The sequence below is a fragment of the Bradyrhizobium sp. SZCCHNR1051 genome, assembly GCF_032489615.1.
In the GTDB taxonomy this organism is placed as follows: Bacteria; Pseudomonadota; Alphaproteobacteria; order Rhizobiales; family Xanthobacteraceae; genus Bradyrhizobium.
On record NZ_JAUEYJ010000017.1, the window covers coordinates 1 to 190,157 of the forward strand.

General features: G+C 66.0%; 172 protein-coding genes. 82 read left to right on the forward strand and 90 right to left on the reverse strand.

Going from position 1 to position 190,157, the window contains the following annotated elements:
• Window positions 1–696 precede the first annotated feature (696 nt).
• Complete coding sequence (nikR, locus tag QW868_RS20875) at window positions 697–1,194, reverse strand: nickel-responsive transcriptional regulator NikR (protein WP_316231382.1); 498 nt, start codon at window positions 1,192–1,194, stop codon at window positions 697–699.
• Window positions 1,195–1,392: 198 nt separating this feature from the next.
• Here nikR and QW868_RS20880 point away from each other — a divergent pair, with 198 nt between their 5' ends.
• Together QW868_RS20880 and QW868_RS20885 are read left to right on the forward strand one after the other, a co-directional pair.
• On the forward strand, window positions 1,393–3,726 hold the full coding sequence (locus tag QW868_RS20880; RefSeq protein ID WP_316231383.1) for a TonB-dependent receptor: 2,334 nt from the start codon (window positions 1,393–1,395) through the stop codon (window positions 3,724–3,726).
• Between the two features lie 339 nt (window positions 3,727–4,065).
• Window positions 4,066–4,680, forward strand: a complete 615-nt coding sequence (locus QW868_RS20885; RefSeq protein WP_316231384.1) for a class I SAM-dependent methyltransferase — start codon at window positions 4,066–4,068, stop codon at window positions 4,678–4,680.
• Here the strand turns inward: QW868_RS20885 and QW868_RS20890 are convergent, their stop codons facing one another.
• Together QW868_RS20890 and QW868_RS20895 are read right to left on the reverse strand one after the other, a co-directional pair.
• On the reverse strand, window positions 4,681–4,947 hold the full coding sequence (locus tag QW868_RS20890) for a hypothetical protein (RefSeq protein WP_316231385.1): 267 nt from the start codon (window positions 4,945–4,947) through the stop codon (window positions 4,681–4,683).
• A gap of 315 nt (window positions 4,948–5,262) precedes the next feature.
• A complete protein-coding gene (locus QW868_RS20895) occupies window positions 5,263–6,447 on the reverse strand; it encodes an extensin family protein (protein ID WP_316231386.1) in 1,185 nt (394 codons plus the stop codon).
• Window positions 6,448–6,947: 500 nt separating this feature from the next.
• On the opposite strand from QW868_RS20895, the gene QW868_RS20900 reads away from it, so the two are divergent.
• The gene (locus QW868_RS20900; RefSeq protein WP_316231387.1) at window positions 6,948–7,712 is read left to right on the forward strand and encodes a DUF2147 domain-containing protein; all 765 of its coding nucleotides are present in this window, start codon (window positions 6,948–6,950) and stop codon (window positions 7,710–7,712) included.
• A 78-nt stretch (window positions 7,713–7,790) separates the two neighbouring features.
• Here QW868_RS20900 and QW868_RS20905 read toward each other — a convergent pair whose 3' ends face one another.
• Both QW868_RS20905 and QW868_RS20910 read right to left on the reverse strand, forming a co-directional pair.
• Window positions 7,791–9,158 carry an ATP-binding protein gene (locus QW868_RS20905; RefSeq protein WP_316231388.1) on the reverse strand — a complete coding sequence of 456 codons (1,368 nt, stop codon included), beginning with the start codon at window positions 9,156–9,158 and terminating at the stop codon, window positions 7,791–7,793.
• Window positions 9,148–9,915, reverse strand: a complete 768-nt coding sequence (locus tag QW868_RS20910) for a response regulator (RefSeq protein WP_315736751.1) — start codon at window positions 9,913–9,915, stop codon at window positions 9,148–9,150. The genes QW868_RS20905 and QW868_RS20910 overlap by 11 nt, the downstream gene beginning before the upstream one ends.
• Before the next feature lie 230 nt (window positions 9,916–10,145).
• Here QW868_RS20910 and QW868_RS20915 point away from each other — a divergent pair, with 230 nt between their 5' ends.
• The 3 genes from QW868_RS20915 to QW868_RS20925 are packed head-to-tail and all read left to right on the forward strand — an operon-like array spanning window position 10,146 to window position 14,916.
• Entirely contained in the window at window positions 10,146–11,621 is a 1,476-nt protein-coding gene (locus QW868_RS20915) for an efflux transporter outer membrane subunit (RefSeq protein ID WP_316231389.1), read from the forward strand.
• Window positions 11,622–11,662: 41 nt separating this feature from the next.
• Complete coding sequence (locus tag QW868_RS20920; RefSeq protein ID WP_316231390.1) at window positions 11,663–12,955, forward strand: efflux RND transporter periplasmic adaptor subunit; 1,293 nt, start codon at window positions 11,663–11,665, stop codon at window positions 12,953–12,955.
• Entirely contained in the window at window positions 12,955–14,916 is a 1,962-nt protein-coding gene (locus tag QW868_RS20925) for a MacB family efflux pump subunit (RefSeq protein ID WP_316231391.1), read from the forward strand. Before QW868_RS20920 ends, QW868_RS20925 begins: the two co-directional genes overlap by 1 nt.
• Window positions 14,917–14,962: 46 nt before the next feature.
• On the opposite strand, the gene QW868_RS20930 is transcribed toward QW868_RS20925, so the two are convergent.
• Genes QW868_RS20930 through cyoA form a run of 7 tightly spaced genes read right to left on the reverse strand, consistent with a single transcriptional unit; the run spans window position 14,963 to window position 21,892 of the window.
• On the reverse strand, window positions 14,963–15,496 hold the full coding sequence (locus QW868_RS20930; RefSeq protein ID WP_315713466.1) for a response regulator transcription factor: 534 nt from the start codon (window positions 15,494–15,496) through the stop codon (window positions 14,963–14,965).
• Complete coding sequence (locus QW868_RS20935; protein WP_316161513.1) at window positions 15,486–16,838, reverse strand: ATP-binding protein; 1,353 nt, start codon at window positions 16,836–16,838, stop codon at window positions 15,486–15,488. Before QW868_RS20935 ends, QW868_RS20930 begins: the two co-directional genes overlap by 11 nt.
• A gap of 46 nt (window positions 16,839–16,884) precedes the next feature.
• Window positions 16,885–17,715, reverse strand: a complete 831-nt coding sequence (locus QW868_RS20940; RefSeq protein ID WP_316231392.1) for an SURF1 family protein — start codon at window positions 17,713–17,715, stop codon at window positions 16,885–16,887.
• Window positions 17,715–18,074, reverse strand: coding sequence for a cytochrome o ubiquinol oxidase subunit IV (gene cyoD / locus QW868_RS20945; RefSeq protein ID WP_316161517.1), 360 nt, complete (start codon window positions 18,072–18,074; stop codon window positions 17,715–17,717). The genes QW868_RS20940 and cyoD overlap by 1 nt, the downstream gene beginning before the upstream one ends.
• The gene (gene cyoC, locus QW868_RS20950; protein WP_316169827.1) at window positions 18,071–18,700 is read right to left on the reverse strand and encodes a cytochrome o ubiquinol oxidase subunit III; all 630 of its coding nucleotides are present in this window, start codon (window positions 18,698–18,700) and stop codon (window positions 18,071–18,073) included. The genes cyoD and cyoC overlap by 4 nt, the downstream gene beginning before the upstream one ends.
• Window positions 18,697–20,706: a cytochrome o ubiquinol oxidase subunit I gene (gene cyoB / locus QW868_RS20955; RefSeq protein ID WP_316231393.1), complete on the reverse strand. Its 2,010-nt coding sequence runs from the start codon at window positions 20,704–20,706 to the stop codon at window positions 18,697–18,699. Before cyoB ends, cyoC begins: the two co-directional genes overlap by 4 nt.
• Window positions 20,707–20,716: 10 nt before the next feature.
• The gene (gene cyoA, locus QW868_RS20960) at window positions 20,717–21,892 is read right to left on the reverse strand and encodes a ubiquinol oxidase subunit II (RefSeq protein WP_316231394.1); all 1,176 of its coding nucleotides are present in this window, start codon (window positions 21,890–21,892) and stop codon (window positions 20,717–20,719) included.
• Window positions 21,893–22,046: 154 nt separating this feature from the next.
• On the opposite strand from cyoA, the gene QW868_RS20965 reads away from it, so the two are divergent.
• On the forward strand, window positions 22,047–23,357 hold the full coding sequence (locus QW868_RS20965; protein ID WP_315796240.1) for an MFS transporter: 1,311 nt from the start codon (window positions 22,047–22,049) through the stop codon (window positions 23,355–23,357).
• A gap of 4 nt (window positions 23,358–23,361) precedes the next feature.
• Here QW868_RS20965 and QW868_RS20970 read toward each other — a convergent pair whose 3' ends face one another.
• The 7 genes from QW868_RS20970 to QW868_RS21000 all read right to left on the reverse strand — a co-directional run bounded on the left by QW868_RS20970 (window position 23,362) and on the right by QW868_RS21000 (window position 31,335).
• Complete coding sequence (locus QW868_RS20970) at window positions 23,362–25,074, reverse strand: thiamine pyrophosphate-binding protein (RefSeq protein ID WP_316231395.1); 1,713 nt, start codon at window positions 25,072–25,074, stop codon at window positions 23,362–23,364.
• 28 nt (window positions 25,075–25,102) lie between these two features.
• The gene (locus QW868_RS20975; RefSeq protein ID WP_316231396.1) at window positions 25,103–26,041 is read right to left on the reverse strand and encodes an AEC family transporter; all 939 of its coding nucleotides are present in this window, start codon (window positions 26,039–26,041) and stop codon (window positions 25,103–25,105) included.
• A gap of 37 nt (window positions 26,042–26,078) precedes the next feature.
• The gene (locus QW868_RS20980; protein ID WP_316231397.1) at window positions 26,079–27,632 is read right to left on the reverse strand and encodes an AMP-binding protein; all 1,554 of its coding nucleotides are present in this window, start codon (window positions 27,630–27,632) and stop codon (window positions 26,079–26,081) included.
• 81 nt (window positions 27,633–27,713) lie between these two features.
• Complete coding sequence (locus tag QW868_RS20985; protein ID WP_316231398.1) at window positions 27,714–28,346, reverse strand: hypothetical protein; 633 nt, start codon at window positions 28,344–28,346, stop codon at window positions 27,714–27,716.
• A complete protein-coding gene (locus QW868_RS20990) occupies window positions 28,343–28,873 on the reverse strand; it encodes a c-type cytochrome (protein WP_316231399.1) in 531 nt (176 codons plus the stop codon). The genes QW868_RS20985 and QW868_RS20990 overlap by 4 nt, the downstream gene beginning before the upstream one ends.
• Before the next feature lie 67 nt (window positions 28,874–28,940).
• A complete protein-coding gene (locus QW868_RS20995; RefSeq protein ID WP_315825300.1) occupies window positions 28,941–30,719 on the reverse strand; it encodes a PQQ-dependent dehydrogenase, methanol/ethanol family in 1,779 nt (592 codons plus the stop codon).
• 91 nt (window positions 30,720–30,810) lie between these two features.
• The gene (locus QW868_RS21000) at window positions 30,811–31,335 is read right to left on the reverse strand and encodes a copper chaperone PCu(A)C (protein ID WP_315825301.1); all 525 of its coding nucleotides are present in this window, start codon (window positions 31,333–31,335) and stop codon (window positions 30,811–30,813) included.
• 140 nt (window positions 31,336–31,475) lie between these two features.
• On the opposite strand from QW868_RS21000, the gene QW868_RS21005 reads away from it, so the two are divergent.
• Entirely contained in the window at window positions 31,476–32,189 is a 714-nt protein-coding gene (locus tag QW868_RS21005; protein ID WP_316231400.1) for a GntR family transcriptional regulator, read from the forward strand.
• A gap of 100 nt (window positions 32,190–32,289) precedes the next feature.
• Window positions 32,290–32,976, forward strand: a complete 687-nt coding sequence (locus QW868_RS21010; RefSeq protein WP_315755005.1) for a GntR family transcriptional regulator — start codon at window positions 32,290–32,292, stop codon at window positions 32,974–32,976.
• Between the two features lie 121 nt (window positions 32,977–33,097).
• On the opposite strand, the gene QW868_RS21015 is transcribed toward QW868_RS21010, so the two are convergent.
• From QW868_RS21015 to QW868_RS21155, 29 genes are all read right to left on the reverse strand, one after another.
• Window positions 33,098–34,465 (reverse strand): sensor histidine kinase, encoded by a 1,368-nt coding sequence (locus QW868_RS21015; protein ID WP_316231401.1) that lies wholly within the window; start codon window positions 34,463–34,465, stop codon window positions 33,098–33,100.
• Complete coding sequence (locus QW868_RS21020; protein WP_316231402.1) at window positions 34,440–35,897, reverse strand: sigma-54 dependent transcriptional regulator; 1,458 nt, start codon at window positions 35,895–35,897, stop codon at window positions 34,440–34,442. The genes QW868_RS21015 and QW868_RS21020 overlap by 26 nt, the downstream gene beginning before the upstream one ends.
• A gap of 8 nt (window positions 35,898–35,905) precedes the next feature.
• Window positions 35,906–36,946, reverse strand: coding sequence for a hydrogenase expression/formation protein HypE (gene hypE / locus QW868_RS21025; RefSeq protein WP_316231403.1), 1,041 nt, complete (start codon window positions 36,944–36,946; stop codon window positions 35,906–35,908).
• A complete protein-coding gene (gene hypD / locus QW868_RS21030; protein WP_316231404.1) occupies window positions 36,943–38,070 on the reverse strand; it encodes a hydrogenase formation protein HypD in 1,128 nt (375 codons plus the stop codon). The genes hypE and hypD overlap by 4 nt, the downstream gene beginning before the upstream one ends.
• Entirely contained in the window at window positions 38,067–38,303 is a 237-nt protein-coding gene (locus QW868_RS21035; protein WP_316231405.1) for a HypC/HybG/HupF family hydrogenase formation chaperone, read from the reverse strand. The genes hypD and QW868_RS21035 overlap by 4 nt, the downstream gene beginning before the upstream one ends.
• Window positions 38,303–40,570 carry a carbamoyltransferase HypF gene (gene hypF / locus QW868_RS21040; RefSeq protein WP_316231406.1) on the reverse strand — a complete coding sequence of 756 codons (2,268 nt, stop codon included), beginning with the start codon at window positions 40,568–40,570 and terminating at the stop codon, window positions 38,303–38,305. Before hypF ends, QW868_RS21035 begins: the two co-directional genes overlap by 1 nt.
• On the reverse strand, window positions 40,567–41,526 hold the full coding sequence (gene hypB, locus QW868_RS21045; RefSeq protein WP_316231407.1) for a hydrogenase nickel incorporation protein HypB: 960 nt from the start codon (window positions 41,524–41,526) through the stop codon (window positions 40,567–40,569). The genes hypF and hypB overlap by 4 nt, the downstream gene beginning before the upstream one ends.
• Complete coding sequence (gene hypA / locus QW868_RS21050) at window positions 41,526–41,867, reverse strand: hydrogenase maturation nickel metallochaperone HypA (protein ID WP_315736719.1); 342 nt, start codon at window positions 41,865–41,867, stop codon at window positions 41,526–41,528. Before hypA ends, hypB begins: the two co-directional genes overlap by 1 nt.
• Window positions 41,860–42,966, reverse strand: a complete 1,107-nt coding sequence (locus tag QW868_RS21055) for a nickel-dependent hydrogenase large subunit (RefSeq protein ID WP_316231408.1) — start codon at window positions 42,964–42,966, stop codon at window positions 41,860–41,862. Before QW868_RS21055 ends, hypA begins: the two co-directional genes overlap by 8 nt.
• Window positions 42,963–43,472, reverse strand: a complete 510-nt coding sequence (hybE, locus tag QW868_RS21060; RefSeq protein WP_315778867.1) for a [NiFe]-hydrogenase assembly chaperone HybE — start codon at window positions 43,470–43,472, stop codon at window positions 42,963–42,965. Before hybE ends, QW868_RS21055 begins: the two co-directional genes overlap by 4 nt.
• Window positions 43,469–43,681, reverse strand: a complete 213-nt coding sequence (locus QW868_RS21065) for a rubredoxin (protein WP_315778869.1) — start codon at window positions 43,679–43,681, stop codon at window positions 43,469–43,471. The genes hybE and QW868_RS21065 overlap by 4 nt, the downstream gene beginning before the upstream one ends.
• Window positions 43,678–44,541 carry a hydrogenase expression/formation protein gene (locus QW868_RS21070; RefSeq protein ID WP_315736714.1) on the reverse strand — a complete coding sequence of 288 codons (864 nt, stop codon included), beginning with the start codon at window positions 44,539–44,541 and terminating at the stop codon, window positions 43,678–43,680. Before QW868_RS21070 ends, QW868_RS21065 begins: the two co-directional genes overlap by 4 nt.
• The gene (locus QW868_RS21075) at window positions 44,538–44,984 is read right to left on the reverse strand and encodes a hydrogenase accessory protein (RefSeq protein WP_315736712.1); all 447 of its coding nucleotides are present in this window, start codon (window positions 44,982–44,984) and stop codon (window positions 44,538–44,540) included. The genes QW868_RS21070 and QW868_RS21075 overlap by 4 nt, the downstream gene beginning before the upstream one ends.
• A gap of 236 nt (window positions 44,985–45,220) precedes the next feature.
• Window positions 45,221–45,511: a HypC/HybG/HupF family hydrogenase formation chaperone gene (locus QW868_RS21080; RefSeq protein WP_315736711.1), complete on the reverse strand. Its 291-nt coding sequence runs from the start codon at window positions 45,509–45,511 to the stop codon at window positions 45,221–45,223.
• Window positions 45,512–45,533: 22 nt separating this feature from the next.
• Window positions 45,534–46,121: a HyaD/HybD family hydrogenase maturation endopeptidase gene (locus QW868_RS21085; protein ID WP_316231409.1), complete on the reverse strand. Its 588-nt coding sequence runs from the start codon at window positions 46,119–46,121 to the stop codon at window positions 45,534–45,536.
• A gap of 12 nt (window positions 46,122–46,133) precedes the next feature.
• Window positions 46,134–46,877: a Ni/Fe-hydrogenase, b-type cytochrome subunit gene (gene cybH / locus QW868_RS21090; RefSeq protein WP_316178504.1), complete on the reverse strand. Its 744-nt coding sequence runs from the start codon at window positions 46,875–46,877 to the stop codon at window positions 46,134–46,136.
• A 14-nt stretch (window positions 46,878–46,891) separates the two neighbouring features.
• Window positions 46,892–48,682, reverse strand: a complete 1,791-nt coding sequence (locus QW868_RS21095; RefSeq protein ID WP_315736708.1) for a nickel-dependent hydrogenase large subunit — start codon at window positions 48,680–48,682, stop codon at window positions 46,892–46,894.
• A gap of 21 nt (window positions 48,683–48,703) precedes the next feature.
• Window positions 48,704–49,795: a hydrogenase small subunit gene (locus QW868_RS21100; protein ID WP_315736707.1), complete on the reverse strand. Its 1,092-nt coding sequence runs from the start codon at window positions 49,793–49,795 to the stop codon at window positions 48,704–48,706.
• A 233-nt stretch (window positions 49,796–50,028) separates the two neighbouring features.
• A complete protein-coding gene (locus QW868_RS21105) occupies window positions 50,029–51,468 on the reverse strand; it encodes a nickel-dependent hydrogenase large subunit (RefSeq protein ID WP_316231410.1) in 1,440 nt (479 codons plus the stop codon).
• Entirely contained in the window at window positions 51,465–52,481 is a 1,017-nt protein-coding gene (locus QW868_RS21110; RefSeq protein ID WP_315796613.1) for a HupU protein, read from the reverse strand. Before QW868_RS21110 ends, QW868_RS21105 begins: the two co-directional genes overlap by 4 nt.
• A gap of 15 nt (window positions 52,482–52,496) precedes the next feature.
• Window positions 52,497–53,618 carry a HoxN/HupN/NixA family nickel/cobalt transporter gene (locus QW868_RS21115; protein WP_316231411.1) on the reverse strand — a complete coding sequence of 374 codons (1,122 nt, stop codon included), beginning with the start codon at window positions 53,616–53,618 and terminating at the stop codon, window positions 52,497–52,499.
• Window positions 53,619–53,794: 176 nt separating this feature from the next.
• Entirely contained in the window at window positions 53,795–55,111 is a 1,317-nt protein-coding gene (locus tag QW868_RS21120) for a trypsin-like serine protease (RefSeq protein WP_316231412.1), read from the reverse strand.
• Between the two features lie 147 nt (window positions 55,112–55,258).
• The gene (gene phoB, locus QW868_RS21125; protein WP_315754964.1) at window positions 55,259–55,966 is read right to left on the reverse strand and encodes a phosphate regulon transcriptional regulator PhoB; all 708 of its coding nucleotides are present in this window, start codon (window positions 55,964–55,966) and stop codon (window positions 55,259–55,261) included.
• Between the two features lie 16 nt (window positions 55,967–55,982).
• Window positions 55,983–56,699: a phosphate signaling complex protein PhoU gene (gene phoU / locus QW868_RS21130; RefSeq protein ID WP_315713504.1), complete on the reverse strand. Its 717-nt coding sequence runs from the start codon at window positions 56,697–56,699 to the stop codon at window positions 55,983–55,985.
• Window positions 56,700–56,729: 30 nt separating this feature from the next.
• Window positions 56,730–57,551, reverse strand: coding sequence for a phosphate ABC transporter ATP-binding protein PstB (gene pstB, locus QW868_RS21135; protein WP_315713505.1), 822 nt, complete (start codon window positions 57,549–57,551; stop codon window positions 56,730–56,732).
• A complete protein-coding gene (gene pstA / locus QW868_RS21140) occupies window positions 57,548–58,429 on the reverse strand; it encodes a phosphate ABC transporter permease PstA (RefSeq protein WP_315736701.1) in 882 nt (293 codons plus the stop codon). The genes pstB and pstA overlap by 4 nt, the downstream gene beginning before the upstream one ends.
• A 3-nt stretch (window positions 58,430–58,432) precedes the next feature.
• Window positions 58,433–59,431, reverse strand: a complete 999-nt coding sequence (pstC, locus tag QW868_RS21145; RefSeq protein WP_315778888.1) for a phosphate ABC transporter permease subunit PstC — start codon at window positions 59,429–59,431, stop codon at window positions 58,433–58,435.
• Window positions 59,432–59,527: 96 nt separating this feature from the next.
• A complete protein-coding gene (gene pstS, locus QW868_RS21150; RefSeq protein ID WP_315736698.1) occupies window positions 59,528–60,538 on the reverse strand; it encodes a phosphate ABC transporter substrate-binding protein PstS in 1,011 nt (336 codons plus the stop codon).
• Window positions 60,539–61,469: 931 nt separating this feature from the next.
• Window positions 61,470–62,399 (reverse strand): LysR family transcriptional regulator, encoded by a 930-nt coding sequence (locus QW868_RS21155; protein WP_316231413.1) that lies wholly within the window; start codon window positions 62,397–62,399, stop codon window positions 61,470–61,472.
• A 104-nt stretch (window positions 62,400–62,503) separates the two neighbouring features.
• Here QW868_RS21155 and QW868_RS21160 point away from each other — a divergent pair, with 104 nt between their 5' ends.
• The 9 genes from QW868_RS21160 (at window position 62,504) to QW868_RS21200 (ending at window position 70,964) form a co-directional block, all read left to right on the forward strand.
• Complete coding sequence (locus QW868_RS21160; RefSeq protein ID WP_315736696.1) at window positions 62,504–62,824, forward strand: Dabb family protein; 321 nt, start codon at window positions 62,504–62,506, stop codon at window positions 62,822–62,824.
• A gap of 84 nt (window positions 62,825–62,908) precedes the next feature.
• Window positions 62,909–63,808: an NAD(P)-dependent oxidoreductase gene (locus tag QW868_RS21165; RefSeq protein ID WP_315736695.1), complete on the forward strand. Its 900-nt coding sequence runs from the start codon at window positions 62,909–62,911 to the stop codon at window positions 63,806–63,808.
• Window positions 63,809–63,821: 13 nt separating this feature from the next.
• Window positions 63,822–64,706, forward strand: coding sequence for an intradiol ring-cleavage dioxygenase (locus tag QW868_RS21170; RefSeq protein ID WP_316231414.1), 885 nt, complete (start codon window positions 63,822–63,824; stop codon window positions 64,704–64,706).
• Window positions 64,707–64,770: 64 nt separating this feature from the next.
• Entirely contained in the window at window positions 64,771–66,165 is a 1,395-nt protein-coding gene (locus QW868_RS21175) for an FAD-linked oxidase C-terminal domain-containing protein (protein ID WP_316231415.1), read from the forward strand.
• Window positions 66,162–67,679: a sugar ABC transporter ATP-binding protein gene (locus QW868_RS21180; RefSeq protein ID WP_316231416.1), complete on the forward strand. Its 1,518-nt coding sequence runs from the start codon at window positions 66,162–66,164 to the stop codon at window positions 67,677–67,679. Before QW868_RS21175 ends, QW868_RS21180 begins: the two co-directional genes overlap by 4 nt.
• Window positions 67,672–68,622: an ABC transporter permease gene (locus tag QW868_RS21185; protein ID WP_316231417.1), complete on the forward strand. Its 951-nt coding sequence runs from the start codon at window positions 67,672–67,674 to the stop codon at window positions 68,620–68,622. The genes QW868_RS21180 and QW868_RS21185 overlap by 8 nt, the downstream gene beginning before the upstream one ends.
• Window positions 68,619–69,596 (forward strand): ABC transporter permease, encoded by a 978-nt coding sequence (locus tag QW868_RS21190; protein WP_316231418.1) that lies wholly within the window; start codon window positions 68,619–68,621, stop codon window positions 69,594–69,596. Before QW868_RS21185 ends, QW868_RS21190 begins: the two co-directional genes overlap by 4 nt.
• Before the next feature lie 39 nt (window positions 69,597–69,635).
• Window positions 69,636–70,610, forward strand: a complete 975-nt coding sequence (locus QW868_RS21195) for a sugar ABC transporter substrate-binding protein (protein ID WP_316231419.1) — start codon at window positions 69,636–69,638, stop codon at window positions 70,608–70,610.
• 66 nt (window positions 70,611–70,676) lie between these two features.
• The gene (locus QW868_RS21200; protein WP_316231420.1) at window positions 70,677–70,964 is read left to right on the forward strand and encodes a YciI family protein; all 288 of its coding nucleotides are present in this window, start codon (window positions 70,677–70,679) and stop codon (window positions 70,962–70,964) included.
• Here the strand turns inward: QW868_RS21200 and QW868_RS21205 are convergent, their stop codons facing one another.
• The 4 genes from QW868_RS21205 to QW868_RS21220 all read right to left on the reverse strand — a co-directional run bounded on the left by QW868_RS21205 (window position 70,965) and on the right by QW868_RS21220 (window position 75,413).
• A complete protein-coding gene (locus QW868_RS21205) occupies window positions 70,965–71,858 on the reverse strand; it encodes an NAD(P)-dependent oxidoreductase (protein ID WP_316231421.1) in 894 nt (297 codons plus the stop codon).
• Window positions 71,855–72,271, reverse strand: a complete 417-nt coding sequence (locus QW868_RS21210) for a carboxymuconolactone decarboxylase family protein (protein ID WP_315771351.1) — start codon at window positions 72,269–72,271, stop codon at window positions 71,855–71,857. The genes QW868_RS21205 and QW868_RS21210 overlap by 4 nt, the downstream gene beginning before the upstream one ends.
• A 182-nt stretch (window positions 72,272–72,453) precedes the next feature.
• The gene (locus QW868_RS21215) at window positions 72,454–73,914 is read right to left on the reverse strand and encodes an aldehyde dehydrogenase family protein (RefSeq protein ID WP_315771350.1); all 1,461 of its coding nucleotides are present in this window, start codon (window positions 73,912–73,914) and stop codon (window positions 72,454–72,456) included.
• Between the two features lie 473 nt (window positions 73,915–74,387).
• Complete coding sequence (locus QW868_RS21220) at window positions 74,388–75,413, reverse strand: LacI family DNA-binding transcriptional regulator (protein ID WP_315771348.1); 1,026 nt, start codon at window positions 75,411–75,413, stop codon at window positions 74,388–74,390.
• 224 nt (window positions 75,414–75,637) lie between these two features.
• On the opposite strand from QW868_RS21220, the gene QW868_RS21225 reads away from it, so the two are divergent.
• The 5 genes from QW868_RS21225 (at window position 75,638) to QW868_RS21245 (ending at window position 81,778) form a co-directional block, all read left to right on the forward strand.
• On the forward strand, window positions 75,638–76,777 hold the full coding sequence (locus QW868_RS21225) for a sugar ABC transporter substrate-binding protein (protein ID WP_315771346.1): 1,140 nt from the start codon (window positions 75,638–75,640) through the stop codon (window positions 76,775–76,777).
• A gap of 76 nt (window positions 76,778–76,853) precedes the next feature.
• Window positions 76,854–78,395, forward strand: coding sequence for a sugar ABC transporter ATP-binding protein (locus QW868_RS21230; protein WP_316231422.1), 1,542 nt, complete (start codon window positions 76,854–76,856; stop codon window positions 78,393–78,395).
• Window positions 78,392–79,372, forward strand: a complete 981-nt coding sequence (locus tag QW868_RS21235) for an ABC transporter permease (protein ID WP_315754908.1) — start codon at window positions 78,392–78,394, stop codon at window positions 79,370–79,372. Before QW868_RS21230 ends, QW868_RS21235 begins: the two co-directional genes overlap by 4 nt.
• Window positions 79,369–80,349, forward strand: a complete 981-nt coding sequence (locus tag QW868_RS21240; protein ID WP_316231423.1) for an ABC transporter permease — start codon at window positions 79,369–79,371, stop codon at window positions 80,347–80,349. The genes QW868_RS21235 and QW868_RS21240 overlap by 4 nt, the downstream gene beginning before the upstream one ends.
• A gap of 373 nt (window positions 80,350–80,722) precedes the next feature.
• The gene (locus tag QW868_RS21245) at window positions 80,723–81,778 is read left to right on the forward strand and encodes a phosphatase PAP2 family protein (protein ID WP_316231424.1); all 1,056 of its coding nucleotides are present in this window, start codon (window positions 80,723–80,725) and stop codon (window positions 81,776–81,778) included.
• Window positions 81,779–81,862: 84 nt separating this feature from the next.
• On the opposite strand, the gene QW868_RS21250 is transcribed toward QW868_RS21245, so the two are convergent.
• The 7 genes from QW868_RS21250 to QW868_RS21280 form a co-directional block, all read right to left on the reverse strand.
• Complete coding sequence (locus tag QW868_RS21250; protein WP_315736677.1) at window positions 81,863–82,558, reverse strand: ABC transporter ATP-binding protein; 696 nt, start codon at window positions 82,556–82,558, stop codon at window positions 81,863–81,865.
• On the reverse strand, window positions 82,558–83,307 hold the full coding sequence (locus QW868_RS21255) for an ABC transporter ATP-binding protein (protein ID WP_315736676.1): 750 nt from the start codon (window positions 83,305–83,307) through the stop codon (window positions 82,558–82,560). Before QW868_RS21255 ends, QW868_RS21250 begins: the two co-directional genes overlap by 1 nt.
• Window positions 83,304–84,596: a branched-chain amino acid ABC transporter permease gene (locus tag QW868_RS21260; protein WP_316231425.1), complete on the reverse strand. Its 1,293-nt coding sequence runs from the start codon at window positions 84,594–84,596 to the stop codon at window positions 83,304–83,306. Before QW868_RS21260 ends, QW868_RS21255 begins: the two co-directional genes overlap by 4 nt.
• Window positions 84,593–85,540 (reverse strand): branched-chain amino acid ABC transporter permease, encoded by a 948-nt coding sequence (locus QW868_RS21265; RefSeq protein WP_315736674.1) that lies wholly within the window; start codon window positions 85,538–85,540, stop codon window positions 84,593–84,595. The genes QW868_RS21260 and QW868_RS21265 overlap by 4 nt, the downstream gene beginning before the upstream one ends.
• Before the next feature lie 117 nt (window positions 85,541–85,657).
• Entirely contained in the window at window positions 85,658–86,890 is a 1,233-nt protein-coding gene (locus QW868_RS21270; protein ID WP_315754896.1) for a branched-chain amino acid ABC transporter substrate-binding protein, read from the reverse strand.
• A gap of 245 nt (window positions 86,891–87,135) precedes the next feature.
• The gene (locus tag QW868_RS21275; protein ID WP_316231426.1) at window positions 87,136–88,407 is read right to left on the reverse strand and encodes a serine hydrolase domain-containing protein; all 1,272 of its coding nucleotides are present in this window, start codon (window positions 88,405–88,407) and stop codon (window positions 87,136–87,138) included.
• A gap of 134 nt (window positions 88,408–88,541) precedes the next feature.
• Complete coding sequence (locus tag QW868_RS21280; RefSeq protein WP_316161557.1) at window positions 88,542–89,762, reverse strand: ABC transporter substrate-binding protein; 1,221 nt, start codon at window positions 89,760–89,762, stop codon at window positions 88,542–88,544.
• Between the two features lie 284 nt (window positions 89,763–90,046).
• Here QW868_RS21280 and QW868_RS21285 point away from each other — a divergent pair, with 284 nt between their 5' ends.
• Entirely contained in the window at window positions 90,047–90,739 is a 693-nt protein-coding gene (locus tag QW868_RS21285; protein ID WP_315771333.1) for a TetR/AcrR family transcriptional regulator, read from the forward strand.
• Window positions 90,740–90,790: 51 nt separating this feature from the next.
• Window positions 90,791–92,836, forward strand: coding sequence for an acetoacetate--CoA ligase (locus tag QW868_RS21290; protein ID WP_316231427.1), 2,046 nt, complete (start codon window positions 90,791–90,793; stop codon window positions 92,834–92,836).
• Window positions 92,837–92,857: 21 nt separating this feature from the next.
• Here the strand turns inward: QW868_RS21290 and QW868_RS21295 are convergent, their stop codons facing one another.
• Window positions 92,858–93,763: a ribonuclease Z gene (locus QW868_RS21295; protein WP_316178455.1), complete on the reverse strand. Its 906-nt coding sequence runs from the start codon at window positions 93,761–93,763 to the stop codon at window positions 92,858–92,860.
• A complete protein-coding gene (locus tag QW868_RS21300) occupies window positions 93,756–94,067 on the reverse strand; it encodes a hypothetical protein (protein WP_315771435.1) in 312 nt (103 codons plus the stop codon). The genes QW868_RS21295 and QW868_RS21300 overlap by 8 nt, the downstream gene beginning before the upstream one ends.
• Between QW868_RS21300 and dinB the strand changes: the two genes are divergently transcribed.
• The 19 genes from dinB to QW868_RS21395 all read left to right on the forward strand — a co-directional run bounded on the left by dinB (window position 94,000) and on the right by QW868_RS21395 (window position 114,158).
• Entirely contained in the window at window positions 94,000–95,109 is a 1,110-nt protein-coding gene (gene dinB / locus QW868_RS21305) for a DNA polymerase IV (protein ID WP_315771327.1), read from the forward strand. The two genes, QW868_RS21300 and dinB, sit on opposite strands and share 68 nt — an antisense overlap.
• A 170-nt stretch (window positions 95,110–95,279) precedes the next feature.
• Window positions 95,280–95,558, forward strand: a complete 279-nt coding sequence (locus QW868_RS21310) for a metal/formaldehyde-sensitive transcriptional repressor (RefSeq protein ID WP_315736666.1) — start codon at window positions 95,280–95,282, stop codon at window positions 95,556–95,558.
• 7 nt (window positions 95,559–95,565) lie between these two features.
• Window positions 95,566–96,627, forward strand: a complete 1,062-nt coding sequence (locus QW868_RS21315) for a nickel/cobalt efflux transporter (protein WP_316231428.1) — start codon at window positions 95,566–95,568, stop codon at window positions 96,625–96,627.
• Between the two features lie 181 nt (window positions 96,628–96,808).
• Window positions 96,809–97,630 (forward strand): sulfurtransferase/chromate resistance protein, encoded by an 822-nt coding sequence (locus QW868_RS21320; protein WP_316231429.1) that lies wholly within the window; start codon window positions 96,809–96,811, stop codon window positions 97,628–97,630.
• Window positions 97,627–99,018, forward strand: a complete 1,392-nt coding sequence (gene chrA / locus QW868_RS21325; protein WP_316231430.1) for a chromate efflux transporter — start codon at window positions 97,627–97,629, stop codon at window positions 99,016–99,018. Before QW868_RS21320 ends, chrA begins: the two co-directional genes overlap by 4 nt.
• Window positions 99,019–99,069: 51 nt before the next feature.
• Window positions 99,070–99,981: a DUF1259 domain-containing protein gene (locus QW868_RS21330; protein ID WP_316231431.1), complete on the forward strand. Its 912-nt coding sequence runs from the start codon at window positions 99,070–99,072 to the stop codon at window positions 99,979–99,981.
• Between the two features lie 265 nt (window positions 99,982–100,246).
• Window positions 100,247–100,915 carry a Crp/Fnr family transcriptional regulator gene (locus tag QW868_RS21335; protein WP_315771433.1) on the forward strand — a complete coding sequence of 223 codons (669 nt, stop codon included), beginning with the start codon at window positions 100,247–100,249 and terminating at the stop codon, window positions 100,913–100,915.
• A gap of 89 nt (window positions 100,916–101,004) precedes the next feature.
• Window positions 101,005–101,208, forward strand: coding sequence for a DUF2892 domain-containing protein (locus QW868_RS21340; protein WP_315736661.1), 204 nt, complete (start codon window positions 101,005–101,007; stop codon window positions 101,206–101,208).
• A gap of 69 nt (window positions 101,209–101,277) precedes the next feature.
• Entirely contained in the window at window positions 101,278–102,165 is an 888-nt protein-coding gene (locus QW868_RS21345) for an MBL fold metallo-hydrolase (protein WP_315771320.1), read from the forward strand.
• Between the two features lie 152 nt (window positions 102,166–102,317).
• The gene (locus QW868_RS21350; protein ID WP_316231432.1) at window positions 102,318–102,659 is read left to right on the forward strand and encodes a hypothetical protein; all 342 of its coding nucleotides are present in this window, start codon (window positions 102,318–102,320) and stop codon (window positions 102,657–102,659) included.
• Window positions 102,660–102,837: 178 nt separating this feature from the next.
• Window positions 102,838–104,952, forward strand: a complete 2,115-nt coding sequence (locus tag QW868_RS21355) for a protein-disulfide reductase DsbD family protein (protein ID WP_316231433.1) — start codon at window positions 102,838–102,840, stop codon at window positions 104,950–104,952.
• On the forward strand, window positions 104,949–105,587 hold the full coding sequence (locus QW868_RS21360) for a DsbA family protein (RefSeq protein WP_316231434.1): 639 nt from the start codon (window positions 104,949–104,951) through the stop codon (window positions 105,585–105,587). Before QW868_RS21355 ends, QW868_RS21360 begins: the two co-directional genes overlap by 4 nt.
• 166 nt (window positions 105,588–105,753) lie before the next feature.
• Entirely contained in the window at window positions 105,754–106,656 is a 903-nt protein-coding gene (locus QW868_RS21365) for a LysR substrate-binding domain-containing protein (RefSeq protein ID WP_315771315.1), read from the forward strand.
• A gap of 131 nt (window positions 106,657–106,787) precedes the next feature.
• Window positions 106,788–107,732, forward strand: a complete 945-nt coding sequence (gene kdgD, locus QW868_RS21370) for a 5-dehydro-4-deoxyglucarate dehydratase (RefSeq protein WP_316231435.1) — start codon at window positions 106,788–106,790, stop codon at window positions 107,730–107,732.
• Between the two features lie 156 nt (window positions 107,733–107,888).
• Window positions 107,889–109,244, forward strand: a complete 1,356-nt coding sequence (gene gudD / locus QW868_RS21375; RefSeq protein WP_316231436.1) for a glucarate dehydratase — start codon at window positions 107,889–107,891, stop codon at window positions 109,242–109,244.
• A 54-nt stretch (window positions 109,245–109,298) separates the two neighbouring features.
• Window positions 109,299–110,747, forward strand: coding sequence for an aldehyde dehydrogenase family protein (locus tag QW868_RS21380; RefSeq protein ID WP_316231437.1), 1,449 nt, complete (start codon window positions 109,299–109,301; stop codon window positions 110,745–110,747).
• A 225-nt stretch (window positions 110,748–110,972) separates the two neighbouring features.
• On the forward strand, window positions 110,973–112,514 hold the full coding sequence (gene garD, locus QW868_RS21385) for a galactarate dehydratase (protein WP_316231438.1): 1,542 nt from the start codon (window positions 110,973–110,975) through the stop codon (window positions 112,512–112,514).
• A 174-nt stretch (window positions 112,515–112,688) separates the two neighbouring features.
• Entirely contained in the window at window positions 112,689–113,483 is a 795-nt protein-coding gene (locus QW868_RS21390; RefSeq protein ID WP_316231439.1) for a class II aldolase/adducin family protein, read from the forward strand.
• A gap of 96 nt (window positions 113,484–113,579) precedes the next feature.
• Window positions 113,580–114,158: a hypothetical protein gene (locus tag QW868_RS21395; RefSeq protein WP_316231440.1), complete on the forward strand. Its 579-nt coding sequence runs from the start codon at window positions 113,580–113,582 to the stop codon at window positions 114,156–114,158.
• Window positions 114,159–114,539: 381 nt separating this feature from the next.
• Here QW868_RS21395 and ltrA read toward each other — a convergent pair whose 3' ends face one another.
• From ltrA to QW868_RS21410, 3 genes are all read right to left on the reverse strand, one after another.
• Window positions 114,540–115,817 carry a group II intron reverse transcriptase/maturase gene (gene ltrA / locus QW868_RS21400; protein ID WP_316229723.1) on the reverse strand — a complete coding sequence of 426 codons (1,278 nt, stop codon included), beginning with the start codon at window positions 115,815–115,817 and terminating at the stop codon, window positions 114,540–114,542.
• 879 nt (window positions 115,818–116,696) lie between these two features.
• Entirely contained in the window at window positions 116,697–118,313 is a 1,617-nt protein-coding gene (locus QW868_RS21405; protein ID WP_316231441.1) for an IS1182 family transposase, read from the reverse strand.
• 82 nt (window positions 118,314–118,395) lie between these two features.
• Window positions 118,396–119,844 carry a PLP-dependent aminotransferase family protein gene (locus tag QW868_RS21410; protein ID WP_316231442.1) on the reverse strand — a complete coding sequence of 483 codons (1,449 nt, stop codon included), beginning with the start codon at window positions 119,842–119,844 and terminating at the stop codon, window positions 118,396–118,398.
• Window positions 119,845–119,908: 64 nt separating this feature from the next.
• Between QW868_RS21410 and QW868_RS21415 the strand changes: the two genes are divergently transcribed.
• Window positions 119,909–120,631: a pyridoxamine 5'-phosphate oxidase family protein gene (locus QW868_RS21415; RefSeq protein WP_316231443.1), complete on the forward strand. Its 723-nt coding sequence runs from the start codon at window positions 119,909–119,911 to the stop codon at window positions 120,629–120,631.
• 177 nt (window positions 120,632–120,808) lie between these two features.
• Here the strand turns inward: QW868_RS21415 and QW868_RS21420 are convergent, their stop codons facing one another.
• From QW868_RS21420 to QW868_RS21450, 7 genes are read right to left on the reverse strand one after another with little or no spacing between them, the layout of a single operon-like run.
• Entirely contained in the window at window positions 120,809–121,855 is a 1,047-nt protein-coding gene (locus QW868_RS21420) for an ABC transporter substrate-binding protein (protein ID WP_316231444.1), read from the reverse strand.
• Complete coding sequence (locus QW868_RS21425) at window positions 121,852–123,024, reverse strand: FAD-dependent oxidoreductase (protein ID WP_316231445.1); 1,173 nt, start codon at window positions 123,022–123,024, stop codon at window positions 121,852–121,854. Before QW868_RS21425 ends, QW868_RS21420 begins: the two co-directional genes overlap by 4 nt.
• A complete protein-coding gene (locus QW868_RS21430) occupies window positions 123,008–124,402 on the reverse strand; it encodes an FAD/NAD(P)-binding oxidoreductase (RefSeq protein ID WP_316231446.1) in 1,395 nt (464 codons plus the stop codon). The genes QW868_RS21425 and QW868_RS21430 overlap by 17 nt, the downstream gene beginning before the upstream one ends.
• Window positions 124,395–124,688, reverse strand: a complete 294-nt coding sequence (locus QW868_RS21435; protein WP_316231447.1) for a (2Fe-2S)-binding protein — start codon at window positions 124,686–124,688, stop codon at window positions 124,395–124,397. The genes QW868_RS21430 and QW868_RS21435 overlap by 8 nt, the downstream gene beginning before the upstream one ends.
• Before the next feature lie 4 nt (window positions 124,689–124,692).
• A complete protein-coding gene (locus QW868_RS21440; protein WP_315736643.1) occupies window positions 124,693–125,487 on the reverse strand; it encodes an ABC transporter permease in 795 nt (264 codons plus the stop codon).
• A 5-nt stretch (window positions 125,488–125,492) separates the two neighbouring features.
• Window positions 125,493–126,350 carry an ABC transporter permease gene (locus QW868_RS21445; RefSeq protein WP_315736642.1) on the reverse strand — a complete coding sequence of 286 codons (858 nt, stop codon included), beginning with the start codon at window positions 126,348–126,350 and terminating at the stop codon, window positions 125,493–125,495.
• Complete coding sequence (locus QW868_RS21450) at window positions 126,347–127,405, reverse strand: ABC transporter ATP-binding protein (RefSeq protein WP_315736641.1); 1,059 nt, start codon at window positions 127,403–127,405, stop codon at window positions 126,347–126,349. The genes QW868_RS21445 and QW868_RS21450 overlap by 4 nt, the downstream gene beginning before the upstream one ends.
• Before the next feature lie 178 nt (window positions 127,406–127,583).
• Between QW868_RS21450 and QW868_RS21455 the strand changes: the two genes are divergently transcribed.
• On the forward strand, window positions 127,584–128,414 hold the full coding sequence (locus QW868_RS21455; RefSeq protein WP_316231448.1) for an IclR family transcriptional regulator: 831 nt from the start codon (window positions 127,584–127,586) through the stop codon (window positions 128,412–128,414).
• Here the strand turns inward: QW868_RS21455 and QW868_RS21460 are convergent.
• The 6 genes from QW868_RS21460 to QW868_RS21485 form a co-directional block, all read right to left on the reverse strand.
• Complete coding sequence (locus QW868_RS21460) at window positions 128,407–129,420, reverse strand: CobW family GTP-binding protein (RefSeq protein ID WP_316231449.1); 1,014 nt, start codon at window positions 129,418–129,420, stop codon at window positions 128,407–128,409. The two genes, QW868_RS21455 and QW868_RS21460, sit on opposite strands and share 8 nt — an antisense overlap.
• Window positions 129,417–131,039 (reverse strand): amidohydrolase family protein, encoded by a 1,623-nt coding sequence (locus QW868_RS21465; RefSeq protein ID WP_316231450.1) that lies wholly within the window; start codon window positions 131,037–131,039, stop codon window positions 129,417–129,419. The genes QW868_RS21460 and QW868_RS21465 overlap by 4 nt, the downstream gene beginning before the upstream one ends.
• Window positions 131,040–131,256: 217 nt before the next feature.
• Complete coding sequence (locus tag QW868_RS21470) at window positions 131,257–132,087, reverse strand: ABC transporter permease (RefSeq protein ID WP_316231451.1); 831 nt, start codon at window positions 132,085–132,087, stop codon at window positions 131,257–131,259.
• 81 nt (window positions 132,088–132,168) lie between these two features.
• Window positions 132,169–133,200, reverse strand: coding sequence for a PotD/PotF family extracellular solute-binding protein (locus QW868_RS21475; RefSeq protein ID WP_315736636.1), 1,032 nt, complete (start codon window positions 133,198–133,200; stop codon window positions 132,169–132,171).
• Between the two features lie 31 nt (window positions 133,201–133,231).
• Entirely contained in the window at window positions 133,232–134,296 is a 1,065-nt protein-coding gene (locus tag QW868_RS21480) for an ABC transporter ATP-binding protein (RefSeq protein ID WP_316231452.1), read from the reverse strand.
• Window positions 134,296–135,120 (reverse strand): ABC transporter permease, encoded by an 825-nt coding sequence (locus QW868_RS21485; RefSeq protein ID WP_315736634.1) that lies wholly within the window; start codon window positions 135,118–135,120, stop codon window positions 134,296–134,298. Before QW868_RS21485 ends, QW868_RS21480 begins: the two co-directional genes overlap by 1 nt.
• Window positions 135,121–135,580: 460 nt before the next feature.
• Here QW868_RS21485 and QW868_RS21490 point away from each other — a divergent pair, with 460 nt between their 5' ends.
• The 3 genes from QW868_RS21490 to QW868_RS21500 all read left to right on the forward strand — a co-directional run bounded on the left by QW868_RS21490 (window position 135,581) and on the right by QW868_RS21500 (window position 139,714).
• Window positions 135,581–136,471 carry an ABC transporter substrate-binding protein gene (locus tag QW868_RS21490; protein WP_315754808.1) on the forward strand — a complete coding sequence of 297 codons (891 nt, stop codon included), beginning with the start codon at window positions 135,581–135,583 and terminating at the stop codon, window positions 136,469–136,471.
• Between the two features lie 317 nt (window positions 136,472–136,788).
• Window positions 136,789–138,414 (forward strand): amino acid ABC transporter permease/ATP-binding protein, encoded by a 1,626-nt coding sequence (locus QW868_RS21495; RefSeq protein WP_316231453.1) that lies wholly within the window; start codon window positions 136,789–136,791, stop codon window positions 138,412–138,414.
• Between the two features lie 58 nt (window positions 138,415–138,472).
• The gene (locus tag QW868_RS21500) at window positions 138,473–139,714 is read left to right on the forward strand and encodes an acetamidase/formamidase family protein (protein ID WP_316231454.1); all 1,242 of its coding nucleotides are present in this window, start codon (window positions 138,473–138,475) and stop codon (window positions 139,712–139,714) included.
• 134 nt (window positions 139,715–139,848) lie between these two features.
• Here QW868_RS21500 and QW868_RS21505 read toward each other — a convergent pair whose 3' ends face one another.
• Window positions 139,849–141,195: an IS4 family transposase gene (locus QW868_RS21505; protein ID WP_315798036.1), complete on the reverse strand. Its 1,347-nt coding sequence runs from the start codon at window positions 141,193–141,195 to the stop codon at window positions 139,849–139,851.
• Between the two features lie 232 nt (window positions 141,196–141,427).
• Between QW868_RS21505 and QW868_RS21510 the strand changes: the two genes are divergently transcribed.
• From QW868_RS21510 to QW868_RS21520, 3 genes are all read left to right on the forward strand, one after another.
• Window positions 141,428–143,761, forward strand: a complete 2,334-nt coding sequence (locus QW868_RS21510; protein WP_316231455.1) for an acetamidase/formamidase family protein — start codon at window positions 141,428–141,430, stop codon at window positions 143,759–143,761.
• 154 nt (window positions 143,762–143,915) lie between these two features.
• On the forward strand, window positions 143,916–144,299 hold the full coding sequence (locus tag QW868_RS21515; protein ID WP_316231456.1) for a RidA family protein: 384 nt from the start codon (window positions 143,916–143,918) through the stop codon (window positions 144,297–144,299).
• Window positions 144,300–144,436: 137 nt separating this feature from the next.
• Window positions 144,437–146,032, forward strand: coding sequence for a gamma-glutamyltransferase family protein (locus tag QW868_RS21520; RefSeq protein ID WP_316231457.1), 1,596 nt, complete (start codon window positions 144,437–144,439; stop codon window positions 146,030–146,032).
• A 147-nt stretch (window positions 146,033–146,179) separates the two neighbouring features.
• Here QW868_RS21520 and QW868_RS21525 read toward each other — a convergent pair whose 3' ends face one another.
• The 3 genes from QW868_RS21525 to kynU are packed head-to-tail and all read right to left on the reverse strand — an operon-like array spanning window position 146,180 to window position 149,067.
• Entirely contained in the window at window positions 146,180–147,004 is an 825-nt protein-coding gene (locus QW868_RS21525) for an alpha/beta hydrolase (RefSeq protein ID WP_316231458.1), read from the reverse strand.
• A gap of 33 nt (window positions 147,005–147,037) precedes the next feature.
• Window positions 147,038–147,877, reverse strand: coding sequence for a tryptophan 2,3-dioxygenase (gene kynA / locus QW868_RS21530; protein ID WP_316227451.1), 840 nt, complete (start codon window positions 147,875–147,877; stop codon window positions 147,038–147,040).
• Window positions 147,874–149,067, reverse strand: coding sequence for a kynureninase (kynU, locus tag QW868_RS21535; protein ID WP_316231459.1), 1,194 nt, complete (start codon window positions 149,065–149,067; stop codon window positions 147,874–147,876). Before kynU ends, kynA begins: the two co-directional genes overlap by 4 nt.
• A gap of 241 nt (window positions 149,068–149,308) precedes the next feature.
• Between kynU and QW868_RS21540 the strand changes: the two genes are divergently transcribed.
• Window positions 149,309–149,713, forward strand: coding sequence for a DUF4864 domain-containing protein (locus tag QW868_RS21540; protein ID WP_316231460.1), 405 nt, complete (start codon window positions 149,309–149,311; stop codon window positions 149,711–149,713).
• Between the two features lie 10 nt (window positions 149,714–149,723).
• Here QW868_RS21540 and QW868_RS21545 read toward each other — a convergent pair whose 3' ends face one another.
• The 4 genes from QW868_RS21545 to QW868_RS21560 all read right to left on the reverse strand — a co-directional run bounded on the left by QW868_RS21545 (window position 149,724) and on the right by QW868_RS21560 (window position 153,745).
• The gene (locus tag QW868_RS21545; RefSeq protein ID WP_316231461.1) at window positions 149,724–150,119 is read right to left on the reverse strand and encodes a thioesterase family protein; all 396 of its coding nucleotides are present in this window, start codon (window positions 150,117–150,119) and stop codon (window positions 149,724–149,726) included.
• A 216-nt stretch (window positions 150,120–150,335) separates the two neighbouring features.
• Window positions 150,336–150,599 (reverse strand): tautomerase family protein, encoded by a 264-nt coding sequence (locus tag QW868_RS21550; RefSeq protein ID WP_315736622.1) that lies wholly within the window; start codon window positions 150,597–150,599, stop codon window positions 150,336–150,338.
• A gap of 69 nt (window positions 150,600–150,668) precedes the next feature.
• On the reverse strand, window positions 150,669–152,267 hold the full coding sequence (gene hisS, locus QW868_RS21555; RefSeq protein ID WP_316231462.1) for a histidine--tRNA ligase: 1,599 nt from the start codon (window positions 152,265–152,267) through the stop codon (window positions 150,669–150,671).
• 398 nt (window positions 152,268–152,665) lie between these two features.
• Window positions 152,666–153,745 carry a branched-chain amino acid aminotransferase gene (locus QW868_RS21560; protein WP_316231463.1) on the reverse strand — a complete coding sequence of 360 codons (1,080 nt, stop codon included), beginning with the start codon at window positions 153,743–153,745 and terminating at the stop codon, window positions 152,666–152,668.
• 346 nt (window positions 153,746–154,091) lie between these two features.
• Between QW868_RS21560 and QW868_RS21565 the strand changes: the two genes are divergently transcribed.
• From QW868_RS21565 to QW868_RS21575, 3 genes are all read left to right on the forward strand, one after another.
• Entirely contained in the window at window positions 154,092–154,643 is a 552-nt protein-coding gene (locus QW868_RS21565; RefSeq protein ID WP_315778001.1) for a MarR family winged helix-turn-helix transcriptional regulator, read from the forward strand.
• Window positions 154,640–155,371, forward strand: a complete 732-nt coding sequence (locus tag QW868_RS21570; protein WP_315736618.1) for a response regulator transcription factor — start codon at window positions 154,640–154,642, stop codon at window positions 155,369–155,371. The genes QW868_RS21565 and QW868_RS21570 overlap by 4 nt, the downstream gene beginning before the upstream one ends.
• 240 nt (window positions 155,372–155,611) lie before the next feature.
• A complete protein-coding gene (locus tag QW868_RS21575; protein WP_316231464.1) occupies window positions 155,612–157,000 on the forward strand; it encodes an ATP-binding protein in 1,389 nt (462 codons plus the stop codon).
• A 13-nt stretch (window positions 157,001–157,013) separates the two neighbouring features.
• Here the strand turns inward: QW868_RS21575 and QW868_RS21580 are convergent, their stop codons facing one another.
• Window positions 157,014–157,997: a VOC family protein gene (locus tag QW868_RS21580; protein WP_316231465.1), complete on the reverse strand. Its 984-nt coding sequence runs from the start codon at window positions 157,995–157,997 to the stop codon at window positions 157,014–157,016.
• Between the two features lie 140 nt (window positions 157,998–158,137).
• Here QW868_RS21580 and QW868_RS21585 point away from each other — a divergent pair, with 140 nt between their 5' ends.
• The 5 genes from QW868_RS21585 (at window position 158,138) to QW868_RS21605 (ending at window position 163,703) form a co-directional block, all read left to right on the forward strand.
• A complete protein-coding gene (locus QW868_RS21585; protein ID WP_315736615.1) occupies window positions 158,138–158,929 on the forward strand; it encodes a DNA-binding transcriptional regulator in 792 nt (263 codons plus the stop codon).
• Between the two features lie 69 nt (window positions 158,930–158,998).
• On the forward strand, window positions 158,999–160,522 hold the full coding sequence (locus tag QW868_RS21590) for a bifunctional 3-(3-hydroxy-phenyl)propionate/3-hydroxycinnamic acid hydroxylase (protein WP_316231466.1): 1,524 nt from the start codon (window positions 158,999–159,001) through the stop codon (window positions 160,520–160,522).
• Window positions 160,523–160,552: 30 nt separating this feature from the next.
• Entirely contained in the window at window positions 160,553–161,404 is an 852-nt protein-coding gene (locus QW868_RS21595; RefSeq protein WP_316231467.1) for a fumarylacetoacetate hydrolase family protein, read from the forward strand.
• Window positions 161,405–161,486: 82 nt separating this feature from the next.
• Window positions 161,487–162,692 (forward strand): ABC transporter substrate-binding protein, encoded by a 1,206-nt coding sequence (locus QW868_RS21600; RefSeq protein WP_316231468.1) that lies wholly within the window; start codon window positions 161,487–161,489, stop codon window positions 162,690–162,692.
• 18 nt (window positions 162,693–162,710) lie between these two features.
• A complete protein-coding gene (locus QW868_RS21605) occupies window positions 162,711–163,703 on the forward strand; it encodes an NAD(P)H-quinone oxidoreductase (protein WP_316231469.1) in 993 nt (330 codons plus the stop codon).
• Between the two features lie 51 nt (window positions 163,704–163,754).
• Here the strand turns inward: QW868_RS21605 and QW868_RS21610 are convergent, their stop codons facing one another.
• Both QW868_RS21610 and QW868_RS21615 read right to left on the reverse strand, forming a co-directional pair.
• The gene (locus QW868_RS21610; RefSeq protein WP_315736610.1) at window positions 163,755–164,300 is read right to left on the reverse strand and encodes a DUF3617 domain-containing protein; all 546 of its coding nucleotides are present in this window, start codon (window positions 164,298–164,300) and stop codon (window positions 163,755–163,757) included.
• Window positions 164,301–164,368: 68 nt separating this feature from the next.
• Window positions 164,369–164,674, reverse strand: coding sequence for a hypothetical protein (locus QW868_RS21615; protein ID WP_315779374.1), 306 nt, complete (start codon window positions 164,672–164,674; stop codon window positions 164,369–164,371).
• Window positions 164,675–164,842: 168 nt separating this feature from the next.
• Here QW868_RS21615 and QW868_RS21620 point away from each other — a divergent pair, with 168 nt between their 5' ends.
• The 4 genes from QW868_RS21620 to QW868_RS21635 all read left to right on the forward strand — a co-directional run bounded on the left by QW868_RS21620 (window position 164,843) and on the right by QW868_RS21635 (window position 167,609).
• Window positions 164,843–165,307, forward strand: coding sequence for a hypothetical protein (locus QW868_RS21620; RefSeq protein WP_315713599.1), 465 nt, complete (start codon window positions 164,843–164,845; stop codon window positions 165,305–165,307).
• Between the two features lie 132 nt (window positions 165,308–165,439).
• Window positions 165,440–166,144 carry a ribonuclease T2 gene (locus QW868_RS21625; RefSeq protein ID WP_315771275.1) on the forward strand — a complete coding sequence of 235 codons (705 nt, stop codon included), beginning with the start codon at window positions 165,440–165,442 and terminating at the stop codon, window positions 166,142–166,144.
• 135 nt (window positions 166,145–166,279) lie between these two features.
• Window positions 166,280–167,140, forward strand: a complete 861-nt coding sequence (locus tag QW868_RS21630) for a 23S rRNA (adenine(2030)-N(6))-methyltransferase RlmJ (protein ID WP_316231470.1) — start codon at window positions 166,280–166,282, stop codon at window positions 167,138–167,140.
• 253 nt (window positions 167,141–167,393) lie between these two features.
• Entirely contained in the window at window positions 167,394–167,609 is a 216-nt protein-coding gene (locus tag QW868_RS21635) for a cold-shock protein (RefSeq protein ID WP_006612991.1), read from the forward strand.
• Between the two features lie 276 nt (window positions 167,610–167,885).
• On the opposite strand, the gene QW868_RS21640 is transcribed toward QW868_RS21635, so the two are convergent.
• Window positions 167,886–168,521 (reverse strand): porin family protein, encoded by a 636-nt coding sequence (locus QW868_RS21640; protein ID WP_316231471.1) that lies wholly within the window; start codon window positions 168,519–168,521, stop codon window positions 167,886–167,888.
• Window positions 168,522–168,765: 244 nt separating this feature from the next.
• Here QW868_RS21640 and uvrC point away from each other — a divergent pair, with 244 nt between their 5' ends.
• The 11 genes from uvrC to QW868_RS21695 all read left to right on the forward strand — a co-directional run bounded on the left by uvrC (window position 168,766) and on the right by QW868_RS21695 (window position 179,855).
• A complete protein-coding gene (gene uvrC, locus QW868_RS21645) occupies window positions 168,766–170,829 on the forward strand; it encodes an excinuclease ABC subunit UvrC (protein WP_315736605.1) in 2,064 nt (687 codons plus the stop codon).
• Between the two features lie 295 nt (window positions 170,830–171,124).
• A complete protein-coding gene (locus QW868_RS21650; RefSeq protein ID WP_315736604.1) occupies window positions 171,125–171,460 on the forward strand; it encodes a GIY-YIG nuclease family protein in 336 nt (111 codons plus the stop codon).
• Window positions 171,461–171,715: 255 nt separating this feature from the next.
• Window positions 171,716–172,351 (forward strand): CDP-diacylglycerol--glycerol-3-phosphate 3-phosphatidyltransferase, encoded by a 636-nt coding sequence (gene pgsA, locus QW868_RS21655; RefSeq protein ID WP_315736603.1) that lies wholly within the window; start codon window positions 171,716–171,718, stop codon window positions 172,349–172,351.
• A 2-nt stretch (window positions 172,352–172,353) separates the two neighbouring features.
• Window positions 172,354–172,605, forward strand: coding sequence for a molybdopterin converting factor subunit 1 (gene moaD / locus QW868_RS21660; protein ID WP_315736602.1), 252 nt, complete (start codon window positions 172,354–172,356; stop codon window positions 172,603–172,605).
• Window positions 172,606–172,642: 37 nt separating this feature from the next.
• Window positions 172,643–173,107: a molybdenum cofactor biosynthesis protein MoaE gene (locus QW868_RS21665; protein WP_315736601.1), complete on the forward strand. Its 465-nt coding sequence runs from the start codon at window positions 172,643–172,645 to the stop codon at window positions 173,105–173,107.
• Complete coding sequence (gene prmB, locus QW868_RS21670; RefSeq protein ID WP_315736600.1) at window positions 173,107–174,072, forward strand: 50S ribosomal protein L3 N(5)-glutamine methyltransferase; 966 nt, start codon at window positions 173,107–173,109, stop codon at window positions 174,070–174,072. The genes QW868_RS21665 and prmB overlap by 1 nt, the downstream gene beginning before the upstream one ends.
• A 306-nt stretch (window positions 174,073–174,378) precedes the next feature.
• A complete protein-coding gene (locus QW868_RS21675; protein ID WP_315736599.1) occupies window positions 174,379–175,722 on the forward strand; it encodes an aspartate aminotransferase family protein in 1,344 nt (447 codons plus the stop codon).
• Between the two features lie 182 nt (window positions 175,723–175,904).
• Entirely contained in the window at window positions 175,905–176,249 is a 345-nt protein-coding gene (locus tag QW868_RS21680) for an endonuclease domain-containing protein (RefSeq protein ID WP_316231472.1), read from the forward strand.
• 290 nt (window positions 176,250–176,539) lie between these two features.
• Window positions 176,540–177,100 carry a phage holin family protein gene (locus QW868_RS21685; protein ID WP_315736598.1) on the forward strand — a complete coding sequence of 187 codons (561 nt, stop codon included), beginning with the start codon at window positions 176,540–176,542 and terminating at the stop codon, window positions 177,098–177,100.
• 346 nt (window positions 177,101–177,446) lie between these two features.
• Window positions 177,447–178,985 carry an EAL domain-containing protein gene (locus QW868_RS21690; RefSeq protein ID WP_316231473.1) on the forward strand — a complete coding sequence of 513 codons (1,539 nt, stop codon included), beginning with the start codon at window positions 177,447–177,449 and terminating at the stop codon, window positions 178,983–178,985.
• A gap of 15 nt (window positions 178,986–179,000) precedes the next feature.
• The gene (locus QW868_RS21695) at window positions 179,001–179,855 is read left to right on the forward strand and encodes a TIGR01459 family HAD-type hydrolase (protein ID WP_316231474.1); all 855 of its coding nucleotides are present in this window, start codon (window positions 179,001–179,003) and stop codon (window positions 179,853–179,855) included.
• Window positions 179,856–179,926: 71 nt separating this feature from the next.
• On the opposite strand, the gene QW868_RS21700 is transcribed toward QW868_RS21695, so the two are convergent.
• Complete coding sequence (locus tag QW868_RS21700; RefSeq protein WP_315736595.1) at window positions 179,927–180,322, reverse strand: response regulator; 396 nt, start codon at window positions 180,320–180,322, stop codon at window positions 179,927–179,929.
• 267 nt (window positions 180,323–180,589) lie between these two features.
• Here QW868_RS21700 and QW868_RS21705 point away from each other — a divergent pair, with 267 nt between their 5' ends.
• The 6 genes from QW868_RS21705 to QW868_RS21730 all read left to right on the forward strand — a co-directional run bounded on the left by QW868_RS21705 (window position 180,590) and on the right by QW868_RS21730 (window position 189,414).
• Window positions 180,590–181,570: a bifunctional riboflavin kinase/FAD synthetase gene (locus QW868_RS21705; RefSeq protein ID WP_315736594.1), complete on the forward strand. Its 981-nt coding sequence runs from the start codon at window positions 180,590–180,592 to the stop codon at window positions 181,568–181,570.
• Between the two features lie 328 nt (window positions 181,571–181,898).
• Entirely contained in the window at window positions 181,899–184,913 is a 3,015-nt protein-coding gene (ileS, locus tag QW868_RS21710) for an isoleucine--tRNA ligase (RefSeq protein ID WP_316231475.1), read from the forward strand.
• A gap of 194 nt (window positions 184,914–185,107) precedes the next feature.
• Window positions 185,108–185,605 (forward strand): signal peptidase II, encoded by a 498-nt coding sequence (gene lspA, locus QW868_RS21715; protein ID WP_315736592.1) that lies wholly within the window; start codon window positions 185,108–185,110, stop codon window positions 185,603–185,605.
• A 202-nt stretch (window positions 185,606–185,807) separates the two neighbouring features.
• A complete protein-coding gene (locus QW868_RS21720) occupies window positions 185,808–186,473 on the forward strand; it encodes a hypothetical protein (protein WP_315737061.1) in 666 nt (221 codons plus the stop codon).
• Between the two features lie 176 nt (window positions 186,474–186,649).
• Window positions 186,650–188,035, forward strand: a complete 1,386-nt coding sequence (locus QW868_RS21725) for a pitrilysin family protein (RefSeq protein WP_316231476.1) — start codon at window positions 186,650–186,652, stop codon at window positions 188,033–188,035.
• Window positions 188,035–189,414, forward strand: coding sequence for a pitrilysin family protein (locus QW868_RS21730; protein WP_316231477.1), 1,380 nt, complete (start codon window positions 188,035–188,037; stop codon window positions 189,412–189,414). The genes QW868_RS21725 and QW868_RS21730 overlap by 1 nt, the downstream gene beginning before the upstream one ends.
• Window positions 189,415–190,157: the final 743 nt, after the last annotated feature.

The window sequence follows — 190,157 nt, forward strand, 5'->3', positions numbered from 1 at the left end:
TCTCCTTGGAACACTGAAGCTTCGCAACCTCAGCTTCCTCGGTTCAGACCGGATGGACAACCTCCTGGAAGACCACATGTAGCCACCGTCACCCGCGTGATGCGCAAGCATCGCCGCGAGCTTGGCGCCAGCATCGGGGCGCCAGGACCATACGACTTCACCGTCCTGCCGGTCGCGTTCGTCCGCTCGCGATAAGCGCGCTGCGCGCCGACAGGCCACCGCTCCCCGCCTCCAACGCTCGTGACGACCGCGAAACGTCCCTCTTCGATCGAGGCGGGATGGCGGTAGACAACCATGAAATTCGGAAAAATGGAATATGAAAATTTTTGCGCGAGGGACTGGACAGGGCAAATCAGCTTGAGCGGACTGATGAAATCAGTTTTCGCACGCAGACGGTTTTCGTGATCCGCGGGCTATTGATCCGACCGTCATTGCGAGCGAAGCGACGCAATCCAGGGCGTCACGCGCGACTCTGGATTGCTTCGTCGCTTCGCTCCTCGCAATGACGATGGGAGCAGCCGCCGCGCCACACTCAGCCGCGGCACACACTCGCTGTCATCGCCCGGCTCGACCGGGCGGTCCAGTGCGCCGAGGCGGCTGTGATGGCATCGATGGGCCGCGGCGTACTGGATACCCCGCCTTCGCGGGGTATGACAGCGGAGGGTGTGGCAGGCAGCAGGCCTTGCTTGTCCCGCGCTACTTCTTCCCGCTCTTGGTCGTGTGGGAATGCGAGTGGCTGTGGCTGCTGCTATGACTATGCGAATGGCTGTGCGCATGCCCGTGACCAGCCGCCACCTCGATCGGCATCATCGCGACGTGGCCGTGGCGGACGCCGCGTTCGGCGATGACGTGGTCGGCAAATGCCTTGACCTCGCGGCGCTCGCCCTTGAGCACGGTGACCTCGAGGCAGCTCTCCTGGTCGATGTGGACGTGCAGGGTCGCCTGGGCGAGGCCGGAATGATCGTGCGCCTCCTGGGTGAGTCGCTTCGGCAATTCGCGCGCGGCATGGTCGTAGACGTAGCTGAGCGTCGCGATGCAGTGCCGGCTGTCGCTGGCGCCGGCGTCAGCCGTCTCTAAGCCGCTGCGCAGCAGATCGCGAAACGCCTCCGAACGATTGTCGTAGCCGCGCCGGGCCATGAAGGCGTCGACCTCGGCGAGCAGATCGTCGTCGATCGTGATCGTCAGGCGCTGCATGTCCCGTCTCCCTGAGCTGCGCGGCAAGCGCCTATCCACCGCATGAGTATGATGTATTCACGTTGACATCATACCGGTGTCACCTTAGCGTTCTTTAACATTCGACAGTAGGGCGATCCAAGCGAGCATGTCGCGGGCCAACGAAGGCGCGCGGCAGTTGAAGATGCATGCCCTGTGGCGAGCTCTAGGGGCGTGACGATGCGGTGGCGTGGGGCGAGTGTTGGCGTGCTGATGGCGGCATTGGCGCAGCAGGCAAACGCCCATCCGGAACGGGCCCCTGCCGAGTTGCCGACGGTCGACGTGGATGCCCCCCGACGCACGGCCAAGCCGAAGCCGCAGGTCCGGCGCGCGGCGCAGCGGCCGAAGCCGGGCACGGCCGGTGCGACTGCGCATGCGACGCCGGCCGCCACGGCCGCGGCTGCACCGTCCGGCGCGCCCAATGTCGGCTCCGGCCCGGCGCAGCCGCAGGGCATGGCGAGCGAGGTCGTGATATCCGGCGAGGAGATCAACGCCCGCCCGGCCACGCGGCCCGGCGAGGTGCTCGAAGCGGTGCCCGGCCTGATCGTCACGCAGCACTCGGGCGAGGGCAAAGCCAACCAGTATTTCCTGCGCGGCTACAATCTCGACCACGGCACCGATCTCGCGCTCTTCGTCGACGATGTGCCGGTCAACATGCGCACCCATGCCCATGGCCAGGGCTATGCCGATCTCAACTGGCTGATGCCGGAGACGATCGGCCGGGTCGACGTGCGCAAGGGGCCTTACTTCGCCGACGAGGGCGACTTCGCCTCGGCCGGCAGCGTCCATATCGGGCTGGTCGACAGCGTGCCCAAGGCGATCGCGCAGATGACAGCGGGCAGCTTCGGCTATCGCCGCTTCTTCGGCATGGACTCGGTGCATGTCGGCGACGGCCATCTGCTGATCGCCGGCGAGGCCGGCCGCTATGACGGACCGTGGACCACGCCCGATGATGCGAAGAAGCTGAACGGCCTGATGCGGTATTCGCAGGGCACCGCGACCGACGGCTTCTCGATCACCGGCATGGCCTATGCGAACCGCTGGACCTCGACCGACCAGGTGCCGGAGCGCGCCATCACCTCCGGCCTGCTCGGCCGCTACGATGCGGTCGATCCCACCGATGGCGGCAAGACCAACCGCTTCGCGCTGTCCGGCCGCATCGCCGGCACCGACGACGCCGGCTCCTGGAAGGCCAACGCCTATGTGGTGAAGAGCCAGCTCGATCTCTACAACAATTTCACGTACGCACTCAGCAACCCCACCTATGGCGACCAGTTCCACCAGCATGACGACCGGCTGATGCTCGGGGCCAATGCGTCGCGCACCTTGAACGGCAGCTTTGTCGGCCGGCCGATGGAGACGACCGTCGGCATCCAGACGCGCTACGACGACATCGCGCTGGCGTTGACCAACACCCGTCAGCGGGTGCTGCTCTCCGACATCGATGCCAACAGCACCGGCGTCGTCCGCGCGGACAAGGTCGGCGAAGGCAGCGTCGGGATCTACGTCGAGAACACCGTGCGCTGGACCGACTGGCTGCGCACCACGGTCGGCTATCGCGGCGACTATTATCAGACCCACGTGTATTCGCTGACGAACGGCAACAACACCGGCGATGCCGCAGCCAGCCTCGGCAGTCCGAAGTTCAGGATGGTGATCGGGCCGTTCGACAAGACCGAGTTCTTCGTCGGCGCCGGCTATGGCATGCACAGCAACGATGCCCGCGGCGCGACCACCACCGAGGATCCGGCCGATCCGACCAACAAGCTCGCCTCCTCGCCGCTTCTCGTCCGCACCAAGGGCGCCGAGGTCGGCGTGCGCACGCGCATCATTCCGGGACTCGACTCGTCACTGAGCGTGTTCATGCTCAACCAGGATTCCGAGATCCTGTTCTCCGGCGATGCCGGCAACACCGAGGCGAGCCGGCCGAGCCGGCGCTATGGCTTCGAGCTGACCAACCATTACCGCCCGGCGTCGTGGATCGACATCGATGCCGATCTGGCGATGACGCATGCGCGTTTCGTCGGCGCCGACGCCGACCAGGCGGCGGTCTACACCTCGCTCGCCGGCTACCCCCAGGCACAGCTTGGCAATGCACCGGGCAACTCCATCCCGAACGCGCCGTCGATGATCGCCTCGGCCGGCATCACGCTGGGCGAGAAGACCGGCTGGTTCGGCGGCCTGCGCTGGCGCTATCTCGGCGCGACGCCGCTGACCGAGGACAACTACTTCCGCTCGACCGCCACCAGCGTGTTCAACGGCCGCCTCGGCTTCCGCGACGCCAATGGCTGGCGCATCCAGCTCGACGTGCTGAACCTGCTCAACACCAAGGCCAGCCAGATCTCCTACGGTTACGGCTCGCTGCTGCCGACCGACCAGCTTTACAAGGACTGCTACGTGTCGCCGCCCGCGACGCCGGTTCCGGCGCAGGTCTGCCAGACCGGCGTCATGGACCGCGTGCTGCACCCGATCGAGCCGCTGACGTTCCGGGTGACGGTGGCGGGGACGTTTTGAGGACTTGATCGTCGTAGCGGCATGACCGTTCCGGCAGCTCGTTCAAGGCACGCTATCGCCGCGCAGGCGGTGCGCTCCCCTCCCCTTGCGGGGAGGGGTTGTTATTCACGGGTCCCGCCGTTGATGAGAGCCAGCGCGCCGACAGGCACGACGCTTCGTTGCGTGTCGCGTTACGCACCCCATGAGTTCTCGACAGATGGTGGGGATCTCACCTCGTTCAGCGCGTGGGGACCCCCACCCCGACCCCTCCCCGCAAGGGGGAGGGGAGCCCACCACCGCCTGGGCAAGAGTTCGAGCCGTCGCGTGCTATAGTGTGTGCCTCTCCTCGGGACCGAAACCATGTCCGACCGCACCACCCATTGGCAGAACGTCTACACCACCAAGGCCGAGACCGAGGTCAGCTGGTACCAGGACGATCCGGCGACCTCGCTGCGGCTGATCCGCGAGGCCGGCGCGACGCCGACATCGCGGATCATCGACATCGGCGGCGGCGCCTCGCGGCTGGTCGATGCGCTGCTCGCGGCCGGCTACAGCGCGCTCGCCGTGCTCGACATCTCCGATGCGGCACTGGCGACGGCGCGCCGCAGGCTCGGCGCGGCGGCAGCCGGGGTCACGTGGATCGCCTCCGACGTCACCACCTGGACGCCGGACGCGCGCTACGACGTCTGGCACGACCGGGCCGCCTTCCATTTCCTCACCGCGCCTGAGGACCGCGCCGCCTATATCGACCGTCTGCTCGCGGCGGTGGTGCCCGGCGGGGCCGTCATCATCGGCACGTTCGCGCCCGATGGTCCGGAGAGGTGCAGCGGACTGCCGGTCGTCCGCTACGACGCCCACAGCCTGGCCGCAACGCTGGGTCCTGCTTTCACGCTGGAGGACAGTTGCACCGAGGCGCATCGCACGCCATGGGACTCGACGCAGCAGTTCCAGTTCTGCCGCTTCCGCGCCGGTTAGTCAGCAGCACAGAGGCGGGCCATCCGACACGACGAGAACCTCGATGTCGGTATCCTCGCTGCGCGCGGCATCGTCCGCTCCGCCAGCGGAGGTCTCACTCTGCGGCGGCGTGCGCCAGGGAATCGGCTTCGGCGGCATCCGCTCCAGGCGCTGTGCGTCGGCGACGGCGCGGCGGGCGATCTTCAGCGAACGGCAGATCAGCACGGCCTGCTCGGCGGTGCCGACCTCGAAGCCCGCCCCAATCGCCTTGATGCGATACGATACCATCTCCGCCTCTCCCAATCCGGCAGCAACCAGAACCCCGCGCGCCTTGTTCCTGGCGACTGTGGCAGGTCTAGTGTCGGCCAATGGCGGACGGCAAAACTGGTCAACGGACTCCTAATGCGCAGCGCGTGACATCGGCGTTTGCGTTTCGCGGCGGGACAGAGTGCCTTCACGCGCGGCCGACGGCGGGAGAAATCCACAGCCGCGCACAGGCGCTAGCGAATGGCGAATGGCGAACGGCGAATGGCGAATGGCGAATGGCGAGCAGGTGATCGTCCCGATCCCGATTCGCTGCTCGCTATTCCCTATTCGCCCCTCTCAATAGTCCCGGAATTCGTCTTCCTCGTTGATCAGCTGGCCGATGCTGCGCGGCTGCTTGCGCGACGGGATCGAGCTGGTCACGTCGGGCTCGCGCTGGCCGTAGCCATAGCGCCGCTGCTGCGCGCGCGCCGCCACCGCCTCGCCGGACTGCGCGGCCGGCTGGCAGATCAGGCGGCGGCTGGCACGGCGCATCAGGTCCACATGGATGTGGTCGTAGTGATAGACGTTGGAGCCCGGCGCCAGCACGGTGGTGAACTGCTGGCAGGCGCCCCCCTGGATGTCGCGCAGAAAGCCCTGCTCCTCCGGCAAGCCGATCCAGCCATCCTTGACGCTGATGCGGCGGCCGTCGGCGAGCGTGAAGGCGGCGATGTCGAGCGCGTTGCCGAAGGCATGCTCGGAAATATGCGCGCTCGGATTGCCGTTCATGCCGCGGCAGGAATAGGCCGAGATCTGCTTGATCTCGACGACCTTGGTGCCGAACCAGCGCTGGGCCGCCGGCTGCACCGATTCCACAAGCCAGCGGTCGAGCGCCGAGACGATCGGACAGGCGAGCGTCGCGGTCGGCTTCACCGCGACCGGGCCGACGGTGCCGACCGGATCGCGCGACGGTCCGAGCCGCGGCGGCGGTTCCTGCGGCGGATCGGCGGTGCGAGCGGCCGGCTGACCGCGATAGGGCGAATAGGCCGCGTCGGCCGGCTGATCGACGTCGTCCTCGCCGACCGGCGGCTCGAGCTGCAGTGGCGCGCCGGGAGGAGCGCCATAGGACGGCGATGCCGAATTCGGATAGGCCGCGCTCGACGCGGGATAGGCCGGCTGCGGCGCGGCCTGCGGCTGATAGGTCGCGGGCGGGGCGTAGCGTTGCGGCGGCTGGTTGATCGGCCAGCGCGGCTGGCCGCCGATCGCGGCCGGTGGACGCAGGCTTTCATCGGCGAAGCCATAGCTCGTGGTCGCTTCGCCGAGCGCTGCCACCTTCAGCGGATAGTCGGCGCCGCACATGCCGGGGCCGGAGATCGGATTGATGCGGACGATATCCGCGCTCTCCTTCACCGCGCCCGATTTCAGGCAGGCGATCTCGGCCTCGGCCCGCCACGGCTCGCGCTCCTGGAAGAATCCACGGCCGCAACCCGCAAGCGAGACAAGGACGATGGAGCCGACGAGATACAAACGAACTCCGCGCGTCATATGCAGAGGTTTGCGGCAATTTGCTTAAGGACCTGTCAATGCCGTCCATTTACGGCGCGCAAACCATCGTGACGTGAAAGGCAGTCCATTTACGGGGAAGCGACAACCGCGCTGTCTTTTTTGCCGATGCCGATCGGATATGTGTGGCGCGCGCTCCGCGGAACGCCTGCGTCAGAAGCGACGCGCACGTCAGGTGCGCGAGAGATACGAAACCGGGAGCCGTCCCATGAGCCCTGCCGATCGGCTGAGCATGGTGGTCACGTGTATCGTGTTTGCATTCGTCGGCGCCATCGTCGTCGGGATGATCTGATCGCTGAGATCCGATCTCGATCGATTGACGGGCTGCTGTCGGCCGGCGGCGTGCCATCGCCCACCTTCCCGCGCGGAGTTGTCGTCTTCAGACACGCATCCGCCGGCTGTGATCTCTGTCACAGATCGCGCCGGCGCCCGCGTTTAACAGGTCCCTCAGGTTCACGACGCCGTCCCGAGGGAGCTCATCCATGAAGACCGTCTTTCTGGCCGCAGCGGCCGTTCTGATCGCGAGCAGCGCCGCGCAGGCCGGCAGCTCGATCGCGTTCAATTTCGACGGACACAAGATCCGCGTCACCGTGCCGCGCAACTGCCAGTCGCTGTCCTGCCTGCAGGTGTCGGGCATCGACCTCAGCGGGCTGACATCGTCCAAGCTCGACGATGATGCGCCGGCGAGCAGCGCGCCTGCGGCCAGCGCTCCGGCCCCCGCCGCCACGGCGCCCACTGCGCCGGTCGTGAATGCGCCAGCGCCCGTCGCCGCCGCGCCAGCCGTGGCCGCGCCGGCCCCCGCAGCGCCCGCTTCCGTCGCGCCATCCACGACGGGGCAGATGCCGGTGCCGCCGGCACCGGTCGCGGCGACCGCGCCTGCTCCCCAGCCAGCTCCGGCACCCGCGCCGGTCACCGTCGCCGCGGCGCCTGCCGCAGTTCAGCCCGCTCCGGCTGCAGCCGATCCGAACTCGCCGCTCGGCCTGTGGGCCACCGAGGGCGGCAAGGGCAACGTCGTGATCGAGCCGTGCGGCGCCAACATCTGCGGCTTTGCCGAGAAGACGCGGGAGAAGATCCTGATCAACATGAAGCCGAAGGACAGCAAATGGATCGGCCGCATCCACGATCCGGACGGCGGCGGCAACTACGACTCCACCGTGGTGCTCAAGAATCCGAACACGCTGCGGGTCCAGGGCTGCGCCTTTGGCGGCCTGTTCTGCGGCGGCCAGACCTGGAAGCGCGTGAGCTGATCGCCGTCCCTCGACATCGGCAAACGCAAAGGCCCCGCCGGGATCAGCACCGGCGGGGTTTCCTTCTCGTGGCGTCTGCTACGCCACCTTGGCGGGGATCGCCGCGGGCATCGCGATGCGCAGCGGCAGCGACAGCCGCACCCGCAGACCGCGCGGGGCGTTGGGCATCAGCGCGATACCGCCGTCATGCTTCTTCATGATCTCCTGCGCGATCGACAGCCCGAGGCCGAAGCCGCCGGCGGAGCGGGCCTGGTCGAGCTTGACGAACGGCTCCAGCGCGCGCGCCTGCAGCGCCTGCGGAATGCCCGGACCGTCGTCGGCGACCTCGATCGCGATCATGCCGTCGGCCAGGGTCGACAGGCTGACCACGACCTCGCTGCCATGCTTGACCGCGTTCTCAACCACGTTGGTGACGGCGCGCGACAGCGCCCGGGCCCGGCCCTCGCAGACCAGCCGCGACGGTCCATCGAAGGTGACGGCGTGGCCGACATCGGCGAAGTCGCAGCAGATCGTCTCGAGCAGGCTCGCCAGCTCGATCCGCGCCGGCTGCTCGGCCTTGGTGTCGTCGCGCAGATAGTCCAGCGTCTCGTCGAGCATGCGGCTGACCTGGTCGATGTCGCGCAGCATCGCGCTGCGCATCTCGCCCTGTCCGATGCGCTCCGAGCGCAGCCGGAGCCGCGTCAGCGGCGTGCGCAGATCGTGGCTGATCGCGGCCAGCATGCGCGTGCGGTCGTCGAGCAGCGCGCGGATGCGCGCCTGCATCTCGTTCAACGCCTCGGCGACCTGGGCGATCTCCCGGGGCCCGCGCCGGCTCAGCGGCTCCTGCGCTCCCGGCGAGCGGCCGAACGCCGCAGCCGCGCGCGCCATCTCCGACAGCGGCCGGATGATCGCCCGCGCCGCGTAGATCGACAGCAGCACGCCCAGGATCAGGATGAGGAACAGGAACACCGCCGTCGGCTTCAGCACCATCGACCAGAATTCGAGGCGCGGCACGTCGTCGAACACCAGCGCACGCTCGCCGTCGACCTGGACGATGATCTGGGTCGGCGGCGACGCGCCATAGCCGACGCCGTGGAGCAAGGTGACGTCACGCAGCACGCTGAGCTGACGGCGGGCCAGCCGCGAGGTCCATGGCACGTCCCTGACCGGCTTGGCGAGCAGCGTGAGCGAGGTCAGCGGCACGAGCTCGACCTGGATGCCGGAGCTGCGCAGGCTCGACAGGCTGCTGTCGACGGCCACGGGGTCGTTCGCGGCGCGGACGAAGTGCACCGCCTCGGCCACGCGCGCGATGCCGTAGGCCGGCGATTCCTGCTCGTCGGGCGGATCGAGGAAGAGCAGCGCCGCCGCGATCATCACGACCATGCCGAACAGCACCGACAGCGACGCCAGCGTCACGATCTGCGTGGTGAGGCCGAGGCGCGGGCACGGCTTGCTATCAGGCGTCATCGATGGTCTCGACTCTTGGCGTGAAGACGTAGCCGCCGAGGCGCACCGTCTTGATCAGGGTCCAGCTCCTGGCGCCGGGCTCGATCTTCTGGCGGATGCGGCTGATGTGAACGTCGATGCTGCGCTCGACCGGCCCGGCCTGCCCGCCATGCGCCAGCTCGATCAGTTGCTCGCGCGACAGCACCCGGCCGGCGTTGCGGCAGAACGCCAGGAGAATGTCGAACTCGGCGCTCGTCAGCGTGATCTTGACGCGGTCGGGATCGAACAGCGTGCGCGTCGCCGGCTCGATGCGCCAGCCGTCGAAAGTCATCGGCGCCTGCCGCGCCGCGATCACGGCGGGATGCAATTGCGAGCGGCGCAGCAGCGCGCGGATCCGCGCCACCAGCTCGCGCGGATTGAACGGCTTGACGACGTAGTCGTCGGCGCCGAGCTCGAGACCGAGGATGCGATCGATGTCCTCGCCCTTCGCCGTCACCATGATGATTGGCACGGTCGAGATCTGGCGAAGGCGGCGACAGATGCTCATGCCGTCATCGTCCGGCAGCATCACGTCGAGCATGATGAGGTCGACCTGCTCGCGCTGCAAGAGGTCGTTCATTGCGGCCGCGGAGGACACGAAGCGCGGCGCGAAGCCGTGCTCCTGCAACAGCTCGGTGAGCAGCGCCGCAATCTCCCGGTCATCTTCGACGCAGAGAATGCGCGCAGCTGCCGGTATGTTTGCGTCTGCGGCCACGGCGGTATTGTGTGACGACATCATGCGCGGAACATGGTCGATTTGAGTCCAAAAGAACAGCCCGAAGCGAGCTCCGATCGTGGCAAAAGTAAGCTGTATTGTTAAGGCGGAAACATTTCTTCACGCGACTTAATCCTGCGAAATTGGTATCACGCCTAGGCTTTACGCATCAGACAAGCATCAACAGGGAAGTCCTGCGGCATGGCTCTTCGGCCGGCGCGGCCCTCTTCCGAACCGCGATCGTCTCAGCCACCGTGAAGCCTCTCCTGCTCGCACTCTGCCTGGCCACACCGCTACTCGCCGGCTGCGCCGTCGGGCCCGACTACGTGAAGCCGGATTTCGGCATGCCCCAGAGCTGGAGCAGCGACCGCAACAAACCCACGCAAGCGCTGAAGCTCGCACATTGGTGGCGCAGCCTCGGCGATGTCATGCTCGATCAGCTGATCGCAGACGCCGTCAGCGGCAATCTCGACGTCGCCGCCGCCAAGGCGCGCATCCGCGAGGCGCGGGCGACGCAGCGCCAGGCCATCGGCGCACTGTTTCCCACAGTGAGCGGCACCGGCACGGCGACGGAGACCCGCAGCGCCGGCAGCTCGACGAGCGGCATCGCGATCGCTCCTACCACCTACAGCCAGTACCAGGGCGGCTTCGATTCGAGCTGGGAGCTCGATCTGTTCGGCGCCAACCGCCGCGCGGTCGAGGCCGCGGGCTATGGCGTCGACGCTGCGGAGGACGATCTGCGCGCGACCTTGCTGACGCTGATCGGCGACGTCGCCTCCAACTACATCGATGCCCGCGCCTATCAGGCGCGGGTGGCGCTGGCCCGGCGCACGGCGGCCTCGCAGCGCGAAACCGCGGCACTGACCGAGCGCAAGCAGAATGCCGGCTCGGCGTCGGCCGTCGACACCGCCAAGGCCTCCGCGCTCGCCGCCAGCACCGAAGCCACCATCCCGACCTATGAGAGCAGCTATCAGCAGGCCGTGCACCGGCTCGGCGTGCTGCTCGGCCGCGACCCGGCCGCACTGAGCCTGCGCCTGTCGCGCACTGCGGCGATCCCGGCGCCACGCCTGCCGTTGCCGAAGGGCATCCCGGCCGACGTGCTGGTGATGCGGCCGGACGTCCGCAAGGCCGAGCGGCAGCTCGCACAGTTCACCGCGAAGATCGGACAAGCGACGGCTGCGCTGTATCCGGATGTCAGCCTCAGCGGCTCGGTCTCGACCAGCGCGCTGAAGCTCGGCGATCTCGGCAAGAGCTCGACCATCGGCTGGTCGATCGGCCCCAGCGTGTCGGTGCCGATCTTCAACGGCGGCAAGCTGCAGGCGGCGGTGGAGATCGCCGAGGCGCAGCGCGACGAGTACCACGTCGCTTGGCAGAGCGCCGTGTTGAGCGCGCTCGAGGACGTCGAGAACGCCATCGTCAATCTCGCCCAGGAACGCATCCGCATCCGCAGCCTGACGGAGTCGGCGCGACGCTATGGCGAGGCTGCACGGCTGTCGCGCTCGCTCTATCAGACGGGGTCCAGCACTTTCCTCGACGTGCTCGACGCCGAGCGCTCGCAATTCACGGCCGAGGACAATTTGCTCGCCAGCCGCGCGACCTTGGCGAAAAACTACGTCGCACTGGCCAAGGCTTTGGGCGGCGGTTGGACCGGCGCGATCGACAGCTCGCGGCCCGAGGTCGTCGACAGCGGCACCGGGCCGCATCTCGCGCAGTCCGTCGACCCCAAATAGTCCACGTCCTGAATTCCAAAACGTGTTTCCGAAATGATCCGATGAACGCACCCCTATCCCAGATGCCCCGAGCGGTCGCGGTCGATGACGGCCACGCGCCGGGACCGAAGCCCAAGCGGCCGCGCCGCTGGCCGCTGCTGATCGTGGGAGCGCTCGTCGTTCTGGCCGCCGCGATCGTGCTGGTCATGAGGCTGACCAGCAATCCCAACGCCAATCTCGTCACCGCACCCGTCACGACCGGCGACATCGAGCAGACCGTGCTCGCCACCGGCACGCTGAAGCCGGTCAAGCTCGTCGCGGTCGGTGCCCAGGCCTCGGGGCGCCTCGTCGCGCTCAACGTCAAGCTCGGCCAGAAGGTGAAGGCCGGCGATCTCATCGCCGAGATCGACTCGCTGACGCAGCAGAACACGCTGCGCACCAACGAGGCGAGCCTGCGGAGCGTGCGGGCGCAGCGTGACGAGAAGGTCGCCACCCTGGCGCTGGCGGAGGCGAACCTGGCGCGGCAGCAAGTCACGCTGGCGCAGAAGGCGTCGTCGCGTGCCGACTATGACAGCGCCGAGGCGACCGCGAAGCAGACCCAGGCCCAGATCGCGCAGCTCGATGCGCAGATCGTCGAGGCCGAGGTGGCGATCGAGACCGCGCGCGTCAATCTCGGCTACACGAAGATCACGGCTCCGATCGACGGCACCGTGCTGTCGATCGTCACCCAGCAGGGCCAGACCGTGAATGCGGTGCAGTCGGCACCGACCATCGTCGTGCTCGGCCAGGTCGAGACGATGACCGTGCGGGTGGAGATTTCCGAGGCCGACGTGGTCAAGGTCAGGCCCGGACAGAACGTCTATTTCACCGTGCTGGGCGAGCCCGATCATCGCTACGAGGGCACGCTCGGATCGATCGAGCCGGCGCCCGAATCGATCAAGAGCGATTCGAGCTTCTCGTCGAGCACGACGACCACGTCGAGCAGCAGCTCGTCCTCGTCCACCACGTCGTCGGCGATCTACTACAACGGCGTGTTCGACATCGCCAATCCGGACGGGCGGCTGATGACCTACATGACGGCCGAGGTCCACATCCTGCTCGGCGAGGCCCGCAAGGTCCCGACCATTCCGTCGTCCGCGCTTGGCAACGCCAATCCCGACGGCAGCTACACGGTGCGCGTGCTGACCGGCGCAGGAACACTGGAGAAGCGCGCCACTCACATCGGCCTCAACAACAAGATCCGGGCCGAGGTGCAGTCCGGCCTGCGCGAGGGCGAGCGGGTCGTCATCTCGACGCCCGACGAGGGGCCGAAGCGAACCGTGATGCCGCCGCCGGCCTCCTCCGGAGGTCCGTGATGGCGGAGGTGCTGATCGATCTGCAGAACGTCGGGCGGTGCTACGCCTCCGGCGAGAGTACCGTCCATGCCTTGCGCGGTGTCGACATCCAGATCGCGCGCGGCGAGATGGTCGCCATCATCGGCCAGTCGGGCTCCGGCAAGTCGACGCTGATGAACATTCTGGGTTGCCTCGACCGCCCGACATCCGGCAGCTACCGGATCGCCGGCCGCGAGATGGGCTCGCTCGATCCGGACGAGCTGGCGGCGTTGCGGCGCGAGCATTTCGGCTTCATCTTCCAGCGCTACCATCTGCTGGGCGAACTCACGGCCGCTGAGAATGCCGAGGTCCCGGCCGTCTATTCCGGGCTCGGCCCCAATGCGCGGCGCCGGAAGGCGGCGGCGCTGCTGCAGCGGCTCGGCATGGGCAGCCGCACCGACCACAAGCCGGGTCAGCTCTCGGGCGGCCAGCAGCAGCGGGTCTCGATCGCCCGCGCGCTGGTCAACGATCCCGACGTGATCCTGGCCGACGAGCCGACCGGCGCGCTCGACCGCGCCAGCGGCGAGGAGGTGCTGCGCATCCTCGACGAGATCAGCGCCTCCGGGCGCACCGTCATCATCGTCACGCACGATCCGAGCGTCGCGCAGCGCGCCCGGCGCATCATCGAGATCGAGGACGGCCGCGTCATTTCCGACCGGCTCAATCCGCGGACTTCGGAACCCGCGCCGGCCGCAGCGACCGAAGACCATACCGCCCCGGCGGCATCGTGGTGGCGCAGCCAGCTCGACCGTTTCCGCGAGGCCGCGCGGATGGCGCTGCTCGCCATGAATGCACACCGGATGCGCGCGTTCCTCACCATGCTCGGCATCATCATCGGCGTCGCCTCGGTCGTGCTGGTGCTGGCGCTCGGCAAGGGCTCGCAGGCCAAGGTGCTGAAGGACATCAACCGGCTCGGCACCAACACGCTGGAATTCTTTCCCGGCAGGGATTTCGGCGATACGCGCTCCAGCAAGATCAGGACGCTGGTGCTCGCCGACGCCAAGGTCATGGCGCAGCAGCCTTATGTCGACGCCATCTCGCCGACGGTCTCGACCACCAGCACGCTGCGGTTCGGCGCGATCGAGGTCAGCGCCCAGATCTCCGGCGTCGGCGAGCAGTATTTCCGGGTCAAGAACACCGAGCTCGCCGAAGGCAGCTATCTCGATGCCGATACCGTGCGCTCCTACGCCCAGGATGCCGTGATCGACGACAATGCGCGCAAGGCGTTGTTTCCCGATCCCGACGTCAGTCCGCTGGGCAGCGTGGTCCTGATCGGCAAGGTGCCCTGCCGCGTCGTCGGCGTCACCAAGCAGCAGCAGGCCGGGTTCGGCTCCAGTTCGACGCCGATCGTCTATCTGCCCTACACCACTGTGCAGGCGCGCTTCCTCGGCAACCAGGTGCTGCGCAGCATCAGCGTCCGCGTCGACGAGGCGACGCCGATGGCCGCAGCCGAGCGCGCTGCGACGGCGCTGCTGACGGCGCGGCACAACGCCAAGGACTTCTTCGTGCTCAATACCGACGACATCCGCAAGACCGTCGAGAGCACGACGCAGGTGCTGACCCTGCTGGTGGCGGCCATCGCCGTGATCTCGCTCTTGGTCGGCGGCATCGGCGTCATGAACATCATGCTGGTGTCGGTGTCCGAGCGCGTCGGCGAGATCGGCGTCCGCATGGCGGTCGGCGCGCGGCGCAGCGACATCCTGATGCAGTTCCTGATCGAGGCCGTGCTGGTCTGCCTGCTTGGCGGTGCGCTGGGCCTTGCGCTCGCGGTCGGCTTCGGCACTGTCTTCAACGCGCTCGACGTCGGCTTCCAGCTGATCTATTCGCCGCTTGCAATGGTCGGCGCCGCCGTCACGTCGATGGCGATCGGCATCGGCTTCGGCTACATGCCCGCCCGCAGCGCCTCGCGGCTCGATCCGGCAACGGCTCTGGCAAGGGAGTAGGTCGGAAAGAATGAGCTCCACTCCTCCGGACAACAACCGTATCGATCTACTTCACCGGGCGTTTCTCCAGCTTGCGCGCGAGCGTCCGGCGATGCATGCCGAGCCGTCTTGCAGCTTCGGAGATGTTGAAGTCGGTCTCGATCAGGGTCTGGTGGATGCGCTCCCATTCCAGCGTCTTGATCGAGGTGGAGCGCTCGGCCAGCGCCACTTGCGCATTGCCCTGCGCCTTGCGGAACGCCTCCTCGATGTCGTCGGTGTTCGACGGCTTGGCCAGATAGTGGCAGGCGCCGAGCTTGATCGCCTCGACCGCCGTCGCGATGCTCGCGAAGCCGGTGAGCACCACGATCAGCATCTCCGGATCATGCGCATGCAGCTTCTCGACGCAGACGAGACCTGAGGCGCCGCCGAGCTTGAGATCGACGACGGCATAGCCGAACGTCTTTTCTTTGAGGATCTCGTCGACGTCCTCGAGCGAGCCGGCGACGACGGCCTCGTAGCCACGCCGTTCGAACGAGCGCTTCAGGGTGCGTGCAAAACCGTCATCATCCTCGACGATCAAGAGGGACAGGTCATTCGCCATCGCGCTCTCCAATGACAAGCGTCGACAACGGCAGTGACAGCCGCACGGTCGCCCCACGTCCCCGGTGGTTCCAGGCCGATACGCTGCCGCCCAGCTTGCGGATCACGTTGACCACCAGGAAAAGGCCGAGGCCGCGGCCCGGGCGGCCCTTGCTCGACTGATAGGGACGTCCGAGTTGACCCAGCATCGCCGGATCAAAGCCCGGCCCGCGATCGCTGACGCTGAGCAGCAGCTGATCACCATCTCGTTCGGCCACGAACTCCACCCACTCGCGCGAGACTTCGAACGCGTTGTCGAGCACGTTGACGATCGCCTGCTTTAGCGCGACGTCGGAGACGATCGCCGGGTCCGAGCCGAACTCGTTGCGGAACATCAGATTGCGCGCCGAGCGCGCCGCGCTCCATTCGGCGACCAGCGTCGTCAGGAACGCCTTCAACGTTGTCGGCGCCGAGCCTTCGCCGCGCGCCTGACCGGCCGAGACCAGGATGTCGGTGACGATCGACTTGCAGCGCTGCACCGCCGCTTCCATTTCCGTGAAATCCTCCGCGAGCGCCGGATCGGCAGAGATCGCGGTCATGCGGTGCCAATCGTTCAGGATCACCGAGATCGACGCCAGCGGCGTGCCGAGCTCATGCGCGGCGCCTGAGGCGAGCAGGCCCATGCGGATGATGTGATCCTGCTCGACAGCGTGCTGGCGCAGATCGGCAAGCTTGGCGTCGCGCTCGCGCAGGTTCCGGTTGATGCGGGTGACGAAGACGACGAGCAGCACGGCGTCGAGCACGAAGCCGACGAACATGCCGGTGATGTGCAGGGTGAATGCATCGCTGACGTGATGCTGCGGCAGTTGCAGGGGACGGTACTCGATGGTGAGCCAGATGAAGCTGAGCACCGTCAGCGCGACCAGCGACCAGGACGAGCGCGCATCGAGCAGCACGGCCCCCAGCGTGACCTGCAGCAGATAGAGGCACGTGAACGGATTCGACGCGCCGCCGGTGAGATAGAGCTCCGACGTCAACGCCACGACGTCGAGCATCAGGGCGATCAGCAGGTGACGATTGCCGACGTCGTCATGCGTGCGCAGCCAGATATGGCTTGCGATATTGAGCGCCACCAGCGCGCAGATGATCGCCGCCATCGGCAGCAGCGGCAGCGCAATGCCGAACCAGGTGGTCACGAAGCCGATGGTGACGATCTGACCGACCACGGCGATCCAGCGCAGCTGGATCAGCAGCACCATGTTCTTGCGGTTGGTCGCGTCCTTCGTCGGCAGCGGCGCGTTGATCTCGGGTGTGGCGATCGCGGCCACGGCCCCAAACGGCAGATTAGGGGCCTCGCTTCTCATGAGGCCACGTCCGATCTCCGCCGGCAGAACGGCGAGCTTCGATCCCTCAAGACGCCGCCCCGCATCCACCCATGTCCTGCCGCCGCTGATCCCATTCCACATCCTGCGCTGCCGGCGCTTCGCGCTCACTCTGCCCGCGGCGGAGCCGCTGCAGCCCGGCGCCGGCCAGCATGAGGGCCAATGTAAACCAGGTCAGCGCGTAAACCAGATGGTTGTTCGGAAACGAGATCACCGTGAGTCCCCCGATCGGAAGCCCGCCGGGATTCGGGGTCGCATCGGCATCGACGAAGAACGGTGCGACGTCGGACAGACCGCGCGCCGCCGCGATCGCCACGACGTCACGTGAATACCAGCGATTGTCCGCGGGATCGTTGTGGCGCAGGAAGCCGCCGCCCGGCTCGGAGATCCGCAGCAATCCGGTCACGCCGACCGTGCCATCGGGGTTCCCGGCGCTGCGGCTCGCCGGCGCACGGCGGTCCGCGGGCACGAAGCCGCGATTGACGAGCACGGTGCCGCCGGCGGTCTGCAGCGGCGTCACCACCCAATAGCCGGAGCCCTCGACCGTCAGCGCCTGGACCAGCGTCTCGCGATCGTTGAGGAAGCGGCCGCTCAACGTTATCAGCTTGTACTCGTCGCTGCGATCGATGGCCGGCCAATCCACCGGGCTCGGCGCCGGCACGGGCGCGGCATGAACCCGGCGCTCGACGCGATCGATCAGGTCGAGCTTCCAGGCTCGCCGCTCGATCTGCCAGACGCCCAGCGCCAGCAGCATCGCGACGCAGGCAACCCACGCCGCGCCGATCGCGAGCCGCAGCGCGCCGGATCGCCCGCGGCCGGCCTCGTCGCGTTCCCCTGCCCCGTCGGCAGGAGCTGACATCACGGCGTCTGGCCCATCTCGTGCACCGGCATCATGTTCGTGGTCAGGTGATGCATGACCCAGAGCGAGCCGCTGAGCGCAATCACCACCATGATGATCGTGAAGATCAGCGCCATCATGGTCCAGCCACCCTCGGCCTTGGTGTTCATGTGCAGGAAGAAGACCATGTGAACGACGACCTGCACGGCCGCGAGCGCCATGATGATCAGCGCCGTGGCCTGCTTGTCGAGCGAGCCGGTCATGACCAGCAGGAACGGGATCGCGGTGAGGACGACCGAGGCGCCGAAGCCAATCAGTTGGCCAGAGCGCGTGCCAGCATGGGCATCGGCGGCATCATGGGCGTGTGCGTGAGCGCTCATCGAAGCATCCCCATCAGATAGACGAAGGTGAAGACACCAATCCAGATCACGTCGAGGAAGTGCCAGAACATGCTGAGGCAGACCAGCCGACGGCGGTTGGCCTCGATCAGGCCGTGGGTCCTGACCTGCACCATCAGGGTGACCAGCCAGACCAGGCCGAACGTCACATGCAGGCCGTGAGTTCCGACCAGCGTGAAGAACGACGACAGGAAGGCGCTGCGCTGCGGCGTCGCGCCCTCGTGGATCATGTGCGCGAACTCGGTCAGTTCGATGCCGAGGAAGGCGAGGCCGAACAGGCCGGTCACCACGAGCCAGGCCTGCATCGCGCCGACGCGGTTCCGCTGCATCGACAGCATCGCGAAGCCATAGGTGAGCGACGACAGCAGCAGGAACGAGGTGTTGACCGCGACCAGCGACAGGTCGAACAGGTCCTTCGGCGCGGGACCTGCCGCGTATTTGGCGCCGAGCACGCCATAGACGGCGAACAGGATCGCAAAGATGAGACAGTCGCTCATCAGATAGATCCAGAAGCCGAGCATCGTGCTGCTGCCTTCGGGATGCTCGTGCTCGTCGACGACGTAGAACACCGGCTCCCCGGCCTTCATCGTGCCCATCGCAACGGTCATGACTTGGCTCCTGCCACGAGCAGCTCGGTGCGCGCACGCTCGGCGCTGACAACCTCATCGGCCGCGATGTGGAAGCTGCGGTGATAGTTGAAGGTGTGGCCGATCACGACCGCGAGCAGCGCCAGGAAACTTCCGGCCGCCATCCACCACATGTACCAGATCAGGCCGAATGCCATGGTGGTGCTGAGGCCCGCCAGGATCACGCCGGTACCGGTGTTGCTCGGCATGTGGATCGCCTTGAAGCCGGCGAGCGGACGCGCGTAGCCGCGGCGCTTCATGTCCCACCAGGCGTCATTGTCGTGCACCACAGGCGTGAAGGCAAAATTGTAGGCCGGCGGCGGCGACGACGTCGCCCACTCCAGGGTGCGCGCATTCCACGGATCGCCGGTGACGTCGGCGAGCTGCTCACGCCTGACAATGCTGACCGCGATCTGGATCAGGAAGCTCGCGATGCCCAGCAGGATCAGGAACGCACCGATGCCGGCGACGACGAACCAGATCTGCAGGCTCGGATCGTCGAAGGTGCGCAGCCGACGGGTCACGCCCATCAGGCCGAGCACGTAGAGCGGCATGAACGCGAAATAGAAGCCCACCGTCCAGAACCAGAACGACATCTTGCCCCAGAACGGGTCGAGCCTGAAGCCGAACGCCTTCGGGAACCAGTAGGCGATGCCGGCGAACAGGCCGAACAGCACGCCGCCGATGATCACGTTGTGGAAATGCGCGACCAGGAACAGACTGTTGTGGAGCACGAAGTCGGCCGGCGGCACCGCGAGCAGCACGCCGGTCATGCCGCCGATCACGAAGGTCAGCATGAAGGCGACCGTCCACATCATCGGCAGCTCGAAGCGGATGCGGCCGCGATACATCGTGAACAGCCAGTTGAACATCTTCGCGCCCGTCGGGATCGAGATGATCATCGTGGTGATGCCGAAGAAGGAGTTCACGCTGGCGCCGGAGCCCATCGTGAAGAAATGGTGCAGCCAGACGAGGTACGACAGGATCGTGATCACGACCGTGGCGTAGACCATCGAGGTGTAGCCGAACAGCCGCTTGCCCGAGAAGGTCGAGGTCACCTCGGAGAAGATGCCGAATGCCGGCAGGATGAGGATGTAGACCTCCGGATGGCCCCAGATCCAGATGAGGTTGACGTACATCATTGGGTCGCCGCCGAAATCATTGGTGAAGAAGTTGGTGCCGACGTAGCGGTCGAGCGACAGCAGCGCTAGCACCGCCGTCAGCACCGGGAAGGAGGCGACAATCAGCACGTTGGTGCACAGCGAGGTCCAGGTGAAGACTGGCATCTTCATCATGGTCATGCCGGGCGCACGCATCTTGACGATGGTGCAGATCAGGTTGACGCCGGACAGCAGCGTGCCGACGCCGGCGACCTGCAGGGCCCAGATGTAATAGTCGACGCCGACATCCGGACTGTAGGAGAGGTTCGACAGCGGCGGATAGGCCAGCCAGCCGGTGCGCGCGAACTCGCCCACGAACAGCGAGCACATCACCAGCACGGCGCCCGACGTGGTCATCCAGAAGCTGAAATTGTTGAGGAACGGGAACGACACGTCGCGGGCGCCGATCTGCAGCGGCACGACGTAGTTCATCAGACCGGTAACCAGCGGCATCGCCACGAAGAAGATCATGATCACGCCGTGCGCCGTGAACACCTGATCATAATGGTGCGAGTTCAGGTAGCCCTCGGAGCCGTTGAACGCGATCGCCTGCTGCAGGCGCATCATCAGCGCGTCGGCGAAGCCGCGCAGCAGCATGACGATGCCGAGAACCATGTACATGATGCCGATGCGCTTGTGGTCGACCGTGGTGAACCACTCCTTCCAGAGATAGCCCCACAGCCGGAAATAGGTGATGGCGCCGAAAAGCGCGATGCCGCCGAGCGCGACCATCGCGAAGGTGCCGATGATGATCGGCTCGTGCAGCGGCAGCGACTCCAGCGTGAGCCGGCCGAAGATCAATCGGGTGAGATCTGACGTGTCGAACATGATGTGACCCTCACGAATCCGACTTGGAGGCTGGCCCCGTGATGAAAGACGCCTTCGACGGCCGCAGCAGGCTGGGCCGTTCAAGGCCGCGGCCCTGCAGCGGCGTCCAATCGAGCGGCGCGAGAACGGTGGGCGACGATTCCGCAGCCATGCGCGTGACCTGGTCGCCCGGCAGGCAGACGCCGCCGGCGACGTAGCTCGGCTCGCCACCGAACACCGTGCCGCGGCCGGCGAACTTGTCGTAGGCGAGCGGCAGCGTGTTGCGGACGCCGGCCAGGCCCATGCCGCCTCTCGCGTCGATCGCCATCATCTCGCTCATGCACATCTTGCCCGGTTCGACGCACATGTTGAGGATGGCGCGGAACAGGTCAGCATCGACCGAGGCGAAATGGCGGACCGGCTCGTCGGTGCTGGGACGCTCAAGCACGAGATAATCCGGCTTGCCGAGGTGATTGCCACTGGCCTTCGCCTTCTCGATCCAGCCGGAAAACTCCACATCCGACAGGCCATGAAAGGCAAAGCGCATGCTGGAAAAGCCGGCACCACTATAGTTGGCTGAGAAGCCGCGATAGACGCCGGGCTTGTTGATGACGGCGTGCAGCCGGCTCTGCATGCCCGGCATCGCATAGATCTGGCCGGCCAGAGCGGGGATGTAGAACGAGTTCATCACCGAGGACGAGGTGATCTTGAAATCCAGCGGCCGGTTCACCGGTGCGGCGAGCTCGTTGACGCTGGCGATGCCGTATTCGGGATAGATGAACAGCCACTTCCAATCGAGCGCGACAACGTTGACCTCGAGCGGCTTGTCCTGCGGCGTCACCGGACGATCGACCGCGATGCGCCCGAGCGTGCGGTAGGGATCGAGCAGATGCGTGCCCATCCATGTGACCGCGCCCAGGCAGATGATGATGAGCAGCGGCGCCGCCCAGATCAGAAGCTCGAGCTGGGTGGAGTGATCCCAATCCGGCGTGTAGGTCGCCGCCTGGTTCGACTGGCGGTAGCGCCAGGCCACGATCGCCGTCGCCGCCATGACGGGCACCACGATCAGGAGCATCAGCACGGTCGCGATGATCACGAGATCGCGCTGTTGGGCGGCGACATCACCGGAGGGGGCGAGCACGACCAGATTGCAGCCGCCGAGCGCGAGCCCCAGCGGCAGCAGAGCCAAGGATTTCCAGTAACGCACGCTTAACCTCGTCGCACGGCGGATCTCTGAACGAGGCCTCACCTAGCGACCGGACGACACGGCCGACATTGGACAATTTGTCCAATACCGGAGCGGCGCCGAGGACGACAATTACGGAGCGCGAATAGAGTACGAGAGGACTGCAGGCAGCGCGATGACACAGGCAGCGGCGACCGCCGACGGCGAAACCCATCTCTCCCGCACGCATGAGGCGCATCCGGGCGAGATCGCGATCGGCGTGATCATCGGGCGGACGTCGGAGTTCTTCGACTTCTTCGTCTATGCCATCGCCTCGGTGATCGTGTTTCCGCGCTTGGTGTTTCCGTTTGCGGACGAGCTGACGCAGACCCTGTATTCGTTCGCGCTGTTCGCGCTCGCCTTCCTCGCGCGTCCGTTCGGCAGCGTGATCTTCATGGCGATCGACCGCCGCTACGGCAAGAGCGCCAAGCTGATCACCGCATTGTTCCTGCTGGGCACCTCGACCGTCGCGATCGCGTTCCTGCCGAGCTACCACACCGTCGGTGCGGCGGCGATCTGGCTGCTGGCGCTGGCGCGGATCGGCCAGGGTCTCGCCTGGGGCGGCGCCTGGGACGGGCTGGCGTCGCTGCTCGCGATGAATGCGCCGGAGCACCAGCGCGGCTGGTACGCGATGATTCCGCAGCTCGGCGCGCCGCTCGGGCTGATCGTCGCCAGCGTGCTGTTCGCGTTCTTCGTCGGTTATCTCTCCGCGGCCGACTTCTTCGACTGGGGCTGGCGGTACCCGTTCTTCGTGGCGTTTGCCATCAACGTCGTGGCGCTGTTCGCGCGGCTGCGCATGGTCGTGACGCCGGAGTATGATGAGCTGTTCCAGTCGCGCGAATTGCAGCCGGCACGCGTCATCACCACGATTCGGCACGAGGGCCGCAACATCGTGATCGGCGCCTTCGCGCCGCTCGCGAGCTTCGCGCTGTTCCACATGGTGACGGTGTTTCCGCTGTCCTGGGTGTTCCTGTTCACCAAGGAGACGCCGGCGCGCTTCCTGCTCATCGAGGCCGTCGGCGCGGTGTTCGGCGTCGTCGCCATTGTCGCGTCTGGCATGCTGGCCGACCGTATCGGTCGCAAGTCGCTCTTGATCGGCTCGGCGATCGCAATCGCGGTGTTCTCGGGCTTCGCGCCGCAACTGCTCGACGCCGGCCCGGTCGGCGAGACCATCTACATGGTGCTCGGCTTCATCCTGCTCGGCCTGTCGTTCGGCCAGTCCTCGGGCGCGATCGCCGCCAACTTCGCGCGCACCTATCGCTACACGGCCTCGGCCCTGACCGCCGACCTCGCTTGGCTGTTCGGCGCCGGCTTCGCGCCGCTCGCCGCCCTGCTGCTGGCCGCCTATCTCGGCCTGATTTCGGCCGGCGGTTATCTCTTGTCCGGCGCCGTCTGCACCCTGCTCGCGCTGTGGCTCAGCGCGCCGCGGCAGCTGCAGCAGGTGTAGGGCCCTACGAGCCGCGCCACTTGCGTTCGGCCTCGTCCCACGCCGCGAGCGGCTGCAGGTCCGGGACCCAGGCGAGTCCGGTCTTGGCGTCGGACGAGACCGCCTCCGGCGTCACCACCATGTCGAGCAGCGCCGGTCGGTTGGCCAGCGCGCGTTGGATCGCGGGGCCGAGCTGCTCCTCGGTCTCGACGCGCTCGGCATGCATGCCGAAGGCGCGCGCCATGGCGGCGTGATCGGCGAATTGCAGCTTCGTGCCGACGACCTTGCCATGTGTCACGGCCTGGTCGTGCACCTCGATCTGCCAGGCGCCGTTGTTGGCGACGACGATCAGCACCGGCGCCTTGTGGCGCACCGCGGTGTCGACCTCGATCGCATTGAAGCCGAACGCACCGTCGCCGGTCGCGACCACCACCGGCTTGTCGGGAAAGGCGAGGCTCGCAGCGATGCCATAGGGCACGCCGATGCCGATGCAGCCGAACGGGCCGGGATCGAGCATCAAGGGCGCGCTGAGGCCAACGCGGGCAAAGGACAGGAAATCGCCGCCGTCAGCGATGACCACGGCGTCATTGCCGATCGCCTCCTGCAGCGCCGACAGCACGCGATTCGGATGCAGCCGCCCGTCCGAGCCGGTCGGCGCCGTCGCCATGCTCTGCTTCAGCTTGGCCGCGCGCTCCTGATGCGCGGCCCGCAGTTTTGCGGCCCATTGCCGATCGACGGCCGATTCGCGGTTGCCCGCCAGCGCCACCATCGCGCGCAAGGTCTCCGCTGGTGTCGCCAGGATCTCGGCCGCACCACGTCGATTGTCGCGCAGCTCCGTAGCGGAGTCGCTGATGCGGACGAACTTGGCGTCCTTGAACACGGCAGGCGAGCCGTAGGCGAGCTGGAAGTCGAGCCGGCGGCCGACCGTCAGCACCACGTCGGCATCGCCCATCACGGCGCCGCGCATCGCGCCGACGACCGAGGGATGATCGTCGGGCACGAGCCCCCTGCTCTCGCCGGTGTCGAGATAAACGGCGCCGAGCCGGTCGAGCAGCGCGATCAGCTCGGGCCCGGCGCCGCGCGCGCCGCGGCCGGAGATGACGAGCACACGGCGCGCCGACCACAACAGCTCGACCGCCTTCTCGACCTCGGCCGGATCAGGCCGTGTCGCCGCGCGCGGCTTCGGCGCGAGATGCTCCTCGAGTTGCAGCGCCTTCGGCACGACGCCGCGCAGCGTATCGACGGGAAAACCGATGAAAACCGGGCCAGGCTCGCCGCCCTCGCCGAAGGCACGCGCGATCGCCTCGTCGAGCTCCTGCAGCACCAGCGACGGCTCGCGCACGGTGCGCGCATAGCGCGTAATCGAGCGCACGAGCTGGGTGTGATCCATGTCCTGCAGGCCACCGCGGTTCTCCTGCGGCCGCGGATTGCCGCCCGACATCACCAGCACCGGCGCGCGCGAGACGTGGGCATTGGCGATGCCGGTGATCGCGTTGGTCACGCCCGGCCCCGCGGTGACCAGCGCGACGCCGAGCTCGCCGGTGAGCTCGGCATGCGCCTGCGCCATGTGCACGGCGGCGCGCTCGTCGCGCACGTCGATGATGCGGATGCCTTCCGCATCGAGCCGCATCCAGATCGGCATAATGTGGCCGCCGCACAGCGCGAACACGCGGCTGACGCCGCGGCGCTTGAGCAGGCGGGCGATCAGATCGGCGGCACTGTCGGGAGAGATCTTCATCTGACGACTCCTGCGGATGGTGACGTGATCAGCCCGGCGCGAGCCAGGCCACGAGCAGCGAGACGGTGAGAACGGCTGACATGTGCGAGACGAGAATCGAGCCCGAGGTGACGCCGGCCTCCAGACCATAGAGCTTGGCGATCGTGAACGGCCCGGAGCCGATCGGCAGCGCGCTCAGGATCACGGCGGAATGCGACCACAGCGGCGGCATCGAGAACACGTGGAAGGCAAGCAGCGCGGTGACCGCCGGCTGCATCACGAGCTTCAGCGATACGAGAATGCCGATCGAAGCCGCATCGTGCGTCACCACCCGTTCCTGCGCCAGGAACAGGCCGATGCACACGAGCGCCGCCGGCGATGCTGCTCCACCAAGCAAAGTCGTGAAGCTCAGGAACGGCGCTGGCAATGCAAAGCCGCTGAGGCCCACCGCGAGCCCGGCCACGGGCGCGATGAACAACGGGCTCGTCAGCAGCGAACGCGCGACCTTGGCGACCGTCGCCCCGAGCGTGGCGCCCTTCTGAAGATCCATCTCGACGACCACGATCGCAAACAGGAACAGCACGCAGGCCGTGAACAAGGTGGCGATGATCGAGGCCGGCGCGCTGTCCGGGCCGAACACCAAGAGGCACATCGGAATGCCCATGAAGCCGACATTGCTGTAGCCGGCGTCCAGTCCCTCGATGCCGGCGTTGGCAACGCGACGGCCGCGCAGACGGCTGATCACGAAACCGGTCGCGAACGTCGCGGCAATGCCGCCGCAGAAGGCGCCGATGAAGCCGAACTGGCTGACCTGCTCGACGCCGATCTTGGACATCGCCGTGAAGATCAGCGCCGGCAGCGCCAGATAGACCGCGAAGCGGTTGAGATTGTCGGTCGCGGTGCGGTCGAACACACCGAACCAGCCGCACAGGAATCCGGTCAGGATCAGCGCGAAGATCGGAAGAGCGGAATTGAGGACGGCCTGCATCGCAGCTACATATCAGACCGTACGGCATTGCAGCGACTCACTGCGTAAATCTCTTCTTCAATTCGCGATGCAGGATCTTGCCTGTCGCGTTGCGCGGCATCTCGCTATCGGTGATGAAGGCGTAAGAGCGCGGCCGCTTGAAGCCGGCGAGCCGTTCTTTCGCCCATTCGGCCAGATCGCCCTCCTTCACCGCCATGCCGTCGCGCGGCACGATCACGGCATGGACGCGCTCGCCCCATTTGTCGTCGGGCAGGCCGATCACGGCGATGTCCTTGACGGCAGGATGCGCGCCAACCATCGCCTCGACCTCGGAGGGATAGATGTTTTCGCCGCCTGAGATGATCAGGTTGCTCTTGCGGTCGGCGAGATGGATGTAGCCGTCGGCATCGCGACGGGCCATGTCGCCGACCGAGCAGTAGTCGCCGCGGAACGCCTCCTTGGTCTTCTCCGGCAGACGCCAATAGCAGTCGAAGGTGTGAGCGTTCGAGGAATAGAGCTCGCCTGCCTCGCCGTCTGGCACCTCATGTCCCGCGTCATCCAAGATGCGGATGGGCGCGGCGCCGACGCATTCGCGCCCGACCGAGCCGAGCTTGGTGAACTGCTCATGCGGATGCAGCATGGTGACCCAGCCGGTCTCGGTCGCGCCATAGAGCTCGTAGAGCCCGGACTTCGGGAACATCTCCATCACCTCGCGCTTGGTCTCCGGGCGGGCCGGCGCCGAGGAGATCATCAGCTTGGTGACCGCGCTGAAATCATGCTGCGCGCGCACCGCGCGCGGCAGATCCAGCATCATGATGTAGTGCGTCGGGACCAGCGAGGTGAACGTGGAGCCGCCGTCCGCAAGCGTCGTCACGGCGTGCTCGGGATCGAAACTCTTGCGCGAATAGATCGAGTTGACGCCACCGATATAACCGAACGCGCCGAAGAAGTTCAGCGAGTTGGCGTGGCACATCGGCATCACCAGCAGCGCGCCGTCGTTGCGGCTCAGCTTCAGCTCGATCTCGGTGACCATCGACAAGAGGACGGCGCTGCGATGGCTGCGCAGCACGCCCTTGGGCTTGCCGGTGGTGCCGGAAGTGTACATCAAGGTCCAGGGATCGGACAGCGCGACCTGCTGGTCGGGCTCCCGATCCGCGGCCATCGCAATGATGTCCTCATAGCCGCGATAGCCTGCCGGACGCGGCTTCGCGCCGAAATGGATGAAGCGGTCATCGGCGATGCCGAGATCCGTGCGCGCCTCCTCGACCAGGCCGACGAGTTCGTCCTGCACGATCATCGCCGCCGCTTCGGCGTTCTGGACGATGAACTGCACCTCGGACGCGGTGAGGCGGAAATTGATCGGCAGCGCCACCAACCCGGCTTTGGCTGTGGCCGCATAGATCTCGCACCATTCGACGCAATTGTAGGCAAGGATCGCAACGCGATCGCCCTTGGCAAGGCCGAGCCCGAGCAGCGCGTTGGCGAGCCGGCACGTGCGCTCATTCCACAACGCAAAGCTCATCGCACGTTCGAGATCGCGGGCACCGGTGCGCTCCGGCGACATGCGCGCATGGGCCGACAGCATCTGCCCGAAATTCAAGAGATCCCTCATCGTCGTTTCCTCCCGGCAACCGGGTTCACGACGCCGACTGGCGCGCGCCTCCAGCGGAGCGCGATGAAGGTCGGCGGCGGGCTAGTTAATGTCCTTGGTGATCCGCACCAGCGTCTGATCGACGAAGCTCTTGGCATCTTGATCCGGCTTGCGGAACAGCTCGCGCTCGACCGTCAGCGTCCGGCCGGGCACCGTCTTCTTGCAGACCTCGCGCAGGAACACGCCCCCGACGGGCTGCTCGCCTGCGGTCGGCTGCTGCTCCTTGCACTCCCAGCCCTCGGCGCCATAGCGCGACTTCACCTGGTTGCCGAGCAGGAACGCCTTCTTGCGAATATAGAGCCGCGCCTTCGGATCGGTCTCGATCGTCAGGCCGGTGACGGTGCCCTTGTCGTCGACCAGGACCGTCAGCAGCACGGGATGACCGGCCACCTTTGTGCCGTCCTGGCTGGTCTCCGGATCGAAATCGAAGCGCACCGCGTGCCGCGCCTGCTCGTCCGCGGGACAGTCGCGCCATGCCGACCACGCATTGAGCTTGCGATTCGGATCCTTGGCGCAAGTCAGATTGACATAGCCCTGATCGGGCAGGTCGCCGACCGGCATGCCGACGGTGATGTCACGCAGATCGTAGTTCGGCACCGCCTGCGCGGAGGCCGCGTGCGTCACGAACGACAGCACGAACGTGGCGAAGATCGCAGCGCAGGTCGACCGCTTCATTTCGATGGCTCGCTTGCAGGCTTGGTGGCATTCGCCTTGTAGATATCGCAGACCCGCGACGTGTTGCCGAAGAAGGCGGTGCACTCGTCGTAGGTCGGCTCGCCGCGCCCCTTGATGTGCGCGAGCACGTAGTCTGCGACCGCCTCGATGTCGTTCGGCCGCAGGAACACGCCGCCTTCCGGCGGCATGCGCTCGCCGACATCCTGGCGGCTCATGCCGTAGCACTTCGCCGTGTCATAGGAGCCGCGCGCGAAGTACGGCATGCCCGTCCCGGGCCGGCCGCAGGTCACGGTCTCGATGATCTGGTCACGAGTGAGCTGCGTCCTGCGCAGCGACAGCGCGTCGCCGCCATAGCCACCACCGCCATTGCCGTGCCATTTGTGGCAGCCGAGGCAGTTCGCGCGCTTGAACACGGCCTTGCCGGCCTCGGTCGGATCCGCCGGCGCCGCGGACTGCGCCAACGCGAGCGAAGCGGAGCCGAGGACGAGAGCCGACGTCACGGCGAACGTGATCGCACTGAGTTTCATCTGATCTTCTTGTCGAACAGGGGATAGGAGGCGGAGCGGAGGCCATGCCTCCGCTCCGCAGCCGACTTCACAGCGAGAAGACGTAGAGCATCGAGCCGGGCTGGATCTTCTTCAGCTCGGGCGTGGATTCGATGAACCACTTGTCCCAGGCGCCGCCGAGACCGACCAGGATCGCGACATACTGCTTGCCGTCGACCGAGAACGTCACGGGAGGCGCATTGACGCCGCCACCGGTGTTGAACTCCCACAGCTTCTGCAGGGTCTTGGCATCGAGCGCCATCACCTCGCCCGAGGGCTGACCGGTGAAGACGAGGTCAGGCGTCGACAGCATGCCGCCGAGATTCGGGAACGGCGTCTCCATCTTGCCGGCGATCTTGCCGGTGGTGACGTCGATCGCGGTCACGCTGCCCGTGATCTTGAACGGCTGGCTCGGTCCGCCGCCGGTCCAGAACTCGCGCGGCTTCAGCTTGTCCTTGGTCGCTTCTTCCACGGTGATCCGGTTGCAGCTCTCGATCACCGGGATGTACCAGAGCTTCAGGTCCGGATTGTACGAAGTCGGCGGCCAGTTCTTGCCGCCCATGTTGCCTGGGCAGATGTCCGCGACCTTGTTCTCACGATGCGGCGACACCGACGCATTGTAGCGCTGCACCGGGTTCTTCGGATCATACTCGATCGGCTTGCCGGTCTCGGCATCGAGCCCCTTGGTCCAGGTCACCTTCTTGACGAAGGGCAGGCCCCAGATGAACTTGCCGCTGGTGCGGTCGATCGCATAGGCAAAGCCGTTGCGGTCGGCCTCGAGCGCGAGCTTCAGGGTGGAGCCGTTCGGCGCGGGCACATCGACCAGGACATTCTCGGCGACGCTGTCATAGTCGAAGGGATCGTTCGGCGTGTGCTGATAGTGCCACTTGATCTTGCCGGTGTTGGCATCGAGCGCCAGCGAACTGTCGGTGTAGAGGTTGTCGCCCGGACGATAGGCGTTGTCCCAGTCCGGACCGGGATTGCCGACGCCCCAGATGATGGTGTCGGTCGCCGGGTCGTAGGTCCCGGTCACCCAGGTCGAGCCGCCGCCGGCCGCGGCCGCGTCGTTGCTGTCCTTCCAGGTCTCGCTGCCCGGCTCGCCCTTCCCCGGAATGGTGTGGGTGCGCCAGACCTCCTTCTGCGTGCCGAGATCGGTCGCCGCGATCCAGCCGCGGATGCCGTATTCGGCGCCGGCCACGCCCGAGATCGCCATGTTCTTCACGATCAGCGGCGCACCGGTGATCACCTCGCCCTTGTCGGGATCGGCGACCTGGCGCTGCCAGGCGACCTGTCCGGTCTCCTTGTTGGTCGCGATCAGGCGGCCGTCGAGCGTGTGCGAAATGACGAGATTGCCCCACAGCGCGACGCCGCGATTGTCGACGCCGCAGCAGGCGATCGCACCGGCCCAGTCGTGATCCGTCTTCGGATCCATCTTCCAGACCAGTTGGCCTTTGCCACCGCGCGCGTCGATCTTGTAGACCGAGCCCCAGCCGTCGGTGACGTAGATCATGCCGTTCTCGACGATCGGCGTGCCTTCGAGACCGCCGTGGCTCCAGATGCCGCCGCCCTCGACGCCGCCGAGATGCATCGTCCAGGCGACCTTCAGGTTCTTGACGTTATCCTTGTTGATCTCCTTCAGCGCCGAGAACCGTGTGCCCGAGTAGTTCTTATGATGGTGCAGCCAGTTGCCGGCTTCGTTGTCGGCGTTGAGAAGCCGTTCGGGGGTCATCTCGTCGGCGGCCTGCGCCGGCGATGCAAGCTGGAAACAGGCGAAGGCTGCGCTGGCCAGCAGCACCGCCCGCAGGGTCGACCTGACGTTAGTCCTCATCGTTTCCTTCTCCCATTATATTGATTATGAGTTGGAGCGAATACCGCTCCGCCAAGCGCGACGGCGGAGGGCAGCAGGCGACAAACACGCTTCAAGGGGACTTGCGAACCTCGACCTCCGTTTCGATGGATCCTGCTTTCTGGAACACGATCGTGCAGGTGAAGCGCTGGCCTGGCTCGAGCGGCTCCCGCGTCTGCAGCAGCATCACGTGATAGGCGGTCGGCAGCAGCACCAGCGTGCTGCCCGCGGCAATTGGAATGTTGGGAATGGAGCGCATCGCCGGCGCGCCTTCGCCGCGGTCGACGGTGTGCCGCTCCGAAAAATTGGCGATCGGACAACGCACGCGCATCAACGCTTCCGGCGCGCTCGTGTCATTCTTGATCGTGATCAGCAACGGGATGTCGCGTCCCACCTCGGGCGCCGCCGGCACCCACGCATCCGACAGGGTCAGGCCTTCTCCGGCCACCCCGAGCGCAGGCGCCATCGCTGCAACCGACGCCACAGAGGCCGCCAGCAATGCGCGCGAGACCGCCGGCATCACGCCGGCGCGCACGCTGCCCTCCGAGCGCGCGGACCAAACCTGATCGCGCTCCAGACTGGTCGGATCTTCCGACAACGGAGTCCCTCCCCTATATGGCCGCCTCTTTAACTTGCCCTAGGGCGGCGCCCTTTTTTGAATTCGTACTCTGAATTCGAATACGTCGCAAATGGATTTTCTGTCTTGACATGCTAATGTCCGGCAAAATGTGATGACCCATGCGAATCGTGCCCGCCGCTCCCTCTCTGGTCGACCAGGTCGTCGAAGCCATCACTGACGAGATCGTCAGCGGCGTTCTCGCGCCGGGCTCGCGGCTGATCCAGGACGATCTGGCCCAGGCTTACGGAGTGTCGCGCCAGCCGGTTCAGCAGGCGCTGATCCTGCTGCGCGGCTGCGGGCTGGTGCAGAGCGCGCCGGGCCGCGGGTTGATCGTGGCGCCGCTCGACCCCGGCTTCGTCCGGGACCTCTATGAGATGCGGGCAGTGCTCGAAGGCCTCGCGGCGCGACTGGCCGCCGAGCGGGCGAGCGATCGCGCTGCGCGCGAAGGTCCGGCCTACATCGCGGCCGGCTACGAGGCGGTGAAGAGCGGGCTCGTCAACCGCAAGATCGAGACCGACATCGCCTTCCATCGCTTCCTCGGCGACCTCTCCGGCAACGCGCTGATCGGCGAGACGATGGCACCGCATTGGCCGTGCCTGAAGCGGGTGATGTCCGACGTGCTGCAGAAGGAGCAGAGCATGTCACGGATGGTCTGGGACGAGCATGAGAACATTCTTGCAGCCGTCATCGAGGGCCGCAGCGCCGAGGCCGAACGGCTGAGCCGGGAGCACATTTCGCGCGCGGCCAGCGTGTTCATCCATCACCTCGAAATCCAGCAGGACAGCAAGTCCAAGCAGCGGCGGACGCTCACTGCGCGGAAATTCCCGCTATGACTCCGTTCAAACCGACAGCGGCCGCAATGCGAGCGCTGGGCTCCGGCACGGCAGCCTCGCATTCGCGACCGGACATCACACCTGATCCCGTGGAGGCCGTGTGCCGCCGCTGAAGACCCAGCCGAGCCTGACCGAACGCGTCTACGAGCGCATTCTCTCCGACATCGTCGGCGGGGAGTTGCCGGAATCTGCCCGCCTCATCCAGGACGATCTGGCCCGCGACCTCGGCGTCTCGCGCCAGCCGGTGCAGCAGGCCCTGCTGCTGCTGCGCAATCAGGGCTTTGTGCGCGAGGCGCCGGGCCGCGGCCTGGAAGTCGCACCGATCGACACCGACTTCATCCGCAACCTCTATGAAATACGCGCGGTCGCCGAGGGCCTCGCCTGCCGGCTCGCGGCGACCCGCGGCGCCAAGCGAGCGGCCGAGGAAGGCCCGAATTTGATCGAGCAGGGCCGGAGCGCCGAGCGCGAGCATTCGGTCGAGAAGCTGATCGAGGCCGACGTCAAGTTTCATGAATTCCTCTACGAGATCTCCGGCAACTCCGTCATCCAGGACACCACGCTGCCGCATTGGCTGCATCTGCGCCGGCTGATGGGCGAGGTGCTGATGCGCGACGAGACGCCGCGGCGAATCTGGGATCAGCATGAGGACATCCTGCGGGCGGTGATCGCCGGCGATGCGCAGAAGGCCGAGGATCTCGCACGGCAACACATCACGCGAACCGCAACCGTGCTGCTGGCGCGGTTGACCAATCAGCGCGAGCGCGTGCCGGTCGCGACGGCGTCCTGATCACCTCAAGCTTGGCTTCTGCCCGCAACATCCGACGGCACCGCCGTCAGGAACCCCCGCATCGTTTCGAAGGGATACCCAGCATCCCACTTCAGCGTCGGCAGCAGCCCCGCCGCTATGGTCAAGCCGCCGGCAAGCTGAAAGAGAACGTGGCGCCGCCCTGCGGCTCGTTGGTCGCGGACAGCTCGCCGCCGTGCTCGCGGACGATGCCGTAGCTGATCCACAGCCCGAGCCCCGTCCCCTCCCCGACGCGCTTGGTCGTGAAGAACGGCTCGAAGATGTGGGTCAGGTGATCCTTGTCGATGCCGGGGCCGTTATCGGTGATGCGAAAGGCGATCTCGTTGCCCTGGCGCGCCACCGCGACCAGAAGACGCGGCAGGTCGGTCGATCGCATCGCGTCGATCGCGTTCTCCACGAGGTTGACGATCACCTGATGCAGCTGGCCTTCGTTGCCGGAGATCCACAGATCCGGCTCGACCTCGATCTGGATGTCGACACGATGCTGCTTGGTGCGCCCTGCCCACAGCACGGCGGTATTGATCAGCCGTTCGATGTTGACGCGCTCGACCTCGCCGAGCTTCGAGAACGACAGGCGGCGCAGGTTCTTGACGATCTCGCTGATGCGCACCGCACCTTCCAGCGTGCCGTCGATCAGCGGCCCGAAATCCTCGAGGATGGCGTCGATCCTCAGATCCGAGCGAAGCGCGGCGATGTCCTCGCTGACCGGCTGCTCATGGATGGCATCGAGATAGCCGACCAGCGAGGTGCGGTAGCGCATCAGGGTGTGGATGTTGCCATAGACGAAGCTGATCGGATTGTTCAGCTCGTGGGCCACGCCCGCGACGAGCCGGCCGAGGCTCGCCATCTTCTCCTGCTCGACCAATTGCCGCTGCGCCCGCTGCAGCTCCTGATGCGCCTTGTGCAGGGCCTCATAGGCGCGGCGCAGCTCGCCGATCGGACGGCCCGTCAGCACGACGCCGATGAAGCGGCCGCGATGGTCATGCCGCGGCGAGCTGTTGATCGCGAACAGGTCGGAGCTGACGCCGGCCGCCGCAGCAAAGCGCAATTCACCGTCGACCACTTCGGCGCTGCTGCGCGGCTTCAGCAGCGAGACAAGTTTGGGCCGATGATCGGGATTAATCATCTCGGCGATATCGCGACCGGCGATGTCAGCCAAGGCCCGTCCCGATGTCTGCAGAAAGGCGGAGTTGGCCTGCTGCACCGTGCCCCTGGCGTCACAGACCACCAGGATGTCGGAGACGGACTCGATGACATTGGTGACGAACGCCTGGGCTTCCTCGAGCTCGGCGTTCTTGTGCTCGAGATCGACCTCGTAGCGCAGCAGGTCGGAATAGACCTCGTCCATCTTGCGGATCACTTCGATCCACACGCCTTCGCGCTCGCTGTCGAGTTCGAGCGTGCTGCTGCTCGCGATCAGCTTGAGCAGCGTGTCAGCCCCGGACTCAGGAGAGTGAGTGGCCTTTGCCATGTTTCTTCAGATCGTATCTCGACAATTTGTTCCGGAGCCCCACCCTTGACAGGCCGAGCTCGCTGGCGACGCGACTGATGTTACCATCATATTTCTCCAGACAGTGAACGATGATGGTCTTTTCGAGATCCTCGACCCTGTCCTTCAGGCTCCCGGAACCATTGAGCTTGCCATTGGCGATCGCGGGCGCGGCGCGGCGTGCGCTGCGCCGGGCGGCGAACGGCGGACAGCGCAGCTCGTCGGCATCGGCCAGCACGGCCATGCGCTGGATCTCGTTCTGCAGCTCGCGGACATTGCCGGGCCAGTGATAGCGGGAGAATTCCTCCAGCGCCGCCGGTGCGAAACGCAGATGCGGCCGGTTGAACGATGTCTTCACCGCCGACAGCACGCCCTCGGCGATCAGCGGAATGTCCATCGGACGCTCGCGCAAGGACGGCATGTGCACCGGAAACGCGGCGAGTCGGTAGTAGAGGTCGCGGCGGAAGCGGCCGGCCTCGACTTCGGCCTCAAGATCCCGGTTGGTGGCAGCGACCACGCGCACGTCGACCTGGCGCACGCGCTGCGCGCCGAGCGGCCGGATCTCGCTCTCCTGCAGCACGCGCAGGAGCTTGACCTGAAATGCCGGCGAGGTCTCGCCGATCTCGTCGAGAAAGATAGTGCCGCCATCGGCAACCTCGAACAGGCCGATGCGGTCCTGATAGGCGCCGGTGAACGCGCCCTTCTTGCAGCCGAACAGCTCGCTTTCCAGCAGCTCATCCGGCAGTGCGCCGCAATTCTCGACGACGAACGCCTTGGTGGCCCGCGCAGAACCGTAGTGAATCGCGCGCGCCAGGAGCTCCTTGCCGGTGCCGGATTCGCCGGTGATCAAGACCGAGATGTCGTAGTCGGCGGCGCGCCGGCCGAGCTCGATCACGTTGCGCATCGGGCTCGCGGCCGAATGCACGATGCGGTCGAAATCGTAGAGCTGCTTGGCGGCGCCGCGCTTGACCGACACCACCTTCTTGATATGGGCCGGCGTGGCCTTCACGTCAACGCCGGCGGTCTCCGTCTCCTTCTGCAGCCGGTACAGCTGCACGGCCTCGCGGACGATCTCGATCAGGCGATCCGGCTGCCAGGGCTTTGTGATGTACTGATAGATGCCGGCCTCGTTGAGGCCGGCGATGATGTCCTCGGAGTCCGAATAGCCGGAGATGATCATCCGTACAGGGTCGGGCCACATCTCGCGCACGCGCTTCAGGAAGCTGACGCCGGACTCCTGCGGCATGCGCTGGTCGCAGATCACGGCATGCACGATCTCGCCTTCGAGCAGCTTCTCGGCATCGTTCGTGTTGCCCGCGCACAAGACCTCGAAATCCTGGTTGAGGACGCGGCGCAGCGCCTCCTGCGACCGGACCTCGTCATCCACGACCAGTATCGTTCCCTGGATGCCCATCGCGCGTCTCAGCAGATCCGCGGCAACTGCTCGCCGGACAGCCAGTCGACGATGCGGCCGCCGCCGAAGCTCGTCGCCATCTGGACGAAGCGGTGATCATCGGCCACCGCTTCGCCGATGTCAGCCGCATCGCGGCCGAGCGGATGCGCCTGCATGGCGGCGAGCACTGCGCCGGCCACCTCGGGCGCGACCACCGCGACGAGCTTGCCTTCGTTGGCGACATGCAGCGGATCGAGCCCCAGCAGCTCGCAGGCGGCTGCGACCGCAGGCTTCACCGGAATCGATTCCTCCTGCAGGCGGAAGCCGAGATTGGACTGCTGGGCGATCTCGTTCATCGTGGCCGCAACCCCGCCGCGCGTGGGATCGCGCATCAGCCGGATGCCGGCGCCGCCGGCCGCAACCATGTCGGCGACGAGACCGTGCAGCGAGGCCGAGTCCGAGATGATCTCGGTGTCGAAGGTGAGATTCTGCCGCCTCGACATGATGGCGACGCCGTGGTCGCCGAGGCTGCCGGACAGCAGCACGCGATCGCCGGGCCTGGCTTTGTCGGCCGACAAATCGAGGCCTTCCGGCAGCACGCCGACGCCGGCCGTCGAAATGAACACGCCATCCGCCTTGCCGCGCTCGACCACCTTGGTATCGCCGGTGATGATCGCGATGCCGGCCTCGCGCGCCGCCACTCCCATCGCATCGGCGATCCGCTTCAGATCGGAAAACGGAAACCCCTCCTCGATGATGAAGCTCGCCGACAGATACAGCGGCGTCGCGCCGGCCATGGCGACGTCGTTGACCGTGCCGTGCACCGCGAGCGAGCCGATATTGCCGCCGGGGAAGAACAGCGGCGACACCACATAGCCGTCGGTCGTCATCACCATGCGGCCGGCCGCAACGTCGAACGCCGACTGATCGTTGCCTCGCGCCAGCCATTCGTTGCCGAACGCCTCGTGGAACAGGCCGGCAATCAGTTGCGCCATCGCGCGGCCGCCGGCGCCGTGCGAGAGATCGACGCAGCCATTCTTCAGGTCGAGCCGGCGCTGATGCATGCTCATGATGCAAGCCTCCGCTGATGGTCGCGGAAGCGGCCATAGGTCCAATGCGCCGCGCAGGCGCCTTCCGACGACACCATGCAGGAGCCGATCGGCGTCTCCGGCGTGCAGGCGGTGCCGAACAGCCGGCAGTCCACCGGCTTCTTCAGGCCACGCAGAATGGCCGGACATTCGCAGGCCGGGTTGTCGGCGACGACCAGCTCGGACATGGCGAAGCGCAGTTCGGCATCGAGATGCGCAAAGCCGGGCCGCAATTTCAATGCGCTCGCCGGAATGCTGCCGAGACCGCGCCATTCGAACCGGTCGCGCAGCTCGAAGATCTCGGCGACCTCGCGGATGGCGCGCTGGTTGCCGCTGCCGGTGACGGCGCGACGATACTGGTTCTCCACCTCGTGGCGGCCGTCATTGACCTGCTCGATCAGCATCAGGATCGCCTGCATCATGTCGAGCGGCTCGAAGCCCGCGATCACGACCGGCTTGCCGTCATCGCGCGCGAACGGCGCGTAGGGCTCGGTGCCGATCACGGTCGAGACATGCGCCGGTCCGACGAAGCCGTCGATCTCGACCGTGTCGTCGCTGTCGAGGATCGCGCGCATCGCCGGCGGCGTCAGCACGTGGTTGCAGAACACGGTGAAGTTCGACAATTGCTTCTTCTCGGCGGCCCGGATCATCACGGCGGTCGGCGGCGTCGTGGTCTCGAAGCCGATGGCGAAGAACACCACCTCGCGACCGGGATTCTGTTCGGCCAGCGCGATCGCATCCAGCGTCGAATACACCATGCGGATGTCGGCGCCGCGCGCCTTCGCCTTGAGCAGCGAGGACCCGCGCGAGCCCGGCACGCGCATCAGGTCGCCATAGACGCAGAGGATGACCTCGGGGCGTTCGGCCAGCGCGATCGCCATGTCGATGCGCCCGGCCGGCAGCACGCAGACCGGGCAGCCGGGGCCGTGGATCATGCGAACATTGTCCGGCAGCATGTCCTCGAGGCCATAGCGCGCGATCGCATGGGTATGTCCGCCGCAGAACTCCATGAAGCGATAGGCGCGCGCCGGATCGGCCTTGGCGCGGATGGCGCGCGCAAGACCTGTCGCCAACTCCTTGTCGCGAAACTCGTCGGCATATTTCATGGCCTGACCTCCGCCACAGCCTCGCCCATCTGCCGGAGCAGATCGAGCGTCTCGCGCGCCTCCTCCGGATCGATCTTGGCCAGCGCATGGCCGACATGAAGAATGACGTAGTCGCCGACGGCGATCTCCTCGATCAGCGCGATCGAGACCTCCTTGCTGACGCCGTCGATCGAGACGATCGCCATCTCGTCAGGCAAGAGCTTGATCACCTCGGCAGGAATGGCCAGGCACATCAGACGGTCCCTCCAGACAGCACATTGCTTTGTGTGAGATGCAGACCAGCCACCCAGGCCTGCCCGAGGCTGAGGCCGCCGTCATTGGGCGGCAGCCGGCGCGGCAGCAGCGGATCGAGGCCTGCGGAACGGCAGCCGCGCACGACCTGCTCGGCCAGATGCGCATTGAGGAAACAGCCACCGCTCAGCACGACCGTGCCGATGCCGGTCGCGCGCGAAGCTCTCGCGATCCAGTCGACGCAGGCCGCCGCCAACGTGCCGTGAAACAGCCCGGCCGCTTCGACAGCGTCGAGATCTCGCGCGATCAGATGCGCGAGCAGCGGCCGCAGCGACAGCACGCCATCGGCAATGGTCCAGCCGCGCTCAAGCGTCGCCGGTTCACGCACCAGCGCCTCCAACTTCATGGCCGCCTCGCCTTCATAGCTCTGCACCGTGCTGACACCGAGCAAACCAGCTACGGCATCGAACAGCCGGCCGGCGCTGGTGGTGACCGCGGTATCGGCAAGGTCTAGCAGCGTGACTATGTTGCGCGACTGGGGCTGCGCTACGAAACGCCGCTCGATCTCGTCACCGCGACCGAAATCGTGCAGCACTGACGCCGCCATCCGCCACGGCTCCCGTGCGGCCCTGTCGCCGCCCGGCATCTTCAACGGGTTGAGATGACCGAGGCGCTGGAAGCCCGCGCTATCGCACGACAGCAACTCACCGCCCCAGGCGCCGCCATCGCTGCCATAGCCGTAGCCATCCAGCACCAGCGCGAGAGCGGGGCCGGTCACGTCCTGCTCGGCCATGACGGAAGCCGCATGCGCATGGTGATGCTGCACGGGCAACGTCGGCAGACCTCGTGCCTGCGCGAACCGGGTCGACGCCATGTCCGGGTGCATGTCATGCGCAATCGCGACCGGCTCGACGTCGAGGATGGAGGTGAGATGCGCGATCGTCTCCTCGAAGAAGCGGATCGCGGCCGCCGTGTCGAGATCACCGAGATGCTGCGATACGAACGCCTCGTCGCCGCGCGTTACCGTCACCGTCGCCTTCAGATGAGCGCCGACCGCGAGCACCGGCGGCACGGCACGTGCGAGCCGGATCGGCTCCGGTACATAGCCGCGCGCTCGCCTGACGAAGCGGGAAACGCCAGCCACGACAGCAAGCACGGAATCGTCGGCGCGGATGACGATGTCCCGGTCGTGGGTAACGATCAGATCCGCGATATCAGCCAGACCGCTCCTCGCTTCATCATTGTCGGTCAGCAGCGGCTCCCCGCTCGGATTGGCGCTGGTGCAGACCAGCGCCCATGGTCCGTCGGCAGCCGCGCGGCGGCCCGCCTCCAGCACATGGAAGATCAGATGATGCAGCGGAGCGACCGGCAGCATCACCCCGATCTTTGCGAGGCCTGGTGCGACCGAGGACGCAACACGCTGGCGTGAGCGCAACAGCACGATCGGCCGCGCCACCTGCTCCAGCAGCGCGCGCTCAGGCGCGTCGATCTCGGCAATCTCAGTTGCAGCGTCGGCCGTGGCCAACATCACGGCGAACGGCTTGCCGTCGCGCTGCTTACGGGCGCGCAGCCGCTGGACGGTCTGCTCATCTCGCGCATCACAGAGCAACTGATAGCCGCCGAGCCCCTTGACGGCGACGATCCTGCCATTCGCGAGCGCGGCCGCGATCTCATCGATGCCATGGCTGAGCCGCGGCCCGCAGCTTGGACACGAGATCGCCTCGGCATGAAAGCGGCGCCCTGCGCGATCGTCGTAGTCGGACCGGCAAGCCTCGCACATCGGAAAGTGATTCATCGCCGTGGACGCACGATCGTAAGGCAGGCGCTCGGCGATGGTGAAGCGCGGACCGCAATGGGTGCAGTTGACGAAGGGATAGAGATGGAAGCGGCTGCCGGGATCGAACAACTCGGCCAGGCACGCGGCACAGGTGGCGGCGTCCGGCACGATCCGCGTCGTGACGCGCCCACTCACGCTCTCGGCGATCCGGAAGCCCGTGCCGGCGTCGGCCACGATCGGCTCGACGGCGATGTCGTCGATGCGCGCCAGTGGCGGCGTCTGCCGCGGCAGAGCCTCGACGAATTCGGCGACCTCGTCGCCCTCGACCTCGATCAGCACGCCATCAGCATCGTTGGCGACGAAGCCGCCGAGCCGATGGCGGATCGCCAAGCCATGGACATAGGGACGAAAGCCGACGCCCTGCACGGCACCGCGGACGCGGAGCCGGAGGCGCGTATGGTTCGCCGCCGATGTCCGGCCGGGCGTGCTCATCCCTGCACCGCGTTCATCGCGCTCGCCCGCATCCGGTCCGACTGCTTCCTGATCCAGGCGTAGAACGCCGAGAGGCCCTCGCCGGTCTTGGCCGAGATCGTCAGCACCTCGATCTTCGGATTGACGCGGCGGGCATATTCGATCGTCTGCGCAAGATCGAAATCGAGCACCGGCGCCAGGTCGATCTTGTTGATCAGCATCAGCGATGACGCTGCAAACATGTCGGGATATTTGAGCGGCTTGTCCTCGCCCTCGGTGGTCGAGAACACGACGATCTTGCAGGCCTCGCCGAGATCGAAGGCGGCCGGACACACGAGGTTGCCGACATTCTCGATGAACAGCAGCCCGCCGCGCAGTGCCGGCAGCCGGCCATAGGCTTCGCCGATCATGGCCGCATCGAGATGGCAGCCCTTGCCGGTATTGATCTGGATCGCCGGAACGCCGGTGGCGCGGATGCGCTCGGCATCGTTGGAGGTCTGCTGGTCGCCCTCGATCACCGCGACAGGCCGGCTCTGCTTGAGATCGGAGACGGCGCGGACCAGCAGCGAGGTCTTCCCGGCGCCCGGGCTGGAGACGAAGTTGAATGCCAGCACGTCATGCGCGGCGAAGCGTGCGCGGTTCTCGGCCGCGAGCCGGTTGTTCTTGCCGAGAATGTCGCGTTCGATCTGGATGATGCGTCCGCTGGAGAGACCGGCAACCTCCTGCCCCGCAGGGTTGGCCGAGCAGTCGATGCGGTCGGCGGCGTGATCATGATGGTGGTCATGCGCGTGACCGTGATCATGATGGTCATGATCATGGTGACCATGCTCGTGATCATGATCATGGCAATGATGGCCGTGATGATGATGTCCGGACTGATCATGTCCATGAGCATGTTGATGCTCACCGTGATCGTGATGATGATCACCGGATTCGACGGAGGACTTGCCGTCACTGCAGCCGCACACCGTGCACATTACTCGACCTCCAGCTCCTTGACCCGCATGTCCTCACCGCCCGTGACCTGCAGCTGATGACTGCCGCAGGCCGGACAAGGCGCGTAGCGTTGGCTGATCTCGACGCTGCGCGAACAGCCCAGGCACCACGCCGTGCCCGGCTGTTCGATGATCTCGAGCGCCGCCCCCTGCAACAGGGTCTTCGCGGTCACCGCCTCGAAACAGAATCGCAGCGCCTCCGGCGCGACATGGCTGAGCGCACCGATCTCCAGCCACACCGTCTTCACCGTGGAGAAGGCGCCCTTGCGCGCCTCCTGCTCGACGATCTCGACGATGCCTTCGCACAGCGCCATCTCATGCATCGGCCATCTCCCGGAATGCCAGGTGATAGCCGACGCAGGGATCGAACGATCCGACCATCGTATTGATGGCCTCGCGATTGCCCGTGCCGCGCAGCGCAGCCCCGGTGAGGCTCCTCACGACAGGGCCGCGCGGGTGAAAATTCCATTCCGTCGGCGCCAGATACTCGAAACGCGAGACCGCGCCGTGCGCATCCAGCTCGATTGCGTGATGCAGCCGGCCGCGGGCGCATTCAACCGCGGCGCCGCCGCGCCGCGACCCGAGCGCGTAGCTCGCGATGGCATGCTGGTCGGCCGCTTCGTCCTCAGCCTCGCCGGCCTCGATCCAGCGGAACAGCTCGGCAACCTCGGTGATCTTGGCTGAGAGGCGTTCGACGGGACCGGCTGATGCCAACTGATGGCGCTCCGCATACCGGGCCCAGACCCCGGTCTCCGGAGCCCGGCCGTCGAGTTCCGGAGCCTCAGCAAAGGCAGATCCCACGTCCATCAATTGCGCGACGATGACGTCATCGTCGGCGGCCGACAGGATGTCGTGCGCGGCCGGCATGTGCCTCCATCCTCCATCGTCGACGGCCTTCCGGGCCGAGTCCATCAGAGATGCAAGCGGAGTTTCCGGCAGAACCGGCTCCGCTGGCAAGCCTATGCCCAGGACCACCATGTCCGTCTTGATTTGAGACAAGGTTGCAGCGCGAGATTGCTGCTGGGTGTCAGCGCCGGAATGCATCTGCAGCGACGCGACCGCCTGCAACAACCGTTGCGCCAGCTGCGCGTCACTGCGATTTTGCGCAAATGGCGCGATCAGCAGCCCGCGCATAAGCTCGGCGAAGCGCTCCACCACCACGGCCTTGATCCGACGGTGACGGGTCAACGGCGGCGCCTGCTCGCCGCGTGCGGCTTCCAACGCTGACAGCAGCGCGACCTGGTGCGCACTGGCGCACAGCGAGAACAACCGCGGCAGGGCCGCGAGCAGCATATCGGCCGGCTTGCCGGCGAACAGTCGTCCCAGCGGCGGCCTCGTGCGCGGCTGAATGTCGACGCCTGTGATCAGCCGATCGGCGACCGACAGCGTCACGTCGATGCGGTTGCGAAAGGTGAGGGTCATGCGCGGCCCTCGGAGAGGGTGCCGCGCAGGAACGCACGGCGATCGATCGCGCTCGACGCCTTCGCAGCGCGTTCGGACGACAGATCATCCTCCGGCGCCGTCATCAGCGCGGCGAGCGCAGCCTCCGCCGCCGCACGCGCCGCGGTCATGTCCTCGAACTGGAACATCGGCGAGAACAGCGAGCAGCTCGCGATCCGACCGACCTCGGCAACATCGCCGATCGTGAATTCGAACGAGCCAGCCGGAAGCACGATCTTGACGACGGATCCGGCGGCGCCTTGTGCGGCCGGAGTGACCACGTTCATGAACCAGGGCGTGACGACGATGCCGAGGATGCGGCCGTCGACCACTGAAAATCCGATCGCCTCGACGTCGAGCGCGTCGTGATAGATCGGCAGCTCGCGCATCGCACGAGCGCCGATCTCGCGATAAACGCCGGCAAGACGCTCGCCCCACGCGGCCGGCGTGACGTCCGACGTCCCCTGCCCGACCGCCTCAGTGCTCATGGCCCGACCACCATGAACTTGGCTTTCGGCGCATCGCAGTTCGGGCAATGCCAGTCATCCGGCAAGGCCGCGAACGGCGTGCCCGGCGGAATCTGCGCGACGCCATCCCCCTCGGCCGGGTCGTAGCGCGTCCAGCAGATGCCGCACTCCAGCAGCACGTCATCAGCGAGATCGCTGCGGACACCGAAATTCTCGAAGCCGCCGCTCATGTGAAATAGGCCTCGATGATCTGGGTCAGACGCTCGGCCGAATCCTCGAAATCCTCAGCCGCGGCGAGCGCGACCACCGGCACACCGCCGACCTCGAGGGTGTCGAGAATGATCGTGTCCATGGCGTTGAAGAACTGCACCGACCAGACATGACGGATGCCGGTCGCGAGCACGCGGCAGGTGCCGTAGCCACGCGACATCAGCTGGATCGGGCCGTTGCCGAGCGTCTGCTGCAGGAAGCTCATGTCGGTTGGGCTCATCGGCAGCAGCGTGAAGTTGATGGTCTGCGAGCGCTGACCTGGTCGCCAGGACAGCGCGCGCTCGCGGATCTCGGCGAGCACCGGCAGCGCGTTCATGGTGCCCTCGGGCACAGGGCCGATCACGATGTCACCTGCAGTCAGATCGGCGGCGGCGCGCGATACGATCTCCGGGACGGCGCCGATTTCGACGTAGTCGTGTCGCTCGTCCGCCTCCAGCCGCACCCGCCATATTCCGGCGAGCACCGATTCCTGGATCTGAGCCAGCGTGCCGTCGGGAAGAGCCACGACGCCGGCGACCTCGCCCTCGCCCAGCACGTCGTCGATCAGCCGGCGCTCGAGATCGTTGAGGCCCTCGAGCCGGAATAATTGCGTCGGCGCGCCGGCGGTCTGCGCCGCGATGGCCGCTGCAATCGTCGACAACAGCTCGACCGCCCGCGGGCAGCTCCGCGCCAACGCCTCCGAGTCGAGCGAGGCCAGCTTGGCCAGGGCCCCGGACGCGGTCAGCCCCTTGTGCGAGGTATCGAGCGCCTCTTCGCCGATCGGAAAGATGTTGACCGGCTCCTCGGCTCCTTCAGGCGCGATCCAGAATCCCGGCTTCATCGCTCGGCTCCCGCAGGCTGATGGACTGGGACGATGCTGGCAACGACCGTTGCAGTCGCGCCCTGCGGCCGGTCGATCAGCCGCGAGATGCGATCGACATAGACAGACCAGTCCTGGATCTTGGCGATCAGGCCGAGCGTCTCCGCCCCGCGGCACAGGATCAGGCTCGGCTGCACGCGCACGCCGAAGCGCGTCCCGAGCTCCGCCTCCGCGTCGCGCGCGATGACCGCGCCACGCAGCCGGCCGTGAAACGCGGTGATCAGCTCCGGCAGCACGATGGCCACATCGAGCGCCTCCGGAAACCGCGCGGGATCACCGGCCGACAGCAGCACGGCGACCAGCCCGGCGCGATCGGCCTCGGCGAGAAAGGCGTCGACGGTGCCGGCATCGACCTCCGGCAACCCGCCTCGCATGCGCGCGGGGTCACGCTGCTGCATTTCCATCGACGTTTCTCCCTGACCAGTTATCGTTGCCGTGCTCTCCATGTTAGCAATCAACGTGCCAGACGCCCGCGCGACAGCGGAACGCTCAATACGTTGAAATATCTCATATTTTTATTGAAATTAAGAGCTCCGCAATCAATCGGAAAGCCGCTTTCCAGATAATGTCTGGCAACTTACTTTTTCTTATGGAAATCTTATTGCCAGGAATCTGGCGCCCATCCAAGGGCATAACACCGCTACCGCAGATGCTCCGGAAGCTCCGGCTCGCGCCCGATCAGGTCGGCGAAGAAGTCGTCGCAATTCTCGCCGTTCACGGCCGCCTGCAGGCCGCGCAGCGCCTCGCCGATCAGCCGCGCTTCTTCGTCATCGAGCAGGCGAACGGCGTTGTCGATATAGACGAGCACCTTGGCCCCGACCGGCGGGTTCGACAGCAACAGCACCGAGACGCGGCGCTCCTCGCCGTCGAAGCTGCACAGCGCCGAGACGCCATCGGTCTCGAGGATTGTCATCGGCAGGCCAAGACACATGTCGGATTCCCTCGCGACGCGGTCACTCGGCCGGGCGCGACCGCTGCTCATAGCTGTGATGGTCGATGTCGTTGGCGAGCAGGCGCGAGTCGCCGGCGAGCGGCTCACGCCGCGGCATGGCCGGCGCGCCCCATTCCGCCAGCAGGGCGCAGGCCTGCTCGATCGCCGGCGCGATCTGCGCACGAACCGGCGCAGTCAGCGGACCGCCCCAATCCTCGAGGTCGAGCGGCTGGCAGCCGATCAGCGCAAGCCGCTGCGGATAGCGGCCGAGCAGGTCGGCCGCGCTCAGCACTTCCTGGAAGCCCGTCTGGTGCAGGCTCATCTTCTTGGCGCCGGTGAAGCGCGGCACCTCGTCATCGCGGACGAGCTTGAGCTCGCCCGGCACAAGGCCATAGTCGATGGCGTCGAACACGATCAGGCCGTCGGCTTCCTCGACATAGTTGACGAGGTAAAGTCCCTGCGTGCCGCCATCCAGGATCGTGACGTTGTCGGGCACGGTGAAGCGGCGGTGGAATTCCTCCACCACCCGCACGCCGAAGCCTTCGTCAGCCCAGAGAATGTTGCCGATCCCGAGCACCAAAATGCGATCGCGCCCGCGCTCATCGACCATGCCGGCCCCCTGCTACTCGCGGAACTGCCGTTCGCCTGAGATCATCGAGGAGATGATGCTCTGGCGCGACATGATGTCTTCGCGAATGGCGGCATAGACATGCACCATCACGAACGTGACCAGCGCCCACATCCCGAGATGATGCCAGGTATGCACATCCTGGCTGTTCGGCCAGATCGCAAATACCCAGCCAAACAATTTGTGCTGCCAGCTGTCGATCCCGGTGCCTTCCGAATAGAGCGCAAAGCCAGTGACGATCATGAAGGCGACGAACAGCGTGAAGCCGGTGAACATTGCCGTCTGCGCCAGGGGATTGTGGCCGACATACATCTTCGGCTCACGCTCCAGGAACGCGTACCAGCGAATCTCGTGCAGCACTTCCTTCCAGAACTGCTTGCGATGCACCGGAATGTAGAAGATCTGCCGGGAGTGATGGTTGCCGACGAAGGCCCAGAAGATGCGGGCGAGGAAGAACACCGCCAGCACCTGTCCGGCCGCGAAATGGGCAAAGCGGATATAGCCCATCACGAAGTTCGCGGACGCCTCTCCCGACACCGTCGGGAGCGGCGATCCGATCAGATAGCCCGTGACCATCAGCACCAGAATCGCGAACGCGTTGACCCAGTGGCAGATGCGCACGGGCGCTTCGTAGACATAAACCGTGGGCCGGCCGATCGCATGCTCGCCGGCCGCATCGGCCGCGATCGCGGCCAGATTGGGCTCGGACTCCGCGGGACGTGCAACTGCATCCATCATGGTGCTTCTCCCGCCTACCTGACCTTGACCTTGGCCAGCTCCTGTCCGTCCGGACTCATGACGTGCGTCGAGCAGGCCAGACACGGATCGAAGGAATGGATCGTGCGCAGGATCTCGAGCGGCTGCTCGGGATTGGCCATCGGGGTGTTCATCAGCGACGCCTCGAATGCGCCGATGTTGCCCTTGGGATCCCTGGGCGAGCCGTTCCAGGTCGTCGGCACGACGCACTGGTAGTTATCGATCTTGGTGTCCTTGATCTTGATCCAGTGCGCGAGCGCGCCGCGCGGCGCCTCGGTGAAGCCGACGCCCTTGGCCTCTTTCGGCCAGCTCTCGGGCTTCCATTTGTCGACATTCGCCGTCGAGCTGTCGCCCGCCTTGATGTTGGCGATCAGCTTGTCCTGGAAGTAGCGCATCTGCCGTCCGGCCCAGACCGATTCCAGCGCGCGCGCCGCGGTGCGGCCGAGCGTGGAGAACAGCGCCGTCAGAGGCAGGTCGAGATCTTTCAGGAACTTGTCGACGGGATCCTTGAACTCCGCCTTGTTCTGCGCATAGCCGACGACCCAGCGTGCGAGCGGTCCGACCTCCATCGCATGTCCGCGCCAGCGCGGCGCCTTGATCCAGGAATATTTGCCGCCCTCGTCGAGCTCCTTGATGTCGGTCTTGGTGCCCTTGGCATTGGGACCGAGCACGTAGTTCGGCTCGGTGATGCCGTCCCAGGGATGCAGCCCCTTGGTCTCGTCGGGATATTTGTACCAGGAATGAACCACGAACTCCTGGATCTCGTCCGGATTGGCGTGATCGACCGGAAACACCTCGGACAGGTTGCCGTTGATGATCGCTCCACGCGGCAGCTTCAAGCTCTTGGCGGAGTAGTCATTGGCATGCTCGGGCACGTCGCCGTAGGCGAGCACGCTCTTGCCGGACAGGCCGCCGCCATAGAGCCAGTCCTTGTAGAACGAGCCGATCGCGGCGACGTCGGGGAGATAGACCATCTCGTTGAACTCGATCAGGCGATCGATGATCGAGGAGACCAGGTTCAGCCGCTCGATGTTGATGGCGCCGACCGCACCGGTGCCGTCGATGTTGATCGGACACGGCACGCCACCCACGAGCCAGTTGGGGTGCGGGTTCTTGCCGCCGAAGATGGTGTGGATCTTGACGATCTCCTTCTGGAAATCGAGCGCCTCCAGATAGTGCGCCACCGCCATCAGGTTGGCCTCGGGCGGCAGCTTGTAGGCCTTGCTGCCCCAATATCCATTCTTGAACGGGCCGAGCTGCCCCGACTCGACGAACTTCTTGAGGCGGGTCTGGAGGTCCCTGAAATAGCCGGGCGACGACAGCGGCCAGCTCGAGATCGACTGCGCCAGTGTCGACGTCGCCTTCGGATCGGCCGAGAGCGCCGAGACCACGTCGACCCAGTCCAGCGCGTGCAGATGATAGAAGTGCACGACGTGGTCGTGCACCTGCAGCGCAAGCTGCATGAGGTTGCGGATGGAGTTGGCATTTTCCGGAATGGTGATGCCGAGCGCGTTCTCGACCGCGCGCACCGATGTGAGCGCATGCGTTCCGGTGCAGACGCCGCAGATCCGCTCGGTGAAGGCCCAGGCGTCGCGCGGATCGCGATTCCTGAGGATCACCTCGATGCCGCGCCACATCGTGCCGGTGGAAACCGCATTGCGGATGACATTGTCGGAGTCGACGTTGACCTCGACCCGCATGTGTCCCTCGATGCGGGTGACCGGATCGACGACAATGCGCTTGCCGGAATTGTCGAGATTGAAGCCGTTGGGAGTCTGGATGCCCATCGTTGCCTGCCCTGAATGCGATCAATGATCTTGTTTGGCGTCGTCGCGCTTGGTGGCGAGCCGTTTCACGGCCGTCACCGCCGCATGCGCCGCGACCGCTGCGCCCACCGTGCCCGCGGCCACCATGCCGACCTGGTCGGCGTTGTGCTCGATGCCGAACTGCTTGATGTTGGTGAGGCGGTCGTAGAACGAGCCCTTGTCCCAGAAGCCGTCCTCGGAGCAGCCGATGCAGCCGTGACCGGACTGGATCGGGAACGACACGCCGCCGTTCCAGCGCACCGTCGAGCAGGCATTGTAGGTGGTCGGGCCCTTGCAGCCCATCTTGTAGAGGCAGTAGCCCTTGCGCGCGGCCTCGTCGTCCCACTCCTCGACGAACTGGCCGGCGTCGAAATGCGGTCGGCGATAGCACTTGTCGTGGATACGTTGTGAGTAGAACATCTTCGGCCGGCCCTGGCGGTCGAGCTCCGGCAGCTTGCCGAAGGTGGTGATGAAGGTGACGACGCCGGTCATGACTTCCGCGATCGGCGGGCAGCCCGGCACCTTGATGATCGGCTTGTTGGTGATGACCTTGTCGATCGGGGTCGCCTGCGTCGGATTGGGCTTTGCCGCCTGCACACAGCCCCAGGAGGCACAGGCGCCCCAGGCGATGATCGCCATGGCGTCCTCGGCCATCATCTTCAGCTTCTCGACGAACGGCTTGCCGCCGTCGATGCAGAACATGCCACCTTCGTTCAGCGGCGGATTGCCTTCGACCGCGAGGATATACTGTCCCTTGTACTTCGCGCGTGTCTCGTCGAGGATGGCCTCCGCCTGGTGGCCGGCCGCCGCCATGATGGTGTCGTCATAGTCGAGCGAGATCATCGACAGCACGGCATCCTTCACCAGCGGATGCGCCGAGCGGATGAAGCTCTCCGAGCAGCACGTGCACTCCAGCCCGTGCATCCAGATGACCGGCGTGCGCGGCTTGGTTTCCAGCGCATTGGCGATGCGGCTCGCCGCGACCGGACCGAGGCCGAGGCTCGTCGCGGTCAGGCTGCAGAATTTGTGAAAGCTGCGCCGCGTGATGCCCTGACGCCTGATGACGCTGTAAAAGGTTTCCGTTGCCGCGCCCATGAGTCCTCCCCTGACATCGCGTTGGCGATCATCTGATCGCGTTCTGGCGAGAAGGACAGCAAGATGCGGGCCAGCATCATTGCTGGATTTGAATCATAATGATTTCAGATGCTTGAAGCGGTGCGATCGCAGCGACGGAGCCTTCGGTGGTGGATCGCGCGCGACAATCGGAAATCACGCGCTTTGCACCGACAATCTTGTTTCCGCTTGCCGCCTGCCTGTGTGCAGCGCGCTCAATGCGCCGTGCAGACCATGCAGGGATCGAACGACCGCACAACGTGCTGGATGCCGACCGCACGCGCGCCGGCATCGCCGACCTCGGTGCCGACGAGCGCCTGCTCGAGCGGGCCGGCAACGCCATCAGCGTCGCGCGGCGAAAAATTCCAGCTCGTCGGCGCGATGATCTGATAACGCTCGATCCGGCCGGAGCGCACCGCGAGCCAGTGGCCGAGGCTGCCGCGCGCAGCCTCCACGACCCCGACGAAGTGGCCGTCGGCCGCCTCACCGCTGTTCACGCAGAACGGCTCGTTGAGACGCAGCGCCTTGATCCAGTGCTCGATCGACAGCGCGAGTTGCGCGGTTTCGATCAGCCGGGCGATGACACGATTGCGGACATTGCTGCGACCGCTCGCGAGCAGCGCGGTGACCAACGGCTGACCGTCGATGGCCTGCCTTGCGAGAGCGCCGACCTCGACCGGTTCTCCCGCGAGACGCGGCGCCTTGCACCAGCTATAGGCGTCGGCTTTGTCGGCATCGGGCACGGTGCGGCTCTCGGACGGATCGAGCGACGTATCGTGCATCCAGGCGTGCGAGACGTCCTCGGTGATGCCGTCCGACGGCAAAGCCTGGACCTCGCCACTGCTCGTGCGGACGCCAGCGCGAAAACGAGCTCCATTGAAGTCGTGATACGCGCCGAAGCTCATCAAGAGACCTGGTCCGCTGCCGAGGTCGGCCAGCGCGAGCGCATCGGCCAGCCGAAGGAAATGCGCGAAGTCGCCGGCTCGGCCCTCGCGCCAACGGTCGAGTTCGTCCGGCGTCGACAAGGCGAGCACGTTCTCCAACTTGTCGGCGAACAGGACGCGCTCAAGGAAACCGCGAAACGACGCCGCGATCGCGCTGAGCCGCACGCGCTCGCCGAGCTCGATCGCGCGGGTCGTCCCGCCTGGCTGGAAGGCGAGACTGTGCGGCCATTTGCCGGCGATCAGGCCCATGATCTCGAGCAGTCGCGCGCGCGCAGGCAGCGCATCGCGGGCAGCGCTGCCCTTCGTCGCCGCGAAACGTTCGGCCGCGGCCGAATGCCAAGCGTGCGAGGCATAAGCATCGCGGGCGAAGTCCGGCATGAAGAAGATGTAGAAATGCGTCAGATGATCCGCCGCGTTCTCGGCCGCGTGCGCGATGTTGCTCGCGAGGATGCCGTTTGGTGCTGCCGCAATGCCCATGGCCTGGCGCAACGCCGCGGCGGCCGCGATCGATTGCGACACGGAGCAGATGCCGCAGATGCGCGGCGCGATGACCAGGGCGTCGAGCGGCGGCCGGCCCTCAAGGATCTGCTCGAAGCCGCGATAGAGCGGCGCCGTCACCTCCGCCCGCGCGACGCGGCCGCTCTCGATATCGAGCCTGACCTCGAGATCGCCTTCGACACGATTGAACGGTCCGACCGTGATCCGCGTCATGGACGGCGCTTGTCGCCGGAACGGCCCGGCGGCACCACGACATGATCCGCCGTCGCATTGACTCGGACGCGGCGCGGCGTGGCCGATTTCGACAGCGCTGCGAGCGCGACGAACCAGGCTTTCGGCATGTCGGTGGGAAGGCCGACGGGGATGCCGGCGAGCTTCGCCGTCTCCAGATAGTTCTGCGCGCTCTCGAAGCCCGGCGAGGTGCAGGCGATGCAGGCATAACCGCCCTTGGTGCAGGAGCCGCCGCCGTTCCACGAGCGCTGATTGCAGTCGCCGACCGCCTGCGTTGCGCGGCAGCCGAGATGCTCCATCAGGCAGCCGCGCTCCGACATCGTCTCCGCGCTCGCCTTGAACTCGTAGAACTCGTTGCGCGAGCAGCCGTGATGAGCGAGGTGGTTGGCGATGAAGGTCGGACGGCCGACCGCGTCGAGACCGTCTGCCGTCAGATCGCCCGAGGTAAGCGCCAGCAGGCTCTCCATCATCCAGCCCGGATGCGGCGCACAGCCTGCGACGTTGATCACCGGCAGCCCGCGTTTCGAGCGGAAGGCCGCGCCAAGCGCGCCGCCGATATCGCTGCCCTCGAACTGCAGTCCGACCGCATCGGTCGGATTGATGCCAGCCGCGGGAATGCCGCCATAGGCGGCGCAGCTGCCGACGGCGACGACGTAGTCGGCCAGCGGCGCCAGATCGAGCAGCCAGTGATAGATCGAGCGGTTGGTGCCGGCGAGCATGTTGAAGCGGCCGCTCAGACCGGGGCCTCGCGCCACCGAGCCTTCGAGCACCAGCAGATCGAGCCGCTCGCGGCCGTCGCGGATCGCCTCTAACAGCTCCACGACCTCGTCCCCTGTCTGCTCGCTGACGGAGGGATGCCACACCAGATCGATGCCGGATTGGCGCAATTCGTCAAACCAGCCGGACGCGCCGCTTTCCAGGATCGACATCGTGCAGCCGCCGCAGCTCGCGCCCTGCAGCCACAGCATCCTGATCGTTCCCTCCGAGCCGACCATCATGAGGCCCCGCTCCTAGCCCGTCTTATGCGTTCCGCTTCGTATCGCCGGCGGGTTTAGCGCCCCCGCACGAACGCTGGCAAGCGCTTCGCCGGGCGTCGCCTCGGAACCGCGCTGACTGCGACCGAGCAGCATGGCGACCGCCCAGATCAGTCCGAACACGCCGATCGCGACGAGCCCGAGATTGGCGAGGTCGCCGCCCAGCGCGGTGGCGACGTCAGCCCATCCCCCCGTCAGGCCAAGCCGCTGCGCCAACAGCGTGAACGCCTCGAAGCTGCCGATCACCAGCGCGATCGCAACGGATGCGCCGGTGATCACGAGGTTATAGCGCAGCTTGCGTGCGGGATCGGTCAGCGCCCAGCGATAGGCGCCGACCATCAGCATGCTGTCGGCGGTGTCGACGGTGGCCATCGCAGCCGCGAACAGCGCCGGGAATACCAGCACATGGACGAGGCTCGCGCCGCGCGCAGCCTCGGTCGCCGACAGGCTGAGAAGCCCGATCTCGCTCGCGGTGTCGAAGCCGAGACCGAACAGGAAGCCGAGCGGATACATGTGCCAGGCGCGTCCCACCAGGCGGAGCACGGGGCGCAGCAGGCGGATGAGGATGCCCCGTCCGCTGTTTCCGGCTGTTTCCATCTCGGACTGCGGCTGTGCGGCGCGGCGCCAGAGGTTCACGAACAGAATGAGGTTCGCCAACGCGATAAGCAGCAGGAAGCCGGCCGATACCGACGTGCCGATGACGCCGCCGATCGCCCTGATCGCACTCTCTTCATCCAGGAGGTCGGCGCCGGCGATGAGGCTCACGACGATGGTGGCGATGACGACGACGCTGGAATGGCCGAGCGCAAAATAGAGGCCGGCGGCGCGCGGGGCGCTACCGTCCTGCACCAGCTTCCGCACGACGTTGTCGATCGCCGCGATGTGATCCGCATCGACCGCATGGCGCAGTCCGAGCAGCCAAGCCAGCATCGCGGTGCCGACGATGGCGGGCCGGTCGGCGTAGAGCGCGAATGCCCAGGCCCAGGCGAGCGCGTTGGCCGCGACCAGCCCGGCGACGAGCGCGACGGTCCGGCCGGGCTGCGACCGCCACCACAGCAGCCGCGCGGCCCGAGGATGATCAATTGGAACAATCGTCATACTCGGACTATAGCAAGAGCCAGGCCAGTTCGGTAAAGCCCCCGCTGCAGGCAAAAGCTGCAGGAAAACCTGGGCGGCGCTTCCCGGATTGCCCTCTCGCTTGGCAACCCGCTATCCAGTCACGCACAGATCATGACCAGCGGCGGGGACCTCGTCCCTCTCGCCCCCTCCTTCCCTCACCGCGCCGAGGCACTCTGTGCCGCGATCTCGCGCCGCACGACCGCCTCGAACTGGCTCGCGGGGGCGGCGAACATCAGCCGGGTCTCCTCGTGGAACGCCGAGAAGATGCCGACCACGGCCGGCTCCCCGCCGACCTCGGCGAGGATCGGCGAGCCCGAATAGCCGAAATTGGCCAGGCAATGCACTGTCAACAGCCGGGCATCCCCGGTCATGCCGGCGCTGCAATTGCGCTGGCCGGTCGGCGAATAGCGCCGCTCCTGGCCATAGCCGATCTCGGAGATGGTTCCGGCCGTGGTCGCAGCCGCGAGCTCCTCGCGGGTCAGCGCCTTGACCGCCACCGGCTTCGACGGCAGCGCGTCCTTCAGCACGATCAGCGCCCAATCGGCGGGCGAGCGGTCGAGCGACCATCTGTCGTGCCGGGTCGGCACGAAATCGGGCGCCACGATCAGCTTGTCGGCGACCGACGATGCCGCCGGCGTGCCACGGTTCATGCCGGCCAGGAAGCGGACATTGCCGGGGCTGACCTGCGCCACGCCGTTGAACACGCAATGCGCGGCGGTGAGCACGACGCGCGGCGCCACCAGGGTGCCGGTGCACCAGCCGCCGCTCGAGTATTGCGCGACGGTGACGACGCCGATCGACGACGCCGGCCAGGAGGTGGGATCGACGACCTCGCCGATGTGGCGATCGAGCCCGAGCAGTTGCTCCGGACGCGGAGTGGCAATGCCCGCCTCCGCCGATTCCGGTTTCGGCTGCCAGGACGCAATGGCGCTCTGGGCCTGGACGCGCTGCGGCTCGGTCAACCTGACCCGCTGCACGTCGCGGCCGGCCGATCGCACGCCGTTGCGGCCGGCCATCACCAGCCAGGCATAACCCTGCACGACGTCCTGCTTTGCGCCACGGCCGTCGAGCAGCATCAGGCCGAGCATGTATTGCGACTGCGCGAAGCCCTGCGCCGCGGCGCGGCTGAACCAGCGACTGGCTTCGCCGTAATTGCTCGCAACACCCTCGCCATTGACGTAGGCGATGCCGAGATAATGTTGCGCGACGGCTAGCCCCTGATCGGCGGCCTTGCGGTACCAGGCCAGCGCCTCGCTCGGATTACGCGGCACGCCCCAGCCGAACGCCTGCATGAAGCCGACGTCGAACTGCGCCCGCGCATCGCCCTTGGCGGCCAGCGGCAGCAGCCGTCGCATCGCCGCCGCATGCTGCCCGTTGCCTGCCGCCGCGACCGCGTCTTCGAGCTCGGCGGCCGGGGCGCCCGCCAGGCTGCCGAGCAGCATGACAAGAGATATGATGATGGTCTTGATCAAGGGCGTCCGCTGGGACCGAAACATCGTGACGGGCCACGAAGCAGACACGATCAAGACGGCGGCGGCGTGGCGGAAAGCGGACCGCGATCTCCTCAATCGGGCCCGCTCGCGCCTCACACCTGCTTCATCCTCACGCCCGATCGCCCCTTACACCTGCTCGCTCTTGGCGAAGCGATCATCGAGCGCATAACCGGCGCCGCGCACGGTGCGGATCGGGTCCTGCTCGCGGCCGGGATTGAGCAGCTTGCGCAGGCGGCCGATATGGACGTCGACGGTGCGCTCGTCGATGTAGATGTCGCGGCCCCAGACGCTGTCGAGCAGCTGTTCGCGGCTGAACACGCGGCCGGGGTGCTCGAGGAAGAATTCGAGCAGGCGGTATTCGGTCGGGCCGAGATCGATCGGCCGCCCCGAGCGCGCCACGCGGCGCTTCTCGCGGTCGAGCTCGATGTCGCCATAGGACAGCACGGTCGCCAGCCGCTCCGGGCTCGCCCGCCGCAGCAGGCCTTTCACGCGCGCCAGGAGCTCCGGCACCGAGAACGGCTTGACGATGTAGTCGTCGGCACCGGTGGCGAGTCCGCGCACGCGCTCGCTCTCCTCGCCGCGCGCCGTCAGCATGATGATCGGCAGTTGCCGGGTCTCGGAGCGCGCGCGCAGGCGGCGGCACAGCTCGATGCCGGAGAGGCCCGGCAGCATCCAGTCGAGCACGACGAGATCCGGAACGCGCTCCTTCAGCCGCGTGTCAGCCTCATCGCCGCGCGCCACGGTCTCGACCTCGTAGCCTTCGGCCTCGAGGTTGTAGCGCAGCAGCGTCGTCAGCGCCTCCTCGTCCTCCACCACCAGAATTCGGGCGCCCATGTCTGAACCGTCTCTCTTAGTTACCGGGAATCGTCGATGCGAAGCTCGTCATGTCGCCCTTCGGGCGCTTGTCCATGATCTGCTGGCCTTCGATCATATAGAATACAGTCTCGGCGATGTTGGTCGCGTGATCGCCGATGCGCTCGATGTTCTTGGCGCAGAACATCAGGTGGATGCAGAACGAGATGTTGCGCGGATCCTCCATCATGTAGGTCAGGAGTTCGCGGAACAGCGAGGTGCAGATGGCGTCGACTTCCTCGTCGCCCTTCCACACCGTCATCGCCGCCGGCAGGTCATGCGCGGCATAGGCGTCCAGCACCGTCTTGACCTGCGACTGCACCAGATCGGTCATGTGCTCGAGGCCGCGGATCAGCTTCAGCGGATGGAAGTCGCTCTCCAGCGCCGCGACGCGCTTGCCGATGTTCTTGGCGAGGTCGCCGATGCGCTCCAGATCGGTCGCCACGCGCATCGCGCCGACGATCTCGCGCAGGTCGACCGCCATCGGCTGGCGACGGGCGATCGTGAGCACGGCGCGCTCCTCGATGATGCGCTGCAGCTTGTCGACCTCGGCGTCGGTGGCGACCACCTTCTGGCCGAGCGCGATGTCGCGCCGCACCAGCGCATCGACGGAATCGACGATCAGCCGCTCCGCGAGGCCGCCCATCTCCGATACCAGACGGGTGAGGTCCTGCAGATCGCTGTCGAACGCCTTGGCGGTATGTTCACTGGCCATGATGATCTCCTGAAGACAATGTCGTCGGCGTCAGCCGAACCGGCCGGTGATGTAATCCTGGGTCCGCCGATCACTCGGCGAGGTGAAGATCTTGCTGGTGTCGTCGAACTCGATCAGCTCGCCGAGATACATGAAGGCGGTCTTGTCGGAGACGCGCGCCGCCTGCTGCATGTTATGCGTCACGATGGCGATTGTGTAGTTTTCGGCGAGCTCCTGGATCAGCTCCTCGACCTTGGCGGTCGAGATCGGATCGAGCGCCGAGCACGGCTCGTCGAACAAGATCACCTCCGGCCGGACCGCCACGGTGCGCGCGATGCACAGTCGCTGCTGCTGGCCGCCGGACAGCGACAGGCCCGAGGCGTTGAGCTTGTCCTTGACCTCGTTCCACAGCGCACCGCCGCGCAGCGCCTTCTCGACCCGGTCGTCCATCTCCGACTTCGATATCTTCTCATAGAGGCGGATGCCAAAGGCGATGTTCTCGTAGATCGTCATCGGGAACGGCGTCGGCTTCTGGAACACCATGCCGACCCGGGCGCGCAGCAGATTCAGATCGAGCTTGGGATCGAGGATGTTGGTGTTGTCGAGCATCAGCTGCCCGGTCGCCCGCTGGCCCGGATAGAGATCGTACATCCGGTTGAAGATGCGCAGCAGCGTGGACTTGCCGCAGCCGGACGGGCCGATGAACGCGGTGACGCGGTTGGTGCCCAGCGACAGGTTGATGTTCTTCAGCGCGTGATGGTCGCCGTAGTAGAAGTTGAGGTTGCGCGCGGTCACCTTGGCCGGCGCATCCGGAAGCGCCTTGCCGTGAAGAGCGTGATTGGGCTGACTGACGGAGACGGACAGTTCGGTCATTTGGTGTTCCTCTCGGCGCCGAGAATGCGTGCACCGATGTTCAGGGCGAGCACGGCCAGAGTGATGAGAAGGGCTCCGCTCCAGGCCAGTTGCTTCCAGTAGGCATAAGGGCTCTGGACGAAATTGTTGATGGTGACGGGCAGGTTCGCCATCGTCCTGGAAAGGTTGAGGCTCCAGAACTGGTTCGACAGCGCGGTGAACAGCAGAGGCGCGGTCTCGCCGGCGACGCGGGCGGTGGCAAGCAGCACGCCGGTGATGAGGCCCGAGCGCGCCGCCCGATAGGCGATGCGGCGGATCACCAGCGAGCGCGGCAGGCCGAGCGCAGACGCCGCCTCGCGCAGCGGGTTGGGCACGAGCAGCAGCATGTCCTCGGTGGTGCGCAGCACCACCGGGATCACGATGACCGCCAATGCAAGGGAACCCGCGAGTGCCGAGAAGCCGCCCATCGGCACCACGACCGCACCATAGATGAACAGGCCGATGATGATCGAGGGCGCCGACAGCAGGATGTCGTTGATGAAGCGGATCACCGAGGTCAGGCGGTCGTTGCGGCCGTATTCGGCGAGATAGGTGCCGGCGAACAGGCCGAGCGGCGCGCCGATGCCGACGCCGATGATCGTCATGATCAAGGAGCCGACGATGGCGTTGCGCAGGCCGCCTTCGCTGGAGCCGGGTGGCGGCGTGTCGGCGGCAAAAACCTGCAGGCTGAGGCCGGCGAGTCCGTTATAGAACAGCGTGAACAGGATCAGCGCCAGCCAGGTGACGCCGAACATCGCGGCGGCGACGCAGAGGCCGCGGATCACGATGTCCCTGCGGCGCCGGCGCGCATAGATCGGATTGACCGGCGCATCGAGTGTAAGCGTATCAGCGCTGGACATGGCTTATCTTCCCGCCTTGGCTTCGAGCCGCATGAGCATCAGCCGCGCGCTCGCCAGCACGAAGAAGGTGAGCACGAACAGCAGCAGACCGAGCAGGATCAGGCTCGACTGGTGCAGCCCGTCGCTCTCCTGGAATTCGGAGGCGATGGCGGCCGAGATCGTGGTGCCCGGCGCGAAGATCGAGGATGAGATCCGGAACGAGTTGCCGATGATGAAGGTCACCGCCATCGTTTCGCCGAGCGCACGGCCCAGCGCCAGCATGACGCCGCCGATGACGCCGACGCGGGTGTAGGGAATGACGACGCTGCGCACGACCTCCCAGGTGGTGCAGCCGACCCCGTAGGCGGCTTCCTTCAGCACCGGCGGGACGGTCTTGAACACGTCGACCGAGATCGAGGTGATGAACGGCAACACCATGATCGCCAGGATCAGCGAGGCGTTGAACAGGCTGAGATAGGACGGCGGACCGGCGAAGATGTCCTGCAGCACGGGGATGCCGGCGCAGAGATTGATCATGAACGGCTGGAACGTATAGGCCAGGAACGGCCCCAGCACGAAGAAGCCCCACATGCCGTAGATGATCGAAGGAATGCCGGCGAGCAGCTCGATCGCAAGTCCGATCGGACGGCGCAGCCATTGCGGGCACAGCTCGGTGAGGAAGATCGCAATGCCCAGACCGACCGGAATGGCGATCAGCATCGCGATGAAGGACGTGACCAAGGTGCCGTAGATAGGGCCGAGCGCGCCGAGCACCGGCGGATCGGCCGACGGCGCCCAGCGCCGCGTCCACAGGAATTCGAAGCCATATTCTCTCATGGCCGGCCATGCGCCGACGATGAGCGACAGGATGATGCCGCCCAGGATCAACAGGACGGAGATCGCGGACAGCCGCGTGATCCAATAGAAGGTCACGTCGCCGAGCTTGAAGGCGTTGAGCGCGCGTGCCCGGTCATAGGGTCCGGCAGCGGCCGCGATATCGCTGACTTCGGTCTGAACCGCCATCTCTGCCAATTCTGCCCCCTGTTCCTTGGACACGCCGCAACCCCGGTAGCGTCCCTCCCCCGGAGGCCGGGAGAGGGGATTTTCGATACGTCCAGCTCAGCTCTTGATGTCGGCCGACCAGGTCTTCTCGATCAGCTTCACGACGCTGTCGGGCATCGGGATGTAGTCGAGCTCCTCAGCCATCTTGCCGCCCTTCTCGAACGACCACTTGAAGAACTTGATGGCTTCGCCGGACGCCGCCTTGTCGGCCGGCTCCTTGTGCATCAGGATGAAGGTCGCCGCCGTCATCGGCCAGGACTTGTCGCCGGGCTGGTTGGCGAGGATCACGTAGTAGCCGGGGGCCTTGGCCCAGTCGGCATTCGCGGCCGCGGCCTGGAAGGCCTCGACGGTCGGCTGCACGGTCTTGCCGGCTTTGTTCATCATGCCGGTGTAGGTGAGCTTGTTCTGCTTGGCATAGGCGTACTCGACATAGCCGATCGAGTTCTTGGTCTGGCCGATGTTGCCGGACACACCCTCGTTGCCCTTGGCGCCGACACCGACCGGCCACTCGACGGCGGTGTTGAAGCCGATCTTGCTCTTCCAGTCGGCGCTCACCTCGGAGAGGTAGTAGGTGAAGTTGAAGGTCGTGCCCGAGCCGTCGGAGCGGCGGACCACGGCGATCGCATCGGACGGCAGCTTGACGCTGGGGTTGAGCTTCTTGATCGCGGCGTCATCCCACTTGGTGATCTTGCCGAGATAGATGTTGGCGAGCGTCTCGCCGTCCAGCACCATCTCGCCCGGCTTCACGCCCTCGAGGTTGACGACCGGCACGATGCCGCCCATCACCATCGGCCACTGCACCAGGCCGTCCTTCTCGAGCTGCTCGGCCTTGAGCGGCGCGTCGGTGGCGCCAAAGGTCACGGTCTTGGCCTGGATCTGCTTGATGCCGCCGCCAGAACCGATCGACTGGTAGTTCAGACCGTTGCCGGTCTCCTTCTTGTAGGCGTCCGCCCACTTGGAATAGATCGGGAACGGGAACGTCGCGCCCGCACCGGTAATGTCGGCAGCGAAGGCCGACGTCGATGCGGCGACCAAGCCGGCAGCGACGATAGCTTTGACGAAATTCATAGCTGGTCTCCATGCTTGGGAAGCGAAGCGCCATCTGCGCCCGATTGCGCTTCCCCGGCCGCTTTACGGGGCCTCAGTGTGGCTTTTATAAAGGTTCGATGACAGTCGGATGACAGTCACAAGCCGTTGATAAGTATTGATCTTTCGATCCAAATCCGAATTTCTACGGGCCAACCGACATATTGCGGCGGGCTGCGGCACCTCGCGTCCGTGCGAGCGTCGCTCCCCCCCCCCGGGGACAGACCATCACCGCCGTCATCGCCCGCGCGGGCGGGCGAACCAGCATACCACCGGCGGCCATGATCCGCCGAGACGCCGCGGCGTACTGGATGCCCGTCTGCGCCCTGGGGTTATGGGTCCCGGATCGGCGCGCTGTGCGCGCTTGTCCGGGACGACACCGGGGATTGGGTTGGCGACATGAGCAGCCATGGAGATGAGCGCGTGCGTTCCCGCGGCCTACGAGGCCCGAGGTGTGGGTTCGTCGTGTCCCTCCTGATCATGAGAGGGCGCGAGGAAGGCCGGACCTCGGCTGAGGCCCGTGGCCCGCCTGCTCAAAAGAATGCAGGCGGCAGGTACCACAGGTACAGCCGGACAGACCCGGCCTTCCCCGCGCGACGGTGTTAACGGTGTCCTTCGTGCTCTCCCTGGGGATCGGCGTTCTTGCCCCCATCGCCCGCGCGTGCCGTCAAGCAACGACCACGGACTTGACCTCAGCGTCGAGAGGCCAGGACCACACGACTTCGCCGTCCGTGCCGCCTGCGCTCGTCTGGCACAGCCGTCACGTCCATCGCAGCCCACCTCCACGTTCGTGACGACGCGTACGTCCCTCTGCTCGAGGCGGGTTGCACGCAAGAGACCACAATTTCCGAAAAATAGCAAGATAATTATTTTTATCAGAAGAGCATCCCTCTCCCCGCACGCGGGCATCGGCTCAATCCGGCTTGGGCGGCTCGATCCAGATCCCCGGGTCGGAATGGGTCCGGATGTGATCGACGAGGAAATCGGCGAACACCCTGATCTTGGCCGGCAGCCTGACGCGGTTCTGGTAGGCGATGTTCATCGTCAAGAGCGGCAGCTCCCAGTCGAGCAGGACCGGCACCAGCCGGCCGGCCAGAATGTCGCTCTGCACGATGTAGAGCGGCTGGATCAGGATGCCGAGCCCGGCAAGCGCGGCGCCCCTGATCACTTGGCCGTCGTTGCTGTCGAGCGTCGGCGCGATCCGGATGCTCTGAACGGCGTTGCCGCTGCGCAGCGACAGGGAATAGGGATCGTTGGCGAGATTGTAGATCAGCATGTCGTGGCGCACGAGATCGGCTGGAACGACCGGGCGGCCACGGCTCGCGAGATAGGACGGCGCGGCCGCCAGCACGCGCCGCATCTGCCCGATGCGGCGAACGACGATGCCCGAGTCCGGCTCATGCTCGCGGGTGCGGATCGCCACGTCGATGCCCGCCTCGATGAAATCCGGGTAGCGGTTGGCGGCGATGATCTGCAGGCTCAGCTTTGGATACATCGCGCGAAACGCCGGCAGCATCGGCGCGAGATAGATCGTCGCGAACGACAGCGAGCTGGTGACGCGCAGCATGCCCTGCGGCGACAGTGCGCGGTCGCTGACGGCGTCCTCGGCCTCGGCCAGCTCGTTGAGCAGCGGGCCGCAGCGCTGCAGCAGCTCCTGCCCGGCTTCGGTCAGCCAGAGCCGGCGCGTGTTGCGCTCGATCAGGCGCACCGCGAGCCGCTCCTCCAGCGCGCTGAGATGCCGGCTCGCCGCGGCGTTGGACATCCGCAAGGACTCGGCGGCCTTGGACAGGCTGCCCAGCTCGGCCGTCTTGGAAAACACCTCGAGTTGGAGCAGACGGTCCATTGTTACGCTGATCGGAAAACAGAGTTACAATTTTTGTCCTTTATTTCCATTTCCTGCAAGGCAAAATCGTCAGACAAGACCAAGCACAGGTGAGGGACGCACGAATGACGGGGCCGATCAGGCACATCGTGATGTGGCGGCTGCGCGCCGAGACGGCTGCCGAGCGCGCCGCGGCCCGGCTCAAGGTCAAGACCCTGTTCGAGAGTTTGAAAGGCCGGATCGACGGCCTGACCCACATCGAGGTCGGTCTCGATGTCAGCGACGTCGACTATGCCTGCGACGTCGTCCTGTTCTCCGAATTCGCCAGCAGCGCCGCATTGAAGGCCTATGCGTCGCATCCGGAGCACCTGCGCGTCCGCGACGAGCTCGGCGACCTCAGGATCGGCCGCTTCCAGGTCGACTATCCCGTGGCGACCGGCACGTGACCGGCCCCCTCACGTCGACGAACCTGCGAGGCAGCATCGCGTCGCCACAGGCACAGCAAATGAAGCAATCGGCGGACCTCACCCATGTCACTTCCTGACAAGCGCCTCGCCTTCATCGGCATCGGCAAGATCGGCCTGCCGATCGCGGCGCGGCTCGCCAAGGCCGGCCATGACGTCACGGCGTTCGATCCCAACGCCGCCCGGCTCGACGAGGCACGTGCGCTCGGCATGGCCGCCGCGTCGTCCGCTGCCGAGGCGGTGCGCGACCATGCCGTCGTCATCTCGTCACTGCCCGACGATACCGCACTGCGCGCGGCGATGCTGGACAGCGGCGGACTGATCGCGGCCATGGCGCCGGGCGCGATCCTGATCGAGACCAGCACCGTGGGTGTCGACGCGTCGAGCGCGGTCGCGGCCGCCGCGAGCGCTCGCGACGTCGCCTATCTGCGCACGCCGATCTCCGGCAATGCCAGCATCGCCCACACCGGCGAGCTGACGTGCTTCGTGTCCGGTCCAAGAGAGGCGTTCACCCTGATCACGCCGGTGCTGGCCGGCTTCACGCGCGCGCAGACCTATCTGGGCGCGGCGGAAGAGGCGCGCTACGCCAAGCTCGCCGTCAACCTGATGATCGCGACGACGGCGGCGATGATGGCCGAAAGCCTCGCCCTCGCACGCAAGGGCGGCATCGCCTGGCCCGACATTCTGAAGGTGCTGCATGACAGCGCAGTCGCCTCGCCGATGGTGAAGTACAAGACCGCGCCGCTGCTGGCGCGCGACTTTGCCGCGACGTTCTCCTGCGCGCAGATGGCCAAGGATCTCGATCTGATTCTCGGCGCCGGCCATGCCGTCGGCGTGCCGCTGCAGCTCGCGGCGCAGGTCCGTGAGACCTATGGCGCGCTGATCGCGTCAGGCGATGCCGACACCGACTTCCTCGCCACCGTCCGGCATGTCGAGCGGCTGTCCGGGCTCGGCGAGCCTCTCTGAAAGGAGCCGCGTCTTGCGCAACTTCAACGAGACCACGATCACGGATGCCGTGCTCGAACGCCTGGCGGGCGCGCGTGATGCGCGGATCAAACAGGTCAGCGAGGCGCTGGTGCGCCATCTCCATGCCTTCGTGCGCGAGGTCCGTCCGACCCAGCAGGAATGGGAATACGGCATCGGCTTCCTGACCCGCACCGGCCAGATGTGCGACGACAAGCGCCAGGAGTTCATCCTGCTGTCGGATATGCTCGGCGTTTCGATGCTGGTCGACGCCATCAATCATCCGGTGCCGGAAGGCGCCACCGAGACCACGGTGCTCGGCCCCTTCTTCGTCCAGGCCGCGCCGGAACGCGCCAACGGCGACGATATCGCGGGCCCGATGAAAGGCGATCCGCTGCTGGTGACCGGCTCGGTGTCGAGCGCGGACGGCGCGCCGCTGGCAGGCGCCGTGGTCGACGTCTGGCACTCCGACGACGACGGCTATTACGACGTGCAGCGGCTCGAGCAGATCGGCGATCTCGCCATGCGCGCGCGCTTCCATACCGACGCCGACGGCCGCTTCCATTTCTGGTCGATCAAGCCCGCGGCCTATCCGATCCCCAACGACGGGCCGGTCGGCGACATGCTCACGGCGCAGGGGCGGCATCCGTGGCGGCCGGCGCATGTGCATTTCATGATCTCGGCGCCCGGCTTCGAGCGGCTGGTGACGCATGTGTTCGTCGCCGGTGACCAATATCTCGATTCCGACGTCGTGTTCGGCGTCAAGGACAGCCTGATCCGCGACTTCACGCGCTGCCCGCCGGGCCGTGCGCCAGATGGCCGCATGGTGGCGCAGGGATATTTTCATCTCAACTATGATTTCGGCCTGAAACGGCTTGCGGAGCGCGCCAATCAGGTTTGAGCTGAGCGGACGACAAGGACCGTCAAGAGTCCTGTCATCGTCGAGGAAGCGGACGGGAGGAATGATGGAGTTGCGGGTCGGCACCGGCGCATTGGCCGAGCGGCTTTCGAACCTGATCGGGCCGCGTGCGAGTCTCGCGCGCGGCGTGCTGGATCAGCACGGCCGGAGCGAGTCGTACTATCCGGCGATGCCGCCCGACATCGTCGTGTTTCCCGAGACAACGCAGGAGGTCGCCGACATCGTCAGGCTGTGCGCCGAGGCTGCCACGCCTATCGTGCCGTTCGGCGCCGGCACGTCGCTCGAAGGCAACGCTGCGGCTGTCGCGGGCGGGGTCTGTTTCGACTTCGCCCGCATGAACGAGGTGCTGGCCGTGCATGACGCCGACATGGACGTCGTGGTGCAGCCCGGCATCACGCGCAAGCAGCTCAATGCCGAGCTGCGCGGGACAGGCCTGTTCTTTCCGATCGATCCCGGCGCCGACGCCTCGATCGGCGGCATGAGTTCGACCCGTGCCTCCGGGACCATGGCGGTGCGCTATGGCACCATGAAGGACAACGTCCTCGCGCTCGAGGTCGTGCTGGCCGACGGCCGGGTGATCCACACCGCGAAGCGTGCGCGCAAATCCGCCGCCGGCTACGACCTGACACGGCTGTTCGTCGGATCGGAGGGGACACTCGGCGTGATCACCGAGATCACGCTGAAGCTGCATCCCCTGCCCCAGGCGATCTCGGCCGCAACCTGCAGCTTCCCGACTTTGCACGACGCGGTCGACACAGCGATCGCGCTGATCCAGTCGGCCGTCCCCGCCGCCCGCATCGAGCTCGTCGATGACGTCATGATGCGCGGCATCAATGCCTATTCGAAGCTCGGCTATCGGGAAGCCCCGACGCTGTTCCTGGAATTTCACGGCTCTGATGCCGCCGTCGCCGAGCAGGCGCAGACGGCGGAGGCGATCGCGACCGAGCATGGCGGCCGAGGCTTCGCCTGGGCCAAGGCCGCCGAGGATCGCAGCCGGCTCTGGCACGCCCGCGACAATACGCTGTACGCCGGCCTCGGCCTGCGGCCGGGCGCCCGCGCCGTCATCACCGACGTCTGCGTGCCGATCTCCCGGCTGGCCGAATGCCTGACCGAAACGCGCCGGGACGCCGACGCCAACGGCTTCCTCGCACCGATCGTCGGCCATGTCGGCGACGGCAATTTCCACATGCTGATCCTGATCGATCCGACCGATGAGCACGAGCTCGCCGGCGCCAAGGCGCTGCAGGCGCGCATGGTGGCGCGCGCGATCGCGATGGACGGCACCTGCACCGGCGAGCACGGCATTGGCCTCGGAAAGGTCGACTATCTCGAGGACGAGCTCGGCGAAGCCGTCGCGGTGATGCGCGCCATCAAGACCGCGCTCGATCCGGATGGCCTGATGAATCCGGGCAAGATCTTCGCCGCCGGAGCGCAGGCATGAGCGCCGCAGCCGCCATCGCATCTCCATCGCCGCTGCTGGAGCTGCGCGGGATCAGCAAGACGTTCCCCGGCGTCAAGGCGCTGGACGATGTGTCGTTCGCGATCTACCCGGGCGAAGTCCACATGCTGCTCGGCGAGAACGGCGCCGGCAAATCCAGCCTGATGAAGATCCTGTGCGGCGCCTATAGCGCCGATGCGGGTGAGGTCTATTACAAGGGTAAGAAGGTTGCGATCACCTCGACGGCCGATGCGCAAGACCTCGGCATCGCCGTGATCTTCCAGGAATTCTCGCTGGTGCCGTTCCTCGACATCGCGCAGAACATCTATCTCGGCCGCGAGCCGAAAGGCCGCCTGCCCGGCACCATCGACCGCCGCAGGATCCTGGCCGATGCGAAGCGCGTGCTCGACAGCATCGGCTTCGACATCGATCCTTCTGTCATCGTCGACACGCTCGGCGTCGCGCAGCAGCAGATGGTCGAGATTGCGAAAGCGATCAGCCAGAATGCGCGGATCCTGGTGATGGACGAGCCGACGGCGGCGCTGTCCGACCGCGAGGCGGAGCTGCTGTTCGCGCTGATCCGACGGCTGAAGGCGGACGGCGTGGCGATCGTCTACATCTCGCACCGCATGGCCGAGGTGTTCGCGCTCGGCGACCGCATTACCGTGCTGCGCGACGGCCGCCGCATCGGCGATGTCAGCCCCGCCGACGTCACGCCCGACCAGCTCGTGCGCATGATGGTCGGGCGCAATATCGACATGAGCTATCCGCGCCATTTCGCGGAAACGCCGGGCGAGCTCGTGCTCGAGGTCAAGGGACTGAGCGCCACGACCGGGATCGCCGACATCAACATCGAGGTGCGGCGGGGTGAGATCGTCGGCCTGTGCGGCCTCGTCGGCTCCGGACGTACCGAGGTGGCGCGCGCGATCTTCGGCGCCGATCCGGTCAGCGCCGGCGAGATCATCTTCGACGGCGAGCCGATCGCGGGCGAGCCTGATATCGCTGCCCGCCACGGCATCGCGCTGATCCCCGAGAGCCGCAAGAGCGAGGGCCTGGCGCTGCTGCGCTCGGTCGGCGACAACCTCGTGGTGTCGGCGCTGAAGAAGCTGTTTCCCAGTGGCCTCTACGATCCGCGCGGCGCGCAGCGCACCGCGGACGGGCTGATCCGGCAATTGCGGATCGCTACGCCGAATGCGCGCCAGACGGTCGGCCTGCTCTCGGGCGGCAACCAGCAGAAGGTCGTGATCGGCAAATGGCTCGCGGCCGGCGCCAGGCTGTTCATCTTCGACGAGCCGACGCGCGGCATCGACGTCGGCGCCAAATCCGAGATCTTCGCGCTGATCGACCGGCTGGTCGCCGAGGGCGCGGCCGCGCTGATGATCTCGTCCGAGCAGATCGAGATCTGCCACGTCTGCGACCGCGCCTATGTGATGCGCGAGGGACGCATCGCCGGACACCTGGCGCGCAGCGAGCTGACCGAGGAGAATATCGTGCGACTGGGGATGCATGATGAGTGACGCCGCCGTCGTTTCGCCGATCCGGTCGCTGCAGCGCATCCCGGGCGTGGCGATCGTCCTGGTGCTGCTGATTGCGCTGTTCGGCGCAATCGCCCCGGGCTTCCTGTCGGCCGCGAACCTCTCCAACGTGCTGGTGCAGTCGACGATCCTGACCATGCTCGCGCTGCCGATGACCCTGATCATCATGACCGAAGGGCTCGACCTCTCGATGGGCGCGGTGCTGACGCTGACCTCGCTCTGCGTCGCCATCGTCTCGCTCGCGACCAAGTCCGTGCTGCTGGGCCTCGGCGCCGCGGTGCTGGTCGGCGCGGCGTTCGGCTCCGTCAATGGCTGGCTGGTCGCGATCGTCGGGATTCCGCCGTTCGTGGCCACCCTCGCCACGCTCGGCATGGCGCAGGGCCTGTCGCTGATCGTCAGCGACGGCCAGAGCGTGGTCGGCATTCCCCACAGCGTGCGCGACATCTATTCGGCGACGCTGCTCGGCATCCCCGTTCCGATCCTCATGGGGCTCGCAACCTACGCCGTCTTCCACGGCCTGCTGTACCACACCCGGTTCGGCACCTACATCTTCGCACTCGGCGGCAACCGCGAGGCGCTCCGCTATGCCGGCCTGTCGCCGACCAGGCTCCTGATCGCGGTCTATGCGATCGGCGGCACGATGGCGGGCATCGCCGGCCTGCTGATGACCTCGCGGATGAATTCGGGACATCCGACCGCAGGGCTCGGGCTGGAGTTCGACGCCATCGCGGCGGTGGCGGTCGGCGGCACCTCGTTCGAGCGCGGCAATGGCTGGCTGCTCGGCACCGTGCTCGGCGTCATCGCGGTCGGCGTGCTGCGCAACGGCCTCAATCTGGTGTCGCTGCCATCCTCCGTGCAGGTCGCGAGCGTCGGCGCGCTCGTCATCGTCGCGATGTTCCTCGACGGCCTGCGGAGCCGGTCATGACCGACATCGCCAAAGAGAGCGTCCTGCCGCCGCGGTCGTTCCTGTCGCAGAACGCGGCACAGGTGTTCTACCGGCTGCTCGCCGCGCTCTTGATCTGCGCCGCGCTGACCGTGCTGAGCGACTCCTTCCTCAGCCTCGGCAACATTCTCAACGTGCTCAGGCAGGCAAGCCTGACCTTCTTCATCGCCTCCGGCCTCACGCTGGTGGTACTGACCGCCGGCCTCGATCTGTCGGTCGGCGCCAACGTTGCCTTGTCGGCGTGTCTTGCCGGCACCGTGATCCATCAGACCGGCTCGCCCGCACTCGGGATCCTGACCGGGCTGCTCGCCGGCGGCAGCGTCGGCTTCCTCAATGGCTTCATGGTCACGGCGCTGCGTATCCCCTCCTTCATCGCCACCTACGGCATGCTCTGGGTGCTGAACGGCGTCACCTACTGGTACATGGCGGGCGAGACGATCCACGGCTTTCCCACGGGCTTCCGCCAGATCGGCAGCGGCTATCTGCTCGGGCTGCCGATCCCGGTCTATCTGCTGCTGGTGTTTCTCGCGATCGGATCGTTCTTCGCGCAACGCACCACATGGGGCCAGGAGATCTACGCCATCGGCGCCAATCCGGTTGCGGCGCGGCTCTCCGGCATTCCGGTCGCGCGCCGGCTGCTGCTGGTCTACACCGTCTCCGGTACCATGGCCGGGCTCGCCTCGATCATCTTCCTGTCGCGGCTCAACTCCGCCGAAGCCGACATCGGCGAAAGCCTGACGCTGCCGGCCATCGCCGCGGTGCTGATCGGCGGCACATCGCTGTTCGGCGGCGTCGGAACCGTGTTCGGCACCTTCATCGGCGCCTTGATCCTGACGCTGATGCTGAACGGCATGAACCTGCTCGCGATCAGCGCCAACTGGCAGCCGCTCGTCACCGGCATCATCGTCATCATCGCCGTCTGGCTCGACATGAAGACGCGGCGCCCGACGCAATGAGCTCATAAGCAAACTCAGAAAACGAGGGATGGAAACACCATGCAACACCGGATACCGCACAGCCTCGCGCTCGCACTCCTGATCACGGCTGTCACGACGCAGGCCCGCGCCGACGGCGAGACGATCGCCGTGTTCACCAAGAACCAGACCAATCCGTTCTTCCAGACCGTGCGGGTCGGCGCTGACAACATGGCGAAGGTGCTCAACGCCAAGATCCTGCACTACATCCCGACCAAGCCGGACTCGATCCCCGAGCAGCTCAGCCAGATCGAGGACGTCGTGGTCAAGAAGCCGAGCGCCATCGTCTTCACGCCGGTCGACTACAAGGCGATGGTGCCGGGAGTCGAGAAGATCAACGACGCCAAGATTCCCGTCGTCAACATCACCGACCGCTCGGCCGGCGGCAAGTTCGTCTCCTTCGTCGGCGCCGACGACTACAGCCTCGGCCTGGAGACGGGCCGGTTCCTGCTCAAGACGCTCGGCGGCAAGGGCAACATCGTCATCATCGAAGGGGTCAAGGGCTCGCTGACCAATGTCGATCGCGTGCGCGGCTTCAATGACGCGCTGAAGGAGAATCCCGGCGCCAAGCTGCTGGCGTCGCAGCCCGGCAACTACCAGCGCCTGCAGGCCTTGCAGGTGATGGAAAACCTGATGCAGTCCAATGCGCAGATCGATGGCGTGCTCGCCGCCAACGATGCCATGGCCGTCGGCGCCATCGAGGCGCTGGACGGCGCCAACCGCAAGGCCCAGGTGATCGGCATCAACGGCACCAAGGAGGCGATCGACGCGATCAAGTCCGGCAAGCTGCTCGCCAGCGGCGACTACAACGGCTTCGCCCAGGGCTGCCTCGGCACCATGATGGTCGTCCGCTCGCTGCGCGGCCAGCCGGTCATCGGCGAGATCGTGCTGAAGCCGACCGTCATCACCAAGGACAACTACCAGCCGTTCGACGTTCCGCTCGAGCAGCGGACCTGCCCGACCTTCGAGGAGGCGAGCAAGCTCAGCGCGAAATAGGGTCAGCCATCAGTCCGGAAGCAGGACGGCATGCAGCCGTCCTGCTTCAACTTGCGGAGAGAATTCATGCTGTTTGCGATTCACGCGATCGACAAGCCGGACGCGCTGCCGGTCCGGCTTGCCAACTACGACGCGCACAAGGCCTATCTCGGTGACACCGCCCGCCTGCCCGTCACCATCGTAATGTCCGGCCCGCTCGTCTCCGACGATGGGTCGACGATGATCGGAAGCCTGTTCCTGGTCGAGGCACCCGGCCGCGCCGAGGTCGAAGCCTTCAACCGCGCCGACCCGTTTGCCGCGGCCGGAATCTGGGACGAGGTGACGATCACCGGGTTCCTGCGGCGCCAGGGGTAGTCACCCCTTCAGCGCGACGCCGGCCAGCGCCTCGCTCAGCTTCGCCAGCGCGGTGTGATCCTGCCCGGGTCCGAGCAGCCCTTGCGCGCTCGCGCTCAGCTCGCGGCAGAGATTGGAGAATGGCGCCGCGACCCCGCTGGCACGCGCGACCTCGAGCGCGATCGAGAGGTCCTTGACCATCAGGTCGAGGCCGAAGCCGCTGTTGAACTGGCGCGACAGCACGAACTGCTTGAACTTCTTCTGCGTCGAGTTGTTCATGCCGGTCGAGGCGTTGAGCACGTCGGTCATCAGGCCGGGATCGATGCCGAACTGCTGGCCTATCAACAGCGCCTCGATGCCGATCAGGAAGCCACCGGCGGAGACGAGGTTGTTGAGCGCCTTCATCGCCTGGCCCGAGCCGAGGCCGCCGATGCGGTGGATCGTCGTGCCCATCGCGCGCAACAGCGGCTCGACGCGATCGAGCGCAGCCGGCTCGCCGCCGGCCATGATCGCGAGCTCGCCGGTCACCGCGCGCGGCACGCCGCCGCTGACCGGCGCATCGAGCATGATCACGCCGAGCGGGGCGAGATCGGCCGCGATCGCCTGCGTCGCGGCCGGCGCGCCGGAGCTCATGTCGATCACGATGTGACCCTGCCTCAGACCGGCGCGCAGGGTCCCGACCGCGTCCGCGACATGCTTGCTGGTCGGCAGCATCGTGACGATGACGTCGGCATCTGCCGCTGCCGCCGCGAGATCCCCCGCCTCGATGCCGCCGACCTGGTGCACGAAATCCGCAGCCCGTTCTGGAACGGCATCATTGACCGCAACCGCAAAGCCGGCGCCGAGCAGGCGCGCGGCCATCGGCCAGCCCATGTTGCCGATGCCGACGAACAGGATCTTTCCCGGCGCGCTCATGCGCCGTCCTTTGCGCCGTCCTTCTTGGCGATCGCGCCCTCCGCGACCAGCACCTCATGCGCGGCCTTGAACGCTTCGAGCCCCGCGGGAATGCCGCAATAGACGGTCGCGTGCAGCAGGATCTCCTTGATCTCGTCGACCGTGACGCCGTTGGTGAGCGCGCCCTTGACGTGCAGCTTCAGCTCGCTCGGCTTGCTGAGCGCGGTCAACATCGCGAGATTGATGATGCTGCGGGTGCGGCGATCCAGTCCTGGCCGGGTCCAGGCATAGCCCCAGCACATTTCGGTGGTGATGTGCTGGAAGGCCATCATGAAGTCGTCGGCCTTGGCAAGGCTGCTATCGACATAGGCCGCGCCGAGCACCTCGCGGCGCACCTTCAGGCCCTTCTCGAACAATTCTTTTTCGTCGCTCATCCGCTCGTCTCCTTCTGCAAACCTGATGTCAGCTCTTTGTCTGAGCATGATCTTTTCGGAAAACCGGCTTCCACTTTTCCGGATCATGCTCTAGCGCCTCGCCGCGCGGACTGACAACAACAACGCCGGGCGGCGTTGTCAGTGACGTCCGCACGGCGGAATTGATCGGAGATGCGAATCCGCTAGCCGTGCTTGACGATCAGGGTCTTCATCGCCGCAAGCTCGTACAGCGCCTCGAACCCCTTCTCGCGGCCGTGTCCCGATTTCTTCATGCCGCCGAACGGCAGCTCGATGCCGCCGCCGGCGCCGTAGCCATTGACGAACATCTGGCCGACTTTGACCTTGCGGGCGACGCGCATCGCCCGCGAGCCGTCGCCCGACCAGACGCCGGCGACCAGGCCGAAATCGGTGGCGTTGGCGAGCCTGACGGCGTCGGCCTCGTCGTCGAACGGCATCGCCGCCAGCACCGGACCGAACACCTCGTCGCGCGCCAGCTCGGAGTCGCGCGCGACGTGCTGATACAACGCCGGCGCCACATAGAAGCCCTCGCTCGGCACGCCGTCGGCGATCCTGCCGGACGCCACGCGCCTGGCGCCGCCACTTTCGGCGCGCGCCAGCATGTTTTCGATCCGCGTCTTCTGGACCGCGCTGATGACCGGGCCAAGATCGAGATCCATCTCCGGCGTGCCGGCCGTGATCTTCTCGAAGCGGAGCGTGAGGTCGGCCAGGAAGCGGTCCCAGATCGAACGCTCCACCAGAACGCGCGAGCCGGCCGAGCAGGTCTGGCCGGCGTTCTGCACGATCGCCGCGGCCACCGAGGTCAGCGCGGCATCGAGATCGGCGTCGGCGAACACGATCTGCGGCGACTTGCCGCCGAGTTCGAGCGTGCAGCCGATGTGGTTCCTCGCGGCCGCCGTCTGCACCAGCGTGCCGACCTCGGGACTGCCGGTGAAAGAGATGAAGTCGATGCCGTCATGCGCCGACAGCGCCGCGCCGGCCTCCTCGCCGAGACCCGGCACGACATTGATCGCACCGGCCGGAAAGCCGGCTTCCGCCGCGAGCTCGGCAAGACGCAGCGGCACCAGGCAGGCCTCCTCGGCCGGCTTGATCACGGTCGCGTTGCCCATCGCCAGCGCCGGCGCGACGGTGCGGCCGAACATCTGCCCCGGATAATTCCACGGAATGATATGGCCGGTGACGCCGAGCGGCTCATAGACCGTGGTGACGAAGAAGCCGTCGAGAAACGGGATGGTGTCGCCATGCACCTTGTCGGCGGCGCCGCCGTAATATTCGAAATAGCGCGCGACCGCGACGACGTCCGCCTTGGCCTGCTTCATCGGCTTGCCGGTGTCCGCCGCTTCGAGCTTCGCGAGCTCCTCGGCATTGTCCTCGACGAGGCGGCCGAGCTTCGACAGCAAGCGCCCGCGGTCCACCGCGGCGAGCCGGCCCCACGGGCCTTCGAGCGCGCGGCGCGCCGCCGCCACGGCAAGATCGATGTCGGCCGCATCCCCTGCCGCGATCGAAGCGATCACCTGGCCGGTCGCCGGAGCAAGCATCGCAATGGTGCGGCCCGACCGCGCGGGCTGCCACGTGTTGTCGATGAAGACGCCCTTTGCGGCAGGCAGTTTGACATTGGCGTTCATGGCAGCTCTCCGGCTTCTCTTGCAGCTCGTCCTCGGTCATGTCAGACCTCGGCACGGTGCATCACCACGCGGCCGCGCGACGGCCGAGGCAACGGAGGCGTGTCACCATGGCCGGATTGGCCGGCCGCTCTCCCCCGTTTGCGCTGCAGCGGTCATGATGCCCGATGGATGCGTCCGACGTTTCTGTCAGACAATATCGGAGCCGTCCAGAACGGGACGTGGGGCGCACGAGAACGTGCGGCGCGCGGCCCTGCGGGGCTCGCGCGCGATCGGCCGCGACATGGTCGTCGCAAGGCTCGTCATCTGGCTTACCGCCTGGTCCGCCAGGCGGTCGGGAACGCTCGTGGCCGGCGCGGCGATCTCGCCCAGCGCGGCCGCTGCCTCCTTGCGAGAGATTGGCCTGCTCGTGGGTGATGCAATGGGTGCTCGGCCGCACCACGTGCAGCACTGCGCCCGAAAGGGCGCGACCATCATCACGAAGCCACGAGATGCGGTCCGGTGCTGCCGCGTGCGACGATCTCGAAGCCGAGGTCGATCCGACGCGTTCTCGGCCGCTTGCCGGTGGCGATCACCTGAAGCACCAGTTCGGACGCCACGCGCCCCATGTCGGCGCGCGGCGTCAGCACGGTCGACAGCGGCGGATTGGAGGCCGCCGCGAATTCCAGGTCGTTGAAGCCGATCAGCGAGATCCGGCGCGGGACCTCCAGCCCCGCCTGCTGGCAGGCGAACAACGCACCCAGCGCGATGTTGTCATCGCAGCAGAAGATCGCATCGGGAGCTCCGCTCGCGAGCATCTCCTCGGTCAGCTTCCGCCCCAGCGAGATCGTCGTCTGTGCCGGGAGCCAGGCAACCAGCAACTCGCCGTCCAAACCAGCTTCCGTCAGCGCCGCGCGATAACCCTCCAGCCGGGCTCGTGCCCGGTCGTCGCGCTGTCCGGAGAGGTAGGCGATCCGCCGATGTCCCAGCTCGATCAGGAAGCGGGTCGCGGCATAGCCGCCCTGGCGCTGCGAAAGTCCGACATTCAGATCGATCGGATCGTCGGTCAGCTCGAACGTCTGCACCACCGGAATCCGCGAACGTTCGAGAACGCGCCGCGCGGCCCGCGTCTGGTTCACCCCGACCAGGATCAGCGCCTCGATGTTCTGGCCCAGCAGCGTCCTGATGGCGCCCTCTTCCTCCTCCGCCGAATAGCGGCTGCTGACGACGACGGGGCGAAAGCCGAGCGGCAGCAGGGTGTCGTAGATCGCCTGCAGGTAGTCCGCGAAGATGCCGTTGGAGAGCGACGACACGACGATGCCGATCGAATGCGTGCGGGTCGAGGCGAGCCGGCTCGCCGCGAAGTTCGGCACATAGGCCAGCCTGTCGACCGCGGCATCGATCCGCTTGCGCAACTCCGGCGACACCATATCGGGCCGCCGCAGCGCCCGCGACACGGTGACAGCGCTGACATGGGCGATGCGGGCGACGTCCTCCAGCGTGGTGCGACGCTTCTGAGACATGATCCTTGCAACATTGATTCACGCGGATTTGTCCGAACCATATTCATGACATGCGACCGGCCGCTTGGCAAAAGCCGCGCGACGGTAATTGACAGCGCTGTCATTGATCAGTAACGCTTGGCGGGTCGAGACGACGAGCAATGCTCGCACAAACCTCCGGAAACAAAGAGGCGTCTCGCACATGCGTCATTGATTTGGCGCCACAACAACAGGGGAGGTCACGAATGTCGTCCAAGTCGATGAGGGCGCGATGCCTTGCCACTTGTGCATCGCTGGTGTTGGTCACGGCGTTTGCCGGCAAGGCGCTGGCTGAGCCGGAGATGGTCAAGGGACCGGCGACCGAGCCTGAATGCATGGTGCCGTGGACCGCGGACACCAAGTTCTTCAAGTTTCCGGCCAAGAAGGGCCCGTACCGCATCGCACTGGCGAACGGCTACATCGCCAATACTTGGCGCATCCAGATGATTCAGACCGCGAAGGCCTATGCGGCGCAGCCGGAGGTCAAGGCCAAGCTGAAGGAGTTCAAGGTCGTCTCGACCGGCGAGGACGTCCCGGCCCAGATCTCGGCAATCAACAACTTCATCGACTCCGGCTATGACGCGATTGTCGTCAACGCGCAGAACCCGACCGCGTTCGGGCCGGTGATCAAGCGCGCCAAGCAGGCCGGCGTCATCCTCGTCGCCTTCGACAACATCCTTGCGACGGAAGATGCGATCAACGTCAATGTCGACCAGAAGGGTCTCGGCGAACTCTGGGCGAAGTGGCTGGTCAAGAACGTGCCCGGCGGCGGCAAGGTGCTCGAGGTGCGCGGCGTCGCCGGCACCTCGGTCGACACCGATCGTCACAACGGCTTCCACTCCGTTCTCGACGGCTCCGGCAAGAAGTGGCAGGTCACCGAGGTCGTCGGCAAATGGGACGACGGCGTCGCCCAGAAGGCCACGGCGGATGCGATCGCGACCAATGGCCCGTTCGATGCGATCTCCGGCCAGGGCGGCGACACCGGCATCGTGCAGGCCATGCTCGACGCCAAGCACAAGATGGTGCCGTTCGGTGGCGAGACCGAAAACGGCTTCCGCAAGTTCTGCGCCGCCAAGGCGTCCGAAGGCCTGAAATGCTCTTCCGCCGGTACCGGACCTGCGCAGGTCGCGGTCGCGATCAAGGTCGCGCTCGCCGCCCTCGAAGGCAAGGTGGTGCCGCAATCGGTCAAGCTGCCGCTCGCGGTCGTGGAAGATCCGAACTTCAAGAAGGATCAGGACTACTTCCCGGCCCAGTCCGACAACTTCTTCGTCGGCAACTCCTTCCCGACCTGCGGCATCAACTTCACGGCGCAGGAGATCATGGGTCAGTCGAAGGAAAATCAATAGGCCGGCGCGATCGCTGGTCCGCGAGTTCTCTCGCGGCCAGCCTGTCCCTATTGCCCAAACAACTGAGGGAGCAAGCATGATCGCGGCCGAGCCGCTGTTTCGCGCCGAAGGATTGTCCAAGCGCTACGGCGGCGTGATCGCTCTCGACGGTGCGGACCTGGAGGTCCATCCCGGCCGCATCCATGCGATTCTCGGCGAGAACGGCGCCGGCAAGTCGACGCTGATCAAGCTCATGGTCGGCGTGGTCACGCCGGACGAAGGCCGCATGACGCTTGCGGGACGCGAGGTCGCCTTCACCGGTCCTTCCGCGGCAAACGATGCCGGCGTCGTCTGCATCTTCCAGGAGCTGTCGCTGATTCCCGACCTGTCGGTCGCGGACAACATCATGATCTCTCATCCGCCGACGCGATTCGGAATGATCGATCGGCGGGCCCAGCGTCGACTTGCAGAGGAGGCGCTGCACCGCGCCGGCGCCGGCGACATTCATCCGCGTGCGCTGGTGAAGGACCTGCCGCTGTCGCGCCGGCAGATGGTCGAGATCGCGAAAGCGCTGTCGCGGCAGCCCAAGATCCTGATCCTCGACGAGGCAACCTCGGCGCTGACCGCTTCCGACGTGACCAAGGTGTTCAAGGTGCTGAAGCGCCTGCGCAGCGAGGGGCTGGCGCTGCTCTACATCTCCCATCGCATGCACGAGATCGCGGAGCTCGCCGACGACTGCAGCGTGTTCCGCAACGGCCGCCGCATCGCGACTTTCCCGGCCGGTACCAAAACGGATGCCGAAGTGATCGAGCTCATGATCGGCCGTGAGTACAAGCATGCCTTCCCGGAAAAGCCGCCGCGGAAAATCGATGGCCGGCCGCCAGCGCTGCAATGCAGGAGCATCAGTTGGGGCGACCGGCTGAAGGACATCTCGTTCTCGCTGCAGGCCGGCGAGATCATCGGTCTCGGCGGGCTCGACGGCCAGGGCCAGCGCGAGCTGCTGCTGGCGCTGTTCGGCGTGCTGCGAGACTGTCGCGGCGACATTCTGATCGACGGCAACAAGGTGACGATCGACAGCCCCGTCACCGCCAAGTCGGAGCGCATTGGTCTCGCGCTCATTCCGGAGGACCGCAAGACCGAAGGACTGATGCTGCCGATGTCGGTGCGCGACAATCTTTCGGCCGCGGCCTTCGACCGGTTCGCGACATTCGGCATCATCGACCGGCAGCGGCAATCGACGCTGATCGACGAGATGATCCGCCTGATCGAGATCAAGACCGCCTCTCCCGATCTCGCCGTCAGCGCGCTCTCCGGCGGCAACCAGCAGAAGGTCGTGATCGCGAAATGGCTGATGAACAAGCCGCGCATCATCCTGCTCAACGATCCGACGCGCGGCATCGATGTCGGCACCAAGCAGGAGATCTACCGGCTGCTGCGCCGGCTTGCCGACGAGGGCGCCGCGATCCTGCTCTATTCGACCGACTATGACGAGCTGATCGGCTGCTGCGACCGCGTGCTGGTGATGTACGATGGCGCGATCAGGCGCGAGTTCGCGGGCGCCGAGATCACCGAACGTGCGCTGGTCAGCAGCGCGCTCAACGTCGACGAGGGCGAGCGAGCGGAAGCGAGTCTGGCATGACCGAGTGGCGGTACTGGCTCTCCGAACAGCGCGGCACCCTGCTCGCGATCGGGATCTTCGTCGCGATGTTCGTGCTCTATGCGACCAATCATCCGGCCGGCTTCAGCGCCAACATGGTGCAGACCGCCGCCAACAAGGCGACGCTGCTGGCCTTCGTCGCCATGGCGCAGGCGATCGTGGTGATCACCGCCGGCATCGATCTGTCCGTCGGCATGATCCTGACCCTGACCAACTGCCTCGCGTCCTGGATCGTGGTCGGAACCGCCACCGAGACGGCGCTCGGCGTGGCCGGCGTGCTCGGCACCGGCATCGTCTGCGGCATGATCAACGGCGCGATCGTGATCTTCGGGCGTCTGCAGCCGATCGTGACCACGATCGCCACGGGCGCGATGTATTACGGGCTCGCGCTGTTCCTGCGACCCAATCCCGGCGGATCCGTCAACGAGACGCTGGCGGATGCCCTGACCGGCAGGCTGTTCGGCGTGCTGCCCACGAGTCTCGTGGTTCTGGCTGTGACGGCGCTGCTGATCTGGGTGCCCTATAGCCGCTCGGTCGTCGGCCGCGCCGCGTTCGCGACCGGCTCCTCCGAGGTCGCAGCCTACATGTCCGGCGCGCCGATCCGTGCGGCCAAGTTTGTCGCCTACACCTTGGCCGGCCTGTTGTCGGCGATCGGCGGCCTGTTCCTGACGTTCTTCTCGTATACCGGCGAGGCCGCCTATGCGAGTGGCAACGCCTACACCCTGTTCTCGATCGCGGCCGTGGTGCTCGGCGGCGTGTCGCTGATGGGCGGGCGCGGCAGCGCGATCGGGGCGATCTTCGGCGCCCTCGCGTTCCGCACCATCGGCGATCTCCTGTTCGTGTTCGATTTCGATCCGCTGTGGCAGCCGCTATTCCAGGGCCTCGTGCTGATGCTCGCGGTCTCGATCGGCGCGTTCGGCCTGGTGCGGGTGCGCAATCGCCTGGAGTGGTTCGGATGAGCGACGCAACGGCATCACAACCGGCCCGTCGAGGGATCGCCATGCTGCGCCGGATCGATCCGGCGGTGGCCGCCTCCTTCGGCTGCATCTTGCTGTTGCTGCTCGTGGGCAGTCTCTATTCGCGCAGCTTCCTGTCGCCGGACTATCTGCTGCAGCAGTTGAAGGTCGCGAGCTTCCTGGGCGTGATCGCCACCGGGATGATGCTGGTGATCCTGCTCGGCCAGATCGATCTGTCGGTGCCGTGGGTCGTCACGACCGGTGCGATGATGGCCTGCGCGGCGGCCGCGCATGGCACGACCGGCGCCATCATCGCGATTCCCTGCGGCATTCTCTGCGGCGCCGCCATCGGTCTGTTGAACGGCATCGGCGTCGCCTATCTGCGCATCCCCTCGATGATCATCACGCTGGCGACCAACGCGGTCGCGCAAGGGCTGATGGTCGCCTACACCGGCGGCTTCGCACCGCAGGATTCCGCCTCCAAGGCGATGCGCTATCTCACCACCGGCACCATTGTTCCCGGCGTTCCGAACGCGGTGCTGGTCTGGGCGATCATCGGCGGCGCAGCGATCTGGCTGCTGTCGCGGACCACGTTCGGCCGCGCCATCTACGCCATCGGCAACCGCGAGCGCGCCGCCTATCTCTCAGGGATCGATACACGCCGCATCACCATGCTGGCGTTCGCGCTGTCGGGCGCCCTCTCCGCCTTCGGCGGCGTGCTGCTCGCGGGCTATGCCTCGAAGGCGGCGCAGTCGATGGGCGACGCCTATTTGCTGCCCTCGATCGCCGCCGTCGTGCTCGGCGGCACGCACATTCTCGGCGGCCGCGGCAGCTATCTCGGCACCGTCGCCGGCGTCGTGCTGATCACCCTGCTACAATCGATCCTGTCGGTGATGCAGATCAGCGAGGCCGGCCGCCAGCTGATCTACGGCGCCGTGATCATCCTGATGCTTCTGATCTACGGCCGCCAGAAACTGTGATCGCACGCGACATCGCGCCGGGGCGATCGGACGGAAGACGGCTGCACGGACAGCGACCGCGGCGACCGGCCCTCCCGCAAGCCGGCCTGCGAGCTGCGGCGCATGCGACAGTACTACCAGGGGTGGCTTCCCATGATGAATGGTGAAGACCCTTTACACGAGGGCTGTGTCGACGCGAAAGCGGCTTCGTTTTCCGGACATGAATGCGGTCTCGACACAACCGATACAGGATTCCAGGCTACGTTCAGTTAAGCATCTCATCACGGTATCCCCGTATTTTACCCGCAAAGATTGATTTGTTGGCCTGATTGGCCGTAACAAGACACCGACGGGAAACAAGTCGAAATCCATTGAAACGTGAGAGCGGACGACAATGTCGGACACCGCCGCCGGTGGTCTATTGCCTGATCTCAGCCGCCGCTGGCTCGCCTGGACAAAGAGCGTCTTGCAACGGGCGCATGACAGCGGGGATGCAGCGACGGCCTGGGCCGTGTTCCGGTTCAACTGGGCTGTCATGACAGCACTTTGGGTGCTGTTCGGACTGTGCCTGATCTTTACGGACTTTCGCATCGAACCAATCGGCTACGTCGTCGTGCTGTCGACATCGGCCGTCTATGGTCTCATCGGCTACGCCAATGCACGGTCGGCCCAGCGTGCCAAACCCTGGATGTTCTCATTCCTGACGGGAATGGCCCAGACCACCCTGGCATCCACCGTGCTGGCATCACTTTCCTACATTGCGACGGCCGCCAACCTGCCGCTTCAGGACGCCAACCTGCTCGCCCTCGATCGCGCCCTTGGCTTCGACTTTCGCGAGTACTTATCGTTCGTTAATGACCGTCCGTGGGCCGTCCTGAGCCTCGCGTTCGGCTATCGATCCATTTCCTGGACGATCTGCATCATCGTCGTGGCCCTTCCCCTGCTGGGCCACTATCGCCGGTTCGCGGAGTTCAACCTCGCGATCAGCCTGACGCTGGCGCTGACCTGCATCATCACCTTGTTTGTCCCCGCACTCGGCGTGTACCACGCTCTGGAGCTACCACCGTCGGCCTACGCAAACCTCATTCCCCAAGCCTATTTCGACACAGCGCGCGAGGTGCCCTTGGTTCGCGACGGGACGCTGCGTCTGTTGGACACCAGCCATCTCGCGGGGATCGTGACCTTTCCGAGCTTTCACGCGGCGGCCGCGGTCCTCGACGGCTGGGCGCTGTGGTCGTTGCGCTGGTTGCGACCATTCAATGTCCTGATCCATGGCACGATGTTGCTCTCGACCCCGATCGGCGGCGGGCATTTCCTCGTCGACATGATCGCCGGCATCGCGATCGCGACGGCGTCGATCTGCATCGCGCGTCTCGTTGCCCTGAGGCTGCGCGAGCGCGACGCCTCGTTTCCGCGCGGCATGTTCGGACATCCAGCGCCTCAGACCTGAACTGATGGATTCGGGCACGGCAGGATGTCTGTGGCCCATCTGCCCGAGCTGCATCGGCGAACGCGTGCCCGCAGTCCGCGCACCTCACACTTCGAGCCACTCCTGCCGGACTGCGGTGTTGGCCTTGAGCTGATCCGGTGTCCCTTCGAACACGACGCGGCCGTGGCCCATAACATAGACCCGTTTCGAAATGCGCATCGCGATCGAGAGCTTCTGCTCGACCAGCAGGATCGCGACGCCCGCCGCTGCGATCCGGGCAATCAGATCGCCGACCTGCTGCACGATCAGCGGCGCCAGACCTTCGGTGGGCTCATCGATCATGATCAGGTCGGGGTCGCCCATCAGCGTGCGGCAGGTGGTCAGCATCTGCTTCTCGCCGCCCGACAAGACGCCGGCCGGCGTATCGGCGCGCGCCGCGAGATTGGGAAACATGTCGAGCATGTCCTGAAGGCGCCACTTCCCCGGCCGCCGCGTGTCCTTGATGCCGAGCACGAGGTTTTGCCGGACGGTGAGGCTCGGAAAGATGTCGCGATGTTCCGGCACATAGCCGAGCCCAAGGCGCGCGATCTTGTAGCTCGGCAGACCTGCAATGTCCCGGTCCTTGAAGCGGATCGTCCCCTGCGGGCTGACCTCGCCCATGATCGCCTTCACGGTGGTCGAGCGGCCGACGCCGTTGCGGCCGAGCAGGCTCACCACTTCGCCGGCGGCGACGTCGAGGTCGACGCCCTGCAGAATATGGCTCTTGCCGTAGTAAGCGTGGAGGTTCCTGACCTCGAGCATCAGTGGGCCTCCTCGCCGAGATAGGCTTCTTTCACCTTCGGGTCGCGACGGATCTCCTCCGGCGTGCCCGACGCGATGATGTGGCCGTAGACCAGCACCGAGATGCGATCGGCGAGGCCGAACACGACGCTCATGTCGTGCTCGACGATCACCAGCGTCCGTCCCTCGGTGAGCCGCCGGATCAACGACACGGCGCGCTCGGTTTCCGCGTGGCTCATTCCGGCGGTCGGCTCGTCGAGCATGACGACCGTCGCACCGCTCGCAATGGTGACCCCGATCTCCAGCTCGCGCTGCTCGGCATAGGTCAACAATCCCGCGGGAATGTCACGCCGATGCGTGAGATGGATGTCGTCGAGAATCTGGGCGGTCCGCTCCCGCACCTCCGGGAGACTGTCGACGTTCTTCCAGAACGCGTAGCGATGCCCGGTCGCCCACAGCACGGCGCATCGGACGTTCTCCCACACGGTCATGCGGGCGAACACGTTGGTGACCTGGAACGAGCGCGACAGGCCGCGCCGATTGATCTCGAACGGCCGCAGGCCCGAGATGACCTCGCCGTTCAGCCTCACCTCGCCGGAGGTCGGCTTGATGTGTCCGCTGATCAGGTTGAACGTCGTGGACTTGCCGGCCCCGTTCGGGCCGATGATGGCGTGGCGCTCGCCCTTGGTGACGCTGAGATTGAGGTCGCGGATCACGCCGACATTGCCGAAGCGCTTTTCGACGGCACGAACTTCGATCGCTGCGGTCATGCCAGATACCCCCGGTCACGCGCCACGGTGGCGGCCCTGTCCCAGGCTTCGGCGATCCGCTGCCACGTCCACCGCCCGACGACGAAGCCGGCGACCACCAGAATCGCGGCGGCGCCCCATGTCGCCGGCGACTGCGGATTCAACGCCATGCCGAACAGGTTGATGGCGTCACCACCCGAATAGCGCGCGACCGTCTCGATGGTCAGGATGACGCCGTAGGCGAGCGCCGCGGTCGGCACGATGGCCACGAGATAGGACGGGATCACCATTCCGAGCGTTCCGGCACGGACCAGCGGCCGGTGCATCATCAGCAGACCGGCAATGCCCCCGGGTGAGAACATGACGATGCCGATGAAGATGATGCCGAAATAGAGCTGCCATACGCTGGTGAGGCTCGTCAGCCCGAGCTGGAGATAGGTCACCAGGATCGCGCCGAGGATCGGACCGAAGAAGTAGGCCGTCCCGCCGATGAAGGTCGCGAACAGCACGAGGCCCGACTGGATTGCACCGAGATAGGCGGAATTCGCGATCTCGAAGCTGATCGCCGCGAGTCCGCCCGCGATGCCAGCGAAGAACCCGGCAAAACAATAAGCGAGATAGCGGACGACGTGCGGATCATAGCCGATGAACTGGACCCGTTCGGGATTGTCGCGCACCGCATTGCTGATCCGTCCCAGGGGCGTCCGGGTCAGCGCATACATCGCGATTGCCGACAGCACCAGCCAGAACGCGATCAGGTAATAGACCTGCAGCTGCGGGCCGAAGGTCCAGCCGAACATGCGCGGCAGAGCGGTGCGGTCCGTGGTGATGCCGGCTTCGCCGCCGAACACCGAGCGCAGGATCAGCGACGACGACGCCACGAGCTCGCCGATGCCGAGCGAGATCATCGCAAACACCGTGCCAGCGCGCTTGGTCATGACCCAGCCGAGGATGATCGCGAAGGCGAGGCCGCCCAGCCCGCCGAACAGGGGGATGAAGGGCAGCGGAATCGGCCAGCCATGCGCCAACACCGCGTTCATCATGTGACAGGCCGCGAAGCCGCCGAGGCCGTAGTGAACCGCGTGGCCGAACGACAGCAATCCGGTCTGACCGAGAAGGACGTTGTAGGAGAGCGCGAACACGATCGCGATCCCGATCAGGCTGAACGAGGTCAGCGATCCGCCCGAATTGAACAGCAGCGGCAGCACAATCAGCACGGCCACGCCGATCAGCCAGACGGCGTAGAAGCGGAGACGGGAGCCGGCGGGCTTTGCCGCGAGATGAGACGCGGAGGTGACTGCTGCGGTCATGATTCGCGAGTCCCCATCAGGCCCACGGGGCGCACGATCAGGACGAGCACCAGCAGCAGGTAGGGAACGATCGGCGCGACCTGCGCGATCGTCACGTTCCAGATGTCGGTGAGCACCGATGGCCCTGCGGAGGGATCGAGCGGTCCGAAGGCGCTCGCCAGCGAGCCGTTCAACGCGACGGCGAAGGTCTGCACCAGGCCGATCACGAGCGAGGCGATGAAGGCGCCCGGCAGCGAGCCGAGGCCGCCGAACACGATCACCACGAACAGGATCGGCCCGAGTGCGGCGGCCATGTCGGATTGCGTGACCAAGGCGGGGCCGGCGATGACGCCGGCGAGGCCGGCCAGCGCGCTGCCGACCCCGAACACCACCATGAATACGCGTCCGACATTGTGGCCGAGATGGCCCACCATATGGGGATGGGTCAACGCGGCCTGCACGATCAGGCCCACGCGGGTGCGCTTGAGCACGATCAGGAGCACCACGAAGATCGTCACCGATACCGCCAGCATGAAAAGCTTGTACGCCGGATAGTTGGTCGAGAAGATCGTGAACGCGGGAAAGTCCAGCAGCGCCGGCACGCGATAGTCGAGCGGAGTCCTGCCCCAGATCATCGAGACGATCTCCTCGATGGCGAACGCGAGGCCGAAGGTCAGCAGCAGCTCGGCAACGTGGCCATGCTTGTGCGTGTTGCGCAGACCATAGCGCTCGACCGCCATGCCGATGGCCCCGACCAGCAGCGGCGCGAGCAGCAGGGCCGGCCAGAAGCCGACCCACTTCGTGAGCTGGAAGCCGAAGAAGGCGCCGAGCATGTAGAAGCTGGCGTGAGCAAAATTGAGCACCCCCATCATGCTGAAGATGACGGTCAGCCCGCTCGACAGCAGGAACAGCAGCATGCCGAACAGCACGCCGTTGAGGGTCGAAATGACGATGAGTTCAAGCACGGCGCACTCGCGAATGTCCCGGGCTTCAATGCCCTGCCGCTCATTCTCTGACGGACCGACGCACGGCCGGCGCCACTTCCCGCACGCGGACCTCGTGCGGGAAGCCGGCGCGGATCGTTACGGACGCGCCATCTTGCACGTCGTCGACACCATGGCCTGGGGCGTATCGACCCTGGAGACCAGGTGCCATCCCCAGCCGGTGTTCTCCTCGTCGAACGTCTCGTTCGCCGCGAGCTTGCCGAAGGACGAGACGTAGATCGGCTGCAAGAACTGGTGATCATCCTTGCGCATGAAGCCGGTGCCGCCATCCAGCACCTCGAGCTTGAGGTCCTCGAGCGCGGCCGCGACCTTCACCGGGTCGATGGAGTTGGCCTTCTCGGCCGCCGCCTTGAACATGCGCATCTCGTTGACCGCGCGCGGGTACCACAGCGACATGTTGACCTTGGCGCGGAACGCCTTCTCGTAGTCCATCGCGGCCTGATGGCCCGAATTGGCGAAGCCTTCGGTCAGTTGGAAGACCTGATGATCCAGACCCGTCTGCTTGATGGCGGTCGGGCCGCCGGCGCCGCCCGCATAATAGGTGTACCAGTTGACCTTCAGGCCGGCATCGGCGGCGGCCTTGAGCAGCAGCGCGATGTCCTGGCCCCAATTGCCGGTGATGACGCTGTCGGCGCCGGACGCCTTGATCTTGGCAATGTAGGGCGAGAAGTCCGTGATCTTCAGCAGCGGATGCAGCTCGTCGCCGACGATCTGGACATCGGGCCGCTTCGCCGCGAGCATCTTGCGCGCGTCGCTGCGGACCGACTGGCCGAAAGAATAGTCCTGATTGATCAGATACACCTTCTTGATGGAAGGGATGTCCTTCATGTAGTTGGTGAGCGCCTCCATCTTGATGTCCGAGCTGGCGTCCCAGCGGAAATGCCAGTAGCTGCATTTCTCGTTGGTCATGCTCGGGTCGACGGCGGCATAGTTGAAGTACAGCACTTCCTTGCCGGGGTTGCGCGTGTTGTGCTTGTTGACGAAATCCTCCAGCGCGAGCCCGACGGACGATCCGTTGCCTTGCGTGATGTAGCGGACGCCGGCGTCGATCGCCTTCTGGGCCTGGACCAGGCTCTCTTGCGGATTGGTCTTATTGTCGAACGGCACGATCTCGACCTTATGGCCGAGAATGCCGCCCTTGGCGTTGAGCTCGTCGGCCAGATACTGGAACGTCTTCAGGCCCCCCTCGCCGATACTGGCGCCGCCGCCGGACAGCGGATCGATATAGCCGATCTTGACGGTGTCCTCGGCTTGCGCGGCGTGACCGAGCATCGGGACGATCAGGGCAATGGCCAAAGTTAGCTTGCGCATAGTCTTGTTTCCTCGCGGGCTGTCGACTTCAGTCGATCGATGCGCATGATCGCGCAATTTGAAGAAGCACTGAGCAGAATAACGGCCGGATGACAAGCTCGGCATGACATGAACGCATGTTGCCGCTCCGGCAATGTGAGGACAGGCGGCTCGCCGCTGATCGGACGTTTCATTCGGCGGAATGTTGGCGTCCACATCCTGGACGAATCCGCCCGACACGCGGGGGGTGACAAGCGCTGCCCCGGTCATGTCGCTTGTTCCACAATGTGGGACAACGCGGCGTAGGTTCCACGCTGATAGACGGGAAGAGCACGGCGGCCGGCAGCGCCGCGCCCGGTGGCAATCGTGGCCCCTGTCCCCGCCGAGACCGGCACTTGATGCTGGATCAGATAGATCATGATCAGGTCATTGACGGGATCGGCCTGCCACCAGGTGCCGAAGATGCCCGGCCAGGTCATCGAGCCCGGTGCGCCACAGGCATAGGGATTGCCGGTGGAATCCTCGGCGATCGCAAGTCCGAGCCCAAATCCGGAGGTCTGCCACAGCGGCATGCCGGCGAAGGGAATCTGGCGCTGCGCGTCAATCAGCCGGTTGGTGCGCATCAGGTTGACGGTTTCGGGTCGCAACAGCCTGACGCCGTCCAGCTCGCCTCCTCTCAGCAGCATGCGCGAGAACCGATGATAATCGGGCGCGGACGAGATCAACCCGCCGCCGCCCGGCGTATAGGCCGGCGGCTCGTCATACATGACCGGCTCGACCTTCACGAGCCGCCCCGCCGTCTCGTCATATCCGTACAGGCTCGCCAGACGATCTCGCTTGGCGTGCGGCAACCAGAAATCAGTATCGACCATGCCGAGCGGCGTGAAGATGCGCTCCTGCAGCACCGGCCGGAACGGCTTGCCTTCGACCCGGCCGATCAGGAAGCCGAGCACGTCGGTCGAATGACCGTAGTGGAAGCGGTTGCCGGGCTGATACGCCAGCGGCAGCGTGCCAAGCGCAGCGAGCCATTCGTCGGGCGTGGACCGGTTCATCGCGGGATCACCGAGCGCGCGCTCATAGGTTAGCTTGAGCGGGCCTTCCGAGAAGAACGCATAGGCGATGCCCGAACGGTGCGTGAGCAGATCCTCGACGGTGATCGCGCGCCGGGCGGGCACGGTATCGTCGAGCGGGCCGGCGGCGTCACGCAGGACCCGCAGATCGGCCAGCTCTGGAATCCACCGGGAGATCGGGTCCGCCAAGGCGATCCTGCCTTCCTCGACCAGCATCATCGCCGCCACCGAGGTGATCGGCTTGGTCATCGACGCGATCCGGAACAACGTATCCGGGCGCATCGGGCTCTTGGCTTCGACATCGCGCCAGCCGATCGTCTCGGCATGAACGATCTCGCCGCCGCGCGAGGTGAGAGACACGATGCCGGCGAGCTCGCCGCGATCGACGAATGCGGCGAGTTCCGGGCCGATCGCCGCAAGCGCCGCAGGATCGAAGCCGCGACGGCGGCAGACGGCTTCACTGGTCATGAGCGGCGCTCCGATGGACAGGGGTCAGCTTCGGCCACCGGCCTTCGCCGCGGCACCGTGACGGCAAAGCAGAGGCCGCGGGATGACCGGGCGCACAAGCAGCGCCCGATCAGGCCGTGGCCCGGTGAGAAGCTTCAGTCCGCCTTGAAGTCGTCGGTCAGGATCGGCCCCGATATGATCCAGCGCTGACCATCGAATTTCATCATCTGGAATTGCTTGCTGATGCGGTAGTCATCGGGGGTCGTCGTCACCGACATTCCCGGCAGCCCGAGATCGGGAACGAAGCCCTTGATGTTGGTCGCCTGCTTCATGATGTTGGCGCGCGTCAGCTCGTCGCCGCATTGCTTGAGAATGTGGACGAGCAGAGCGGCCGTCGAGTAGCCATAGGTCGCAAAGCCGCTGTTGGCGTCCTCGCCGGGCGCGTATTTCGCCATGAACGCCTTGTAGCGTTTCATGCCCTCGTCGTCGGCCCATTGCGGATCGAGCGGATCCTTGCCGTAGGCGACCGAGATGATGTCCTTGGCATGCTCGAGCCCTGCAGGCACGAGCACCTGACCGACCGCCGTCGCGTTGACCTCCAGGATGTGGACGGGCTTCCAGCCGAGCTCGGCGGCCTTCCTGATCGATTGCGCCGCGAATTTCGGCGTCGACATGTTGTAGAAGAGGTCGGCGCCCGATGCCTTCAGCGTCACCAACTGGGAATCGACCGTCGGGTCGGACAGCTCGTAGGACAGCTCCTTCACGATCATGCCGGCCTTGGCGCCGAGCCCGTCCTTCAGGCCCTTGACGTAGTCTTTGCCGAGGTCGTCGTTCTGATAGAGGATGCCGATCTTCGCGTTCGGATAGGTCTCCAGAATGTATCTTGCGTAGATGTGCGCTTCCGACTGGTAGTTCGGGTTGGCGGAGATCGTCCACGGAAAGTTCTTGGGATCGGTGAAGCGGGACGCTCCGCTTCCCGCCAGAAGCTGCGGAACGCCCTTGCCGTTCAGATATTTCTGGACCGCGGCATTCGGCGGCGTGCCGATGATCTGGAACGTGGTCAGCACCTCGTCGCTTTCGACCAGCTTGCGCACCTGCTCGACGGTCTTCGGCGGGCTATAGGCGTCGTCATACTGGATGAGGTTGATCTTGCGACCGTTGACGCCGCCCTGCTCGTTGATCATGCGGATATAGGCCGCCTCCGCCTTGCCGATGGCACCGAAAGCGGAAGCCGGCCCGCTGAGCGGGTTGGTCTGGCCGATCTTGATCTCGGTGTCGGTCGCGCCGACGTCGTATTTCTTTTCAGCGGATGCCGGGGCTGAAAGGCCCACGCCGAGCATCAGCAGGGCAGCCGCCGTCGACTTGATCCGTGTCATTGTGTCCTCCCGTGAGCGGCTGATCCATGGCCAGCCGATTGTTTTTGATGATGTCCGCGCACGACGAGACTGGCGACGCGCTGCCCGCCGCCCGATCGTCGACCGCCTTCCATCAGGTCTCCGAGACCTACCGTCCGGCCGGCCGCCGGTCAAGTTCATTCATTTAGCACTAAATGAAAATGTTGGAAGCCCGAAGTCCTGCTTGACCGGGCGCGCCCACCCCCTCATCGTCAAAACACCAACGGTGCCGTTCCTGTGTGCGCCGATCAGGGACCACGGAGAGCATGCCAGCAGAGCCGAAACCCGAAGGGCGCCGCACGCGCGCGGAACAGCGCGCGACGACGGTGAAGCTGATCCTCGACACCAGCGAGGAGCTGTTCGCGCAGCTCGGCTATTTCGGCGTGACGATCAAGGATGTGGCGGACAAGATGGGCATCCATCCTGCGCTGATCCATTACTACTTCGAGGGCAAGAGGGCGTTGTTCGATGCCGTGTTCGAACGCCGCATGGAATACGCGGTCACGGTGCGCACGGCCGGGCTGGATGCCTACGAGGCCAAGGTCGGAGATCGTCCGACCGTTGAAGGCGCGCTGCGTGCCTATTATGACGGCGCGTTCGACGTCTACGTCAACGAAGAGGACAACTGGCGACACTTCGGCCGCATCTTCGCGCAGGTCGCCAACGCGCCGGGCTATGGCGTGGAGATGATGGACACCTATCTCGATCCGCTGGTGCTGCGTCTCATCGGGCTGCTGCAGAAGGCGTTGCCCGACGCCAAGCCTGAGGACCTGTTCTGGAGCTTCCAGTTCACCTCCGGCGCCTACTCGCTGATCCTGTCACGGACCGGCCGGATCGACCGCCTGTCCGGCGGCCTGTGCAAGTCCGACGATTTCGCCGCGGTCCGCGAGCGGTTCGTGACCTTCATGGCCGGGGGCTTCAACGCGCTCTACAAGCGGCGGAAGCAGAAGTCGAAATGAGCGCCTCTTGGCGTCTCCTGGCCGTACCATGCAAACAAGCCGGAACGAATGATGACAGCTCCCTATGTCCCGCAAATGGCTCTCTATCGGCAATGGCTGAGGGACAATCGCGGCCTCCACTTCGAGAACTTCGAGCAGATGCGGCAATGGTCCATCCGCGACCTCGACGGATTCTGGCGCAGCATCTGGGACTATCATGACCTGCAGTCGCCGACCGCGTCTTCGACCGTCCTCGGCAAGCGCACGATGCCGGGAGCGGTCTGGTTTCCGGGCGCTTCGGTCAACTACGCCCAGCAGGTCTTTCGTCACGTCGACGCCGCCGATGCGGCGGGCCTGCCTGCGATCATCAGCAGTCACGAGGACGGCAGGCTCACGGAGACGACCTGGCCCGAGCTTCGGCGAAAGGCAGCCGCCCTGGCGCTGCATCTGCGCGAGCAAGGCGTGGCGCCCGGCGACAGGGTCGCCGCCTATCTGCCCAATATACCCGAAGCCATCATCGCGTTTCTCGCTTCGGCGAGCATTGGCGCGATCTGGAGCGTTTGCGCGCCCGACATGGCCGCGCCCGCCGTGATCGACCGGTTCAAGCAGATCGAACCCAAGGTGCTGATCGCCTGCGATGCGGTCACCTATGCCGGCCGCCGGCACGATCGCCGCGGTGTCGTCGAGGAGCTGCGCCGGTCGTTGCCGACACTCGGTCACGTCATCCTGCACAGTGACGATGCCGGCGCGCAGGTGAGCGACGGGGTTCGTCTCTCGGACGTTCTGGCAAGAACAAGCCCTGGCGTCGATGCCTTCGAACCGGAGCGGCTTCCGTTCGATCATCCGCTCTGGATCGTCTATTCGAGCGGCACCACCGGGCTGCCGAAGCCGATCGTGCATGGTCACGGCGGAATCATCATCGTCACACTCGCCCTGCTCGGACTGCACAACGACATCGGCTGCTCGTATCAGCCAAATTCGTTCGGCGAGCGCTATCACTGGTACAGCTCGACCGGCTGGATCATGTGGAACAACCAGGTCGGCGCGCTTCTGAACGGGACCACGTGCTGCATCTTCGACGGCAGCCCCGCCGGACCGAAGGATCGTCCGGACTGGACCACGCTGTGGCGATTCGTGGCGAATTCGAAATCCACCTTCTTCGGTGCGGGCGCGGCGTTCTTCGCGAGCTGCGTCAAGGCGGACATCAACCTGGCCGACGCGGGCGATCTGTCCCATCTGCGTTGCCTCGGGTCCACCGGCTCGCCGCTCAGCGCCGACACGCAGGCCTGGTTCGATCAGCGGTTCGCGGCGCTGTCGCAGGTCAATGGCTGCCGGGCGCAGGCGCAAATGTGGTGGGCCAACATCTCGGGCGGCACCGACTTCGCCGGCGCCTTCATCGGCGGCAATCGCGAATTGCCGCAGGTGCCCGGAACGATGCAGTGCCGCGTCCTCGGCGCAGCGGTCGAGGCCTTCAACGACCAGGGCAAGCCTGTCATCGGCGAGGTCGGAGAGCTCGTCTGCACCGCGCCGATGCCGTCGATGCCGCTGCGGTTCTGGAACGACGCGGGGAATGTGCGCTATCTCGCAAGCTATTTCGACGCCTTCGAGACGCGCGAGGGCGGGCCGGTCTGGCGGCACGGCGACTGGCTCAAGGTCAATCCGGACGGCTCCTGCGTGATCTATGGTCGTAGCGACGCGACCATCAATCGCCACGGGCTGCGCATGGGGACGAGCGAATTGTACTCGGCCATCGAAGCGCTGCCGGAGATCCTCGATTCGCTGGTCGTCGATCTCGAATATCTCGGCCGAGACAGCTACATGCCGCTGTTCGTGGTCCTGCGCGACGGCGTCGCGCTCGATGCAGCGATGAAGCGGAAGATCAACATGGCGGTGGAAAGCAGCCTGTCGCGACGCTTCGTGCCTGACGACATCTTCGCGGTTACCGAGATCCCGCGCACGCTGTCCGGCAAGAAGCAGGAGCTCCCGATCAAGAAGCTCCTGCTCGGGCAGCCCCTCGACAAGGTCATCAACCGCGATGCGATGGCCAATCCCGGTTGCCTCGACTGGTACATCGCGTTCGCCCAGAGCCGTTTGCAGAGCGGCTCGGGTGCGACGTAGCAGACGTGCCCGAACGAGCCGCTAGACCACCATCCGGTCGAAATCGATCGCGACTCGGCTGTCAGGAAAGATCTCCCGCGCCTCGGCGAGGATCTCCTCGTCGGGATAGCGGCCGGAGATGTGGTTCAGGACGAGCTGCCTGACGTTGCTGGACGCCGCGAGGCCGGCGGCCTCCGCGGCCGTCAGGTGGCCGTAGTCGCGAGCCATGGCAGAATCGCGCCGGAGGAAGGTCGCCTCGATCACGAGCATGTCCGCGTCGCGGACGTACTCATGCAGACCCTCGGTCGTTTCCGCATCGCCGACGATGACGAGCTTCTTTGGTCCCTGCGGAGGCCCCAGAACATCCTCAGGATCGATGGTTCGGCCATCCTCCAGCGTGACCGGCCGGCCCTCCGCCAAGGCCTTCCGCACGGGCCCATCGGACACGGCGAGCGCTGCCAGACGCTCTGGCAGCAGATGGCGGCGCGCTCGACTCACAAATTCGAAGCCGAAGCTGTCGGTGTCGCGGTGCCGGACGGGAAAGCAGTTGATCGTAAACTCACCGGCGTCGAGAACCTCCCCGCGCCTGAGCGGTACGAACTCAAGCGGGATTGGCGCGCGGCCCTCGCCCCACAGCCCCGCGAGCATTCGGACCACCACATCGAGCGTGCCGGGGCTGCCGTGGACGCGCATGATGTCAGCGCTCCTGCGCAGCCGCAGGGTGGAAAACAGTCCGGGAATGCCGAGGACATGGTCGAAATGGCCGTGGGTGAGCAGGATCCGATCGAGCCGCCGAAAGCCTGCCCCACCGCGGAGCAGCTGACGCTGGATCCCCTCGCCGCAATCGACGAGAATGCGATCCCGGCCTGCTCGAACGAGAAGGCCGGGATGATTGCGGTCCGCGGACGGAACGCTCGCCGAGGTCCCCAGGAACGTGAGCTCAAACATCACAGCCGGGCCAGGCGAATTTCGGTCGCGGCGGCGTGACCCGTTTTGACAACGGGTCCCGGCTGCGCTGCTTCGTTTCAATCACCGTAGGCCATCCTTTTTTCTGAGCGCTTTTCCCCAGCCGCCGTTTGATGGCCTGACGGGCAGATCTCATCGCAACGCCGCCGTCAAAGGGACGTCGCAGGCAGCGCTCGGGCCGGGCAGACTTCATCGCCACGCTCTGATAGAGCTTGGCGATGCCAAGCTCCGGTCCGGAACAGGATGCCGCGCCGCCGGCCATTCGCAAGATCATCCACATCGACATGGATGCATTCTATGCGTCGGTCGAGCAGCGGGACAATCCCGAGCTGCGCGGCAAACCCGTGGCCGTCGGCGGATCGCGCGAGCGCGGCGTCGTGGCAGCCGCAAGCTACGAGGCTCGGGCGTTCGGCGTGCGCTCGGCCATGCCGTCGGTGACGGCAAAGCGCCAGTGCCCGGACCTGATCTTCGTCAAGCCGCGCTTCGAGGTCTACAAGGCCATCAGCCAGCAGATCCGCGCCATCTTCGCCGAGCACACGCCGATCATCGAACCTCTGTCGCTGGACGAGGCCTATCTGGACGTCACCGAAAACCTGCGAGGCATTCCGCTGGCGCGCGACATCGCGTTGCAGATCCGGGCCAAGATCAAGGCCGAAACCGGACTCAATGCCTCCGCGGGAATCTCCTACAACAAGTTCCTCGCCAAGCTGGCCTCGGACCATCGCAAGCCCAATGGGCAATACGTCATTTCGCCGGAGATGGGTCCGGTCTTCGTGGAGGGGCTGCCGGTCGGCAGGTTTCACGGCATCGGCCCGGCGACCGCTGCGAAATTCAACGCGCTCGGAATTCATACCGGCCTCGACATCCGCAATCAGACCCTGCCCTTCCTCCAGCAGCACTTCGGCAAAGCGGGCAACCACTACTATTGGATCTCGCGCGGAATCGACAATCGCCCGGTCCGAGCCAATCGCATCCGAAAATCCGTCGGCGCCGAAAACACCTTCTCGACGGACCTGACGGAATTCGAGCCGATGTTGGCGGAGCTGCAGCCCCTGATCGACAAGGTCTGGCAGCATTGTGAAACCAGCGGCAACCGAGGCCGGACGGTCACGCTGAAGGTCAAGTTCGCCGACTTCGACATCATGACGCGCAGCAGGTCCGTCGCCCACGCGGTCGGGAGTCGCGAGGATCTGGCCCGGTTGTCCGTTGCTCTCCTGCAGAGCGAGATGCCGTTGCCGAAGCCGGTGCGGCTCCTCGGCGTTTCGCTGTCATCCTTGCAGCAGCAGAATGACGCCGGGGCGGACGCACAGCTGCCCTTGCTGATCTGAGGCGGGCTGGACGGTCCGATCATGCGTCGAGGACGGCGGACGCACGTCGTGCGCAACGTCGTCCATGTCGAGCCGGGCTGGCTCGAGAAGCGCTCCTGCCACGGGCGAAAGACCGGTCGGGGTCCCGGAGTCCTGTTGACCTCTGTAGGGTACCCCCCTATCTTATGGAGATGTCGCACACGATCAAACACAAGTCGAAGCTGCTTGCGCGCGTCCGGCGCATCAAAGGACAGATCGATGCCGTGGAACGGGCGCTGGACGCGGAGCTGGGCTGCGCCGACGTCCTCATGCTGGTGGCGTCGGTCAGGGGCGCCATCGGAGGCCTGACCACCGAGCTGCTGGAGGATCACATCCGCCACCATGTCGTCGATCCGGCGCATGAAAAGGATCCTGAAAAGGCCAAGGGCGCCGCGGACCTCATCGAAGTGGTTCGAACCTATCTGAAATGACACTCGCATGACCGACCTGTCTCACCTTCTGCAACAAGGCAGCGCGAACGCCTGGCTGTTCGTCCCCAGCGCCATCGTTCTGGGTGCGCTGCACGGGCTCGAGCCGGGTCACTCCAAGACCATGATGGCTGCGTTCATCGTCGCGATTCGAGGAACCGTTTTTCAGGCCGTGCTGCTCGGCCTGTCGGCAACCCTCTCCCACACCGCGATCGTGTGGGTGATCGCGCTGGCCGGGCTTCACTTTGGCCAGGAACTCTCCGGGGCGCGGAGCGAAGCCTATCTGCAACTGATCTCGGCCGTCGTCATCATCGGCATCGCCGTGTGGATGGTCTGGCGCACGTGGCAGGATAAGAATGAACATCACGGTCATCATCATCATGACGCGCCGACATCCGTCGTGCTGACCGGACGTACGTTGTTGCTCGAGATCTTCGAAGACGGCGTGCCGCCACGCTGGCGAGTCCGGACCGAGTCCGGCGCGCTCCCTCCGGCCGGCGAACTCCAGCTCACGACCATTCGCGGAGATGGCGACGCGCAGAGCTTCAGCTTCCGCGCCGCAAACGATTACCTGGAGAGCATCGAGGAGATTCCCGAGCCGCACGCGTTCAAGGCACGGCTTGCGCTTGCGGGTGACACTGCCGAGATCCTGTTCGAGGAACACGGGCACGATCACATGGACCTCGGCGATGAGGACGATGCCCACGCACGCGCCCATGCGGACGACATTCGAAAGCGCTTTGCGGGACGCACGGTCACGACCGCGCAGATCGTCGCCTTCGGTCTCACGGGCGGGTTGATCCCCTGCCCCGCCGCCATCACCGTCTTGCTGCTCTGCATCCAATTGAAGCAGTTCGCCCTCGGCTTCATTCTGGTGCTGTGCTTCGGCATCGGTCTGGCGATCACGATGGTCTCGGTTGGCGTCGCGGCGGCCCTTAGCCTGCGGCACGTCGAGCGGCACTGGAGCGGGCTCAGTCGCTTCGCCCACCGTGCGCCCTACGTCTCGGCGGCTCTGATCGTGCTCGTCGGGGTCTATACGGGGTGGCTGGGTCTGCACGAATTCATCACGTGAGGCCCGCGATCCGGGATCCAGCCGGACAGGGAGAGATCAGCGCGTTACCTCCGCGGCGTTCCCGGCCCATCCGGCAGTTGACAGCCGAGCCATCGAGCGCTTTATTTCGCTTACGGGGATGTGCGATCTCCCCGCGAGGCGACATGCCCAAGAATCGCGTCCTGGTCACCAAGGGCGCAACATGTCATCATCATACACCTCGATATCATCCGAAAAATTGTCTCGACTGATCGGCACGGCGACCTCGCCACGGCTCGTCGACGTGCGTGTCGACGAGGATTTCGCCGCCGACCCACGCCTCATCCCCGGCGCCGTCAGGCGCTCCCATCTCGACGTCCAGCAATGGGCACCGAGCTTCACCGGCCAATCGGTTGTCGTGATCTGCCAGAAAGGCAAGAAGCTGAGCGAAGGCACCGCGGCCTGGCTCCGGTGCAGCAACGTCGCAGCCGAGGTCCTCGAGGGCGGGCACGTCGGCTGGACAGAGGCACAACTCCCGACCGTGCCAGCCGACAGAATTCCGAGCAGGGACGACCGCGGCCGCACCGTCTGGGTCACGCGATCACGCCCCAAGATCGACCGCATCGCCTGTCCATGGCTGATCCGTCGCTTCGTCGACCCCGCCGCGGTCTTCCTGTTCGTGACGCCGGCCGAAGTCGAAGCCGTCGCCGAGCGTTTCCAAGCCACTCCCTTCGACATCGAGAATGTCTTCTGGAGCCACCGCGGCGAGCTTTGTACCTTCGACATCATGGTCGAGGAGCTCGGTCTGCGGACACCACCCTTGGAACGACTCGCCACGCTGGTGCGTGCCGCGGATACGGCGCGACTTGATCTCTCGCCCGAGGCTCCTGGCCTCCTTGCCGCTTCACTCGGCCTATCGCGAATGTATGACGACGATCTGGAGCAGCTGAGCGCCGGCCTGCTGCTCTATGATGCCTTCTACCGCTGGTGCCGCGACGCCACGAAGGAGGCGCACAACTGGCCGACCAGCAAGGTGAAGTCATGACGGACGTCGCAGCATCCCGGAAGCCGATCGCGGAGGAGCTCGCCCACGGCATCTCCTTCAATGAGGCGCTTCTCGTCTGGATCCGGGTGGCCGTGCTGAGCTTCGGCGGCCCCGCCGGCCAGATCGCGGTCATGCATCGCATCCTCGTCGAGGAGAAGAACTGGATCTCGGAGAGCCGCTTCCTGCACGCCCTGAACTACTGCATGCTGTTGCCCGGCCCGGAGGCGCAACAGCTTGCGACCTATATCGGCTGGCTGCTGCACCGGACCACGGGCGGCATCGTCGCAGGAACGCTTTTCGTTCTGCCCGGCATCTTCGCCATCATGGGCCTCAGCTACATCTATGCAGCCTATGGCAATGTCGGCGTCGTCGAAGCCTTGTTCTTCGGCCTCAAAGCGGCCGTGCTGGCGATCGTGATCCAGGCCGTCGTCCGCGTCGGCAAGCGTGCGCTGCGCAATCGGATCATGATCGGACTGGCGGCCGCAGCCTTCGTCGCAATCTTCTTCTTCGGGGCGCCGTTTCCGATCATCGTCATTGCCGCCGGAGTCATCGGCTTCGTCGGTGCCCGCCTCGGCCGGCCGGAGTTCGCAGCCCTCGAGCACGGCGGCAAGAGCGCCGGCGCGATCGACAGCATGCTCGGCGAGGCCGTGCCGGATCACGTCCGTCCGAACGCTGCGCGCACGCTGCGCGTGGCGGCCGTCTGGCTCGCGATCTGGCTCGTCCCCGTCTTCGCACTGCTGATCCTGCTCGGGCCGAACGACGTCTTCGGCCAGATCGCGATCTTTTTCAGCAAGATGGCGATGGTGACGTTCGGCGGCGCCTACGCCGTGCTCGCCTACGTCGCGCAGCAGGCCGCGGAGTACTATCACTGGGTTGCTCCGCGCGAGATGCTCGACGGCCTCGGCATGGCGGAAACGACTCCCGGTCCCCTGATCATGGTCGTCCAGTTCGTGGGCTTCATGGCCGCGTTCCGCGGCGCCAGCGGGCTGTCTCCCATGCTCGCCGGCACGCTGGGCGGACTGCTGGCCACGTGGGTGACGTTCGCGCCGTGCTTTCTCTGGATCTTCGTCGGCGCGCCCTACATCGAGGCGTTGCGGGGAAACAAGGCGCTCGGCGGCGCGCTCTCGGCCATCACCGCCGCCGTCGTGGGCGTGATTCTCAATCTGTCGATCTGGTTCGCGCTGCACACCCTCTTCCGCGAGACCTTTCCGATCCAGGGATTTGGACTGTCATTCGACGCGCCCCGGCCGATGAGCATCGACCTGCCGGCCGTTGTCCTGTCGGTTGCGGCCGCTACGGCCATTTTCCGCTTCAACGTGGGAATGCTCGTCGTGCTCGCCGCCTCGTGCATCGCGGGCATCCTGATGCGCTTTGCGGGCGTCATCTGAGAGCACGCTGCGACGGAACATGGGGCAGTGACAGACCAAAAGGAGCGAACGATGAGAAGCACGATCTGGAGTCTGTTGGGCCTCGGCGCCTGCCTCCTCGCACACGGCGCCGGACCGATCGTCTCGACGGCGCGCGCACAGGACACCGATTGGCAGAAGGTCGACGAGACATTGGGCCGGAAACCATCCGTGGCGGGAGACGTCCGCCGGTACGGCTTCCCGCGCACCGATCTCGCGGTGACTCTGGACGGCGTAACCATCAGGCCGGCGCTCGCGCTCGGCGGCTGGGTCGCGTTCAAGCCAGCGCATGGCGGCACCATGATCATGGGCGATCTCGTCCTGCTGGAATCAGAGGTCAATCCGGTAATGGCGAAGATGATCGCCGGCGGGCTCGAAATCAGCGCCGTGCACAACCATCTGCTCCGCGCGAGCCCAGCAACGTTCTACATGCATGTCGCCGGTCACGGCGATCCCGTCAACCTCGCGTCCGCCATCCGCGACGCCCTCGCCGACAGCAAGACACCGTTGACGATTGCGGCGTCGCCGACCACGCCGCCGGCCATCGATCTCGATACGGCACAGCTCGATCAGATCCTGGCGGTCAAAGGACAGGCCAATGGCGGGGTCTATCAGTTCAACGTGCCGCGACGCGATCCAATTGTCGAGGGCGGACTATCCTTGTCTCCCGTCGCGGCGATGGGCGTCGCGACGGGCATCAACTTCCAGCCGACCGGCGCGGGCAAGGCCGCCGTCACCGGTGACTTCGTGCTGAGCGGGGAGGAGGTGAACCCCGTGATCCGGACGCTCCGTGCCCACGGCATCGAGGTCACGGCGCTGCATAGCCACATGCTGGACGAACACCCCCGCCTCTTCTTCATGCACTTCTGGGCGAACGATGATGCGATCAAGCTCGCCAAGGGTTTGCGGGCGGCGCTCGACAAGACGGCAAGCACCAAGAGCTAAGAGCAAAGAGCGAGGAAAGGCGCGGTCCGAGAGTGCGCGGGCCTTGCTCTGCCGGCAGGTGCGGCAACCTGTTGGTCTGGCCCGCCTGCAACGGCCGCGCATGCGTGAGACGCCGATCGGTTGCAAGGCAACGCGCTGCCGGAGTCCATGCGAGCTCCCTCGTGGTGCCGAAGATTAGGGTCGGGGGGCAGATCCCGTCCCTCGACCCACGCGCGATCCTATGGCAAGTCTGGACGACGCCGATGTGGCGCAGCCGGATGTCGTGATGTCGTCGGAGCAGGACTGGACGAGCGCTTTCCCGCCGTTGCGACAACTGCCGGAGGAGATCTTCGCGCAGTTGCGCGAGGCCAGCCTCATTGTCGAGCTTCCGGAAGGCAGCCGGATTTTCGGCCCCGGCCAGGCGCCGGACTCCTTCCTGCTGCTGCTGGACGGGACCATCCGGGTGCAGCAGACGTCCGAGTCCGGCCGCGAGATCGTGCTCTACCGCGTCCAGGCAGGCGAAAGCTGCGCGCTGACCACGGCCTGCCTGATGGGTTACGAGGAATACCAGGCCGAGGGCATCGCGGAGACCCGGATCCGCGCCGTGGCGATCCCGCGCGCGCTGTTCGACCGGCTGATCGCCAGCTCGCGCGAATTCCGTCAGTTCGTCTTCACCGCGTTCAGCCGCCGCGTCACCAATCTCTTCCGCATCATCGAGGAGGTTGCGTTCGAGCGGATCGATGTGCGGCTCGCCCAGAAGCTTCTCGAGCTTGCCGGGGCAAAGCAGCAGATCGTTGCAACGCATCAGGATCTCGCCAACGAGCTCGGCAGCGCACGCGAGGTCATCAGCCGCCAGCTCAATGAATTCGCGCGGCGCGGCTGGTTGCGAATGGCTCGCGGAATCGTCGAGATCACCGACAGACCGGCGCTTGTCCAGCTGGCCCAGCATGATTAGGAACCGGCTCCTCTTGGTGACTTAGTTACATACGCGCGCCGTATCCCGCCCTATCGTCTGCATCATCGCAAGCCAAAGGGGAGCGCGACATGACACAGAACATTGGCAAGATCGACCGGCTGCTCAGGATCATCGTCGGACTGGCGATCCTCAGTCTCACGGTCGTAGGGCCGCAGACCTTGTGGGGCCTTCTGGGCCTGATCCCGCTCGGCACCGCACTGATCGGCTGGTGCCCGCCCTACGCGATGCTCGGCATCAATACCTGCGGAACGAAATCCAGTCCGATGTCTTAGACCGCGCAGGACGACAAACGCGGCGTGGGCGGCGATGCCGCCCCGGAGCCAAATCGTGGAGCAGCAGCCATGTCCTATCCAATCGATCTCCGCGTGCAGCCGAAGGTGGCCGGATTTTTCGATCCTGACACCAGCACGATCAGCTATGTGGTGAAGGACCCGTCATCGCCGTGCTGCGCGATCGTCGATCCCGTCCTCGACATCGACTACGCGGCCGGCCGCATCAGCACCCGTTCCGCCGACATGCTGATCGACTACGTGAAGATCAACGGACTCCGGCCAGAGTGGCTGATCGAAACGCATGCGCATGCCGATCATCTCTCCGCTGCGCCCTACATCCAGGACAAACTCGGCGGCAAGATCGGCATCGGCGAGCATATCCTGACCGTGCAGGAGACCTTCGGCAAGGTCTTCAACGAGGGCACGGAGTTTCGCCGCGACGGCAGCCAATTCGACCGGCTGTTCAAGGATGGCGACACCTATCAGGTGGGACAGATGACGGCCCTCGTGATGCACACGCCCGGTCACACGCCCGCCTGTGCCACGCACGTGATGGGCGATGCAGCTTTCGTCGGCGACACCCTGTTCATGCCCGACGGGGGAACGGCGCGGGCCGACTTTCCAGGCGGCAATGCGCGCACGCTGTTTCGCTCGATCCGGAAGATCCTTGAAACGCTGCCGCGCGAGACCCGGCTGTTCATGTGTCACGACTATGCCCCCAACGGCCGCGCGGTGCGCTGGGAAACGACCGTCGGCGAGGAGCGGCTCCACAACATCCACGCGCGAGACGGGATGACCGAGGACGAGTTCGTTGCGCTTCGCGAGGCCCGCGACAAGACGCTCGGCATGCCGCGCCTGATCATTCCATCGCTTCAGGTCAATATCCGCGCCGGACATCTGCCTCCCGCGGACGCGACGGGAAAGACATTCCTGAAGGTACCGATCAACGTACTTTGAGAACCACTCGCTTTGCTCACGCGATGCCGGCCTGGGCCGCAAGTTCGCGGCGTCACGAAGATGTCAGTTGCCAAGAGCGGCCGGTCTGCGCGACCAGTCCAAGCTGGAGCAGATGATCCAAGATGAGGCATGCTGATTTCGAGATGCCCGCGATGACACGCCGCCTGATGGCGGCGCTGATCGCGCTCGTCTTGAGTCTGGCGCCTCTGCTCGGAACGTTCGAGGTTGCCACGGCAGACACCGGTGCCGGTGCCCCTCAATGGTCCCGAACGACCACGAGCGCGCCCAAGCCGTGCAGGAAGGCCGTCCTTCCGGGCATGGTCAACACCTGTCCGTTTGCCGCGGCTGGTCTGACCGCCGTCCCGGCGAACGACAATCCTGCGGCACAGCCGGTTGCCGCCTCCCGGACGCTGTCCTGGCGCCCCTATGACGAGGCGCTGACGACGCAATGCCACGGGTCCTCGCCCTACCGTCCTCCCTGTCGCCACGCCTGACCGTTCCGTGCTCATCGGCTCACGGGCAGCGTAACGCCGTGACTTGAGCGAACGAATATCCAACATCGATCGCGGGTCACGCGGATCGGCTCGTGGTGCCCGTCTCTAGGCGTGCCTTGCGCCGGATCGCGCGGCGCAACGGCCACCGCAATGTGCGATCAGCGCGCGGGAGATCATCATGTCCATCCGTCATCTTGGCCGGCTCGTATTGCTGCTCGGCCTGCTCCATCTTGCGGCGACGACCGCCGCCGCGGGTCAGTTGCGGCCGCAGGCGAACGTCGACACGCGCCTGCTGGTCGGCGACATCACGCGAGCAGACGACCGCCCGGCCACGGCGTGGGCGGGACTGGATGTCAGGCTGGATGCAGGCTGGCACACCTATTGGCGCTCGCCCGGCGACGCCGGCGCACCACCGCAATTCGACTGGAGCGGCTCGCGCAACGTCGCCGATGTCACCGTCGAATGGCCGGCGCCGAGCCGCTTCAGCGAGCAGGATATCGACACGTTCGGCTATGCCGAGCACGTGCTGTTTCCGTTGCGCGTGCGGCTCGAGGATGGAGCGGCGCCCGCACATCTCACGCTGAAGGCCGTGCTGTTCGTCTGCTCGGTCATCTGCACCCAGCAGGAGGCCGATCTCGAGGCCGACATCCCCGCCGTTTCGCGTCGGCCGAACGATCAGGCGCTGATCGACGAATGGCGGCAGAGCGTCCCGCGGGCGAGTTCGCCCGGACTTTCCATCACGGCGCTGCGCATCGATCGGCAACCAAAGCCGCAACTGCTGCTCGAAGCGCATGCGACGCCGCCACTGCACGCGCCCGACGTCTTCCTTGATGGGGACGACGCCGTGTCCGGCGGCCGTCCCCAGGTGAGCACGATGTCGGACGGCGGCGTACGGATCGCCGTGCCGGTGCAAGGCCTCGATCGGGCCGGTCCGGTGCAACGCCTGCGGGTCACCCTGGTCGATGGCGACCGATCGATAGAAGCCATGCTTCCGGTGGATGTCGATCAAGCTGCTCACGCTTCTGCGGCCAAAGCAGCCACACCGGCACCGCGTCCTTCGGCGGCATCGATCTGGGCCATTCTCGGCGTGGCCCTGCTCGGCGGCTTCATCCTCAACTTCATGCCCTGCGTGTTTCCGGTGCTGTCGCTGAAGCTCGTTTCGCTGGTCGATCACGATCCCGCACACGCGCCCTCGCCGCGTCGGGCATTCCTGGCGACGGCCGCCGGCATCGTCGCCTCGTTCGTGACCCTTGCCATCATCCTGTCCGCGCTCAAGGCCGCGGGCGCCGAAGTCGGCTGGGGCCTGCAGTTTCAGCAGCCGGCTTTCCTCATCGCGATGATCATCGCGCTCGCGGCATTCGGCGCCAACCTGCTCGGCCTGTTCGAGATCAGCCTGCCGTGGTGGATCGCCGGCCGCCTCGGCAACGCTGCGAGCCGCAGGACGATGGCAGGTCATGCCATCAACGGCTTCGTCATGACGCTGCTGGCCACGCCGTGCTCGGCGCCATTCGTCGGCACCGCCGTCGCTTTTGCGCTGTCGCAGGCCGCGCCGCAGATCCTGCTGGTGTTCACCACGCTTGGGCTCGGCATGGCTGCGCCGTATCTGTCTCTCGCCGCGGCGCCGGGCCTTGCCGCACTCTTCCCGCGGCCCGGCCGCTGGATGCTGAAGCTGCGCGCCGTCGCAGCGGCCGCGATGGCGGCGACCGCGCTCTGGCTGCTGATCGTGCTCGCCGACATCAGTGGCCCCCCGACTGCGGTCATCCTCGCCGCTGCGCTGCTCGTCCCTGCGCTGATCACGGCGGCGCTCCGTTTCCCGTTGCGGCGAACGATCGCTGGAGCCAGCCTCGCCATCGCGACAGGTCTGGCGCTGACGGCAGCAACCTACATCAAGGCGCCGGACGGCAGGGACCGGGTGGCCGAGATCGCCTGGCAGCCGCTGGCTCCGGCCGAGATCGCGGCACAGGTGCGTGCCGGCCATACGGTCTTCGTCGACATCGGCGCCAGCTGGTGCGTCACCTGCAAGGTCAACGAGAAGCTCGTGCTCGACAGCACGGCCGTGCGCAGCCGACTCGCGTCGGGTGTCGTTGCCGTCAAGGCGGACTGGACCTCGCCCAGCGACGCGATCGCGACCTATCTCCGATCCTTCGGCCGCTACGGCCTGCCGTTCAACATCGTGTACGGCCCCGGAGCTCCCAACGGCATCCTGCTCCCCGAACTGCTGACGCCGCAGACCGTGCTGGATGCCATCGACACCGCATCGACTATCCCTCATCAGGAGAACGACAAGTCATGACCACGAAGACCTTTGCCGCATCGATCGCCATGCTGCTGCTGTTGACCGCGGCCATCCTGCCGCTCCAGGCTCGCGCCGAGGACGACGACACCGACATTCTGAGCGAAGCGCGCATCCTGCACGATCCCGCCATCCCCGCTGTCGGAAACGCCGATGGCGACATCACGATCGTCGAGTATTTCGACTATCAGTGTCCGTATTGCCGCAAGATCAGCCCGGAGCTCGCCAAGGTGGTTCGCGACGACGGTCACGTCCGTCTCGTCTTCAAGGATTGGCCGATCTTCGGCGGCGCCTCGATCTACGCGGCGCGTCTCACCCTGGCGGCGAGATATCAGGACAAGTTCGCCGAAGCCCATGAGGCGCTGATCTCGCTCAATGAGAAGCTGTCGGAGGCCAAGGTCGATGCGGCGCTCAGCGGCGCCGGAATCGACCTCGCCCGCGCCAAGGCCGACCTCGCGGCCAAGCGCGCCGACATCGACGCCGTGCTTGCGCGCAACCACGAGCAGGCCGCGGGCCTCGGCTTCCGCGGCACGCCGGCCTTCATCATCGGCCATTTCCGCATCCCCGGCGTCCCCAATGCACAGGCCTTCAAGCAGGCCATTGCGGATGCCCGCGCTGCTGCGTCCAGCAAGTGAGCCGGCGCATGACGGGGGCGTCAAGCAGTGGCCCTGCCTGACGCCAACCGCCGAGTTTGGCGCGTCTGCCAAAGCCGCGGCCGACGATCCCGCCAATATTCCCACTGCCCCCAATCGATGCTACCAAACTCGCACCACCGGCCCTATCCATGCCGAGGAAGCATCGATGTTCGACCTCAACCAGCTGCGCTGCTTCGTCACCGTGGCCGAGGAGCTGCATTTCGGCCGCGCCGCGATCCGGCTCAACATGACGCAGCCGCCGCTGTCGCGGCAGATCCAGGTGCTGGAGCACATCATCGATGCGGTGCTGCTCGAGCGCACCAGCCGCTCGGTGAAGCTCACGCCGGCCGGGCGCAGCTTCCTGCCGGAGGCGCGGCGCATCCTGAAGATGGCGGAGAGCGCCGCCCAGGTGGCGCAGCGCATCGCCAGCGGCAAGAGCGGGTCGCTGAAGATCGGCTTCACCGCGGCCGCGGCCTACGGCTTCCTGCCCGACCTCGTCGCCGCCTGCCGAACAGAGCTGCCCGAAGCTGATCTGTCGCTGAAGGAGATGGTCTCGGGCGACCAGATCGAGGCGCTCGCCTCCGGCCAGATCGATGCCGGCCTGCTGCGGCCGCCGATCGCGCGGCCCGAATTCGCCACCCGCCGCGTCGTCGCCGAGCCGCTCTGCGCCGCGCTGCCGCGCCGGCATCGGCTGGCCTCGGCCGAGACCGTGTCGATCCGTGATTTCGACGGCCAGAACTTCATCATGTATTCGCAGACCGAGGCGCGCTATTTCCACGATCTCCTGGTGTCGCAGTTCATGCGCGCAGAGGTGCTGCCGCGCTACGTGCAGCACCTGAGCCAGATCCACTCGATCCTGGCGATGGTGCGCGCCGGCCTCGGGCTTGCGATCGTGCCCGAAGCTGCCTCCAGCCTGAAGATCGCCGATGTCCGGCTGCGGCCGCTGAAGCTGCGCAACCCGACGCCGGCCGAGCTGTTCCTGGTCTGGCGGCGCGATCACGACAATCCGCTGCTGCCGGCACTGGTCGAGCTGGCCGGCAATCTCGCCGTGCAGCAAGCGGAAGATTGATATCTGATCTGCATCAATCGATACCGTCATTGGCTTGGACCGGCATCGAACTTGGTCCTACGACATCGCCCGGGGAATGCGCCGGCGCCTGCCGCGCCCGTTCCCAAGGACATTCGTGAAGGACCCGCGCGATGAGCAAGATGACCCCGACGGAAATGGCTGCGAAGATCGGCAGCGGCCTGCTCTCCTTCCCCGTGACGCCGTTCAAGGCCGACCATTCGTTCGACGAGGCCACCTATCGCGCCAACATGGACTGGCTGTGCGGCTATGAGGTCGCAGGCCTGTTCGCCGCCGGCGGCACGGGCGAGTTCTTCTCGCTCACTCCTGCGGAGGTGCCTGAGGTCGTCGAGGTCGCGGTGCACGAGACCCGCGGCCGGGTGCCCGTGCTGGCGGGTACCGGCTACGGCACCGCGATCGCGCGCGAGATCGCCATTGGCGCCGAGAAGGCCGGCGCCGACGGCCTCCTGCTGCTGCCGCCCTATCTGACCCATGCCGAGCAGGACGGCCTCGCCGCCCACGTCGAGGCGGTCTGCAAGTCGGTGAAGATCGGCGTCATCGTCTACAACCGCGACAACGCCATCCTGCAGCCTGACACTTTGGCGCGGCTGTGCGAGCGCTGCCCGAACCTGGTCGGCTACAAGGACGGCATCGGCGACATCGAGCTGATGACCCGGGTCTACACCAAGATGGGCGACCGCCTGACCTATATCGGTGGCCTGCCGACCGCGGAGACCTTCGCGCTGCCCTATCTCGACATGGGCGTGACGACCTACTCCTCGGCCGTGTTCAACTTCGTACCGGAGTTCGCGACGAACTTCTATGCCGCAGTGCGCAAGCGCGACCACGCCACCATCCAGGCCGGATTGAAGGATTTCATTTTGCCGCTGATCGCGATACGCAACCGCAAGAAGGGCTACGCGGTCTCGATCATCAAGGCCGGCATGAAGGTGATCGGCCGCGATTCCGGTCCTGTCCGCCTGCCGCTGACCGATCTGACCGCGGAGGAGATGGCGGAGCTGACGGCGCTGGTGAAGGCGCTGCCGGGCGCCGTCTCGGCACAGCAGGCGGCGGAGTGATCTTGTTGTCATTCCGGGGCAAGGCCGCAAGGCCTTGAACCCGGAATCTCGGAGTTGATGGATAAGAGGCGCAAGCCAATCTCTGGATTCCGGGTTCAGCCCTGACGGGCTGCCCCGGAATGACGACAACAAAACGAGACGACGACGGAGGAGCACATGAGTTACGCAGCCACCAGCACAGGAATCTCCGGTGCACCGGTCGTCACCGGCATGGAGGTCATTCCGGTCGCCGGCCGTGACAGCATGCTGCTCAATCTCAGCGGCGCGCATGGGCCGTTCTTCACCCGCAACCTCGTCATCCTCACCGACAATGCCGGCCACACCGGCGTCGGCGAGGTGCCCGGCGGAGAGAAGATCCGGCAGACGCTGGAGGATGCCAAGGGCCTGATCGTCGGCCAGAGCATCGGCGCCTGTAACACCATCCTCGCCACCATGCGCACGACTTTCGCGGACCGCGACGCCGGCGGCCGCGGCAAGCAGACGTTCGATCTGCGCGTGATGATCCACGCAGTCACCGCGGTGGAGTCGGCGCTGCTCGACCTGCTCGGCCAGCACCTCGGCCTGCCCGTCGCAGCGCTGCTCGGCGAGGGCCAGCAGCGCACATCGGTCGAGGCGCTCGGCTATCTGTTCTTCGTCGGCGACCGCAGGAAGACGGACCTGCCCTACGCGACCGGCGAAGGCGAGAAGGACGGCTGGTTCACGCTGCGCCACCACGAGGCGATGACGCCCGAGGCCGTGGTGCGGCTGGCCGAGGCCACGCACGACGCCTACGGCTTCGCCGATTTCAAGCTCAAGGGCGGCGTGCTCCAAGGCGAGGCCGAGATCGAGGCGGTGACCGCGATCGCCAGGCGCTTTCCGCAGGCGCGGGTCACGCTCGACCCGAACGGCGCCTGGTCGCTGGACGAGGCGATCCGGCTGTGCAAGGACATGCACGGCATCCTTGCTTATGCTGAGGACCCCTGCGGCGCCGAGGCCGGCTTCTCCGGGCGCGAGATCATGGCCGAGTTCCGCCGCGCGACGGGCTTGCCGACCGCGACCAACATGATCGCCACCGATTGGCGGCAGCTCAGCCATGCGCTGCGGCTCGGCGCGGTCGACATCCCCCTGGCCGATCCCCATTTCTGGACCATGCAGGGCTCGGTCCGCGTCGCCCAGACCTGCAAGGACAATGGCCTGACCTGGGGTTCGCACTCCAACAACCATTTCGATATTTCGCTGGCGATGTTCACCCATGTGGCCGCCGCCGCACCGGGCAAGGTCACCGCGATCGACACCCACTGGATCTGGCAGGACGGCCAGGCGCTAACCAAGGCGCCGCTGCAGATCAGGGGCGGCAGGATTGCCGTGCCCGAGCAACCCGGGCTCGGCATCGAGGTTGACCGCGGCGCCATCGAAAAGGCCAATGCGCTGTACAAGAGCCACGGGCTCGGCGCACGCGACGACGCCGTCGCAATGCAGTATCTGATCCCCGGCTGGACCTTCGACGACAAGCGCCCCTGTCTCGTGCGATGACGGGGGCGATCGGTTAGATTGTCCGAGCAATCGCGCAAAAGTCTGGAGAACAACATGAACGCGATCCTCAAGAATTTCATCGCCGGCGAGTGGGTCGACGGCAGCGGGGTGACCCGCAACATCAACCCGTCCAACACCAACGACGTCGTCGGCGAATATGCCAAGGCCGACCGCGCGCAGACCGAGAAGGCGATCGCCGCCGCCAAGGCCGCTTTTCCGGCGTGGTCGCGCTCGACCCCGCAGGAGCGCTATGACGCGCTCAACAAGATCTCGGCGGAGATCCTGTCGCGCAAGGAAGAGCTCGGCCGCCTCTTGGCGCGCGAGGAAGGCAAGACGCTGCCGGAGGGCATCGGCGAGGTGGCGCGTGCGGGGCAGATCTTTGCGTTCTTTGCCGGCGAGGCGCTGCGCCTGACCGGCGAGAAGGGCGCCTCGGTCCGTCCGGGCCTCGACGTCGAGATCACCCGCGAGGCGGTCGGCGTCGTCGGCATGATCACGCCCTGGAATTTCCCGATCGCGATCCCCGCCTGGAAGATCGCGCCCGCGCTCTGCTACGGCAACACGGTGGTGTTCAAGCCGGCCGAGCTGGTGCCGGGCTCGGCGCATGCGCTCTCCGAGATCATCGCGCGCTCCGGCCTTCCGGCCGGCGTGTTCAACCTCGTCGTCGGCTCCGGCTCGGTGGTCGGCCAGACCCTGCTCGAGCATCCGGACGTCGCCGCGATCTCCTTCACCGGCTCGGTCGGCACGGGGCGCAAGATCGCGCAGACCTGCGTGCTGTCGAACCCGATGAAGAAGTTCCAGCTTGAGATGGGCGGCAAGAACCCGCTCGTCGTGCTCGACGACGCCGACGTCAAGGTCGCGGTCGAGGCCGCCGCCAACGGCTCCTACTTCTCGACCGGCCAGCGCTGCACCGCGTCTTCGCGCCTGATCGTCACCGAGGGCATCCACGACAAATTCGTTGCCGCGCTGACCGAGCGGCTGAAGGGCCTGGTCGTGGATGACGCCGTCAAGCAGGGCACCCATATCGGCCCGGTGGTCGACGGCAATCAGCTCGAGCAGGACCAGCGCTATCTCAAGATCGGCCAGGACGAAGGTGCCAAGCTGACCTGGGGCGGCGAGCTCCTGAACCGCGAGACGCCCGGCTTCTACATGCAGCCGGCGCTGTTCACCGAGGCCACCAACACCATGCGCATCGCCCGCGAGGAGATCTTCGGGCCGGTTGCCTGCGTGATCCGTGCGAAGAACTACGACGAGGCGCTGGCAATCGCCAATGACACCGAGTTCGGTCTCGCGGCGGGCGTCTGCACCGCCAGCCTCAAATACGCCTCGCACTTCAAGCGCAACAGCGAGGCCGGCATGGTGATGGTCAACCTGCCGACCGCCGGCGTCGACTATCACGTGCCGTTCGGCGGCCGGAAGGGCTCGAGCTACGGCGCCCGCGAGCAGGGCTCCTACGCGCGCGAGTTCTACACGACGGTCAAGACGGCCTACACCTATCCGGTGTGAGACCTCGCCCGTCGTGAGCGCCGTCATGGCGAGGCGCGAAGCGACGAAGCAATCCAGACCTCCTTCTCGACCCTCGATTGCTTCGCTTCGCTCGCAATGACGGAAACCAAGACCTGTAGGGTGGGCAAAGGCGCGAAGCGCCGTGCCCACCGACGGCTCGGAGACGAACGAAAGACGGTGGGCACGCTTCGCTTTGCCCACCCTACGGAGCAGCACGGAGCGAGCATGAACCAGCAGGTCGTCGCCAACCAAGAGCCCCGCATCATCAAGCTCAACGCGCGCGACAACGTCGCGATCGTGGTGAACGATTTCGGCCTGCCTGCCGGCACCAAATTTCCCGATGGCCTGACGCTGAGGAGCTTCGTCCCGCAGGGCCACAAGACCGCGCTGGTCGACATTCCCGAGGGCGGCCCCATCATCCGCTACGGCGAGATCATCGGCACCGCCAAGTCGGCGATCGCGGCCGGCGAATGGGTCGACGAGGCCCGCATCGACATGCCCGAGGCCCCAGCCCTCGACAAGCTGGATATCTCCACCGCCGTGCCAGCGCCGCTGCCGCCGCTCGAAGGCTACACCTTCGAGGGCTTCCGCAATGCCGACGGCTCGGTCGGCACCCGCAACGTGCTGGGCATCTCGACCTCCGTGCAATGCGTCAAGGGCACGCTCGAATATGCGATCAAGCGCATCAAGAGCGAGCTGCTGCCGAAGTACTCCAATGTCGATGACGTCGTCGCGCTGACCCACGCCTATGGCTGCGGTGTCGCGATCACGGCGCCCGATGCCGTGGTGCCGATCCGCACCCTGCAGAACCTGGCGCTGAACCCGAACTTCGGCGGCGAGATCCTGGTCGTCGGCCTCGGCTGCGAGAAGCTCGCGCCGGAACGGCTGCTGCCGGAGGGCACCGAAGACTCGATCGTCCGCATGCAGGACGAGGCCTTCGACGGCTTCGGCGCCATCGTCGACGCCATCATGACCCAGGCCGACCGGCGCCTCGCGCAGCTCAACAAGCGCACGCGCGAGACCTGCCCGGCGTCCGATCTCGTGATCGGCTTGCAATGCGGCGGCAGTGATGCGTTTTCCGGTGTCACCGCCAACCCTGCGGTCGGCTTCGCCGCCGACCTGCTGGTGCGCGCCGGCGCGACCGTGATGTTCTCCGAGGTGACGGAGGTTCGCGACGCCATCCAGCTCTTGACCCGGCGCGCGATCAACGAGGACGTCGGCCGCGCGCTCATCCGCGAGATGGACTGGTACGACTCTTATCTGGCCCGCGGCGGCGCCGACCGCAGCGCCAACACGACGCCGGGCAACAAGAAGGGCGGGCTCGCCAATATCGTCGAGAAATCCCTGGGCTCGATCGTCAAGTCCGGCTCCGGTCCGATCCATGGCGTGCTGGCGCCGGGCGAGAAGGCCAAGCAGAAGGGCATGCTGTTCGCGGCGACACCGGCCTCCGACTTCATCTGCGGCACCCTGCAGCTCGCCTCCGGCATGACGCTCCAGGTGTTCACCACCGGCCGCGGCACGCCCTACGGCCTCGCCGCCGCGCCCGTGATCAAGGTCGCGACCCGCAGCGAGCTGGCGCGGCGCTGGAAGGATCTGATCGACTTCGACGCCGGCCGCATCGCCACCGGCGAGATGACGATCGAGGAGACCGGCTGGGAGCTGTTCAAGCTGATCCTCGACGTTGCGAGCGGCCGCACCAAGCCGTGGTCGGACCGCTGGGGCATCCACAACGATCTGACGCTGTTCAATCCGGCGCCGGTGACCTGAGGGAGCGCTCACCCTGCCATGCCAGTTGCCTCGCTCAAACCTCTCCCCGTCATTGCGAGCGAAGCGAAGCAATCCAGGGTCCCGACCACCATCCTGGATTGCTTCGCTTCGCTCGCAATGACGCGTATGTTGAAGCAACGAGCCTAGACAACGAAGGCCGGGAGGAAGAGCCAGATGTCCAGCTTCAGCCGCTTCGCCGCGCTTGCCGTCACCGCCCTCCTCCTCTCCGCCGCCCCCTCTCGCGCCGAAGACTCCATCCCCGGCGCTCCCCGCGAGCTGCTCGAGGACATCGCGACCGGCAGCCGCGTGCTCGCCGATCTCGGCGTCGTCGATGCCTTCGGCCATGTCAGTGCGCGGCATCCCACCAATCCGCGCCACTTCCTGATGGCGCGCTCGATCGCGCCGGCGCAGGTCACGGCCAATGACATCATGGAGTTCGACGAGAACGGCGAACCGGTCGATGCGAAGAACCGCGCCGTCTTCCTCGAACGCTTCATCCATGCCGAGATCTACAAGGCCCGCCCGGACGTCAACGCGGTGGTACACACGCATTCGCCCGGCGTCGTCCCCTTCAGCGTCAGCCGTACACCCTTGAAGCCGCTCTATCACAATGCGGCCTTTCTCGGCGACGGCGCCCCGGTGTGGGACATCGGCAAGGAGTTCGGCGCGACCGACATGCTGGTGCGCAACAACGCCATCGGCAGGTCGCTCGCATCCGCGCTCGGCGACAAGTCCGTGGTGCTGATGCGCGGCCATGGTGACGTCACCGTCGGTCCTGCAGTCCAGGCCGCCGTGTTCCGCGCCTACTACACCGACGTCAATGCGAAGCTCCAGGCCCAGGCTCTCGGGCTCGGCGCCGAGGTCGCCTATCTCAGTGCCGACGAGGCCACCAAGGCCGATGCCGTCAACATGGTGATCATGGACCGTGCCTGGACGCTGTGGCGGCAGAGGATACAGATTGGCAAATAGCGTCCGGCGATCACCGACCTCATTTTGCCGCAAAGTTGACACATCCATTGATCGAGTTCTAATTCGCTGATTTTCCCATCGGGCCTGACGCCGCGGATGTCCCTGCATTTTTCTCGTATTGTCGCCGTCGCGCTCGGCCTCTGCCTCGGCTCGTCCTGTCTGGCCCAGGCGCCGATGACGGCTGCCAGCACGTCTGAGAACAAGCCCGACATCGATCTCTATGCACTGATGTCCGGCACCTGCCGGTCCGCGAAGGTCGATGGCCGCGAATTTTCGTGCAGGACGGTGGCGTTCTTTCACAGCGAGAAGGGGCGCGCTCATTTCACCGTCGCGCTCGACGATCCGGCCGACGAGAGCCACATCATCGCGTTCTCCGGCATCAATGGCCGCAGGTCGATTCAGAACGTCTACGAGCTGCCGATCGACCGCATGCTGCTGAATTCCAAGCATCGCCCGAAGGTCGATGGCATCCCGGTGCCGGCGACGAAGAGCTCGGCCGGCGTGTGCCGTCAGGTCGGCAATTTCGCGATGCTCAAGGTCACGAGCGTGACCTGCTCCGCCAAGGACGACAGCGGCCGCGCCTATGAGCTGCAGTTCGTCTCCGACGGCACGCCCATCACCTTGCGCCGGGTGCGCCAGACGATGACGAACGCCGAGCACAATCCCTATGAATGAACGCGCCGCGGGTGCGACAATGCCTATCCGGGCTGCTTGACGCGCATCTGTTCCAAACCACATCTCGCACAGCCACGAACATGAGGGCGCATTCTCGCGGCAGATGATGCCCGAGGCTTGCGATCCGTCTCGCCCTCAGAAGTGCAAAGGGCGCAAGGAATGCCGGGTGAAGGCCCCACCCATGGCCCGCCTGCGAAAAAAATGCAGGCGGCAGGTACCACAGGCAAAGCCGGTTCAACCCGGCATTCCCTGCGCGATGGTCTTCACGGTAGAGTCGAGGAAGGGCGCGGTGGCTTGGGCCATTCGGCAACGCCCCGTTTCCCTTCCCCGCTCATCGAACCGGACGTGCGCGTTTCGCGCATCCGGCTCCCGGGCAAGCTCTCATGCCTTCGCCCACGGCAGGTTACGCGTCGACTTCGGCAGCCGTACCAGCCCCAACGTCTCGTAGAGGTACCGGTCGGGGAAGCGATTGTACCCCTGGCCTTGAACCCGATGCTTTTCGCATAACCACTGGCGCAGCCGATGGATGGCATGGGCATCGACCGCCCTGTAGGCCGGTGAGACCGGCCCGAGACGGAAGTAGTTCGCCCATCCGGTGAGCTTGGCATTGAGCCGCTTCACCACCTTCTCGGTTGATAACAACGTCCTGTGCCGGCCCGTCTCGTTCCTGATCGCATCGCAGATTCGCTTGATGCTCTTCTTCGATGGCTTCGAGTTGAGGTGGGCCTTCCCGGTCTTGTGGGAGTAGCACCGTCCGAACGTGTAGCCCAGGAAGTCGAACCGCTCTTCCGGCAGGTGGCAGATTCGTGTCTTGTCCTCGTTGACCGCCAGTTGCAGTTTCTTGATGACCTCTCGCATCGTCTGCATGGCGATGTCGGCCGTACCCTTGCAGCAGATCACCAAGTCGTCGGCATAGTTGACCATGACGGCCTTCAGCCGCCGCCGCGCGCCCGATTGTCTCCACCACAACACCAGCCGTCGCATGTACAGGTTCGCCAGCAGCGGGGAGATCGGAGAGCCCTGCGGGATGCCGCGGTGCTCGTCCCGATTCCACGTGGTCCGACGCTTGCGCCCGCGATCGTCCGTCTCCTCGACCGGCGCCTCGATCCACATCTTGATCAGATGCAGCATGTGCCGGTCGGAGATCCGGCGCGCCACTGATTTCATCAGCGGTCCGTGCGGTATCTCGTCGAAGTAGCCACGCAGGTCCGCGTCGACGACGGCCGTGTACCCCAGATTGAGCAGGCGGTTCACGGTCTCCACCGCGTCCAGCGCAGTCTTGCCGGCGCGGTACGCATATTGCTCGGGCTCCAGATCGGCTTCGAAGATGGGCTCGAGCACCAGCATCGCCGCCGTCTGAACCACCCGGTCGCGTATCGTCGCGATCCCCAGAGGTCGCATTTTCTTGCTGTTCGGCTTCGGAATGTAGACCCGTCTGACCGCTTGCGGCCGATACGTCTTGTTCCTGAGCTCTTCCGCCAGTTCTCCGAGCCACGGATTCCAGCCATTGTCGACATCCGGGTTCTTGTGATCCGCGGACGACGCACCTTGGCCTCCATACGCCTCGATGGCCTCGAACGTCTGACCGTCCACACCAGCCGCGCCGCCATTGGCTTTGCATCTGGCATAGGCGAAGCTCAGAACATCCGCCCGAGACACCTTGTCGTACAGAAGATAGAACCTGAACCCGGGTTCTGCCTTCGCTTTCGCATGTAACGCAGTCTGCAGCTTCCGGACACTTGGTGGAGTTTCGAGGTGACCCAATCTCCCCTCCCGCGCCACTTTCTACATTGGCCTGAACGAGGGCTCCTTCCCTCCACCGGCATTACCCGGCTTCCCCGGTACTACGAGCCCATCCGACTCCCCGCCGCGCCCGGCCTGACCTTCACAGGCCTCCGGTTGGTCTCTCGCTCGACCGCGCGATGGGGTCTCCCGTGTTGCTTCGGTTCTCGTTGTGGACGTGCCGTCGTCACTACCCCGGTGGAGCCGCTGGGTGCGCGTGTCGCTCTCTTCCCCAGCGATGTCAGCTTTCCCTGTAATAAGGCCAGGTCAGCCTCCACATCGAGCTTTTCGAGGCCTGCTCAACGTTCACTCGTGTTACAGCCCGCCCACTCGCCAAGTCACCTCGTGACCCTCTCCACCGGAGGCTTCAGCCGGGTCGTTACCTCGCCGACTGCTCCGATTGCTACCGGCTGGAACGACATTTGCCGGAAGGGACTTTCACCCTCTCAAGAACCGCGCCTTTCCACGGCGCACGTTATAGGCGCTCTCCCCGGGGATCGGCTGTCTTGCCCCCGTCGCCGGCGGATCATCATCACCGCCGCCTTCGCATCAGCACCGCGATGCCAGGACCACACCATTTCGCCGTCGCATCGCTCCGTTCGTCGGCCCGGCTGTGACACCCGGCTGCAGAGCAACGCGCCCATCGCATCTTCCGGCTCGACGCTCGTGACGATCGCGAAACGTCCCTCTTCAGCGAGCCGGGATGCGCGGAAATGTGGAGGTGATTTGCCCGACGAGGCTGGGCAAGAATCCGAATTAGGGGGGTGAGAGGGCTCGGCGCGGTGCAATTTCGAGCCATGACTGCATCATGGTCCAGAATCGGATCAGGGCAAGCGAAACCGCCTCCGATGCGCCCCTCGCTTCGCCGGAAGTGGCATGTAGAGCTGCAAGAGCCCATTCGGCGATGCGGGCGAGGAAGTCGTCGAAGCCGAGAATGTTGAGGGCGCGGGTGAGATTGTAGCAGAGCGCCATGAGGCTCCATTCCCCGCGAACCTTGTCGAAGCCGCGGACAAGGAAGTGCTGATAGCCGGCGCGGCACTTGAGCGTGCCGAACGGGTGCTCGACGATGGCCGAGCGGCGGCGCATCAATTGGCCGGCCTGTTCGCTCGCCATCCTCTGGCGGTGACGATCCAGCACCTCTTCGTGCTCCCATCGAGAGACGCGGCGGCTTTTTTCCTTCGCAGAGAGACAAGACGCCTTGAGGGGGCAGATGCCGCAAGTCGCCACGGAGGCCAGGTAGCGGCGTTCCATCCTGCCGCTCGTATTCTTCCAGAGCTTCTTTGTTGGATGCAGCGCTTGGTCTGCGGGACACTGGTAGGTGTCGGTCGCGGAATTGTAGGTGAAGTCACCTCGCGTGAAGCGACCGTGCTTCTTGCCATTGCCGTGATGCAGCGGGACATAGGCGGTGACGCCGTCATCCTCGCAAGCCTTGATATCCTCGCTGTTGTAATAGCCGACATCTGCCAGTATCTGCAGCGCCTCGACCTGGAGGCCCTCCTTGGCCGCCTTCGCCATCATATGAAGGTGTCCTGTATCGCTGCGATTGACGACCTCGCTGGCGATGATCAGCTTATGCTTGTCGTCGACGACGCTCTGGACATTGTAGCCTGCGATCGTCTGGTCGCCCTTGCTCAGCAGTCGCGCATCGGAATCGGTCTTCGACACCTGTCCCTTGTCGCCCTTGTCCAGGTTCTCCAGATCGGACTGTGCGCGTTCACGCCTGGCCATCAGCTCCTTGATCTTGTCCCCGACATCGCCGCCATCCTTGTTGCCATCCTTGCCGTCGTCGGGCTGCTTGGCTTCCGCCGCGTCGTTGGTGTCGAGAGACTTGCCGTACGCCTCAATCTCCTCATCGAGCTTGGCGATCTGTTTGGCGAGCTTCCCGCGCGTGAAGATGCTGTCCTTGCTGGCATTGCCGTGGAACAGCGCGCCGTCGACCGCGACCAGGGTCCCGCCGATCAACCCGATCTCCTGCAGCAACAGGACGAAGCTACGGTTCGCCGCCTTCAAGGCAGCCCAGTTCTCCTTGCGGAAGTTCGCAATCGTCCGATAGCCGGGCTTCAGGTTCCTCAACAACCAGATCAGCTCCAGATTGCGGCCGGCTTCACGCTCGAGCCGGCGCGACGATCTGATCTGGTTCAGATAACCATAGAGATAAAGCTTCAGCAGGTCCGCCGGATCGTACGGCGGCTGCCCGACACCCGATCCCCTCCGCTTGGCGTGGCGGAAGCCAAGCTTGGCCAGATCGAGAGCGTTGACGTAGCTGTCAATCGCACGAACCGGATTGTCCGGCCCGACATAATCCTCAATCCGAGGCGGAAGCAGGCTCTTTTGATCGCGGCTCTCGCCGCTCTTGAACGGCCGATTCGTCATGCCCCCAAATCTTACCGTGAACACTGAGTTCTTGCCCAGCCTCGTCGTGCCGGCTCGGCCACACCCGCAGCATCGATGACGCTCAGCGCGGGCGCGCGGCCGCGCCCAGGATGTCCTGTGTGGCGCGCCCGAGCCGCCTCGCGGCATCGGCGAGATCCTTCGCTGCAAAGCCCGAATAGCCCAGGATGAAACCGTCGGGCCCGCGCTGCACGATCCGCGCATCCGACAACAGCCGGCATTCGATGCCGGCCCGGTCGCGGATCAGTTTCGCTGCGCCCTTCGGCGCTGCGGGCGGCAAGGTCGCCAGCAGATGCAACCCTTGCGACGGCGCGGCCAGTTGCAGGCTCCCCTTGCCATGCCTGGCGAGCGCCTCGGCGACGACATCGCGCGCCTGGCGGTAGCGCGGGCGCATCCGCCGCATGTGGGCTGCGAGCACGCCGTCGGCCATCAGGTCGGCCAGAGCGTCCTGCATGAAGGCCGGCGGAAACCGGTCCTGCGCCGCGCGCGCTGCGACGACCCGCCCGACCAGCGCCGGCGGCACCACGAGGTAGCCGAGCCGCAGTCCCGCGAGCAGCGTCTTGCCGAAGGTGCCGAGATAGATCACGCGCTCACCGCCGATTCCGGCCAGCGCCGTCAGCGGCGGGCCGGCAAAGCGGTATTCGCTGTCGTAGTCGTCCTCGAAGATGTAGGCGTCCGCCCTGCGCGCCCAGTCGAGCAGCGCGATGCGCCGCGCCATGCTCATCGCAACGCCGGTCGGAAACTGATGCGATGGCGTCACGTAGGCGGCCTTGGCCGCCGTGTACGCCGCCTCGCCCGAGCTCACCATGATGCCTTCATCATCGACGGGCACCGGGACCAGCTTCGCGCCGGTCGTGCTCAACGTATGGCGCGAGGCGACATAGCCGGGATCCTCGAACCAGACGGGATCGCCCGGCGCAAGCAACGCGTCGATGCACAGCCGCAGGCCATGCTGGGTGCCGCTCACGATCAGGATGCAGCTTGGGTCGCAGCGTACGCCGCGATTGGCGGCAAGGTAGTGCGCGACCTGGGTGCGCAGATGCAGGCTGCCGCGCGGATCGCCATAGCCGAGCTCGTCGGGCGCGGCGTGGGCGATGCGGCGCCGGCTGGCTGCGGCGAGTCGCCTCAAGAGCGCGGGATCGACCAGCGTGTAGCCGAGCGCGAACGGCCGGCGCGGCGGAATGCGAACATCCAGCTCGGCGACCGGCGCGGCGACCTGCGGTGCGGGCAGCCGGGCGGCGACATAGGTGCCGGCGCCGTGGCGCGCCTCGACCAGGCCATCCGACAGCAGCGCCTCATAGGCTGTGACGATCGCGTTGCGGCGGACGCCGAGCTGCTCGGCAAGCCCTCGCGTCGAAGGCAGACGAAGGCCGGGCAGGAGCAGGCCATCGACGATGCCGGTCCGCAGCGCACCGTGCACCTGCTGCGACTGGCTGCGGATGGTGCGGTCGAGGTGGATCGGCAGCGCCAGCACGTCGTCGCGGCGCCGCGAAGTGGTTGCTTGCTTTCGCATCGAAGTGGAACTCCCGGCAACCACTTTGCCATGGCATGACGTCGGCGGAAACAGGAGACTGACGATGTCCGAGCAACAGATGCCGAGCTATCCCGTCGACGACACCAACCGGGTCAAGCGGCGGCATCAGCGCGCCCATTACGATCATGCGACCGTCCATGCCCTGCTCGACTCCGCAACGCTGTGCCACGTCTCCTATGTCATCGACGGCCAGCCCTATTGCACGCCGACGCTGTATTGGCGCGAGGGAACGACGCTGTATTGGCATGGATCGAGCGCCAGCCGCATGCTGCGCAGCCTGTCCGAGGGACAGCCGGCCTGTCTCACCGTCACCCATCTCGACGGCCTGGTGCTGGCACGCAGCGCCTTCCACCACTCCGCCGACTATCGCTCGGTGATGGCGTTCGGTCATGCCAAGCTGATCGAGGATCAGGCCGAGAAGGCGCGCGCGCTGGTGATGATGGTCGATCGCCTGTTTCCCGGCCGCACTGCAAGCCTGCGCCCGACCACGGAGCAGGAGCTCAAGGCTACGTCAGTCGTGACCATGGAGATCGAAAAGGCATCGGCAAAGATCCGAGCGGCCGGCGTGATCGATGATGACGAGGATTATGCGCTGCCGATCTACGCCGAGCGCATTCCGGTGCACACCCTGATCGGGCCGCCGGAGCCCGATGGCCGCTTGCTGCGGGGCGTCACCCGTCCCGCGACGCTGGCAGGTTTCAGCGCTGGACGGCGGCTCGATGAGACGCTGACGGAGGCCTATGCGACGAGCTATCCGGCGCCCTAGTTCACGCGCGGCAATGTAGGGTGGGCAAAGGCGCGCCCGCTCGTTGCTTTTGCGACGTGCTGCCTGACCGCGCCGTGCCCACCATTTCACCGCGACGCGTGGCGGGTACGGTGGGCACGTCGCTTCGCACGATGCTTTGCATCGCGCGGAGCGCCTTTGCCCACCCTACGACTCTTCTCACCGCTCGATCATCCTGTTCCAGCGCGTATTCCACTCCGGCCTCTTGGCGTTGATGACGTCCCAGTCAAGCGTGACGGCGCTCTTCATGAAGACGTGGAAGGTCGCGAGCTTCTGCTCGGCTACCGGAGTCGTGGCTTTCGCGGTGGTGTTGGACGGCACGATGTTGCCGGCCGCCAGCGCCTTTGCCTGCGCTTCCGGCGACAGCAGATAGGCGGCGAGCTTCTGCGCCAGCTCGGCTTCGGAGTTGTTGGCGATGACGCATTCGGCGACCATCAGCACGACCGAGCCTTCCTTCGGCTGGGCATACTCCACCGGAATGCCCTTCTCCTTCAATGTCGACACCGCGGTCGGCGTGAGCGGGAAGATCGCGGCCTCGCCGGTCTGCACCATCTCGGAGATCTTGGCCGAGTTCGGGATGTATTCGAGCACGTTCTTGCCGATCGTGTCGGGAAACGCCTTGAAGCCAGGCTCGACATTGGCCTCGTTGCCGCCCTTGATGCGGTTGAACATCAGGAAGGCGTGCAGGCCGAAGGTCGAGACCGAGGCCGATTGGAACACGACCTTGTCCTTGTATTTGGCATCGGCCAGATCGAGCCAGGAGGTCGGCGCCGCCCAGCCCTTCTCGTCGAACAGCTTCTTGTTGTAGGCAAGGCCAGTCATGCCGATGTCGATGCCGGCGGCGATGTCGTCCTTGAGCCGTGCGAACGGCTCGAGCTGCGCCAAGCCATCGCTCGGCTTCAGCTTCTCGCACAGCCCGAGACCGGCGGCGCGGATCATCACGCCGTCGTCGAGAAACATCACATGCATCTGCGGCCTGTCCTTGGCCGCGATTGCCTTGGCGAGGATCTCCGAGGAGGTGCCGGGCACGACGACGATCTTGACGTCGTTGGCCTTCTCGAACTCCGGGAACACCGCCTGCGTGTAGGTGCGCTCGAAATTGCCGCCGTTCATGCCGACATAGAGCGTCTTGGTTTCGGCGTACGCGGAGGCGGTTGCAAGCACGAGCGCGAGGGCTGAGCCGAGCGCGGCGCGAGCATCGATCATGGCGAGGTCTCCTTCGATCCTGTCGTCATTGCTGCTTGAGATGCATCGCCCGGCTGCGATGCGGGTGAGAAACGGGTGATGGCGAAAGGGGCGATCGGCGTCGAGGTCTCGCCGTCGCGCACCAGCTCGGCCAGCACCTCGCCGGCCCCCGGTGCGATCTGGAAGCCGGCGCCAGAGAAGCCGAAGGCGTGGATCAGTCCCGGCGTCGTGGCGCTCGGGCCGATCACCGGGTTGCGGTCGGGCATCGTCGCCTCGGTGCCGCTCCAGAACCGGATCGCCTGGGCATGGCGGAGCGGACCAAACAGCGCGCTGGCGCGCTGCATGATCGCAAGCACGCCGTCACTGCGCGGGCGCGAGTAGTCGGGATCGTCGAGTGGCGCAGCGCGCTCGCCGCCGACCACGACATTGCCGCGCGCCACCTGCCGCGCATAGATGCCGCCGCCTTCGATGCCGATATTGACGCCGAGAAATGGATCAAGCGGCTCGGTCACGATCATCGATGGATAGGTGCGCTCCAGCGGCACCGGCTCGTCGAACGCGCGCGCCAAGCCGTCGGCCCAGGCGCCGGCGCTGTTGATGACCGTACGCGTCTTGATGGTAACGTCGCCGGCCTCGACCACGAAGCCCTCGAACGTCCTGGTGGCGCCCGTGACCTCCGTGTTCTCCAGAACCTCGGCGCCGGCGCGACGCGCCGCTGCGGCGAAGGCGGTGGCGACCAGCCGGGGATTGGCGTGGCCGTCGCCGGGGCAGAACGAGCCGCCGACGACGCCGCCCGCGATGCCGAAGCGCTCGCGCAGTCGATTGTGGCCGATCAGCTCGAGAGCGAGCCCGAACGGCGCGACCTCGGCGGCGTAGCGCTCCAGGCTCGCCATGTCCGCAGGCGTCCGCGCGAGCTTGAGATGGCCCGAGCGCAGGAACTCGCCGTCGATGCCGATCAGCGCCTTCAGCTGCGGCCAGATCGCATGCGCGCGCTGCGACAGCGGCAGTTGCTCGGGCGGGCGGCCCTGGCGGCGCACGCCGCCATAGTTCACGCCGCTCGCCTGCGCGCCACAGAAGCCCTTGTCGAGCAGCGTGACGGAGAAGCCCATGGCGCGCAGCGCCAGCGCGGCGGAGCTGCCGACCAGCCCGCCGCCGACGATCGCGACATCGCAGTCAATGCGCCGGGTCATGCTGCCTCTCGTCGAGGGAAAGGCTGGCGGCCACCGGGATCGGCTTGATCGGCGCCTGCGCGCGCAGCCGGCCGACGGCGCCGATGTCGCGGCGCGTCTGCGCAGCCAAGAGCTCCGCGGCGGCCGCGCCGCACATGCGGCCCTGGCAGCGGCCCATGCCGATGCGCGTCACCGCCTTCAGACGATTGATCTCGGTGAGCGAGAAATCCCTGATCGCGCGCCGCGCCTCGCCGGCATCGATCTCCTCGCAGCGGCACAGCAGCGTGTCATCGGCGATGTCGCCCGCCCAATGCGATGGATAGGGAAAGGCGGCTTCGAGCACGTCGCGCAGCCGGTCGATCCTCGCAAGCGCATATTCGAGGGCGGCGGCGCGCATGGAATCATGCGGCTGGCCGCGATCCTCCAACAATGCCAGCGCGGCACGCTCGCCGGCGGCTTCAGCGGCATCGGCGCCGGCAATGCCGGCGCCGTCGCCGGCGAGGTACACGCCCGCGACGCTGCTGCGGCCACTGACGTCGCGAACCGGACGATGCGCGCGGTCGCGCGCATCGAAGCGAAAGGCGCAGCCGGCGAGATCAGCAGCCTGAGTCTCCGAGCGCAGACCGAGGCCGTAGCCGACGCCGTCGCAGGTGATCGCGTGTTCGCGCCCACCGGCCCGATAGACGATGCGCGCCACCCTGCCCTCGCCCTCGATCCGGAGCCGGGAGACGCCGAACCGCACGCAAGTGCCGCGCAGCGTCAACTCCACCGCCATGCGCAACCCACGCAGCACGATGCCCGGCGCGAGCGGCAATGCGCGCAGCAGATTGAGCTTCGCAGACAAGGGCGCCGCGTCGAGCACGGCAGCGACATCGACGCCGGCCTTCATGTATTGCCAGGCAACCAGATAGAGCAGCGGGCCGGAGCCGGCGAACACCACGCGTCGGCCGATCGCGCAGCCCTGCGCCTTGAGCGCGATCTGCGCGCCGCCGAGCGTGAACACGCCCGGCAGGGTCCAGCCGGGGATCGGCAGTACGCGATCGGTCGCGCCGGTCGCGAGGATGAGCCCGTCATAGCTGCCCCGTTGGCTGATACCCCCACGCAAGATGTCGGCCGCGCCGTCGCGCAGATTCCACAGCAGCGTATTTGGCTGATAGTCGATTGCAGTACGGAGCGCCGCAAAGTCGTGATGCAGCCGCGCGGCCTTCGGAGCCTCCGAGCCGTAGCGCGCGCGGTTATCGCGGCCGTCGGGGCTCAGCGGCTGGCGATAGATCTGGCCGCCACAGGCGTGGCCCTCGTCGATCACGACCGGCCGCAGGCCGGCGGCGACGAATGTCATCGCGGCGCGGATGCCGGCCGGACCGGCGCCGACGATCAGGGGCGGCGCGCGCTCAGCCATGGCTGCGTCCCCGCTGCGTGACGATGTGCATGCCCGCGGTGAGCGGCGTCGTGCAGGCGCGCAGCCGCTCGCCGCTTGCGAGCTGCACCCAGCAGTCCTGGCAGGCGCCCATCTGGCAGAAGCCGGCGCGCGGCGCGGCGGAGAACTCGCTGTGGCGCAGCCATTCGACGTGACAGAGCACCGCCGTCAGAACGGTGTCGCCGGCGCGGCCGTCGTAGGGCACGCCATCGATCGTGAAGGAGATGACGGCGCTGTCGGTGCGGACCAGGCGATGCAGCAGCGGCATGGTGTCAGCCCTGCCCGACGAGGATCTTGTCGAGACCGAAGATGCGGTCGAGCAGCAGCATCGCCGCCGCCGTCACCGCGATCATCAGTGCCGATACCGCCGCCATCATCGGATCGATGGACTCGGTCGCGTACATGTACATGCGCACCGGCAGGGTGACGGTGGCGGGCGAGGTGATGAAGATCGACATCGTGAGCTCATCGAAGGAGTTGATGAAGGCGAGCAGCCAGCCGCCGGTGATGCCGGGCAGGATCATCGGCACGGTGATGCGGCGAAATACGATCCAGCGCGAGGCGCCCAAGGTCACGGCCGCCTGCTCGGCGCTGCGGTCGAGGCCGGACAGTGCCGCCAGCACCAGCCGGAGCACATAGGGCGTGACCACGACGATGTGGCCTGCGGTGAGCCAGAGCAGGCTGCCGGTGGCACCGACGAGCGCGAACAATCTGAGCAGCGCCACGCCGAGCACGAGATGCGGGATCATCAAGGGCGACAGGAACAGCGCGTTCAGCGCCGCGCGGCCGCGGAACTCGTAACGATCGAGCGCGAGGCCGGCGGCGACCGCGAGCACGACCGCGATCGTCGCGGCTGTCGCTGCGACCCACAGGCTGTTGAGAAAGGAGGCAACGAAATCCGGATGCGCGAACACGGCCGCGAACCAGCGCAGTGAAAATTGCGTGGTCGGCAGGGTGAGTGTGTTCGCCGGCGTGAAGGCGACGAGGCAGATCACGATGAGCGGCGCCAGAACGAAGCCGACGACGAGCGCGTGAAAGACAAGCGCTATGGGACCATTGTGGCGCATGCCGCTCACCCCAGCGTCCGCCTGGCGCGCGCCTCGACCAAGCGCTGGTAGACAAGCATGATGACGAGATTGATGACGAGCACCAGGATCGCGATGGCCGCGCCGAGCGGCCAGTTCAGCTCGTGCATGTATTCGTCATAGACCAGCGTCGCCGCCATCTTCAGCCGACGGCCGCCGAGCAGCGCGGGGATTGCGAACGCGGACGCTGATAGTCCGAACACGACGAGGCACCCCGACAGCAGGCCCATCGTCACCTGTGGCAACACCACCCGGCGCAGCGCGGTGAAGCGCGAGGCGCCGAGCGTCCAGGCGGCGGCCTCGACCATCGGATCGAGCTTCTGCAGCGAGGTCCAGACCGGAATCACCATGAAGGGCAGCATCACATGCACGAGCGCGATGACGATGGCCGTCTCGGTGTAGAGGATCCTGACGGTGCCGAGGCCAACCGCGCGGAAAGCCTCGTTCACGAGGCCGGTGGGGCCGAGCAGCATGCTCCAGCCGAAGGCACGCACCACGACCGAGACCAGCAGCGGGCCGATGATCGCGAGCAGGAACGCCGAGCGCCAGGGCTCGCGCATGCGCGCCAGGATGTAGGCCTCGGGCGCGCCGATCGCTGCGCAGACCAAGGTCGTCAGCGCCGCAAGCCGCAGGGTGCGCCAGAAGATATTGAGGAAGTAGCTGTCGGAGAGGATGGCGATGTAGTGCGTCAGCGTGGTCTCGTCCTTGACGCCGGTCGCGGCGTCATAGACGTGGAACGACAGGATCAGCGTGAGCGCCAGAGGCACGACGACCAATGCGGCGAACAGCAGCGCGCCCGGCGCCGCCAACAACCATGGTGTCGCACTGGCGCGCCCGCTGCTCATGCCGGTGACGCTCCGTCCGGCTTGGACGCGTGCGCGCTGGCGCTGCTCCAGGCGAGCCCGACCTGATCGCCCTCGCGCGCCGGCTCCCCGCCTGCATTGGGCAGGGAGACGCCGATCACCCCGGCCGGGGTCTCCACGGTGAAGAACCAGGCGCTGCCGAGGAAGAAACGCGCCTTGATGCGGCCGTCGAGCACGCCGGCGCCGGGAGCGGCCAGACCGATCTTCTCCGGCCGGATCGCCAGCACGGCAGCCGCGCCCTCGGCGAGACCAGCGCCCTCGCAAGGAAGCAGCGCATGGCCGCCGATCTCGACGCCATTGTTGCGCCAGATGCCGGACAGTCGGTTCATCTTGCCGACGAAGGAGGAGATGAAGGGCGTCGCGGGGCTCTCATAGAGACGATAGGGCGCATCGACCTGCATGATGCGCCCGTGCTCCATCACCACGACGCGGTCGCTCATCGACAGTGCCTCGCTCTGGTCGTGGGTCACCATGATCGTGGTGGTGCCGATGCGCTGCTGGATGCCGCGCAGCTCGAACTGCATCTCCTCGCGCAGCTTGGCGTCGAGATTGGACAAGGGCTCATCGAGCAGCAGCACCGGCGGATCGATCACGAGCGCCCGCGCCACCGCCACGCGCTGGCGCTGGCCGCCGGAGAGCTGGCGCGGATAGCGGTCGGCGAGCGATGCGAGCTGCACCAGCGCGAGCGCCTGTTTGACGCGCGCCTTGCGCTCGGCCCTGATCACCTTGCGCATTTCGAGTCCGAAGGCGATGTTCTGCGCCACGGTCATGTGCGGAAACAGCGCGTAGCTCTGGAACACGATGCCGAGCCCGCGGCGATCAGGCTTCTCATGGGTGATGTCGCGGCCATCGAGCGTGATGCGCCCGGACGTCGGCTCGACCAAGCCGGCGATCATCTGAAGCGTTGTGGTCTTGCCGCAGCCGGACGGACCGAGCAGCGAGATGAACTCGCCCTTGGCGACGCTGAGACTGACATCGCTGACCGCAGCGACATCGCCGTAGAGCCTCGTCAGACCGTCCAGCGTCAGGAAACCCATGCGTCCTCGCGCGGGAGGCTCCCTTCGCCATCGGCAGGGATCGCCGCCCTGGGGCTCTTTCATGCGGGGAGCGAACCAGATGGTCAATCGTGAATTCCGATATCCTGAATTTATCTCTTTCGAATTTTGATATATGAAATCTTATCTTCAAACTACGCGCTCCCATTCAATCAATCAGATGACTGCATCCGACACCGACTCTGCCTCCAGCCTTCGCCGGGCCCTGAAGCTGCTGCGCATTCTCGCCGAGGGCGACCCCGACGGGCTGCGGCTGAAGGACATCGCCGAGGTCGCGGGCTGCAGCCAGCCGACCGCGCACCGCATGCTGCAGGACCTCGCCGCGGAGGGTTTCGCCGAGCAGGCGGCCGGAAAGCGCTATCGCCTCGCGCTGGACTTCTACGTGCTTGCCGCGCGCGCCGGCCAGGCCAGCGGCCTGCGCGAGGCCGCGCGGCCGGCATTGCTGCGGCTGTCGGCGACCCTGAGCGACACGATCTTCCTGCTGGTGCGCAACGGCTTCGATGCGGTCTGCCTCGACCGCGTCGAGGGTCCGTTTCCGATCCGCTCCTTCACCGGCGACATCGGCGGCAAGGTGCCGCTCGGACTCGGCCAGGGCAGTCTCGCCATTCTCGCCAACCTGCCCGAGGACGAGCGGGAGGCGGTGATCCGCTTCAACATCCCGCGCCTGCTCGATCGCGGCTTCCTCGACGAAGCCTCGCTGCGCAGTGCGCTGGCGCAGGCGCGCGCGCAGGGCTGGGTCAACACCAGCACCGGGCTCATTCCCGGCATGGCCGGCGTCGGCGTGCCTGTGCTGGACGCGCAGGGCCGCGCCGTCGCGGCGCTCAGTGTCGGCACGCTGGCCGAACGGCTGAACGCCGATCGCCTGCCGCATGTGGTCAAGATCCTGCAGGGCGAGGCGCAGGCGCTGGCCGGCAAGCTCAACCCGTTCGACGTGGCTCTGCGCTATCCGTCACGCAGTCTGAGCACGATCGGCGGCGCGCAATCTACGTGACCCACTCGGCGCGGATGCCGCGCGGCCGGGCTGCCGCGCTGTCCGGCTCGCGCCAGGAGAATGCGAACAGGCCCGACGGCTCGACCTGTTCGAGCTCATTGCGGACAATGTCGCGCGCGATCACGACGATGAAGGGCGCCGGCAGTTTTTCGGCCGTCAATTGCCGTGGCGGCGCGAACATCGTGCCGACGCTTTCGACCAGCAGCGGCCGCGGCGCCTCCTGGACCTTCACGAGACCCTTGATGCGCAGCAGCCGCTCGCCGAGCGCGCCGGCGACATTGTCGAGCCAACCGGAGAGATCGGCATAGGCGATCTCAGCCCGCGGGCGGACGAGGCAGAGCGCGAGGCGCGGATGCGCGGTTGCCAGATCGGGGGCGACCTCGCGTAGCGGCAACGCGGCTACGAGGGGTGCGAAGGCGGCCGAGACGATGGCTGCCCGATCAGCGCCGGCAACGACCTCCGCCACCGGGTTGAGCTGCGCGATCGTAACCGGCGCCTCAGTCAGCGCCTGCGGCGCAAGATCAGCCTTGGTCGCGACGATGCGATGCGCCGCCGCCCATTGCGCCGCAGCTTCCTCGAATGTCGCGACGGCGAGCCCTCGCGTCAGGTCATAGGTTGCGACGACCGCGACGCGCATGCGGTGCTCGGCCAGCGTCGCGAGCTGGCGCAGCACCGGGCCGGGCATCGCCAGGCCCGACGTCTCCAGGATGATCCGGCGCAAGGGCGGCAGGCCGGCGGGGCGCGGCGCCATGATCAGGCGGTCGATGGTGAAGGCGAGATCGCTGCCGACCTGGCAGCACACGCAGCCGTTCGACAGCATCGCCATCGGCACGTCGTCGCCGCTCTCACGCAGCAGCACACCGTCGAGCCCGATTTCGCCGGCCTCGTTGACGATCACGGCGGTGTCCGAGCCGGTCTCCGCGCTCAGCACGTCGCGCAGCAGCGAGGTCTTGCCCGAGCCGAGGAAGCCGGTGAGGACGAAGAAGTCGATTGCACCGGCGCTCATGGCGCCGCGGCGTCCTTGTCTTTATCCTTGGCGGCGTATTTCTCCGGCACGTCGCTCTCCCAGCTCGCCTTCACCAGCTCGCGGACGTCGGCCAGCAATTCCTCGGTATCGTAGATGATGCCGTCCTTGATCGTGTATTTCAGGCCGCGATGCCACTCAACCGCGTTGGTGGCGTCGTTGAAGCGCATCGCGCCGGTGCCGTAGAGCAGCTTGAAATCGGTCAGCGGGTTGTGGTCGTGCACCAGCATGTCGCCGCGCATGCCGATGTCGATGGTACCGATCTCGTTCTCGAGGCCGCACAGCGCCGCGCCCTGCGAGGTCGCCGAGCGGATCACCTCGAGCGGATGGAAGCCGGCCTCCTGCAACAGCTCGAGCTCGCGGACATAGCCGAAGCCGAAGATCTGATAGATGAAGCCGGAATCCGAGCCGGTGCAGATCCGGCCGCCGCGGTTCTTGTATTCGTTGATGAAGGCCATCCAGAGCCGGTAGTTCTCCTTCCACTCGATCTCGTTCTGGGTCGACCAGCGATACCAGTAGGAGCCGTGGCCGCCGCGCTGCGGCGTGAAGTAGTCCCACATCGACTTCCAGGTGTACTCCTTGTGCCAATAGGCCTGGCGCGCCCGCATAAGGTCGCGATTGGCGTCGTAGATCGTGAAGGTCGGCACGAAGGTGAAGCCGATCTCCAGGAACTGCTCCAGCACCTCGTTCCACTTGGCCGAGCCGGGCTCGGCGCCCTGCCTGAACATCTGGCCCGACACCGAGAAGCGGAAATATTCGTCGGTGTAGTTGTAGTCGAGCGGGAAGTTCTGGATCACGCGATCCTCGAACAGCGCCTCCGGCAGGCCGTAATAATGCTCGGCGCTGGTGAGGCCCCATTTCGCCGTGGTCAGGGCGTTCATGCGCGACACCGCCATCTGCGCGTGATGGCAGCCGGTGCGCAAGCCGAGCGTCTTGCACTCGTCGAGCGCGGCCTCCATGATCGCCGGCGGCGCGCCGAAGAACTTGATGCCGTCGGCGCCGCGCTCCTTCACCGCACGCAGCCAGCTCCGGCCCTGCTCCGGCGTGTAGATCGTCTTGACCATGTCGTTGACGGCCGGGAAATAGGCGTAAGCCAGCAGCCGCGGCGAGGCGATGGTGTTGTCAGCCGCACGCTGCTTCTGGTCGAGCATCCAGGACAGGCCGTTCATCGAGCCCATCTCGCGCACCGTGGTGACGCCGTGCGCAAGCCAGAGCTTGTAGACATAGTCGACCGGTGGCACCCAGCCATTGGCGGAGTGATAGGCCACGCCGGCATGGGCGTGGCAGTCGACGAAGCCCGGCGTCACCCATTTGCCGCGGCAGTCGATCTCGTGATCGGCGGGCTCGCCGGCGTTGCCGGCATAGCCGTAGCCAACGACCTTCTTGATGCTGACGATGCGGCCGTCCTCGACGATGATGTCGACCGGCCCGATTGGCGGCGCGCCGGTGCCGTCGATCACAATGGCGCTGCGCAGCGCCAGCCGCTTGAACGGCCCGATGCCGCGATCGCGCGACGTGGCCTTCGGCACGATCGGCGCCGCGCCCTTGTTCCGGATGAAGGCGAGCTCATCGCCCGGCAGCGTCGTGGCTTGGTCCGTCATTCCCGCGTGTCCTCATTGTAGAAACGTAGGGTGGGCAAAGCGCAGCGTGCCCACCATGCGTCTAGCCTCTGTCGAGATGGTGGGCACGGCGCTTCGCGCCTTTGCCCACCCTACGTAGTTGTAATCCCGTCATTGCGGGCGCAGCGAAGCAATCCAGGGTCGAGAAAAACGTCTGGATTGCTTCGTCGCTGCGCTCCTCGCAATGACGCCTAACGCCCTACCCCGTCCGATATCGCCGTGCGAACGCCACGCTGCCGAACACCGTGAAGGCCATGGTCACAGCGAGCAGCATGAAGGCGAGCGCGGCCCCCAACGGCCAGTTGTTGCCGCGCACGAACTGGTCGTACACCGCTGGCGCCATCATCTTGAATCGGGGGCCGCCGAGAAGCACCGCCGTTGCATAGGTGTTCATGCACAGAACGAAGACCAGGATCGAGCCGGCGGCCACGCCGGGGCCGGACAGCGGCAGGATCACACGCCAGAACACCCGCGCGCCCGAGGCGCCGAGATTGGCGGCGGCATATTCCAGGTCGCGGGGAATGCTTTCGATGACCGCCGAGAGCGTCAGGATCATGTAGGGCAGCACCACGGCGATGATGCCGATGATCACGGCCTTGGTCGTGTACATGATCTCGAGCGGCGCGGAGATCAGGCCAAGCTTCATCAGGCTCGTATTCACGAGCCCGTCGCGCGCGAACAGCGCCATCCAGCCGGCGGAGCGCACGACATTGCCGACCAGCAGCGGAAACAGCGTCGCGATCACGACCAGGCTCTTCCAGCGGCTCTCCATGCGGCCGAGCCAATAGGCCGCCGGAAACGCCAGGATCAGCGTGAGCAAGGTGCACAGCAGCGCGATGCCCAGCGTGGCCAGGATGATCTGCTGGTAGTACGGATCGGTCGCCGCCTTGATGTAGTTGTCCGGCGACAGCGCCTGCACCATCAATTGGGTCGGGCTGAACTGGTTGAGCGAGATCCGGAACATCAGGATCATCGGCCCGACCAGCAGCGCCAGGACCAGCAGACAGGCAGGAACGACCAGCAGCGCCATCGCGCGAGCTCCGATTGCAGATGAGCGGCGCATCAGCCGCATGCTCCTGCGGCCTGCGCCGCAGGAGCGGGAGTTCAAGACTTACGCCTTGAACTCCTTGTTCCAGAAGTCGAGCGTGCGCTGCGAGCGCCCTGCGGCATAGGCATAGTCCGGCTTCAGCAGGCGGGCGCGCTCAGCCTCGGTCAGGCTGACCTGCTTGGCGAGGTCCTCCGGCAGCACGGCGTCGGTGACGGTCGGGACGTAGCCCATCTTGTCGGCGAAGCCGCCTTGCGCCTTGGCGTCCAGCATCGCGTCGAGATAGGCGAAGCCGCCGGCCTTGTTCTTGGCGTTCTTCGGCACCGAGGCCTGGAACACGATCGCCGGCGTGCCCTCCTTCGGCACGACATGGGCGAGCGGGATGCCGGACTTCTTCCACATGAAGCCGCGGGCGAGCCACATCGTGGTCAGCCACACCTCCTCCGACTTCAGCGCCGCCGCCAGCGCCTCGTTGGACGGATAGATCTTCACGTCGAGCGAGCGCCATTCCATCAGCTTCTTCTCGGCCGGATCGAGATTGCTGACGCCGCCACCGCCGGCGAGCGCCGCCGCCAGCGTGTTGTTGGGATAGAGGATGTCGGCGAGACCGATGCGGCCGCGCCATTTCGGATCCCACAGATCCGCGAAGGATTGCGGCGGCGTCTTCACCTGGTTGGTGTTGTAGAGGATCACCTGCGCCGAATAGATGTGCGGGATCGCGATCTCGCTCCGGAGCTCCGGGAACACCTTGTCCAGCCGCTTCACCTGCGCCGCATCGACCTTCTCGAACACATCCGATTGCGACACGATGTAGGCGTCGTTGTCGGACAGGCAGGCGACGTCCATCGAGCCGCGCCGGCTCTGCCGCTCGGCCAGCAGCTTGGTCTTGCGCGGATCGGCATTGGCGACGTCCTGCACGATCTCAAAACCCCTGGGCGTCATGATCGGCTTGTCGATGATATCGGAGAGCAACTGGCCGTAGTCGCCGCCCCAGGTGCCGACCACGACCTGTCCGCCCTCGGCGCGCGCAGAGGGCATGCCGGACGCCAGCGCGGCGACACCGGCGCTGGCAGAGAGAAAGTGACGTCGCGAAATCATGGGAGAACCTCTTGCTGTGAATGGATGGTGTTTACGAAGCTGTCTGCGGCACGAGACGCGGGACCTTGCGGTCCCATTCCAGGGACACGGGATCGTTCGGTTTGAGTGTTGCCAGCGGCTCGCTCGCGTCGGGCGTTGGCCTGACGGCCACCAGCGTCTCGTCGCCGATCGCCACCACATATTCGCTCTGCGCGCCCATATAGGTGATCGCCAGCACGCGGCCGCGCACCTCGCCGGACTCACCGGCCACCACTGCAATGCGTTCAGGCCGCAGCGCGAAAGCATCGGCATCGCCGCGCTCGCCGCTGGCGACATCGACCGGTAGCAGCAGGCCGCCGTTGGTGCGGAACTGGCTCTCGTTCGCCCGCCGGCCCGCCACGATGTTGCAACGGCCGACGAAGTCGGCGACGAACGCATCCTTCGGCGAGTCGTACAGCTCCTGCGGCGTGCCGATCTGGCGGACGCGGCCGCCCTCCATCACCACGAGGCGGTCGGCCATGGTCAGCGCCTCCTCGCGGTCATGCGTCACCATCAAGGTGGTCAGGCCGAGCCGCTGCTGCAGCGCGCGGATCTCGAGCCGCACCTCGGCGCGCAGCTTGGCGTCGAGATTCGACAAGGGCTCGTCGAGCAGGAAGATGCGCGGATTGATCACCAGCGCCCGCGCCAGCGCCACGCGCTGCTGCTGGCCGCCGGACAATTGCCGCGGCAGCCGGTCGGCGAGATGCGACAGCCGTACCAGCTTGAGCGCGTCGGCGACCTTGATCTTTCGCGCGACCGCGTTGAGGCCGCGCATCTCCAGGCCGAAGCCGACATTGTCGGCCGCGCTCATGTGCGGAAACAGCGCATAGGACTGGAACACCATGCCGGTGGCACGCTTGTAGGCCGGCAGATGCGTGACGTCCTCGCGGTCGAACAGCACGCGGCCGCTCGTGGGCGGCAGGAAGCCCGCGACCATGCGCAAGGTCGTCGTCTTGCCGCAACCGGAGGGCCCGAGCAGCGCGACCAGCTCGCCCTCGTTGACCGAGAGATCCAATCCTTCCACTCCGATGGAGGTGCCGAAGCGCTTGGTCAGCTTCTCGAGCGTGAGCTGCGCCATCACACCACCCGCGACAATTTGACGAAGCGATCGGTCACCACCATCAGCAGTCCGACCAGCGCGATCTGCACGGTGGCGACGGCGGCGAGCGTCGGATCGATGCGGAATTCGAGATAGTTCAGCATGGCAACAGGCAGCGTAATGCGGCCGGGACCGACCAGCAGCATCGACAGATCGAGATTTTCAAAACTCTGGATGAAGGAGAACATCGCGGCCGCAACGATCCCTGAGCGCATCATCGGCAGGGTGATGCGGCGGAACACCGTGAACGGGCTCGCACCAAGATTGGCGGCGGCCTCCTCGGCGGCACGGTCGAGCCCCTGCAGGCTGGCGACGACGAGCCGCACCGTCCAGGGAATCGCGAGCAGCGTATGCGCGGCCACGAGCCCTTCCGTCGTCGCCTTGATGTCGCGGTCGAGCAGATCCTCGGCGAGCACGTAGAACATGTAGAGGCCGGAGCCGGCGACCACGCCGGGCACCGCCAGCGGCGCCAGCAGGAACGAGCTCAGCGCCTGCCGGCCGCGGAACTCGCCGCGCACGATGGCCAGCGCCGCGGCGGTACCGAGCGGCACGCCGATCGCCGTCGCGAGCAGCGCGACCTGGAAGCTCGTCACGAGGCCGCGCAGGAATTCCGGCTTGCTCAGCGCGTTGGCGTACCACTTCAGCGACAGGCCAGGCGGCGGGAAGCTCACGATCTCCTGCGCGAAGAAGCTGGTCACCACGATCATGATCACGGGCGCGAAGATGATTGCGTAGGCGACGACGATCAGTGTCCGCACTGCGAATTGGCCGAGTGATGGTTGTCCCGTAAAACGGAACAGCATTGCAGACACCTCAACAAACAGATCAGCAACTTGTGCGGCCGCATCGTAGTCGGCAGCTCCGCTGCCGCCAAGCCTGCGACACGAGTTATCGCAATGCACATACGCATGGGCGGAGCGACGCAGCGACGCCACGATCCTGACGCGTGACGTGGCGCCACCTCCATCTTGGCGCTAGCGCCGTGCGCACCTGCCCCGTCGCCGGCGTGACCGATATTCGACTTTCGGAATCTTCGAGGACCGCGCAGGCGGACTTGACGCGTGCGCGCCGGTCCGTCGCGGCGGCGCGGATTTGAGCAATGCGTGCTCAATTCTTGCGCCGGCACGATCCAATATTTTGTGCGCCTACGGACAAGCCATCCGCGCAGGCTCGCACCTAAGCTTGCCGTCGAGCTTGGACCGGGGCGACGGCACCAATTCACCGCCGGACCAGCGCGACACATCGTTCGAAGGAGCTGGCAACATGCAGACGAGGCTATTCACTGGAGCGCGGCGCGCGTGGCTTGCCGCGCTCTGCGCCATCATTGCGACGGGACTTCTCGCGCCGATCGACGCACAGGCGGCGACGCCCGCAGGGTGCGCGGCGCTCAAGGAGAAATATCCGGACTGGAAGGGCAAGACGCTCGTCAACGCCATCAATCCGCATACACCGGGCTACGAATCGATCGACCCGAAGGATCCGAGCAAATATGTCGGCTTCGACATCGACCTCGGCGAAGCCATCGGCGACTGCCTCGGCTTCAAGCTGACCTACAAGCCGGTGACGTTCGCCGCGCTGCTGACGACGCTGGCGAGCGGCCAGGCCGACATCGTCATCTCCGACATCTATGCCACCAAGGAGCGCGCCAAGGCCGCCGACTTCATCACCTACTCCAAGGTGTTCGACGGCGTGCTGGTCGCGAAGGGCAATCCGAAGGGCATCAACGGGATCAACATGACGATGTGCGGCGCGGCGGCGGCCGAGAACACCGGCTATGTCGAGGTGCCGCTGATCCAGGACCTCGCGCCGAAGTGCAAGGCCGAAGGCAAGCCGGAGCCGACGCTGCAGCTCTACGACAACAACGCCAATTGCATCCAGGCCATCCTCGCCGGTCGCGCCGACACCTATGTCAACGACGTCAACACGGTGGACCAGGCGGTGAAGGCTTATCCGGACAAGCTGGAGAAGGCGATCGCCGTGACCATCCCCTATTCGGTCGGCATCGCCGTGCCGAAGGACAAGCCGAAGTTCCGCGACGCCGTGCTCGCCGCGCTGATCGAGGTGCAGAAGGAAGGCATCCATCAGGAGCTGCTGAAGAAGTGGCAGCTCGATCCCGCCAACTTCAAGGAGCCGGATATTTTGACGGCGGACTAAGAGCACCGCTCCGTTCGACGCGAGAGATAGCGGCGAAGACGGCGCGCTCCCCTCCCCCTTGCGGGGAGGGGGTGGGGGTCCACAGATGACGGTCTTTGCTGGGCACCCCCCTCCCCACCCCTCCCCCACAAGGGGGGAGGGAGCGCACCGGCTCCTCGGCGACACTCCAAGTTCAGCGGCTGACGTGTGCATGTGAGCCAACTTCGTAGGGTGGGCAAAGCGCAGCGTGCCCACCAACGCTGTTCCGAAACACCACGGTGGGCACGGCGCTTCGCGCCTTTGCCCACCCTACGGCACTCATCAGGCTGCAATCACCGATGTCCCTCTTCCTGCACTATCTCAGCATGCCGTATCTGCTCATGGGCATCGAGCTCACGCTGCAGGTCACCGCGCTCGGCCTGATCGGCGGACTGGTCCTCGGCCTCATCCTCGCCGGCATGCAGCTCAGCCGGTTCTGGCTGCTGGCCGCGATTGCGCGCGGCTATACCGTGATCTTCCGCGGCACGCCGCTGATCCTGCAGATGGTGTTCGCCTACGACGCGCTGCCGCATATCGGCATCAAGCTGCCGGCGGTGCTGGCGGCGGGCCTCGCGCTCGCCTGCAACGAGGCGCCGTTCATCGCCGAGATGCTGCGCTCCGGCGTGCTCGGCGTCGATCGCGGCCAGCTCCTGGCCGGCCAGGCGCTCGGCATGACGCCATCAGTGCTGATGCGCCGGATCATCGCGCCGCAGGCGATCCGCACCATGATCCCCGCCTTCGGCAACGAGGCGGTGAGCGCACTGAAGAACTCCTCGCTCGCCTCCGTCATCGCCGTGCAGGAATTGACCTTGCGCTCGACGCAGCTCGCCTCCTCCACCTTCGACTTCTTCTCGATCTTCTTCGCCTCGGGTCTCATCTATCTCGTGCTGACCGGCGCGATCAGCGTCATCCAGCTCGCGCTGGAATGGCTGCTCGATCTCGACCGCACGGCCAAACAACGCAAGCTGGCGGACTACCTGCCATGGCGCCGCGTCGATCCGGCGGCAAAGCTGGACCTTGCGAAGACCGCACCTACCGTCGAGGCCGCTCCGCCGGAGCCCGCCGAACTGAAAGAAACGCCGCCCCTCGCCCTGTCGATCGAGGATCGCGCCAGGCGCGCCGCGACCATCGCCCGCAACAACGTCGCGGTCGAGGTCAAGGAGCTGCGCAAGGCCTATGACGGCAACAAAGTGCTGGACGGGCTCGATCTCACGGTGCGCATCGGCGAGGTGATCGCGCTGCTCGGCCCCTCCGGCTCCGGCAAGAGCACCTTGCTCCGCTGCATCAATCATCTGGAGAACTGGGACGCCGGCGAGATCCGCGTCGGCGGCCGCAAGCTTGGCTTCGACGAGCAGGGGCGCAGGCTGACGCCGCGCGCGGTCGCCAACGAGCGCGCCAACGTCGGCGTCGGCATGGTGTTCCAGCAGTTCAACCTGTTTGGGCATCTCACGGCGAAGGAGAACGTCGCAGGCCCCTTGCGCTGGGTGCACGGCCTGGGCCGGTTCGAGGCCGACCGCCGCGCGGCCGAGTTGCTCGACCGCGTCGGCCTGTCGCATCGCGCCGATGCGCTGCCGCGGCATCTCTCCGGCGGCCAGCAGCAGCGCGTGGCGATTGCCCGCGCGCTGGCGCCGAACCCGAGCGTGCTGCTGCTGGACGAGCCGACCTCCGCGCTCGATCCCGAGTTGGTCAACGAGGTGCTGGAGGTGATCCGCCGCCTCGCCGTCGACGACGGTCTGACCATGATCATCTCGACGCATCAGGTCCGCTTCGCCGACGAGGTCGCCGACCGCGTCGCCTTCCTCAATGGCGGCGTCATCCTCGAAGACGGACCGGCCCATGAGGTGCTGACCAACCCGCGCCACCCGCTGACCGCGCGCTTCCTCTCGGTGATGGAGGCAGAGCGGCCGAAGGATGCGGTCGCATGAGTTCATCCTTCACATCAACATCAACGATCTCGCGTCCGATCTTTCATGAGGCCCTTGCATGAAGCACCATCTGCTGCCGGTATCCCCGAAGACCATCCATTGGGGGTATTTTTCCAAGGTGGTGACACCGGCTCTCACCTTGCGCTCCGGCGACCGCGCCACGATTGAGACGCTGACGCATCACGCCAATGACGACTATGAGCGCATGATCAAGGACGATCCCGGCGCCGAGAGCGTGTTCAAGTGGACCAGGGAACACAAGGCGGTGGCACGGCGCGGCTCGGGCCCGACCGAAGGCCCGTTCATCCGCGGCTCCGGCGAGGGCGTCGGCGTGCATCTGCTGACCGGCCCGGTCGCGATCGAGGGGGCCGAGCCCGGCGACGTGCTGGAGGTGCGCATCCTCGACATCAAGCCGCGGCCGAGCCGGTGCGGCTGCCATGCCGGCAAGTGCTTCGGCTCCAACGCCGCCGCCAATTGGGGCTTCCACTATCACGACCTGATCGAGGAACCGAAGCCGCGCGAGGTCATCACCATCTTCGAGCTCGACACATCGGGCGAGCCGTTCGCCAAGGCGGTCTACAACTACGTCTGGACGCCGCAGACCGATCCCGACGGCATCGTGCATCCGACCATCGACTATCCCGGCGTGCCGGTCGACCACAGCACGATCAGGAGGCGCGAGAACATTTTGCCGAACATCAAGGTGCCGGCGCGGCTGCATTTCGGCACCATGGGGCTGGCGCCGTCGGAGGCCGACTACGTCTCCTCGATTCCGCCGAGCTACACCGGCGGCAACATCGACGACTGGCGCATCGGCAAGGGCGCGCGGATGTATTATCCGGTCGCCGTGCCCGGCGCGTATTTCTCGGTCGGCGATCCCCATGCCGCGCAAGGCGATAGCGAGCTCGGCGGCACCGCGATCGAGACCTCGCTGACCGGCGACTTCGAGTTCATCCTCCACAAGAAGAGCGACCTCGGCGGCACCCAGCTCGAAGGACTGACCCATCCGCTGCTGGAGACCGACCAGGCGTGGTCCGTCTACGGCTTCACCTATCCGAACTATCTCGCCGAGCTCGGCGCCAACGCGCAGACCGAGATCGCCAGCCACTCCAGCCTCGACCGCGCGATGCGCGACGCCTTCCGCAAGCTCCGCCGCTTCTTGATGACGGTGCATCATCTCAGCGAGGACGAGGCGATCTCGCTGATGTCGGTCGGTGCCGACTTTGGCGTCACCCAGGTGGTGGATGCCAATTGGGGCGTCCACGGCACGATCCGGAAGAACGTGTTCCGGTGTGATTGATTCGACGTGGCGCAAACTCTCACATCACGGACGGTATGCTCCCTCCCCCCTTGTGGGGGAGGGCTGGGGAGGGGGGCGCCACGCGGCGAGACCGCCGTTGTGGGCCCCCTCCCCTAGCCCCTCCCCACAAGGGGCTACGGGATTCCCGGTTTTATGCTTTGGGTTGCAAGTAGATAGCCTTCAAGCATTGCAGCGAGACGATCCCAGCCGTCTCGCATTGTCTTTGGCCCTGGTGGTTTACCGTAGCAATTCCAGCCGCCGAGGCGTGCCGCGATCCATGCGACGAACGCGAGGGAATCGGGAGGATGTGGGTTCTGCTGCCGCGCGGTCTTGCCTTCGAGCGTTTTTGATAGGTGCCCCAGAGCTGGTCTGAAGGCCGGGTCGATCACGTCGCTCATGGGACGGGGACTGCCGTCTCTGGCGTCGACAAGCTGGATGGTCCGGATAGCGCCAGCAAGCCCGATCGCCGCGAGATTGAACATGCGATCGGCATCGATGACCTGACTGTCGTCGAGAGCCAAGCCATCGCTCTTGAGAGCACGGAAGACCTGTTCGATGCGCCAGCGCAATCGATAGAGTTGCACGATCTGTTCGGCATCTGCCGCGCTGGCAACGGAATGGGTCGTGAGCAGATGCCACAACAACGGTGTTTTGCCGGCGGGCGCATCGATCTCACGCGCCTGAATCAAAGTCATTTCGGTGGCATCGCAGGCCTCTGATCGTTTCAGGCTCTGTGGCCGGGCAAGAGACACGCTTCCGGCGCGAAGCTCGACGGTCGCCCCGCGCCCTTTATCGCCGGGGCCGCGCGGCGCCACCTTGACGAGGCTTGTTTTCAGCACCTTCGTCTCGGCAAGCGCTGCAAACAGCATTTTGCCATCGGACAGGCAGCGATCTTGCGCAGCACGCACGATCAGATCGAGCCCTTCCGGCTTACGCGTAAACAACGGGTAGATGTCGCTTTCGCGATCGGCGACCATCGTGACGCTGGCCGCCTCCGATAAGACGCCGGCAGCCGCCTGACAGCCATACAGCCAGCGTATCGACTCCTTATCCTCGATCGCTCGCTTGCGGCGAGCCGGAACTCGTCCGGCTGAGCGCGTCCAGATTTCCGCGTCGACAAGTCCCAACACCGCCTCGCTCTCGACGTCGAGGGCAATCACGGGATGGATGAAGAAGCCGGGTGTTTTTCCGTCCCCGCCAGGACCGAAGCCGCGCCGCTTCTTGTCACGGCCGGAGAAATTGATCTCGCTCGTGTCCTGGATCGCCAGAATACGCCGTCCCACGCATTGAGCCGCAGTCCGAGCCGCCAGCGTCTCGACGATCCGATCGACCGAGACGTGGTGCGAGGACAGAAATCGGTGAATGGCCTTCTCGCCGGCTCGCGTCTCCCCCAACTTCCGCAAGACCAGCGTGCCTGCTGTCGCCACCCGTTCGATCAGCCAGTCAGCCCGCTCCGCAACTCGAATATCGCCAAATGACATTCAAAGCTCTCCACCGAACCGGTCGAAAACTTTGAATCACATCCAGAAATCGCTTGGAATCGCTTTCGGGCATCCCGTAGCCACAAGGGGGAGGGGAACAGACTGCATTCGCGGCGACAGCGCCTACCGCAACGAGTTTCGGAGCCAACGACTGAGCAACACCAGCACACCACAGACCGTCAAACTCATCTGGCACGGGGGTTGCTTCGAATTCCCGGACCCGGGTCGTGCCATGAGTTTTCGTCCGTTCACCAGTGAATCCTACGCGCGGGACGAGCGTCCTGAGGCGTGGCGTGATGTCCTGAACGCGGTCGGGTTGCAGCCGGCTGCCAAGGCGCCGTTCTATGACGGCCATGCGACCGCCTCGCATCGCAGCGCGCCGGGTATCGCGCTGTCGCGGCTGGCGGCGGGCTCGCAGGTCATCACCGCGGTTCCGCAAGCCCATGAGGACCTGCCGATTGCGTTGCTCGCGATCGACGACGGCGCCGTGCTCCGCAGCGGCGACAGCCATCGCATCGTCCCCGCGGGACATCTGATGCTATTGCCGCGCGTCGGCGACTGGAACATCGCGTTCCAGCGCGATCTGCGCGCCATCGGGCTATCGGTGACATCAGACGCCCTGCATGGCCGCATCAGCGGCAAGCTGAAATTGGCCGCCCCACAGGTGATCGCGCCAAGCGGCCTTGCCGACGTAATCTGCCGCACCATCGAGGCCACCGCGCGGGCGCTCGAAACGCTCAGCGACGCCGAATGGAGCACGGTCGCGCAGAGCCTGGTCGATCTGCTGCTGACGCTCGCGCATCAGCAGGCGGTGCCAGCAACGGAGGCCGGCAGCAGCGCGACGCAGGCCGCGATCCTGCACCGGATCTGCCAGACCATCGAGCGGCGGCTCGACGATGCCGAGCTGACGCCGGCGCGGGTGGCCCAGGCCGAAGGCATCTCAGAGCGCTATCTGCAAAAACTGTTCGAAGGCGCCGGTGATAATTTCAGTCACTACGTGAGGGAACGGCGGCTGCAGAGGGCCTGGACCGACCTGTCCAATCCAGCCGAAGCCAACCATTCGATCTCGGAGATCGCCTATCGCTACGGCTTCGCCGATTCAGCGCATTTCAGCCGCAGCTTCCGCGCCCGCTTCGGCCTGTCGCCGCGCGAGTTCCGGCAGCAGAAGGCGGAACAGGCGATGACGTCGGCGGCCCCGCGCGGTCAGCGCGGCTGGCCGCAGGATGCGCTGGCGCAGCAGCGCGTCTGCGAGAGGCCGGCGGCGGCCAGGAGCGATATCGCCCTGCCCGCGCCAGCCAACGACCAGGACGCGCGGCGGCATCACCATCATCTGGCGGTGTCGGCCGAGCGCGTGCATTGGGGCTATTTCAGCCGCTCGCTGCCGCCGCAGATGGAGGTCTCGTCCGGCGACACGATCACGATCGAGACGTTGACCCAGCATGCCTCCGATGATCCGGAGCTGATGATCTCAGGCGATGCCGCTGCGCTCAGCGTGTTCGGCTGGACCAAGGCGAAGAAGAACGTCGACCGCCGCGGCGCCGGTCCGATGGACGCCAGCGTGTTCGGCCGCGGCGCCGGCGAAGGCTTTGGCGTCCACATCTGCGCCGGCCCAGTCGCCATCAAGGACGCGCAGCCCGGCGATGTGCTCGAGGTGCGCATCCTCGACATCGTGCCGCGGCCGAGCCGCAATCCGAAACATGAAGGCCGCGTCTTCGGCTCCAGCGTCGCCGCGTGGTGGGGCTATCACTACAACGAACTGATTGCGGCGCCGGCGCCGCGCGAGGCGGTGACGATCTACGAGATCTTTGCCGGCGACGCCGAGCCGCATGCGCGGGCGCTCTATTCCTACCGCTGGGAGCCGCAGACCGATCCGGCCGGAATCGTGCACGCGACCTACGACTATCCCGGCGTTCCGGTGGCGTCCGGCAGCATCAAGCGCCGTCACGGCGTGCTCGACAACATCCGCATTCCGCTGCGGCCGCATTTCGGCGTGATCGCCGTGGCGCCACGCGAGGCCGACTTCGTCGATTCGATTCCGCCGTCCTATTTCGGCGGCAATCTCGACAATTGGCGGCTCGGCAAGGGCGCGACCGTGTATCTGCCGGTCGCGGTTCCCGGCGCGCTGCTGTCGGTCGGCGATCCCCACGCCACGCAGGGCGACGGCGAGCTCGGCGGCACCGCGATCGAATGCTCGATGACCGGCACGTTCCAGGTGATCCTGCACAAGAAGACGCAACTCGCCGGACAGCCCTTTGCCGACCTCAGCTATCCCCTGATCGAGACCGCGACCGACTGGGTGCTGACCGGCTTCAGCCACCCGAACTATCTCGCCGAGTTCGGCGCGCAAGGCCAAAGCGAGGTCTACGCGACCTCCTCGCTCGACCTCGCGATGAAGGATGCCTTCCGCAAGATGCGCCGCTTCCTGATGCACATCAAAGGCCTCAGCGAGGACGAGGCGGTCGCGCTGATGTCGGCGGCGGTGGATTTCGGCGTCACCCAGGTCGTCGACGGCAATTGGGGCGTGCACGCGATCCTCAGCAAGCGGCTGTTCGAGGATGCGGGCTGAGTTGACTGCGCCGGCTCTCAGAATTCCGTCATTGCGAGCGAAGCGACGCAATCCAGGGCGTCACGCGCGGCTCTGGATTGCTTCGTCGCTTCGCTCCTCGCAATGACGACTGCAGCTGGACTTCCCGGTTTACCTAAAAAGAAAAGGACATCAGATGCAGTTCCACATGATCTCCGGCGCGACGAAACCCGTGGCGCCGTTCAGTCACGCGGTCGAGACCGACGGCTTCGTGTTCGTCACCGGTCAGATGCCGGATTCACCGGAGGCACCGGGCGTGCTGCCCGACGGCATCGTGGAGCAGACGAAGGCTGTGATGCAGAACTTGAAGTACATCCTCCAAGGTCTCAATCTTGGTCTCGAACATATTGTGATGTCTCGGATTTACCTGACCGAGTTCAAGCGCGATTACACGGCAATGAATGAAACTTACCGTTCATTCTTCCCACCGGGCCGGCTGCCGGCCCGCACCTGCGTCGGCGTCACCGGTCTCGCCTATGACGCGCTGATCGAGATCGATCTGGTCTGCCGAAGACCATAATACCCATTGGTAAACATCTCCTCAACGCAGGCAACCGTCATTCGATCCGGGCTGGGGAGCGTCCCGCTGTTGCCGATTGTGTGCCGAGGCTTGGCGGTGTCAATTCGCCGGACAATCAGGCGGGATCGGGGAGTGCCATGCCGTACCAGTTTTCCAATCGTCAGCAGATCCGCAAGCCGGCGGTGACCAGCAAGGGCGGCATCGTCGCGGCACAGTCACGGCGCGCCGCCGAGGTCGGGGCCGAGGTGCTCGCCGCGGGCGGCGACTGCGTCGACGCCGTGGTGGCGACCGGCTTTGCGCTCGGCGTGCTCGAGCCGTGGATGAGCGGCCTCGGCGGCGGCGGCGCCATGCTGCTGTACCGCGCCAGGGACAACCACGTCGAGGTGATCGACTACGGCATGCGCGCCCCTGACAGCCTTGACGTCGCGGACTATCCGCTGGCCAACGACGGCAGCGTCGCAGCCGACATCTTCCCCTGGCCCCGCGTCAAGGACGACCGCAATCTGCACGGCCCCGGCGCGATCGCAGTGCCCGGCGTCGTCGCGGGCATGGAGGCGGCGCATCGCCGCTACGCGCGGCTGCCGTGGCAGGATCTCGTCACGCCGAGCGTGAAGCTCGCCGCCGAGGGCCTGCTGGTGGACTGGTGGACCACCGTGATGATCTCGAGCTGCGCCGCAGACCTGCGCCGCTATCCCGGCAGCGCCGCGGCCTATCTGAAGGATGGTTTGCCGCCGAATCCGCAATGGGGCGCGAAGGCGGTGACGCGGCTGCCGCAGGAGCAGTTGAAGGCGACGCTGGCACATCTTGCCAGCGCCGGCGCGCGCGACTTCTACCGGGGCGACATTGCGCGCTCGCTCAGCCGCGACATCCAGGCCGCCGGTGGCGCGCTTTCAGTGGATGACCTCGCCGCGTTCGAGGCACATCACCGCGAGCCGCTGCGCATTCCCTATCGCGGCGGCACGGTGTTCGCGACACCGGAGCTGACGGCCGGCCCGACGCTCGCACACGCCTTGCGGCTGATGCAGGCGCGCGTGAAGGCATCAGGAAAGACACCTGATGCGAGCGCCTTCATCGCCTATGCCGAAGCGATGCAGTCGGCCTATCGCGAACGGCTCAACGACATGGGCGATGCGCCCGGCAAGCGCGCGCTCGGCGCCGAATATCTGGCACCGGCCTGCACCACGCACTATTCGGTGGTGGACCGCGACGGCAACATGGCGGCGGTGACGCAGACCCTGCTGTCGGGTTTCGGCTCGAAATTCCAGGCGCCGCAAAGCGGCGTCATGATGAACAACGGCATCATGTGGTTCGACCCGACGCCCGGCACGACGAACTCGCTGGCGCCGGGCAAGCGCTGCCTCACCAACTACACGCCGGTGCTGGCGCAGGCGGCCGATGGCCGCCGCCTCGCACTCGGCGCCTCCGGCGGCCGCCGCATCCTGCCCGCCGTGGCGCAGATGCTCTCCTTCGTGATGGACTTCGGCATGGATCTCGATACGGCGATCCACCAGCCGCGCATCGACGCCAGCGAGGGTGACGTGGTCGGCGCAGATACGCGCCTGCCGGAGGAGGTGATGGACGCCCTCACGGCGAAGTTCGAGACCGTGCCGGCACCGGTGCAGACCCTGCCGATGAAATTCGCCTGCCCCAGCGTCGTGATGCGCGAGGGCGACGTGAACAGCGGCGCCACGGAGATCTTCCATGCGTGGGGAGATGCGGTGGCGGAGAGCTGACGCGATCGTCGCCGGATTCGAGATATCGCCACGATGACGATGAGCTCCCCTCCCCCTTGCGGGGAGGGGAGATGAGGTCGCTGCGCCGTCACCGCAGAACGCATGCACGGAGCACGGGGCGAGCGCTGCAATCGACGCTACTTGAGACTACCCCACCAGCGCCTGCACCAACCCACTCTCCGGATCCGCCAGCTCGTCGATCACGTCGAAATGGTGCCGGTCCGGCGCCTCGACATAGGCAGTGGAGGCCCCGAGCCCGGTCCAGATGTTGGCGAGCAGCTGGGCCTGGCGGCGGAATTCGTTGCGCTCCGCGCCGCCGACCCAGGCGGTGACACGCGCAGCATCGACCGGCACCAGCAGCGCCGGGCTCTCGCGCAGCGCGGTGGCGTCATCGATATGAAGCGTGTCGTTCATCGCGGTCCGCTGCAGCGGGCGCAGATCGTGCAGGCCGGAGAGCGAAACAACGTTGCTGATCCGTGCCTGCCGCTCCGGCGGCAGCGGCGCGCCGCGGCAGATCATGCGGCTGACGAGATGGCCGCCGGCGGAATGCCCGGTCAGCGCCACCGGCCCCGCGACCTCGTCCATCGCCCGCGCGATCGCCTGCGCCACGTCGGCCGAAATATCGGCGATGCCGACCTCGGGACAGAGCCGGTAGGACGGCATCGCCACGGCATGGCCGCGCGCGATGGAGCCTTGCGCGAGATGCGACCAGAAGCTCTTGTCGAGCCGCATCCAGTAGCCGCCATGCACGAACACGACGAGGCCCTTCGGCGTCCCCTCGGGAAGAAACAGGTCGAGGCGCTGACGGTCGTGCGCGCCATAGGCGATGTCGAGCTTCGCCCGGCCCTGCCCCGCCAATGTCGTGCGATAGGCTTCCGCCGGCGCGACCCACAGGCCGGGCCAGCGCTCGCCACCGGCGATGTTGGGGCCGTTGGCGTAGGCATTGTCCCAGTCCTTGACGGCATAGAGCATGAAAATCTCCTGTCGAATGATCAGTGCGCGGCCTCACAGCCCGGTGCGCAGCTTCCAGAGCTCGGGGAACAGCACGATCTCCAGCATCTTGCGCAGATAATTGACGCCGCTGGTGCCGCCGGTGCCGGTCTTGAAGCCGATGATGCGCTCCACCGTGGTGACGTGGTTGAAGCGCCAGCGGCGGAAGTAGTCCTCGAAGTCGACCAGCTTTTCGGCGAGCTCGTATAGCTCCCAATGCCGCTGCGGATCGCGATAGACGCTGGTCCAGGCGGCCGCCACCTCCGCGCTCTCGCTGCGCGTGCCGCGCCAGTCGCTGCGCTGCCCGTCGGCGCCGATGAAGAAGCCGCGCCGCGCCAGCAGCCGCAGCGCTTCGTCGTAGAGGCTCGGCTTCGCCAGGATCGCTTCCAGCTCGGCGGTCAGCTCGGGGTGATGCGCATGCGGGCGCAGCATCGCCAGATTGCGGTTGCCGAGCAGGAATTCGATCGAGCGATACTGGAACGACTGGAAGCCCGAGGACTCGCCGAGCTTGTCGCGGAACAGCGTGTATTCGCTCGGGGTCATCGTGCGCAGCACATCCCAGGCGCCGTTGAGCTGCTCGAAGATGCGCGACACCCGCGTCAGCATCTTGAACGCCGGCTGCACGTCGTCTTTGGCGATCGCCGCCATCGCCGCCTTGATCTCGTGGATGGCGAGCTTCATCCACAGCTCGGAGGTCTGGTGCTGGATGATGAACAGCAGCTCGTCATGGGCCGAGGACAGCGGCGCCTGGGCGTCGAGCAGGCGATCCAGCATCAGATAGTCGCCATAGGACATCCGTCCCTTGAAGTTCATCCGCGCACCTTCGGTGGCGGGATCGTAGGGACCGTTGCTCACGTCACGAGCTCCTTCTGGCGATATTCGGGTCTGTCCCACAGCTTGTTGTCGAGGACCTCCGCGAGGATGTCGACCGCGCCGCGCACCTCGGCCTCGCCGAGATAGAGCGGCGTGAAGCCGAAGCGCAGCGCATCCGGCGCGCGGAAGTCGCCGATCACGCCACGCGCGATCAGCGCCCGCATGATCGCATAGCCGTCGGGATGGCGGAACGACACCTGGCTGCCGCGCCGCGACGGATCGCGCGGCGACGCCAGCGTCAGTGAGGGGCAGCGCGTCTCGACCTCGGCGATGAACAATTCCGACAGCGCGATCGAGGCCGCGCGCACGTCCTGCATCGACACGCCGTCCCAGGCGTCGAGCGCCGCGTCGAGCGCGGCGAGCGCAATGATCGGCGGCGTGCCGATGCGCATGCGCTCGATGCCGCCGCCGGGGCGGTAGTCGAGATCGAAGGCGAACGGCGCCTCGTGCCCCATCCAGCCGGACAACGCCGGCGGCGCGATGTCTGCGTAACGCGGCGCGACATAGATGAAGGCCGGCGCACCGGGCCCGCCATTGAGATATTTGTAGGTGCAGCCGACCGCGAAGTCGGCCTCGGCGCCGGCGAGGTCGACCGGCACGGCGCCGGCGGAATGCGCGAGGTCCCACACCGTGAGCGCACCGGCTGCGTGCGCCTTTGTCGTCAGCGCCGTCATGTCGTGCATGCGGCCGGTGCGGTAATCCACCTCGGTCAGCATCAGCACGGCGACGCTGTCGTCGATCGCCGCCTCCACCTGCTCAGGCTCGACCACCTTCAAGGTGGCGCGGTCGCCGAGCATGCGGACCAGGCCCTGCGCCATATAGAGATCGGACGGGAAGTTGCCGCTGTCGGACAGGATCACGCGGCGGCCCGGATTGAGCGACAGCGCCGCGGCGAGCGCCTGATACACCTTGATCGAGAGCGTATCGCCCATCACGACCGTGCCGGGCGCGGCCCCGATCAGCCGGGCGATGCGGTCGCCGACGCGGCGCGGCTGCACCATCCATCCCGCACTATTCCAGCCGCGGATGAGCTCCCGTCCCCACTCCGCCTCGATCATGCTGTTGACGCGCGCCGGCACCGCTGACGGCAGCGCGCCGAGCGAGTTGCCGTCGAGATAGATGACGCCTTCAGGGATCGTGAAGAGCGATCGGGTCCTGGAAAAATCGGTCATGCTGCCCCTGTGTGGTTCGCCGCCCTGCATGCATGATTCGCGCCGGGTCGGACCAGATCAAGCCGGTCCCATCGCGACCGGCACCGCGTCGGCCGCATGGCTCGCGAAGACGTGACGATGTCGACACAATCCAGCCGGTCGATCGCCGCCGGTCCGCGACATTGACGCGCCACGGCAGGCTTGTCACGGGCGGCGCGTGGCGCATGATAGATCGATCCGAACCGCCGATGGAGGACACGACATGCGCATTCTGGTGCCGCTCGTCCTGCTGCTGGCGCTGCTGGTCCGCCCCGCCGCCGCGGCCGACGCCAGCGCGGCGCAGAGCGTGATTCGCGCCCAAGAGCAGGCCCTGGCGCGCGACGACGGCGCGACCGCCTATGCCCAGGCGGCGCCGGAGGTCCAGGCGCTGTTTCCGAGCGTCGAGATCTTCATGGCGATGGTCAAGAGCGGCTACCCGCCGGTCTACCGTCATCGCAGCTTCGAGTTCGGCGCCGCGCAGGTCGAGGACGGCAGCATCGCGCAGCGCGTCCATATCGTCGATGCCGAAGGCGAGGCCTGGGAGGCGCTCTACACGCTGCAGACCCAGCCCGACGGCAGCCTCAAGATCACCGGCTGCTCACTGTTGAAGACGGGCCAGTCGGTCTAGCGCGGTGCGGCTACGTCACGCCGAAGCGCTTCTTGAACTGCTCGACATTGATGAGGCCGCGGCCGTGGCGGCCGTCGCCGATCTTCACCTCGCCATGATAGGCCTCGACCGAGAAGCGGATGACGCGGCGCTCGACATCGATCACCTCGGCGACGGTGCGAATGGTGGCGCCGACCGGCGACGCCGCGAGATGGCGGACATTGACCTCGGTGCCGACCGTGACCCAGCCCGGCGGCAGCACCGGGTTGATGGCATCGCCCGACGTCATCTCCATCTCCAGGATCATCATCGGCGTCGCATACACCATCGGCATGTGCGGCACGAAATGCCCGACGGTGCGCTCCGGCGGCACGACGAGCAAACGCTCGGCGCGCATGCCCGGCTTGATGATCTCACGTGCGTCCATGGCTGCTCCAAACTCCGCTGTCGTCCCGGACAAGCGCGCGGCACGCGCGCGCCGATCCGGGATCCATACGCCGTGGCGGTCGTGATGGGCAAAGGGCCAATGACCAGCGTGCCTCGAACCGCTCCCTGGGGGTATGGGTCCCGGCGTTCGCCGGGACGACGGCGGTGATCGTCGAGACAGATGTCATAGCCTCGCTTTCGCCAGGACGACGGCCAACTACTTCTTCTGCTCGGCCAGGCGTTCGACGAAGGTCTTGCCGCCCTTCATCTTGTGCGTCAGCGGCGCCTCGTTGATCTGGATCACCACCGCTTCCGGATCGACGCCAAGATGCGTCACCAGGGCCTTGGTGATGTCGCGCATCATGTTGGCCTTCTGCTCGTCGGTGCGGCCGGCGGCCATGCTCACGGTGATCTCGGGCATTCGTTGCTCCCTGTTAGTTATCTCAGCCGCGTCATTGCCGGGCTTGCCCCGGCAATCCATCTTTCAAAATCAACAAGCATCGTCGGAGGAGGTGGATGCGCGGGTCAAGCCCGCGCATGACGAGTCTTGTTACCCCCAGCTCACGTCATGACGCGCGAGCACCTCGCGGACGCCGGCGACGAGTTCGTCCTCCTTGCAGGAGAACTGCGCCGGGCGGCTCTCGCGCCATTCCTGGTTGGAGGCGATCGCAGCCGCCGCCTTGGCGCCCTCGATCAGATCCTTGATCTGCACCTCGCCGCGCTCCTTCTCGTCCGAGCCCTGGATGATGACGCAGGGCGCGTTGCGGCGGTCGGCATATTTGAGCTGGTTGCCCATGTTCTTCGGATTGCCGAGATAGAGCTCGGCACGGATGCCGTGATTGCGCAAGGTCGCGACCATCTTCTGATAGTCGGCGACGCGGTCGCGATCGAACACGGTAACGACGACGGGGCCGAACGCTGGCTTTGTGTCGAGCTTGCCGAGCAAGGTCAGCGCCGCCTGCAGGCGCGACACGCCGATCGAGAATCCGGTCGCCGGCACCGGCTCGCCGCGGAAGCGCGAGACGAGGCCATCGTAGCGCCCGCCGCCGCCGACCGAGCCGAACACCACCGGCTGGCCCTTCTCGTTGGGAATCTCGGCGAGCAACTGCGCCTCGAACACCGGCCCCGTGTAGTATTCGAGCCCGCGCACCACCGACGGATCGACCGTGATCTGGCTCTGATAGCCGGCCGCATCAACCAGGCGCGCAATCTCGACGAGCTCGTTCAAGCCATCGATCGCCAATTTCGAGTCGGCAAAGGTCTCGCGCAGCATGTCGGCGATACGGCGAGCGATGTCATACTCGCTCTCTTTCCGGTCGGGATCCCCGGCCAGCCGCCGCTCGACATCCTTGTCGCCGGCATAGGCGAGCAGCGGCGGCGCGACCAGCGCACGCGCATTGACGAAGGTCTCGATCTTCTTGATCTGCGCCTCGTCGAGACCAGCACCCTTGGTGAAATCACCGCTGTCGTCCTTGCGGCCCGGTCCAAGCAGCTCACGGACGCCGCGCTCGCCGAGCCGGTCGAGCTTGTCGATGGCGCGCAGCACCGTCAGGCGGCGGCCAAAATTCTCGTCGCCGCCAAGGCCGATCGCCTCCATGACGCCGTCGAGCACCTTGCGGTTGTTGACCTTGATCACGTAGTCGCCGCGCGCAATGCCCAGCGCCTCCATCGTATCCGCCGCCATCATGCACATCTCGGCGTCCGCCGCGGGCGATGCGGAGCCGACCGTGTCGGCGTCGAACTGCATGAACTGGCGGAAGCGGCCGGGGCCGGGCTTCTCGTTGCGGAAGACGTAGCCCGAGCGGTAGCTGCGATAGGGCAGTACGAGGCCATCAGTGCCGTAGCGTTCACCGACGTAGCGCGCCAGCGGCGCGGTCAGATCATAGCGCAGCGAGATCCACTGCTCGTCATCGTCCTGGAACGAGAACACGCCCTCGTTCGGACGGTCCTGGTCGGGCAGGAATTTGCCGAGCGCATCGGTGTATTCGAACGCCGGCGTCTCCACCGGCTCGAAGCCGTAGCGCTCATAGACGGCGCGGATCTTCTCGACCATCTCGCGCGTCGCTGCGATCGCCGCGGGGCCGCGATCCTCGAGCCCGCGCGGCAGCCGCGCCTTCAGCTTCTGGGGTTTCTTGGGTTTGTCGGACATGGGGACCGGAACGTAGGGTGGGCCAAGCGCAGCGGGCCCACCATGGCTGATAAACGCCGAAGTGGTGGGCACGGTCCGCTACGCGGCCCTTTGCCCACCCTACGGGATGGAATGCGTTGCTTGGTTGGTAGCAGCCGGGGCCCGGTGCGGCAACCCGAAGGCCAGGTCAGGCGCCGGCGCGTGGCACCGTTTCCAGCATTTCAGTAAGAGCCAAGCTTGCGCCGCGCATTCAGTGCGCCCCTCCCCGCTTGCGGGGGAGGATTGGGGTGGGGGCGCCCCAGCGGCAGTCTTTACGGGGCTTCCCCCTCCCCAGCCCTCCCCCGCAAGCGGGGGAGGGAGCAAACCGTTATCGCGGCTAGACTGTGCCCAGAACCTGCAAGCGCTAGGGAGGCATGCCCCTACTTCACGTCCCGAATCCACTGATGCGGATCCGGGCTGCGGCCGTACTGGATGTCGACGAGCTGCTTGCGCAGGCCCATGGCGACCGGGCCGGCCTCGCCGCCGTTGATCAGGACGTCGCCGCTCGCCGAGCACACCTTGCCGATCGGCGAGATCACCGCGGCGGTGCCGCAGGCGAACGCTTCCTTCAGCTTGCCGCTCTTGGCGTCCGCCCGCCACTGGTCGATCGAATACGCCTCCTCGCGCACCTCGCGGCCGGCATCGCGCGCCAGCTTGATGATGGAATCGCGGGTGATGCCGGGCAGGATGGTGCCGAGCGGCGGCGTCGACAGCGAGCCGTCGTCGAACACGAAGAACACGTTCATGCCGCCGAGCTCCTCGACATAGCGGCGCTCGATCGCATCAAGGAACACGACCTGGTCGCAGCCATGCTGGATCGCCTCGGCCTGCGCCTTGAGGCTCGCGGCATAATTGCCGCCGCATTTGACGCCGCCGGTGCCGCCGACCGCGGCGCGGGTGTAGTTCTCCGAGACCCAGATCGAGACCGGGGCCGGCCCGCCCTTGAAATAGGAGCCGACCGGCGAGGCGATGACCGCGAAGATGTATTCCGCCGACGGCTTGACGCCGAGGAACACCTCGTTGGCGATCATGAACGGGCGCAGATAGAGGCTGCCCTCGCCGCCCGGGATCCAGGCGCGATCGATGCGGACGAGCTGCTCGACCGCCTCGATGAAGACCTCCGGCGGCAGTTGCGCCATCGCCATGCGCTCGGCCGAGTTCCAGAACCGCTTCGCGTTGGCGTCGGGGCGGAACAGGTTCACGCCGCCGTCGTCACGCTTGTAGGCCTTCAGGCCCTCGAAGATCTCCTGCGCGTAATGCAGGACGGCCGCGGCCGGATCGAGCGGGAAGTTGGCGCGGGATTCGACCCGCGCGCTGTGCCAGCCCTTGTCCTGGCTGTACTGGACCACGGCCATGTGATCGGTGAACACCCGGCCGAAGCCCGGGTTGGCGAGCTTGGCAGCACGCTCCTGGTCGGAGGTCGGGTTCGTCGTCGGCTTGATGTCGAATGTCAAAGTCATGTCCTTGCTTCCCCCGCTTGATCGCCATTCGCGAGTTCTGGCGCCGACCCGTCCGATCGGGCCAGTCGGCTTTTTGAATTTCGGACCTGCCGCGACCGGCTTTTGAGCCGGTCACCGGGCAAGCATGCCACTACAGGACATGCTTTTGCGCCCGGCGGAAGTCCAGTATGGTTTGCCGAAATGCCGCTCGACATCACACGGTAGTTCGATGCGCGGCCCAGGCTGCCCGTCGGGGTTGCCTACGGCCCGTTCAGACACGCCTGGAGACCCATCGCCCGCCGATGAAACGATCTAAAATTTCGTAGCGGACGATTGTTTTGTAACATTGAACCGCAGAAACGTCAATATGGCTGACATAAATTTCTCGTCTCCGACGTTGAGCCCCGAGCTGCGCGCGGCTGAGCCCTCCGCGGCCGCCGGCGGCGAGCCGCTGCGCTGGGACATCATCGAGCTCTTGTTCTTCGCCTACCGCGACTTCGTCGGCGATGCCGACCATGAGCTGGAGGCGTTCGGCTTCGGCCGGGCGCATCACCGCGTGATGCATTTCGTCACACGCTATCCCGGCCTGAAGGTCGCCGATCTGCTCGACGTTCTCCGCATCACCAAGCAGTCGCTCGGACGCGTGCTCAAGCAGCTGCTCGACGAAGGCTACATCGTGCAGAAGACCGGCAACAACGATCGCCGCCAGCGCCTTCTTTTCGCCACGCCGAAGGGCGAGGCGCTGGTCGCCAAGCTGGCCGGGCTGCAGACGCGGCGCATCGATCGAGCGCTGGAGCAGATCGGACCGGCCGGCGCCGAGAAGGTCCGGCAGTTCCTGCGCGCGATGATCGATCGCGACGATCCGGACAAGGTGCTGGAAGCCATCTTCAAGACGCCTGTCGCCGCTGCCAAGGAGTGACCGTGACGATCGCCGCCATCGCCCCGCATCATCAGCAGACGCCGGCCGACGACGCGCCGCATCTCCTGCTCGTCGACGACGACCGCCGTATCCGCGACTTGCTGTCGCGCTTCCTGCGCGGCGAAGGCTATCGCGTCACCACCGCGGCGAGCGCGAGCGATGCCCGCGCCAAGCTGACGGGACTGCATTTCGATCTCCTGATCCTCGACGTGATGATGCCCGGCGAAAGCGGCTTCGACCTCGCCCGCTTCATCCGCACGCAATCCTCGGTGCCGATCGTGATGCTGACCGCACGGGCCGAGCCGGAGAGCCGCATCGAGGGACTGCAGCTCGGCGCCGACGACTACGTCGCCAAGCCTTTTGAGCCAAGAGAGCTCGCGCTGCGCATCGGCAACATCCTCAAGCGGGCCGCGCCGCCGCCGGCGGAGGAGGTCGTCGAGCAGATCGCGTTCGGCCCGTTCGTCTATCATCTGGCGCGCGGCGAGCTGAAGCAGGGCGAGGAGATCGTCCATCTCACCGACCGCGAGCGCGAGATGCTGCGCATCCTCGCCAATGCCCGCGGCGAGACCGTGCCGCGCGGCGCGCTGACCGGCAACGGCACCGTCAACGAGCGCGCCGTCGACGTCCAGATCAACCGCCTGCGCCGCAAGCTCGAGAGCGATCCGGCCAACCCGCTGTTTCTGCAGGCCGTGCGCGGCATCGGCTACCGGCTGATGACGTCGGGTTGAGATGAGCGGTTGATATGCCGGGCCATTCCGACCACGTTGCCTTGAAAGCATCTGAGCTAGCTTCCTCACCGCAAGACCTGAAACGACCTGGCATCTCCGCACCATTGCGAGCGAAGCGAAGCAATCCAGAGTCCCGCGACGATTCTGGATTGCTTCGTCGCGGAGCCTGCCCTCAGGCTCGCCGCGGGCGAGACCCGGGGGCTCCTCGCAATGACGGAAACGGCGCGCGTTAGGATTATCATGAGCACGCTCGACACCGGCCTCACCCTGATCCGCACCGCCTCGCGGCGGGTGTCGCGCGCCAACAGCCTGGTCGGCAACGCGTTCAAGGGCTGGATGCCGACCGGCCTCTATGCCCGCGCGCTGCTGATCATGATCGTGCCGATGGTGATCCTGCAGACGGTGGTCGCGGGCGTGTTCATGGAGCGGCACTGGAACACGGTGACGCGACGCCTCTCCGCCGCAGTTGTGCAGGACGTCGCCGCGCTGATCGACATCTACAAGGGCTATCCGCAGGACAAGGACCGCACCATGCTGCGCCGGATCGCGCAACAGCGGCTCAACCTCGTGGTCGACTTCCTGCCCGCCGGCGACATGCCGCCGCCGGGGCCAAAACCGTTCTTCAACCTGCTCGACCAGTCGCTGTCGAGCCAGATCGGCCGCCAGATCAGCCGCCCGTTCTGGATCGACACCGTCGGCCGCTCCAATCTGGTCGAGATCCGCATCGCGCTCGATGACGCCGTGATGCGCGTGTTCGCGCAGCGTGGCGCGGCCTACGCGTCGAACACCGATATCTTCCTGTTCTGGATGGTCGGCACCTCCTCGATCCTGCTGATCGTCTCGGTGCTGTTCCTGCGCAACCAGATCAAGCCGATCCTGCGCCTCGCAGATGCGGCCGAGAGTTTCGGCAAGGGCCGCGAGGTGCCGAACTTCCGGCCGCGCGGCGCGCGCGAGGTGCGGCGTGCGGCACACGCCTTCCTGGAGATGAAGGCGCGCATCGAGCGCACGCTGGAGCAGCGCACGGCGATGCTGGCCGGTGTCAGCCACGATCTGCGCACCATCCTGACGCGCTTCAAGCTGGAGCTGGCGCTGCTCGGCGACAGTCCCGAGATCGACGCCATGCGCAAGGACGTCGACGAGATGTCGCACATGCTGGAGGATTATCTGGCGTTCGCACGCGGCGACAATGGCGAGATCGCGCAGCCGACCGACATCTCCAACGCGCTCGAGGAGCTGCGCAGCGACGCCGAGCGCAACGGCCATTCCGCCACGGTCTCGTTCCACGGCCTGCCTGTGGTCACCGTGAAGCCGCAGGCGCTGAAGCGCTGCCTCGGCAATCTCGTCTCCAACGCCGCCCGCCATGCCGATGCGATCGCCATCACCGGCCATCGCGACCACCGCTACCTCACCATCACCGTCGACGATGACGGCCCGGGCATCCCGGCCGACATGCGCGAGGAGGTGTTCAAGCCGTTCCTGCGCCTCGACGACGCGCGCAACCAGGACGAGGGCGGCACGGGCTTGGGCCTCGCCATCGCCCGCGACATCGCGCGGTCCCATGGCGGCGACATCACCCTCGGCGACAGCCCGATGGGCGGGTTGCGGGCGAGCGTGCGGATTCCGGTGTAGCGCGCTGCTTAGTTCATTCCCGCGCGACCACGGCGTCGAGCCACGCGCAGTTCAGTGCCGGAACGCGAGGATCCGGCACGCGAACGCCGCGTGCAGCCGCGGACAGCCGCATATCGCGCAGGCGATTGCGCTGCTCATCCGGCAGGTACAATCGCTCGTGCCCCCACAGTGACGGGCCGTCAAAGGTCTCATGCGGCTGCCAGGTCGCGGGATCGATCACCCGGCCGCCCCAGCCATATTCGATGAAGAAGCCGGAGGGCGTGTTGACGTAGAACGAGGTCATGTGGTCGTTGGTGTGACGGCCCAGCGTGTAGGCCACGCGCCCGTCGTCGAGCTGTGCCAGGTCGTAGCCCTGGCCGACGTCGTCGAGACTACCTAGTTCCACCATGAAGTGATGCAGTGTGCGGCGACCGGAGCCGACCATCGCGAAGCTGTGGTGGCGGCCGTTGACGTGGAAGAAATAGAGCTTGTACGGCGTCAGGCCGAAGTCGGACACCTTGAAGCCGAGCAGGTCGCGATAGAACCGCAGCAGCGGCTCGACGTCCTCGACGTTGAGCACGACGTGTCCCATGCCGAGCGGCCCGGTGCGAAAGCCGGAGATCGGACGTCCCGGCCTGAAGGGATCCGAGGCGACAGCTGCACCCCAGAACACCTCGATCGTGTTGCCGGCGGGATCCTGAAAGCAGATCAGCTCGGTGACATGACGCTCGTCGACCAGTGCCTGCGAACCGCGGGCCACCTTCACGCCGTTGTCGTCGAGACGGCTCGCGAGGCGCGCGAGCGCCGCGGCGTCGCCGACCTCCCAGCCCATGACAGCGAGCCCGCCATCGCCGCTGCCATCGACGATCAGCCGCTGCTTGCGATCATCCATCCGATAGGCCTGCACGCTGGCCGCGCGATCCACGCGCTGCATCCCGAGGAGCTCGGTCGCCATGCGTCCCCACTGCTCCGCTTGGGACGACTTGATGCCGATGTAACCGAGCGCCGTGATTTCCATCTTGTTTTCTTCCGAAAGGCGCGGGCGGAATTTCGTATCAGCTCCGCGCGGTCCTGCAGTAGACTGCCGCCCCTGCATCCGGCTCGCGTTCTCAAGACGGTATCGGCGGACGGAAACGAAGAACAGGGAGGATTTTCCAAGTGTCCAAGCAACGGACGCGATCTCCGCAAGCCCGTCCTGCGGAGGGTGTCCGCGCCTTCAAGCGGGGGCTCGACGTGCTGCGCGCGGTCAATCGGTCCGGCGGCATTCGGGCCGGCGATGTGGCGCGCCAGCTCGATCTGCCGCGGCCTACGGTCTATCGGTTGCTCGAGACACTCGAGGAACTCGGCTATGTCGCGCGCAGCGCCAGCGACGACCGCTTCCGGGTGACGCGCCACGCGTTGAGCCTCGGCGACGGCTATGATCCCGGCATCTTCATCTGCCAGGTCGCCGCGCCCTATCTCGCCGAGCTCAGCCGCAGCCTGATCTGGCCGGTCGATCTGTCGACTTATGAGAACGGCGCGATGGTCATCCAGGAGACCACGCATGCGCGCAGCCCGCTCTCGATCGATCGCAGCATGATCGGCAAGCGCCTGCCGATGCTGCAGACCTCGGCCGGCCGGGCCTATCTGGCCGCTTGCCCGCCCGCAGAGCGGGACATCATCATCAACCACCTGCGACGCATCGAGAATGCGGAGGACGTTTCCTTCCTGGCGCCCGAGCGGCTGCAGCGCATGGTGACGGAAACGGCTCAGCGCGGCTATGCAATCCGCAACGAGGGCGAATTCAATCCGAAGACGTCGTCGATCGCAGTGCCGATCGTTCGTGGCGACGTCGTCTTCGGCTGCATTTCGATCATCTGGATCCGCTCCGCCATGACCCTCGAGGAGGCTGTCGCTCAATACGCGGCCCCATTGCGCGACGCCGCAGCCGCGATTCCCGTCCAGGCCTGAGCGTCCGCTGCGCGGACAGTTTGCGACCGCGCCTTGAAGGTGCGAGGCGGTTGCGGAACAGATGCAGCCATGAGCAACATGGCTGCACATTCCGGAAGCTTCGACGTCGTCATCGTCGGTCGCGGGCCCGTGGGCTCGACGCTCGCCAATCTGCTCGGCCTGTGCGGCATCCGCACCCTGATCCTGGAGCGCGAAGCCAAGGCCTATCATTTGCCGCGCGCGGTGCATTTCGACGACGAATGCATGCGCGTGTTCCAGACCATCGGCCTTGCCGACGCCATCCTGCCCCACCTTACATTGAGTCCCGGCATGCGCTTCGTCGATGCCGAGGGACGGCTGCTGCTCGACTGGCCGCGCACCCGCGAGCCGACCTCGATGGGCTGGAATCTGAGCTACCGATTCCACCAGCCCGATCTCGAAAACGTGCTCAACAAGGGACTCGCGCGCTGGCCTCATGTCGAGCTGCGCACGCGCTGTGACGTCTTCGCGCTCGAGCAGGACCACAACGGTGCGCGCGTTCGCTATGAAGACCTCGGTACCGGCCGGCTCGTCGACATCTCCTGCGCCTATGTCATCGGCTGCGACGGTGCACGTTCGCTGGTGCGCCGCTTCATCGGCTCGGCGCTGGACGATCTCGGCTTTCACGAGCGCTGGCTGGTCTGCGACGTGCTGCTGAGGCAGGAGCGGCCCGATCTCGGCGATTTCAGCGTCCAGCACTGCAACCCGCAGCGTCCCGCAACCTATATTCGCGGCACCGGCAACCGGCGCCGTTGGGAGATCACGGTACGTCCCGACGAGGACGCGGTCGAGATCACCCAACCGGCTCGCGTGTGGGAGCTGCTCTCGCCCTGGCTCCAGCCCGCAGAGGCCGAGATCGAACGCGCCGCCGTCTACACATTCCACTCCGCGGTCGCCAAGCAATGGCGTGCCGGACGGCTCTTGCTCGCAGGTGATTCCGCGCACCAGACCCCGCCTTTCCTCGGTCAGGGCATGTGTGCCGGCATTCGCGACGCGGCCAACCTCGCATGGAAGCTGGCCCATGTGATTGCCCGCAAGGCAAGGCCTGATCTCCTCGACACCTATCAGAGCGAGCGCGCGCCCCACGTGCGCGAATTCATCGAGCTCGCGATACGGCTGGGCGGACTCATCAACACCAGGGCGGTCGAGGCGGCGCTCGCGACCGGCACGGCACAGGGCGACGGCCAGCTGAAACTCGACGTGCAGAAGCCAGTGCTCGGCCCGGGCCTCGCCGGCGGCGATCGAAGCATGACGGGAAAGCTGGCGCCGCAATTCCGCACCCGCGATCTCGGCCGCAGCGACGATCGCGTCGGCTATCGCTTCGCGCTGCTGTGCCGGTCTGGACTCGGTGCCGCGGTGATCGAGCAGCATCATGCCGGCTTGGCGGCGGCTGACGTCGCCATCATTTCCGGCGAGGAGGCTAGCGGCCTCGACGGTTGGCTCGATGAGCACGGCTTCGCCGCCGTGCTGATGCGCCCGGACCGCTACATCCTGGGTGCCGTGCAGAAGAGTGAAGATCTCGCCGCGCTGTTGTCCGGCCTCGCCGTCCTCGCGCCGCGGCCGAGCGCCGCCTGATCGTTTCCGTTTTGCTGAGAGGGTTCACGTATGAAGCTGGTTTCCTTTGTCATTGACGGGCGTCCCGGATACGGCGCGGTGAAGGGAGACGGTGTGGTCGACCTCGGCCGGCGCCTGCCGTCGAAGAGCCTGCGCGCGCTGATCGAGGCGGATGCGCTCGGTCACGCCGCCGAACTGCTCGCCCGCGAACAGACCGACTATCCGCTCAGTGCGATCGCCTTCGCGCCCGTCATCCCTGATCCCGGCAAGATCATCTGCGTTGGCCTGAACTATCGCGACCACGTCGCCGAGACCGGGCGGACCGTCACCGCGAAACCTGCGCTGTTTGCGCGCTTTCCCACCAGCCAAGTCGGCCATCTGCAGCCGGTCATTCGCCCTGGTGTCTCCGAACATTTCGACTACGAGGGCGAGCTTGCGCTCGTGATCGGGAAAGCCGGCCGGCATGTCCGGCGCGAGGACGCGCTCACGCACATCGCCGGCTATTCCTGCTACAATGAAGGCAGCATCCGCGACTGGCAGCGCCATACATCGCAATTCCTGTCGGGCAAGACCTTCGACCGGTCTGGCGCATTCGGCCCCTGGCTGGTCACGGCTGATGAAATTCCCGACCCGTCGAAACTGACGCTGCAGACCCGCCTCAATGGCGAGACCGTGCAGCGGACCACCACGGATCTCCTCATCACCGATGTCCCCGATCTGATCGTCTATTGCTCGACGATCATGACCTTGCTGCCGGGGGACGTGATCGTCACCGGCACGCCGGGAGGCGTCGGCTTCAAGCGCACCCCGCCTCTGTTCATGAAGCCCGGCGATACGGTCGAGGTCGACATTTCGGGCATCGGCGTGCTGCGCAATCCCGTGGCTGCCGAACCGGCAGCCTGACGTCTCCGCCTCGCGGAGAACCGCGAGGCGCACCAATCAAACACGACAAAAAACCAAATCTTCAAGTCCGGGGAGGATCATCATGTCGCGCTGTCTCAGATCCAGCATCGCTGGCCTGCTGCTGCTTGCAGGCTCATCCGCGCAGGCCGAAATCAAGGGGAGCGCCATCCGTATCGGTGTGCTCACCGACATGACCGGCATCTTCGCGACCGCGATGGGGCCCGGCTCGGTGGAAGCGGCCCGGATGGCCGCTGAGGAATTTGGCGGCAAGATCAACGGCAGGCCGATCGAAATCATTCAGGCCGACCATCAGAACAAGCCGGATATCGCGGTCGCGATCGCCCGGCGCTGGTTCGAGCAGGACGGTGTGCAGGCGATCGCCGACGGCGGCAGCTCCGGCGCGGCCCTTGGCGTCCAGGAGCTGGTGCGTAGCAACGGCAAGATCTTCCTCATCTCGGGGGCCGGCGCCAACCAGCTGACCGACGAAGCTTGCGCCCCGACCTCGGTGCAATGGACGCACGACGCCTATTCGACCGCGACCGCAGTCGTCTCGGGCATCATGCAGACCAGCAAGGAGCCATGGTTCTTCATCACCGGTGACTACGCGTTCGGTCATTCAGTGGAAGCGACCGCGCGCGCCCGCATCGCCGAGCTCGGCGGCAAGGTCGCCGGCAGCGTCAAGGCGCAGCTCGGCACGCCGGACTACGGATCCTTCCTGCTGCAGGCCCAGGCCTCCGGCGCCAAGATCCTGGCGCTCAACGTCGCCGGCGACAATGCCACAGCCATCAAGCAGGCCGAGGAGTTCGGGCTTGCGGCCCAGGGCATGAAGATCGTGCCGATGTCGTTCCAGAACGTGGACATTGAAGCCATCGGCCTCAAGGCGACGCAGGGCGATCTCATCGTCACCAGCTTCTTCGAGGATGCCTCCCCCGCCGCGCGCCGCTTCTCCGACGCGTTCTACGCGCGCCGGAGGGCGATGCCGTCACAGATACAGGCCGGGGTCTATTCGGCCGTGCGGCACTATCTGCAGGCGGTGAAGGATGCCGACAGCGACGACGGCGCAAGCGTGATGGCGAGGATGACGGCGACGCCGGTCTCGGACGCCTATGCGGACCACGGCCAGATCCGCGACGACCAGCGCATGGTGCACGACCTGTATCTGGTCCAGGTCAAGACCCCCGCCGAATCGAAGGGCCCCTGGGACTTCGTCAAGCTGGTGACGAAGATCGCCCCCGATCAGGCATTTCGCCCGCTCGACCGCAGCAAGTGCAGCCTGGTCGGTAAGTGAGCACATGAGCGACCAAGCATGATTCCGGACGATCAGCGCGCCGTCATCATCACCGCCGCGGGCGGCCCGGAGGTCCTGTCGGAGCGACAGGACTGGCCGGTCCCGCGCCTCGGACCAGACGATGTGCTGATCGAGGTCGCAGCCGCCGGCATCAACCGTCATGACTGCAACCAGCGCGCTGCCGGGCCGTCGCGGGAGCCCAATCCCGTGCCGGGGTTGGAAGCCTCGGGGCGCATCGTGGCCTGCGGCACCAACGTTCCCCGGGAACGGCTGGGTAAAGCGGTGATCGCACTGACCGACGGCGGCTCATACGCGCAATACGTCGCCACCGATCAGCATCTTGCCCTGGACTTGCCGAGCGGCCTCGACTGGATCCAAGGCGCCGCCCTGCCCGAGGCGCTGTTCACGACCTGGTTCAATTTCTTCGAGCTGATGCGCATGGCGCCCGGCGAGACCGCCTTGATTCATGGCGGAAGCAGCGGCGTCGGCACGATCGCGATCCAGCTCCTGCGCGCGCTGGGTCATCCCGTCATCGCCACCGCCGGCACCGCAGAGAAGCGCGCCGCGGCGCTCAGGCTCGGCTGCAGCGCCGTGTTCGACTACGCCGATCCTGATCTCGCCGAGCAGATCCGCGCGGCGACGGGGATGCGCGGTGTCGACTGCATCCTCGACACCTCCGCAGGCGCTCACATCGCGCAGGACCTTGTGGCGCTCGCAATGGGCGGACGGATCGCCCTGCTCTCAGCCGGACATGGGAACGAGTTGGCGGTGCCGCTGCGCGGCCTGATGGCGCGCCGGGCCAGCATCACCGGCGCGTTCCTGCGTTCGACGGCACTGGACCTCAAACGACGCATCGCGGCCGACCTGCGGCAATGCGTCGGGCCCCTTCTCGGGACGGCCATTCGGCCGCACATCGATAGCATCTATCGCTTGTCCGAGGCGGCCGATGCGCACACCCGCATGGAGACGAGCCGACATATCGGGAAGATCGTGCTTTGCGTCCGCGAATGAGCGACGATCCATGTCTCTGCGCTCGTGCCGCCAAACGCAACGGCCGCCCGCCTACTGCTTGGCGCCCGGGATGAGGTTCTTCAGCTTGTTCATGTCCTTGATGTTCATCTTCATGCCACCGGGCATGACGATGTCGCCGGGCTTCTGGTCGGGCTTGCAGGCGCCGAGCCACTTCGCCTCGATGGTCATCGCGGTCTCCTTGGCGGCGCCGGCGGCACCGCCCTGGATGCGCGAGGTGGTCTTCACCGTGTAGGCTGAGTTGAAGTCACCGGTGATGTCGGCATGCGAGGTCGTGTTCATGCCGCCGAAGCTGCAGACGGCATCACTGACATAGCCGGTTGCGGTCTTCTGGATGTCCTGCTTGGAGCAGACCTGCTGCGCCATCGGCGAGGCCATGTTGTTCATGTCCCTGTCGGTGGTCTCGTCGGTGCAGTGCTGCATGGTCATCTCCGGCAGCTGGCCGCCGGACCTGACCATCTTCAATTCCCACAGGCCCGCCTTGCGCACCGGCAGGTCCACGGCACGGGCCTCGTGACTCGCGGTCACGCTGAGGAGACAGCAGGCCAGAAGGCCGATGGCAGTGCGTGTGCAGGTCATGTGTTCCGTTCCGGCTCGTTGCGCGATGTCGGAGCGAATGCCGCCAAAAGATGGCAATTAGGAGAACGTTAGTACAGCGTCCGCAGCGGCCGTTGCGCCGAGCCATAGGGCACCCAGCGGCAGGCGAACGAGACGTAGCCGCCATAGCGCGCATCGACGGCGCGGAACTTCGCGACCTTGCCGTAGGAGGCGCAATGATCGACCGCGAGCTGGCGCGCATCCGTGCTCTGGGCCAGCTGATAGGAGATGATGCCGCCGGTGTCGTTGCCCTTGAAGGGCGGCACCACGTCGGCCAGAGCCGGCGCGGCGGCCAGCAGCATCCCGACGGCCGCGAGGCCTGCAGTCTTCACGAGTCCGGCCTTCAGCGTCCGCATTGCATTCTCCTTGAGCTGGCCTGCCATCCTAAGGGTCCTGTGCGGTCAAGAAAAGAACACCAGCCTCGCGTTAACAGGACTAATCGTGGAGTGTTGCCGCGTTGCACTTGACCTCCTGTGGCCGCCGCGGCACGGTCCACGCTTCCGGATCAGCCTTGCGGACGGCCCATGCGCGACTTCAGCTCACCTTTCAAGATGTTCGGCGCCGCCTGTGGCGCGCTGCTTGCCGCCATCGTCGCCACCGCCCCGGCTCAGGCCGCCAATCCGCTCGAGATGAACTTCTGGCTGTCCGGCCCGAAGTACGAAGGCCGGGTTGCCCCCTGCGAGGCGGCCATTCCGACCATCGTCTCGCGATTCCAGGACAAGGAGAGCACCTTCTGGAATTCCTCGCTGACGATCACCGGCGTCGCCAATGTCCATGAGATCGCCTTCCGGCCCTGGCAGTCCGACAACATTCCACGCCGCTTCTGCACCGGCAGCGTGATGATCAGCGACGGCAAAGCGCGCACCGTCAACTTCTCGATCATCGAGGATGGCGGCTTCGCCGGCTATGACCAGGGCGTCGAGTTCTGCGTCGTCGGCCTCGATCGCAACTGGGCCTTCAATCCGGCCTGCCGCGCCGCCAAGCCCTGATTCGATTTTGTCGGACCATCGGCCGCTCGCGCGGGCGGCCGGCTGACGAATGGCTGCCTCGGGGCAGCCATTTTTGTTCTTGAAATGTTCCAGCGCGCTGCTAGGCTCCTGGCATTGTCCGGGGAGTTCGCCATGTTCGATTGCCTGCGCCGACCTGCCGTCCTGTTGTCCATAACGATCGCCTGCTTTGCCCTCTTGGTGGGTGTGCTCGCGGCTGGCTCCGCCGAGGCGCAGGACCGTCGCCAGAACGCGCCGGGCGCGTTCGACTTCTACGTTCTCTCGCTATCCTGGTCGCCCTCGTACTGTGCCGAAGCCGAGGAGCGAGGCGGCCGCGGCAACCGGTCCCAGCAGTGCGGCGGCCGGCCCTACTCGTTCGTCGTGCACGGGCTGTGGCCGCAATACGAGAACGGCTACCCCGAATATTGCGAGCAGCCGGCGCCGCGCCTGCCGCGCAACATCATGACCTCGATGCTCGACCTGATGCCGGCGCCGGGCCTGATCTACAACGAGTGGGACAAGCACGGCACCTGCGCCGGCCTGTCCGCGAAGGCCTACTTCGAAATCATCCGCAAGGCCCGCGCCGCCATCAAGATCCCGCCGGAATTCCTCGATCTCGCGGAGGCCAAGACGGTGGCGCCGGGGGCGGTCGAGGAGGCCTTCATCAAGGCCAACCCCAAGCTCACGACATCGGGCATTGCCGTCACCTGCAACCGCACCAGGCTGAGCGAGGTCCGGATCTGCCTGTCGAAGGATCTGGAGTTTCGCAACTGCGACGAGATCGACCGCCAGGCCTGCCGGCGCGACGAGGTCAACATGCCGCCGGTCCGCGGCGGCTAGCGACGGCCGAATTGGGCGACCGCAGTGCGTCGGCCTGCGGCGCCTCTCGGCGCGGCGCTGATCCGATGCTCTCTGGATCCATCCGGCGCATCGACGGGGTACCCTTTTGACGCGGAACGGCGTAACTCGTGCCGCATGAACTACCGACACGCCTTTCACGCCGGCGGCTTTGCCGACGTCATCAAGCACATCGTGCTGACGCGCATCCTGGTCTACCTCCAGGAGAAGCCCGCTGCGTTCCGGGTGATCGACACCCATGCCGGCGCAGGCCTGTACGATCTCACCGGCGACGAGGCCATCCGCAGTGGCGAGTTCCTCACCGGCATCGCTCGCGTGCTGCAGGCGCGCTTCTCCGAGCAGGCCTATGCACTCTTGTCGCCCTATCTCGACATCATCAGATCGTTCAATCCGAAGGCCGAGCTCGTCGCCTATCCCGGCTCGCCGCTGATCGCGCGCGCGCTGCTGCGGCCGCAGGACCGCATGACCCTGTGCGAGCTCGCGCCGATCCCCCGCAAGCAGCTGATCGATCAGTTGCGCCGCGACACCCAGGCCCGCGTCGTCGATCTCGACGGCTGGGTCGCCCTGCCCGCCTTCGTGCCGCCGAACGAGCGCCGGGGCGTGGTGCTGATCGATCCGGCGTTCGAGGCCAAGGATGAGTTCGAGCGGCTCGCCGATCGCTTCGCTACGGCCTTCGCAAAGTGGACCACCGGTATCTACGTGCTCTGGTATCCCGCCAAGAGCCGGCGCGCGACGGAAGAGCTGACCGATCGCGTCGCGGCGCTTGCGGCCGCGGCCAAGCCGCCGGGCAAGGTGCTGCGGATCGAGTTCAGTGTTGCGCCGCAGATCGAAGGCGAGGCGCTGACCTCGACCGGGCTGCTGATCGTCAACCCGCCCTGGACATTGCATGACGAGTTGAAGCTCATCCTGCAGGAACTGCAGAAGCCGCTCGGCCAGGGCGGCGCGGCGCGCTTCCGGATCGAATTCCCCAAAGCTTGAAACGGCGACTGGTCGAAAAGCCGTAGTCAATCGGCGCGGAACCGTATTATTGTGTCTGATTGTAAGACTGGCTTTACGTTCCGCTTCCGCGAATGGTTGCGGCGGGGTGATCAAGGCCTAACAAGATCCAGACGATCCGGCGTGGCGAGCGCTGGGCGTTAAGGTGGCCAACGCTTTCCGATCAAAGTGATGTCCGGTCGGACGCTGCGCAGAGCGCGCAGTGGAGGAAGCATTGCGGGGGAGGAGTTTCCCGATGGCCATGACTGGGACGGTCAAGTTCTTCAATGGTGAGCGCGGCTACGGCTTCATCAAGCCGGACGACGGTGGACGCGACGTGTTCGTGCACATCACGGCGGTGGAGCGCGCGGGCCTGAAGGATCTGACCGAGGGACAACGGATCAGCTTCGAGGTAGAGCCGGACAAGAAGGGCAAGGGCCCGAAGGCGGTGAACCTGGTCCTGTCGTCTTAGGGCGAGCCCACCAGGCGACGGTTCACGCACCAGCGTGAGACTGCAGCCGCGGGCGCCTCGACGGCATCTCATTCGTTCGTTTGGAAGCTGCCGGCAGCGCCGCCGGCTCGCGTGCACAGCATTGCCGGCTCGTACGTGCAGGCCGCGCGCGATGCTGCATGCCTCCAGATTGCACGGAGCACTACGACAAAAGGGACTCCGACAAAAAAATCCCGGCCGCGCGAGCGGCCGGGAGGTTGTCGTTGGACGTTTCTTCTTCCTATTCCCTCGTTGCCATCAGAAGTGGAAGTTGATGCCTGCGCGCACAATTCCAAACCGATAGTCGTTCTTCGCCCCCGTGATCACGAAATTGCTGCTGTCGAGATCGACGTAGAGATACTCGATCTTGGCGGTCCAGTTCTGCGCCAGGCCGAACTCGGTGCCGGCACCGAGCGTCCAGCCCACCGTGGTGTGCGATTCCGAAAGGCCGAAGGTCTCGGCGCGCAGGCCGCCAAAGGCGAGACCGCCGGTGCCGTAGAACAGGATGTTGTTGAAGGCGTAGCCGGCCCGGCCGCGCAATGTGCCGAACCACGGGTTCGAGAACTTCCACGGCGCGAAGGTGTCGTTGGCGCCGGTCAGGTTGATGTCGCCCTCGGCGCCGAACACCCATGGGCCGTTCTGCCAATTGTATCCCGCGGTCAGGCCGCCGGTGAGACCGGACGGCTTGGTCGGGTTGTTGCCGACGGTGCCCCATTCGTAGCCCAGCGTGCCGCCGAGATAGGGGCCGGCCCAGCTATAGGCGTTGAGGGGCTGGCTCACGGTATAGGGCGCGCCGCGCCCATAGCCGAGATCGGCCGCCTGCGCCGAGACCGATCCGAGAGCCGCCGCGCCAAAGCCCGCCGCGGCGGCAGCACCGACCAAGAACCTGTTCATCGCTCACTCCACGCAACTCGCCGTCACCACCCGGAGCATGCGCCGCGCGACTGTGCTGCGCGGGCCGACGTGGTTACGGAACTCTCGCTTCTTTCGTGAGCTTTTATCGAGAGTTTTAGGTTAAGCCGTTGTTAAGCCGGGTTACCCGGCCATTAACGTGCTTAACGAAGCGTTACCGCCCTGCCCTGTGCATGGCGCCATCGCAAGCTGGCGAGGCGGCGCGGCAGCGCTTAATTTGTTGGACATGACCACCCACAGCTCCGACCCATCCAAGGCGCCGACGCCCCCGAGCCGGCGTGGCGCGGCCGACCTGCCGCCCGAGACCATCGACACGCCCGATCTCGATCCCGCCGCCTCGGCTGCGGACGAGGACGATGACGGCCGGCTGCCGGAGCTGGCCGAGGAGAGCCTGGAGGCGGTCGGCGAAGGCCCGCTCGCGATCGGCCACGCGGCGATCGAGAATGCCGTGCGGCTCGCGCCGACCTCGCCCGGCGTCTACCGCATGCTCAATACGGCCCATGACGTGCTCTATGTCGGCAAGGCCAAGAACGTCAAAAAGCGCCTGTCATCCTATGCGCGGGCCAACGCGCCGCTGCCGGCGCGCATCCTGCGCATGATCGCGGCCACCGTGACCGTCGAGATCATCTCGACCACGACCGAGACCGAGGCGCTGCTGCTCGAAGCTAACCTGATCAAGCAGCTCAAGCCGCGCTTCAACGTGCAACTGCGCGACGACAAGTCGTTCCCCTACATCCTGATCACCGGCGACCATTGGGCGCCGCAGATCCTCAAGCACCGCGGCGCGCAGTCCAGGCCGGGGCGCTATTTCGGTCCGTTCGCCTCGGCCGGCGCCGTCAACCGCACCATCACAGCGCTGCAGCGCGCCTTCCTGATCCGCTCCTGCACCGATTCGTTTTTCGAGAGCCGCACCCGCCCCTGCCTGTTGCACCAGATCCGCCGCTGCGCCGGGCCCTGCACCCAGGAGATCGACTTCCCCGGCTACACCGAGCTCGTGCGCGAGGCGACCGACTTCCTGTCCGGACGCAGTCAGGCCGTGAAGGCGCTCCTGGCGACCGAAATGGAGAAGGCGTCTGGCGAGCTCGAATTCGAGACTGCCGCTGTCTATCGCGACCGTCTCGCGGCGCTGTCGGCGATCTCCTCGCAGCAGGGCATCAACCCGCGCACCGTCGAGGAAGCCGACGTGTTCGCCATCCACCAGGAGGGCGGCTATTCCTGCGTCGAGGTGTTCTTCTTCCGCACCGGCCAGAACTGGGGCAACCGCGCCTACTTCCCGCGCGCGGAGAAGAGCTATCTGCCGGAGGAGGTGCTGTCGGCGTTCATCACGCAGTTCTACGACGACAAGCCGCCGCCGAAGCTGATCCTGCTGTCGCATGAGATCGAGGAAGCCGAGTTGCTCGCCGAGGCGCTGTGCGTCAAGGCCGGCCACAAGGTCGAGGTGTCCTGCCCGAAGCGCGGCGAGAAGAAGGACCTGGTCACCCATGCGCTGACCAATGCGCGCGAGGCGCTGGGCCGCAAGCTCGCCGACACCGCAACGCAAAGCCGGCTGCTGGAGGCGATGACCACAACGCTCGGCCTGCCGCAGGTCCCGAAGCGCATCGAGGTCTACGACAACAGCCACATCCAGGGCACCAACGCGGTCGGCGCGATGGTCGTCGCCGGCCCCGACGGCTTCATGAAGAACCAGTACCGCAAGTTCAACATCAAGTCGGAAGGTCTCACGCCCGGCGACGACTACGCCATGATGAAGGAGGTGCTGCAGCGCCGCTTCAAGCGGCTGGTGTCACCGTCGGAGAAGGATGTCGCACGCGCGGCCAAGGAGGACGACGTGCCGCAATGGCCCGACCTCGTCATCATCGACGGCGGCCGCGGCCAGCTCAATGCCGTCCGCGAGATCTTCACCGAGCTTGGCGTCACCAACGTCGCGCTGATGTCGGTCGCCAAGGGCCCCGATCGCGACGCCGGCCGCGAGACGCTGTTCATCCCGGAGCGGGAGGCGATCAAGCTCGAGCCGCGCGACCCCGTGCTGTATTTCATCCAGCGGCTGCGCGACGAGGCACATCGCTTCGTCATCGGCTCACATCGCAAGCTGCGCAAGAAGGACATCCGCGAGGCCGGCCTGCAGGAGATCCCCGGCATCGGTCCGTCGCGCAAGCGCGCGCTGCTGCACCATTTCGGCACGCTGAAGGAGATCGAGCGCGCCTCGATCGCCGACCTCGGCAAGGTGCCCGGCGTGAGCGCCGAGAGCGCGCGCAAGATTTTTGAATACTTCCACAGCAACGCGGGTTGAGGCTGCGGCCTCCCGATCCGGCGCAAGCCCGGCTCTCTCCGCCCGTTCATTTCGGGGAGCCCCCCCCCCCGCGAGCCCGGAATCCATACTCACATGGGGACGGGACCCGTTGTGGCGCTCATCCCCGCATCATCCAGACAATCGTGGTTATGGATTCCGGGCTCGCGCTACGCGCGCCCCGGAATGACGGAGCGGCCGGGCCCGCCGCCTCCCGACGGCGCTGCCAGCACGCAGAAAGTATTTTACCCGGATATAAATATCCGATATACGCCCGGGTGATAATCAGGAGCCCGTCATGACCCCCGACCAGCGCAAGGTGGCCGTCGCCGCCTACAAGGAGCGCAAGAGCCCTGCCGGCATCTTTGCCGTCACCTGCGCCGCCACCGGCGAGCGCTGGATCGGCTGCGCGCCGGATCTCGACAAGATCCAGAACCGGCTGTGGTTCACCCTGCGCCAGGGCGGCCACCGCCGCGGCGGGCTGCAGGCGGCGTGGACCGCCCACGGCCCTGACGCGTTCAGTCTTGAGGTGATCGAGACGTTCGATGAGGAGACGCTGGCCTATGTCCGCGACCGCGTGTTCGCGGAACGCCAGGCGCATTGGTGCGCGGTGCATGGCGCGGAGGCCATCTGAGGCTTCCTCTCAAACATTCGCCCGGCTGTCACCGCACTGCAATAAGGTCGCGGCCACGCGTCGCGGCCGCCGATCTGGGCACTGGCGCGACCGCGTCCGGTTGCTTAATGAAGCGTTGCGGCTCGCGTTGCCTCGCGCGCGAGAGTTCCTATCTCCGCAAGGCTTTGTTGCGATTTGCGTCATATCTGCGTCATCCTGTCCGGGCGGCTCGGCTCGAAGGTTGACGTTCGCACGGCATCAGTATTGGTACACGGGATGAATATTGCGACCACACGCGTGCCCAGCAAGACGTCGACGTCCCTGCCGAACATCCTGACCTATACGCGCATCGCCGCGATACCGGTCGTGGTCGGCTGCATCTACGCGCAGTCGGTCTGGATGTATCCTTTGTGGCTCCGCTGGGTCGCCGTTGCGGTGTTTATTGCGGCTGGGATCACCGACTACCTCGACGGTCATTTCGCGCGGATCTGGAACCAGCAATCGGCATTCGGCCGTATGCTCGACCCGATCGCCGACAAGCTTCTGGTTGCCTCCTGCCTGCTGATGCTGGCCGCCGACAGCACCATCCAGAACTGGTCGCTGTGGGCGGCCATTGTGATCCTGTGCCGCGAGATCCTGGTGTCGGGCCTGCGCGAATATCTCGCCGCGCTGCGCGTCTCGGTGCCGGTGACCAAGGTCGCCAAATGGAAGACCACGATGCAATTGGTGGCAATCGGCTTCCTGCTCGCGGGCGAGGCGGGCGATGCCGCGGTCGCCCAGGTCTCGACGGCCGTTGGCCCGATCGTGAGCGGGATCGGAATTTGGCTGCTCGGCTTGTCGGCGGTCTTCACCATCTACACCGGCTACGACTATTTCCGCGCCGGCATCCACCACCTCATCGAGGCAGACTAGCGATGAAGGTGAAGTATTTCGCCTGGGTGCGCGAGCGCATCGGCAAGGCCGAGGAGACCATCGAGCCGCCGGCGGATGTCCGCACGGTCAGCGAGCTGATCGCCTGGCTCAGCGCGCAGGGCGAGGACTACGCCTATGCGTTCGAAAAGCCCAAGGTGATCCGCACCGCCATCGACCAGACCCATGTGCAGCCGGATGCGGCCATCGCCGGCGCCCGCGAGATCGCGTTCTTCCCGCCGATGACCGGCGGCTGAGGCCGAGCGCCGGACCGGCAGACCAGGACACGGCATCATGACCGCGATCGTCACCGTCCGCGTGCAGCACGAGGATTTCGACACCGCCGCCGAGATCGCGGCGCTCAGCCATGGCCGCACCGACATCGGCGCCGTCGTCACCTTCTCCGGCCTGTGCCGCGGCAACGACCATGACACGCCGATCAGCGCGCTCACGCTCGAGCACTATCCCGGGATGGCGGAAGCGGAGATCATGCGCCATGCCGAACAGGCGATGACGCGCTGGCCGCTGCAGGGGCTGACCGTGATTCACCGCTTCGGCCGGATCCGGCCGGGCGAGAACATCGTGCTGGTGGTGACCGCGTCGAGCCACCGCCAGGCGGCGTTCGAGGCCGCGGAGTTCCTGATGGATTATCTCAAGACCAACGCGCCATTCTGGAAACGCGAGGAAACCGAGGACGGCGGCAGCTGGGTCGAGGCCAGGAGCCACGATGACGCCGCCGCAGCGCGCTGGACAAGGTGATGGCGAAGACGGTCAAGACGGCAGCGCCGCGCAAGGCGGCGGCACTGAGGCTGCCGAAGGTCAATGCGGGCGAGCTGGTGAGCCTGCTCGACTACCTGCGCTACGCCGTGAGCTGCTTCCAGAACGCCGATCTGGTGTTCGCGCACGGCACCACCGATCCGGTGTCCGAGGCCGCCTTCCTGATCGGCGAGGCGCTGCATCTGCGCCCCGATCAGTTCGAGACCTTCGTCACGGCCCGGGTCACCGCCGCCGAAGGCAAGACGATCCTCGACCTTATCTCGGCCCGAATCACCACGCGCAAGCCGGCGGCGTATCTGGTCAACAAGGTCTATATGCGCGGCCTGCCGTTCTATGTCGACGAGCGCGTCATCGTGCCGCGCTCGTTCATCGGCGAGCTGCTGGAGACGCATTTCGGTGGCGCCGAGGGCGACGGCACCTCGCTGATCGACGATCCCCTGGCGGTCGACAGCGTGCTCGACCTCTGCACCGGCTCCGGCTGCCTCGCCATCCTCGCGAGCCGCCACTTCCCGAATGCAGTCATCGACGCGGTCGACATCTCCAAGGATGCGCTCGCCGTCGCGGCGAAGAACGTCGCCGCCTACGATCTCTCCGGGCGCGTCTCGCTGCACCGCGGCGACCTGTTCGCCCCCCTCAGCCAGCGCCGCTACGATCTGATCATCACCAACCCGCCCTATGTTGATGCCGAGGGCATGGCCGGCTTGCCGCGGGAATGCCGCGCCGAGCCGGCGCTGGCCTTCGATGGCGGCGCTGATGGCCTCGACATCATCCATCGCATCCTCGGCCAGGCGCGCGACCACCTGACCGCCGAAGGCGGGCTGTTGTGCGAGGTCGGCCGCGACCGTCCGCAGATCGAGGCGGCGTATCCCGACCTGCCGCTGCTCTGGCTCGACACTGAGGACTCCGAGGGCGAGGTGTTCTGGATCACCGCGCGCGATCTCGTCTGAGACGCGGCTGCCTGAGGCACACCCGCGCGGTTGGCGCGAAATGACGCGGCGACTTCCAATATGCGGCACAATCTGCTGCTGCTGTGCAGAATCCGCTCACCAGGGCAGCAGGAACGCCGGACCTTTGACATTTCCGTCTGCGCGCGAAGCTGATAACTTGCAGCCGGCCCGGATCAGCGGCTGACAACGTCGGCGCACCCATTCAGGCCCATCAAGCACGATCCGTTTCGGCAAGCTTTTCTGGCACCGGTTCGCCACCTTTCCGGATCATGCTGCCGCCGTCGCACAACCGTCCGAGAGGTCCCCATGCTGGACAAGAGCCCCCGCCCCGCCGTCACCGTTCCGAATGATCTTGCCGCGCATTGGATGCCGTTCACCGCGAACCGCGCGTTCAAGAAGAACCCGCGCCTGCTCGCCGGTGCCAAGGACATGCACTACATCACCGTCGACGGCCGCAAGATCATCGATGCCGCCGCCGGCATGTGGTGCTGCAATGCCGGCCATGGCCGCAGCCAGATCGCCGAGGCGATCGGCAAGCAGGCCGCGGCGCTCGACTATGCGCCGCCGTTCCAGTTCGGCATTCCCCAGGCCTTCGAGCTGGCGAACCGCATCGCCGACCTCGCGCCCGCCGGCCTCGATCACGTGTTCTTCTGCAACTCCGGCTCGGAGGCGGCCGACACCGCGCTGAAGATGGCGCTGGCCTACCACCAGATCAACGGCCAGGGCAGCCGCACCCGCCTGATCGGCCGCGTCCGCGGCTATCACGGCGTCGGGTTCGGCGGCACCTCGGTCGGCGGCATCGTCAACAACCGCAAGCTGTTCGGCACCTTGCTGACCGGCGTCGACCACATCCCGGCCACCTATGACCGCGAGAAGCAGGCCTTCACCAAGGGCGAGCCGGAATACGGCGCGCACTTCGCCGATGAGCTCGAGAACCTCGTCAACCTGCACGGCGCCAACACCATCGCCGCCGTGATCGTCGAGCCGATGGCCGGCTCGACCGGCGTGATCCCGGCGCCGAAGGGCTATCTCAAGCGGCTGCGCGAGATCACCCAGAAGCACGGCATCCTGCTGATCTTCGACGAGGTCATCACCGGCTTCGGCCGCCTCGGCTACGCCTTCGCCGCCGAGCGCTATGGCGTGACGCCTGACCTTCTCACCTTCGCCAAGGGCGTCACCAATGGTGCGGCTCCGATGGGCGGCGTGCTGGTGCGTGACACCATCCATGACGCCTTCATGAGCGGCCCCGAGCACATGGTGGAGTTCACCCACGGCTACACCTACTCGGCGCATCCGATCGCCTGCGCGGCCGGCCTCGCCACGCTCGACATCTATCGCGACGACAAGCTGTTCGAGCACGCCCGCGTGATCGAGCCGAAATTCGCCGACGCGGTGATGTCGCTGAAGGGCCTGCCCAACGTGCTCGACATCCGCACCGTCGGTCTCACTGCGGGCATCGATCTCGCCTCGCTGCCGGACGCGGCCGGCAAGCGCGGCTACTCGGCGATGGAGACCGCTTTCCACGACAACGACCTGATGCTGCGCATCGCCGGCGACACGCTGGCGCTGACCCCGCCGCTGATCGTCAGCGAGGATCAGGTCGGCGAGATCATCGAGAAGGTCGGCAAGGTCATCAAGGCCGTGGCGTAGGCCGCGCGACGATAAAACGTCAGCAAGCAAAATGGCGGCTCAAAGAGCCGCCATTTTTATCTGCGGGCGCCTCGCCCCAGCGGAGCATTTGCTATGCTTCCATAGTCGCCGAACTATCCGTTCCCTCCCCCCTTGTGGGGGAGGGGTAGGGAGGGGGGTAGCCTAGGATGCCGCACGCAGTCGTGAGCGACCGCCAGCGCAACAGAGCGAAGCAACTTCGCCAAGCGATGACGCGTGCCGAGACGCTGCTACGGAGGTATATCAAGGCGAACCGAATGGACGGCGTGAATTTTCGCCGTCAGGTACCAATTCAAAACTATATCGCGGACTTTTTCTGCTTCTCGGCAAAGCTCGTGATCGAGCTCGACGGCGAGTCACACGATTTCGCTCAGCGCCAAGCAAAAGATGCCAAGCGCGACGAGTTCCTTGCAACCGAAGGATTTGAAGTCCTTCGGTTTACCAACGCGCAAGTGACGTCGAACCTCGAAGGCGTCGTTGAGGCGATCCGCCAGGCCCTTGCCAATTAAGCCCGCGGCCTACCCCCCTCCCCGGCCCTCCCCCACAAGGGGGGAGGGAGCGGAGAGAGTTGCGCGAGCGGCAAAGACGACACGCGCGACAAAAGCCCCAAGAGGACCAGAGGCAGGCAGCCATGACATTCACGCTGTCCTAGCTTAAGGACGATCTCGACGTTGCGCCGCAGGGAGAGGCAACGGCGCCCGATCTGCACCCGCCTTCCCGCCGGGAACCTTCGCAAATCCTCCACGTTCATGTCGCGAGCCGGCGGTTTGCGCGGCGAACGGATTGTCGGAGGACGCGCATGCTTGCACCGCCAGGAGAGCTGTTGCGCTTGGGACTCGAGCAGAGGCTCAACCGCGTGAAGCGCGCGACCCAGTCCTACATACGTGATCGCGCGCGACAGGCCACCGGCACCGTGACGTCCTACGCCGTCGCGGCCGGGATGTTCGCCACTGCGGGCGTCTTCCTGATCGCCGCCTGCATTGTCGGGCTGACGGCGCTGTTCCGCTGGGTGGAAATGACCTACGGCCTGTTCACCGCGTTCGCGGTGGTCGGCGGCATCCTGGTCGCGCTGGCGGTGATCTGCGCGATCATCGCCGCGGTGAAGCTCCGCAGCCCGTCGCCGCATTATCCTTCACTCTCCAGCCGGCTACGCGTGGCGATCGCCGCGCCGGTGGCCCAGGAACCCGATGCGGACGAGATCGATCCCGACACCATCCCCTTGGCGCCGTCATCGACGTCGCCGAATCACGCGAGCGGAGTTGCGGGCGCACTCGGACGGGTCAACGTGCCCGTCGGTGTCGCCGTTGCGGCACTGCTGCTCGGCGTGGCCGCCCTGCGCAGGCGTCATCGCAGCAAGTGAGCCTGCCCGGACAGCGACAGGCGCGGTTCGACGGACATCGAAGCATAACCGGCTCAGTTGAGCTGATCCGCGTCGGGATCGCTGCCACTCCTGGAGCGCCTACATGCGCCGATCAGGCGAAGGGCGTCGCGAGCATGTCTGAAGATGTCTGGAATCCGCACGGCGCGTACTCCGGCGTTCTACGGACCCGCGACACTACGATGACACTCCGCTTGCCGAGCTGAACTTGCGTAAATGACACGCAGACGAGAAATCATCGGCGTCTCCCGGTATTTGAATCCCGCCCACTATCCTCGCGAATCAACAGAAGTGCTAAGGTTGCGTTCGGTTGGGAGCGCCGCGCAGCATGATCCGTATCTCCACGATTTTCATTGCCGTTTGTATGGTTCTGGTCGCGGCCTCGCTCGGCCTGATCCTGTATTCGGTGGCCGGTATCAGTGGCTCGGAATCGGCGATCGTCGCGCTCACCGCACTGACCTTCCTGATTCTCTACAACGCCGTGTCGATGCGACTGCGCGACCGCACCGATGTCGGCAGCCAGATCGCCGATCTGTCACGCGGCACCGCCGACCTCGCGCGCCAGGTCGCCGAGTTCGGCCGGCGGCTGTCGGCGGTCGAGGGACGCATCGTGTCGTCGAGTTCGGTCAGCGCTGATCGCCTGCAGGGTGTGATCGGCGAGATCAATGAGCTCGGCGGACTGATGAAGCAGCTCGCCGTCACCGTGGCCCAGCACGAGGACCTGATCGCGGCCATCCCGCCGGCAACACCGCCGGGAGCTGGGGTCAGCGCGGTTCGCGACGCCGATCGCCCGCTCCCGGCGACCGCTTCCTCCAGCGGCGCGCTTGAGATGAACGCGCTGCCGTCGAGCGGCGTCGAGCAGAAGGTGGCCGAGACCTCCGGCACGTTCAGCGCAGCACCGGCTGCCGCCCCCCTGCCGCCCAAACCGCAGGCCCCGGCGGTCACGGCCGTGCCGCGCAGCCAGCCGCAGATCCTCGCCGCCGTCAAAGGCGCGATCGAGGACAACCGCCTCGACATCTATCTGCAGCCGCTGGTAACGCTGCCGCAGCGCAAGGTGCGCTTCTACGAGGCCGTAACCAGGCTACGCGACGAGCGCGACCAAGTGGTCGCGGCCGAGGACTTCATCGGCATCGCGGAAGCCGCCGGCCTGGTCGGGCGCATCGACCACATGGTCCTGCTTCGCTGCGTCCAGGTGCTTCGCCGCCTGATGGTTCGCAACAAGGACGTCGGCATCTTCTGCAACATCTCCTCAGCCACCCTGAGCAGCCCTGCAAACTTTTCACAATGCCTCGATTTCCTCGAAGCCAATCGCGCCCTGGCGCCGTCCTTCGTGCTCGAATTCAAGCAGTCGACCTTTCGCAGCCTGGGCCCGACCGAGACCGAGCACCTCGCGGCCCTGGCGCAGCGCGGCTACCGCTTCTCGATCGACCACGTCACCGACCTCCGGTTCGAGCCGCGCGAGCTCGCTGATCGCGGTGTCCGCTTCATCAAGGTTCCGGCCGTGCTGCTGCTCGACCCCAAGCAGAGCTCGGCCTCGGACATTCATCCAACCGATCTCTCCGATCTGCTGGGCCGCTTCGGCATCGACCTGATCGCCGAGCGGATCGAAGGCGAGAACAGCGTCGTCGATCTGCTCGACTACGACGTCCGCTTCGGCCAGGGCTTCCTGTTCGCGCCGCCCCGCCCATTGCGACCGGAGGGCGCATCTGCTACCGGCGATGCCGCCGCCGGCCCATCGGGCGGGCAGGACATCAAGATTCAGGACCCCAATGCCGCCGGCACCACCTCTCTCGACGTGTCACACACCAACGCTCCGACGCGCAGCGGCAATGCCGCCCTCGCCCGCCGTGTCGCCGGCACCATCTGAGATCAGCCGCCTGCCATGACCGTTCTCCGCTTCGAAGAGCGGCTGCGCGATCTCGTCGGCCGCAAGCAGGTTTTGCTGAGCGACATCTGGGGCGTGGTCCATAACGGGCTGGAGTCCTTCCCCGACGCCTGCGACGCGCTGCACCACTTTCGCCGCCAGGGCGGTACGGTGATCCTGATCACCAACGCACCGCGTCCGGCCGATTCGGTCCAGCGCCAGTTGCGCAAGCTCGGCGTCGCCGACGAGGTCTACAGCGCCATCGTCTCCTCCGGCGATTTGACCCGCCACTACGTGGCCGATCATCCCGGCGGCAAGGTGTTCTGGCTCGGCCCCGAGCGCGACAATTCCATCCATCGCGGTCTCGACCTGGCGCTGTCGCCTCTCGAGGAAGCCTCCTACATCATCTGCACCGGCCTCTACGACGACGAGACCGAGACCGCCGAGGACTACCGGCCGATGCTGCTGCGCGCCCGCGAGCGCAGGCTGCCGCTGATCTGCGCCAATCCGGACATCGTGGTCGAGCGCGGCGACCGGCTGATCTATTGCGCCGGCGCCATCGCCGAGCTCTACCGCGAGCTCGGCGGCGAGGTGATCTTCTACGGCAAGCCGCATCGGCCGATCTACGAGCGCGCCATGATGCTGGCCGAGCGGCACGCCGGCCGGCCGGTGGCGCGCGAGGAGGTGCTCGCGATCGGCGATTCCGTGCGCACCGATCTCGCCGGCGCGCACGGCTTCGGCATCGACTGCCTGTTCGTGACCCGCGGCATCCATTCCGAGGAATTCGCCGGCGTCGAGCAGCTCGACCCGGCCTCGGTCAAGGAGCTGTTCGGCCACCCGCCCCGCGCGCTGATGCGCGAATTGAAGTGGTGAACGGATCCTGAAACGAAAAACGCCCGGCCGAGTGCCGGGCGTCTGTCCTGTGGGAGTGGATCAGGCGGGCTTCAGGCCGTCGCCATGTCCGGGAACACCGCCTCGATCTTGGTCTTCAGCGTCGCGGCATTGAACGGCTTGACGATATAGTTGTTCACGCCGGCCTTCTTGGCCGCGATCACGTTCTCGGTCTTGGATTCCGCCGTGATCATGATGAACGGCGTGGTCGCCAGGTTCGGATCGGCACGGACCTCGCGGAGCAGGTCGTAGCCGGTCATCGGCTCCATGTTCCAGTCCGAGATCACGAGGCCGTATTTCTTGGCGCGCATCTTGTTCAGCGCCATCGAGCCGTCGCTGGCATCGTCGATGTCCTCGAACCCGATCTGCTTGAGAAGATTCCTGATGATACGGATCATGGTGCTGTAATCGTCGACGACGAGCACCGGCATCGTCAAATCAACCGCCATCTTGACTCCCCCAGACGCGAACACAACGCGCAGACTGTTACAAAAACGCTGTTGCGGCACGGGTCGTAACCGACCCCGCCATCCGCCCCGAGCAGTAGCATCAGCCGTTAAACAGCGCGTTAACTGCGCTGCGTCTGCATGTCGCTATTGCTGCGCTGCATGAGCGGAGGAACCCCTTCGGCTTGACTTCGCGGGGCCGGCCGCCCACGGTCGAGGGCAACGCCGCCAGACGGCGGCCCACCGAAATCCGCGAGATATTTCCGTCACATGCCCGATTTCAAGATCATCCGCGATTCCACCCCGCCGTCGGACATCCTCAGGGGCGCGGTGGTGGCGATGGGCAATTTCGACGGCGTCCATCTCGGTCACCGGGCCGTGATCGAGGCGGCGATCGACATGGGCAAGGCCAAGGGGCGGCCGGCGCTGGCGCTGACCTTCGAGCCGCATCCGCGGCGCTTCTTCAGCCCCAATACCCCGCAGTTCCGCCTGACCGACGAGACCGCCAAGCTGCGGCTCCTGGCCGGAACCGGCCTTGCCGGCGCCGTGGTCATGGCCTTCGACAAGGGCCGCGCCCAGACCTCGGCGCAGGATTTCATTCACCATGACCTGATCGGGCGGCTCGGGATCGCCGGAATCGCGGTCGGCTACGACTTTCATTTCGGCAAGGGCCGCGTCGGCTCGCCCAGCCTGCTCGCCAACGAGGCCCCCAAGCTCGGCATCGAGGTCGACATCCAGGCCCATGTCGACATCGACGAGCGGCCGGTGTCCTCGACCGCGATCCGCGAGGCGCTGGCGGAGGGCCAGGTCAGCGAGGCGACCGCGATGCTCGGCGGCCCCTGGTTCGTGAGCTCCGAGGTGATCCACGGCGAGAAGCGCGGCCGCGACCTCGGCTACCCCACCGCCAACATGCGGCTCGACCGTGATTGCGGGCTTCGCCACGGCATCTACGCCGTCCGGGTCGGCCGCGGCCGCGGCGCGAGCCGGGTGCTGATCGACGGCGTCGCCAATTTCGGCCGCCGGCCGACCTTCGACAATGGCGCACCGCTGCTCGAGACCTTCCTGTTCGACTTCCATAGCAGCCTCTATGGCGAGGTCCTGGATGTCGCCTTCATCGGCTTCATCCGCGAGGAGGCCAAATTCGGCTCCATCGAGGCCCTGATCCGGCAGATGGACGACGACAGCGCCAAGGCCCGCGCCCTGCTGGCGGCCCATCCTGGTCTCTTCCCGCGGCTTGGCGAGATCGGCTGATCCTCCTGCTCCATCGGTGACGTCATTCCGGGGCAGCCCGCCAGGGCTGAACCCGGAATCTCGAGATTCCGGGTTCGATGCTAGCGCATCGCCCCGGAATGACGCTGAACAACGATCCCGCAGCGTTGCTGCCGCAGGATCGCTTTGCGATTTCGCAGGCCCCCTGCTATGAGGGAGCCCCATGTTGATACGGCGCATCATCGGCATTAGCGGCCCGGCTTCCGCCTGAGCTTTGAGCTCGGCGCAAGACCGGGATGTCTCTGCTCGTTCCGCCACCCGCGATCGAAATCGCGTCTCAGCGCCTCATCTCTCAGCCAGCCAGATCACGATGTCCGAAAAGCCGCAAAAGCCCGACGCCCAAAAATCCGACGCCAAGGACTATTCCAAGACCCTGTATCTGCCGCAGACGGACTTCCCGATGCGCGCCGGCCTGCCGCAGCGCGAGCCGGAGATCCTGAAATACTGGGGTGACATCGACCTCTACGGCAAGCTGCGCGAGACCGCCAAGAACAGGCCGAAATTCGTCCTGCATGACGGCCCGCCCTACGCCAACGGCAACATCCATATCGGGCATTCGCTCAACAAGATCCTCAAGGACGTCGTGACCAAGAGCCAGCAGATGCTCGGCCACGATTCCAACTACGTGCCGGGCTGGGACTGCCACGGCCTGCCGATCGAGTGGAAGATCGAGGAGGAGAACTACCGCAAGAAGGGCAAGACCAAGCCCGACTTCCGCGACTCCGCCGCCATGGTCGCCTTCCGCCGCGAGTGCCGCGCCTATGCCGATCATTGGCTCAACGTGCAGCGCGAGGAGTTCAAGCGTCTCGGCGTGATCGGCGACTGGGACCATCCCTACGCCACCATGACCTATCCGGCCGAGGCCCAGATCGCCCGCGAGCTGATGAAGTTCGCCGCCAACGGCACGCTGTATCGCGGCTCCAAGCCGGTGATGTGGAGCGTGGTCGAGAAGACCGCGCTCGCCGAGGCCGAGGTGGAGTATGAGGACTATCAGTCCGACACGGTGTGGGTGAAGTTTCCGGTGACCTCGCCGGCGCATGGCGCGCTCGCCAGCGCCTCGGTGGTGATCTGGACCACCACGCCCTGGACCCTGCCCGGCAACCGCGCCATCTCGTTCTCGCCGAAGATCGCCTACGGTCTCTTCAAGGTCACGGATGCGCCCGCCGACAATTGGGCCAAGACCGGCGATCTCCTGATCCTCGCCGATGCGCTTGCCGATGGCGTGTTCAAGCAGGCGCGCGTCACGTCGTATGAAAAGGTGCGCGACATCCCCGGCGATACGCTCGATGCCGTCGAATGCGCGCATCCGCTGAAGGGCCTTGCCGGCGGCTACGGCTTCACCGTGCCGCTCCTGCCCGGCGACCACGTCACCGACGACACCGGCACCGGCTTCGTGCACACCGCGCCCGGCCACGGTCGCGAGGACTTCGACGTCTGGACGGCCAATGCCCGCGAGCTCGACGGCCGCGGCATCGCCACCACCATCCCCTACACCGTCGACGAGAACGGCGCGCTGACCGACCATGCCCCCGGCTTCACCGGCAAGCGCGTCATCAACGACAAGGGCGAGAAGGGCGACGCCAACGAGGCGGTCATCAAGGCGCTGACGGACGCGGGCATGCTGCTCGCGCGCGGCCGGCTCAAGCATCAGTATCCGCATTCCTGGCGCTCCAAGAAGCCGGTGATCTTCCGCAACACGCCGCAATGGTTCATCGCGATGGACAAGGACATTGCCGATGACGGCAAGGCCAAGTCCGGCGACACGTTGCGCGCCCGAGCCCTGCGCGCGATCAGCGTCACGCAATGGGTGCCGGCCGCCGGCCAAAACCGCATCAACGGCATGATCGCCAACCGTCCGGACTGGGTGATCTCGCGCCAGCGCGCCTGGGGCGTGCCGATCGCGGTGTTCGTGCGCGAGAAAGGCGACGGCTCGGCCGAGATCCTGCAGGACGAGACCGTCAACACCCGCATCGCGGACGCTTTCGAAAAGGAAGGCGCCGACGCTTGGTACGCCGACGGCGCGCGCGAGCGCTTCCTGGGCTCGCGCGCCAATGAGGACTGGAAGAAGGTCGACGACATCTGCGACGTCTGGTTCGACTCCGGCTCGACCCACGCCTTCGTGCTCGAAGACCCCGTGCACTTCCCCGGCCTTGCCGGCATCAGGCGCAAGGTCGATGGCGGCCAGGACACCGTGATGTACCTGGAAGGCTCGGACCAGCATCGCGGCTGGTTCCACTCGTCGCTGCTGGAGAGCTGCGGCACCCGCGGCCGCGCGCCGTATGACGTGGTGCTGACGCACGGCTTCACGCTCGATGAGAACGGCCGCAAGATGTCGAAGTCACTCGGCAACACCGTCGAGCCGCAGAAGGTGATCAAGGATTCCGGCGCGGACATCCTGCGCCTGTGGGTCTGCGCCACCGACTACGCCGACGACCAGCGCATCGGCCCGGAGATCCTGAAGAACACCATCGAGACCTACCGCAAGCTGCGCAACAGCATCCGCTGGATGCTCGGCACGCTGCATCATTACAAGCGCAGCGATGCCGTCGCCTTCGCCGACATGCCGGAGCTGGAGCGGCTGATGCTGCATCAGCTGTCGCAGCAGGCCGAGGTCATCAGCCGCGCCTATGCCGCGTTCGACTACAAGACCGTGATCGCGTCGCTTGCGGCGTTCATGAACACCGAGCTGTCGGCGTTCTATTTCGACATCCGCAAGGACACGCTGTATTGCGATCCGCCGTCGTCGGTGGCGCGCAAGGCGGCGCTCACCGCGATCGACCTGATCTGCGACGCCATCCTGAAATGGCTGGCGCCGGTGCTGTCCTTCACCACAGACGAGGCGTGGCGGATGTACCGCCCCGACGCCGAGCCGTCGGTGCATCTGACGCTGTTCCCGGATGCGATGGACCAGTACCGCGACGATCATCTGGCGGCGAAGTGGGAGACCATCCGCAACATCCGCCGCGTCGTCACCGGGGCGCTGGAGCTCGCGCGTGCCGCCAAGACCATCGGCTCCTCGCTCGAAGCGTCGCCGATCATCTATGTGGCCGATCGCGCGCTGCTCGGCACCTTGTTCGATACCGACCTCGCCGAGGTCTGCATCACCTCGAACTACGAGGTCCGCGAAGGCGACGCACCGGCCGATGCGTTCCGGCTCGATGCCGTGCCAGGGGTAGCGGTCGTCGTCGAGAAGGCCGTGGGCAAGAAGTGCGCCCGCTCCTGGAAGATCCTGGAGAGCGTCGGCGACGACAAGGAGTACCCCGACGTCTCCCCGCGCGACGCGCAGGCGCTGCGCGAGTGGAAGGCGCGCGGGGTCAGCGTGTGAGGCTCGCTGGTACAACACCCACAACTGTCGTCCCCGCGAACGCCGGGACCCGTAACCACCGGCGCCCTTTGTAGACAAAGACAGATGACCCAGAGCCTTTTTCAACAATCGGCCGTCCGCGGTATGGGTCTCGGCGTTCGCCGGGACGACAGCGGTGTTTGCCGCGAGTGGCCCGGCATGATCGCCATCACGCAATGACCTCCCGCCTCCGCCTCGGCCTCATCGCCGGTTTCGCCACCCTGGTCATCGACCAGGCCTCCAAGCTGTGGCTGCTGTACGTGTTCGACCTGCCCAACCGCGGCACGGTCAGGATCACCCCGTTCTTCGACCTCTACCTCGCCTGGAACATCGGCATCAGCTTCGGCTGGCTGCAGAGCGAGAGCGCGCTGGCGCAATATGGACTGATGGCGGTGAAGGCCGTCGCGGTGGTCGCCCTCGCCATCTGGATGGCGCGCGCGGAAAGCAAGCTGGCGACGGCGGCGCTCGGCCTGATCATCGGCGGCGCCATCGGCAACGGCATCGACCGGCTGGCCTATGGCGCGGTGGTCGATTTCGCGTTGTTCCACGTCCAGATCGGCGGCACGGTTTACAACTGGTACATCTTCAACATGGCCGACGTGGCCATCGTTGCCGGGGTGGCGGGCCTGCTGTATGACTCCTTCTTCGGGGCTCCCGCCGCAAAAGCGCCCTGATCCGGGTCGATACCGGCCGGTGCCGATCCAGGGTCAAGAGCCTGATGATCTTCACGTTTTCGAGATCGGCGCGATGCCTGGACGGCCCCCGTCGAATCGAGGATCGCAATCGGTGGGTTCGCGGCCGGTTCGTCGGAGCACGAGCACTGGACAAGCGAGGACAGGGAAAGCCATGCGCAAGACCGAAGTCAGCGGCCGGATCATGACCCACGCGGCCTTTCGCGCTCTGCGCCTGTCGGCGGCTGCGCTTTGCATCGGCGTCATCATGGCCGCGGGCGTCGCCCGTGCCCAGGAGGACGAGGAAGACGACAAGACCTTCGAAGAGAAGATCGTCGACAACCTGATGCGCGGCCTCGGCGGCACCAACATGGAGACGCCGACCATCAATTATCGCGAGCGCTCGCCGCTCGTCGTGCCGCCCAAGCTCGATCTGCCGCCGCCGGCTGCCGCGACCCAGGCCAATGCCCCGAACTGGCCGAAGGACCCCGACGAGCAGCAGCGCCGTGCCGCGGCCGCCGCGCGCAAGAAGGAAAACAAGGATCCGGTCAATTCGGCCCGTCCGCTGACCCCGGCCGAGATGAAGATGGGGCGGACGGCCGCCGCCAAGCCGACCGAGCCGATCCAGCCCGGCGTCAGCAACAACCCGATGATGAGCCCGTCTCAGCTCGGCTTCAAAGGCGGCCTGTTCGGCATGTTCAAGGGCAGCGACAGCGAAACCAAGCCGTTCACCAGCGAGCCGCAGCGCGAGAGCCTGACCCAGCCGCCGCCCGGCTATCAGACGCCGTCGTCGAGCTATGCCTATGGCACCGGCAAGCAGGAGCCGATCGCCGGCAAGCAGATGGACATCATGACCGGCAAGGAACGGTGAGGGCGGCTGCTCGCCGGAGCCCCCCGGACTTGCCGCGTTTGCCGGCATTAGTGAAATTTAATGTCTCGCGGCGGCACCATGCCATCGCCGCTTTGTGACGTCGGGCTCCGTCCGGCGCGATGTAGCATGCTGCGCTCAAACCCGATCGCCCCTCCCCGCGGGCCTTCAGAAGGATCATGATGTCCTCGCACCGGTTCATTCCCGTCGCCGCCGCGCTCCTCTCCATCATTGCGTTCACGGCCGGCGCTTCGGCGCAAACGACGTTCGCCTCCGAGCCCCCTGCCAGCTTCACCCTCCCCAACGGCCTGCAGGTCGTCGTGATCCAGGATCACCGCACCCCCGTGGTGACGCAGATGATCTGGTACAAGGTCGGCTCCGCCGACGAGACGCCCGGTAAATCAGGCCTCGCCCATTTCCTCGAGCATCTGATGTTCAAGGGCACCGAGAAGCATCCGGCCGGCGAGTTCTCCAAGACCGTGCTCAAGATCGGCGGCAACGAGAACGCCTTCACCTCGGTCGACTACACCGGCTACTTCCAGCGCGTGCCGCGCGACCAACTGCCCAAGATGATGGAGTTCGAGGCCGACCGCATGACCGGCCTCGTGCTGAAGGACGAGAACGTGCTGCCCGAGCGCGACGTCGTGCTCGAAGAATACAACATGCGCGTCGCCAACTCTCCGGAAGCCCGCCTCAACGAGCAGGTCATGGCGGCGCTCTACGTCAATCATCCCTATGGCCGCCCGGTGATCGGCTGGAAGCCGGAGATCGAAAAGCTCAGCCGCGAGGATGCGCTGGCGTTCTATCGCCGCTTCTACGCGCCCAACAATGCGATCCTCATCATCGCCGGCGACACCGACGCCAAGGAAGTGCGTCCGCTGGTCGAGCAGACCTTCGCCAAGATCCCCGCGCAGGGCGACATTCCCGCGCACCGGCTCCGGCCGCAGGAGCCGCAGCCGGTGGCGCCGCGCACGGTCACGCTGGCCGACCCGCATGTCGAGCAGCCCTCGATGCGCCGCTTCTACCTGGTGCCGTCGGCGACGACGGCCGCGCCCGGTGAATCCGCTGCGCTCGACGTGCTGGCCCAGCTGATGGGCAACGGCAGCAACTCCTATCTCTACCGCGCGCTCGTCATCGACAAGCCGCTCGCGATCAGCGCCAGCGCGTCCTATCAGGGCACCTCGCTGGATCCGAGCCAGTTCTCGGTCGCGGCCGCGCCGAGACCCGGCGTGGAGTTCGCCCAGGTCGAGGCGGTGGTCGACAGCGTGATCGCCGAGCTGGCGCAGAACCCGGTTCGCGCCGAGGATCTCGAACGGGTCAAGACGCAGCTGATCGCGGAGGCGATCTACGCCCAGGACAACCAGGCCACGATGGCACGCTGGTATGGCGGCGGCCTCACCACGGGACTGAGCATCGAGGACATCCGGAGCTGGCCCGATCGCATTCGCGCCGTGACCGCCGAGCAGGTGCGCACAGCGGCGCAGAAGTGGCTCGACAAGAAGCGCTCCGTGACCGGCTATCTGATCAAGGACAATGCGGCCAAGCGCGAGGAGAAGCGGTCGTGATGAACACAATGACCTTCGCGCGCCGCTTCGCCTGCACGCTCGCCGTCGCTGCCGCAGCGCTCGCCGTCACGTCGGCTGCACAGGCCGCAACCAAGATCCAGCGCCTGGTCTCGCCCGGCGGCATCGAGGCCTGGTTCGTGCAGGACGCGACCGTGCCACTGATCGCGATGGAATACGCCTTCCAGGGCGGCGCCTCACAGGATCCGATTGGCAAGCCCGGCGTCGGCAATCTCGTCGCCGACCTGCTCGACGAAGGCTCCGGCGATCTCGACTCCAAGACCTTCCACGAGCGGCTCGACCGCCGCGCCATCGAGCTCAGCTTCCAGGTATCGCGCGATCAATTCCGCGGCTCGCTGCGCATGCTCCGCGACAACAAGGACGAGGCGTTCGAGCTGCTGCGCACCGCGCTGACCTCGCCGCATTTCGACAGCGCCGATGTCGAGCGCATCCGCTCGCAGGTGTTCTCCGGCCTGCGCCGCGAGACCACCAACCCGAGCTCGCTGGCAGGCCGCAAGTTCCTCGAGCTCGCCTTCCCCAACCACCCCTACGGCCGTCCGTCCAACGGCACGCTGGACAGCGTGCCGACGATCACCGTCGACGATCTCAAGGACTACACCGGCCGCGTTCTCGCCAAGGACACGCTGAAGGTTGCCGTCGTCGGCGACGTCGATCCGGCGACGCTCGGCAAGCTGCTGGACCAGACCTTCGGCGCGCTGCCGGCGAAAGCGACCCTGACGCCGGTGCCTGACGTCATCGCCACCAAGCCGCCGCAGCGCGTCCTCGTCTCGCTCGACGTGCCGCAGACCGTCATCACCTTCGGCGGACCCGGCATCCGCCGCCACGACCCGAACTTCATGGCGGCCTATGTCGTCAACCACATCCTCGGCGGCGGCGGCCTGTCGTCGCGGCTCTACAAGGAGGTGCGCGAGAAGCGCGGCCTCGCCTACTCGGTCTATGACGCGCTGCTGTGGATGGATCACTCCGCGCTGTTCATCGGCAACACCGCCACCCGCTTCGACCGCGCCAGCGAGACCATCGCCGCAGTCGAGGGCGAGATCCGCCGCATGGCCGAGGAAGGCCCGACCCAGCAGGAGCTCGACGAGGCCAAGTCCTACATCAACGGCTCGCAGATGCTGGCGCTCGACACCTCCTCCAAGCTCGCCCAGGCGATGCTGCAATATCAGCTCGACAAGATGCCGATCGACTACATCGAGAAGCGCAGCGAGATCGTCAAGGCCGTGACCCTGGACGACGCCAAGAAGGCGGCGAAGCAGCTCTGGAGCCAGGGCCTGCTGACGGCGATCGTCGGCCGCACGCCCCAGGCCGCCGCCGAACCAGTGCAGGTGCCAGCCACCGCGCCGGTGACGAAGACGAACTGAGCGGAGCGCGGCGCTCTCGTCGCCCTGTTTTCAGCAATGCACAATGGCGATTGGTGACTTCGTCATGCCCGGGCTTGTCCCGGGCATCCACGTCTTTCCGAACCCTCGATGGACGTGGATGCCCGGGACAAGCCGGCCATGACGAACGTTCGCGGCTGACGACCGCCGGCGCCACATAATCGGTGTCGTCCCGGCCTCGAGCCGGGACCCATACCCCCAGGGCGATGTTTGAGGCAGCTTGGTCATTGACACCTGCCGCCTCACGTCGGCTGCGGCGTATGGGTCCCGGGTCGGCGCCGTCAGCCACGCTTCGCATCGCTGACGGCTTGCCCGGGACGACAGCGGGGGATCGCGCGTTGACTTCCGATAATAATAATTATCTTGCTATTTTTCGGAAATCATGTTCTTCTCCGCCATCCCGCCTCACTGCGGAGGGGCGTTGCGCGCGATCGTCACGACACGCGAGGCGGGGATGCGGTGGCCGCGAGAGGTCGCAGCGTCTTCTTGCGAGGACGCGGACGAACGATCGCTTGCGGACGTGAAGTCGCAGGGTCCTGACACCCCGACGCTGGTGTCACGTTCGCGACGGCGCTAACGCGCCGCGTGGATCATGGTGGCCAACAAGCCCGGCGCACCAGGGAGACTGCGTATAAGCGTGAAGACCACCGCGCGGGGAATGCCGGGATGTCTCGGCTGAACCTTGTATGGGGAGTAAGTTGTCAAGAGGGGCGTCGTTTGTTGGG

What these genes read in the sequence shown, in the direction of transcription:
- nikR (WP_316231382.1), bottom strand. Translation starts at nt 1,194, where the DNA reads ATGCAGCGCCTGACGATCACGATCGACGACGATCTGCTCGCCGAGGTC.
- QW868_RS20880 (WP_316231383.1), top strand. Translation starts at nt 1,393, where the DNA reads ATGCGGTGGCGTGGGGCGAGTGTTGGCGTGCTGATGGCGGCATTGGCG.
- QW868_RS20885 (WP_316231384.1), top strand. Translation starts at nt 4,066, where the DNA reads ATGTCCGACCGCACCACCCATTGGCAGAACGTCTACACCACCAAGGCC.
- QW868_RS20890 (WP_316231385.1), bottom strand. Translation starts at nt 4,947, where the DNA reads ATGGTATCGTATCGCATCAAGGCGATTGGGGCGGGCTTCGAGGTCGGC.
- QW868_RS20895 (WP_316231386.1), bottom strand. Translation starts at nt 6,447, where the DNA reads ATGACGCGCGGAGTTCGTTTGTATCTCGTCGGCTCCATCGTCCTTGTC.
- QW868_RS20900 (WP_316231387.1), top strand. Translation starts at nt 6,948, where the DNA reads ATGAAGACCGTCTTTCTGGCCGCAGCGGCCGTTCTGATCGCGAGCAGC.
- QW868_RS20905 (WP_316231388.1), bottom strand. Translation starts at nt 9,158, where the DNA reads ATGACGCCTGATAGCAAGCCGTGCCCGCGCCTCGGCCTCACCACGCAG.
- QW868_RS20910 (WP_315736751.1), bottom strand. Translation starts at nt 9,915, where the DNA reads ATGATGTCGTCACACAATACCGCCGTGGCCGCAGACGCAAACATACCG.
- QW868_RS20920 (WP_316231390.1), top strand. Translation starts at nt 11,663, where the DNA reads ATGAACGCACCCCTATCCCAGATGCCCCGAGCGGTCGCGGTCGATGAC.
- QW868_RS20925 (WP_316231391.1), top strand. Translation starts at nt 12,955, where the DNA reads ATGGCGGAGGTGCTGATCGATCTGCAGAACGTCGGGCGGTGCTACGCC.
- QW868_RS20930 (WP_315713466.1), bottom strand. Translation starts at nt 15,496, where the DNA reads ATGGCGAATGACCTGTCCCTCTTGATCGTCGAGGATGATGACGGTTTT.
- QW868_RS20935 (WP_316161513.1), bottom strand. Translation starts at nt 16,838, where the DNA reads ATGAGAAGCGAGGCCCCTAATCTGCCGTTTGGGGCCGTGGCCGCGATC.
- QW868_RS20940 (WP_316231392.1), bottom strand. Translation starts at nt 17,715, where the DNA reads ATGTCAGCTCCTGCCGACGGGGCAGGGGAACGCGACGAGGCCGGCCGC.
- cyoD (WP_316161517.1), bottom strand. Translation starts at nt 18,074, where the DNA reads ATGAGCGCTCACGCACACGCCCATGATGCCGCCGATGCCCATGCTGGC.
- cyoC (WP_316169827.1), bottom strand. Translation starts at nt 18,700, where the DNA reads ATGACCGTTGCGATGGGCACGATGAAGGCCGGGGAGCCGGTGTTCTAC.
- cyoB (WP_316231393.1), bottom strand. Translation starts at nt 20,706, where the DNA reads ATGTTCGACACGTCAGATCTCACCCGATTGATCTTCGGCCGGCTCACG.
- QW868_RS20965 (WP_315796240.1), top strand. Translation starts at nt 22,047, where the DNA reads ATGACACAGGCAGCGGCGACCGCCGACGGCGAAACCCATCTCTCCCGC.
- QW868_RS20970 (WP_316231395.1), bottom strand. Translation starts at nt 25,074, where the DNA reads ATGAAGATCTCTCCCGACAGTGCCGCCGATCTGATCGCCCGCCTGCTC.
- QW868_RS20975 (WP_316231396.1), bottom strand. Translation starts at nt 26,041, where the DNA reads ATGCAGGCCGTCCTCAATTCCGCTCTTCCGATCTTCGCGCTGATCCTG.
- QW868_RS20980 (WP_316231397.1), bottom strand. Translation starts at nt 27,632, where the DNA reads ATGAGGGATCTCTTGAATTTCGGGCAGATGCTGTCGGCCCATGCGCGC.
- QW868_RS20985 (WP_316231398.1), bottom strand. Translation starts at nt 28,346, where the DNA reads ATGAAGCGGTCGACCTGCGCTGCGATCTTCGCCACGTTCGTGCTGTCG.
- QW868_RS20990 (WP_316231399.1), bottom strand. Translation starts at nt 28,873, where the DNA reads ATGAAACTCAGTGCGATCACGTTCGCCGTGACGTCGGCTCTCGTCCTC.
- QW868_RS20995 (WP_315825300.1), bottom strand. Translation starts at nt 30,719, where the DNA reads ATGAGGACTAACGTCAGGTCGACCCTGCGGGCGGTGCTGCTGGCCAGC.
- QW868_RS21005 (WP_316231400.1), top strand. Translation starts at nt 31,476, where the DNA reads ATGCGAATCGTGCCCGCCGCTCCCTCTCTGGTCGACCAGGTCGTCGAA.
- QW868_RS21015 (WP_316231401.1), bottom strand. Translation starts at nt 34,465, where the DNA reads ATGGCAAAGGCCACTCACTCTCCTGAGTCCGGGGCTGACACGCTGCTC.
- QW868_RS21020 (WP_316231402.1), bottom strand. Translation starts at nt 35,897, where the DNA reads ATGGGCATCCAGGGAACGATACTGGTCGTGGATGACGAGGTCCGGTCG.
- hypE (WP_316231403.1), bottom strand. Translation starts at nt 36,946, where the DNA reads ATGAGCATGCATCAGCGCCGGCTCGACCTGAAGAATGGCTGCGTCGAT.
- hypD (WP_316231404.1), bottom strand. Translation starts at nt 38,070, where the DNA reads ATGAAATATGCCGACGAGTTTCGCGACAAGGAGTTGGCGACAGGTCTT.
- QW868_RS21035 (WP_316231405.1), bottom strand. Translation starts at nt 38,303, where the DNA reads ATGTGCCTGGCCATTCCTGCCGAGGTGATCAAGCTCTTGCCTGACGAG.
- hypF (WP_316231406.1), bottom strand. Translation starts at nt 40,570, where the DNA reads ATGAGCACGCCCGGCCGGACATCGGCGGCGAACCATACGCGCCTCCGG.
- hypB (WP_316231407.1), bottom strand. Translation starts at nt 41,526, where the DNA reads ATGTGCACGGTGTGCGGCTGCAGTGACGGCAAGTCCTCCGTCGAATCC.
- hypA (WP_315736719.1), bottom strand. Translation starts at nt 41,867, where the DNA reads ATGCATGAGATGGCGCTGTGCGAAGGCATCGTCGAGATCGTCGAGCAG.
- QW868_RS21055 (WP_316231408.1), bottom strand. Translation starts at nt 42,966, where the DNA reads ATGACCCTCACCTTTCGCAACCGCATCGACGTGACGCTGTCGGTCGCC.
- hybE (WP_315778867.1), bottom strand. Translation starts at nt 43,472, where the DNA reads ATGAGCACTGAGGCGGTCGGGCAGGGGACGTCGGACGTCACGCCGGCC.
- QW868_RS21065 (WP_315778869.1), bottom strand. Translation starts at nt 43,681, where the DNA reads ATGAGCGGCGGCTTCGAGAATTTCGGTGTCCGCAGCGATCTCGCTGAT.
- QW868_RS21070 (WP_315736714.1), bottom strand. Translation starts at nt 44,541, where the DNA reads ATGAAGCCGGGATTCTGGATCGCGCCTGAAGGAGCCGAGGAGCCGGTC.
- QW868_RS21075 (WP_315736712.1), bottom strand. Translation starts at nt 44,984, where the DNA reads ATGGAAATGCAGCAGCGTGACCCCGCGCGCATGCGAGGCGGGTTGCCG.
- QW868_RS21080 (WP_315736711.1), bottom strand. Translation starts at nt 45,511, where the DNA reads ATGTGTCTTGGCCTGCCGATGACAATCCTCGAGACCGATGGCGTCTCG.
- QW868_RS21085 (WP_316231409.1), bottom strand. Translation starts at nt 46,121, where the DNA reads ATGGTCGATGAGCGCGGGCGCGATCGCATTTTGGTGCTCGGGATCGGC.
- cybH (WP_316178504.1), bottom strand. Translation starts at nt 46,877, where the DNA reads ATGATGGATGCAGTTGCACGTCCCGCGGAGTCCGAGCCCAATCTGGCC.
- QW868_RS21095 (WP_315736708.1), bottom strand. Translation starts at nt 48,682, where the DNA reads ATGGGCATCCAGACTCCCAACGGCTTCAATCTCGACAATTCCGGCAAG.
- QW868_RS21100 (WP_315736707.1), bottom strand. Translation starts at nt 49,795, where the DNA reads ATGGGCGCGGCAACGGAAACCTTTTACAGCGTCATCAGGCGTCAGGGC.
- QW868_RS21105 (WP_316231410.1), bottom strand. Translation starts at nt 51,468, where the DNA reads ATGACGCGGATCACGGTCGGACCGTTCAATCGTGTCGAAGGCGATCTC.
- QW868_RS21110 (WP_315796613.1), bottom strand. Translation starts at nt 52,481, where the DNA reads ATGGTCGGCTCGGAGGGAACGATCAGGATGCTGTGGCTGCAGGGCGCG.
- QW868_RS21115 (WP_316231411.1), bottom strand. Translation starts at nt 53,618, where the DNA reads ATGACGATTGTTCCAATTGATCATCCTCGGGCCGCGCGGCTGCTGTGG.
- phoB (WP_315754964.1), bottom strand. Translation starts at nt 55,966, where the DNA reads ATGGGCGCCCGAATTCTGGTGGTGGAGGACGAGGAGGCGCTGACGACG.
- phoU (WP_315713504.1), bottom strand. Translation starts at nt 56,699, where the DNA reads ATGGCCAGTGAACATACCGCCAAGGCGTTCGACAGCGATCTGCAGGAC.
- pstB (WP_315713505.1), bottom strand. Translation starts at nt 57,551, where the DNA reads ATGACCGAACTGTCCGTCTCCGTCAGTCAGCCCAATCACGCTCTTCAC.
- pstA (WP_315736701.1), bottom strand. Translation starts at nt 58,429, where the DNA reads ATGTCCAGCGCTGATACGCTTACACTCGATGCGCCGGTCAATCCGATC.
- pstC (WP_315778888.1), bottom strand. Translation starts at nt 59,431, where the DNA reads ATGGCGGTTCAGACCGAAGTCAGCGATATCGCGGCCGCTGCCGGACCC.
- pstS (WP_315736698.1), bottom strand. Translation starts at nt 60,538, where the DNA reads ATGAATTTCGTCAAAGCTATCGTCGCTGCCGGCTTGGTCGCCGCATCG.
- QW868_RS21155 (WP_316231413.1), bottom strand. Translation starts at nt 62,399, where the DNA reads ATGGACCGTCTGCTCCAACTCGAGGTGTTTTCCAAGACGGCCGAGCTG.
- QW868_RS21160 (WP_315736696.1), top strand. Translation starts at nt 62,504, where the DNA reads ATGACGGGGCCGATCAGGCACATCGTGATGTGGCGGCTGCGCGCCGAG.
- QW868_RS21165 (WP_315736695.1), top strand. Translation starts at nt 62,909, where the DNA reads ATGTCACTTCCTGACAAGCGCCTCGCCTTCATCGGCATCGGCAAGATC.
- QW868_RS21175 (WP_316231415.1), top strand. Translation starts at nt 64,771, where the DNA reads ATGGAGTTGCGGGTCGGCACCGGCGCATTGGCCGAGCGGCTTTCGAAC.
- QW868_RS21180 (WP_316231416.1), top strand. Translation starts at nt 66,162, where the DNA reads ATGAGCGCCGCAGCCGCCATCGCATCTCCATCGCCGCTGCTGGAGCTG.
- QW868_RS21185 (WP_316231417.1), top strand. Translation starts at nt 67,672, where the DNA reads ATGAGTGACGCCGCCGTCGTTTCGCCGATCCGGTCGCTGCAGCGCATC.
- QW868_RS21190 (WP_316231418.1), top strand. Translation starts at nt 68,619, where the DNA reads ATGACCGACATCGCCAAAGAGAGCGTCCTGCCGCCGCGGTCGTTCCTG.
- QW868_RS21195 (WP_316231419.1), top strand. Translation starts at nt 69,636, where the DNA reads ATGCAACACCGGATACCGCACAGCCTCGCGCTCGCACTCCTGATCACG.
- QW868_RS21200 (WP_316231420.1), top strand. Translation starts at nt 70,677, where the DNA reads ATGCTGTTTGCGATTCACGCGATCGACAAGCCGGACGCGCTGCCGGTC.
- QW868_RS21205 (WP_316231421.1), bottom strand. Translation starts at nt 71,858, where the DNA reads ATGAGCGCGCCGGGAAAGATCCTGTTCGTCGGCATCGGCAACATGGGC.
- QW868_RS21210 (WP_315771351.1), bottom strand. Translation starts at nt 72,271, where the DNA reads ATGAGCGACGAAAAAGAATTGTTCGAGAAGGGCCTGAAGGTGCGCCGC.
- QW868_RS21215 (WP_315771350.1), bottom strand. Translation starts at nt 73,914, where the DNA reads ATGAACGCCAATGTCAAACTGCCTGCCGCAAAGGGCGTCTTCATCGAC.
- QW868_RS21220 (WP_315771348.1), bottom strand. Translation starts at nt 75,413, where the DNA reads ATGTCTCAGAAGCGTCGCACCACGCTGGAGGACGTCGCCCGCATCGCC.
- QW868_RS21225 (WP_315771346.1), top strand. Translation starts at nt 75,638, where the DNA reads ATGTCGTCCAAGTCGATGAGGGCGCGATGCCTTGCCACTTGTGCATCG.
- QW868_RS21230 (WP_316231422.1), top strand. Translation starts at nt 76,854, where the DNA reads ATGATCGCGGCCGAGCCGCTGTTTCGCGCCGAAGGATTGTCCAAGCGC.
- QW868_RS21235 (WP_315754908.1), top strand. Translation starts at nt 78,392, where the DNA reads ATGACCGAGTGGCGGTACTGGCTCTCCGAACAGCGCGGCACCCTGCTC.
- QW868_RS21240 (WP_316231423.1), top strand. Translation starts at nt 79,369, where the DNA reads ATGAGCGACGCAACGGCATCACAACCGGCCCGTCGAGGGATCGCCATG.
- QW868_RS21245 (WP_316231424.1), top strand. Translation starts at nt 80,723, where the DNA reads ATGTCGGACACCGCCGCCGGTGGTCTATTGCCTGATCTCAGCCGCCGC.
- QW868_RS21250 (WP_315736677.1), bottom strand. Translation starts at nt 82,558, where the DNA reads ATGCTCGAGGTCAGGAACCTCCACGCTTACTACGGCAAGAGCCATATT.
- QW868_RS21255 (WP_315736676.1), bottom strand. Translation starts at nt 83,307, where the DNA reads ATGACCGCAGCGATCGAAGTTCGTGCCGTCGAAAAGCGCTTCGGCAAT.
- QW868_RS21260 (WP_316231425.1), bottom strand. Translation starts at nt 84,596, where the DNA reads ATGACCGCAGCAGTCACCTCCGCGTCTCATCTCGCGGCAAAGCCCGCC.
- QW868_RS21270 (WP_315754896.1), bottom strand. Translation starts at nt 86,890, where the DNA reads ATGCGCAAGCTAACTTTGGCCATTGCCCTGATCGTCCCGATGCTCGGT.
- QW868_RS21275 (WP_316231426.1), bottom strand. Translation starts at nt 88,407, where the DNA reads ATGACCAGTGAAGCCGTCTGCCGCCGTCGCGGCTTCGATCCTGCGGCG.
- QW868_RS21280 (WP_316161557.1), bottom strand. Translation starts at nt 89,762, where the DNA reads ATGACACGGATCAAGTCGACGGCGGCTGCCCTGCTGATGCTCGGCGTG.
- QW868_RS21285 (WP_315771333.1), top strand. Translation starts at nt 90,047, where the DNA reads ATGCCAGCAGAGCCGAAACCCGAAGGGCGCCGCACGCGCGCGGAACAG.
- QW868_RS21290 (WP_316231427.1), top strand. Translation starts at nt 90,791, where the DNA reads ATGACAGCTCCCTATGTCCCGCAAATGGCTCTCTATCGGCAATGGCTG.
- QW868_RS21295 (WP_316178455.1), bottom strand. Translation starts at nt 93,763, where the DNA reads ATGTTTGAGCTCACGTTCCTGGGGACCTCGGCGAGCGTTCCGTCCGCG.
- dinB (WP_315771327.1), top strand. Translation starts at nt 94,000, where the DNA reads ATGCCAAGCTCCGGTCCGGAACAGGATGCCGCGCCGCCGGCCATTCGC.
- QW868_RS21300 (WP_315771435.1), bottom strand. Translation starts at nt 94,067, where the DNA reads ATGTCGATGTGGATGATCTTGCGAATGGCCGGCGGCGCGGCATCCTGT.
- QW868_RS21310 (WP_315736666.1), top strand. Translation starts at nt 95,280, where the DNA reads ATGTCGCACACGATCAAACACAAGTCGAAGCTGCTTGCGCGCGTCCGG.
- QW868_RS21315 (WP_316231428.1), top strand. Translation starts at nt 95,566, where the DNA reads ATGACCGACCTGTCTCACCTTCTGCAACAAGGCAGCGCGAACGCCTGG.
- QW868_RS21320 (WP_316231429.1), top strand. Translation starts at nt 96,809, where the DNA reads ATGTCATCATCATACACCTCGATATCATCCGAAAAATTGTCTCGACTG.
- chrA (WP_316231430.1), top strand. Translation starts at nt 97,627, where the DNA reads ATGACGGACGTCGCAGCATCCCGGAAGCCGATCGCGGAGGAGCTCGCC.
- QW868_RS21330 (WP_316231431.1), top strand. Translation starts at nt 99,070, where the DNA reads ATGAGAAGCACGATCTGGAGTCTGTTGGGCCTCGGCGCCTGCCTCCTC.
- QW868_RS21335 (WP_315771433.1), top strand. Translation starts at nt 100,247, where the DNA reads ATGTCGTCGGAGCAGGACTGGACGAGCGCTTTCCCGCCGTTGCGACAA.
- QW868_RS21340 (WP_315736661.1), top strand. Translation starts at nt 101,005, where the DNA reads ATGACACAGAACATTGGCAAGATCGACCGGCTGCTCAGGATCATCGTC.
- QW868_RS21345 (WP_315771320.1), top strand. Translation starts at nt 101,278, where the DNA reads ATGTCCTATCCAATCGATCTCCGCGTGCAGCCGAAGGTGGCCGGATTT.
- QW868_RS21350 (WP_316231432.1), top strand. Translation starts at nt 102,318, where the DNA reads ATGACACGCCGCCTGATGGCGGCGCTGATCGCGCTCGTCTTGAGTCTG.
- QW868_RS21355 (WP_316231433.1), top strand. Translation starts at nt 102,838, where the DNA reads ATGTCCATCCGTCATCTTGGCCGGCTCGTATTGCTGCTCGGCCTGCTC.
- QW868_RS21360 (WP_316231434.1), top strand. Translation starts at nt 104,949, where the DNA reads ATGACCACGAAGACCTTTGCCGCATCGATCGCCATGCTGCTGCTGTTG.
- QW868_RS21365 (WP_315771315.1), top strand. Translation starts at nt 105,754, where the DNA reads ATGTTCGACCTCAACCAGCTGCGCTGCTTCGTCACCGTGGCCGAGGAG.
- kdgD (WP_316231435.1), top strand. Translation starts at nt 106,788, where the DNA reads ATGAGCAAGATGACCCCGACGGAAATGGCTGCGAAGATCGGCAGCGGC.
- gudD (WP_316231436.1), top strand. Translation starts at nt 107,889, where the DNA reads ATGAGTTACGCAGCCACCAGCACAGGAATCTCCGGTGCACCGGTCGTC.
- QW868_RS21380 (WP_316231437.1), top strand. Translation starts at nt 109,299, where the DNA reads ATGAACGCGATCCTCAAGAATTTCATCGCCGGCGAGTGGGTCGACGGC.
- garD (WP_316231438.1), top strand. Translation starts at nt 110,973, where the DNA reads ATGAACCAGCAGGTCGTCGCCAACCAAGAGCCCCGCATCATCAAGCTC.
- QW868_RS21390 (WP_316231439.1), top strand. Translation starts at nt 112,689, where the DNA reads ATGTCCAGCTTCAGCCGCTTCGCCGCGCTTGCCGTCACCGCCCTCCTC.
- QW868_RS21395 (WP_316231440.1), top strand. Translation starts at nt 113,580, where the DNA reads ATGTCCCTGCATTTTTCTCGTATTGTCGCCGTCGCGCTCGGCCTCTGC.
- QW868_RS21405 (WP_316231441.1), bottom strand. Translation starts at nt 118,313, where the DNA reads ATGACGAATCGGCCGTTCAAGAGCGGCGAGAGCCGCGATCAAAAGAGC.
- QW868_RS21410 (WP_316231442.1), bottom strand. Translation starts at nt 119,844, where the DNA reads ATGCGAAAGCAAGCAACCACTTCGCGGCGCCGCGACGACGTGCTGGCG.
- QW868_RS21415 (WP_316231443.1), top strand. Translation starts at nt 119,909, where the DNA reads ATGTCCGAGCAACAGATGCCGAGCTATCCCGTCGACGACACCAACCGG.
- QW868_RS21420 (WP_316231444.1), bottom strand. Translation starts at nt 121,855, where the DNA reads ATGATCGATGCTCGCGCCGCGCTCGGCTCAGCCCTCGCGCTCGTGCTT.
- QW868_RS21425 (WP_316231445.1), bottom strand. Translation starts at nt 123,024, where the DNA reads ATGACCCGGCGCATTGACTGCGATGTCGCGATCGTCGGCGGCGGGCTG.
- QW868_RS21430 (WP_316231446.1), bottom strand. Translation starts at nt 124,402, where the DNA reads ATGGCTGAGCGCGCGCCGCCCCTGATCGTCGGCGCCGGTCCGGCCGGC.
- QW868_RS21435 (WP_316231447.1), bottom strand. Translation starts at nt 124,688, where the DNA reads ATGCCGCTGCTGCATCGCCTGGTCCGCACCGACAGCGCCGTCATCTCC.
- QW868_RS21440 (WP_315736643.1), bottom strand. Translation starts at nt 125,487, where the DNA reads ATGCGCCACAATGGTCCCATAGCGCTTGTCTTTCACGCGCTCGTCGTC.
- QW868_RS21445 (WP_315736642.1), bottom strand. Translation starts at nt 126,350, where the DNA reads ATGAGCAGCGGGCGCGCCAGTGCGACACCATGGTTGTTGGCGGCGCCG.
- QW868_RS21450 (WP_315736641.1), bottom strand. Translation starts at nt 127,405, where the DNA reads ATGGGTTTCCTGACGCTGGACGGTCTGACGAGGCTCTACGGCGATGTC.
- QW868_RS21455 (WP_316231448.1), top strand. Translation starts at nt 127,584, where the DNA reads ATGACTGCATCCGACACCGACTCTGCCTCCAGCCTTCGCCGGGCCCTG.
- QW868_RS21460 (WP_316231449.1), bottom strand. Translation starts at nt 129,420, where the DNA reads ATGAGCGCCGGTGCAATCGACTTCTTCGTCCTCACCGGCTTCCTCGGC.
- QW868_RS21465 (WP_316231450.1), bottom strand. Translation starts at nt 131,039, where the DNA reads ATGACGGACCAAGCCACGACGCTGCCGGGCGATGAGCTCGCCTTCATC.
- QW868_RS21470 (WP_316231451.1), bottom strand. Translation starts at nt 132,087, where the DNA reads ATGGCGCTGCTGGTCGTTCCTGCCTGTCTGCTGGTCCTGGCGCTGCTG.
- QW868_RS21475 (WP_315736636.1), bottom strand. Translation starts at nt 133,200, where the DNA reads ATGATTTCGCGACGTCACTTTCTCTCTGCCAGCGCCGGTGTCGCCGCG.
- QW868_RS21480 (WP_316231452.1), bottom strand. Translation starts at nt 134,296, where the DNA reads ATGGCGCAGCTCACGCTCGAGAAGCTGACCAAGCGCTTCGGCACCTCC.
- QW868_RS21485 (WP_315736634.1), bottom strand. Translation starts at nt 135,120, where the DNA reads ATGCTGTTCCGTTTTACGGGACAACCATCACTCGGCCAATTCGCAGTG.
- QW868_RS21490 (WP_315754808.1), top strand. Translation starts at nt 135,581, where the DNA reads ATGCAGACGAGGCTATTCACTGGAGCGCGGCGCGCGTGGCTTGCCGCG.
- QW868_RS21495 (WP_316231453.1), top strand. Translation starts at nt 136,789, where the DNA reads ATGTCCCTCTTCCTGCACTATCTCAGCATGCCGTATCTGCTCATGGGC.
- QW868_RS21500 (WP_316231454.1), top strand. Translation starts at nt 138,473, where the DNA reads ATGAAGCACCATCTGCTGCCGGTATCCCCGAAGACCATCCATTGGGGG.
- QW868_RS21505 (WP_315798036.1), bottom strand. Translation starts at nt 141,195, where the DNA reads ATGTCATTTGGCGATATTCGAGTTGCGGAGCGGGCTGACTGGCTGATC.
- QW868_RS21510 (WP_316231455.1), top strand. Translation starts at nt 141,428, where the DNA reads ATGAGTTTTCGTCCGTTCACCAGTGAATCCTACGCGCGGGACGAGCGT.
- QW868_RS21515 (WP_316231456.1), top strand. Translation starts at nt 143,916, where the DNA reads ATGCAGTTCCACATGATCTCCGGCGCGACGAAACCCGTGGCGCCGTTC.
- QW868_RS21520 (WP_316231457.1), top strand. Translation starts at nt 144,437, where the DNA reads ATGCCGTACCAGTTTTCCAATCGTCAGCAGATCCGCAAGCCGGCGGTG.
- QW868_RS21525 (WP_316231458.1), bottom strand. Translation starts at nt 147,004, where the DNA reads ATGCTCTATGCCGTCAAGGACTGGGACAATGCCTACGCCAACGGCCCC.
- kynU (WP_316231459.1), bottom strand. Translation starts at nt 149,067, where the DNA reads ATGACCGATTTTTCCAGGACCCGATCGCTCTTCACGATCCCTGAAGGC.
- QW868_RS21540 (WP_316231460.1), top strand. Translation starts at nt 149,309, where the DNA reads ATGCGCATTCTGGTGCCGCTCGTCCTGCTGCTGGCGCTGCTGGTCCGC.
- QW868_RS21545 (WP_316231461.1), bottom strand. Translation starts at nt 150,119, where the DNA reads ATGGACGCACGTGAGATCATCAAGCCGGGCATGCGCGCCGAGCGTTTG.
- QW868_RS21550 (WP_315736622.1), bottom strand. Translation starts at nt 150,599, where the DNA reads ATGGATTGCCGGGGCAAGCCCGGCAATGACGCGGCTGAGATAACTAAC.
- hisS (WP_316231462.1), bottom strand. Translation starts at nt 152,267, where the DNA reads ATGTCCGACAAACCCAAGAAACCCCAGAAGCTGAAGGCGCGGCTGCCG.
- QW868_RS21560 (WP_316231463.1), bottom strand. Translation starts at nt 153,745, where the DNA reads ATGACTTTGACATTCGACATCAAGCCGACGACGAACCCGACCTCCGAC.
- QW868_RS21565 (WP_315778001.1), top strand. Translation starts at nt 154,092, where the DNA reads ATGGCTGACATAAATTTCTCGTCTCCGACGTTGAGCCCCGAGCTGCGC.
- QW868_RS21575 (WP_316231464.1), top strand. Translation starts at nt 155,612, where the DNA reads ATGAGCACGCTCGACACCGGCCTCACCCTGATCCGCACCGCCTCGCGG.
- QW868_RS21580 (WP_316231465.1), bottom strand. Translation starts at nt 157,997, where the DNA reads ATGGAAATCACGGCGCTCGGTTACATCGGCATCAAGTCGTCCCAAGCG.
- QW868_RS21590 (WP_316231466.1), top strand. Translation starts at nt 158,999, where the DNA reads ATGAGCAACATGGCTGCACATTCCGGAAGCTTCGACGTCGTCATCGTC.
- QW868_RS21595 (WP_316231467.1), top strand. Translation starts at nt 160,553, where the DNA reads ATGAAGCTGGTTTCCTTTGTCATTGACGGGCGTCCCGGATACGGCGCG.
- QW868_RS21600 (WP_316231468.1), top strand. Translation starts at nt 161,487, where the DNA reads ATGTCGCGCTGTCTCAGATCCAGCATCGCTGGCCTGCTGCTGCTTGCA.
- QW868_RS21605 (WP_316231469.1), top strand. Translation starts at nt 162,711, where the DNA reads ATGATTCCGGACGATCAGCGCGCCGTCATCATCACCGCCGCGGGCGGC.
- QW868_RS21610 (WP_315736610.1), bottom strand. Translation starts at nt 164,300, where the DNA reads ATGACCTGCACACGCACTGCCATCGGCCTTCTGGCCTGCTGTCTCCTC.
- QW868_RS21615 (WP_315779374.1), bottom strand. Translation starts at nt 164,674, where the DNA reads ATGCGGACGCTGAAGGCCGGACTCGTGAAGACTGCAGGCCTCGCGGCC.
- QW868_RS21620 (WP_315713599.1), top strand. Translation starts at nt 164,843, where the DNA reads ATGCGCGACTTCAGCTCACCTTTCAAGATGTTCGGCGCCGCCTGTGGC.
- QW868_RS21625 (WP_315771275.1), top strand. Translation starts at nt 165,440, where the DNA reads ATGTTCGATTGCCTGCGCCGACCTGCCGTCCTGTTGTCCATAACGATC.
- QW868_RS21630 (WP_316231470.1), top strand. Translation starts at nt 166,280, where the DNA reads ATGAACTACCGACACGCCTTTCACGCCGGCGGCTTTGCCGACGTCATC.
- QW868_RS21635 (WP_006612991.1), top strand. Translation starts at nt 167,394, where the DNA reads ATGGCCATGACTGGGACGGTCAAGTTCTTCAATGGTGAGCGCGGCTAC.
- QW868_RS21640 (WP_316231471.1), bottom strand. Translation starts at nt 168,521, where the DNA reads ATGAACAGGTTCTTGGTCGGTGCTGCCGCCGCGGCGGGCTTTGGCGCG.
- uvrC (WP_315736605.1), top strand. Translation starts at nt 168,766, where the DNA reads ATGACCACCCACAGCTCCGACCCATCCAAGGCGCCGACGCCCCCGAGC.
- QW868_RS21650 (WP_315736604.1), top strand. Translation starts at nt 171,125, where the DNA reads ATGACCCCCGACCAGCGCAAGGTGGCCGTCGCCGCCTACAAGGAGCGC.
- pgsA (WP_315736603.1), top strand. Translation starts at nt 171,716, where the DNA reads ATGAATATTGCGACCACACGCGTGCCCAGCAAGACGTCGACGTCCCTG.
- moaD (WP_315736602.1), top strand. Translation starts at nt 172,354, where the DNA reads ATGAAGGTGAAGTATTTCGCCTGGGTGCGCGAGCGCATCGGCAAGGCC.
- QW868_RS21665 (WP_315736601.1), top strand. Translation starts at nt 172,643, where the DNA reads ATGACCGCGATCGTCACCGTCCGCGTGCAGCACGAGGATTTCGACACC.
- prmB (WP_315736600.1), top strand. Translation starts at nt 173,107, where the DNA reads ATGGCGAAGACGGTCAAGACGGCAGCGCCGCGCAAGGCGGCGGCACTG.
- QW868_RS21675 (WP_315736599.1), top strand. Translation starts at nt 174,379, where the DNA reads ATGCTGGACAAGAGCCCCCGCCCCGCCGTCACCGTTCCGAATGATCTT.
- QW868_RS21685 (WP_315736598.1), top strand. Translation starts at nt 176,540, where the DNA reads ATGCTTGCACCGCCAGGAGAGCTGTTGCGCTTGGGACTCGAGCAGAGG.
- QW868_RS21690 (WP_316231473.1), top strand. Translation starts at nt 177,447, where the DNA reads ATGATCCGTATCTCCACGATTTTCATTGCCGTTTGTATGGTTCTGGTC.
- QW868_RS21695 (WP_316231474.1), top strand. Translation starts at nt 179,001, where the DNA reads ATGACCGTTCTCCGCTTCGAAGAGCGGCTGCGCGATCTCGTCGGCCGC.
- QW868_RS21700 (WP_315736595.1), bottom strand. Translation starts at nt 180,322, where the DNA reads ATGGCGGTTGATTTGACGATGCCGGTGCTCGTCGTCGACGATTACAGC.
- QW868_RS21705 (WP_315736594.1), top strand. Translation starts at nt 180,590, where the DNA reads ATGCCCGATTTCAAGATCATCCGCGATTCCACCCCGCCGTCGGACATC.
- ileS (WP_316231475.1), top strand. Translation starts at nt 181,899, where the DNA reads ATGTCCGAAAAGCCGCAAAAGCCCGACGCCCAAAAATCCGACGCCAAG.
- lspA (WP_315736592.1), top strand. Translation starts at nt 185,108, where the DNA reads ATGACCTCCCGCCTCCGCCTCGGCCTCATCGCCGGTTTCGCCACCCTG.
- QW868_RS21720 (WP_315737061.1), top strand. Translation starts at nt 185,808, where the DNA reads ATGACCCACGCGGCCTTTCGCGCTCTGCGCCTGTCGGCGGCTGCGCTT.
- QW868_RS21725 (WP_316231476.1), top strand. Translation starts at nt 186,650, where the DNA reads ATGATGTCCTCGCACCGGTTCATTCCCGTCGCCGCCGCGCTCCTCTCC.
- QW868_RS21730 (WP_316231477.1), top strand. Translation starts at nt 188,035, where the DNA reads ATGAACACAATGACCTTCGCGCGCCGCTTCGCCTGCACGCTCGCCGTC.